200 protein-coding genes, 2 tRNA genes, 1 other RNA gene and 1 riboswitch (2 of these 204 only partly in view) are annotated in these 230,686 nt (G+C 49.9%); of the genes, 126 read left to right on the plus strand and 77 right to left on the minus strand.

Going from position 1 to position 230,686, the window contains the following annotated elements:
• From QWY82_RS07500 to QWY82_RS07530, 7 genes are all read right to left on the minus strand, one after another.
• Window positions 1-1,222: the start of an EAL domain-containing protein gene (locus tag QWY82_RS07500; protein WP_290261006.1), read on the minus strand. 2,702 nt of this gene lie to the left of the window's left edge; the window shows 1,222 of its 3,924 coding nt (coding positions 1-1,222); its start codon is at window positions 1,220-1,222; the stop codon falls past the left edge of the window.
• Between the two features lie 372 nt (window positions 1,223-1,594).
• Window positions 1,595-7,189, minus strand: a complete 5,595-nt coding sequence (locus QWY82_RS07505; protein WP_290261008.1) for an alpha/beta fold hydrolase — start codon at window positions 7,187-7,189, stop codon at window positions 1,595-1,597.
• A gap of 27 nt (window positions 7,190-7,216) precedes the next feature.
• Window positions 7,217-8,965, minus strand: a complete 1,749-nt coding sequence (locus QWY82_RS07510; protein WP_290261009.1) for a hybrid sensor histidine kinase/response regulator — start codon at window positions 8,963-8,965, stop codon at window positions 7,217-7,219.
• A gap of 313 nt (window positions 8,966-9,278) precedes the next feature.
• Window positions 9,279-9,626 carry a DUF2956 domain-containing protein gene (locus QWY82_RS07515; RefSeq protein ID WP_290261011.1) on the minus strand — a complete coding sequence of 116 codons (348 nt, stop codon included), beginning with the start codon at window positions 9,624-9,626 and terminating at the stop codon, window positions 9,279-9,281.
• A 140-nt stretch (window positions 9,627-9,766) separates the two neighbouring features.
• A complete protein-coding gene (locus QWY82_RS07520) occupies window positions 9,767-10,528 on the minus strand; it encodes an ABC transporter permease (protein ID WP_290261013.1) in 762 nt (253 codons plus the stop codon).
• A complete protein-coding gene (locus tag QWY82_RS07525) occupies window positions 10,525-11,451 on the minus strand; it encodes an ABC transporter ATP-binding protein (protein WP_290261014.1) in 927 nt (308 codons plus the stop codon). Before QWY82_RS07525 ends, QWY82_RS07520 begins: the two co-directional genes overlap by 4 nt.
• A gap of 72 nt (window positions 11,452-11,523) precedes the next feature.
• Entirely contained in the window at window positions 11,524-13,347 is a 1,824-nt protein-coding gene (locus QWY82_RS07530; protein ID WP_290261015.1) for a serine/threonine protein kinase, read from the minus strand.
• Between the two features lie 215 nt (window positions 13,348-13,562).
• On the opposite strand from QWY82_RS07530, the gene QWY82_RS07535 reads away from it, so the two are divergent.
• The 9 genes from QWY82_RS07535 to QWY82_RS07575 all read left to right on the plus strand — a co-directional run bounded on the left by QWY82_RS07535 (window position 13,563) and on the right by QWY82_RS07575 (window position 19,742).
• The gene (locus tag QWY82_RS07535) at window positions 13,563-14,213 is read left to right on the plus strand and encodes a DUF6962 family protein (RefSeq protein WP_290261016.1); all 651 of its coding nucleotides are present in this window, start codon (window positions 13,563-13,565) and stop codon (window positions 14,211-14,213) included.
• Between the two features lie 478 nt (window positions 14,214-14,691).
• Window positions 14,692-15,627 carry a pyridoxal-phosphate dependent enzyme gene (locus QWY82_RS07540; protein WP_290261017.1) on the plus strand — a complete coding sequence of 312 codons (936 nt, stop codon included), beginning with the start codon at window positions 14,692-14,694 and terminating at the stop codon, window positions 15,625-15,627.
• Window positions 15,628-15,700: 73 nt separating this feature from the next.
• Complete coding sequence (locus QWY82_RS07545; RefSeq protein WP_290261018.1) at window positions 15,701-16,528, plus strand: SDR family oxidoreductase; 828 nt, start codon at window positions 15,701-15,703, stop codon at window positions 16,526-16,528.
• Between the two features lie 21 nt (window positions 16,529-16,549).
• Complete coding sequence (locus QWY82_RS07550) at window positions 16,550-16,933, plus strand: hypothetical protein (RefSeq protein WP_290261019.1); 384 nt, start codon at window positions 16,550-16,552, stop codon at window positions 16,931-16,933.
• Between the two features lie 12 nt (window positions 16,934-16,945).
• Window positions 16,946-17,398 carry a YaiI/YqxD family protein gene (locus QWY82_RS07555; protein WP_290261020.1) on the plus strand — a complete coding sequence of 151 codons (453 nt, stop codon included), beginning with the start codon at window positions 16,946-16,948 and terminating at the stop codon, window positions 17,396-17,398.
• A gap of 61 nt (window positions 17,399-17,459) precedes the next feature.
• Window positions 17,460-17,663, plus strand: coding sequence for a hypothetical protein (locus QWY82_RS07560; RefSeq protein WP_290261021.1), 204 nt, complete (start codon window positions 17,460-17,462; stop codon window positions 17,661-17,663).
• A gap of 71 nt (window positions 17,664-17,734) precedes the next feature.
• A complete protein-coding gene (locus tag QWY82_RS07565; protein WP_290261022.1) occupies window positions 17,735-18,613 on the plus strand; it encodes a sensor domain-containing diguanylate cyclase in 879 nt (292 codons plus the stop codon).
• Between the two features lie 308 nt (window positions 18,614-18,921).
• Complete coding sequence (locus tag QWY82_RS07570; RefSeq protein ID WP_290261023.1) at window positions 18,922-19,221, plus strand: DUF6172 family protein; 300 nt, start codon at window positions 18,922-18,924, stop codon at window positions 19,219-19,221.
• Window positions 19,222-19,541: 320 nt separating this feature from the next.
• Complete coding sequence (locus QWY82_RS07575) at window positions 19,542-19,742, plus strand: hypothetical protein (RefSeq protein WP_290261024.1); 201 nt, start codon at window positions 19,542-19,544, stop codon at window positions 19,740-19,742.
• A 39-nt stretch (window positions 19,743-19,781) separates the two neighbouring features.
• Here the strand turns inward: QWY82_RS07575 and QWY82_RS07580 are convergent, their stop codons facing one another.
• The 7 genes from QWY82_RS07580 to QWY82_RS07610 form a co-directional block, all read right to left on the minus strand.
• Window positions 19,782-20,678, minus strand: a complete 897-nt coding sequence (locus QWY82_RS07580) for a phosphotransferase (protein WP_290261025.1) — start codon at window positions 20,676-20,678, stop codon at window positions 19,782-19,784.
• A complete protein-coding gene (pnuC, locus tag QWY82_RS07585; RefSeq protein ID WP_290261026.1) occupies window positions 20,679-21,302 on the minus strand; it encodes a nicotinamide riboside transporter PnuC in 624 nt (207 codons plus the stop codon).
• Between the two features lie 9 nt (window positions 21,303-21,311).
• Window positions 21,312-21,572, minus strand: a complete 261-nt coding sequence (locus tag QWY82_RS07590) for a YkoF family thiamine/hydroxymethylpyrimidine-binding protein (RefSeq protein WP_290261027.1) — start codon at window positions 21,570-21,572, stop codon at window positions 21,312-21,314.
• 59 nt (window positions 21,573-21,631) lie between these two features.
• Window positions 21,632-23,812, minus strand: coding sequence for a TonB-dependent receptor (locus tag QWY82_RS07595; RefSeq protein WP_290261029.1), 2,181 nt, complete (start codon window positions 23,810-23,812; stop codon window positions 21,632-21,634).
• 108 nt (window positions 23,813-23,920) lie between these two features.
• A riboswitch (TPP riboswitch) is annotated at window positions 23,921-24,024 on the minus strand.
• Between the two features lie 226 nt (window positions 24,025-24,250).
• Window positions 24,251-25,537 carry a 2-oxo acid dehydrogenase subunit E2 gene (locus QWY82_RS07600; RefSeq protein ID WP_290261031.1) on the minus strand — a complete coding sequence of 429 codons (1,287 nt, stop codon included), beginning with the start codon at window positions 25,535-25,537 and terminating at the stop codon, window positions 24,251-24,253.
• A 9-nt stretch (window positions 25,538-25,546) separates the two neighbouring features.
• Window positions 25,547-26,524 carry an alpha-ketoacid dehydrogenase subunit beta gene (locus QWY82_RS07605; protein ID WP_290261032.1) on the minus strand — a complete coding sequence of 326 codons (978 nt, stop codon included), beginning with the start codon at window positions 26,522-26,524 and terminating at the stop codon, window positions 25,547-25,549.
• 2 nt (window positions 26,525-26,526) lie between these two features.
• Window positions 26,527-27,708, minus strand: coding sequence for a thiamine pyrophosphate-dependent dehydrogenase E1 component subunit alpha (locus tag QWY82_RS07610; protein WP_290261033.1), 1,182 nt, complete (start codon window positions 27,706-27,708; stop codon window positions 26,527-26,529).
• 385 nt (window positions 27,709-28,093) lie between these two features.
• Between QWY82_RS07610 and gnd the strand changes: the two genes are divergently transcribed.
• Window positions 28,094-29,623 carry an NADP-dependent phosphogluconate dehydrogenase gene (gene gnd, locus QWY82_RS07615; RefSeq protein ID WP_290261034.1) on the plus strand — a complete coding sequence of 510 codons (1,530 nt, stop codon included), beginning with the start codon at window positions 28,094-28,096 and terminating at the stop codon, window positions 29,621-29,623.
• 566 nt (window positions 29,624-30,189) lie between these two features.
• The gene (locus tag QWY82_RS07620; RefSeq protein ID WP_290261036.1) at window positions 30,190-30,942 is read left to right on the plus strand and encodes a hypothetical protein; all 753 of its coding nucleotides are present in this window, start codon (window positions 30,190-30,192) and stop codon (window positions 30,940-30,942) included.
• 77 nt (window positions 30,943-31,019) lie between these two features.
• Here QWY82_RS07620 and QWY82_RS07625 read toward each other — a convergent pair whose 3' ends face one another.
• From QWY82_RS07625 to QWY82_RS07635, 3 genes are all read right to left on the minus strand, one after another.
• Window positions 31,020-32,708 (minus strand): dipeptidyl-peptidase 3 family protein, encoded by a 1,689-nt coding sequence (locus QWY82_RS07625; RefSeq protein ID WP_290261037.1) that lies wholly within the window; start codon window positions 32,706-32,708, stop codon window positions 31,020-31,022.
• A 243-nt stretch (window positions 32,709-32,951) separates the two neighbouring features.
• The gene (locus QWY82_RS07630; RefSeq protein WP_290261038.1) at window positions 32,952-33,845 is read right to left on the minus strand and encodes an SPFH domain-containing protein; all 894 of its coding nucleotides are present in this window, start codon (window positions 33,843-33,845) and stop codon (window positions 32,952-32,954) included.
• A gap of 147 nt (window positions 33,846-33,992) precedes the next feature.
• On the minus strand, window positions 33,993-34,313 hold the full coding sequence (locus QWY82_RS07635) for a MazG-like family protein (RefSeq protein WP_290261039.1): 321 nt from the start codon (window positions 34,311-34,313) through the stop codon (window positions 33,993-33,995).
• A 345-nt stretch (window positions 34,314-34,658) separates the two neighbouring features.
• Here QWY82_RS07635 and QWY82_RS07640 point away from each other — a divergent pair, with 345 nt between their 5' ends.
• A complete protein-coding gene (locus QWY82_RS07640) occupies window positions 34,659-37,778 on the plus strand; it encodes a hybrid sensor histidine kinase/response regulator (RefSeq protein WP_290261041.1) in 3,120 nt (1,039 codons plus the stop codon).
• 88 nt (window positions 37,779-37,866) lie between these two features.
• Here the strand turns inward: QWY82_RS07640 and QWY82_RS07645 are convergent, their stop codons facing one another.
• Complete coding sequence (locus tag QWY82_RS07645) at window positions 37,867-38,160, minus strand: hypothetical protein (protein ID WP_290261042.1); 294 nt, start codon at window positions 38,158-38,160, stop codon at window positions 37,867-37,869.
• A gap of 241 nt (window positions 38,161-38,401) precedes the next feature.
• On the opposite strand from QWY82_RS07645, the gene QWY82_RS07650 reads away from it, so the two are divergent.
• The 8 genes from QWY82_RS07650 to QWY82_RS07685 all read left to right on the plus strand — a co-directional run bounded on the left by QWY82_RS07650 (window position 38,402) and on the right by QWY82_RS07685 (window position 47,844).
• On the plus strand, window positions 38,402-38,896 hold the full coding sequence (locus tag QWY82_RS07650; RefSeq protein ID WP_290261043.1) for a hypothetical protein: 495 nt from the start codon (window positions 38,402-38,404) through the stop codon (window positions 38,894-38,896).
• Window positions 38,897-38,992: 96 nt separating this feature from the next.
• Entirely contained in the window at window positions 38,993-40,096 is a 1,104-nt protein-coding gene (locus tag QWY82_RS07655) for a phosphoribosylaminoimidazolesuccinocarboxamide synthase (RefSeq protein ID WP_290261044.1), read from the plus strand.
• Between the two features lie 90 nt (window positions 40,097-40,186).
• Complete coding sequence (locus QWY82_RS07660; protein WP_290261045.1) at window positions 40,187-41,005, plus strand: prolyl hydroxylase family protein; 819 nt, start codon at window positions 40,187-40,189, stop codon at window positions 41,003-41,005.
• 109 nt (window positions 41,006-41,114) lie between these two features.
• Window positions 41,115-41,543 carry a hypothetical protein gene (locus QWY82_RS07665; protein WP_290261046.1) on the plus strand — a complete coding sequence of 143 codons (429 nt, stop codon included), beginning with the start codon at window positions 41,115-41,117 and terminating at the stop codon, window positions 41,541-41,543.
• Between the two features lie 84 nt (window positions 41,544-41,627).
• Window positions 41,628-43,352 carry an efflux RND transporter periplasmic adaptor subunit gene (locus QWY82_RS07670; protein WP_290261047.1) on the plus strand — a complete coding sequence of 575 codons (1,725 nt, stop codon included), beginning with the start codon at window positions 41,628-41,630 and terminating at the stop codon, window positions 43,350-43,352.
• Window positions 43,349-46,462: an efflux RND transporter permease subunit gene (locus QWY82_RS07675; RefSeq protein WP_290261049.1), complete on the plus strand. Its 3,114-nt coding sequence runs from the start codon at window positions 43,349-43,351 to the stop codon at window positions 46,460-46,462. The genes QWY82_RS07670 and QWY82_RS07675 overlap by 4 nt, the downstream gene beginning before the upstream one ends.
• 123 nt (window positions 46,463-46,585) lie before the next feature.
• The gene (locus QWY82_RS07680; protein ID WP_290261051.1) at window positions 46,586-47,281 is read left to right on the plus strand and encodes a heparan-alpha-glucosaminide N-acetyltransferase; all 696 of its coding nucleotides are present in this window, start codon (window positions 46,586-46,588) and stop codon (window positions 47,279-47,281) included.
• Between the two features lie 92 nt (window positions 47,282-47,373).
• Complete coding sequence (locus QWY82_RS07685) at window positions 47,374-47,844, plus strand: alpha/beta hydrolase fold domain-containing protein (protein ID WP_290261052.1); 471 nt, start codon at window positions 47,374-47,376, stop codon at window positions 47,842-47,844.
• 167 nt (window positions 47,845-48,011) lie between these two features.
• Here the strand turns inward: QWY82_RS07685 and QWY82_RS07690 are convergent, their stop codons facing one another.
• Window positions 48,012-50,252, minus strand: a complete 2,241-nt coding sequence (locus QWY82_RS07690) for a TonB-dependent receptor (RefSeq protein ID WP_290261053.1) — start codon at window positions 50,250-50,252, stop codon at window positions 48,012-48,014.
• Window positions 50,253-50,507: 255 nt separating this feature from the next.
• Here QWY82_RS07690 and QWY82_RS07695 point away from each other — a divergent pair, with 255 nt between their 5' ends.
• From QWY82_RS07695 to QWY82_RS07710, 4 genes are all read left to right on the plus strand, one after another.
• Window positions 50,508-51,530 (plus strand): AraC family transcriptional regulator, encoded by a 1,023-nt coding sequence (locus QWY82_RS07695; protein WP_290261054.1) that lies wholly within the window; start codon window positions 50,508-50,510, stop codon window positions 51,528-51,530.
• A gap of 106 nt (window positions 51,531-51,636) precedes the next feature.
• Window positions 51,637-52,812 (plus strand): hydroxymethylglutaryl-CoA reductase, encoded by a 1,176-nt coding sequence (locus tag QWY82_RS07700; protein WP_290261055.1) that lies wholly within the window; start codon window positions 51,637-51,639, stop codon window positions 52,810-52,812.
• A 45-nt stretch (window positions 52,813-52,857) separates the two neighbouring features.
• On the plus strand, window positions 52,858-54,204 hold the full coding sequence (locus tag QWY82_RS07705) for a spinster family MFS transporter (RefSeq protein ID WP_290261058.1): 1,347 nt from the start codon (window positions 52,858-52,860) through the stop codon (window positions 54,202-54,204).
• A 1-nt stretch (window position 54,205) separates the two neighbouring features.
• Complete coding sequence (locus tag QWY82_RS07710; protein ID WP_290261059.1) at window positions 54,206-55,843, plus strand: AMP-binding protein; 1,638 nt, start codon at window positions 54,206-54,208, stop codon at window positions 55,841-55,843.
• 58 nt (window positions 55,844-55,901) lie between these two features.
• On the opposite strand, the gene QWY82_RS07715 is transcribed toward QWY82_RS07710, so the two are convergent.
• The 3 genes from QWY82_RS07715 to QWY82_RS07725 are packed head-to-tail and all read right to left on the minus strand — an operon-like array spanning window position 55,902 to window position 59,306.
• Window positions 55,902-56,357, minus strand: coding sequence for an acyl-CoA thioesterase (locus tag QWY82_RS07715; protein ID WP_290261060.1), 456 nt, complete (start codon window positions 56,355-56,357; stop codon window positions 55,902-55,904).
• Between the two features lie 8 nt (window positions 56,358-56,365).
• Window positions 56,366-57,523, minus strand: coding sequence for an iron-containing alcohol dehydrogenase (locus tag QWY82_RS07720; RefSeq protein WP_290261061.1), 1,158 nt, complete (start codon window positions 57,521-57,523; stop codon window positions 56,366-56,368).
• A gap of 7 nt (window positions 57,524-57,530) precedes the next feature.
• Entirely contained in the window at window positions 57,531-59,306 is a 1,776-nt protein-coding gene (locus tag QWY82_RS07725) for an acyl-CoA dehydrogenase C-terminal domain-containing protein (RefSeq protein ID WP_290261062.1), read from the minus strand.
• A gap of 95 nt (window positions 59,307-59,401) precedes the next feature.
• On the opposite strand from QWY82_RS07725, the gene QWY82_RS07730 reads away from it, so the two are divergent.
• Entirely contained in the window at window positions 59,402-60,301 is a 900-nt protein-coding gene (locus QWY82_RS07730) for a LysR family transcriptional regulator (protein WP_290261064.1), read from the plus strand.
• 49 nt (window positions 60,302-60,350) lie between these two features.
• On the opposite strand, the gene mgtE is transcribed toward QWY82_RS07730, so the two are convergent.
• Entirely contained in the window at window positions 60,351-61,691 is a 1,341-nt protein-coding gene (mgtE, locus tag QWY82_RS07735; protein ID WP_290261065.1) for a magnesium transporter, read from the minus strand.
• Between the two features lie 117 nt (window positions 61,692-61,808).
• Between mgtE and QWY82_RS07740 the strand changes: the two genes are divergently transcribed.
• Window positions 61,809-66,113, plus strand: a complete 4,305-nt coding sequence (locus QWY82_RS07740; protein WP_290261066.1) for a PAS domain S-box protein — start codon at window positions 61,809-61,811, stop codon at window positions 66,111-66,113.
• A 139-nt stretch (window positions 66,114-66,252) separates the two neighbouring features.
• Here QWY82_RS07740 and QWY82_RS07745 read toward each other — a convergent pair whose 3' ends face one another.
• The 4 genes from QWY82_RS07745 to QWY82_RS07760 all read right to left on the minus strand — a co-directional run bounded on the left by QWY82_RS07745 (window position 66,253) and on the right by QWY82_RS07760 (window position 72,686).
• Window positions 66,253-67,863 (minus strand): Na/Pi cotransporter family protein, encoded by a 1,611-nt coding sequence (locus QWY82_RS07745; RefSeq protein ID WP_290261067.1) that lies wholly within the window; start codon window positions 67,861-67,863, stop codon window positions 66,253-66,255.
• Window positions 67,864-67,875: 12 nt separating this feature from the next.
• Window positions 67,876-69,279: an MBL fold metallo-hydrolase RNA specificity domain-containing protein gene (locus QWY82_RS07750; protein ID WP_290261069.1), complete on the minus strand. Its 1,404-nt coding sequence runs from the start codon at window positions 69,277-69,279 to the stop codon at window positions 67,876-67,878.
• A 120-nt stretch (window positions 69,280-69,399) separates the two neighbouring features.
• Entirely contained in the window at window positions 69,400-71,373 is a 1,974-nt protein-coding gene (locus QWY82_RS07755) for an alpha/beta hydrolase family protein (protein ID WP_290261071.1), read from the minus strand.
• A gap of 362 nt (window positions 71,374-71,735) precedes the next feature.
• Window positions 71,736-72,686: a LysR family transcriptional regulator gene (locus tag QWY82_RS07760; RefSeq protein WP_290261073.1), complete on the minus strand. Its 951-nt coding sequence runs from the start codon at window positions 72,684-72,686 to the stop codon at window positions 71,736-71,738.
• 122 nt (window positions 72,687-72,808) lie between these two features.
• Between QWY82_RS07760 and QWY82_RS07765 the strand changes: the two genes are divergently transcribed.
• Window positions 72,809-73,195: a DoxX family protein gene (locus QWY82_RS07765; protein WP_290261074.1), complete on the plus strand. Its 387-nt coding sequence runs from the start codon at window positions 72,809-72,811 to the stop codon at window positions 73,193-73,195.
• Between the two features lie 68 nt (window positions 73,196-73,263).
• Window positions 73,264-74,250 (plus strand): DODA-type extradiol aromatic ring-opening family dioxygenase, encoded by a 987-nt coding sequence (locus tag QWY82_RS07770; RefSeq protein ID WP_290261077.1) that lies wholly within the window; start codon window positions 73,264-73,266, stop codon window positions 74,248-74,250.
• A gap of 407 nt (window positions 74,251-74,657) precedes the next feature.
• Here the strand turns inward: QWY82_RS07770 and QWY82_RS19905 are convergent, their stop codons facing one another.
• Window positions 74,658-74,975, minus strand: a complete 318-nt coding sequence (locus tag QWY82_RS19905; RefSeq protein WP_353958700.1) for a PEP-CTERM sorting domain-containing protein — start codon at window positions 74,973-74,975, stop codon at window positions 74,658-74,660.
• A gap of 31 nt (window positions 74,976-75,006) precedes the next feature.
• A complete protein-coding gene (locus QWY82_RS07775; protein WP_290261079.1) occupies window positions 75,007-75,558 on the minus strand; it encodes a TMEM165/GDT1 family protein in 552 nt (183 codons plus the stop codon).
• 359 nt (window positions 75,559-75,917) lie between these two features.
• Here QWY82_RS07775 and QWY82_RS07780 point away from each other — a divergent pair, with 359 nt between their 5' ends.
• On the plus strand, window positions 75,918-76,754 hold the full coding sequence (locus QWY82_RS07780) for a sterol desaturase family protein (protein WP_290261080.1): 837 nt from the start codon (window positions 75,918-75,920) through the stop codon (window positions 76,752-76,754).
• A 189-nt stretch (window positions 76,755-76,943) separates the two neighbouring features.
• Here QWY82_RS07780 and QWY82_RS07785 read toward each other — a convergent pair whose 3' ends face one another.
• The 9 genes from QWY82_RS07785 to pepN form a co-directional block, all read right to left on the minus strand.
• Window positions 76,944-78,407 (minus strand): amidohydrolase family protein, encoded by a 1,464-nt coding sequence (locus QWY82_RS07785; protein ID WP_290261081.1) that lies wholly within the window; start codon window positions 78,405-78,407, stop codon window positions 76,944-76,946.
• Window positions 78,408-78,496: 89 nt separating this feature from the next.
• Window positions 78,497-79,561, minus strand: a complete 1,065-nt coding sequence (locus QWY82_RS07790; protein ID WP_290261082.1) for an AraC family transcriptional regulator — start codon at window positions 79,559-79,561, stop codon at window positions 78,497-78,499.
• Window positions 79,562-79,627: 66 nt separating this feature from the next.
• Window positions 79,628-80,287 (minus strand): acyloxyacyl hydrolase, encoded by a 660-nt coding sequence (locus tag QWY82_RS07795; RefSeq protein WP_290261083.1) that lies wholly within the window; start codon window positions 80,285-80,287, stop codon window positions 79,628-79,630.
• A 50-nt stretch (window positions 80,288-80,337) separates the two neighbouring features.
• A complete protein-coding gene (locus QWY82_RS07800; protein WP_290261084.1) occupies window positions 80,338-80,730 on the minus strand; it encodes a DUF5056 domain-containing protein in 393 nt (130 codons plus the stop codon).
• Entirely contained in the window at window positions 80,723-81,274 is a 552-nt protein-coding gene (locus QWY82_RS07805; protein ID WP_290261085.1) for an RNA polymerase sigma factor, read from the minus strand. The genes QWY82_RS07800 and QWY82_RS07805 overlap by 8 nt, the downstream gene beginning before the upstream one ends.
• Window positions 81,271-81,645 (minus strand): DUF6249 domain-containing protein, encoded by a 375-nt coding sequence (locus QWY82_RS07810; protein ID WP_290261086.1) that lies wholly within the window; start codon window positions 81,643-81,645, stop codon window positions 81,271-81,273. The genes QWY82_RS07805 and QWY82_RS07810 overlap by 4 nt, the downstream gene beginning before the upstream one ends.
• Window positions 81,646-81,723: 78 nt before the next feature.
• Window positions 81,724-82,350 carry a Rossmann-fold NAD(P)-binding domain-containing protein gene (locus QWY82_RS07815; RefSeq protein WP_290261088.1) on the minus strand — a complete coding sequence of 209 codons (627 nt, stop codon included), beginning with the start codon at window positions 82,348-82,350 and terminating at the stop codon, window positions 81,724-81,726.
• Window positions 82,347-82,913, minus strand: a complete 567-nt coding sequence (locus QWY82_RS07820) for a cob(I)yrinic acid a,c-diamide adenosyltransferase (RefSeq protein ID WP_290261089.1) — start codon at window positions 82,911-82,913, stop codon at window positions 82,347-82,349. The genes QWY82_RS07815 and QWY82_RS07820 overlap by 4 nt, the downstream gene beginning before the upstream one ends.
• A gap of 328 nt (window positions 82,914-83,241) precedes the next feature.
• Window positions 83,242-85,866: an aminopeptidase N gene (gene pepN / locus QWY82_RS07825; RefSeq protein ID WP_290261090.1), complete on the minus strand. Its 2,625-nt coding sequence runs from the start codon at window positions 85,864-85,866 to the stop codon at window positions 83,242-83,244.
• Between the two features lie 209 nt (window positions 85,867-86,075).
• Between pepN and QWY82_RS07830 the strand changes: the two genes are divergently transcribed.
• From QWY82_RS07830 to QWY82_RS07895, 14 genes are all read left to right on the plus strand, one after another.
• Entirely contained in the window at window positions 86,076-87,116 is a 1,041-nt protein-coding gene (locus tag QWY82_RS07830) for an AraC family transcriptional regulator (RefSeq protein ID WP_290261091.1), read from the plus strand.
• Window positions 87,117-87,631: 515 nt separating this feature from the next.
• A complete protein-coding gene (locus QWY82_RS07835) occupies window positions 87,632-89,311 on the plus strand; it encodes an acyl-CoA carboxylase subunit beta (protein ID WP_290263496.1) in 1,680 nt (559 codons plus the stop codon).
• A gap of 56 nt (window positions 89,312-89,367) precedes the next feature.
• Window positions 89,368-92,229 carry an ATP-binding protein gene (locus tag QWY82_RS07840; protein WP_290261092.1) on the plus strand — a complete coding sequence of 954 codons (2,862 nt, stop codon included), beginning with the start codon at window positions 89,368-89,370 and terminating at the stop codon, window positions 92,227-92,229.
• Window positions 92,229-92,639: a methylmalonyl-CoA epimerase gene (mce, locus tag QWY82_RS07845; RefSeq protein WP_290261093.1), complete on the plus strand. Its 411-nt coding sequence runs from the start codon at window positions 92,229-92,231 to the stop codon at window positions 92,637-92,639. The genes QWY82_RS07840 and mce overlap by 1 nt, the downstream gene beginning before the upstream one ends.
• Window positions 92,640-92,774: 135 nt before the next feature.
• A complete protein-coding gene (gene scpA, locus QWY82_RS07850) occupies window positions 92,775-94,916 on the plus strand; it encodes a methylmalonyl-CoA mutase (protein WP_290261094.1) in 2,142 nt (713 codons plus the stop codon).
• Window positions 94,917-95,255: 339 nt separating this feature from the next.
• A complete protein-coding gene (locus QWY82_RS07855) occupies window positions 95,256-96,065 on the plus strand; it encodes a transglutaminase-like domain-containing protein (RefSeq protein ID WP_290261096.1) in 810 nt (269 codons plus the stop codon).
• A 231-nt stretch (window positions 96,066-96,296) separates the two neighbouring features.
• A complete protein-coding gene (locus QWY82_RS07860) occupies window positions 96,297-97,739 on the plus strand; it encodes a circularly permuted type 2 ATP-grasp protein (protein ID WP_290261098.1) in 1,443 nt (480 codons plus the stop codon).
• A gap of 9 nt (window positions 97,740-97,748) precedes the next feature.
• Entirely contained in the window at window positions 97,749-98,681 is a 933-nt protein-coding gene (locus QWY82_RS07865; RefSeq protein WP_290261100.1) for an alpha-E domain-containing protein, read from the plus strand.
• Between the two features lie 12 nt (window positions 98,682-98,693).
• A complete protein-coding gene (locus QWY82_RS07870) occupies window positions 98,694-102,098 on the plus strand; it encodes a transglutaminase family protein (protein ID WP_290261102.1) in 3,405 nt (1,134 codons plus the stop codon).
• Window positions 102,099-102,274: 176 nt separating this feature from the next.
• Window positions 102,275-102,670 (plus strand): hypothetical protein, encoded by a 396-nt coding sequence (locus tag QWY82_RS07875; RefSeq protein WP_290261104.1) that lies wholly within the window; start codon window positions 102,275-102,277, stop codon window positions 102,668-102,670.
• The gene (locus tag QWY82_RS07880) at window positions 102,667-104,880 is read left to right on the plus strand and encodes a circularly permuted type 2 ATP-grasp protein (protein WP_290261106.1); all 2,214 of its coding nucleotides are present in this window, start codon (window positions 102,667-102,669) and stop codon (window positions 104,878-104,880) included. Before QWY82_RS07875 ends, QWY82_RS07880 begins: the two co-directional genes overlap by 4 nt.
• Before the next feature lie 100 nt (window positions 104,881-104,980).
• Complete coding sequence (locus QWY82_RS07885) at window positions 104,981-105,862, plus strand: transglutaminase family protein (protein WP_290261108.1); 882 nt, start codon at window positions 104,981-104,983, stop codon at window positions 105,860-105,862.
• A gap of 103 nt (window positions 105,863-105,965) precedes the next feature.
• Window positions 105,966-106,919 (plus strand): methylmalonyl Co-A mutase-associated GTPase MeaB, encoded by a 954-nt coding sequence (meaB, locus tag QWY82_RS07890; protein ID WP_290261110.1) that lies wholly within the window; start codon window positions 105,966-105,968, stop codon window positions 106,917-106,919.
• A gap of 90 nt (window positions 106,920-107,009) precedes the next feature.
• Window positions 107,010-108,032 (plus strand): LacI family DNA-binding transcriptional regulator, encoded by a 1,023-nt coding sequence (locus QWY82_RS07895; protein ID WP_290261112.1) that lies wholly within the window; start codon window positions 107,010-107,012, stop codon window positions 108,030-108,032.
• Here the strand turns inward: QWY82_RS07895 and QWY82_RS07900 are convergent.
• From QWY82_RS07900 to QWY82_RS07910, 3 genes are read right to left on the minus strand one after another with little or no spacing between them, the layout of a single operon-like run.
• Window positions 108,029-109,117, minus strand: a complete 1,089-nt coding sequence (locus QWY82_RS07900) for a glycoside hydrolase family protein (RefSeq protein WP_290261113.1) — start codon at window positions 109,115-109,117, stop codon at window positions 108,029-108,031. The genes QWY82_RS07895 and QWY82_RS07900 overlap by 4 nt on opposite strands.
• Window positions 109,114-110,010 (minus strand): ROK family protein, encoded by an 897-nt coding sequence (locus QWY82_RS07905; protein ID WP_290261115.1) that lies wholly within the window; start codon window positions 110,008-110,010, stop codon window positions 109,114-109,116. The genes QWY82_RS07900 and QWY82_RS07905 overlap by 4 nt, the downstream gene beginning before the upstream one ends.
• A 56-nt stretch (window positions 110,011-110,066) precedes the next feature.
• Window positions 110,067-112,502 (minus strand): TonB-dependent receptor domain-containing protein, encoded by a 2,436-nt coding sequence (locus QWY82_RS07910; protein WP_290261117.1) that lies wholly within the window; start codon window positions 112,500-112,502, stop codon window positions 110,067-110,069.
• A gap of 172 nt (window positions 112,503-112,674) precedes the next feature.
• Between QWY82_RS07910 and QWY82_RS07915 the strand changes: the two genes are divergently transcribed.
• From QWY82_RS07915 to QWY82_RS07930, 4 genes are all read left to right on the plus strand, one after another.
• Window positions 112,675-113,883, plus strand: a complete 1,209-nt coding sequence (locus QWY82_RS07915) for an MFS transporter (protein ID WP_290261119.1) — start codon at window positions 112,675-112,677, stop codon at window positions 113,881-113,883.
• 60 nt (window positions 113,884-113,943) lie between these two features.
• Window positions 113,944-114,402: a thioesterase domain-containing protein gene (locus QWY82_RS07920; protein WP_290261120.1), complete on the plus strand. Its 459-nt coding sequence runs from the start codon at window positions 113,944-113,946 to the stop codon at window positions 114,400-114,402.
• A 187-nt stretch (window positions 114,403-114,589) separates the two neighbouring features.
• Window positions 114,590-115,813 (plus strand): hypothetical protein, encoded by a 1,224-nt coding sequence (locus QWY82_RS07925; protein WP_290261122.1) that lies wholly within the window; start codon window positions 114,590-114,592, stop codon window positions 115,811-115,813.
• 92 nt (window positions 115,814-115,905) lie between these two features.
• Window positions 115,906-116,652: a hypothetical protein gene (locus QWY82_RS07930; RefSeq protein WP_290261123.1), complete on the plus strand. Its 747-nt coding sequence runs from the start codon at window positions 115,906-115,908 to the stop codon at window positions 116,650-116,652.
• Here the strand turns inward: QWY82_RS07930 and QWY82_RS07935 are convergent.
• The gene (locus QWY82_RS07935) at window positions 116,649-117,794 is read right to left on the minus strand and encodes a mechanosensitive ion channel family protein (RefSeq protein ID WP_290261125.1); all 1,146 of its coding nucleotides are present in this window, start codon (window positions 117,792-117,794) and stop codon (window positions 116,649-116,651) included. The two genes, QWY82_RS07930 and QWY82_RS07935, sit on opposite strands and share 4 nt — an antisense overlap.
• 105 nt (window positions 117,795-117,899) lie before the next feature.
• Window positions 117,900-118,658: a tRNA (adenine(22)-N(1))-methyltransferase TrmK gene (locus QWY82_RS07940; RefSeq protein WP_290261127.1), complete on the minus strand. Its 759-nt coding sequence runs from the start codon at window positions 118,656-118,658 to the stop codon at window positions 117,900-117,902.
• A gap of 72 nt (window positions 118,659-118,730) precedes the next feature.
• On the opposite strand from QWY82_RS07940, the gene QWY82_RS07945 reads away from it, so the two are divergent.
• The 6 genes from QWY82_RS07945 to QWY82_RS07970 all read left to right on the plus strand — a co-directional run bounded on the left by QWY82_RS07945 (window position 118,731) and on the right by QWY82_RS07970 (window position 124,821).
• On the plus strand, window positions 118,731-119,933 hold the full coding sequence (locus tag QWY82_RS07945; protein ID WP_290261129.1) for a PilT/PilU family type 4a pilus ATPase: 1,203 nt from the start codon (window positions 118,731-118,733) through the stop codon (window positions 119,931-119,933).
• A gap of 131 nt (window positions 119,934-120,064) precedes the next feature.
• On the plus strand, window positions 120,065-120,847 hold the full coding sequence (locus QWY82_RS07950) for a substrate-binding periplasmic protein (RefSeq protein WP_290261131.1): 783 nt from the start codon (window positions 120,065-120,067) through the stop codon (window positions 120,845-120,847).
• 77 nt (window positions 120,848-120,924) lie between these two features.
• Window positions 120,925-121,374, plus strand: coding sequence for a nuclear transport factor 2 family protein (locus QWY82_RS07955; RefSeq protein WP_290261133.1), 450 nt, complete (start codon window positions 120,925-120,927; stop codon window positions 121,372-121,374).
• A gap of 310 nt (window positions 121,375-121,684) precedes the next feature.
• Window positions 121,685-123,964, plus strand: a complete 2,280-nt coding sequence (locus QWY82_RS07960) for an NADP-dependent malic enzyme (RefSeq protein WP_290261135.1) — start codon at window positions 121,685-121,687, stop codon at window positions 123,962-123,964.
• Between the two features lie 19 nt (window positions 123,965-123,983).
• Window positions 123,984-124,154, plus strand: coding sequence for a hypothetical protein (locus tag QWY82_RS07965; protein ID WP_290261137.1), 171 nt, complete (start codon window positions 123,984-123,986; stop codon window positions 124,152-124,154).
• A gap of 4 nt (window positions 124,155-124,158) precedes the next feature.
• Window positions 124,159-124,821, plus strand: a complete 663-nt coding sequence (locus QWY82_RS07970) for a glutathione S-transferase (protein ID WP_290261140.1) — start codon at window positions 124,159-124,161, stop codon at window positions 124,819-124,821.
• A gap of 325 nt (window positions 124,822-125,146) precedes the next feature.
• On the opposite strand, the gene QWY82_RS07975 is transcribed toward QWY82_RS07970, so the two are convergent.
• Window positions 125,147-127,870: a CHASE domain-containing protein gene (locus QWY82_RS07975; protein ID WP_290261142.1), complete on the minus strand. Its 2,724-nt coding sequence runs from the start codon at window positions 127,868-127,870 to the stop codon at window positions 125,147-125,149.
• Between the two features lie 627 nt (window positions 127,871-128,497).
• Here QWY82_RS07975 and ssrA point away from each other — a divergent pair.
• The 7 genes from ssrA to QWY82_RS08010 all read left to right on the plus strand — a co-directional run bounded on the left by ssrA (window position 128,498) and on the right by QWY82_RS08010 (window position 133,242).
• Window positions 128,498-128,884, plus strand: a transfer-messenger RNA (tmRNA) gene (ssrA, locus tag QWY82_RS07980).
• A gap of 177 nt (window positions 128,885-129,061) precedes the next feature.
• Window positions 129,062-130,255 carry a tyrosine-type recombinase/integrase gene (locus QWY82_RS07985; RefSeq protein WP_290261144.1) on the plus strand — a complete coding sequence of 398 codons (1,194 nt, stop codon included), beginning with the start codon at window positions 129,062-129,064 and terminating at the stop codon, window positions 130,253-130,255.
• The gene (locus tag QWY82_RS07990) at window positions 130,256-131,149 is read left to right on the plus strand and encodes a sulfurtransferase TusA family protein (protein ID WP_290261146.1); all 894 of its coding nucleotides are present in this window, start codon (window positions 130,256-130,258) and stop codon (window positions 131,147-131,149) included.
• 75 nt (window positions 131,150-131,224) lie between these two features.
• Complete coding sequence (locus tag QWY82_RS07995) at window positions 131,225-131,434, plus strand: helix-turn-helix transcriptional regulator (protein WP_290261148.1); 210 nt, start codon at window positions 131,225-131,227, stop codon at window positions 131,432-131,434.
• 2 nt (window positions 131,435-131,436) lie between these two features.
• Window positions 131,437-131,742 (plus strand): helix-turn-helix domain-containing protein, encoded by a 306-nt coding sequence (locus QWY82_RS08000; RefSeq protein WP_290261150.1) that lies wholly within the window; start codon window positions 131,437-131,439, stop codon window positions 131,740-131,742.
• A gap of 369 nt (window positions 131,743-132,111) precedes the next feature.
• Window positions 132,112-132,693, plus strand: a complete 582-nt coding sequence (locus tag QWY82_RS08005; RefSeq protein ID WP_290261152.1) for a YagK/YfjJ domain-containing protein — start codon at window positions 132,112-132,114, stop codon at window positions 132,691-132,693.
• A 9-nt stretch (window positions 132,694-132,702) separates the two neighbouring features.
• On the plus strand, window positions 132,703-133,242 hold the full coding sequence (locus QWY82_RS08010; protein ID WP_290261154.1) for a hypothetical protein: 540 nt from the start codon (window positions 132,703-132,705) through the stop codon (window positions 133,240-133,242).
• Window positions 133,243-133,343: 101 nt separating this feature from the next.
• Here QWY82_RS08010 and QWY82_RS19910 read toward each other — a convergent pair whose 3' ends face one another.
• On the minus strand, window positions 133,344-133,937 hold the full coding sequence (locus tag QWY82_RS19910; protein ID WP_353958701.1) for a PEP-CTERM sorting domain-containing protein: 594 nt from the start codon (window positions 133,935-133,937) through the stop codon (window positions 133,344-133,346).
• A gap of 1,293 nt (window positions 133,938-135,230) precedes the next feature.
• Between QWY82_RS19910 and QWY82_RS08015 the strand changes: the two genes are divergently transcribed.
• From QWY82_RS08015 to QWY82_RS08035, 5 genes are all read left to right on the plus strand, one after another.
• Window positions 135,231-135,353: a hypothetical protein gene (locus tag QWY82_RS08015; RefSeq protein WP_290261157.1), complete on the plus strand. Its 123-nt coding sequence runs from the start codon at window positions 135,231-135,233 to the stop codon at window positions 135,351-135,353.
• 296 nt (window positions 135,354-135,649) lie between these two features.
• Entirely contained in the window at window positions 135,650-136,261 is a 612-nt protein-coding gene (locus QWY82_RS08020) for a type IV toxin-antitoxin system AbiEi family antitoxin domain-containing protein (protein ID WP_290261160.1), read from the plus strand.
• 70 nt (window positions 136,262-136,331) lie between these two features.
• A complete protein-coding gene (locus QWY82_RS08025) occupies window positions 136,332-137,249 on the plus strand; it encodes a nucleotidyl transferase AbiEii/AbiGii toxin family protein (protein ID WP_290261162.1) in 918 nt (305 codons plus the stop codon).
• Between the two features lie 97 nt (window positions 137,250-137,346).
• The gene (locus tag QWY82_RS08030; RefSeq protein ID WP_353958702.1) at window positions 137,347-138,180 is read left to right on the plus strand and encodes a TOTE conflict system archaeo-eukaryotic primase domain-containing protein; all 834 of its coding nucleotides are present in this window, start codon (window positions 137,347-137,349) and stop codon (window positions 138,178-138,180) included.
• A gap of 123 nt (window positions 138,181-138,303) precedes the next feature.
• Window positions 138,304-139,656, plus strand: a complete 1,353-nt coding sequence (locus QWY82_RS08035) for a DEAD/DEAH box helicase (RefSeq protein WP_290261167.1) — start codon at window positions 138,304-138,306, stop codon at window positions 139,654-139,656.
• 43 nt (window positions 139,657-139,699) lie between these two features.
• On the opposite strand, the gene QWY82_RS08040 is transcribed toward QWY82_RS08035, so the two are convergent.
• Window positions 139,700-139,852 carry a hypothetical protein gene (locus QWY82_RS08040; RefSeq protein ID WP_290261169.1) on the minus strand — a complete coding sequence of 51 codons (153 nt, stop codon included), beginning with the start codon at window positions 139,850-139,852 and terminating at the stop codon, window positions 139,700-139,702.
• A gap of 405 nt (window positions 139,853-140,257) precedes the next feature.
• Here QWY82_RS08040 and QWY82_RS08045 point away from each other — a divergent pair, with 405 nt between their 5' ends.
• The 9 genes from QWY82_RS08045 to QWY82_RS08085 all read left to right on the plus strand — a co-directional run bounded on the left by QWY82_RS08045 (window position 140,258) and on the right by QWY82_RS08085 (window position 148,853).
• Window positions 140,258-140,608: a DUF3592 domain-containing protein gene (locus tag QWY82_RS08045; protein ID WP_290261171.1), complete on the plus strand. Its 351-nt coding sequence runs from the start codon at window positions 140,258-140,260 to the stop codon at window positions 140,606-140,608.
• A 25-nt stretch (window positions 140,609-140,633) separates the two neighbouring features.
• Window positions 140,634-141,605, plus strand: coding sequence for an ankyrin repeat domain-containing protein (locus QWY82_RS08050; protein WP_290261172.1), 972 nt, complete (start codon window positions 140,634-140,636; stop codon window positions 141,603-141,605).
• 27 nt (window positions 141,606-141,632) lie between these two features.
• The gene (locus QWY82_RS08055; protein ID WP_290261174.1) at window positions 141,633-142,778 is read left to right on the plus strand and encodes a hypothetical protein; all 1,146 of its coding nucleotides are present in this window, start codon (window positions 141,633-141,635) and stop codon (window positions 142,776-142,778) included.
• 616 nt (window positions 142,779-143,394) lie between these two features.
• Window positions 143,395-144,612: an RNA ligase RtcB family protein gene (locus QWY82_RS08060; protein WP_290261176.1), complete on the plus strand. Its 1,218-nt coding sequence runs from the start codon at window positions 143,395-143,397 to the stop codon at window positions 144,610-144,612.
• Window positions 144,609-145,322: a peptide chain release factor H gene (gene prfH / locus QWY82_RS08065; protein WP_290261178.1), complete on the plus strand. Its 714-nt coding sequence runs from the start codon at window positions 144,609-144,611 to the stop codon at window positions 145,320-145,322. Before QWY82_RS08060 ends, prfH begins: the two co-directional genes overlap by 4 nt.
• A 151-nt stretch (window positions 145,323-145,473) precedes the next feature.
• Complete coding sequence (locus QWY82_RS08070) at window positions 145,474-146,430, plus strand: hypothetical protein (protein WP_290261180.1); 957 nt, start codon at window positions 145,474-145,476, stop codon at window positions 146,428-146,430.
• A gap of 310 nt (window positions 146,431-146,740) precedes the next feature.
• The gene (locus QWY82_RS08075; protein WP_290261182.1) at window positions 146,741-146,989 is read left to right on the plus strand and encodes a type II toxin-antitoxin system ParD family antitoxin; all 249 of its coding nucleotides are present in this window, start codon (window positions 146,741-146,743) and stop codon (window positions 146,987-146,989) included.
• Window positions 146,989-147,297, plus strand: coding sequence for a type II toxin-antitoxin system RelE/ParE family toxin (locus tag QWY82_RS08080; RefSeq protein ID WP_290261184.1), 309 nt, complete (start codon window positions 146,989-146,991; stop codon window positions 147,295-147,297). Before QWY82_RS08075 ends, QWY82_RS08080 begins: the two co-directional genes overlap by 1 nt.
• Window positions 147,298-147,668: 371 nt before the next feature.
• On the plus strand, window positions 147,669-148,853 hold the full coding sequence (locus tag QWY82_RS08085; protein WP_290261186.1) for a Fic family protein: 1,185 nt from the start codon (window positions 147,669-147,671) through the stop codon (window positions 148,851-148,853).
• 303 nt (window positions 148,854-149,156) lie between these two features.
• Here the strand turns inward: QWY82_RS08085 and QWY82_RS08090 are convergent, their stop codons facing one another.
• A complete protein-coding gene (locus QWY82_RS08090) occupies window positions 149,157-149,732 on the minus strand; it encodes a hypothetical protein (RefSeq protein WP_290261188.1) in 576 nt (191 codons plus the stop codon).
• 29 nt (window positions 149,733-149,761) lie between these two features.
• On the minus strand, window positions 149,762-150,154 hold the full coding sequence (locus tag QWY82_RS08095) for a winged helix-turn-helix domain-containing protein (protein WP_290261190.1): 393 nt from the start codon (window positions 150,152-150,154) through the stop codon (window positions 149,762-149,764).
• Window positions 150,155-150,619: 465 nt separating this feature from the next.
• On the opposite strand from QWY82_RS08095, the gene QWY82_RS08100 reads away from it, so the two are divergent.
• Window positions 150,620-150,877: a type II toxin-antitoxin system ParD family antitoxin gene (locus tag QWY82_RS08100; protein ID WP_290261192.1), complete on the plus strand. Its 258-nt coding sequence runs from the start codon at window positions 150,620-150,622 to the stop codon at window positions 150,875-150,877.
• A 6-nt stretch (window positions 150,878-150,883) separates the two neighbouring features.
• Window positions 150,884-151,174: a type II toxin-antitoxin system RelE/ParE family toxin gene (locus QWY82_RS19915; RefSeq protein ID WP_353958681.1), complete on the plus strand. Its 291-nt coding sequence runs from the start codon at window positions 150,884-150,886 to the stop codon at window positions 151,172-151,174.
• Between the two features lie 225 nt (window positions 151,175-151,399).
• Here QWY82_RS19915 and QWY82_RS08105 read toward each other — a convergent pair whose 3' ends face one another.
• The 3 genes from QWY82_RS08105 to QWY82_RS08115 all read right to left on the minus strand — a co-directional run bounded on the left by QWY82_RS08105 (window position 151,400) and on the right by QWY82_RS08115 (window position 152,640).
• Window positions 151,400-151,759 carry a type II toxin-antitoxin system RelE/ParE family toxin gene (locus tag QWY82_RS08105; protein WP_290261193.1) on the minus strand — a complete coding sequence of 120 codons (360 nt, stop codon included), beginning with the start codon at window positions 151,757-151,759 and terminating at the stop codon, window positions 151,400-151,402.
• Window positions 151,725-152,000, minus strand: coding sequence for a type II toxin-antitoxin system Phd/YefM family antitoxin (locus tag QWY82_RS08110; RefSeq protein WP_290261194.1), 276 nt, complete (start codon window positions 151,998-152,000; stop codon window positions 151,725-151,727). The genes QWY82_RS08105 and QWY82_RS08110 overlap by 35 nt, the downstream gene beginning before the upstream one ends.
• Window positions 152,001-152,325: 325 nt before the next feature.
• Window positions 152,326-152,640 (minus strand): hypothetical protein, encoded by a 315-nt coding sequence (locus QWY82_RS08115; protein WP_290261196.1) that lies wholly within the window; start codon window positions 152,638-152,640, stop codon window positions 152,326-152,328.
• A gap of 324 nt (window positions 152,641-152,964) precedes the next feature.
• On the opposite strand from QWY82_RS08115, the gene QWY82_RS08120 reads away from it, so the two are divergent.
• The 3 genes from QWY82_RS08120 to QWY82_RS08130 all read left to right on the plus strand — a co-directional run bounded on the left by QWY82_RS08120 (window position 152,965) and on the right by QWY82_RS08130 (window position 156,722).
• A complete protein-coding gene (locus QWY82_RS08120; protein WP_290261198.1) occupies window positions 152,965-153,570 on the plus strand; it encodes an AHH domain-containing protein in 606 nt (201 codons plus the stop codon).
• On the plus strand, window positions 153,567-154,118 hold the full coding sequence (locus tag QWY82_RS08125) for a hypothetical protein (RefSeq protein WP_290261200.1): 552 nt from the start codon (window positions 153,567-153,569) through the stop codon (window positions 154,116-154,118). Before QWY82_RS08120 ends, QWY82_RS08125 begins: the two co-directional genes overlap by 4 nt.
• 1,155 nt (window positions 154,119-155,273) lie before the next feature.
• Complete coding sequence (locus QWY82_RS08130; RefSeq protein WP_290261202.1) at window positions 155,274-156,722, plus strand: MvaI/BcnI family restriction endonuclease; 1,449 nt, start codon at window positions 155,274-155,276, stop codon at window positions 156,720-156,722.
• A 1-nt stretch (window position 156,723) separates the two neighbouring features.
• Here the strand turns inward: QWY82_RS08130 and dcm are convergent, their stop codons facing one another.
• The gene (gene dcm, locus QWY82_RS08135; RefSeq protein ID WP_290261204.1) at window positions 156,724-158,175 is read right to left on the minus strand and encodes a DNA (cytosine-5-)-methyltransferase; all 1,452 of its coding nucleotides are present in this window, start codon (window positions 158,173-158,175) and stop codon (window positions 156,724-156,726) included.
• Window positions 158,176-158,995: 820 nt separating this feature from the next.
• On the opposite strand from dcm, the gene QWY82_RS08140 reads away from it, so the two are divergent.
• From QWY82_RS08140 to QWY82_RS08155, 4 genes are all read left to right on the plus strand, one after another.
• Window positions 158,996-159,529 (plus strand): hypothetical protein, encoded by a 534-nt coding sequence (locus QWY82_RS08140; protein ID WP_290261206.1) that lies wholly within the window; start codon window positions 158,996-158,998, stop codon window positions 159,527-159,529.
• A gap of 14 nt (window positions 159,530-159,543) precedes the next feature.
• The gene (locus QWY82_RS08145) at window positions 159,544-160,647 is read left to right on the plus strand and encodes a cellulose-binding protein (RefSeq protein WP_290261207.1); all 1,104 of its coding nucleotides are present in this window, start codon (window positions 159,544-159,546) and stop codon (window positions 160,645-160,647) included.
• 297 nt (window positions 160,648-160,944) lie between these two features.
• A complete protein-coding gene (locus QWY82_RS08150) occupies window positions 160,945-161,541 on the plus strand; it encodes a DUF1240 domain-containing protein (protein WP_290261209.1) in 597 nt (198 codons plus the stop codon).
• A 110-nt stretch (window positions 161,542-161,651) separates the two neighbouring features.
• Window positions 161,652-162,224: an imm11 family protein gene (locus QWY82_RS08155; RefSeq protein ID WP_290261211.1), complete on the plus strand. Its 573-nt coding sequence runs from the start codon at window positions 161,652-161,654 to the stop codon at window positions 162,222-162,224.
• A gap of 215 nt (window positions 162,225-162,439) precedes the next feature.
• Here QWY82_RS08155 and QWY82_RS08160 read toward each other — a convergent pair whose 3' ends face one another.
• Window positions 162,440-163,474, minus strand: a complete 1,035-nt coding sequence (locus QWY82_RS08160) for a hypothetical protein (RefSeq protein WP_290261212.1) — start codon at window positions 163,472-163,474, stop codon at window positions 162,440-162,442.
• A 461-nt stretch (window positions 163,475-163,935) separates the two neighbouring features.
• Between QWY82_RS08160 and QWY82_RS08165 the strand changes: the two genes are divergently transcribed.
• Window positions 163,936-164,670 carry a Bax inhibitor-1 family protein gene (locus tag QWY82_RS08165; protein ID WP_290261214.1) on the plus strand — a complete coding sequence of 245 codons (735 nt, stop codon included), beginning with the start codon at window positions 163,936-163,938 and terminating at the stop codon, window positions 164,668-164,670.
• A 45-nt stretch (window positions 164,671-164,715) separates the two neighbouring features.
• Window positions 164,716-165,426 (plus strand): SIR2 family NAD-dependent protein deacylase, encoded by a 711-nt coding sequence (locus tag QWY82_RS08170; protein ID WP_290261216.1) that lies wholly within the window; start codon window positions 164,716-164,718, stop codon window positions 165,424-165,426.
• A 177-nt stretch (window positions 165,427-165,603) separates the two neighbouring features.
• Here QWY82_RS08170 and QWY82_RS08175 read toward each other — a convergent pair whose 3' ends face one another.
• Window positions 165,604-167,778 carry a hypothetical protein gene (locus QWY82_RS08175; protein WP_290261217.1) on the minus strand — a complete coding sequence of 725 codons (2,175 nt, stop codon included), beginning with the start codon at window positions 167,776-167,778 and terminating at the stop codon, window positions 165,604-165,606.
• A 210-nt stretch (window positions 167,779-167,988) separates the two neighbouring features.
• On the minus strand, window positions 167,989-168,510 hold the full coding sequence (locus QWY82_RS08180) for a hypothetical protein (RefSeq protein ID WP_290261220.1): 522 nt from the start codon (window positions 168,508-168,510) through the stop codon (window positions 167,989-167,991).
• Between the two features lie 291 nt (window positions 168,511-168,801).
• Here QWY82_RS08180 and QWY82_RS08185 point away from each other — a divergent pair, with 291 nt between their 5' ends.
• Window positions 168,802-169,356, plus strand: a complete 555-nt coding sequence (locus tag QWY82_RS08185) for an imm11 family protein (RefSeq protein ID WP_290261222.1) — start codon at window positions 168,802-168,804, stop codon at window positions 169,354-169,356.
• 290 nt (window positions 169,357-169,646) lie between these two features.
• On the opposite strand, the gene QWY82_RS08190 is transcribed toward QWY82_RS08185, so the two are convergent.
• Window positions 169,647-171,530 carry a vWA domain-containing protein gene (locus QWY82_RS08190; RefSeq protein ID WP_290261225.1) on the minus strand — a complete coding sequence of 628 codons (1,884 nt, stop codon included), beginning with the start codon at window positions 171,528-171,530 and terminating at the stop codon, window positions 169,647-169,649.
• Between the two features lie 436 nt (window positions 171,531-171,966).
• Here QWY82_RS08190 and QWY82_RS08195 point away from each other — a divergent pair, with 436 nt between their 5' ends.
• The 5 genes from QWY82_RS08195 (at window position 171,967) to QWY82_RS08215 (ending at window position 175,368) form a co-directional block, all read left to right on the plus strand.
• Window positions 171,967-172,425, plus strand: coding sequence for a class I SAM-dependent methyltransferase (locus QWY82_RS08195; protein ID WP_290261227.1), 459 nt, complete (start codon window positions 171,967-171,969; stop codon window positions 172,423-172,425).
• A gap of 189 nt (window positions 172,426-172,614) precedes the next feature.
• Complete coding sequence (locus QWY82_RS08200) at window positions 172,615-173,187, plus strand: nucleotidyltransferase domain-containing protein (RefSeq protein WP_290261229.1); 573 nt, start codon at window positions 172,615-172,617, stop codon at window positions 173,185-173,187.
• 38 nt (window positions 173,188-173,225) lie between these two features.
• The gene (locus QWY82_RS08205) at window positions 173,226-173,645 is read left to right on the plus strand and encodes a hypothetical protein (protein WP_290261232.1); all 420 of its coding nucleotides are present in this window, start codon (window positions 173,226-173,228) and stop codon (window positions 173,643-173,645) included.
• 101 nt (window positions 173,646-173,746) lie between these two features.
• Window positions 173,747-174,091: a hypothetical protein gene (locus QWY82_RS08210; RefSeq protein WP_290261235.1), complete on the plus strand. Its 345-nt coding sequence runs from the start codon at window positions 173,747-173,749 to the stop codon at window positions 174,089-174,091.
• Between the two features lie 47 nt (window positions 174,092-174,138).
• A complete protein-coding gene (locus tag QWY82_RS08215) occupies window positions 174,139-175,368 on the plus strand; it encodes a serine hydrolase domain-containing protein (protein ID WP_290261237.1) in 1,230 nt (409 codons plus the stop codon).
• Between the two features lie 106 nt (window positions 175,369-175,474).
• Here QWY82_RS08215 and QWY82_RS08220 read toward each other — a convergent pair whose 3' ends face one another.
• A complete protein-coding gene (locus QWY82_RS08220; protein ID WP_290261239.1) occupies window positions 175,475-175,987 on the minus strand; it encodes a DUF1993 domain-containing protein in 513 nt (170 codons plus the stop codon).
• A gap of 268 nt (window positions 175,988-176,255) precedes the next feature.
• Window positions 176,256-176,936, minus strand: a complete 681-nt coding sequence (locus QWY82_RS08225; protein WP_290261240.1) for a winged helix-turn-helix transcriptional regulator — start codon at window positions 176,934-176,936, stop codon at window positions 176,256-176,258.
• Window positions 176,937-177,114: 178 nt separating this feature from the next.
• Between QWY82_RS08225 and QWY82_RS08230 the strand changes: the two genes are divergently transcribed.
• The 6 genes from QWY82_RS08230 to QWY82_RS08255 all read left to right on the plus strand — a co-directional run bounded on the left by QWY82_RS08230 (window position 177,115) and on the right by QWY82_RS08255 (window position 182,362).
• Window positions 177,115-177,330, plus strand: coding sequence for a tautomerase family protein (locus QWY82_RS08230; RefSeq protein ID WP_290261242.1), 216 nt, complete (start codon window positions 177,115-177,117; stop codon window positions 177,328-177,330).
• A 554-nt stretch (window positions 177,331-177,884) separates the two neighbouring features.
• The gene (locus QWY82_RS08235) at window positions 177,885-179,063 is read left to right on the plus strand and encodes a WD40/YVTN/BNR-like repeat-containing protein (protein WP_290261244.1); all 1,179 of its coding nucleotides are present in this window, start codon (window positions 177,885-177,887) and stop codon (window positions 179,061-179,063) included.
• A 4-nt stretch (window positions 179,064-179,067) separates the two neighbouring features.
• Complete coding sequence (locus tag QWY82_RS08240; protein ID WP_290261246.1) at window positions 179,068-179,346, plus strand: MoaD/ThiS family protein; 279 nt, start codon at window positions 179,068-179,070, stop codon at window positions 179,344-179,346.
• A gap of 530 nt (window positions 179,347-179,876) precedes the next feature.
• Complete coding sequence (locus QWY82_RS08245; RefSeq protein WP_290261250.1) at window positions 179,877-180,359, plus strand: DUF6795 domain-containing protein; 483 nt, start codon at window positions 179,877-179,879, stop codon at window positions 180,357-180,359.
• A gap of 3 nt (window positions 180,360-180,362) precedes the next feature.
• Window positions 180,363-181,523, plus strand: coding sequence for a lipase family protein (locus tag QWY82_RS08250; RefSeq protein ID WP_290261252.1), 1,161 nt, complete (start codon window positions 180,363-180,365; stop codon window positions 181,521-181,523).
• Window positions 181,523-182,362, plus strand: a complete 840-nt coding sequence (locus QWY82_RS08255) for a hypothetical protein (protein ID WP_290261254.1) — start codon at window positions 181,523-181,525, stop codon at window positions 182,360-182,362. The genes QWY82_RS08250 and QWY82_RS08255 overlap by 1 nt, the downstream gene beginning before the upstream one ends.
• Before the next feature lie 157 nt (window positions 182,363-182,519).
• Here QWY82_RS08255 and QWY82_RS08260 read toward each other — a convergent pair whose 3' ends face one another.
• Both QWY82_RS08260 and QWY82_RS08265 read right to left on the minus strand, forming a co-directional pair.
• A complete protein-coding gene (locus QWY82_RS08260) occupies window positions 182,520-183,335 on the minus strand; it encodes an SDR family NAD(P)-dependent oxidoreductase (protein ID WP_290261256.1) in 816 nt (271 codons plus the stop codon).
• Window positions 183,336-183,544: 209 nt separating this feature from the next.
• Window positions 183,545-184,531 (minus strand): zinc-dependent alcohol dehydrogenase family protein, encoded by a 987-nt coding sequence (locus QWY82_RS08265; RefSeq protein WP_290261259.1) that lies wholly within the window; start codon window positions 184,529-184,531, stop codon window positions 183,545-183,547.
• A gap of 130 nt (window positions 184,532-184,661) precedes the next feature.
• On the opposite strand from QWY82_RS08265, the gene QWY82_RS08270 reads away from it, so the two are divergent.
• Window positions 184,662-185,558 (plus strand): LysR family transcriptional regulator, encoded by an 897-nt coding sequence (locus QWY82_RS08270; protein WP_290261261.1) that lies wholly within the window; start codon window positions 184,662-184,664, stop codon window positions 185,556-185,558.
• Between the two features lie 136 nt (window positions 185,559-185,694).
• Here the strand turns inward: QWY82_RS08270 and QWY82_RS08275 are convergent, their stop codons facing one another.
• Window positions 185,695-186,861 carry a hypothetical protein gene (locus QWY82_RS08275; RefSeq protein WP_290261264.1) on the minus strand — a complete coding sequence of 389 codons (1,167 nt, stop codon included), beginning with the start codon at window positions 186,859-186,861 and terminating at the stop codon, window positions 185,695-185,697.
• A gap of 1,194 nt (window positions 186,862-188,055) precedes the next feature.
• Between QWY82_RS08275 and QWY82_RS08280 the strand changes: the two genes are divergently transcribed.
• The 13 genes from QWY82_RS08280 (at window position 188,056) to QWY82_RS08340 (ending at window position 198,518) form a co-directional block, all read left to right on the plus strand.
• Window positions 188,056-188,214 (plus strand): hypothetical protein, encoded by a 159-nt coding sequence (locus tag QWY82_RS08280; RefSeq protein ID WP_290261265.1) that lies wholly within the window; start codon window positions 188,056-188,058, stop codon window positions 188,212-188,214.
• Window positions 188,215-188,299: 85 nt separating this feature from the next.
• Window positions 188,300-188,376, plus strand: a tRNA-Leu gene (locus tag QWY82_RS08285).
• Window positions 188,377-188,384: 8 nt separating this feature from the next.
• Window positions 188,385-188,458, plus strand: a tRNA-Gln gene (locus QWY82_RS08290).
• A gap of 124 nt (window positions 188,459-188,582) precedes the next feature.
• Window positions 188,583-189,779 carry an RtcB family protein gene (locus tag QWY82_RS08295; protein ID WP_290261267.1) on the plus strand — a complete coding sequence of 399 codons (1,197 nt, stop codon included), beginning with the start codon at window positions 188,583-188,585 and terminating at the stop codon, window positions 189,777-189,779.
• A gap of 216 nt (window positions 189,780-189,995) precedes the next feature.
• On the plus strand, window positions 189,996-190,313 hold the full coding sequence (locus tag QWY82_RS08300; RefSeq protein WP_290261269.1) for a hypothetical protein: 318 nt from the start codon (window positions 189,996-189,998) through the stop codon (window positions 190,311-190,313).
• Between the two features lie 71 nt (window positions 190,314-190,384).
• A complete protein-coding gene (locus tag QWY82_RS08305) occupies window positions 190,385-190,927 on the plus strand; it encodes an HNH endonuclease (protein ID WP_290261271.1) in 543 nt (180 codons plus the stop codon).
• A gap of 314 nt (window positions 190,928-191,241) precedes the next feature.
• The gene (locus QWY82_RS08310) at window positions 191,242-192,069 is read left to right on the plus strand and encodes a hypothetical protein (protein ID WP_290261273.1); all 828 of its coding nucleotides are present in this window, start codon (window positions 191,242-191,244) and stop codon (window positions 192,067-192,069) included.
• Window positions 192,066-192,578, plus strand: coding sequence for a hypothetical protein (locus QWY82_RS08315; protein WP_290261275.1), 513 nt, complete (start codon window positions 192,066-192,068; stop codon window positions 192,576-192,578). Before QWY82_RS08310 ends, QWY82_RS08315 begins: the two co-directional genes overlap by 4 nt.
• Window positions 192,579-192,582: 4 nt before the next feature.
• On the plus strand, window positions 192,583-193,233 hold the full coding sequence (locus tag QWY82_RS08320) for a hypothetical protein (protein WP_290261276.1): 651 nt from the start codon (window positions 192,583-192,585) through the stop codon (window positions 193,231-193,233).
• A 103-nt stretch (window positions 193,234-193,336) separates the two neighbouring features.
• Window positions 193,337-194,023 carry a hypothetical protein gene (locus tag QWY82_RS08325; protein WP_290261278.1) on the plus strand — a complete coding sequence of 229 codons (687 nt, stop codon included), beginning with the start codon at window positions 193,337-193,339 and terminating at the stop codon, window positions 194,021-194,023.
• Window positions 194,024-194,037: 14 nt separating this feature from the next.
• Entirely contained in the window at window positions 194,038-196,350 is a 2,313-nt protein-coding gene (locus tag QWY82_RS08330; protein ID WP_290261280.1) for a S8 family peptidase, read from the plus strand.
• A gap of 40 nt (window positions 196,351-196,390) precedes the next feature.
• Window positions 196,391-197,590: a lipase family alpha/beta hydrolase gene (locus QWY82_RS08335; protein WP_290261282.1), complete on the plus strand. Its 1,200-nt coding sequence runs from the start codon at window positions 196,391-196,393 to the stop codon at window positions 197,588-197,590.
• A gap of 28 nt (window positions 197,591-197,618) precedes the next feature.
• Entirely contained in the window at window positions 197,619-198,518 is a 900-nt protein-coding gene (locus tag QWY82_RS08340; protein ID WP_290261284.1) for a hypothetical protein, read from the plus strand.
• A gap of 69 nt (window positions 198,519-198,587) precedes the next feature.
• Here QWY82_RS08340 and QWY82_RS08345 read toward each other — a convergent pair whose 3' ends face one another.
• Window positions 198,588-199,418, minus strand: coding sequence for an AfsR/SARP family transcriptional regulator (locus tag QWY82_RS08345; RefSeq protein ID WP_290261286.1), 831 nt, complete (start codon window positions 199,416-199,418; stop codon window positions 198,588-198,590).
• 693 nt (window positions 199,419-200,111) lie between these two features.
• Here QWY82_RS08345 and QWY82_RS08350 point away from each other — a divergent pair.
• Window positions 200,112-200,951 (plus strand): formate/nitrite transporter family protein, encoded by an 840-nt coding sequence (locus QWY82_RS08350; RefSeq protein ID WP_290261288.1) that lies wholly within the window; start codon window positions 200,112-200,114, stop codon window positions 200,949-200,951.
• A gap of 51 nt (window positions 200,952-201,002) precedes the next feature.
• A complete protein-coding gene (locus QWY82_RS08355; RefSeq protein ID WP_290261290.1) occupies window positions 201,003-202,736 on the plus strand; it encodes a bifunctional protein-serine/threonine kinase/phosphatase in 1,734 nt (577 codons plus the stop codon).
• 51 nt (window positions 202,737-202,787) lie between these two features.
• On the opposite strand, the gene cynS is transcribed toward QWY82_RS08355, so the two are convergent.
• The 8 genes from cynS to QWY82_RS08390 form a co-directional block, all read right to left on the minus strand.
• Window positions 202,788-203,228 (minus strand): cyanase, encoded by a 441-nt coding sequence (gene cynS, locus QWY82_RS08360; protein ID WP_290261292.1) that lies wholly within the window; start codon window positions 203,226-203,228, stop codon window positions 202,788-202,790.
• Between the two features lie 295 nt (window positions 203,229-203,523).
• Window positions 203,524-205,032 (minus strand): malonate--CoA ligase, encoded by a 1,509-nt coding sequence (locus QWY82_RS08365; RefSeq protein WP_290261294.1) that lies wholly within the window; start codon window positions 205,030-205,032, stop codon window positions 203,524-203,526.
• A 646-nt stretch (window positions 205,033-205,678) separates the two neighbouring features.
• Entirely contained in the window at window positions 205,679-206,461 is a 783-nt protein-coding gene (locus tag QWY82_RS08370) for an enoyl-CoA hydratase/isomerase family protein (protein WP_290261296.1), read from the minus strand.
• Between the two features lie 59 nt (window positions 206,462-206,520).
• On the minus strand, window positions 206,521-207,657 hold the full coding sequence (locus tag QWY82_RS08375) for a CaiB/BaiF CoA transferase family protein (protein WP_290261297.1): 1,137 nt from the start codon (window positions 207,655-207,657) through the stop codon (window positions 206,521-206,523).
• Between the two features lie 95 nt (window positions 207,658-207,752).
• On the minus strand, window positions 207,753-208,913 hold the full coding sequence (locus QWY82_RS08380) for an acyl-CoA dehydrogenase family protein (protein WP_290261299.1): 1,161 nt from the start codon (window positions 208,911-208,913) through the stop codon (window positions 207,753-207,755).
• 62 nt (window positions 208,914-208,975) lie between these two features.
• Window positions 208,976-210,250 (minus strand): 3-hydroxyacyl-CoA dehydrogenase family protein, encoded by a 1,275-nt coding sequence (locus QWY82_RS19920; RefSeq protein WP_353958682.1) that lies wholly within the window; start codon window positions 210,248-210,250, stop codon window positions 208,976-208,978.
• A 46-nt stretch (window positions 210,251-210,296) separates the two neighbouring features.
• Complete coding sequence (locus QWY82_RS19925; RefSeq protein ID WP_353958683.1) at window positions 210,297-211,121, minus strand: enoyl-CoA hydratase/isomerase family protein; 825 nt, start codon at window positions 211,119-211,121, stop codon at window positions 210,297-210,299.
• A 64-nt stretch (window positions 211,122-211,185) separates the two neighbouring features.
• Complete coding sequence (locus QWY82_RS08390; RefSeq protein WP_290261301.1) at window positions 211,186-212,394, minus strand: acetyl-CoA C-acetyltransferase; 1,209 nt, start codon at window positions 212,392-212,394, stop codon at window positions 211,186-211,188.
• Window positions 212,395-212,578: 184 nt separating this feature from the next.
• Between QWY82_RS08390 and QWY82_RS08395 the strand changes: the two genes are divergently transcribed.
• A complete protein-coding gene (locus QWY82_RS08395; protein ID WP_290261303.1) occupies window positions 212,579-213,589 on the plus strand; it encodes an AraC family transcriptional regulator in 1,011 nt (336 codons plus the stop codon).
• A gap of 57 nt (window positions 213,590-213,646) precedes the next feature.
• On the opposite strand, the gene QWY82_RS08400 is transcribed toward QWY82_RS08395, so the two are convergent.
• Both QWY82_RS08400 and QWY82_RS08405 read right to left on the minus strand, forming a co-directional pair.
• Complete coding sequence (locus QWY82_RS08400) at window positions 213,647-214,168, minus strand: DUF3833 domain-containing protein (protein WP_290261305.1); 522 nt, start codon at window positions 214,166-214,168, stop codon at window positions 213,647-213,649.
• Window positions 214,165-214,683, minus strand: coding sequence for a chalcone isomerase family protein (locus QWY82_RS08405; RefSeq protein ID WP_290261307.1), 519 nt, complete (start codon window positions 214,681-214,683; stop codon window positions 214,165-214,167). Before QWY82_RS08405 ends, QWY82_RS08400 begins: the two co-directional genes overlap by 4 nt.
• A gap of 162 nt (window positions 214,684-214,845) precedes the next feature.
• Between QWY82_RS08405 and QWY82_RS08410 the strand changes: the two genes are divergently transcribed.
• The 9 genes from QWY82_RS08410 (at window position 214,846) to QWY82_RS08450 (ending at window position 221,760) form a co-directional block, all read left to right on the plus strand.
• Window positions 214,846-216,231 (plus strand): MATE family efflux transporter, encoded by a 1,386-nt coding sequence (locus tag QWY82_RS08410; protein ID WP_290261309.1) that lies wholly within the window; start codon window positions 214,846-214,848, stop codon window positions 216,229-216,231.
• 199 nt (window positions 216,232-216,430) lie between these two features.
• Window positions 216,431-217,681, plus strand: a complete 1,251-nt coding sequence (locus QWY82_RS08415; protein WP_290261311.1) for an RNA polymerase sigma factor — start codon at window positions 216,431-216,433, stop codon at window positions 217,679-217,681.
• Window positions 217,682-217,796: 115 nt separating this feature from the next.
• Window positions 217,797-218,186 carry a YciI family protein gene (locus QWY82_RS08420; RefSeq protein WP_290261312.1) on the plus strand — a complete coding sequence of 130 codons (390 nt, stop codon included), beginning with the start codon at window positions 217,797-217,799 and terminating at the stop codon, window positions 218,184-218,186.
• Between the two features lie 31 nt (window positions 218,187-218,217).
• Window positions 218,218-219,066, plus strand: a complete 849-nt coding sequence (locus QWY82_RS08425) for a YciI family protein (RefSeq protein ID WP_290261314.1) — start codon at window positions 218,218-218,220, stop codon at window positions 219,064-219,066.
• Window positions 219,067-219,076: 10 nt separating this feature from the next.
• Window positions 219,077-219,424 (plus strand): YciI family protein, encoded by a 348-nt coding sequence (locus QWY82_RS08430; protein ID WP_290261316.1) that lies wholly within the window; start codon window positions 219,077-219,079, stop codon window positions 219,422-219,424.
• 78 nt (window positions 219,425-219,502) lie between these two features.
• Window positions 219,503-219,946, plus strand: coding sequence for an SRPBCC family protein (locus QWY82_RS08435; RefSeq protein WP_290261318.1), 444 nt, complete (start codon window positions 219,503-219,505; stop codon window positions 219,944-219,946).
• A 109-nt stretch (window positions 219,947-220,055) separates the two neighbouring features.
• Window positions 220,056-220,538, plus strand: coding sequence for a VOC family protein (locus QWY82_RS08440; protein ID WP_290261322.1), 483 nt, complete (start codon window positions 220,056-220,058; stop codon window positions 220,536-220,538).
• A 154-nt stretch (window positions 220,539-220,692) separates the two neighbouring features.
• Complete coding sequence (locus tag QWY82_RS08445) at window positions 220,693-221,193, plus strand: GFA family protein (protein WP_290261324.1); 501 nt, start codon at window positions 220,693-220,695, stop codon at window positions 221,191-221,193.
• A 153-nt stretch (window positions 221,194-221,346) separates the two neighbouring features.
• The gene (locus QWY82_RS08450) at window positions 221,347-221,760 is read left to right on the plus strand and encodes a cupin domain-containing protein (protein ID WP_290261326.1); all 414 of its coding nucleotides are present in this window, start codon (window positions 221,347-221,349) and stop codon (window positions 221,758-221,760) included.
• Between the two features lie 83 nt (window positions 221,761-221,843).
• Here the strand turns inward: QWY82_RS08450 and QWY82_RS08455 are convergent, their stop codons facing one another.
• From QWY82_RS08455 to QWY82_RS08470, 4 genes are all read right to left on the minus strand, one after another.
• Window positions 221,844-222,503 carry a lysoplasmalogenase gene (locus tag QWY82_RS08455; protein ID WP_290261328.1) on the minus strand — a complete coding sequence of 220 codons (660 nt, stop codon included), beginning with the start codon at window positions 222,501-222,503 and terminating at the stop codon, window positions 221,844-221,846.
• 1,166 nt (window positions 222,504-223,669) lie between these two features.
• The gene (locus QWY82_RS08460) at window positions 223,670-224,575 is read right to left on the minus strand and encodes a GGDEF domain-containing response regulator (RefSeq protein ID WP_290261330.1); all 906 of its coding nucleotides are present in this window, start codon (window positions 224,573-224,575) and stop codon (window positions 223,670-223,672) included.
• A gap of 78 nt (window positions 224,576-224,653) precedes the next feature.
• Window positions 224,654-224,854 (minus strand): hypothetical protein, encoded by a 201-nt coding sequence (locus QWY82_RS08465; protein ID WP_290261332.1) that lies wholly within the window; start codon window positions 224,852-224,854, stop codon window positions 224,654-224,656.
• 105 nt (window positions 224,855-224,959) lie between these two features.
• A complete protein-coding gene (locus QWY82_RS08470) occupies window positions 224,960-226,219 on the minus strand; it encodes a ribonucleotide-diphosphate reductase subunit beta (protein WP_290261334.1) in 1,260 nt (419 codons plus the stop codon).
• A 767-nt stretch (window positions 226,220-226,986) separates the two neighbouring features.
• On the opposite strand from QWY82_RS08470, the gene QWY82_RS08475 reads away from it, so the two are divergent.
• The 3 genes from QWY82_RS08475 (at window position 226,987) to QWY82_RS08485 (ending at window position 230,316) form a co-directional block, all read left to right on the plus strand.
• Window positions 226,987-228,840 carry a DUF885 domain-containing protein gene (locus QWY82_RS08475; protein WP_290261337.1) on the plus strand — a complete coding sequence of 618 codons (1,854 nt, stop codon included), beginning with the start codon at window positions 226,987-226,989 and terminating at the stop codon, window positions 228,838-228,840.
• Window positions 228,841-229,397: 557 nt separating this feature from the next.
• Window positions 229,398-229,757 carry a L,D-transpeptidase family protein gene (locus QWY82_RS08480; RefSeq protein WP_290261338.1) on the plus strand — a complete coding sequence of 120 codons (360 nt, stop codon included), beginning with the start codon at window positions 229,398-229,400 and terminating at the stop codon, window positions 229,755-229,757.
• A gap of 4 nt (window positions 229,758-229,761) precedes the next feature.
• Entirely contained in the window at window positions 229,762-230,316 is a 555-nt protein-coding gene (locus tag QWY82_RS08485) for a hypothetical protein (RefSeq protein WP_290261340.1), read from the plus strand.
• A 64-nt stretch (window positions 230,317-230,380) separates the two neighbouring features.
• Here the strand turns inward: QWY82_RS08485 and maiA are convergent, their stop codons facing one another.
• Window positions 230,381-230,686 carry the 3' end of a maleylacetoacetate isomerase gene (maiA, locus tag QWY82_RS08490; RefSeq protein ID WP_290261342.1) on the minus strand. 333 nt of this gene lie beyond the right edge of the window, so 306 of the gene's 639 nt are visible here — the last part of the coding sequence; its start codon lies beyond the right edge, outside the window; its stop codon occupies window positions 230,381-230,383.

The raw sequence follows: 230,686 nt of genomic DNA on the forward strand, positions 1-230,686 counted from the left end.
TCGCGCTGCTAACTTTGAGGTTGCTTTGTGTGGTGCTGCACATCAGCAAGTTATTGCCATCATCAGTTTCACCCATGATGAGTTGGAATGACGATTCGAGCAGTTGCTTGCGGGTGTACCCGGTTAGATGGCAAAGTTGCTTGTTTACGGCGATGAATTGGTAATCTGAATTGATGAACATCATTCCGCAAGGCGCCGCGTCGATTAATGCACCAAGTTGTTCACGTTGGCTTTTTTCTAAAAATTCCTGTTCTTCTTTTCGTCTATGTTGAAGCAAAATTAATATGCTAAGCAAAGCACCGATGAGAGCGATGGCTATGGATACTGTCCAAGCAGGGGTAAGGCCTAGGGTTGCATAAAAATGCTGGGTGGGTAACGCCTTTAGTTGCCACTGGCGGCCAGCCAGAGCTACGTCGCTGATATGGCTGATCACTTGTCCGCGCTTAGAACCAAAAATCCAGGTTTGAGTTGGGTTAGCCGCTTTATTATTTTTACTGTTAAAGTTAAGTCCTAACTCTGTGACCTCGACGGCGATGTGACTGCCGACATTGTCGATCCCGTTAAATAGATCTTCGATAAATAGTGGTGCAACTACCCAACCCTGATTCTCGCTTTTTGGCTCGAGTTGATAAGCAAGTACGGCAATGTAGTCTGGTGAATTGTGCAGAGTTGCGTAGGTCGATTTTAGCGGGGGCGATATTTGCAGCGTTTGTTTAGCACTTGCATCGTCGAATGTCATGCGACGTTTTTCTTCGGAGCCGAGATCTAAACCAAATACATCATTGAAAATTCCCACAGGCGCCAAATATTGGAGGACATATCTGTCGCCCGGGTGGGGATTGAACTGCCGAAAAGAAAAATCTGAATTCTCAATTATGGCTTGTTCAATAAAGGCTGCTTGATCGGCTTCACTGACACGCTTGACGACGCCGAAGGCCCGAGAGCTGGGGAATTCTTTTGGCAGTTCTCTTGACGCGATATATTGGTTAAATTTTTCTTGATCGAAGCTCTCGGCCCCCGCGACTACGGCGCCCCTCAGTCCGCGTAAACCATGTTCAAGTGCAAGAAATTGAGCTCGCCATTGCCCGGCCAGTAACTCCCCCATATGGTTCAGTTTTTGATTGATTAAGCTTTCGTTTAAATAGGCCGTGTAGATACCCCCAGCGAGACTCAGGGTAAGCGTAATTGTGCAGCATAAGGCGATGTGCTTTGTGGTAGACATGGCTTCCCAAGGTGCAGGCGTTAATAGAATCGGCGACCCTGTTAAAGGTTAGTTCAAAAATGCTGGCTGGGTGGCACCTCGATCATTCAGCTGTTTAGCGCCGCTCAGTGGAATCCAGCTTAGGGTAAGGTTGTGTATGAGCTGCTAGCCTGGTCCGCCCCCTCTTTTTTACAATAAAAACAAAGGCTTATTGGCTAAGTGCTGAAAGGTCTCAGCGCTTCGAGGCAGTCTGCTGTGCCTTTTGAGCCCTAATCGTGCGAGGGATGACACATTTGTGTTTACCTTAAAGTAGCTCGCTGCCCGGGCGGTGGGCGGGCGCCGGCGCCGAGAACTGAAAAAACGGCCATCGGTGCCCGCAGCTCGCCTCAAGGTTTAGTTGGGCGCCGGCTCAGGTCTTTTCCTTGTAGGTACCGGGCTGGTGAAGCTGAGTGCCAGCGGTATCTTGCCTTGGCTGCGGTTGAAATCGCAGTGTAGTTGCCATTGATTGTCTACTTGCTCAAAGCGCAATTCGGCAAAACCATCACCCGGGAAAAAGGATGCGTTAATGCGAACTGACATTTGGGTATGCCCTGCCGTCAGCGTTAACTGATCGTCTTCCGCAAACTCCTCCGGCTTGGTATTGACGAAGGGAATCGGTGCATAAAGACCTGAGCTGTGGATCGAGTGAATTAGTTGCGTGCCTTCAGCGTGTTGAATTTCTATCTGTGCGTGACAGGAAATATGTTCGTCGCCGGAGACAAAAAGTAAATTAGAAATTTTTTGCTCGGCAATAAAGGAGAGCAGGGCCCGTTGCTGCAGCGAATAGCCGTCCCAGGCATCGGATAGCGCCGAGGCTCCTAAGCCGGTGGTAGATCTAAGCCGTCTCGGTAGAAATATTGAGCTGGTGGATATCACTTTAGCCGCCGCTTTTGGTGTCGACTTAAGCCAATCGGTGAGCGCGCTATATTGTTCGGCACTCATAATTTCTGCGCCGGCGTTAAGCGCCGACCGGCCAGAGCGCTCGGTGCGCGCATCGACGCAAAAGAAATGAATGCCGCCGTGCTCGGCGGTTTGCCAAAGTGGCAGCGCGGTCAGTTGCTGCGACTTCTGAAAGTGCCAGCGCTGGGGTTGAAATAGCTCGTGCCGTTGGAAGCGTAAATAGTTTTCGCGCCCGGGCTTTGCGTGCACGAAATTTCGCTGGCGGCCAACGCTGAGATCCCAATCGTTCGCAATTTCGTGGTCGTCGGGCATCATGTAGCTGGGCAGTTGACGCAATACTTGAATAACCTCTGGCTGCGCTAACCAGGTTTGATAAGGCTCTATATACCGGTGGTGATAGGATTGCGCGTCGAGTACACCGGCCGTTGGGTCGACGTAAACTTGATCGCCCAGCAAAAGCATGAGTTGGGGTGGATGAGCTTGGGTTAGGCGTTGGGCTAAGCGCTGGTAGCTGGCAAATGCTGGCTGTTGGTCGGTGAGTGTCGCTGGAAATTGACAGGCGGCGACAATAAAGGAAAAGTTTTCGTCGCGGCTTGGTCGCCAGTGGATCTGGCCGCATTGTCTGTCTGTGTTGGCTTGGGCTAGGGCACTATGGTAAGCCGCTTGAAACCCGTCATCGGTAAAAATGTTGTTGAGGTGTTGGGCGGTTAGCGCTTGATAGGGGCTGTGTTGTTCTGTGAGTAAATCCATTAGGTTGTTAGGGTGTGGCGCTGATAGTGGCAACGCTTGCGTTGTAGATTGATGGTCGTGAATAAAATAACTTTGCCAAATGCCTTCGCGCTGCCCACTCGCGCGCCCTTCTAAGGTTAATTTTAGCCACTGATAGCGCATAGCCCGTGTAGCCATTAGGTGAAAGTGTTGGCTCAAGGTTTTGTCGTTTAGGGCCTGTTTAAAATCCGCGAGCGGTTTACCTGCGGCATCAACTTCAATAAAAAGCACCCAGTCTGGCCGCGACGCCGATAGATGTGTGCCTAGCATGACGGGCAGGTGGTCGTTAAGCGCTGGGCCTAAAACCGGCCCCAAACTGGGTAGCGAAAAGGGATAGCTATTTTGTGCCTTGGGTAGGTCATCTAGCTTTGCTGGTGCAACGGTCGTTGCTGTATTTTCCTCGAAGAACTGCTGAATTTTTTCGAACACGTCTTTGCAGCCATTACCAATGAGCAGATCTTGGTGGCCGTAGTTTGGGAATATATGGTTTTGGTACTTGCCCTTAGCCTGTGTCATGGCCTGTTCGAGCAGGGTTGCCGTACCCACATCGGCTAGCCCACTCTTGGCGCCGTGCAGGCTCAGTGTATTGCAGTGCCAGCGGCTACGAAAATTTTCTGGTACAGCGTAGACATTCTCACCGTCAAAATTGGTAATTTGCTCTTGCAGTGCGAAGTGAATGGTTTGGCTTAAGGTTCCCATTGAGAGGGGGCCAAAAATATCGTCGATATGTTCGAGAAGTCGGTCTGAAACATTGTCTAAGGCAAAAGCTTGGCCGTAGAGCGCGTCTATGCGCCGGCGCGTTGCCGACCAACGTATTTGTTTCCAAGAGAAGGTGGGGTTTTCTCTGCTGAACTCCTGCTCGGGATAAGGCAGCACTTGAAGGGCGCGATCAAAAAGTGATTCCACTGTTGAGGGTACGTCATTGGGCTTGAAAGTAAATGGCAAGTTGCCCATGAGATGGCGTAGATTTTTTAACAGGTAGCCCCGGGTCATATTCATCGGGCTAAAGGAAACCTTTGGCCCCACTTGCGTGAGCACTAAATTCCGAATGGCGCTGGGTAGCTGTTTGCGCTCTTTAAAGTAAGCTGCACCGGCCTGAGGTGACGTCAATATTGCCATGCTCAGCATGGCTGAACCCATGCAGTGGGCAATGATATCGCACTGCGATTGCCCCGTGGTCTGGAGTACGTGGCTTATGGCTAGCGGTATGTCTTGAAAGGCGACATCTTCAAAATGCCAGGGCAACATGGCAGATAAAAAGCCACAGGAGGTGCGCAAGTCCACTAGCCAAATATCTCGGTTGCGCTTGTGGAAATAACTGGCCGCACAATTTGGAATGGCAGGGTGGGCCCAGGTAGTGCTGGAGGCGCTGTAACCGTGCAGCATGATTAAGGGTGGTTGGTTGCTGGTTGTATTTTTATAGCGCGTTAGTCGGATGTAAATAGGCAAGCCGTTTTCTAAAGTGGCAACCTGCAACTCGGTCATTTCGGGTGCGGGTAGGCCCTTTATTTTTCCAGCAAAGCGCTGGGGTTGTTTGGTGCTCGGCGTATCGGGCAATCTAAATGTGAGTAGGTGTGTGGTCATCATTAGGCGCGCAAAATAGGCGTAAAACGAGCACAGGTCAGCGAACGCTTGTACCAAATTTTGGTGCTGAGTGATGCTGATAAGCGGTTGGTTATTGCGCGCGATATTTCGGTTATCAAAGGATAGAACAGCGGGCTTTTTTCGCGTTATTAAACCCGGAAATTGTGTAAGGGTTATGTCGGATAGCTGCCTAATGGGGTTGGCGCGACGATTGTAAGTGATGGTTTTTTTACCAGCTATGGCATAGTCATCGCGATTATCGTCAAACGCTAGAAACTCCGTCGGCCAGCCTGTAGCAGGCTTATGTACAGCGAGTTCATATAGGAATAGTCGTGCTTCGCCGGCGTAACCTGTTAGCTTTAATAAATTTTTGGCTTTTTCCGGCAGGCTCAGGGTCGAAGTGGTGGCACTCGAGTGGCGCAAGCTCTGCAGTATATCGCGTATGCCCCTATTCAAAGCCCATGCAACAGTGCCGCGCCAGTAGCGCCGTTTGGCGCTGAGTGGCTGGCGCTGCATCACCTCCAATTGACCGCTGATAGGGGCTATTAATAGCGCCGCCTGTTCAAAGGCGGACTCATTGGCGCGGCTGTTGGTGAGCTGATGCCAAGTTGTTGGCTGATATAGGCGCAGATAGCTGCAGGGTTTATCACCGTCGCTCTCGCCATTGACTTCCGACACCCTATCTTGTCTGCTGCCGTTGCCTGCGCAGGTGTAAAAATCGGTCAATGCCTTGGCTTTAAACTTGAGCGTTAACTCCGCAATGAAGGTTGCTTGGCCAGTGCTGGTGGCGAGGCTTATTTCGCCGCTCAAGCGTTCATTGACTTCAATTTTTGTAGGTGTCTGTTTTGCTTCGACGTTGGTGTCGCGCCAACGGGGTCGGACTGTTGCGATTGGGTCGAGATTTAAGCAGGCTATTTGATCGACCACATAACCCCATTGCGCGCATAAATGTTCGCTGGCGCGCAAGGCTAGTGCGCTGATGGTTAACGCCGGGTTTATGCCGAGCGCGCTTGGCATAATAGAGCCGTCTAGCACCACCAAACCTGAGTGTGTGCCGCCCACGGCATCGCCATTAAAAACTTCGCCTAGGTGATTAACCACGCCTCGATCGATAGTGTCGGCCATGGCGCAACCGCCGAGAGGGTGCACGGTGAGTAGCGGGCCTTTTGGTGCGCCGTAGAGTTCGCTTAGCGCTGCAGGCAGTGGCGACCAAGCCGGGTTGCTAAGAACGCTGCCTTTAATAGACTTTTCCGCGAGGCTTTTTAGGCGGTTTATTTGCTCGCTGAATAGCGGTTTATCTTTAACGCTCGGCCAGTGAACCTGCAGTTCGCCCTCGGCGAATACCCTGTCCTTCGGCGATTTCAGTTCGAGTTGGCCGTCGGCGCTGTCATCGCCCATGATGGCGTACAGGGAGGTGTGATTGAGGTCGTGGCGATTGAGCGATAGCGGGTCGTCGACCACAGGGCCGCTGGTGTGGTCTTGATTATTCCAATGGGTCAGGGCGTTGAGCCCATTGCTGCTGGTATAAAGTTCGGAAAATAATTGCGCGAGTGCATTGGGTACGGCCATCTCCTCAATTAGCACGCCCGCGGATTCGCGTAAATCTAAAATGCCCGTGATGGTTGGGCCAACTTGGCGGTCGCTGGGTTTTGACTCTGGCCAAGCAATGGCTTGAGCCAACATATTTTGTTTGAAACCCACGGCGATGGCGTCGCCATTGCCGGAAAATCCTTGACCTAAATGCTCGGAAAATTTTAATCGCTCGGTGGCTGAGCGCATGAGTATTTCCGTCGAGCCAAGACTGCCCGCTGCGAGAATCACTTGCTTTGCCCGCAGGTAGATAACCCCTGATTGACCTTGGCGCAATTTATCGTGGGTTAAATGACAGTGTAGGAGCCAGCCATCTTCGGACTGTGTGTCTTGTTCTAATTTACCGACGCTCACGCCGGCATAGATTTCGACGCCTTTGTGTTTGGCTTGTGCCAATAAATTGAGATCCAGAGAATTTTTTGCACCTTGATTGCAGCCGGTGACACAATCGCCACAATGGTTGCAGGCAGACATTTCAATGCCGGCTTGATTTGGTCCGTCGCGCATGGCGGTAGTAACAGGTGCCTCGGTACAATTTTCTGGTGATAGTGCCTCAAGGCTTCTGTATTTATTTGGAACTTTCCCGCTTGCACCGATGCTATTGGCGATGCTGCTATCGTCGTTGCTGGCGGCGCCCACAAGCGCTCTCGCTCGAATAAAATCCAGCCCCGCGCCATCGCGCAAGGCCATCGGCCAGCGCTGATCAAATACCGCTGGCAGGGGTGCCGCCATGATGCCGGCATTAATGAGCGAGCCGCCGCCGATGCCATTGCCGGTGAGCACATTCATGTCGCCGTTGACGCGCAGGTCGAATAAACCGTGACTTTGGCCGAAGCGACTAGCGCCGGCGAGGCCGCGCACATGGCCGGGTAATTCGGCAAAATCTTTTGGAAACATGCCAGTGAGGTATTCATCACCGCGTTCGAGTAGGCCAATGCGCAGCGGCCTGCCTTCGTGCTGGCGGCCAGCAAAGGTGTGTGCGGCTATGGCGCCGCCGTAGCCGCTACCGACAATGAGTAGGTCGAAATTAAGCGCTTGTTCCCGTCCTTGCGCCTGTTCTATGAAATTTTCAAATCGCTCAGAAATCCACTGACTAACGCGGGGCATGGGTTCTTCCTTGACCTATCGATGGTTTTATTCCGTTACCGCGAGGTTGCAGGCAACCGCGATAGCGTCTTCAAGCACGGGTGCGGCAACAGGCTTGTGCAGTAATTTTATGCCGGCTTCATTGGCCTCGCGCAAACGATCTGGCGCTGTGTCGCCGCTGATTAAAATGGCCGGTAATTTGGGGTAGATGGCGCGCAGATTTCGAATCGTCTCGATGCCATTATCTTCGCCACGCAAGCGAAAATCCGCCAATAATATGTCAGGTTTTTCGGTCAGTGCGGCTTTTAGCGCCGAGGCTGTGCTATCGGCAATGTCCACCGTAGCGCCAAAGGTTTCTAGTAGCGCCTGCATGCCCAAGCCAACTTCCATTTCGTCGTCTACCACCAGTATGCGGAGGTTATTCCAAGAGCTAATGACTTTGGGTTTTAACTGTGGCGCTTGTGGTGCTGCGGCACTTATCGGCAGAGTAAGGGATACCCTTGTGCCATCGTTTGGTACCGAGTACAGGGAAAATTGTATATTGAGCAGTTTGACCAAGCGCTTGACGATAGCTAGCCCAAGGCCCAACCCTTTGCGTCTATCGCGCTCCGGGTTTTCCAGTTGATAAAATTCTTCAAAAACCCGTTGTTGTTCTGCTTTTGGAATACCGCGCCCTGAATCCACCACGGATACGGTGACGACTTCATCTTCGGCGTTGATAGAGAGCATGATTTTGCCCGCTTTGGTGTACTTTATGGCGTTAGATAATAGGTTGCGTAGAATTCTTTCGAACAGTATTTCATCGGTATCGACAAACACATCAACATAACAATCTAGCCAAATACTCAAGCCTTTTTCTTCGGCGGCGGGGCCAAATTCTATTTGTAATCGCTCGGCCATATCGAGCAAATTGAAGGTTTGCCGATTAATGGTAACCACGCCGGCATCCAATTTGGAAATGTCGAGCAGTGAATCGAGCTGTGATGCCAAGGCGCCGAGCGCGGTTTCCATGTGACCAACGATATCGCGCGCTTCATCGTCAAGCGGTCGCTTACTAAGCGCGGTACCGAACAGCGACAGCGCGTGAATGGGTTGTCGCAAGTCGTGCGAGGCTGAGGCTAGAAATCGCGTCTTAGCCGACGACGCCGACTCCGCCTGCTCTAAAACACTTTGTAGCTGCAAGTTGACAGCTGACTGGGCGAGACGTTCGCGATAAGAGCGCTCAAAAATAGAAAAGCCATTGCCGGCAAGCTTTATCAGCAGAGGCAAGTAGCAAATGATGAGCAGGGCCCCAGCAACCGATGGCCAGTCGAAAACGGGCTGCCAGCCATGTAGCCCCCAAACCACGGAAGCTAGCCCGAGTGTTGGCAGGGTGTAGGCAAGAATAATGGGTTTATAACCAGCGGTTGTGGCCACGGTTATGGAGCTAGTACCCATTAAAATCATGGTTACCACGGCGCGTTCTAATTCGGAAAAATAGTTAAAGGCGAGTAGCGGCATACCGTGCACGACGCCGTTGCAAACGGATACCCAGCTAGCGAGTTGAAGTTTCTTGTGATCGGTGAGCGCTGGATAATAGGGCAGGCGCATAAATATTTGGGTGCGAAAAACTAATAGCAGCATCGCGAGCGCCAGCCAGCCGCCCCAAATCCACTGAGGTAGGCTATCCGCTGCAAAGGTGGCAACCATGCACAGCGCAACTGCCAGTGGGATAAGGGTTAGCCGGCCCTGTTGGGCTAACATCCGAATCAGTTCGGCCTCTATATTTTGCGCTTCCGGGGAGCCAGATCTTTCCATGTATCGCTACTTGCAGGTGAAATCAAAGGTTGCGCCTGTCATAGCGCTTAAGAAGTTGAGCTTAACCTAATAAAGGTGTGGGTAAAAGTCGATTAGATGGGGGGGAGGGCGTGGTACATAGCGCTCAATATAGCAGCGCTCTAAGGTATCGACGCTGCCGTCTGGTTCCATGTCGCAATTGTTTGGGCCCAGTGCTCGATTAAGGCAGTTGGGTAGCTGCTGACTTTTAGACAGAATGAATACACGGAGGCTGGTCGACAACCAGTATTAACGGAGAGGGCATTCTACGCTCATAGTTTCGAATGCATCGAAATTAATTTGCTATCTTGATTAAATAAACCCCGGCAACCAAGAAAAAAAGTAGCCACGAGATTGCCAGCAACGACCAGGGGAGTTGCGCCGCCCTAGGTTGAGTGGGGTGGGCGTTTTTCGCTTCCGGCGTCACGGTTTCGGGACGCTGTTTGGCCTTCTTCAGAGCCTTATCTAATTCCCTGGCCTTTGCCTTTTGTTGTTTTTTATAGAGATCAATGCCTTTTTCGATGCCTTGAGCAATTAGCTTGCTCTGTTCTTTGGTTTGCCCTGGGCGTTGAATCTTCTTGGTAATGGCCTGGGCTTCAGCGTTGGTTTTTTCGGAAATGTCGGCGTGTTTCTGCTTTGCCACTGAGGTACCTGCTGGGGTCGGTGTAGTTAGATGTTTTGTGAGTTTGTTCAATTGTGCAATCGCTTATTGCGGTTGTACAGAGGCCGCCATAAAAAGACCAGGGCATCAAGGCAGAGCGATTCTCTGCCTTGATGCTCGGGTTATTCTCGCAGCCGATAGCCGGTTTTAAATATCCAGGCAATGTAGGTGAGGCATGCGAGCATGAACAAGGACGTCATACCGACGCTTACCGCCACGTGCACGTCGGCGACGCCGTAGAAGCTCCAGCGAAATCCGCTGATTAAATAGACGATTGGGTTAAAGAGTGTCACCGTTTGCCAAAAGGGCGGCAGCATGTTGATGGAGTAAAAGGCACCGCCCAAAAATGTGAGCGGCGTAATGACCAGTAGTGGCACCACTTGGAGTTGCTGAAAATTCTTTGCCCATATGCCAAGAATAAAACCAAACAGGCTAAAAGTTACCGCCGTCAATATTAAGAAGCAGAGCATCCAGATGGGGTGCTCAATCTCGTAGGCAACAAAAAAACGTGCGGTTACCATGATGAGCAAACCGAGGACGATGGATTTTGTCGCCGCGGCACCCACATAGCCTGCAACAATTTCCACGTAGGAGACCGGTGCCGACAGCACTTCGTAAATGGTGCCCGAAAATTTCGGGAAGAAGATACCGAAAGCCGCGTTAGAAATGCTTTCGCCCAGCAGAGCGAGCATCAACAGCCCGGGTATGATAAAGGCGCCGTAGCTGATGCCATCGATCTCGCCCATGCGGGAACCAATGGCCGCGCCAAAGACGATGAAGTACAAGGATGTGGATATAACTGGCGACGCGATACTTTGCATTAAGGTGCGCAGGGTGCGTGCTATCTCAAAGGTGTAAATGGCTTTTACCGCGTAAAAATTCATGCTTTCGCCCTCAATAGGTCAACGAAAATATCCTCTAAAGAACTTTGGCTGGAGCTCAAATCTTTAAAATCTATGTTGTAGGACGCCAGTTGTTTTAACAGCTCTGCGATGCCCGTGTGTTCGGTTTGCGAATCGAACCGATAGATTAACTCGTTGCCATCACTACACAGCTCTAAGGGTAGCGATTGCAATGCCTGTGGAATTTCGGGCAGTGGGGTTTGCAAGTGCAAGCGAAGTTCTCGCTTGCCCAGCTTTTGCATCAGCGCGCGCTTCTCTTCAACCAATAGAATCTCGCCCTTGCGGATGATGCCAATACGGTCGGCCATTTCTTCCGCTTCTTCGATATAGTGAGTGGTGAGAATAATTGTGGCACCGCGCTCGCGCAAACCTCTGACCATTGTCCACATGTCTTGCCTGAGCTCGACGTCGACACCGGCCGTGGGCTCATCTAAAAATAGGATATCGGGTTCGTGGGATAACGCCTTGGCAATCATCACGCGCCGCTTCATGCCGCCAGAGAGCGTCATGATTTTCGCGTCGCGTTTATCCCACAGGGAAAGTTGGCGCAAAATAGTCTCTAAATAGGCGGGGTTGGCTGGCTTACCAAACAAGCCGCGGCTAAAACTGACGGTTGCATAAACACTTTCGAAGGCATCGGTACTTATTTCTTGCGGTACTAGGCCAATGCAACTCCTGGCGGCGCGAAAATTCGTCACCACGTTGTGGCCATTAGCGGTAACCTCACCGTCGGTTGGGTTGACGATGCCACAAATGGTGCTAATTAAGGTGGTCTTGCCGGCCCCATTGGGGCCAAGTAAAGCAAATATTTCGCCTTTTTTGATGTCGAGGTTGATGTTATTGAGGGCTTTTAGGCCCGACGTATAGGTCTTGTTGAGCTGTCGAATCGAGATTGCATTGGTCACATCATCTCCTTGCTATAGATGCTAACTGTGTCGGGTATTTGGGGCTGAATATAATGGCTTGCATTCAGTTTGTCACAGGCCATAGTCGCAAAAGCGGTCTGGTTGAGTGCTCAGGTGCGGGAAAACTTTAGTGTCGCGATAGGGCAGCTTCATGAACCCCGAAACGCCCAAGCCTTTAATATGGTGTACATTGTCTAATATCGTGCCGAGGCAGCGCTTTAAATCCTCCTCTTGGCTGGGGTCGCGCAGGCGCAGGTAGTTATGTATTTTTAAGTGCTTTTCTAAACTTTCGAAAATAATACAGCCGGAGTGGTGGATCTGGTTCATCTCGGTAATGGGTACCATGATTTCAGGCGGTAGCTCGAGCATTTCATCGGGATCGTCACCATCTTCAAAATAGGAGTGGGAGCGGGACGACTGGTCTTGGTTTTGCGTCGCCGGCAATATATCGAAGGTTATTGTTTGCCCTGGCTTAACAACGAAAGCTTCGTTTTCAGATTTTCGCTCGATGTGTAATGTTTTCCTGGCATCGAAGATGCAACTTTTAAATACGCCTTGTTTGTTAATCGCACGCCCTAGGTGGACCATATTGTTCACCGCCGAAGTAAACGCGGGAAGCAGGTGTTCATCGTACAAATTCAAGCTTGAATCTATGTGAATGCCGAGTTCATCCCAGTGAATCGCCAGCCCGCCCACCAGCGGGTAGCGGCCGAGGTGACTCACGGCGGTGACAAAGCCCTTCTCCGTATCGCCCATGCCGCTGAGAAAATTTTTGTAGTACTTATCGAGTTCTGTCGGATCTATAGAGGAGAAACGCTCGTCGTCCATTTCGCGCCGTAGAAAAGATTTCCGCGAACTGTATACCACCGTGTCTACTTCGTGCTGCTTGGGGTAACTTGTGATGGGCAGGAGTGCAACGTCGTCGTTGTTTGATACATCGAGGTTGCGGCTGGTCACAATATTTTTCATGTGGCGCATGTTTTTGAGAAAATAATCGCCAGCTTTATCGCGTAACACTTTGTCGCTGCTAAGTAGGTGCGTAAGGGTTCGCGCAAATTCGCGGGGCAGCCCTAGGGATGTTGGGGTAATGACCTGCTGACCAAAGCGGCTGGATTGGCCCGACGCCAGTGCGTACAAACTGCCCGCGGCACCTTGCTCGTCGAACCTCGGTGAAGACAAGCCGCCATTGAGTTGCTCTTCGCCAATAAAATAGATGTCGCCAAGCTTGGCGTTGGTTTGTTGTAAGTCGCTCGAGAGCGCGCTCAGGCCACCTTGGCTGGCGTGTTGACCTAAGGCATCAAGTTGTGCGTAGACAGCCGCGCCCCAATCGATCAGGCGCAGTTGTTCGGTGCTCTCATCCCACATCAGGTTAGACGGTTTTATATCACCGTGTACGATGGGTGCTTGATGGTGTTCTTCTGCATAGCTGCGCAATTGTTGCAAGATGTCGGCGAGTTGTGCGGCAATTTTTAAGATGAGCCGGGGTGCTAAGCGGCCGGTGCGGCGAGCGTAGTCATCTAGGTTGACGCCAGGGGCTCGCTCCATCATGAGAATGGATTGGCCATGGACCTTTTGGAACTCAACGAAGGCGGGTACGCCCGGAATGTTGACCTGAGACAACATATAACCTTCGTCTTCTAGCCGATCTTGGACGTGTTGGGGCAAGGTAATACGGGAAAATTTGAACACAAAATCGCGATTGCTACTGTCTCGGCCGGCGAACACGAAGCCGTAGGCGCCCTTGCCAATCATGGTAACGCCTGTGTAGCCCAGTCGACGCAATTGAGCCTCGCACAGGCTTAGCCAAGACTTGAGCTTTTTCGCATCCCGTTGGCTGAGCAAATAGATGGACTGCTCTTCGTTAATATAAAAGTGCTGAAGGTGTTCGTGTTCCATGTGCGACCCTAGGTTAACAGCCTCAATCTTAGCTTAAGCGATCGCCAATATCCCAGCAAAGTGGTGATCTAGTGTTGATACTTGACACTGGGTTTGAGGCTTGCGTAGGTTTGGGCTAATTTAGTGGCTGAATTGTTGAACCCGGACCCGTCTAATGGCTTAAGATAAGCTATTTAATCCTCATCATATCTGTAACCCATAACGCTGGATGCACTATGAATTTTGTTGCGAGTATCACTGAGTTAACCACTGCAGGAACGGATTTGCTGTTGGCGCTTGCGGCGTTAATGGCTATTGGAATTTTACGCGCCAAGTCGCCACTGACGACTCGATCCTGCTATTGGCTCGGTATTTTTTCTTGTTTGGTTGTGGCGGCATTCCTAGGCGCCGTGGCACATGGTGTGGCGCTGCCTAATTCTGTGAAGGAATACTTATGGCTGGCTATCTATCTCGCCTTGGCATTGCTGGTTGCCCTATTTGTTGTGGCGGTGGTTTACGATGTGTTCGGCGCGCTGACTGCTCGGCGGGTCTTGCTGCCGATGATGATTATGGCGCTTGGCTTTGTGCTTTATGTGGCAAAATTTTCGACCAGTTTTCTGCCGTTCATTATGTATGAAGTGGCCGCCATGCTGTTTGCGCTGTCGGGTTATATCTATTTGGGTGTGCGTGGTTTTGCCGGTGCAAACTGGTTTTCGCTCGGCATATTGTTGACGATTGTTGCAGCCGGTATCCAGGCCACTAAGGCCTTATCCTTCACCTTGGTTTGGCCCTTTGACCACAACAGTGTTTACCATCTATTGCAGATAGTGGCGTTGTTGCTATTGCTGAAAGCGGTCTTGCTTAGCCGCGAAGCAGAATTAGATTAAGCTTGCCTTGAATGGTTTAGCGCTGTGACTTGGTGGTCGACGAGGATGCACCTATACTGATTTCTTTTTTTAGAAGGCGTGGTATTAGAGCACTGCTGTTCCACAAAAGCGACGCGATCATCGTTAGGCTTTAAGCCCCACAGCAGATTCGACATCTCGGCGTATATTTGGACATGAGTTTGGTGCCCGCACTAGCAACACGACGTGAATACATCCATGCAGTCTCAACACCCGCCCTTTGGGACCGGCCCACAATGGCACATTGTGGGCGCTGCTATCGCTGCAAAGCATGCTTTGCCTATTAGCGATATCAACCTATGCGGGTGACGGTCGCTAGTGCGGGCACCAAACTCCCCCGCGACATAACTGTGGGACAGCAGTGGGTATTAGACCTGTTTCTTGTGCGCCACGGAGCCTGAGTCGGCCTAGTTAAATGGCCAATAGAATACAGATAAAATTTTTGGAGTTAATGATCTAGATGGACTTGAACGACATCAGGGTGGCAGCACAGCGTATTGCCGGCCAAGTACATGTAACGCCGATAATGACCAGCCATTTGATTGATCAATTGCTGGGCTGCAAGTGCTTCTTCAAATGTGAGAATTTACAAAAGGTTGGTGCCTTTAAGGCGCGTGGAGCTTGTAACGCCGTTGCGCAATTGAGCGACGCTGAGGCCAGCTGTGGTGTTGCTACGCATTCCTCGGGCAATCATGGTGCCGCGCTGGCTTTTGCGGCGAAAATACGTGAAATACCGGCTTATGTCGTTATGCCGAGTAATGCGCCGCAGGTGAAGAAGGATGCCGTTGCTGCCTACGGTGCGACGATTATCGAATGCGAACCAAACTTGCCGGCGCGCGAACAGGGTTTGCGTCATATTGTCGCGACTACCGGTGCGCATTTTGTGCCACCTTATGATGATGAGAGAATCATTGCAGGCCAAGGTACCGCGGCATTGGAATTACTTGAGCAAGCGCCCGAGCTCGATATGATCATGGCTCCGGTGGGCGGGGGAGGCCTATTGGCTGGCACCGCGTTGGCAGCCAAGGGCCTGAAGCCAGACATAATCGTATTTGGTGCAGAGCCTGAAGGTGCCGATGATGCGGCTAGAAGTTTTCACTCCGGGGTGCGAGTGACAGAGGTTGATGCGCAGACCATTGCAGACGGGTTGAGAACCACGTTAGGCGCGACTAATTTCGCTATTATTCACGAATCCGTTGACGACATATTGACTGTGTCTGAGGCGAATATTTTACTGGCCATGAAACTCATGTGGACGCGTTTAAAGTTGGTGGTTGAGCCTTCATCAGCGGTACCCATAGCCGCCATTTTGCAGCATAAGGCGCGGTTTAAAGATAAAAAAGTGGGTGTTGTGATCAGCGGTGGAAATGTCGAGCTTTCCCAACTGCCTTTTTAAAGCGATCAATGGCGATCGAACTCGCGGCAACCACATAGTTTAATAAATTCAAAGACGGTTTTGGTGTAACGCTATGAGTTTGAAAGGAAAAACATTATTTATTACCGGTGCTAGCCGAGGTATAGGTCAAGCTATTGCCGAGAAAGCCGCGGTTGATGGTGCGAATATTATCATTGCTGCAAAAACCGCAGAGCCCCATCCAAAGTTGGCGGGCACTATCTATACCGCAGCAAAAGCGGTTGAAGCGGCCGGTGGTCAAGCCTTGCCTCTGGTTGTAGACGTGAGGGATGAGATGCAAGTTGCCGCAGCCGTGGCTGAAGCTGCTAAGGCTTTCGGGGGCATTGATATCCTAGTCAATAACGCTAGCGCCATTAGCTTGACCAATACCGAAGCGACGAGCATGAAGCGATTTGATTTGATGAATCAAATTAACTATCGCGGTACATTTTTGGTGACACAGCAGTGTTTATCCCATTTAAAAAATGCCGAGAACCCCCATGTATTAACCTTGTCGCCACCGCTTAATATGGACCCAAACTGGTTCAAGGGCCATGTGGCTTACACGATTTCTAAGTACAACATGAGTTTGGCAATGATGGGGATGGCGGCAGAGTTTAGCGATGCAGGTATTGCCTTTAACTGTTTATGGCCTAAAACCACCATTGCGACTGCCGCAATTGCCGGGCAGGTGGGTGGCGATGAACTCGCCAAGGTGTCTCGGTTACCGGCAATTATGGCTGACGCTGCCTACCAAATTTTTGCCCAACCGGCTAAAAGCTTTAGCGGTCATTTTCTCATTGATGAGGACGTGCTTCGCGGTGCCGGCGTCAATGATTTCACTGCTTATCAAGTCGATCCATCACTCGAGGTTGAGCAGTTGTTTCCAGATTTATTTTTGTAATTTTTATCACGGATGGTCACCATGGATTGGAAGTCGCGAATAAAGGATCAAGCGGTTTGGAAAAAGGTATTACTGTGGCTGCTATTGCTTTCAATCGCTCCCTTTGCGATTGAAATTTTGATTTTGGCTGACATAGTCGGTATTGAGCTTGCGATGGCGTTTTTTGCCTATTACCTAAAGGACATGGGGTTAATTTGGCAGGCGCGCATACAGACTTTTCGCGCCGGTATTAGTTCGGGGTTTAGGTGTATGGCTTCACACGCTATCGGTCAGCCTCGGTTTTTGTTGCAACATTGCGCTATGAGCCTCACGTATTTTGTGCTGAGTGGCTCACTGATCTGGGCGTTGTTGGTTTGGTACCCGATTGTCATGATGGGTGGGTCGCTTCCGGTAACTGGCTATTGAATGGGGTGACGCATGAAAATCTGGGTTGATGCCGATGCCTGCCCTGTGGTGATCAAAGACATCATTATTCGCGCTGCGGAGCGAAAAAAAATAACCACAACCTTTGTCGCCAACCAACCGATAAAATTACCGCCCTCGCAGGTGTTAAGTGCCATTCAAGTAGCGCCAGGTTTTGATGTGGCCGATAATGAAATTGTTAAGCGGCTCGCGCCTGGCGACCTCGTCATCACCCAGGACATTCCTCTAGCTGACGAAGTGTTGAGTGCTGGTGGTTTGGCCATGAACCCTAGGGGTGAGGCCTATACCAAGGCCAATATTAAGGCGCGCTTAAATATGCGCGATTTTATGGAGACGCTGCGCGCCAGTGGCGTACATACCGGAGGACCTGCGCCGTTAAACCAAGGCGATCGGAAGAATTTTGCCGACCAGTTGGATAGGTTATTGACCAAGCTATGTAAACCTTAGCTGAACTAGATGTTGGCCATGCCTAGGCGTTTTGCGCTTCTCTGACTGCATTTATATTGGCATGAAGACCTATGGCCGGTTGACGACCCGCGCCGATCACGAACAAAAGCGGCTGCAGCTCATGGCGGAGCTGTACGGTGTTGCCAAGCACTCGGTGGATCTACTGCTGGATGTGACCGAGTTCGAGGCTTGGGAATTGCGCGCGGCTTGGTTTATCTCCGGGGCGACGCGCTACGTTGAAGAACGCGATGCGACCTTAGCCTGATTACAAGCGTTGTAGGTATTTCTGTGTCGTGAGTTTAGCCTATTTGCAAGAGCCTACTATACTCAGCCTCTATGGATGCAGAAACCGTAAAACAGCGTGCTAAGGCCTTCGATTATCTCTTCGATGCCGTCGTTGTCACCGATACAAACGGTGTGATTGTCGATTGGAACGCCGGCTCAGAAGCCTTATACGGATACACCAAGGCGGAAGCGCTTGGCCAGGCCGTTTCCATCTTGCACGTGCCCGAGGATAGCGCCCAATTGACGGCGCGAGTGATCGACGCTGTGGCGCGCGAGGGCAAGTGGACTGGTGAGATTCGTATGTTGCGCAAAGATGGTTACATAGGTTGGGTTGAATCCATGTGTGTGCCGATCTTTGACGACGATGGCACAATGATCGGGGCGCTGGGAATAAACCGCGATATCAGCGATAGAAAAGCTGAACAAGCGCGGCTGAGCCACTTGGCACACTATGATCAATTAACCAGTATTCCCAACCGATACCTTTTGCTTGATCGCGTATCGCATTTGATTGAACAATCTAAACGCAGCGAAAAATCTTTTACCCTGTTGTTTATCGATCTCGATAAGTTCAAATCTATTAATGATACCCATGGCCATGGTTTTGGCGATCTGGTGTTGCGTGAGTTTGCGGCGCGCATTAAATCCTGTATTCGCGCCTCGGACACGGTTGCGCGCATAGGCGGCGATGAATTTGTTATTTTGCTGGAAGATGCATCTGGTAAAGCGAATGTGGGCAAAATTGCTCAAGCACTGATTGATGCAGTGGATAAACCGTTTCACATCGCCGGTCAACAGTTGCAGATGAGCTGCAGTATTGGCGTGGCTAACTACCCAGATGATGGTTGCTCCACCGATGAGTTGCTGGCCGTGGCCGATAAGGCAATGTACCGGGCTAAAGGAAAGAGTTGCTCAAGTTACGAGTTCTAACCTAATTAATCGGTGCTCTCGATCTGGATTGTGTATAACGGAGCGACGGGTGCGTTCTATCGGGGTTGGGCAGTTATCCTATTCCGGTTGGTGACAGGCGCCCTTATCTGACGCTCGATGCGTTTTACTTAGTCATGGCAGGTGACAGTTCGCGCTTAGGGAGCAGCGCTGTTTGGACCGCGACACTCATGGCAGGCTGGATCAGGTATTTAACCCTGCATGGGTCGCGACTTGGCTCAATTTCCCGTAAAATGGCTCGTCTCTATGCTTTTAGGCTCGCGCTGTTGCTGGCCTCTCACAGGTAAATCATGAAAAAGACGTTTGTAATCGAGCACGCCAAAATTCAACCGCCACGGCTTTTTGAGGCGGTGAAGCACGAGCTTAAGAAATATGTTCGCCGCGAGCGCAATAAGAAGTTACCAGAAGGCGCGGATTTTTGGGACTTTGATTGCAAGTATGGTGCGACGGCTGAGGCCGCGACGGTGGTGCACTTGTCTGAATTGAATAAATGCGTCGATAGCGCTGAACAACAAGGCTTAACCTCGTTTTATATCGAAATCTTGGCGAAGGTGGGCAAGCGTACGCCGCGCCCTGAGCAAGACAGCTAGCCAGCTTCCCCTGCCCGAATTAGCCCGCCCAAGAGGGCTGTGATCTGCTCGCTATTGCTGAAAGGTATGGTTGTTCTAGTCTATCCTTGTCAGCGCCGGTCCGTGTTTCGGCGCTAAGCGGTCCGGCCCTAAATGAATAGGTCTAACCTGTATACCGCTGTTAAATCCCGCTAGCTTCAGGTGCTTGCCTAGGCTGAGTAAGCTACAGGGGTAATAATTGACCAGCCCCCGTTATACCCGCTCAACCTACTCGGCCGGAAGCGGGAACTTTTCTTCGGATAATTGTCCAATGGCAATACTGCTTGATATCGAGGTTAAAAATGAAATGGTTTGCGCTAGCTATGACGGTGCTATTGGTAGCTTGCTCCAATAAAAGTATCTACAAGGGTATGCAAGAGAGCAATCGGCAGGAATGTAATAAATTGCCCGACTCTCAATGGGAGCAATGTTTGAAGGACAATAGTCAGAGCTACGAAGACTATAAGCGCGAAAGGGATGCGTTAAAATCCTCCGCCGAATAATCAACGTTTAGACCTGATAGAGTAGGAAATTGTGCTAACTTAGCGCTGCATTGATGAATCATGGCGCCGTATTTTGGTCATGGCGTTTTCGTACCAAGACTTGGCGCCTTTTCCGTCGTCGCACATTATTAATGCCCAGCAAGCGGTAAATAGCCAGTACAAAAAGTTCGCATCTTTCAGTGCTCGATCTTTTTCCTGAGCTGAACCCGGCAGTTGATTTTGTATTAATCCGTCTTTTTGGCTTTCGGTCAGGTCGTGGTGTGCGAGCATGGCGGCTAATTCTAGTCGCGGGTCACTGGTGCAGGCGTATTCAAAGTCGATACACAGTAATCGATTTTTATCGAGTAGTAGATTGTGCGGGTTTAAATCTCGATGGCAAAAGCGAAGCTGTTGTGTTCGTTCGAGCCTGTCAATAATAGGTTCCACACAACTGTTAAGCGCGAGTATTTCGCTTGCGACTGCTTGTAACAGTGGCCCTAATTTTTTCTGGCGGTTAACAATTTCCTGTTGGTAAAAGTACCATTGATTGCGTGGCGTAACCCGATGTTTTGGCAATGTAAGCTTAGATATTTTATCCAGTAACTGGCCTAAGAGGTGCGTTGCTCGTGGATGTTTTTGGTGCTGCTTTTGCCATGCGCCATCAGTGTTGATGTAACGGCTTAAATAGTAACGATAATCCGGCGATACAAATTTCAATTCAGGTGCCAGCCCGGCTGCTTCGGCGATGCGCCAGCAGGCGACTTCGTTATCGCGGGGGCAGAGTTTGTGCGTTAATGGATTGTTAACTCTCAATACCCAAGACTCGCCGTTACTGGTGGCGAGAAAATTCTGGTTACTTGTGCCCATACATAATGGCGCAACCAACTTTAGCGGGGCGATGCCGGCCGCTTCCAGCTGTTGGGCGAGTTGCGAATCTTTAAAGTTGGGCAAACTCATTTAGCGGGCACGCAGGTCGTGTTGGTAAGTTCGCGTCCAGCTAAAATAGCCGGCAACGGCAATGCCGATGTATACCATAAAGAGTACTGAGGTCAGCATAAAGCCCTTGTTTAAATAGAGATAGATTGATGCCGCATCTATGACTATCCAGTAAAGCCAATTTTCCAATATCTTTTGCGCAACGAGCCAGGTCGTAACAATAGCGAAACAGGTTGTGGCCGCGTCTAACCAGGGGAAGTCCGCTTGGGTAAAGTTAGCCATGCAGTAGCCCGCCAGTAAAGATAATCCGGTGGTCGCAGTAATTAAAAAAATATGTCTTTTTATCGGCCAGCTTTCAATTGACTTTTCTGAGCTTGCGCTTGCATTACGCCAGGCCCAATAGCCGTAACCGGCCATAAACATATAATAAACGTTGAGCACTGATTCCATTAACAGTGCCACTTCCCAAAAGAGCCAAGTATAGATAGCGGTGCTCAGAAAGGCCGCCGGCCAGCACCATAGGCTCTCGCGTAGAACCAAGAAAATATAGGCTAAGGCGAGTAGTACCGCGACCAGCTCGAACGCGCTGAGCGCATGGGCTTCGGCGATGGCCGACTGAATAACAATACTGAGTTCTGACAGCATAAATAGGCGTTATTGTTTGTGCGATAAATCGAGGGCGCCGCCAATAAATTTGCACACGAAAACCGCTTTACCCCATTTTTCATAGGCAGCTTTCATTTCGCGCGCCAGCAGTGCCATAACTTCGTTATAGTCGCCGCTAATCTGTGTGGCCATGGCGTTGGTTACCCGCTCGATATTTGGGTACTGATCGAGTCGCTCGATAAACCATTGGATGGGGTCTAGGTAGCCATCCCGAAACGGGTACATGGAAATTTCGACGGTGAGTTTCATACTTAGCTCCAGGTTTGAGTGCCGCTCAGGTGAGCGACACGCATCATTGTTAGGTTGCGCTAGTTAAAGCTCAGGTTAAAGGTTACGCCAATTTGGCGCGGATCACCAAAGCGGATGTACTGCTTGTCAGCCCAATCGATATCTGGCTCGTTACCGAAGTAAAAGCCGCGCACGCCGTATTGTTTGTCGGTTAAGTTGCGCCCCCATAAATACGCAGACCAATCCTGTGCTTCGTAACCGAACTTCGCGTTGAGTAAGGTGAAAGGGTTGGATTTGGAATCGTTGCTATCTGAGTAGTAAAACTCGCTCTTGCCATTGGTATTTATATTGACGAAGAAGCCATTGCCGGGGCGCAGTGTTAGGCCCGCACTGTAGGTAAGGCGTGGTGCGTGAGCGAGGTCGCGGCCGGATAAATCCACTGTGCTGCCGTATTTGTCTTGGTATTGGTAGTCGCCATACTGCGCCTGCAGATAACCGAGGCTGCCGTAAACTTCCAGCATTTCATTGATCGACCATTGGCCTTCAAATTCTGCGCCGTAATTATTCGAGCTGCCGGCATTCTCGGTAAATAAAATAAACCGTTGCGGGTTGGCGGGATCTTGTAGCGAGGCGTCAACCTGTTGATTCAGCCGCTCCATGTAGAACAGCGTTATATTGGTGCTGGCGCTACCTTCGAGCCAAAAGGACTTCAAGCCGAGTTCGTAGTTGAGCAGGGTTTCGGACTCAAATTCCTTTTTGTCAGCCAATTCGCTCGGTAGTGTCATGTTAAAACCGCCGGCTTTATAACCGCGCGCAATTCGCGCGTAAATATTTTGCGTATCCGAGAGGGATTTGGTTAGGGCTAAGTGGCCGCCCCACATAGATTCGTCTGGGGCAAACGCATCGCCATTGGAATCGGTATAATCGCTGCTTCTGGTTTCCGTGCGCAGGCCGATGGACAGCGCGTATTCATTGCCTAAGTCTGAATCAGTTTGGCCGAAGATAGCCGTGTTAGTGGCGGCGTAGTCGGAGGTTAACACTTCATCGGGGTAGGTGTTGTATTCAGAGTAGAGGTCGTTATCCTCATCCAACTTGTGCAGGTAGATGCCCGCAAGCCAAGCGGTGGAGTCGTTAAATAAACGACTGTTGTCGGTGGAGACCACCCTGAATTCTTGTGACACCGTTTTGCGCTCGGCGCTTTTATCCCACAGGTAATCGTAAACGCAGGCAATCGAATCGGTATCGTCGCCGTTGTTATTTTCATCGTAGTAATCGGTGCAGGATTTTGCCGCCCAGTAACCGGGGTTAGCCCAGTCGCCGTCGTAAGCGTGGTTGTGATCGGTATTGGTGGCGGAGGTTAAAGATGTTAACTCAACAGTGTCGCCCAACCATTTAACCTTCAGGCTGCCGGCTTGGGTTTTTTGATTGTCGACACCGGGTTTGTCCGTCAGGGTATTGAAGCCGTTGTTGTCTAAGGTCCAGGCGTCGTAGCCGTTATCGTTGTCGGCATAGAGTAGGTTTGCATCAATCTGCCATTGTTGGTTCGGCTGCCAGCGCAGTTTCACCCGGCCGGTGCGTTCATCGCGCTGGTTGCTGTCGTTTTGGTTTAGAAAATCGTTTTGGCGAAAGCCATCTTGCTGTTGGCTTTCCAGTGCCACGCGGTAGCCAAAGGTTTCAGACAGGGGGCCAGATACAACAATGCCTAAGCCTCGCTGGTTGTCATCGCCCACTGTCGCTTGGCCGCCAAATTCGAAGGTGTCGCTTGGGTCGTTGCTTTTAAGATGGATTAAGCCGGCCAGCGCATTGGCGCCAAAGCGCGTGCCTTGCGGCCCGCGCAACACTTCTACCTGCTGCAGGTCGAAGGTGCTGGCGGCCATGCCGAGGCCAGACATATCGATGTCGTCGACAATAAAGCCCACGGAGCTGTTAGGTGCGCCTTGGTAGTCTTCCTGCTCGCCCACGCCGCGTATTTGAAAGTAACGTGGTCTGCTGGTGGCACCAGACCAGTTTAGGTTGGCAATGCTATTGAGAATGTCTTCGAAGTGGCGCGCGCTTTCATCTTGCAGGGTTTGTTGGTCGATCACCGTAATGCTGGCTGGAATATCGGTGACGGCGATCGCGCGAAAGTCCGCGCTAACTAAAATTTCTTCAAGTGCCGGTGCTTGTGCGGCGGCGTGAGATGGCTGTACCAATAGCGCTACGCTGGCTGCCAGGCAGGATGTCGCAAACAATGCGCGGGTGTTAATCGAATAGTTTTTCATAGGACCCCAATTTACCAACTTAAAATTGAGATCCGGCAACAAGACGTGATGTACGGGTGATTACTGCGGTGATTCGGCATTCATTGCCTGAAGAGGCGCCAGCCTGGCGGTTACCGTTTTGCCCATTCCTACGCCGGTACTAGCCGGATCAGGTTCCAGGGTTTGTCGACGACATCTCAGTTCGGTTAACCCGAACACCCCTTGGCGGCGGCCAGTGTAACATGAGCTATTTGTTTAGTACGACGGTTTTAGCAGAAACTAAAATGGCTAGGAGCCGCAAGCTGCAAGCCGCAAGCCTCAAGCCTCAAGCAAAAACGGTTCTTGCGCGTATAAAATCTCACGCAATCATAATTGCTTGCAGCTTGTAGGGGCAGGCCATCCTGCTTGCAGCTTGCAGCTTGCAGCTTGCGGCTTGTAGCGCCCCCCGCCTTGCAGCTCTTACCGCATCGCCATCAACATACTCGCCGGGTCTTCCAAAAACTCCTTCCAGCGATTACAGAAGCGCGCGATGGTGCCGCCGTCGATGACGCGGTGATCGCCAGACCAGCTGACGGTCATAATCTTGCGGGCTTCCACCTCGCCTTTGGCATTAAAGCGCGGCAGCTCTTGCATTTTGCCGAGCGCCACAATCGCCACTTCCGGTTTGTTAATAATCGGTGTAGCTGCGGTACCGCCAATGGCGCCGACGTTTGAAATGGTGATGCTGCCGCCTTTCAATGTCTCTGGGCTAACGCGGCCTGAGCGGGCGCTGTCGGTGAGTGCCGAAATTTCCTGTGCCAATTCCAAGATGCTGAGGTTTTGCACATTTTTAACATTGGGCACCAGCAGGCCGACTTTAGAATCCACCGCCATGCCGATGTTGTGAGCGCTCAAATAGGTTAGCTCGGTGCAGTCGCTGTTGAGCCGGCTATTGAGTACCGGAAATTCTGTAATCGCCAGTGATAGCGCCTTCATAAACAGCGGCATCATGGTGATTTTCACATCTGGGTATTTGGCTTTTAACTGTAAGCGCAAGTTCACCAAGTCGGTGATATCAATTTCATCCATGTAGGTGAAGTGGGGAATAGTGCTGACCGATTCTTGCATGGCGCGCGCCATCACCGCTTTCACGCCTTTGATGGGCTCAACCCGATCGGCGGCGACTGGCCTGCCCGCGGTTGCACTCGCGCTCGATGTTGATGCACTGCTGGCACCGGCGAGGAAGTTGAGCATATCTTCTTTCAAGACGCGGCCATTTTTTCCCGTGGCGGGCACGTTGGCGAGGTCGACGCTGTTTTCTCGCGCGAGCCTGCGCACAGCTGGCGTGGTGAGCGCGCGCGAGGTGTTGCGCACAAATTCGCGGTCGGCGCTGTCGTCCACGGCGGCGATGCTGGCCGAGGTTGGATTGTTTTGTGCCGGCGCAATGGCGGCAGCTTTCGCGGGCGCTGTGCTAGTGCTATCAGAGCTAGTTGTGTTTGGGCTAGCGCCACTTTCAGCGGCGCCAGCTTCAATCAGTTCGATGGCAAACAAAGGCGCGTGCACTTTGGCGATGTCGCCTTCCTTGTAATACAGCTTGGTAACTTTGCCGTCGTACATGGAGGGAATTTGCACCAAGGCTTTATCGGTAGACACATCAGCTACGGCTTGGTCTTCGGTGATAATGTCACCTTCTTTCACCAGCCATTCAACCAGTTCACACTCAACAATTCCTTCGCCAATATCCGGCAGAATAAAATCTTTAATCACGGTAGGCTCCTAGTAATTGATGCTGCGCTTAATGGCTTCGAATATTTTGTACTGGTCGGGCATGTATTCTTTTTCATGCACCAGGGGGAAGGGTGTATCTAAACCGGTCACGCGGCTGATCGGTGCCTCCAAATAGAGGAAGCAGTGATCTTGAATCGTCGCGGCAATTTCGCCGGCGTAGCCACCGGTTAATGGTGCTTCGTGAGTCACCAATAAACGGCCGGTTTTTTTCACCGAGCGCGCGACTGTGTCGACATCCCAAGGCAGCAATGTGCGCAAGTCGATAACTTCACAGGAGATGCCATCGGCCTCGGCCATGGCCGCAGCGGCTTGCAAGTATTCCATCTGCGCACCCCAAGACAGGAGGGTGATGTCCGAACCTTCTTTGACCACTTCGGCCACGCCCAAGGGAATTTCGAATTCCTCGTCCGGCACCTCACCCACGGCGGCGCGGTATAAACGCTTGGGTTCGAAAAAGATCACCGGATTTGGATCGCGAATGGCGGCGAGCAACAAGCCTTTGGCTTGGTAGGGCGTCGATGGCATCACCACTTTTAAGCCCGGGGTCTGGGTAAAGTAGGCTTCCGGTGATTGCGAGTGGTACAGGCCACCGGCGATACCGCCGCCGTAAGGTGTGCGAATGGTGAGGCCGCCGACGTTGAATTGGTTGCCCGAGCGATAGCGAAACTTCGCCGCTTCGTTAACGATCTGGTCGAAGGCGGGAAAAATGTAATCGGCAAATTGGATTTCGGCGACCGGAATGTGACCTTGCGCCGCCATACCAATGGCAAAGCCGGCGATGCCTTGTTCGGTCAGTGGCGTATTAAAGCAGCGCGCTTTGCCAAATTTTTCTTGCAGGTTGCTGGTGGCGCGAAACACGCCGCCAAATTTGCCGATGTCTTCACCGAAACACACCACGCGCTTATCGTTAGTCATAGCTGTGGTCAGGGCGCTGTTAACGGCTTGTAATAAATTCATCTTGGCCATGATCAGTGCTCCGTTCCTTCGATAACCTGTGCGGCGGTTTTCGGGTATTTTTCTGGGTACTTAGCGATGTGTTCGCGTAGTGCTGCTAACTGGCCTTTAAGATTGGCGTCGGGTGTGTCGTACACATCGGTGATCAGATCATCGAGCCCGGGCGGGGCAACTTTTTCCGTCGCCTTTAAGCAGTCGAGCACTTCTTTGCGGTAATTTTCTAAGCCGGCTTTTTCCTGCGCTTCGGTCCACCACTTTTTCGCGATCAGCCAGTTTTTCATGCGCAGCACTGGGTCTACCGCACGCCATTTGTCTTCTTCGTCGCGCGAGCGGTAGCCGGCCGGATCGTCGGAGGTGGAGTGCGCTCCTAGGCGATAGCTCATGGCTTCTACTAATACCGGCTCGTTATTGTCCACGGCAATCTTGCGCGCTTCTACGCATCCGGCGTACACCGCCAGTATGTCGTTGCCGTCTACGCGAATGGTTTTCATGCCGTAGCCCACACCGCGCGCGGCGATGCCGTCGCCGGCGTATTGTTCGTCCGCGGGGGTGGAAATGGCGTAGCCATTGTTGCGGCAGAAGAAGACGGTAGGGCATTTCAGCACCGCCGCCATATTCATGCCGGCGTGGAAGTCGCCCTCGCTGGCGGCGCCTTCGCCGAAATAGACCAAGGTGCAGGCCTTTTCGCCCTCGAGCTTTTGCGCGTAGGCGTAGCCGGCGGCTTGCGGAATTTGCGTCGCCAGTGGCGAGGAAATGGTCATGTAGTTGAGGTCGTTGCAGCCGTAGTGAATCGGCATTTGGCGACCCTTGCCCAAATCCTTGCTGTTGGATAGCATTTGATGCATGAATTGCTCGGTGCTGAAGCCGCGGTAGCGCAAGGCGCCATGCTCGCGGTACTGGCCCATAATCATATCTTTGGCTTCAAAGGCGGCCGCCGAACCAATGACGGCGGCTTCTTCGCCGGTGCAGGTCATGTAGAAGCTCAGCCGGCCTTGGCGCTGGGCTGCGACCATGCGCTCGTCCAGTACCCGAATAAACTGCATGGTGTCATAGATGCGCAGCGCGGTTGTTTTATCTAGCTTGGGTGCTTTGGCGCCCTCGTACAATGATCCGTCAGCTTTTAACAGGCTGAGCGTGGGTATGGCCATTTCAAAGCCCGACAGTAGTCGTAGCTTGTGGGTAATCTTATCGCTCATCGAAGACCTCTTGCCCCTTGGGGTGCGGTTTGAGACTTATTCTGGAGTGCCTGTTGTCTAATTGTTGGCGCTCCATTCCTAGACTATAAGTCGCCCTTAAGTGGGTTCTACAGTGTAGTTAGATCACGCAATTTCACAGGTACAAAAAATTAGCACGGGCGGGACTGGTGAGTCCTACTTATCTAAGGGCTAAACCGCCCATGCTTGTGATATAAGAACCAATAAATTGCTGATAATTGAGTAGTTATACCAATAATTAGCTAAATGGTAGTCGATATACCCCTCTGGCGCCGTTTTTGCTGAGTGCTTTTGGTGTGCGAAAACTAACCGAAAGAGGCCTTTTTGCAGTACTATGCGCGCTTTTCAATGCCTAGGAACGAAACCCATGCCTGTAGCTGCCCAGCCCTGTGATATTGGATTTGTCGGAGCCGGTGTGATGGGGAAAAACCTCATCATGAACCTCGTGGATAACGGCTTTCGCGTTATTGCCTTCGACTTAGACCAGAGCAAACTAGAAGCGCTGCAGGCGCAAGATGACGCCGAGCGCGGCGATAGCCCGCCGCGGGTTCTGACCTGTAACTCCTACACAGACCTGTTGGCCAGCTTAAGTGCGCCGCATTTAATCGTGGTGTCGGTGCCGGCCGGTAGCCCGGTGGACGATGTGTGCCATAAGTTGGTTGATGCCGGCTTACAGGCGGACGATATTGTGGTCGACACAGGCAATAGTCTATGGACCGACACCCAGCGTCGAGAAACTGAGTACGAGGGGCAATTCATCTTGTTCTCGACCGCGGTTTCAGGCGGCGAAGTGGGGGCGAGGTTTGGCCCGTCGCTGATGCCCAGCGGCGATCCTTACGCCTGGACCCGCATCAAGCCCATGTGGGAGGCGATAGCCGCTAAGGTCGACCCAGACACCGGCAAGCCCATCGAGCGCAAAGCGCCTGGCGAAGTGGTGGCAAAGGGCGAGCCCTGCGCCGCCTACATAGGCCCAAGCGGCTCCGGCCACTATGTAAAAATGGTGCACAACGGCATCGAATACGCCGATATGCAGCTGATTTGCGAGGCTTATCAGGTGATGCGCGACGCGTTGGCGATGTCTGCCAGCGAAATCGCCGCGGTCTTTCGACGCTGGAACGAGGGCTTACTGAATAGCTACTTGATCGAAATTAGCGCCGAGGTGCTCGATACTGTCGATGCCGAAACCGGTGCACCCCTCGTTGAAATGATTTTAGATAAAGCCGGCCAGAAGGGCACTGGCTTATGGACGGCGGTGAGCAGCTTAGAACTGGGTTGCCCGGCGCCGACTATCGCCGAAGCAGTGTACGCGCGCTCTATATCCACGCTCAAAGATCAGCGCGTTAAAGCCGCCTCTCTGTTGGCCGGGCCAGACTTTGACAAGCCCTCTGCCGAGCAGCGCGATAGTCTAATCGACCAGCTGCACGACGCGCTCTATTGCGCCAAAATTTGCGCCTATGCACAAGGTTTTGACCTGATGCGAACCGCCGCTAAAGAGCAGGGTTGGACGCTCAACTACGGCGAAATTGCAAAAATTTGGCGCGCCGGCTGCATTATTCGCGCGGTGTTTTTACAATCCATTGCCGATGCCTACGAGCGCAACGAGGAGCTGGAGAATCTCTTACTGGATCAGTACTTCGCCGAGCAAATTTCGAGTAACCAGCGCAATTGGCGCAAAGCGGTGGCGAACGCCAGCTTATGGGGCGTGCCCGTCGCGGCGCTGAGCTCGGCGCTGAGTTATTACGACGCCTATCGCACAGCAGTCTTACCCGCCAACTTGTTGCAGGGGCAGCGCGATTATTTTGGTGCCCATGCCTTTGAGCGCGTGGATAAACCGCGCGGCAAGAAGTATCACGTGGAGTGGAGTGATCCAGCGCGCCCTATGACTCGACTGAAATAACCGCTAGCAGCTAGATTGAAAAAGGCTGCTGCTGCCACTGTTGTTCCACAGTTATGTCGCGGGAGAGTTTGGTGCCCGTGCTAGTGACCGTCACCCGCATGGGTTGATATCGCTAATAGGCAAAGCATGCTTTGCTGCGATAGCAACGCCCACAATGTGTCATTGTGGGCCGGTCCCAAAGGTCGGGTGTTAAGACTAGATGGATGTATTCACGTCGTGTCGCTAGTGCGGGCACCAAACTCATGTCCAAGTATGCGCCGAGATGTCGCATCTATTGTGAGGCTTAAAGCCTAACGATGATCGCCTCGTTTTTGTCGAACAGCAGTGCCGCTGCTGCGGCCTTTTCTGTTTCAGGAGATCTTTTTGTTATCACCCTTGGGGGAATGTGCGCCTAGCAGCGAGAAAAAGTCTAGACTCAATGTCCATCGAAGCGGAATCGGGTGTGTCCGCGTGCTGTCGAGGTCCCTATGGTTATCACCGGCCGGGTGCGGTCAATTTTCAACCGGCGATATTGTCACCGAGCACTGGTCAAGCGCCGGTGTGGCACAGCTAATGGCACCTAGTTTATGAGGAGCCAGTTAGCGCTTATTGCCATCGTTGCTCGGACTATTGTTTTATCCGGCATGTTTGCCGCGTCTCCTGTTTCTGGTGCAGAGCTTTTGCCAGTGTCAATCATTGCCTACCACGACAAACCGCCCTATATGACGGATATTAAGGCGGAACAGGGTTTGTATTTCGATTTTGTTCGATTACTTAATGAAAAGAGCGATACCTATCAATTTTCATTAGTATTTAGTCCGCGCAATCGTGTTCGAAAAATGGTTGCCAACGAAAATTTTGGCGGCATCGTATTAGGTGTTAGCCCTTTGTGGTTCGACGACGTGGCACAGACAAAATACTTGTGGACTAAGGCGGTGTATCAAGATGAAGATATCTTTGTCTCCCTGCGGCAGAATCCCTTCGAGTTTTCGGGTGCGTCATCTTTGGCTGGCAAGCATATCTGTTTAGCATTAGGAAATTACTACGCGGGTATTTCCGATCGGGAGGCGTCGCTCGCGCTTACATTGCTGCACACCAGTCGAGAAGTTGCTATTTTCGATCTGCTTGATAAAAAGCGCTGTGAGCTAGGTGTTGTCAGTCGTTCAAGTTACCGCTATTTGCTCGAGCACAACAGTATTCTAAACCAGTACCATGTTTCCAAAGCATTGCATGATAAGTTTGAACGACGGCTATTGCTGGCAAAAGTGCAGCGGCCCGTGTTTGTATTTATCGAGCAGGTTTTGGCCGACTGGCCGGCAAATGACAATCGCGAAGACTGATAAAAAATGGAACAGGGCAATGTAATTGCCCTGTTCGAGGCAGTGAACTGGCTGCCTACATCAGCGGCCAGTCTAGCTTAGAGCCCCAGCACTGATTTTCCTTGAATAAAGGTAATATCCACAGGAATATTTGCTGCCGTTAGCTTGTCTAGCTCGGCCTGAAGGTCGGCGCCCATCATGCCTTTCTCATCCATTAATTTAACCACGCCCTGGTAATCGCCGTTGCCTTGTAGAGTCAGCAGCAGATTGGACAGATCGTTAATGGCAACTGTCATCTTGTCGAAGTCAACGCGATAGCGGCCGTCTGCATCGGTGCTAAAGGCGCCTGCGTCCTTAAAGTAATTGAAGCGCACCATGTTCGCTTTGCCGTGGGCTGATGAAGCGCCAAAGCGCACCGAGCGGAAAATGCCGGCCAGGAAAGTTACGTAGTTATCCATAAGCTCCCCCTCTTCAATTTGATTTCTTTTAAAGAGCTCGGAGATCATGTAGAGGCCGAGCACATCGGCTTTGCCTTCTTCCATGGATGATGCCATCTCTTTCAGTGCCGTGCGCACCAAGCCTTTATCGTTGACGGTGTTTTTGATGCCTAAGCCGTGCGCAACTTCGTGAAACATGGTGTTGCCGAAAAAGGCGTCAAAGGTAATGTGCGACTGTTGATCTTGAGCGATGAGCTGCTGGGCAATGGGCACTAAAATTTTATCGAACTTGGCCTGCATGGCATTTTTCAGTTGTAGGCGACGGGTACCCTTTTCGAGTTGAACTTGTTCGTCATTGGGCAGGTTAATGGCAATGGTTTTCGAGCCTGCATTCGAATGCCCTGCGTAGTAAATCACATCGTAGGCATTGAGGTCCGCGTCTGTGCCTGGGGTTTCCTGTTTGTAGGCATCTGCTACCGGCAAGCCTTGTTGCAATTCGGGTAAAAAAGCGGCGTAGCGCGATAGCTTATCGCTCCAACTTTGATCTTTAATCAAGACATAGGCCTCGTAGGCCGCGCGATAGCCAAACAGCAGGTCTTCGTAGGTTTCTATGGCGCCGATGACCAATTCAATGGGGTTGGATTTCATATCCATCCAGGCCATGTCGGACGGTTGATAGTCGTCTGTTTCTAGTGCGGTCGCGCGTATTTCTAAATAGTTTTTGAACTCGGCATTGTCTGCCAGCGCCGCCGCTTCGCGCAAAAGTGTCGCCGCCTGTTTCAATTGCGGCGCAAATTTTTTGCTGTAGGGCGTGATCAGTAACTGACCCTGGGCGTCTCGCTCCATAACCGAATAGAGTTCCATGTCGCGCGTGGTTTCGAGCATGATTTTATTGCTTGTGCGCCAGCTTTCGTACTCCGCTTTAGTCATGTCTGCGGGGTAGAATTGTGCGCCCAAGGGCTTTTCGCCTATGCCTTTTATGAACGACGCATCGCCAGCAAGCCTGTCCCATGGGCCATAGTTGATGTCGGCAAAACGCCGAGTTTTGGCATCGGGAATTTGGCTTAATAGGGTCGATTTATCACCGTAGGCCTGCAGCCAATAGAGCTCGTCCATGATGGTTGCTGCATCGATCAGCAGGGCGAGCATCTTATGTTGATTTGCCGATAAATGGCTTAAATCGCTAGTCAGGGTGAAGTCCGCATAAATATCAAAGCGCTCGGTGCTGGAGGCGACAAGTGCGGCATTGGGTTTGCTGGTTTGTGTTTCAGATTGATCCGGTGACGTGGTGTCACAGGCTGTGAGTGCCAAGGTTGTGGCAACGGCCGCCGCGAGCAGGGATAGGCGCATGGTGATCCTCATTTTTTGATGGTGTGATGAGCACAGCTAGTACCCTATTGGCACTAGGCTTGTGAAATAGTCGCATTTATTAGGGTGTATTGCGTCGATAGATCTGTATAGACGAATCTAAGCGGTGTTTCCTGAAGGTTTAGTGCAGCATGGCGCCCTAGGCAGGGTCTTGCTGGATCGATCACCGCGCCTAGCGCAGTGATCGAGAGGGTTTGTTTTCCTATTGAAAAGGGGCTGGTTACTTTAAGGCTTGCTGTTCATATTCATCAGCAGGCTTTGCCCCTCCCCCAGCACTGTTTGCGGTAATCTACCATCCCAGTTCTGTGCTTTGGTGAGTTCGACAATGAGCGGATTATTTTTCAGCGCTTCGGCTTTGGCGCGAATGGCATCGGCTTCGGCCAAACCTTTCATGCGGATGGATTCGGCTTGCGCCTCGGCTTCGGCTTTGATTTTGTAGGCTTCACCGTCAGCTATGGCCTTGGCCGAGTCGCGCGATGCCTCCGCTGTGTTCACATCCCGCTGCGCTTCCAATTTTTGCCTCGCCAATTTGTGCTGCTCGGCATCGGCTAAGTTCTTCTCCGTTTGCTTGGTTTGTATGGAGATCAAATATTGCGCTGGCAATATAATGTTTTCGATTTGCACTGAGTCAATTTTCACCGGAAAACCATCGAGATCTTTGGTGAGTGCCGCTTCTATTTCGGTGACCGCGCGGCTGCGATCTTGAATGAGTTGCTCAGCGGTATAGTGGGGTAGCACATCTTTTGTAGCCGCTCTGAAACGCGGATCTAGGATGCGCGATTCGAACTGATCTAGCCCGCCATACCTTTTATAAAGATCCAAGGCGCTATCGCGGTGCACAGTCCAGTTGAGCGACACCTCGGCGGTCAAGGGCATTTGTTCTTTCGAGGAGCTGGGCATCTGCTCGACATTCTTGCGGGTGCGAATCTCGATCTCTTGCACAGTGTCGACAAAGGGCACCTTGGCGTGTAAGCCGGGGCTGGTTTGCTCTTTTGCCTCTGAGAAGCGCTTCACGATGCCGACGTGTCCCTCTTCTACGGTATAGCAACTGGACATGCCAAATATGCACAGTAGGAGAACTGAAGCGAGTGCGATAACCTGAGTTTTACTGATAGACATTACCTAACTTCCTGGTGGTGTTAATTCCTTAGGGACAATCAAGCTTAGTGCCTGACTGTCAGATATGCGGGTGCGGGCGAGATAATATCACAGCGCCACGAATGGGCGCTTGCATAGGTGTTGCAAAGATTGTTGCGGAGAGCCTTGCTAATCCGGTGCGCCTTGGTGGTCGCGCGCGTCGCGTTCGGCTTTGTTTACAATGGCCTGTTCCAAATCGATACCGGTGCGGTTGGCGAGTGCCATCAGATAGAAAAAGGTTTCGGCGATTTCATTTTCGATGGTTTCCCGACTTTTTGGGATGCGCCCCAAGGAAATGGATTCCTCTTCCGTGATCCATTGGTAGTGTTGTAGTACCTTGGCGGCGCTAACGGTGAGCGCCGAGGCGAGATTTTTTGGCGTGTGAAAAACCTGCCAGTCATTGTCTTCACAGAGATCGTTGTACTGCTGAAGTATCTGTTTTAAATCCATGCTAAGCCTCGGTTATTTTAATGCCATATTCAATGCGTCAAAGTGGCCAGTTACTATGACTTGTACAGTAGCTTGTGGTCAATTTCTCTGCAAGCCCGATGTTTTGTCTTGCGGACAGGTCGGTAGCCGTTGTTTTTACTCAGGTTTAACCGCTTTATCCCATAATCTATCGGCGGGCAGCTTAAATCTTTGCTTAAATTAAAGATTATCAACATTTCAGTGGATGGATGTACAAATTTGAACTTGTGGCGAAAACGCACAATAAGTTTTAGCGGTTTATACCCGTGGCTCTTGTGTTTGTGTTGTCTTGCGGTCCTATGGGTTCTACGCTACCTGCAATTGCCGTTGGCTATCTGGTTGCCGCTGGTGGGTGGGTTGTTGATAGTGTGTGCCTATGTTTGGCAGCGTGGCATCCTGCAGGCGCAAGCAGAGTGCGCTTATCTAAAAGCCAGCTGCAGTGCCCCGAATACCGATGACAGGGCTCAGGCGCAGCGCAATGCCATTGCCAGCCTCGCCGCCGATGCCGATTATGCGTCGAGCGACATTCAGTGCGTGAGCCGGCGGTTAACAAAAATTTTGTCCGATGTTATTCAGGTTGAGCGCGCCAGTATTTGGCTGTTTTCGCCGTCGGGCGACTACTTTGATTGTGTTGCGCTGTTCGATGCCGGTGTGGCACAGGATACAACGGGTGTGCAGTTGGAGGTGAAATCCTTTCCGCGTTATTTTGACGCGCTCAGAAAAGATAGCCGTATCTATGCTAACGACGCCGTGAGCGACTCTCGCACCAACGAATTTACCGATATTTATTTAAAGCCATTGAGCATTTCCGCTATGTTGGATGCCGGCGTGGTGGTTGACGGTCAACTCGTGGGCGCCATTTGCCTAGAACATCGTCATGGTATAAGGCAGTGGCAGCCAGATGAGGAGGCCTTTGCGAGTTTAGTGGCTACTTTAGTAGCACAAAAGCTCGTCGCGGTAGAAAAGTTTCAGGCGCTCAATGATTTAGCGTTAACAAATCAACGTTTACAACATGTTTTAGATGCGGCCTCAGAAATTTCAGTTATTGCAACTGATGCCCAAGGTATTATTACGCTGTTCAATAAAGGCGCTGAAAATCTACTGGGTTACACTGCCGATGAAATGCTATTTAAACAAACCCCAGCCATCATTCATCTGGAGTCTGAAGTCATTGAGCACGGGAAGGAATTATCGGCCGAATTAGGTGAGACGATTGAAGGTTTTGAAGTCTTCGTTGCGAAAGCCCGTCGCGGCAGTTATGAGGAGCGCGAGTGGACCTATGTGCGCAAGGATGGCAGCCATGTTCCAGTACTCTTAACGGTTACCGCTATTCGCGATGAGGCTGGCGAAATGGTTGGGCTGTTGGGTGTAGCATCCGATATGACAGAAAGGCGTCGGCACCAATTGGCCTTGGAGCAGCACAATCGTGATCTCGCAATTGCCAATGAACAGGCCAAGCAACTGATACGGGACGCGGATCGAGCCAACGAGGCAAAGAGTGAGTTTCTGGCCAGTATGAGTCATGAAATCAGAACGCCGATGAATGGTGTTCTGGGAATGTTGCACCTGATTGGTCGCGAGTCATTGAAGCCGTCTCAGCAGCATTATTTAGATTTGGCCAGCTCCAGTGCACGTGCGCTTTTGAGTGTCATCAATGACATTTTAGACTTTTCCAAAATAGATGCCAAAAAACTAACGCTCGAAGTGCTTGAGTTTGATTTGATTGCATTGCTCAGCGATATCGGTAAGTCAATGGCGATACGGGCCCAAGAAAATGGCGTTTCATTGGTGTTAGATTTGTCTGACATTCAGCTCGAACAAGTCAAAGGCGACCCTCATCGGTTGCGCCAAGTCATTACTAATTTATTAGGCAACGCCGTTAAATTTACTGAGCAGGGCGACATATTATTGCGTGCTACCTTGAGTCAGAAAGACGGCAGGCACTGGCTATCGGTGTCTGTGATCGATTCGGGTGTAGGCGTGCCTGAGGATAAATTATCGGCATTGTTTGCGCCTTTTTTTCAGGCTGACTCATCGAATACTCGGCGTTTTGGTGGCACCGGCCTAGGTTTGGTTATCAGCAAACAGCTAGTGGAGTTAATGGGCGGTAGTATCGGTGCGGAAAGTAAAGTGGGCGAGGGTAGTCATTTCTTTTTTACCTTGCCTCTTGAGCCTATGTCAGCCCAGTCAGGCGTTGCAGAGGATGAAACTTCCAGCCAGGTTTTGCTGGTCGATCAGAGTCCGCCAAGTCGCGCTGTGGTATTAGCCGAGCTTATGTTGTTGGGCTGCCGAGTCAGTATTGCAGATTCGATTGCCGATGCGATGAGTAAATATCAATGCGAAAAATTCTCTCTCTTATTGGTTGATGAGTCTCTTTGTATGGATATTGATAAGTTGCTTACACAAAAGAATTTACTTATCTATATCCTCACTAACATGGGGCATCAGGGCGATATTCCCGCGTATAGCGCAGGCTACATTCACCGGCCGGTATCGCGCAATGATTTGCGCCAAGCCTTAGGTATTGATGTGGCCAAAAAGCGGATACTTATCGCGGCGGGGGCCGAGCCAACAGGTGAGCGCAAGCTAGGGCGAAGTGCACGCATTCTTTTAGTGGAAGATAATATTATCAACCAACAGGTGGCGTTAGGTTTGCTTGCCGATTTGGGATTAACGGTTACCTTTGCGAAGGATGGCATTGAGGCTCTGGCCTTAGTTGAAAATTCTACACTGCCTTTTGATTTGATTCTTATGGATTGCCAGATGCCGCGTATGGATGGCTTTCAGGCCACGCGCAAGATTCGTGACCTAGCGCCGCCTATAGGCCAAGTGCCTATTATCGCAATGACCGCTAATGCCATGTCTGGTGACCGCGAATATTGTATCGCCGCGGGTATGAACGATTACATTGCCAAGCCCATTGAGCCTGATTTCTTAGCAGATCGCATATCTTATTGGCTTGCTCAGGTCGTTAATAAGGATGAAATCCAGTCTTCGTCAGCAGCTTTAGGGGCTCAGGTGAATGGCCAGAAAGCGCAGTTTAATCATGTCAGCGTGCCAGAGGCTAAGGTGTCAATGGAGGTTTTAAAGGTTTGGAACTTCGATGCGGCCTTGGGTCGGGTACGGGGTAAACCCGAGCGGCTTGTCATGTTGATTTCGCTTTTTCAGCAAGATATGCCAGCGCGTATGACAGCTATCCAATCGGCGTTACATCTGTGTCAATTTGATGAGATGGCTAAGTTGGCGCATCAAGTCAAAGGGGTGGCTGGAAATCTTAGTGCTGAACTACTTGCGCAAACAGCCGCGGCGTTAGAAGTTAACTGTAACATGGAGGCAATATCGGAAACCGCAATCGCGGCGATGGTGAGTGAGTTAGATCGCCGCTATGAAAGAGTCATCGCGGAATTCGAACGCTATGTGCTGTCCTATGAAGGCGAAGCGGAATAATAAAAGAGCAATAAAGGGGCAATAAAAACGCAATAAAAAAGGCTCCTAAAAAGGAGCCTTTCATTTATAAGGAGTAATGGGCAGCGCGTTATGCGTTGGCCATGCGCTCTTTATAGGCGCGTACTGCACTGTTAAACGTGTCTGCAATTTTTTCCATTTCTTCTACCATGGCGTTGTGGCGCGAGGCGTTGCCTTTTACGCAATCGATGTAACCATTGGCTGCATCTAGGTAGGCTTTAACATCGTTCTTCGCCTTGATCATCTGCGCCGTTACCGCGCTGGCAGGATCGGGCAGCTCAGGTGCCGTTGGCTTATCGCAGGCAGCAAATGCGCTGGTAGATAGTGCAAAGAAAGTTACAAACGCAGCAAGAAATTTAGTCACAGAACATCTCCAATTAAAATCAATGACCGGTAGGTCTCGAACACGCGGGCACTATAGCCATAGGAAACTTTTGCTGCCAATACCGTTTTTGAATGGTTTTTGCATTATCTATGCTTGCATCTAAACCGTTATGCAATTTTGGTTGGTAAACCTTGCTATTTATAGATGAGTGGCTGGCTTAGCCGGTACGCAGGCGATACTATCCCTGTTTGTTACTGATTAGTGGGATTGAGGATTCGTTATGCGTTTAATTGTCGGTTTGGTGTCTGTGTTGAGTATGACAGGTGTTTATGCGGATTGTGCATCAGAACTGGACGATGCTGAGCGCTTGTCGTGTTTTGATCGGCTGGCCCAATGTCAGCGCTTAGGTCAGGCAGATCAGCGCTTGGCTTGTTATAAACAGGGTGGCCCAACGCAGGCGGCTACAAGCGACACGCCTGCTCCAGCCTCAGATATAGCCTCAGCCGTCGAAGCGGCTTTCCCTGCGCCAAGGGCTCGAGATACCGTGGAAGAAGAGACACCAGAAATTCATTCATCAATTGTGGCATTGCAGAAAGACGCGCGAGGCTACTTTTATTTGACCCTTGCCAATGGTCATGTGTGGCGGGAAAAAGAAAATGTGCGCAACCGCTATAAAGAAGGGGATTTGATTGTAATCAGCAAGGGCGCACTTAATTCCAACCAATTGCGCATAGTCGACAAGGGCAGAATGGTTAGAGTTGAGCGGTATAAATAGACCCGTGCAGTCAGTCCCCGCAATCTGCTAAAATCTCGCTTTTTCACGGCCCGAAAGCTCACTTTGGGCCGGCTCCTTTTGCCTTAGGAATTCCCCATGAGTCTTGCCCACCAAGTATTGGCCGTAAACGATGACTTGCCGATCCGCACCGATAAGCCGGTACACAGCGGCAAGGTGCGCTCTGTCTATTGGCTGAGTGCCGAAGACAGCAAGCGTTTGATTGCCCAGAAGGGCTACGATGTGGCACCCGATGCACCCCTGGCGATTATGGTTATCAGCGATCGCATTTCGGCTTTTGACTGCATTTGGACGGGTGAGGGTGGCGTGCGCGGCGTGCCGGGCAAGGGGGCTGCGCTCAATGCCATCTCTAATCATTGGTTTCGCCTGTTTAAGTCGCAGGGCCTGGCTGACAGCCATATCCTGGATATTCCGCACCCCTTTGTGTGGGTGGTGCAAAAGGCTAGGCCGGTGATGGTTGAAGCGATTTGTCGCCAATACATCACGGGCTCCATGTGGCGTGCCTATAGCAAGGGCGAGCGGGATTTTTGTGGCATTTTGTTGCCCGACGGCTTGGTGCGAGATCAGAAATTGCCCGAGTTACTGATGACGCCGTCTACCAAAGGTATTTTGCGCGGCATCCCAGGCGTGCCCGAGGCGGACGATGTCAACATCACCCGCAAAAATTTGGAAGATAACACGGCCGCTTTTGGCTTTAAAAATAGCGCCGATATCGGCGTGTATGAAACCTTATTGAGGCAGGGTTTTGGCGTAATTAGTGATGCATTAAAGCGTATCGATCAGATTTTCGTGGATACCAAGTTTGAGTTTGGCTACGTCAAAGACAGCAAGGGTAACGAGAAACTTATCTATATGGACGAAGTGGGTACACCGGATTCCTCCCGTATTTGGGATGCAAAAGAGTACGCTAAAGGTAAGATTTTGGAAAATTCGAAAGAAGGCTTCCGGCAATTTTTGCTCAACCACTTCCCCGACCCCGATATCATGCTCAATAAAGACCGCATGAAAGAGCGCGAAGCCCTAGCCCGCGATAACGAATTACCGATGCAGGCGCTGATGGATGTTTCCACTACTTATACCGATATTGCCGAGAAGGTCACCGGTCAGCCGATTGTGTTATCGGATAACCCTAAGGCTGAGATAGTTCAAGTACTGAATGATAAGTTTGGTTTGATTGTGTAGTGTCGACTGGCTGAAAGGCGTTTGCATAATAAGGCTGCCGGTGGCAGCCTTTATTTTTTTGCTGCCTCTTGAGAGAAATGAACGATGGCGATGAATCAAGATTGGCTGGATTGGACCGCGACCAATTTAGCCCGCGGCTGTAGCCCGGCTGAACTGTGTGATATTTTGCGCAGTCACGGTTTTGTCGAGGCCGAAATTCGCCAGGCCATGGCCGGCCAATATCCCCTTGAGCCGAAGGACCACGGCATAGACTATGCAGCCTTGGCGCAACCTCAATTATTGCAGCGCCTAGCGGCATTGGGCGGCCACCTATACCCAGACGAACGCTTACAACTGGTGGTGTTACCCAAGTTTTTGTCCGTTGACGAGTGCGAGCGGATCATGGCCTTGATGGATTCGAAGCTAAGACCCTCAACGGTCACCACGGGCAATCTTCACTACGGCTATCGCACCAGTAGCACCTGTGATCTGGGGCAGATGGGTGAGCCGTTTATCGCGGCCATCGACCAGAAGATTGCCGATACTTTGGGCATAAACGAGGCCTGGGCTGAAACCACCCAAGGTCAGAAGTATTTAGTCGGCCAAGAGTTTAAGGCCCATACGGACTATTTTCAGCCCAGCACACCGGAATACGCCAAGTTTGCCGGCGAGCGCGGGCAGCGTAGCTGGACCTTTATGATTTACCTCAATGACACGAAACAGGGTGGCGCCACGCGGTTTACCAAATTGCAAAAAGAGTTTCTGCCGGAACAGGGCAGCGCCTTAATCTGGAATAACTTGTTATCCTCAGGCGCGCCCAATCCGATGACCGAGCACCACGGCATGCCGGTGGTCGAAGGTTATAAATCGATCATTACCAAGTGGTTTCGCGACCGCGGCCCGGGCGGCATGTGCGCCCGCGAACCCTAGATCGGCTGGAGCTATTCAGTGAGATCCATCGGTTCGGGCATGGCGCCAGTGCTTTCCATTCTAGGGTGATGAGGCTATCATTCCAACATTTCCTGCACGGATAAACCCAATGACATTGCGCGCGCGGCAACTTGCAGTATTGACCCTGTTGCTCACCTTCTCGGTGCAGCTACTGGCGTCTGCCGTGCCGCCTTGCGCCATGTTGAGCAGCGGTGCAGACGCGCTAGTGACCCCGCCAGATGATGCCAGGCCGATGCAGCAGGTCGCCGGCCACGAGGGTATGAATCATGCTGATATGGGGCATGGCGAGGCGACGCGAAACGACCGCGCCGGCTCGGCCGCTATGGCCTGCTGTGAATCCGAGCAGGGTTGTGCGACGGATAGTTGCGATATGGATAGTTGCATCATGGCGCCCGCGGTGCCCAGTTTGATGTACACCCCGGTCGATGTTGCGTTAAATACCAAGCCTGCCACGGCGGTTCAATTTGCCTTTGCGCATTTTCTCGAGCCGCGCTTTCATCCCCCTCGATCCGCCTAACCTAGGACAAGTCCGTCCAAAATATGCCTGTGACTGCAAGCGCGCTTGCAGTGTTTATCTATAGCTTTAGGTTAGGTGCAACACATGAAATTTCTTCTTGGACTCGCGATGGGTGTCGGGTCGGCAGCATTGGTAATAATGCTATGGCTCAACACACCACACATCGAGCAAAGCCACGATAAAAAGCCGCTTTATTGGGTGGCGCCCATGGATGATAACTACCGGCGCGACGGCCCGGGTAAGTCGCCCATGGGCATGGATCTTATTCCCGTGTACGAAACGGCGAATAGCAACCCCGGCAGCGTAGAAATTTCACCCGCGGTGGAAAATAATTTGGGCGTGCGCACGGCGACAGTGCAAAAGCGAAAGCTCGATTCGAGCATCTCGACCGTGGGTTACGTGGGCTACGATCAGGATACCTTGGTGCATCTGCACCCTCGAGTTGAGGGCTGGGTCGAGAGGCTTTATGTCAAGGCTGAGGGTGATCCGGTTCGCCAAGGCCAAGCGCTGTATGACTTATATTCCCCCGAGTTGGTTAGCGCCCAGGAAGATCTTATGTTGGCACTGAGTCGCGGTGAGTTGCGCCTCATCGAGGGTGCGAAGAGTCGATTGCGGGCGCTAAAACTGGCGGAAAAAACCATCGACGCCTTAGTGCAGAGCCGAAAAGTGATGCAGACGGTGACCTACTACGCACCGCAAGCGGGTGTGGTGGAATCCCTGTCTATACGGGAAGGCTTTTATGTACAGCCCGGCAGTACGCTAATGAGTATTGGCGGCTTAGATACGGTGTGGATAGAAGCCGACGTCTTCGCCCAACAAACCCATTTAATGCGCGCCGGATTAGCGGTTGATATTCAAGTGCCACACTTGCCGGGGCGGCATTTTACGGGTGAATTAGCCTATGTATATCCCTCGCTTAATGCCGACACACGCACCCTGCGCGTGCGCATTCGGTTTAATAATCGCGACCGGTTACTGCTGCCGAATATGTTCGCCCAGCTGCGCATCAGCGGTGATATTGGCCCCGAGGTGCTAACGCTGCCGCGAGCAGCGGTGATTCGCACCGGGATTCAAAACCGCGTGGTGCTGGCGCTTGGCAAGGGCCGGTTTAAGTCCGTGGCTGTGCAGCTCGGCAAAATGGATCAAGACTATATTGAAATCACCGACGGCTTGGCGGTTGGCGATTTAGTGGTCGTTTCTGGCCAGTTTTTATTGGACTCTGAATCGAGCAAGCACTCAGATTTTCTGCGCATGGGTAGTGTTGATGCGGAGCCAAAGGCTGTCTGGGTGCAAGGTCAAGTACACGCCGTTGATCTCGTTGAACGCAAGGCCAGGGTTGATCATCAGGCCGTGACGGCTTGGGGCTGGCCGACCATGGTGATGGATTTCACCGTCGCCGATGGGGTTGAACTCGAGGCCTTGCCAGTGCACGTCAATCTAGAATTTGAACTGACTAAGCAAGCGGGAAATGTTGTTATTACCGCAACCCGTGCCGCCAGTGAAACCTCCGACCAACTCATGAGTGCCAACCTTGCCGAAGTGGACGGCACCGTGAATCATCTCAATAGCAAAACACGCATTGCCAATATCAGCCGCGCTGCCATAAAAAAATGGAACCGACCGGCGGCGACCGTCAATTTCCGTGTCGCGGATGACATTGATATTACTGCGCTTAAAGCGGGACAAAAAATCCGCTTTCAATTTTTAGTCAACGAAGGTGAGTTTATTCTACAAAAAATTGTGTCGAGCCAGCGCGAAATACCGACGCCGATGGATCACAGCGCGCACCAGCACGGGGGCCAGCTATGATCGCTGCAACTATTCGTTGGTCGGTCGCTAACCGGTTTTTGGTGTTGTTGGCTACCTTTGTCATTGTTGGCGCCGGCTTTTATGCGGTGCGCCATACGCCCGTTGATGCGATTCCGGATTTATCCGATATTCAAGTCATCGTTAAAACCAGCTATCCGGGGCAAGCACCACAGGTGGTGCAAGATCAGGTGACCTATCCACTCACCACCGCGTTATTGTCGGTACCAGGCGCGGAAACCGTGCGCGGTTTTTCTTTTTTTGGCGACTCCTATGTATATGTCATCTTCAAAGAAAACACCGATCTGTATTGGGCGAGGTCCCGCGTTCTGGAATATTTAAGCCAAGTGGCGCCGCGCTTGCCGGCTGGAGCCACACCACAGCTCGGGCCCGACGCCACCGGCGTGGGTTGGGTATTTATCTATGCCTTGGTCGACCCAACTGGCCAGCACGATTTGAGCCAATTGCGCAGTTTACAAGACTGGTTTTTAAAATTTGAATTGCAATCGCTACCCGGTGTTGCTGAGGTCGCCACCGTGGGCGGTATGGTGCGGCAATATCAGGTGCAGGTCGATCCGCAAAAGCTACGCGCCTTTGGTATACCGCTGGCTATGGTGCAGGCGGCCATAGAGCGCGGCAATCAAGAGGTAGGTGCGTCGGTTATTGAAATGGCCGAAGCGGAATATATGTTGCGCGCCACCGGTTATATTTCCAACTTGCAAGACTTGGAAACCATACCGCTCACCGTCAATAGCAAGGGCGTACCGGTATTATTGCGCGACGTTGCCGACATTCAGCTGGGCCCTGATATGCGTCGCGGTGTGGCGGAGCTTAATGGCGAGGGTGAAACCGTAGGCGGTATCGTTGCCATGCGCTTCGGTGAAAATGCGCTGACCACTATCGATCAGGTCAAGGCGCGTTTAGCCGCATTATCATCGAGTTTGCCCGAGGGCGTAGAAGTGGTCACCGTTTACGACCGATCCGCACTGATTCACCGCGCGGTGAATAATCTTTGGCATAAACTCGCCGAAGAGCTCGCCATGGTGGCCTTGGTGTGTATGATCTTTTTGTTGCATGTGCGTTCCTCCATCGTGGCCATGGTGAGCTTACCGGTTGGCATACTGGTGGCATTTATCATCATGCACCTGCAAGGTTTGAACGCCAATATCATGTCCTTAGGCGGCATCGCCATTGCCATTGGCGCGATGATCGATGGCGCTATTGTGCTAATCGAAAACATGCACAAGCACATGGAGAAAACCCCCTTAACCGATAAAAACCGTTGGCAGGTGGTTATCGATAGCGCGGTGGAAGTTGGGCCGGCGCTATTTTTTAGCTTGCTGATTATTACCGTGAGTTTTATTCCCGTGTTTACCTTAGAGGCGCAAGAGGGGCGACTTTTTGCACCGCTGGCGTTTACCAAAACCTATGCCATGGCGGCCAGTGCTGCACTCGCCATTACCTTGGTGCCGGTACTGATGGGCTATTTTGTTCGCGGCAAGGTTAAATCAGAGTCGCAAAACCCGGTGAACCGTTTTTTCCTCGCTGGCTATTTGCCGCTGTTAACCTTCGTGCTGCGCTTTCCTAAGGCCACCTTGCTGTGCGCGGGCATTTTGGTTCTCACCAGTATTTGGCCACTGCAAAAATTGGGCAGTGAATTTATGCCGGCCTTGGATGAGGGCGACTTGATGTATATGCCCACCACTTACGAAAGTATTTCTATCGGTAAGGCGCGCGAGCTGTTGCAGCAAACCGATAAACTCATTAAAACCTTACCAGAGGTTGAAACTGTATTTGGTAAAGTGGGGCGCGCCGATACTGCCACTGATCCGGCCCCGCTGACGATGATTGAAACCTTCATTCAGCTAAAGCCGAAGGCACAATGGCGCCCGGGCGTGACACTGGAATCGCTGAAGCAAGAACTCAATGCGCTAGTGTCGTTCCCCGGCGTGACCAATGCCTGGGTCATGCCGATAAAGACCCGCATCGATATGCTCGCCACCGGCATAAAAACCCCGGTTGGTATTAAAGTGGCAGGGCCGGATTTAGCGGTGATACAGGGTATTGGCGCGCAGCTAGAAACCCTGCTTGAAAAACTGCCCGGTACCCTGTCGGTTTATTCAGAACGAGCCGCCAACGGGCGCTATATATCGCTACAAATACAGCGCGAAAAAGCGGCGCGGTTTGGCTTGAATATAGGCGACGTGCAGCAAGTTATTGGCACGGCCGTGGGTGGTCGCAACGTTAGCGAAACAGTGGAAGGCCAAGAGCGTTACCCGATTAATCTGCGCTATCCGCAACAGTATCGGGATTCACCCGAGCAGCTTGCCTTGCTGCCTATTGTCACCCCAGGTGGTCAGCACATCACCCTTGGCGATATTGCCGATATCGTGATTGAAGAGGGCGCGGCCGGTATTAAAAGTGAGAATGCGCGCCTGAATGGATGGACTTTTATCGACATAGACGACGTGGACGTAGGCAGTTATGTGCAAGCCGGTCAAACATTATTGGACGATAATTTAATCTTGCCGCCAGGCTATTCCCTCACCTGGGCGGGTCAATACCAATATCTAGAGCGGGCCAAAGATAAACTGAAATATCTGATACCCTTAACGCTGGTTATCATCGTCATTTTGCTCTACCTCTGTTTTCGCAATCTCACCCAAGTGGCTATGCTGATGGGCACACTGCCCTTGGCGCTGGTGGGTAGTTTATGGTTTATCTACGGCTTAGGTTTCGATCTGTCGGTGGCGGTGGGGGTGGGTATGATTGCGCTCGCGGGTGTTGCTGTTGAAACCGGCGTCATTATGTTGGTGTATCTGGATCAAGCTTGGGCGCAATTGCGTCAACAGACAGAGCGGCCCAGTTTGCAAAAGCTCACCGAGGCTGTAATTGAAGGGGCTGCGCTGCGTTTGCGGCCAAAACTGATGACAGCGGCGGCTACCATTATTGGTTTAGTGCCCATCCTCTACGGAAGCGGCACAGGCTCAGAGATCATGAGCCGACTTGCAGCGCCCATGGTGGGTGGTATGGTGAGCTCTGTGTTATTAACTTTGTTTGTCTTGCCTGTTGTCTATCTAATGTGGCGCAAGCGCGAATTAGAATATGATTAGCGGCAAGCGGCAAGCGGCAAGCGGCAAGCGGCAAGCGGCAAGCGGCAAGCGGCAAGCGGCAAGCGGCAAGCAGCAAGCAGCAAGCAAAAAGCAAAAAGCAAAAAGTGAATAGAGCGGTTCATAATGAAAAATCGAAATGTCACTGTTGATTTAATAAGAACCTTGGCCATCGTGTTAATGGTGGTCTTTCATTTTATTTACGATCTGCGCAGCTTCGGTTATGTGGCCTGGGATATTCCCGACGGCGCCGGTTGGAAGCAGTTTCGCTATGTCATCTTAACTTTGTTTTTTATCTGCGTTGGTATTGGCTTGGCCTATGTGCATGGGAAGCAAACCCAGTGGCGAGGCTTCTTGCGCAGATTCATGCAAGTGTCAGTTGGCGCGGCGCTGGTGACGGCTATGTCTTTGGTGATGTTTCCGAAAAACTGGATCTACTTTGGCGTGCTGCATTTTATTGCCTTGGCAAGCCTTCTCGCCCTACCTTTAGCGCGCCGCCCGCAAGTGGCCCTGTGGTTTGGCCTGCTGTTTATCGCGGCCTTTAATATGGGGTGGATTAGCAGTCGTTGGCCATTTATCTATATTGGCCAATGGTTGCCAAGCTATGCCAACGATTTTGTCCCGATTATTCCCTGGTTCGGTGTTGTGTGCTTGGGAATATTTTTAGGCCATAGCAGGTGGTTGGCGCGCGACCCGCTAGGCATGATCAAACTTAAACGCTGGCAGGCGTGGCCGGGCAAGCACAGTTTATTGGTGTATTTGATTCATCAACCGATATTAATTGGCTTGTTGACGGTTTTTAATTATCTAATGGTCAAGTGAGCGCTGTCAGTTACTGCCTTTTCGCTGGCAAGTTAAGCATAACGCCTTAAATCCGAAAAAAAATTTATAGCAGGCTCGAGCTCTGGGGAAATTTGGCGCCTGCCATCGCGTTGAAAGTCCGAGATGAACATGGTCTCGCCCTGGCAGGTCAACTTCTTTTTTATCCTGTACTGGATTATCGCTGTGTAACACCTTCGATGTATAAGAATGCTGACGCACCTGTATGGACAGGGAAAAATTGTCGGGATATGTGGCGGCAGTATCTCAACCTTACCCCAGCAGAAATGTCGGCTACCCAGGTGAGCTATTACGCTTCGCCGGCAATGGCGAGTGACTTAACGGGGCTACCGGCGACTTATATTTCGCGCTGTGAATTTGATCCGCTGTGTGATGAGGCAGAGGTATTTGCTAAGCGCTTAAGCGATGCTGGTATTCAAGTCGAAAGTGTTTTCCATGCGTCTACTGTGCACGGTTTCGATCTCCTGCTTCCCATCGCCTTAAGCCGTCAGGCAATTGCAATGGGTGTTGCCGCTGCTCGATCTTTTATTGACATAGATACTTGAGTGAGGGCTATTAGTTATCTGCGTTTTCTGCGCATATAAAAAAGCCGCCATAGGAATGGCGGCAACTGCATAGTGACTTAACTATGCATGGCAGGAATCAAACCGTGCTCCTGCCGAGAGAGCCGATCGCCGGAGAGCGACCGGTAAAACACCAAGCGAGTATTGACTTAAAAGTTATAGGTCAAGTCTACTCCGTAGGTTCGCCCCTTGTTGAGTGGCGCGAAACTGCCGCCTAGTGGAACAGGGCCTAAGACGGCTGGTAGCTGGGTGTCACCGCCGTGGTTGACGCTATTGAGTAAGTTGTTAGCGTATAGACCTAACACCCAGTGTTCATCGTTACTGTGGAAGTCGATGCCCGCATTGAGAATTTCCTGTTCATTGATGGTGCCGAGATTATTGTCGGTATAGGCCGATGCATCGCGGAAGCCAAAGCTAAGTCTCGATGACATATAACCCCAATTGCCTAAACCTAAATCGTGGTTGATTCCGATGCTATAGGTAAGTTTTGCGGCTCGTGGTAAATCCAATGATTTATCAGCGTCATCGATAATTCCGTCGCCATTTAAGTCATAGAAAAGCTTATCGTAGCCGGCGTCAGTTAAGCCAACGGAGGCATTTAAAACCAGATTTTGTGTCAATGCATAGGTGCCATCGAGCTCCAAGCCCATGATTGTTGCATCAGCTGTGTTGCGAATAACTTGAACAACGCCGGCAAAGGGATCTGACAAATTGATTTCTCTTTGCATATCGGAGATTCGATTATAGAAGACAGCACCGTTAATACGCAGCTTGTTGTCTAGGTCGGATTTAAAGCCAATTTCAAAGCTATCGACAGTTTCTTCATCGAAGGGACCAGGAGCCTCTGTAATAGAGGCGTTTCGCAAGTTATAGCCGCCCGACCGCTGGCCGCGAGTTAGGCTTGTGTAAACCATGGTATCGGCTGAAATAAAATAAGTTAGGCCTATTTTTGGTGAAAAACTTGACCATGTTTTATCGTCGATAAAATCTAAGGTGCAGGTATTTTCCAAGACGTTACAGGGGCTATTGCTGTTTAGGATAAGTGTTGCAATTTCGGCTTCTTTCTTTTCTTCTGTATAGCGGCCGCCTAAGGTTAATAGTAGACTTTCAGTGAGGGAGTAATCTGCGGCTAAGAAGAGCGCGGCGGTTTCCACTGTGTAGTTACCGCCACCGTCGAGTGTGCTGGCGCCATTCAGATAGCTGCGGCTCTCGTGGTAGTTAAGTTCGTTGGTGAAGTAATAGATACCCGTAGTTACCTCCAAGTTCTCGTTAACCTGTGCGTTGTAGCGTAGCTCGTTACTAAACTGCTCTGCATCCAGCGCTGCATCCGAGTGAAACAATGAGAGTGGCGATGCATCAATATCGCCTCGCGAGGGCGCAGATGATTGACGCCAGCCGGCAATGTTTGTCAGAGTGCCTATGCCTACTTCCCAGTTGACTTCCAAACTTGCTAGATCAGAATCGACTAAATAGAAACCCTCTTCGTTCACGGAGAAGTCGTGTTCATCGCGGTCGAAGTTACCCCAGCTCCCATCAACGCCGCTGCCGTTGGTATGACTTTGAGCAGCGGGACCGCTAGCATCCAATTCATAGTGTTCATAGCGAAGTGTTGCGTCCAGGTTTTCGTTGGGTTCCCATGCCAGTACTACGCGAGCCATTTTGGTTTCAGAACCACCGAAAGCTTCGTCGTTGTAGCTATTTTTAAACCAGCCTTGATCGTCGTTATAGTAGGCAACCAGTTTGCCGGCAAGGGTATCCGTTAAGCCACCGCTCACGCTTGCCATGAGATAGGCGTTGGGTTTTTCGCCGCCGCCTTCAACCGCCGTCCGAACGGTTGCTTCTGTTTCCTGGGTTGGCTTTTTGGTGTTAATCAATACAGCGCCGCCCGTGACATTACGGCCGAATAAAATACCTTGCGGCCCGCGCAATATTTCGATGCTGGCTAAATCGAAGGTATCGAAAATAATGCCGTTGTTTACGCCCATATAAACACCGTCAACAAAGATGCCAACGGTTGGGTCAATAGAAGGAATTGAACTATTAATACCTAAGCCGCGAATAGAGAAGTTTGCGGTGCCCTTGGTTGTGCCTGCGTCGTCCATTGCAACATTGGGTAGCCCCACGGACAGGCTAGTTAGATTTCGCACTTTTAACGCCTGCAACTGTTGCTCGCCAATGGCCGCCACAGAGAGCGGCGCGTCTTGTGCGCTTTCCGCTTTTTTGCGCGCGGTTACGACTATCTCTTCGAGTAATGTTGAGCTAACTGATCGCTTTGTTTCTTGCGCGACAGTCAGGGTGGAATGGCTTGCAGCAAGACAGACTCCCAACGCAATGCTGGTTAAGGGTAGACGTCTGGATGAACCTGGGTGATGCTCTTTCATTGATCTCATTATTGTGCTCTCCAATGGGGTGCAATTTTTAGTGTTTTAAAGCCCCGTCTGATTGAGTCAGACAAATAGATGCTATGCATTATGGTCAACGGAGCGTTATTCCTAGGGCGCCAATTACGTTAGCTTTTTTTGCCAGCGATGCATTGCGAGTAGCCGTTATGTGTGTGTTAGACTCAGGCTGAAGAGCGGGAATAAAAACATTATAAAGTCTGCGAATAAGCCTTATCACAGACACTGATAAATACCGGGATTCTCATGGCTAATGGTCCAGATGTTATTGGTTGCTGGTTGACGTTATTTGCCAGTGCGTTATCTAGCTATAATATAGATGCGCCGGCGTTTTTAACGGAGCAAGGCGTTGATTATGCAAAGGCTTCCGATCCCAATTATCGGTTGCCGGTTGTTATTATGGCGCAACTTTGGCATGCGGCAGTGGCGCAAACTGGCGATAAAACCTTTGGCTTAAAAGCGGGCACATTCGTAACCCCCATGACCTTCAGCGCTCTAGGTGTCGCACTCTGGAGTTGTTGCACCATTCGCGATCATTTCAACTGCTTGGTGCGTTACATGCACGTATTCACCAACGCGGTCGATATTTCAGTGGAAGAGACCCATGAATATCTCATTACCACCAGTCGTTTAAGGCATGAAGGTGGTCGAAGCGCAGCATCGGATTATGCACAAGATGCGGTGTATGCCGCCATGATCACCCTCAGCCGGTCCCATTACAAATCAGATTTTTCCATGGTAAAGCTCGAGCTTACTCGAGCCCAACCTGACGATGAGGCGCCATACCTGGCGCTGTTTCGCTGTCCGGTAACCTTTGGCCACCCGTTGAGTCGGGCTTGGTATAAGCGCTCCGATGTCGATGTTGCTATTCCTGGCTGCAATAGAGAAATGGCAAACGCGACGGAGAAGTTAGCCCAAGATTATTTGGCCAAGCTCGAGTTAAAAAATGCAGATCTACAGCATCGTGTGCAAGATATGATTGTCAATTTGATGCCGCAAGGTGAGGCCACCTTAGAGCGAGTGGCCGATCTTCTTCATATGAGCTCGCGCACATTGCACAGGAAGCTGGAGGCTGAAAATTCCAGCTTTCGCCTGGAAGTTGAGGCTGTCAGGCAGCGCTTGGCGCGCGAGTATATGTTGGATAATAGCCTTTCCTTGGGCGATATAAGCTTCCTATTAGGCTTCTCAAGTTCGAGTAACTTTACCCGAGCATTTCGCCGTTGGACGGGAAAAACACCGCAGGATTTTCGTCAGATACAGTTTTACTGATTGGCAAAATAAGTAAAATCAGTTGTCCATTTTGGAATAACCAAAAAATATTACGCGACTTAACCTAACACACTTGAATTCTGTCATTCGAGTTGAAGGTTTTTGTATGTCTCGTGCCCCAAGTATTCCTCGCTCCAGTATAAACGACTATAGCCTTGATCAAGCCACTGAACGGCGGGAGTTTTTACGCGCTAAAACCGGTGTGCCGTTGTCGGCAGTTGGAAATTACAGTCTCGATCCTAATTTGGTTAACGGTAACATCGAAAATTTCATCGGCACTTTACAAATGCCTTTGGGTGTTGCTGGACCGTTAAAAATCCAGGGTGAAGCCGCTCAGGGTGATTTCTATATCCCACTAGCGACCACCGAGGGAACACTGGTCGCAAGCTACAGCCGCGGCATGCGGGTTATCTCAGAATGTGGTGGTTGTAAAACGGCGGTGACCCGTCACGCCATGCAAAGAGCGCCCGTATTTCTGCTTGGGGATGTACATGTCGCTAAGCGGTTTAGCGCTTGGTTGGCGGAAAATTTTCAGCGAATAAAGTCTGTGGCTGAATCCACCACCCGAAGCGGCAAGTTATTTGAGGTAGAGCAATACGCTGTCGGTAATATGATTTATACCCGATTCAATTACACCACCGGTGATGCCGCCGGGCAAAACATGACCGGTAAGGCTACGTTCGCCGCCTGTGAGTGGATTGTTGAAAATTGTCCATTGTCATTGAAATACTTGCTCTCCGGTTCAGTTGATACCGATAAAAAGCATTCCGCGATGAATTTAATTCGCACCCGTGGGAAACGTGTTATTGCTGAAGTTGTTATAAAAAATGATGTGGCAAAGCGCCTGCTTGGTGTGGATACCGCGACACTTTTTCGGGCTCGACAAATTTCCAACACCGGCAGTTTTCAGGCCGGATCTATTTATAATGGCCCGCACTCGGCGAACGGTATTGCTGCGTTATTTATTGCAACCGGCCAAGACGAAGCGAATGTTGCCGAGTCTCATGCCGGCATTACCCATAGTCAGCTATTGGACAATGGCGATTACTATTGGTCGGTTACGCTACCAGCGGTTATTTGTGGCACCTATGGTGGCGGCACTGCGTTGCCTGGGCAGCGCGAATGTTTGGAAATAATGGATTGTTACGGCGCCGGCAAAGCTGACAAGTTTGCAGAAATAATAGCGGCGGTGGTGCTTGCTGGCGATATCTCTCTTGGCAGCGCGGTGTTGGCGGGAGACTGGGTCTCCAGCCATGAGCAGTACGGTCGAAATCGCAAGTAATACAGGCTGTTTTGTTCTAAGAATTTGAATAATAAAGAGGTGAGTATGAACATCCCGCTATCAGGCGAGAATCCGTCATTAAGTGTAATTAACCCCTATGACACCCCTCGTTATCGCAGTTATGTGTTGGCGATGTTGACCTTGACCTATGTATTTAACTTTGTCGACCGGCAAATTATCGCCATATTGCAAGACCCAATTAAACTGGAATTTGGTTTATCGGATACTCAGTTAGGTCTCTTGAATGGACTTGCTTTTGCCGCTTTTTATGTCGGCTTTGGCTTGCCCATTGCGCGTTGGGCCGACGCGGGTGTACGCCGTAACATCGTGGCTTTAGCGCTCGCCGTATGGAGCCTCATGACTGTATTTTGTGGCATGGCTCAAAATTATACGCAGTTGTTGCTCGCTCGCATTGGCGTGGGTGTTGGCGAGGCTGGTTGTAGCCCTCCAGCCCACTCCATGATCTCGGATATTTTTCCGCCTGCGCAACGAGCCACTGCCATGGGAACTTATTCACTGGGTGTGAATTTTGGCATTTTAATTGGATTTATAGCGGGCGGCTGGCTTAACGAAGTCTATGGCTGGCGCGTTGCGCTGATGGCGGTTGGTGCTCCGGGGATAATTTTAGCTGTCTGGCTTCGTCTAACTGTGCGTGAGCCCCTGCGTGGATTTTCAGATACAGGAAGCCAGAAAGCGATAATTGCATCGGGTGAAAAATTAGTTCCTCTGGCTCAGGTGTTTGAGTATCTGTGGTCTTTCAAAAGTGCGCGTTGGTTGGTTTTTGCCTGCGCTTTAACCAGTGTGGGTGGCTATGGTTTGGCGAACTGGATGCCATCTTTTTTAATTCGAAGTCACGGCATGGGCACGGCAGAACTGGGCGTTTGGCTGGCGCTTATAGCCGGTGTTGGCGGTGGGTTAGGCACGTTCTTTGGCGGCTACTTAGCGGATGTATTAAGTAAGCGCGATGGGCGTTGGGTGCTTTGGTTGCCAGCTTTATCCCTAGCCTTAGCGCTGCCATTTTTATTTTTAACATTCGTACTGTCGGAAAAGCTATCCACGCTGCTGATTTACATATTTCCCGCCAGTGTTATTTCCATATATTTAGGGCCGTCCTTGGCAACGATTCATCGGCTGGCACCGAATCGAATGCGGGCTATGGCATCGGCTCTGCTATTTCTGGTTATTAATATCATTGGCTTAGGTGTCGGCCCTGTTGCTATCGGCATCTTGAGCGATATTTTGCAGCCCACATTACAAGAGCAAGCGTTGCGAACCGCACTGTTAGTGATGGTGTGTGGCGGTGTATTAGCGGGTGCTTTGTGTTTCTTCTTTGGCGCTAAACATCTTATCAGCGATCAAATTCGTGCAAGTCAGTACAACCTAGGTGAATAATATGGCGTTGGCAATTGAGTTGGCACCCACACCCTTAGAGAAATTCTATCACTGGGAAAAAGTCGCCAGTGATGCTGTGTTTCTAAGGCAATCGCGCAATGGCCAATGGTTGGATTACACCTGGTCTGAAGTTTCCGAAATGGTGCGGAGAGTGGCAGGCTTCATCGCGTCGCGCGAGCTAGAGCCTGGCGCGCGCATCGGGCTTGTGGCGTCTAATTGTGCCGAGTGGATGGTGATCGATTTAGCGATTATGTTGGCCGGGCATGTTAGCGTACCGCTCTACGCGGCGCAGGATCTTAACTCCGGGCGTTACATTTTAGATCATGCCGAAGTCAGTCTTGTGTTTATTGGCCGCTTTGCCCATGAGACGCAGGCCGACGAACTTTTTGGCTCAGACCTCTATCGAATAGGGTTAACAGATTGCCGAACGCCGTGTGATATTTCCCTTGTCGATATTTTGTTGGAGGCGCCCAGGTTTAATGAGTCGCCTGTCTATCCGCGCGCCCAGTTGTTTACCCTAATTTACACCTCGGGTACGACGGGAAACCCAAAAGGAGTGATGCATAATATTGGCGCCATTGCCGACGTGGTGCAAAGGCGTACCTTGTATTTGCCGTCAGCCGAACCCGGTGAACGTGAGCGCTTTATCTCTTATTTACCCCTGGCACATGTTGCTGAGCGCGCGGGTATCGCGTTGCGAGCGCTGTACGGCAATGCCGAGTTGGCTTTTTCTGCTGGGCAAGCAACCTTTGCTATGGAAATGCGTCAAATAAAACCCACCGGCTTCTTCGCCGTTCCTAGGCTATGGGAAAAGTTCCGTGAAAACTTACTTAACGCACAGCCAGATTTAATGGTTGATACATTGTCTGAAACTGAAAAGCTTCGCTTACAAAGCTTGTTGGGCTTAGACAAGGCACGCTATATCACGACCGGTGCAGCGGCAACACCACCAGAATTGTACCGTTGGTATAAAGCCATTGGGATTCGGTTAATAAATGCCTATGGTATGACGGAAAATTTAATTGATGGCTGTTTAAATATCAGTGATGCGGCATGCGACCCTGGCTGTGTTGGTAAACCTTTACCCGGGGTAAAATTGCGTTTCACTGAAGATGGAGAGGTGTGCTTTAAAAGTGCAGGCGTAATGGCCGGCTATTACAAAGATGAAGAAAAGTCTTCTCTTGTTTTGCACGACGGTTGGTATCACACAGGTGATAGAGGCTTTTTAGATGAGGAAGGGCGCTTAGTTTTAACCGGCCGGGTAGGAGATATCTTTAAAACCGGCAAGGGAAAATTCGTTAATCCACTCGATATTGAGCACAAGCTTTATGCTTGGCAATTGTTTGAACAGGTATGTGTGGTGGGCCAAGGTTTAGCGCAGCCAGTGGCAATTTTAGTGCCTAATCTTAGTGCCAGAAAGCTACCGAAAGCGCAGCTGGAACAAACGTTGAGACAGGGCTTGGTTAATATGAATAGCCAATTGGCGCCACATGAGCGAGTGTCGAATATCTGTATCGCATCAGAGGAATGGAGCGCCGATAGCGGGCTGCTGACGCCCACGCTGAAGATAAAGCGTCAGGCTGTGGCCGATCGCTACCTCGGTACGATCAACTTGAATTGCTTAGTGACTTGGCTCTAGTTCGTGACCTTACAGCTCTCTACCTGTTTGTTGCCTCGATAGCGATTACTTTGATTTTTTATCTTTCCAGCAGTGGCGTAACCGCGCGCCTAATACTGTCAGGTATGGGGCAGGGGCGCTGATTATCCCGGGCGACGAATACATGAACAAAATGACCGTAAGCGCATAAAGTATCTTTTCCCTCTTTAAAAATGCCCAGCTGATAGGTGATGGAGCTAGTCCCCAATTTTGCTACGGCTAGCCCAACCTCGATTTTCTCGGGGAAGCTTAGCGGCTGTAGGTAACTGCATTGTGAGTCGACCACGAAAGCAATGCATTCGCCTTGGTGAATATCTAATCCGCCATCGCTGATTAAAAATTGGTTTACTGCTGTGTCGAAGTAGGCGTAGTAGGTCACGTTATTCACATGGCCATAAATATCGTTATCGGCCCAGCGCGTATCGATAGGTTGAAAGCGTTGAAAGCTCGCGCGGCTAGGCTTGGCGTCGGGCTTGTGGTTGTTTGGCTTACTCATAGTTGGGCTCAATAAATCGATTGGTAAATTTTTAGCGCGTCGGCTTCGCTCATGGGCTTAGGGTTGTTGACCAATAACCGCTGTTGCAACATCGCATCGGCTGCCAATAGGGGTAAGCTGTCTAGGCTAATGTGAAGATCGCGCAGGCGGGTGGCTAATTGGGTGTTTTGAATAAGGTCATCTAGCGCGTTGATAAATTGCTCACACGCCTGCTCAGTATCTGGCGCAGGGTTAGCGACAAAAATATCGGCCAGCTGGGCGTAGAGTAAGTGCGCGTGGCTGGCGTTGAAACGCAATACGGCTGTCAACACTAGCGCATTGCTGAGGCCGTGCGGAATATGATAATGCCCACCCAATGGATAGGCGAGTGCATGTACAGCGGCGACCGGTGCATTGGCGAAGGCTTGGCCGGCAAGACAGGCGCCAAGCAGCATAGCGGCGCGCGCCTCCAAATTGGTTCCGTTGTTTACCGCGGTTAACAAATGGGTTGATAACAATGCGAGTGCCTGGCGTGCAAGAATGTCGGATAGAGGATTTTTCCTATGCGCGCTGGTGAAGGCTTCAATTGCATGCACCATAGCGTCAATACCTGTGGCCGCGGTAATGGCAGGTGGCAGGCCTAAGGTCAATTCTGGATCGAGCAAGGCTATATCAGGCAGTAATTTTTTCGAAACTATACCAGCCTTGGTGGTGCTGCCGGTGGTAATAATGGCAATGGGCGTAACTTCCGAGCCAGTGCCCGCGGTGGTGGGAATTTGAATGAGTGGCAAACGCAGGCCCGTCACTTTGTCCACGCCATAAATGTCGGCGAGTGTTTGCTGGCATTGTGGGTGGGCGAGCAGGGCCACAATTTTTGCTACATCCATTGAGCTGCCACCGCCTAGCCCGATAATGACATCCGCGTTTAGGGCTTTCGCCTTGGCTACCGCTGCGAGTACTGTTGCTTCCGCTGGATCTGCTTGCACATCGCTAAAGCATGCGTAGCTAGTTCCTGTTTTCTGTAAGGCCGCCTCCGCTTTATTAACCAAGCCTAATTTGACCAGACTTGCATCGCTGATAATTAGCACGGATTGGGCGTTCAGCCGTTGCGTGAATTGACCTAAATCGGCAATTAAACCTGGCTTCATCTCTATGCCTGGGCTGGTGTAAAAGCTAATGGATTGCATAGTGAACCTAAAAATGGCTGGTTTGAAATGTCAATGTTGTGCGCGTGTTGCTCAATAAAATTTGCATTAAACTGATGCAGCGAGGCAGTATGCGTTCAAAATAGAAATGCGCACATTGAATTTTTCCTTGTAGAAAATCTTGGTCGACATCTGAGCTGGCCAAATCTTCGTGCGCCGTTTGCGCTTGTTGCAGCCAGCACCACGCCAATAGAATATAGCTTGAAAAGTGTAGGAAGTCACAAGCGTTAAGGCTGAGTGAATCTGGATTTTCGAGACTGTTGGTGTGCATTAAACTTGCCATTTTCTGCCAGTGGTCGAGCCAGTGGTGCAGAGATTTCGCTAGTGGTGCGAGTTCGATGTTAGCTTGATATTGAACGCAATCTCGGCTTATTTCTTGTATTAACTCGCTGAGTGCTGCGCCCTCATCCGCTAAGATTTTTCGTTTGACGAGGTCCTGTGCCTGAATGCCGTTGGTGCCTTCATAGAGCTGGGTGATACGGCCATCGCGCACTAGTTGCTCCATGCCCCACTCTCGAATATAGCCATGCCCACCATAGATTTGCACGCCTAGATTGCTTACCTCCATGCTCATATCGGTAAAAAAGGCCTTCACTATGGGAATCAGCAGTGCAACGCGCGCGCCCGCTTGTTGGCGTATCGCTTGGCTGGCACCTCTGTGTTCAAGATCGAGCGCCATGGCGGTTTTCAACCCTAAAAGTCTGCTACCTTCTACTAAGGCTTTTTGCGTGAGTAGCATGCGCCGCACATCGCCGTGCATAATAATGGGGTCGGCAGCAAGCTCAGGATGTTTGGTTCCAGACAGGGCTCGGCATTGCAATCTATCGCGGGCGTAACGCAGCGCACCCTGGTAGGACTGAGCGGCTATGCCCAAACCTTGCAGGCCAACTTGAAAGCGGGCGTCGTTCATCATGGTAAACATGCAGGCTAAGCCCTGATTTTCTTGTCCAACTAAATAGCCCTCTGCGGCGTCGAAATTCATCACGCAAGTTGCGGCGCCTTTGATGCCCATTTTGTGCTCTATCGCGCCACAGCTGACGGTGTTTTCCTCATTGCGCGTAGGTAATATTTTGGGCACTAAAAATAGGCTGATTCCTTTCACACCGGCCGGTGCATCCGTCAGGCGGGCGAGCACCAAGTGAATAATATTTTCACTTAAATCTTGTTCGCCGCCGCTAATAAAAATTTTTGTGCCGCTGATGCTATAGCTGCCATCTTCGCCTCGCTTAGCGCTGGTGCGCAGCAGCGCGAGATCGGTGCCGGCGTGCGGTTCGGTCAGGCACATAGTGCCGGCCCATTGGCCACTCACGAGTTTGGCTAAGTAGGTTTGTTTGAGCGACTCGCTGCCATGGGCATTGAGTGCCAACACCACGCCCTCGGTTAAGCCCGAATAAATACGGAAGGCAAGGTTGGCACTCATAAGCATTTCGTGAAAGGGCGTAGCTAGCAGCGCGGGCAAGCCTTGGCCATCAAAGGCCTCGGGCCCCGTCATGGCCGCCCAGCCAGCATCGCAATAGGCTTTATAGGCTGCCGCAAAGCCCCTGGGTGTACTGACTTTACCGCCACTGAACGTCGCCTCTTCTTCATCGCCTACACTGTTAAGTGGTGCTACAACATTGCTGGCGTAGCGGGCTCCTTCCTCTAGAATCGCGTCGGCTAATGCTCGATTGATCTCCGTTAGTCCGAGTGACGCGCAATGTTGTTCGAAATTGAGTAGGCTGTGGAGCAGGAACTGAAAATCTTTTAACGGTGCTTGGTATTCCATGGGGTGCCCATAACGGTGTATAAGTGACAGGCACCACTCTAGGCAATCTTTGCTCAGATGAGGAATCAAACTTGGTGATACGTTAAATTGCGATTATGAATATAAGAAATTTTGACTTAAATCTATTGGTGGTGCTCGATGCCTTGTTGCGCGAGCGCAACGTATCCAAAGCGGCAGACAAACTTTCGCTCACCCAGCCGGCGATCAGTAACGCGTTAAATCGGTTGCGCGCGCAGCTTGATGATGAGGTGATGATTCGCACTGCGGGGGGCATGAAGCCCACGGCGTTGGCGTTGAGTTTAGAAGAACCGGTACGCAGAGCTTTACGCCAAATCGAATCGAGCTTGAATAGCAATCTCGCTTTCGAACCAAGCCAAAGTAGCGACATTTTTACCTTGGCCCTGACCGATTTTGTAGAGCATATGTTGATGCCGTCCTTATCGGCGCTGTTAGCGCAGGTGGCGCCAGGGCTTAAGTTGCGGGTGGTGGACTTAGGTAGAGACTTTCCGTTGCAAGCCTTGGAATCTGGGCAAGTGGATTTGGCTATTGGCCGTTTTTTGAATCTTCCCGCCAGAGCTAGCCATCGCCGTTGGTTAGAGGAAGATCTGGTGCTGGTGTCTGCACTTACTAATCGCTTGCCAGAGCCCTTAGATGTGCCCGGCTTTTGTGCCTTGCGCCATTTGTGGGTCAGCGGCGCACAAACCAAAGGCATGGTGGATACCTGGTTGGAAGAGCATGGCTATAGCCGCGAGTTAAGTTACATTACGCCTAATTATATGATGGCATCTCATCTCGTAGCAGCGACGGACATGGTGGTGGTATTACCACGCCGCTTTGCGCAGAAATATCAGCGCTTGTTACCGCTGTCTCTGTATGAAATGCCAATGGCCTTGGATAGGTTTTCAATCGATATGGCCTGGGCCAGCCTGCGCGATAAAGATAAAGGTTTGCAGTGGTTGGTGGAGCAAATGTTAACGATTGATGTGAGTGCTTAACCGCGCGCTGAAAAGTCTTTGCTGGTGAAGCCGAAAAGCCAGCGGGCATTTAACTCAAAAGATAGCTGGCAAAGCCAAGGTAAATAATTACCCCCGTGGCATCGACAATAGTGGTAACCAAAGGCCCGGAGGCGGTGGCTGGGTCCATGTTAATTTTCGACAGAATGAAGGGTAGGCAGAGGCCAATCAGCGAGCCGGACATGACCACGCAGACCATGGCAGCAGCAACAACTATTGCTACCTCTACGCCGCCGCGCAACCAACCCAAACCGGCAACGGCAATGGCTAGGGTGAAGCCGAGAGCGCCGGCGACTAGTATTTCGCGACCGAATAAGTGTAGCCAATCCTTCATTTGAACCTCGCCGGTGGCCAGTGCGCGCACCATCAAGGCCGCTGCCTGTGAGCCGGCATTACCGCCGCTGCCAACCAATAAGGGCAGAAAGAAAACCAGAGCCACATGTTGCGCAATCAGGGCTTCAAAGAAGGCGATACCAGCGCCCGAGAACAGTGAGCCGAACACCAGCAGTAACAGCCAGCCAATGCGCTTGGTAAAAAGTCGCGCTAATGAAATGTCTTTGAAAGACGAGCCGAGTGTGGCTACCGAGGCGCTTTTTTGTGCATCTTCAGTGGCCTCTTCGACGAAGGCATCCATGGCGTCATCGTAGGTGATGATGCCCACCAGCTGTCGCTCTTCATCCAGTACCGGCACCGCGAGTAGATCGTAGTGGCGCACTATCTCAGCGACCTTCTCCTGATCTTCGTCTACCGCCACGCTCACCACATCGGTGTGCATAAGCTCCGAAATAATGGCGTCTGGCTTGGCTAATATCAGCTGTTTGAGCGACAGGGTGCCCTGCAAGATGCGGTTCTTATCCACCACATAGACTTGGTAAATGGTTTCTTTATCCGGCGCTTCGAGGCGAATGCGCAGTAATGCCTTATGCACCGTCCAATGGCCGCGCAAGGTGGCGTAGTCCGAGGTCATCAAGGCGCCGGCGGTCTTCTCTGGGTAGCTTGCCAGCCGACGTACATCTTCGCGTTCAGCCTGGGCTAACCCGGGCAATACGGCGTGGCGCTGCTCTTCACTCAAACGGTTGTATAAATCCGCTCGCTCGTCCGACTCCATCTCCGAAAACAGCGCGGCGAGATCGTTGCGTGCCATTACCGCGGCAATAGCCGCCTGGCGCTCCTCTGGCATGAAGGAGAAGGCTTCGGCGTGATGGTGCAGGCTGAGCAGGGCTAACAAATTTGCCGCTTGTGCAGGACTGAATGGCTCCAAGGCATCGGCTAAATCGGCGATATGACAATGATCTAACAGGCCTCGAAGTTGTTGTTTGTCGGGCTGCTGGATGAGGGCTGTGAGTTGTGCGCGAATGTCTGCCTGATCCATAACCTGTTCTACTCATTGGCTGGTGCAAGGATTGTAGGGAGAGAAGATCAAGGTTACAACGCCAATGCCTGTCTATACTGGTACGGTTGCTCACCTCACGTGGAGTTTAGATTGTTGGTGAATTCCTTTAAAAAGGACCCCGCGCCGCTACTTTGGGCGCTGCTCGTCATCTTGTCAGTGGTTTTGATCCTTGGTGCGCTTGTAATCGATCGCCTCAGTATCGAGCGCGAACAAGACAATGAGCGGGCGTTGGTTCTACAGCAAGCGAGCTTAGTTCGCGCCCGTCTCGAAGGTAATATCAACGCCAATATTCAAACTGTGCTCGGGCTAGTGTCGGTCATCGCCGCGGAGCCCGACATTACCCAGGTAAAATTTTCCCGCTATGCGCAGCAAATCTTTCAGGGGCGACACCAGCTGCGCAACTTGGGCGGCGCGCCCGATATGGTTATTCGGTTCATGCACCCAATGGCGGGTAACGAAGCCGCCATTGGATTAAATTTAGCGGCCAACCCAGCTCAGCAAGCCGCGGCACAACGCGCAAAGAACACCGGCTTGATTACTGTGGCTGGGCCAGTAAATTTGGCCCAGGGTGGTCAAGGGTTTATCGGCCGTATACCTGTATTTACCTATGGCGTAGAAGGTGAGAGCCAATTTTGGGGCTTGGTGTCTGCGGTGATTGATTTAGAAAAGTTTTATGCTGAAAGCCAGTTATTTCAAGCGCCCCTAGCGCTGGCGTTAAAAGGCCAAGATGGTACGGGAGCCGATGGCGAGGTGTTCTTTGGCAGAGCAGATCTTTTCAACCAAAACCCTATCCTATTAAAGGTCACACTGCCATCTGGCTCCTGGCAGCTGGCCGCGACACCTACACTAGGCTGGTCGCAAACATTTTCTAACACAGTGATGCTGCGCTGGCTGATGGCTTGCGTTATTTTGGCGTTGTTGGCGCCGTTAGTGGGCTTGATCTACACCCAGCGATCGCGCCAGCAAGAGCAGGCGCGGTTGAGGGGCTTGTTTTTGCGTTCCACCTTGGGTATTGCTCTGTGTGACAACAACAGTGGTTATATCTTGCAATTAAACCCAAAATTTGCCGATATGTTGGGCTTGGCTCCAGATAAAATACCCCCACAAAAACTTGTTGATCTGATCGAAGCACCTGTCGATGCGCCAATGCATTGGCAGCAAAGTCTTCTCGGAATGGGCAGCGGTACAAAGATTGAAGGGCGAATACGCAGCGCAGACAAGGGGCCCTTGATCGTCCAGATTAACAGCGTTGCCATAGATCAGCCCGGCATGAAAAACCTCTTCTGGGTGATGCTTGATGATGTGACGAAGCGAACCGAAACAGCCGAAGAGCTTGCAGAAAAGACGCGACAATTGCAATTAGTGGTCGATAGCACTGGCGTTGGTTTTTGGGATTGGAATATTCCATTCGATAAATTACAAGTCAATGAAAGTTGGGCGCAACTTATCGGATTTTCCCTGTCGGAGCTCGAGCAAAAATTTGAAGGTAAATGGTTTGAACGTATGCATCCTGAGGATATTCAGAAAGTGCAAGACTACCTTGCGATGGCTGCCCCAGACCTGCCTATTGCTAGCCCTATAGAAGTGCGAGTTCAGCATAAAAACGGTGCTTGGATTTGGTTGTTGGTTAGTGGTCGCGTAGTTGCCTGGCATGACAATATGCCGGTGCGGGCTGTTGGTGTTAGCCTAGATATTACCAGTAATAAAATTATCGATAATCGACTAAAAGAGTCTCAGGAGCTGCTTGAAAAATACTTCACTATGTCGCCAGCATTTATGTCAATTTCTAACGAGCAGGGGTATTTTGAAAAGATAAATTCTACCTATATGAGAAAGTTAGGTTATACGGAAGCGGAAATGTTAAGCCGGCCTGTGCTTAGCTTTATACACCCAGATGATGCGGAGCTAACCCTCAATTCCGCCCTTGCATTACGTACCGGTGGTGGATCGATCGAGGTAAATAATCGATTTTGTTGTGCGGATGGTAGTTACCGTCATCTCAGTTGGGAGACAAGCTTCGACCTCCTTACTAGAAGGTTCTATGCTGTCGGTCTGGATATTAGCGAAAATATAGAAAATGAGAGGAAGTTGAAGCATCGCGAGCAAATGCTGGCTGCGATGAGTAAACAGGGGCGCATTGGCGCTTGGGAATATGATCTAGAAAATCAAACGCTTTTCTGGTCAGAGATGACCAAGGAAATTCATCAAGTTGATCAGAGCTTTGTTCCTGGCGTTGATTCTGCAATAACGTTTTATAAACCGGGTGTGGATCGAGAAAAAATTACTGCGTGTTTTGAGTCAGCTATAGCTACAGGACAGAAATTCCGCGAAGAGTTGCGAGTTATTACTGCCAAGGGTCTGGAATTGTGGGTGGTGGCGACAGGTCAGGTTGATTTCGTCGGTGGTAGGTGTGTGCGTATTTTTGGCTCGTTTCAAGATATTAATGATAGAAAGCTAGCCGAACAAGAATTGATTTTGGCTAAAAATTTAGCTGAGCAAGCGGTTAAGGTTAAAAGCGAATTTTTGGCAATGATGAGCCATGAAATAAGAACGCCCATTAACGGTGTTATGGGCATGTTGCACCTGCTTAAGCGCACGCACTTAGATCAGGGCCAGAAGCACTATTTAGATATCTCTTTAAAAAGTGCTCACGCCTTGCTGAGTACCATAAATGATGTATTGGATTTTTCCAAGGTTGACGCCGGTAAGCTGGAGCTTTCCAATGAAACCTTTGATCTAACTGAAACCTTGGATGGTGTTATTCAGATGTCGGCATTGTCTGCCGAAGAAAAAGGTCTTTCGCTGGTTCTAGATTGCCGAGAGCTCGATCCGGTTCTAGTATCGGGCGACCAAGATAGATTGCGCCAAATACTTTTAAATTTAATTAGCAATGCCGTTAAGTTTACCGAGCGGGGTAGTGTTGTTGTTAAAGCGATCATGAGAATGGGTGATAATACTTTAACAGTATCAGTGTCTGACACTGGAATCGGTATGGATGAATCCGCGATGCAGGCTTTGTTTCAGCCCTTCTCTCAAGTGGATAGCTCAAGCACGCGCCGATTCGAAGGTACAGGCTTGGGTTTGGTTATAGCTCAGAAATTATGTGAGTTAATGGGTGGACATATATCGGTTGAAAGTAAACTTAATGAGGGTTCAATCTTCACTTTTCATGTTAAGTTTCCTAGCGCTGAAAGAAACGAATTGGCCTATTGCCTTGAGTTGTCAGGAAAGCGTGCGTTAGTTATTTCAGGTGATAATGCGTTAGATATTAATCTATGTGATTACCTAGACAAGTGTGGCGCTCACGCTACCCAGATTAAGTCTCTGGCCGATGTTTCCAAGGAGGTGTTATCGTCAATGGACTTAGTATTGATAGATCATGCCTTGATGCTTGAAAAGAACAGCGTTCAATCCATTCGCTCGGTAAGTGAAAATGAATTGGGGCAGCGCTGGGTGTTAATGTGTTCGCAGCATGGAGTGCCTGATTACATTGAGCTATGTGAGCAAGGGTTTGATCATTTTATTTCTAAGCCGGTGACCGCTTCTTCCCTGAGAAAATTGTTTTGCAAAGATGATGTTGTAATTGATGACTCGGATAAAGGCTTAAAAAAACATGTTGCTGGAAGTGCTAAAGTGCTGTTGGTTGAAGATAATGCCATTAATCAAGAAGTGGCTACACTCATGCTCGAAAATTATGGGCTAAGTGTGGATGTGGCGGCTAGTGGTCTGGAGGCTTTAGACGCGTTGGAGAAAACGTCGGGAGTTCCGCTTTACGATGTGGTGTTGATGGACTGTTTAATGCCGGGAATGGACGGTTATGAGACGACGCGACATATTCGTCTCGGTGATGCGGGCGAAAATTACAAAAACGTGGTTATTATTGCCCTTACCGCTAACGCGATGGCTGGCGATAGGCAGCGGTGTCTCGATGCTGGCATGAACGACTTTGTCAGCAAACCCATTGATGAGGCAACGTTAACCACGGTTTTGCGCCGCTGGCTCAAGGTTGCGATAGCAGAGAAGGTTCCTGAACACCCAGCTGTAGGACGCGAAGATGTAGCGGAGTATGCCATTTGGGATAAGGCTTTTGCTCTGCGCTCAGTGCGCGGTAGGCCTGACCGCTTGGTTTGGTTGGTAAATCAATTTGTAAACTCGAGTGAAAAGCAACTTGCAGCGCTAGAGCAGGCAGTGACTGAAAATAATTTCGAGGCCATTGTGTTTCATGCTCATACTCTCAAAGGTTCGTCGGGCCAGCTAGGTTGTAGGCAAATGCAGCAGCTATGTAGCGCTATTGAAGTGGCGGCTAAGTCTAAGCGTGGTGATAGTGTGCGCGCTGATATTCTACGGCTTCGGCAGGCAAGATTAGATGTGTTGGATTGCATAAAGGTTATTTACGATTAATTAATCGGTGTTTCCTTTGGTGTTTTCTTTGGTTCAATATTTTTGGTTTCTTGATATTTTATAACCTTAAAATAGTCGTTGTGTAAAATTTCCGCGAATAGATTTAACGCGAAAGCAACGCTAAGGTGGGGTTTATGAGTTATAGGCTTATCGTGCTGTCGAACTCTGGCTTATTATCTTGGTGGCTCTTGTTGTGTGCTTGCAGTTTTTCCAGTGCCGCACTAACTTGAATAAGTTGCTCTGCGAACCGTCTAATGTAGCTTGTTTCGGTAAGTGCCGCATCGACTAGTTCGATTGGTCTATGGCTTTTTGCTGCGGATAAAATCAGTTCTTGCTTTAATTCTTTATAATCGGATTTTATTTTAGAAAATTCTATCGAACTTGCGTGATCACTAAGTGCTGTTGTTGATGCTAGCCAGTGTTGTATTTGTGTTTGCCAGCGATCAAGGCTTTCCATCTCTTGGACACCCATATTTTTAATGGCGAGCTTCTGTTCAATAATGTCGAGCATAGCTCGGCAACCATAGTTTAAGTGGTGACCTGCGCTTAAGCCTGCAGCCAGTAATTCCCCTTGAGACTGGGCTAGTTCAGATTTTAGTGCGGTGCTGATAAAAACATTCATTTGTCGAACGCGACTTTCTACATGCTTTATGTCTTGCACTGTTTTAGCCGTTTCTGTTGCTGCTAAAAAACGTTTGGAGATCGTAAGCAACTCGACAATTTCAAGAGCAACGGCGCGCACAGCTAAGTCTGGAATGGCAGCGACATTGGTGTCTAAATGCGGGCTTTTGGTGAAGTCGTTTGGTTCCCGAAAGTGATTGAGTAGCCAGTTCGACAAGTTATTTTCTATGGGCCATATCAATAATAAGCCGAGTAAGTTAAAGGCTGTGTGAAATATCGCTAACAACAGGATAGGCGTCTGGGTCAAACCTGTAGCGTTTGATGCTTGCGTCACAAGCCACCAAAAAATCGGTAAAAATACCAATGCAACGGCAGCGGTTAATAGATTGAAGGCTACGTGCGCAGCGGCTAGTCTTTTGGCATTCGGTGTTGCGCCTAAGGTTGCTAAGATAGCTGTTGATGTTGTACCAACATTGGCACCAATAACGGTTGCTGCAGCGACTTCAAGGCTCAAGATTCCGCTGGCTACCGCTGTTAGAATAATAGCAATAGCGGCGCTGGAGGATTGAGTAACAATGGTAAGCACAATGCCCAGGATTAACGCTATGAGTGCAGGGCTGTTAGCATGGCTGAATATCTCTTGGATATTAAGTGTTTGCGCTAAAGATGAAAAATTTACTTGCAGAAAATCAATGCCGAGAAAAAGAAGCCCAAAGCCGGCTATTGCCATGCCAAACGCTCTGCCTCTTTCGTGAGGTGCAAAGAGTCGTAACAGCGCACCAATACCGATTAGCGGGAAGGCAAAGGCATCAATTTTAAAGCTAAAGCCAAATAGCGTGACTATCCAAGCGGTAAAGGTTGTGCCTACATTACTTCCGAATACAACCCACATGGCTTGATGGAAACTCATGAGGCCGGCATTAACAAAGCCGATAACCGCGACGGTAACGGCGCTTGAAGACTGCACCAGAGCTGTTATGCCGATACCACTTAATAATCCGCGAATTTTACTCGAAGTCCAACGACCGAGAAGGTGTTCTAATGCCCTCCCGCCGGCGAGTTTCAAACCCTCAGTCATTAACCACATGCCTAGCAAAAAAAAGCCGAGCGAGCCGAACAAATTTAGCATGGCGCTAGGTCCTCAAAATGCAAAACTTTGACGAAGCGCAGGAATCGTGACACTGATGCCCTTCTCGGAATATAGCTTTTCTGCTAGTGCATCTTGGGCTTCAGGCTCGCCGTGCACTAAGAATATTTTCGGTTGATTTGAGAAGTTAGCCGACCAATTTACTAAGGCAGCCTGGCCCGCGTGGGCTGAAAATCCGCCGATAGTTTCAATGCGTGCCCGTACCAGAAATTCATCGCCAAAAAGTTTTATTTTTTTCATGCCGTCCACCAGCATACGCCCTAATGTCCCCCTCGCCTGGAAACCGGCAAAGATGATGGTGGTGCGTTTATCCCAAATACGGTGTTTGAAATGATGACGAATGCGTCCGCCCGTACACATGCCGCTGCCAGCGATAATAAGTGCACCACTTTTAATACGGTTAATGGCCATGGATTCTTCCGATGACACCGAAGCTATCAAGCGAGGTAAAAAGTCTTTCAAAAACGATCGATCCCTTTCACACAAGGCTTTTACATCTTCACAATCCATCGTATGTAGCCAGCGGTCGTATACCTTTGTGACTTTTATCGCCATGGGACTGTCTAGAAAAATTTGCCATCCATCCAATTTTCCTTCTTGATGCATTCTTCCTAAATAGAATAGAAACTCTTGTGTTCGACCAACGGCAAAGGCTGGAATAAGGACATTGCCACCGGCTTCCCAGGTTTCGTGCAAGACCTGTTCAAGCTGTAGGATAGAATCATCCATGGTGCGGTGATCGCGGTTGCCATAGGTGCTTTCCATGAGCACAACATCCGCCTCAGTGAGCAGTGTGGGGTCTTTCATCAGGGGCGAATCTTTTTTACCTAAATCACCAGAAAAGACTACACGTTTTTGCTGGCCGCGCTCATTGATATCTAGTTGTACAATAGCCGAACCGAGGATGTGACCGGCGTCATGAAGTGTTACGGATATGTGGGGCTTTATTTCTGTTGCTTGGTTATAGGCAATGCCTCGGCATAGGCCGAGAACCTTTTTCACATCGTCTAGGTTGTAGAGTGCTTCTACCGCTGGTTGGCCACGGCGCTCACGTTTGATGTTTTCTCTTTCTAGGTCGCGCATGTACAAGCCAGCTGCATCGTCCAACATGATTTCTAGCAGTTCAGCCGTTGCTTTGGTGCAGTAAATAGGGCTGTTAAAGCCCGCGTGAACAAGCATGGGCAGCAGGCCTGAGTGATCTAAGTGGGCGTGGGACAGTACCAAAGCGTCTATTTCTGCGGGTTCAAACAGAAACTGTTCAGTTGGCAGCCTCTCAATAGCGTCACCGCCTTGATGCATACCGCAGTCTAGCAATATGTTACCGGCGCCAGGAGCGGACACTAAGTGGCATGAGCCAGTGACTTCCTGTGCTGCGCCTAAGAATTTGATGGTCGCCATGGTGTCTCCGCGGTTTACCTATATTGGGGTAAATAGTAGAGCGCGATAGGGCTGAGGCTGTTGTGATCTCGGTCAATTAAAGCGCCTTTTACGGCGCTTTTACCTGTGTTGGAAAGTGGTTTAGTGGGCCTGTACCAGTGGCGTAGCACCGATATGCTGATCAATGAATTCAACCATTTTCTCTAAGCTGTTAAGTCGATGCTCACTGCTCATTAGATGGTGGTTTTCATCCTTTAATTCTATGAGTTGCACCGCCTTCTTTGCTGATCTTAGGTTGTCGTACATATCGTCCGATTGCTCGAACGGAACCGTTTCATCATTTTGCCCGTGAATTAAAAGAACCGGTGCCGTGAAGTTCTTAGCAAAGTTAACGGGCGATAGGGCAGCGAGTTTCTTGTCGGTGGCTTCGCCTTTGACCATAAAGAGTTCGAAATAAGACACGATCCAATGGTTTTTCCCGTGCTTCTTGCGCTCGAAATCTAACATGCCAGGAAGGTCGCTAACACCATTTAATGACACGATACAGCGGTAGAGATCTGGGGTGAAAGCCCCCGCGACCAGTGCGGCATAGCCGCCGTAACTAGCGCCTACCGTGCACACGCGAGTTTTATCCACAATGCCTTTGCGGATTAGAAATTCTAGGCTATCGGTTAGGTCGTCCTGCATTTTTTGACCCCACTCGCCATAACCGGCGCTTAAATGCTTGGCGCCAAAACCATCTGAGCCTCTAAACTGTGGCTGTATTACCAAGTAGCCACGGCTTGCGAAGGCTTGTGCTAGCCAGTCAAATTCAATGCGATCGTAAGCTTGTGGGCCGCCATGGGGTAGCATGATGGCCGGCAAATTTTTCAGATCACCTGCTTTGTTGCGAGGGATGGTGAGTAGCATCGGTATGATTAAACCGTCGCGCGCTTTAAACGCCACGCGACCTATAGGGTTGACTTGCTCTGCTGCAATGTTAGGTCTCGCCGAGGCTAAAAAGCGTGGTGCTTCGCCGTCGCTGAACAGATAAAAATTACCCGATGAAGACGGGCCTTCTACGTAGATAACAAGATGCTTCCAATCATCGCTCCAGTCTTTTAGCCAAACCGACTGATCTGGAAATTTTTCGATAATGCTCTGCATTCTTTTATCGACTTTTGGGTCAAAGAATTTATAGCTAGGATTAAAACCGGAGTAGATGACGCCATGTGCAATACGGTTGATGTCGGTTAATACAGACTCTACGTCGGCGTCATCTCTTCCGAACAAATTGCGGGTGATAGCGCCATCTTGAAGTGATAGTGAGGAATAGATGGTGCGGCCAGTGTTTGGGTTTTCTTCTAACATTACCAAGGCTTTTTGATCTGGTGTCACACCGGTAAAGCTAACCCGCATAATTTCTGATTCATCTTTGAATACGGTTACCCATTTGCCGTTTTGGTTGGCAATAATTTCGTGTTTATTGCTGGAATTGGAATAGACTTCTTGAGCGATGAGTTCACCGTTTGGGCTTACAAAATAATCGACGCTGTTGTTTCTTCCTTTCTTCATAATGCCGGGCCCCCTTGGTGAGGAAACCTTTACTTTCATCAAATGCAGGTTAGGTGACTGATCTGACTCTGTTTTACCGACAAAGGCGGGCATATAGAGGTACTTTTTATCGGGTGAAATTCCGACAATATTACCGAGACCTGATTGACCCAAATAGATGCGATCACCCGGGGTGAGGAGTTGGCGAATATCACCCGACTTTACGTTCATCACAAAGGCTGTGCTCATGGCGAACTCATCCCGGTAACCCCAGAGACGTTTCAGCTGTGATGCCACTAATATCAATTCATTATCACTGATAAAATACATCCGTCTAGGCTGTGTGGATGACACATCGGCACCGCGGAGCATTTTGTTTTGGGTTAGAGAATAAACAATAACTTGGTCGCTGGTATTGTTCGTTTTTCGAAAAGCGATGATGTTACCGCTGGGAGAAATTGCTAACATTTGTATGGCAGGCAGTGTGCCGTAGTCAGCTAGTGCAGGTTCTTGAGCAATGGCCTTCGCGGCGAGAACGCCAAGTACAATTGAAAATATAATACGCGTTAAAGTCTGTGGCATAAGTTACGTCCCTGTCGATGATGTCGCTCTGCTGAAATTTATTATGTTGGCGGTTACTTAACGAAGCTGATGACGAGCCAAATAGCGGGCTAGTTATTGGTCGTTTATCTTCCCGGTTGGCATTAGCCTAGGCCTTAACCCAGCATAAGCCTCTCTATTATCACTGGGCTAAATGTGGTTTAGTTCCATCTGAAAAAAATCGGCGCTATTGGTGCTAATAAGCCGAGTTGGATGATAGCGTTGCTTGAAATCAGTACGCAAGTAGCATTTTGTTCTTTAGCGCTTTTTATAGGCTGAAAGAGTAGCTGTCAGATAGCTTGGCGATGTTAGCAAAAGCTGCAGTGTTGGTGATGGATATGCGCTCAGCGATTCCCACCTGGGCGGCTTTGATTTTGTTGCGGGCTAGGCGTTTCGTTTTCCCACTCTGAGTGTTTACTAAAATAGGCCACAAGAAAATCGATAAAAGTTCTAACTCTGTGTGCGACAAATCGGCTCGACGGGTAAACAGCGTAGAGCGCGCGCTCGGGCAAGGTGTACTCAGGTAATAAAACTGTCAACTTGCCTTGTTTTATATCTTGCCAGCAGATGAAGCGTGGTGAGCAGACGATGCCGTAACCTTGAACGGCCATGGCATTGAGGAAATCACCGTTGTTGGCCTTGAGTTTAGCCACCGAATCTATTTGGTGCAGGGTTTGATTTGGCCCTGTTAGCCACAGGGAGTTGAGGCTGGTGCCGGCATATTGCAGAAGCCGGTGTTGTTTTAATTGGTCTGGGTTGGTCGGTGTGCCCGCGTGTGCGAGATAACTCGGCGACGCGACTAAACATAAACTGATGGGCGCCAATTTGCGCGCTCTTAGGCTTGAGTCCGCGAGTTCGCCAATGCGCAGTGCTAGGTCCACCCCTGTCTCGATTAAATTCACGAAGCGATCGGAGAGATCCAGCTCAATGGCAAGCTCTGGGTGTAGCTTAGTGAACTGTTCGATAACCGGCGCCAAATGCCCAACGCCAAAGGACAGGGGCGCCGCAATGCGCAAGGTGCCCCGCAATTGCTGGTCTTGTTGATTCACCGTTGCCTGTAACTCAGCGCTGGCATCGAGTAGCCGTAAGGCCTGCTCATAACAGCGTTGGCCAGCTTCGGTGAGGTGCCATTTACGGGTGGTGCGGGCGATTAGGCGGCTACCTAGACGGGATTCAAGATCCGTTAGGCGCCGGCTCACCACCGATTTTGCTAACCCCAGTTGATCTGCGGCACGGCCAATGCCTCCGGCTTCGGCAATGCGGACAAAGTTTTCAAGCTCCTCAAGCTGCCCCATGATTGTTCCATATTTGGCAATTATTAATTGTAATTAGGCCTGTTTATTTGCCTTTTAGCAATAACTACACTGCAGGGCATGGCATTGCCATTTAGCAAACCTTTAAATTTTGGAGCAAGATCATGGATCAATTCACGCGTTATTTTTCACCTTTAGGCCGCGCGCTGTTGGCGCTTATTTTTGTAATGTCAGGCGTTGGCAAGATTAGCGCCTATGCCGGTACTCAGGGGTATATGGAAGCCTTTGGCGTGCCGGGGATGCTGTTGCCGCTCGTTATTCTGGTGGAGGTTGGCGCCGGTTTGGCTTTGATCTTGGGTTGGCAGACGCGTTTAATGGCGTTTGCACTGGCAGGCTTTTCGGTGGTTTCTGGCTTGCTGTTTCACGCTAATTTCGCCGATCAAATGCAGATGATTATGTTCATGAAAAATCTCTCTATCGCCGGTGGTTTAATGTTTATTGTCGCTCATGGCGCCGGCCACTTCGCGCTTGATAATCGCCAGCGCAACTGAGATCACGCGGGGTTTTGCCCCGCCACAACTTTGCCCTAAACCCGCCGCCCTAATTTCAGGTAAGTGGTATGACTAAGCTAGCGTTTCCTGTTGCGTTTGTATCCCACGGTGGTGGGCCTCTGCCCTTGATGGGCGATGCCGATCACCGAGAACTAGTGGCCGCTTGTGCGCAATTGCGGCAGCAGCTACCGGACAACCCCAGCGCTATTATTGTGATCAGTGCGCATTGGGAGAGCCGTGGCTTTGCCGTGACTTCGCAGCCAGAGCCACCGTTGTTGTTTGATTATTCGGGCTTTCCGGAGCAGACCTATCGCTACCAGTATGGCGCCAAGGGCGAGCCTGAGTTGGCGGTTAAATTGCAGTCTGCCTTGGCGACAAAAAATATAGCGTTGAGGCTGGATGCAAACCGTGGTTTCGATCACGGTGTGTTTGTGCCCTTAATGTTGATGTACCCGGAGGCCGACATTCCAGTGCTCGAGTTATCCATTGATTGCGGCTTGTCGGCGCGCGAGCATTTGATGTTTGGCCAGAAATTAGCGGAGGTTTTACCGCCGGATGTATTGGTGTTGGGCTCAGGCTTCAGCTTTCACAATTTACCGGCTTTTTTTGCCCAAAAAACCACCCAGTCTATTGCCGCATGCGCCGAATTTAACACTTGGTTAAACCACACCTTGGTTGACTCATCTATATCTGCTGAGGCGAGGCTAAACCGACTCGATCACTGGAGCGATGCACCCCAGGCACGCTTTTGTCATCCGCGCGAGGAGCATCTAATGCCATTACTGGTGTGCGCAGCCATGACAAAGGCACCGGCCCAAGCCTTGCCCTTTTCGGTTATGGGTTATGGCGCTCAGCATTACCTTTGGCTTAGGGAACCTCTGGATAACTCTGGTGCCGCTCTGGCTTCCAGCAAATTTCGTGGGCTAGGCGCGGCTTCGAAGGCATACCGGGGTCTGTCGAGAAGTCGCAACAACGCACACGGAATTTGCTGGAAGCCCCGTAGGGCGAGGCCTTTAGCGGCCATCCGCTGCGTTGAGCTTCTTGCTAAGGGCTAGGGCCATTAGCTGCGAAACTCGCCTTGCGGCTGACCGCTACAGGTCACGCAGAGCGGTACCAGAGTTATCCAGAGGTTCCCTAGCTCTTGCGTTAGCTCGGTGATTTGATCGAGCAGATCTAAAGCGAGTGCAGCGCCTATCCTCGGCGTTTGCATCCGCTGTTACACTGAGTGCTTGATAGTATTTTGAATTCCACGTCTTAGCTCCAAAATCTACGGTCTAGCGAAAAGTGTGGGCTTAAACCAAGGTATTGCTAATGATATAGCGCATGCAATGTGTAAAGACTGTTTGATCCAGTAGAAGTGTAAGGCAAAAAAAAGCCCAATTACGGCGACCTAGTTGGGCTTTTTTGAGTTACTGAATGTGTGTAATAGTCGACGTTATACCAGCATGGCTAGTGCTAATTTCTAGCGTTGAATGTTGCGTCTAGCCGCACCGAGGAATAGTAAGCCTAAACACAATAGTGCCAGTGGCGCTGGCTCCGGTACATCGGCAATGGTGATACTGGTTCTGATCCACGCACTTTGGTCGGCATCGACAAAATTGTTGTCGGTGTAAATCCAGCTGGCGCTGGTGCTAATACCTGCAATGGGGCCGCCCCAGATATTCGTGCCGTTGGTACCGTACTCGGTGGCGTTGCTGATAAAGGCGCCGGTAGAAAAATCGTAAATCTCCCACGCGGAAGACGAGGAGTGAACTTGATCTCCCCAAATAATTTCCGCCAGAAGGGCAGCTGGGTTGCCAACGAACGCGTGCCTAGATCACGATCCAAATGCCCACTAACGCAAATACAATGGCCGCCACTATGCGCGCGGTTGCAAGGGGAATAATTTTCATGATGCGCTCGCCGGCGAGTACCACGGGCACATTGGCCAGCAGCATACCCAAGGTAGTGCCGAGGGTAACCCAAAGAAGGTGTTGAAATTCTGCGGCTAGCGCAATAGTGGCTATTTGGGTTTTATCGCCAATCTCGGCGAGAAAAAATAACACGGTCGACACCATAAAGGCGCCATAGCGATCGAAGCGGTGGTCGGCTTCATCGGCCTTATCTGGCACCAACAACCACAGCCCCAGTGCAATAAAGCTAGCGCCCACGAGCCAATTACCCCAATCGCTTTGCAGGTATTGGCCTAGCCAAGTGCCAAACCAGGCCGAGGCCGCATGATTCAGCAGTGTGGCGACCAAAATACCGAAAATGATGGCCGGCTTATTGTGAAAGCGCACCGCCAGCAAGAGCGATAGCAGTTGGGTTTTATCGCCAATTTCAGCCAAGGCAACTGTCAGGGTTGAGGTTAGTAGGGCTTCCATAAAATGGTCTTGCCTCGGCTAGCGGGTGGGCCGGCAGTTTATAGGGAGATTTGTGTCACCACAAACCCAATTGAGTCGCGCTGGCCCTTTGCCGAGATCCGGGTTGGAAGGATTCACTGCTGGCTCGCAAGCATGGTGTGAACATCTTATTAGGTTTAAATCTTACGGATAAGTAGGGTATATCTGTTGATGTTCAGACCTGAGTTTTGGGCGATCGCATCGAGTCGCCTAGAATGCTGTCGGGACATGGCTAGGGGCAGCAGTAGGGATGTGTTATCCCTTAACAGTAGACGTGGGCAGTTGGCGCTTGCGCGCCCAAGCAAACCTCAGTAAGTTGACCGTTCAAAGGCGAAGGTTGAATGATGGACAAGATTCTTAATGTGCTGCAAGGTGAAGCTGATCTTTGGCTGACAATCTTCGTTATCGATACCCTGCGCTACCTATTGGGCGTGGGCGCCGTGTTGATTGTGTTGTTTATTTTCTTTCGAAAGTATTCATTGCAGCGGCGCATCCAAAAGCGCCGCGCAAGCGCTGCCGACATTCGCCGCGAGATTCTCTACTCTGTGCTTACCACCGCCGTTTATGCCTTGGTGGGTTTGTTTACGGTGCGTGTCGAGCAAAGTGGTCACTCGCTTATCTATATGGACGTAGCGGCTTACGGTTGGCTCTATACACTGCTTAGCCTGCCACTCGTGTTAATTGCGCACGATGCTTATTTTTATTGGGTGCATCGCGCCATGCACCACAAAAGCTTGTTTAAAGCCTTGCACCGTTTACACCATCTATCGCGCACGCCAACCTCTTGGGCTGCCTACAGTTTCGCGCCGGGTGAGGCCGTATTGATGGCGCTGTTTATGCCCCTTATCGTTGTTTTGTTACCGCTGCATGTGTCGGTTATTTTCGCGTTTCTCGCGGTGATGATCCTGCGCAATGCCATGGGCCATTCGGGTGTGGAGTTCCACCCCGTGTGGTGGGTCGATACGCCGCTCAATACCTTAACCACGCCAACCCATCATGATTTGCACCATCAAAAATTTAACGGCAATTACGGCTTGTACTTCACTTGGTGGGATCGCTGGATGGGCACTGAGTTCCCGGATTATAAACAGGCATTTAAGTTAGCCGCCGCCGGCACGGATGACTCGGCGACTACAGGTCAATATGAACCTGGTATGGGCGAAGACGTTCGTTCCTAAGCGCCACTTATCCGGCGCCGCGGGTGGCGCCGGCATCAGTGCTTTTGTATCTCTACCTAATCATCAGTTTGTGGCTTTACGCTCGTGTTGCTTTTTCTTCGCCCATAGCGCCTTGCCGCGTCGCTCAAGTTGAATTTAGCTCGGCGAAGTGTCTATTCGCACCCGATTATATCGCTCTGCGCGGGTTTATTAGTGCAACAGCCGGCTCAAAATATCCTCGAGCAGGCGGCCCAGACTCGGGTACCAGTGGGATGGGTTTTCGCCGCTCTTTTTTAGCCGTTCAAGATCGGCCTCCGCCAACCAATGGCCTTGTTTTATGACTGCCGAGGGCGTTTGCAAACCTGTCACATCTTCTAACGGGCTGTGGCTGCTGAGTACTAAGTCGGCGATTTTACCGACGGCAATACTACCGTTGTTGGCGTCTATACCCATGGCCCGAGCGGCGTTGATGGTGGCGGCCTGAATCACGCGGGCGGGGCTTAGCCCGGCCTGTTGCAGCAGTTGCATTTCTTCATGGGTGGCGAGCCCTGCCGTGAGATAGAGCGTGCCGGCGTCTGAGCCCACCAGGAGGCGAATACCGGCGCTGTCTAATTCGCGCACGATGGTGAATAAGAAATCTCGCTCTTTGATATTCCAATCCGCCTGCTCGCGCTTAGCATCTAGCCAGCGATTGATGACGTAAAGTTCATTGAGTTCACGGAAGAAGCGATTAAAGCGCGCAAGGGGTAGGGTTTCCACGTAGGCTAATTTTTTATCGCTGATCTCGGTGAGCTGATTAAATGTGGCCAGTGTCGGGGTAATCACTGGATCTATTTGCCGCAACTGCTCGATCGCTGTGCGCAGTAGCGCTTGATCAAACTGGTAATTCAGTGGCCCTTGAAAAATGTCTTCCACATGCTCTAGCGATTGCAGCCCCGCCAACGCTTGCACCGGCAAATCGGAAAATTGAAACGGGCCGTGTTTGGCCACTGGGATGTTGGACGCCTTCGCCTCGGCCAGCACAGCTTGCAGAATGTCATCGGGCAAATAACCGTAGGCCTTAATCAGGTCGTAACCCATGGCTTTGTAGCGTTTTACCAGTGCGCGGCCGTGATCAGGGCTGCGTACAACTTGCTGCAGGGCGTGGGCATAGCGCGGGCCGTCTAGTACTGGTGAGGCAGTATAAAGATTGGCACCTAGCCATTGCTGCTGGCGTAACTCCTGGCGCCAGCGCAAGTGCATGGGCAGGCCGCGTAAGTTGCGCACGGAGGTTACGCCGTAGGCCAAGTTCAGCAGTAGGTCTTTGCGATCGTAGAGGTGCACATGCATATCGGTAAGGCCGGGTGTGACATAGCGTCCGGCGCCGTCAATCACCGTGAGTGCTGGGTCTGCTGCCGCACCCGCTGGCTGAATGGCGGTAATGCGGCCTGCTCGGATGGTCAGTTGTTGATGTCTGTTTAGCTTGCCATGCTCAACATCGAGCGTGTGAACGTTATCCAACACATAGCTTTTTGCGACCGGTACCGGCGGTAAATCTTGTGGCCTATCGAGCCAGGCGGCCGGTATTGAACCGAGGATCAATAGCGCGACGAGCCCTAGCAGGCTGGCGCCGGTAATAAAGCCGCGTTTTAACAGCAGGCTTGTGGGGGATGACAAATTGCGTGTGGCTAACATGGTGGCAGGCCCTCTGTGGATTGATAAGAGTGGCCAGCCTAGGGTTTTCGGCCGTTCGGAGCGTTCGCAAGCGTGATTGTGAACGCGATTTATGCCGGTGGTTTCGACAGCCTTTGTAGATATTGGCTGGGTGTTAGGCCGCTATGTTGCTTGAAGGCATTGTTGAACGCCGTTTTCGAGTTAAAACCCGAGGCCAATGCCAGAGTGAGTAAATTACCTCGTCGATCGGGTGTTTGGTTAAGTGTTGTTTTCACGTAATCGACGCGAAGACCGTTGATATAGTCACTAAAGCTATGGCCACTGCCTTTATTAATGGCACTGGAGACGTCGCGCACCAGCAGCCCGGTGCTGTCGGATACATTTTGCAGCGACAGGCGCGGTGTTTTAAACAATGCCTGTTGTTTGACGACCTGATCAATTTGTTCAAACAATTGCTTTTCAAGCGCGCAGTCGTTTTCATCTAGCGTTGGGCTTTGCACACAGGCTTCGAAATAACCAAGTTGGTCGAATAGCGCGGGTTGCCGCAGCGCTAGAAAAATTGCTGCCACAAAGGTGGCGAAAACACCGGTAAGGTGCAGTAAATACCACATATTGCGCGCGGCGTAGTCGACAAAGGGTTGGCTGTTTAGCCGCACAATATCGTTTATGCCAAGCAGAGCGAAGGCCAGCATAATCTTTATTAGCCAACTTAATTGCACGGCTCCGGTATCGGATTCCATGCCTTGCACGCCTCGGTGATAGCGCACTAACAATAAGTAGGCGGCAATGCCGTAGGCCAGCAAACTGATCGAGCCGAGCGCCAGCACACTTTGGGTGTAGGCGGTAAAGGGCAAAGCTAAAAAAGCCGGCGCGAAATGCCAAAGTGCGCGCACCTGCCAAGGCTGATTGAAGACTAAATGTTGGATGAACAGATAAAACGCCGGCCCGGTACACAAACTGAATACCGGTGTGATGAGATAGTGCTGACGCCACATGCCGGTCTCTTCTGAAAAATTAAATAGCATGAGTATCGCTTCTAACACCAATAACAGACTAAAACCTCGAAAGCGGGGCTTGTGCCACAACAGCGCGGTGGCAAATAGCAGGGTAAATGCAGCGATTAGTTGCAGCATATTCACGGGGGCGAGGCTGTAATGGCTAATGAAAGCGGTCATGAGCTTGCTATTAATGTCTTGCACGGGTTGGGTTGTTTGATGATAACTTCAATGGATACTGCAGAATTAGTAGCGCCCACCTAAGGTCAATAATACTAGCGCATCAATGCCGTCATTGGGGGCGCTGAGTCTGGCGTTTGAATAGTGCCGGTAGGCGATGTTAGCGAGCCAGGTGTTATTGTCACCAAAATAAAGGCCTAATCCTAATTGCGATTGAAACACAAAATGATTGCCTTGCACGCGCTCACCTAATTGGGTTTCGCTTAAGTAAGTGGGCCCGAGAGTGCGCACATAAAAATACGGCTGACTGCTGCCGATTTTGGGCAGCGTCAAATTCAGTTGTGGGTAGATCGAATAGGCCATGAGTCGGTTGTTGGCATCGGTGTTGCTGGTGAGTTGGGCGACACCTGTGCCGATAAAAAGCGTTTGCTTATCGGTAAATACATGGCGATAAAAATTCAGGTCTACACCCACGGCAGTATTTTTCTGCGTATCGGAGCGTGGTTGTTTTCCTCCGCCGGCGTAGAGCATCAATTCAAGCTTGGCGTTAGCCGGTTCGGATACTTGATCAGCCTCGGCCGTTAAAGCCACACCCAGGGTGCTTATCATAAGTGCATTGGCTAATACAGCCCTGCCCAATACAGCCCTGCCCAATAATGTACTGCTTGAACCCGTGACGGTTAATATTGCGCTAAGGCGCGGCCATAAATGCTGCAGTGATGCCATAGGTGAAACGCTTCCGAAAGGTGCATGGGTAAACCGACGATGAATTTGCCTTAGCGTAATTGCATTAAGCTCCAACCGCAACTCGCGGCTGTCAGCAGCCAACCGGCGATTATGAGAAGACCAATAGTGGAAGCGAAACCATGTGCTAACGGAATAATTCCTTGCCCCGGCACTTGCGCGAATATCTGTGCCGTCTCAGTGTTAATTGCGGTCAACCAGGTATCTAGGCCTGCGAGCGGTAAATTAAACAGCGCGATAGTCAAGCCAGCTACTACTGCCAAGGCTAGGACCAATAGTTCAACGCTACGCTGGGACTTTTTCTCACGCACCGTTTCAACCCTGACCTGTTGAATCTTCGTCATCACTCGGTCACTAAAGCCGTCATCAGCAATAGGGCGCTCACTATTTTTTAGCTGTTGCTGTAACCAATCTTGATTATCCATGGGCTAGCTCCGAAGCATTGATGTCATAGTCGGCTAACAGAATTTGCAGTTGTTGGCGGCCGCGCTTCACGTGGGTTTTCACTGTGCCTACCGGAAGCGCGAGTATTTCCGCCGCCTCGCTATGACTGAATTCGCGCTGTAAGCAAAGGTGCAGGCAGAGCTGCTGTGGTTCCGTCAGTTGGGCAAAAGCGCGCTCTATATCGTGACTGGTTTTGACCCGCTGCATGTCGTCGCCGAGCCGGTTATCGCCAACATCCTCTAGGCTGGTCATGGGCTGCGGATGTTTGGCTTTATGGTTTAGGTAAATCGTAAAAGCGATGCGATACAGCCAAGTACTAAAGCGTGCTGCACCGTTAAATTGATGTAATTTTTGATAGGCGCGCAGAAAGGTTTCTTGCGCTAAATCGTCGGCCAAGCTGTGGTCGAAGCCAGTCCAGCGCCTCAGTGTATTGCGCAGCGCAGACTGGTGCTCCCGCACCAGCTCGCTGTAGTGATTTAAACAGTGACTTAAACAGGGATTAGAATTTTGCGCAGGTGTTTTCACGCCGGGTTAGCAGCCTCGCTCGGATCAGCCGAGCCTAACCGGGATAAAATCAAGAATCCGATACCTAGGCATAAGGGAATAGCCGCCACGCTGGCAATTTTTAAATTGGTTAGCACCCAGAGAAAAATGCCCAAGCCAATGCCGGTAGATAAAAGAATAACGCTTACTTGCACATGGTTCATCGGCTTTTTAGCCTCGAAGGCTTTAATCATATCGGCCGGCACTGGCTGACCCTTTTCGATCAGTTTGTTGATGGTATCGTGCATGAGTGCGCGCTTTTGACTATAGGCCTTAAGTGCGAGCCAAACGATGATTATGGGTGCGCCGAACACGGCAAATATGCCTAAGATGGGTATCCAGAGCTCGTTCATGGTGTTTCCTCTTATTGTCTGATGGATATTAGGTTAGACAAGGCAACAACGGCATTTGGATTCAAACGAAAAAAATAATTACCGCAACTGCTCAGACTCAATGATAGTGAAGCCGGGTTTGGCAGTGATAACGCCTTGTAGCAAACTCTTTGCGATGGCCGTGGGGGTGACGGGGCGGTAGCGTTTGGGAATCAGGGGCTGAAAGATGATTGCGAGGCAAAGCCCGATTTGTTCGCCGAGCCGAGGTGGTGTTCGCTTGGCGTTAATGAGTGAGGGGCGAACAATTGTGAGACTGTTGAAATTCAATTCGGCGATTCCTTCCTCCACTTCGGCTTTGGTATTGAGGTAGAAATTTTTACCGCGTTTGGCGCCAAGAGAGGAGTTGAGTGCGAAACTGCTGGCGCCGAGCGACTTAGTTAGTTTAGCAATGGCCAAAGGTAGGTCGCGATCCACCAGAGCGAAGGCCTGCTTTGAGCCGGCCTGTTTAATCGTGGTGCCGAGTGCGCAAATGACTGCATCAACCCGCCAATAGTCAGCGCCTTGATCGAGGGGTGTAAATGGCGTAATCGGATTGATTAACTTGCTATGGCTAGGTAAAGATCTTCGGGTTGGCGCCACCACCTGATGGATCTCGTGATGATCTAGCGCTAGGCGCAAAACTTCCGTGCCCACCGCACCGGTTGCTCCCAATATGAGCAGTTTCATAAGCCATGCTGCCAGAGCACTTCGCTACCGCCGTTGCGTCTTGCGATAACGCGCGCGGCAACAAAAAGAAAGTCTGACAAGCGATTGATGTAGCTTTTTAGTGCTGGGCGCACGTTGGGAATTTGGCTGCCGCTATCTGGCGCCGATAACTGCGCAATGACTCTTTCGGCTCGGCGGCTAATCACCCTAGCCTGATGACAAACAGCCGCGGCGCGCGAACCGCCCGGTAAAATAAAATCTTTTAGCATCGGCAAGTCTTCGTTTAGCTGGTCCAGCCACTGTTCGAGTTCGGTGACATGTTCCATTTTAATTAATTCATAGTCGGGCAGACAAAGTTCACCGCCTAGGTCAAATAACCGATGTTGAATGCGCGCCAGCCAAGGTTGTAAGTCGTCGTCGGCCGGTAGCTCGGTTACCAGCAAGCCGATAGCACAATTGGTTTCATCTACATCGCCAATGGCATGCATGCGCAAATCGTATTTGGGGATGCGCACACCATCGCCTAAGCCAGTGCTGCCGTCGTCGCCGGTGCGGGTGTAAATTTTCGAAAGACGGTTGCCCATACTAACCTCTGTTGTTAAGTCGACCTTTGGCGAAAATGGCTATTGATCGCCTATTTACAGGAAAGGCACCTTTATTGGTGCCCGATGAATGACAAATCCCTTAGCATAATTTGGAGGGCGAGGGTAATAGGATAGATATTGCGGGGCGTTGGCGGCATGGATGCCGCCGTCGAGCTACAAGGATGTATTTATGCGTCCCCGAAATATTTTTCCTGTTGCCCACATGCTGACTGAAAACAGCATCAAATTTTCAGTAGCCAGGCACATATATACGTGCCCACTTATATACGTGCCTGCCCTATTATTTAAAAATAGATTGTCTGCAAGACTAATCTAATTTGCGTTGCACGGCTACACAGCGCTGCTCGGCCTGTGAATTCTTCAGAACAACTTTTTGAACTGACTTGGCAAGCCCCTCAGTATCGGCAATGTGTAAGTATTGCGCTTGTCCTTCGGTTGAACACTGGCGTGGCAGGATAGCTGATGCCAATACCGATTGTAGCGCCGGTTCTTGTTTGCCAGTCATCGCTAACAAGGTTGCGATAATGTCGTCCTGTAAGGCGAGGTTGAGGTCGTGTTGTTCAAGCGGAAATAGGTTGAACAGAATGCCGCGCAAATCGGTGAAAGCATAAGTGGTGTTGGGATTGACCACTTCCTCTAACCATTGTTGTTTTAGGGCGATATCCGGCGCTTGTACTTCGGCTTCGAGGCGGCGTATTTTTCCCGCAGGGTCTTGCTTGCTTAGGCTAGCCAACCATGTGGATGCCGTTGGTGCCTGCTCGCGCACAAGACTGCCCACCAGCGTCCAAGCATCGTCGTTGCTGAGTGCGTTTTGCGCTAATAAGGTTTGCGCGTTGGCTAGCTGAGATTTGCTGTGCAAATAGTTAACCCACTGCCTAAACCAAGTGCGTTTTAAGGCCGGGTTATCGGTTTGGTAGCCTTGCCAAGCCATTGCCTCTAACTTATTGCGGTATTGCTTTCTTTGCTGATCGGTGACATCGCGCACAAAGGTGCGCAGTACAAGATAGCTATAAGCCGTGTCGACATTGGCATTAATGGTGCCTATTAACGAGGTGTTGGTTTGGGTAGGCAAAAAGCTTAGTGCTAAATCTAAAAACTCAGTGGCGGCGAGTTCGCCATCGGTAACCGACTCCCACAGCGCGCGCCAAATCAAGCCCTGCTGTATGGGATCGGTAAACTCCAGAATATGTTTTTTAAGATAATCGACCGAAGTTTGATCAAATAAGATACGGGCGAAGGTGAAATCTGAGGCGTTCAGTAAGACGAAGGCCGGGCAAGCCAAACCGAGCGCTGCAGGTTGGTTGGAGGTGGGGCCGTCCACGTTTATATCGATCAATTGTTTTTGTCCACTGGCTGAAATAAGCAACGCATCGAGCTTGTGTTGACGCAGCGCACCGCTGACATTCGCCGGTGTTTGGATAACGGAAAAGTGCGAAATTTTGTTGTTGCTACAACTGAACTCTGCCTTCAACGCATTCACGCCGCTCTGTTCTAGCCAAGCTTGGCTCCAGCCGGATAGATCCTGTTCAGAGACCTCGCTTAATGTGGCGAGCAAGTCAGACAGCTGGGCGTTTTTCCAAGCGAAGCGCTGAAAGTGTTCGGCGATGGCGCGCTGAAAGGTGGCTTCGCCAATGCGGTGCTTGAGTTGAATTAATGTGGCTGCGCCCTTGGCATAGGTGATGCCGTCGATGCTGGCCATTACCATTTCAGTATTGGCAATGTCTTGAACTATGGGGTGGGTTGTGATCCATTGATCTTCGCTATAGCCCCAGCTTTTGCGGCTGGTGGAAAAGCTTTGCATGGCCTCTTTGTATTCCGTTGCTTCAGCCGTGGCAAAGTTGCCCATTAAATCGGCAAAGCTTTCGTTTAACCAAATGTCATCCCACCAGGTCATGGTGACTAGGTCGCCAAACCATTGATGGGCTAACTCGTGCATCACAACCACGGCCATGCGCTGGCGGTCGGCACGGGTTTTTTCGCGGCGTGGTTGTAAATTTTCGGTGAAGGTTACGGCGCCGACATTCTCCATGGCGCCAAACACAAAATCTGGCACTAGCAGCTGGTCAAATTTTTCGAAGGGGTAAGGGTAGCCAAAGTAGTTATCGAAAAAATCCAGGCCTTGGCGGGTGACCTTAAACCACTCTTCCACGTCGACGTATTCCTGGTAGCTCTGGCGAGAAAATAATCGCAAGGGAATGCGAAAATCATTATCTTGCCAAACTTTATAAGGGCCGGCGTGGAGTGAGAAAACGTAAGTCGAGAATAGTGCTGTTTCGGGGAAAATCCAGCGCTTGCGTGTTTCAGAAATATTTTCGACGCTGGTTTCGCGCGTGGCGCTGATCACTTGCCAGTGCGCTGGGGCCGTTGCGCTTAGGGTGTAGGTGGCTTTCAAATCCGGTTGATCGAAGCCGGGGAACACCTTGTTGAAATGGTAGTCTTCAAATTGGGTGAATAAATACACTTCCCCGTCTTCTGCATCTTGCGACCAGTGTAGGCCCGAGCCATCGCGTCGATATGGGTGAGAGTAATTGATTTTTACCGTTTGTAGGCCCGTGCTAAGCGCGCTGGCCGGCAGGGTGATGTAAAAACCGTTGTGCTGCACAGCAACAGCTTTACCGTTAACCTGCACACTCTCTACGCTACCATCGACAAAATCCAAGGTCAGGGCTTTGCTCGCATCGCTCAGGTTGAACTGTATCTCCGCTTGGCCGGTGAATGGCGTGTTTTGTTCGGGCAGATCCAAGTGCAGGCGGTAGTGCACATCGCTTACCCGCGCCGAGCGCTCTAAGGCATCAATTTTGGTGAGGTAGCTAGCGGCTGGGCGGGCCGTCTCGACCTCTTCGGCTTGGTGCGCGCAGCCGCTTAGCAGCAGAGCGCCGAGGCTAAGCCCAAGACCGAGACAGGCAGTGCGAAAGAGCGTATGTAGTTTCATGTTGGCAATCTTCATCGTTGGAGTTTTGGGGCGGCTTGCAAACACCTTGCCTCGCGTCAGCTTTAGGTGACACCGCCGGCGGATAGATTGGATTTCACACACATGACGAATAGCCTACAGCTTTAAACAATGATTCTGGCGCGTCTGATAAACTCTTCGTCGCACAAACGGTATGATTCAGCTCAAGGCTAATCCATGGTGGAGTTTTCGTGGCAACAATTGGCACCCATTACATAAAAAGCGCCTTAGGTGGTGCTAAAGCTCGGGGTTTAGATCCGCGCGCGCTGTTGCGGATGGCGCGTATTCCCGAGCGCCCGCTAAAAGACCCGAAAGCGCGTATTCACGTGGATCACGTCGCTAAGCTGTATTTTGGTATTGCCAAGGCACTCAATGATGAGTTTATGGGCTTTACCGAGCGCCCGATTAAACTGGGTACCTTTGCCATGATGGCCGAGTGGGCATCCACGGCGGAAACGCTTGAAGACCTCTTGCGCCGCGGCATTCGCTTCTACAATCAAATCACCGATGAATTGCAGATGTCGCTGGAATACGAGGGCGAGCACGTCTACCTCACCACCGTATTCAAACGCCCTGAATTGGATTTTGAACACTTCTATATCGAATACTGGCATGTGATTTGGCACCGATTTGCCAGCTGGTATATCGGCAAACCGATTAAATTGGTGGGCGCCTATATCAATTACACGCCGATTGATGCACAAGAATTTCAGCTCCTATTTCGCTGCCCCACGCACCTTAGAAGTAAGGTCAATCGCTTGGTGTTTCACCGCAGTTATTTGTCCCAGCCGTTGGTGAAAAGCTGGCGCGAGCTGCGTATTTTTTTGCGGCGCGCGCCTATTGATATGTTAACCATCCCCGGCGAAGACACGAGTTTAACCGGGCGAATCAATCAAATGCTGCAAGGCAAACCCGGTCAAGTTCTGTCCTTGCCCACGGCGGGTGAAGTGGCGGCATCTTTGAATATTAGCGAGCAGACCTTGCGTAGGCGGCTCACGGAGGAGGGCATCAGCTACCAACAAATCAAGGATAATCTACGCAGCGATTTAGCCACGGAATTGTTGCGCAATCGCAAATTATCCATTGGCGATGTGGCGGGCTTGTTAGATTTTTCCGAACCCCGTGCATTTACTCGCGCCTTTAAAGAGTGGCAGGGCAAAACGCCTAGGGAGTATCGCAACGATCACGCCGCCCGCGGTGCGATGATTGAACCCGAGCACTTACAGCGCTAGCTGCGCGGCACTCAGGGTGGCCAATTGCCTACCCAGGTGCTAACAGCTGGTTCCGTCCTATTTTTCAGTTTCTCTCGCCAGTCCTCAAACATCATTTCGACCCCTTCCCACAGCACCTGGTTTGAGTGGCGCGGTGCAGTTTCCCCGACTCGCTCTAGGCGTCTAGGCTTGTAGTGCCTCAAGACGCTAGATCGGGCGCCGCTTGATTGGCATTTGCGATATTTTGCGCAGCGCCATGAGTAGACATTATCGAGCATATTAAGTGACAAAATAGTACAAGTCGTGGATGTTTATGTCTATTTTGTGTATTGATTAATGTGCTGAAAAAATTATGTTTTTTATATGTAAAGTTTTATATATCAATAGTTTAACGATTTTCACCTTCTGATGAATGGCGCTATTAATCTTATTTTCGTTAGACGTTATTGTATATCATTGCGCCGTAATCATTTGACTGCTCAATTTTGATGCATTCATCCGACATTTACCCCGTAAAGAACAAAACCGGTATGGCTATGGACTTGTTTAAGAAAAACTCTGCCTCCTTGGATAATCCCTTTGATGAGGCGCGCGAAGTGGAATTCAGTGTGCCTGGTCAGGCGTCTTATGAGCCGGGCTTGTATGAGGCCAGTTTGAAGCAAGGGCTGGCGCTGATGCAGCGCCCCCGTGAGGCTGCAGGCGAGCGCAACATTCAGCGTCAGCACGCGAAAAAGCGCATGACCATTTGGGAGCGCCTGTCGGTGCTGACCGATGAAGAACCCACGGTGTTATTTCAAAACTGGGGTAAAAACCTAGACGGCGCCTCGCTGGTTACCGCCATCGTAAAAATCAGCGGGCGCGATGTGGCGGTTTACGGTCATGATTTCACCGTGCGCGCCGGCTCCATGGATGCCACTAACGGCAAAAAGTTAGCCCGTCTGTTTGAATTGGCCGGCAAGCGCCGGATTCCTTTAGTGGGTTTAAATGACTCGGCCGGGGCTTACGTGCCCGCCGGTGTTGGTGGCTTAGATGGCTACGCAGAGGCCTTTACCGCGCTGCGAAAAATCAGCGGTGTAGTGCCTTCCATCATGTGTATGTTTGGCTTTAATGCCGGCGGCGGATCTTACTTGCCGCGCCAGGGCAGCTTTTTAATTCAACCGAACGACACATTTTTTGGCTTAACCGGGCCCGGTGTTGTCAAATCGGTATTAGGCGAAGACGTTACCCCCGATGAATTGGGTGGCCCAGGGGTGCACAGCCAAAGTGGCGTGACGGATTTTGTCGTGCCCGATGAAGTGGCGGCGCTGCGCAAAGTAAAAGCATTGCTTAATTACCTGCCTAGCAACAACGGCGAGTTGGCGCCCTTTCAGGCCACGTCTGATCCGGTCGACAGAAAAACCTGGGATATCGATATTCTGTTGAAAAAAGCCTTTAACTCGCCTAGCGGTTTTAATACACCGCTGGATGTCACCATCATTATTCAGCAGCTGTGCGACCACGGCGACTTTATGGAAATACAAGCCGATCGCGCGCGCAATACCATTACCGCGCTCGGCCGCATGGGCGGCAATGTGATTGGTTTTGTCGCTAACAACTCGGCTGTGTCGTCCGGTCAAATTGATATTGCCGCCGCCTACAAGAACGCGCGCTTCATTCGCTTTTGCAACCTCTACAATATTCCCGTGATTTTCATGGAAGACACCACCGGCTTTTTACCGGGCAAAGAGCAAGAGCAAAACGGCATAGTGCAAGCCGGGCGCGCCATGTTAGATGCCATTATCGACCTGCGCACGCCGCGCTTCTTGCTGATTATTCGCAACGCTTTCGGCGGTGCCTACGCGTCTTACAATAACTACCCAACCGGTGCCGATTTAGTGGTGGCCCTGCCGTCTACGCGCGCGGCGGTGATGGGCCCGGCTGGGGTCGAGTTTGTCTACAAAGATGAGTTGCAAAAAATTCGCGGTGCAGTGGCGCAGCGCTTGGGCGACGGAGAAGATGCACAACTAGTGAATGCCTGGCAGGTGCAGCAGGAGGCGGCGCTGAAAGCGCGTTATGAGGCTGAATTGATGAACCCGAACGAGGCTTTATCGCTCGGTTCCATTTCACAAATTGTTATGCCTTCAGAGTTGCGGACGTTGCTGTGTAAAAACATGGCGTTCCATTTGCGGCATTACGTTGCAGAGCCATTTAACGGCGTACAGCGCGAATTTCATTGAGGCCTGAACAAACCATGAACAATATGACGAACGAAAATAGACATGGATCTGCAGCAATGAAAAAAGATGCTGATAATTATTTGGCGAATCCACAAGTACATAAAGATCGACGCCTAGGCTTAGGTACGAGTGCGTGGGTGCAAAGCTTCGAATGTTCACATTTGCGGCCGCTGATTATTTGCCGTGGGCCCATTCGCAAAGAGGCGATGGATGTGTTCGATGAAATGGGCATTCATCACTACGGCATTTTGTTGTCAGAAAAAGATTCTATCGTCTATCAGAATGCACTGGCGCCGGAGTTGCGTAAGCTAACCGACCCGCACCGGGTACATCGGGTGCCGGATTATTCGGGTGCCGATAAGGCCGAGCGCGAGGTGCGTATTCGTCAAATCATTAATATCGCCCGCGCCAATAATTACAACGCCATATTTACCGGCTATGGCTTTATGGCCGAAGACGAAAATATGGTTAAGGCCATGGAAGACGCTGGCTTAAATTTCATCGGCCCTTGCTCGCGCACCGTGCATCAGGCCGGTTTAAAGGATGAAGCCAAGCGCACCGCATTGCGAGTGGGTGTATCGGTTACCCCGGGCGTCGACAACGCCAGTGCCTTAACCCTCATCAAAAAATACCCAAGCCTAAGTGCGCTGAAAAACTTGGCCGCAGAGGAAAAACTGCCCGTTGATGTTGAACAGCTGGCCGCAGACGGTCTTGCCTTGGTAGATATTGCCGACGCTGTATTAGCGGCGAGTTATGCCAAGGGCATAGATCTTTATTCCATTGCCGAGCTGGGTGAAACCATTCGCGAGCAAGTGATGGCGATGAGCCGCGAGTACCCGAGTAATCGTATTCGCTTAAAGGCTATTGGCGGCGGCGGCGGTAAGGGCCAGCGTATTTTGGCCTCGCCCGATGCTTACCAAGGTGATCTACCCAGCCGTATTGAACAGGCTGCAGCCAAGGCGCCTAGCCTTGTGCTGGAAATTCTTAACGAAGTCAAAACCACCGGCAAGGGCGATAACAAAAACGTGCTGGTTGAGCTGAACATTGAAACCACGCGACACCAAGAGATACAAGTGATCGGCAATGGCGATTGGGCGCTGGCCATGGGTGGCCGAGATTGTTCATTGCAAATGCACGAACAGAAATTGCTCGAAGTGTCGGTCATTACCGAAGATCTCGAAGCCGCGCTTGCGGCAGCGCAAGCCGCTGGTAATGAACATGAAGCGAAAGTGCTGGCGCAAGATATCGTTACGCTGCAAAAAATGGAGGAGGAATCCGAGCGTTTCGGTCAAGCCGTGGGTTTAGATTCTGTTTCCACCTTCGAGTGTATTGTCGATCGCGATAAGCATTTTTTCATGGAGATGAATACCCGCATTCAAGTGGAGCACCGAGTAACGGAGTTGTGCTACGGCTTGCGCTTTTCCAACCCGGACAACGCCAAGGACTTTTTCCAAGTGGATTCCTTAGTGGAAGCCATGGTATTGCTCGCCGCCCATGGCCCGCGCTTGCCTAAGCCGACGCGCCAATTGCGCAGCCAAGCGGCCGTGGAGGCGCGACTTAACGCGACCAATCAGGCGCTACAGCCGCACGCCGGTGGCATTATTGAGAAATGGTCCGATCCCGTTGCGGGCGAAATTCGGGATGACCAGGGTATTAGCATGCACAACCCGGATACGGATGTGTTTATCAAATACCATTTAGCCGGCGCCTACGACTCCAATATTGCGTTGTTGCTAACAACCGGTGCGGGCCGAGCCGATAGCTATCAGCGCCTCGCCGAAATATTGCGCGTGACCGAGTTACGGGGCAAGGATCTTGCCACTAACTTGGAGTTTCACTACGGCCTGGTGAATTGGTTTATTGGCAATAACATTAACGCGCGACCAACCACGCGATTTATTGTGCCCTACCTAACCGCAGTTGGTTTGTTGAAGCAGGCAGCCAATAACGTGGATTTACATTACGCCTACCAAAGTATTTGTCGCCAGCGCATTAAGCAAGTTGCTAGTGATGATGCAAGCTGGGCCCAAGTATTGGAGCGCAAGCACCTATTGTTGGCGCGTCCGGTTGAGAAATTACTCGCTGAGCCGCATCTGCTGGCGGGATGGTTATCATTGAACCAGAAGAATTTTGATTTGACCAATGACAGGGTGATTTGGCGAGTGAATCCCATCAAGGTCTTGGCAGAAACCTATCACTATCTCAATATGGATTATTGCGCCCAGAAACCTGCGGCAAATATGATTTGGGCGTCGGATGATAAAATATTGCAACAGGCCCTGAACTTCTACCAGAGTTTAGAAAATAAACTGGGTGCCATGGCCTATTCTGAATTGAATGCGCTATTGGAAAGTTCTGCGCCGGTACAGTTTGAGCCTAGCCAGTGGCAGGCCATTCAGGCGGCGCATCGCGGTTATCAGGCTGGCGCGGAGTTGTTAAACTTGCCCGCTTTCCTAGGTCAGTCGACGGGCTATTTCAACTTGGCAGTCAATGCTGATTTGAGTATTCATATCCCTGAGTCGCTGACCGAGCCGAAATTGCAGCAGGCAATGGCGAAAATCTTGGTGCCGCCACCGGCTGCGAAATCTGACGAAATACTGGCGCCAACGGGTGGCATGTTCTATGCCCGCGAAGCGCCGGGCATGGAGCCATTCGTGATGAAGGGTACACACTTTAGTGCCGGCCAACCATTGTATATCGTGGAGGTGATGAAAATGTTCAATAAGGTAAATGCGCCTTTTGCTGGGACCATTGACGAAGTGTTGGTGACTGATGACGGTGCCATTATTAAAAAGGGCCAACCCTTGTTTAAAATTACACCGGATGAAATTCGTGTGGAAGAATCCAGTGCCGATGCGCGCGCACGCTTGAAGCAAGGTACAGACGCCTTCCTCGCAACCTTAGGGGGAGCTCACTGATGATTACCGCACTGGATCATATCGCAATTGCCGTGCCCGATTTAGATAATGCCATCAAGCGTTTTATGGAAGATTTTGGTTTGCCCTACAATGGCCGCGAAGATGTGGCGAGCGCGAAAACCAGTACGGCTTTTTTTCCGTTACCGGCTACGCAAATAGAACTGGTGCATCCGCTCAATGGTGAGGGGCCGATAGCAGGATACTTGGAAAAGCGCGGCGGCGGCTTACATCACCTTTGTTTTCGCTCGGATGATATTGACGCGGACGTCGCTCACCTCAAGGCTAAGGGCTATCAGTTTCTATCTGAGGCGCCCAGTGTGGGCGCACACAATTGTAGAGTGATATTTATTCACCCGAAAAGTTGTGATGGTGTGTTGATTGAACTGAGTCAACCTATGGATGAGCATTGAGAAGCTAGAAGCTAGAAGCTAGAAGCTAGAAGCTAGAAGCTAGAAGCTAGAAGCCGGATGGCCGGCCCCCGGATGGCCGGACCCTAGAAAACAGAATTTGAATGACTTGCCACAGGGCAGGCGTGAGGTGCAAAAATGACAGAGAAAAAATACACATTAAAAGAATGGGAAGCGCTAGCCACCAAACAATCAAAAGGGTTAACGCCCGATGAGTTGACGTGGCACACCCCTGAAGGCATTCATATAAAGCCGCTGTATACCAAGGCCGATGTAGAAAAGTTGGCCTACGCCGATACACTGCCAGGTTTGGCGCCCTATGTGCGCGGCCCGCAAGCCACTATGTACGCTGGCCGGCCTTGGACAATTCGCCAGTATGCTGGGTTTTCGACGGCGGAAGAATCCAATGCGTTTTATCGAAAAAATTTAAAGTCTGGCGCCCAGGGGGTGTCGGTGGCCTTCGATTTAGCCACTCACCGCGGTTACGATTCCGATCACCCTCGGGTATCGGGCGACGTGGGCAAAGCGGGTGTGGCCATTGATTCGGTCGAAGATATGAAAATACTTTTCGATCAAATTCCGTTGGATAAAGTGTCTGTCTCTATGACCATGAACGGTGCCGTATTACCGATCCTCGCCAACTATATTGTCGCGGCAGAGGAGCAGGGCGTGAGCCAAGATCTATTGGCTGGCACCATTCAGAACGATATTCTCAAAGAATTTATGGTGCGCAATACCTACATATACCCGCCTGCGCCCTCGATGAAAATTATTGGCGATATCATCGGTTATACCTCCGAACACATGCCAAAATTTAATTCCATATCCATTTCGGGTTATCACATTCAAGAAGCCGGTGCCGATGCGGCTTTAGAGTTGGCCTATACGCTGTCTGATGGCCGCGAATACGTACGCACGGCGTTGGCGGCTGGTCTGGATGTTGACGCCTTTGCGCCACGCCTGTCATTTTTCTGGGGCATCTCCATGAATTTTTACATGGAAATTGCCAAGCTGCGCGCCGGGCGTTTGTTGTGGACTAAGATCATGAGCGAGTTTTCGCCCAAGAATCCAAAGTCGTCGATGTTGCGCACCCACAGCCAAACCTCAGGCTGGTCGCTCACCGAGCAAGATCCCTACAATAACGTGGTGCGCACTACCATTGAAGCGATGGCTGCCGTGTTTGGTGGCACCCAGTCTTTACATACCAATGCGCTGGATGAAGCGGTGGCTTTACCGACCGAGTTTTCCGCGCGCATTGCGCGCAACACCCAGATTATTATTCAAGAGGAAACCGGTATTACCCAAGTGGTTGATCCATGGGGCGGTTCCTACATGATGGAAACGCTAACGCAAAATCTCGCCGATCGCGCTTGGGAGTTGATCGAGGAAATTGAAGAGAGTGGCGGTATGGCTAAGGCTATCGAAGCGGGCTTACCTAAGTTGCGCATTGAAGAGTCGGCGGCGAAAAAGCAGGCCCGTATCGATCGCGGTGAAGATGTCATTGTAGGGGTAAATAAATACATCCTGGATAAAGAGGATGATTTAGATATTCTAGAGGTAGATAATGTTGCGGTTAGAGAGTCGCAAATCAAACGCATTCAACAGATTCGCGCCAGCCGCAACAATGAAAAGGTAAAGCAGGCATTAGCCGATATTACCGCGGCTGCGAAAACCGGTCAGGGTAATCTACTGGATCTTTCTGTTAAGGCTGCCCGTTTACGCGCCACGGTGGGAGAAATTTCAGACGCTATGGAAGAAATTTTTGGTCGCTACAATGCCCAGGCGCGCACCATTTCAGGTGTCTACGGTGCTTCCTACGAGAATGACCCGGATTGGCAGGCTATTAAGTCAGACATAGAGGCTTTTGAAGAGAAAGAAGGCCGTAGACCGCGCATGTTAGTGTGCAAAATGGGGCAGGATGGTCACGATCGCGGCGCTAAAGTTATTGCTACCGCCTTTGCCGATGTGGGTTTTGATATCGACTTGTCGCCCATGTTTTCTACCCCGGAAGAAGTGGCGCGCCAAGCCGTAGAAAATGATGTGCATGTTGTCGGTGTGTCATCGCAAGCAGCTGGTCACAAAACCTTAGTGCCGGAATTGATAGCGGCGTTAACGGCGCAAGGTGCAGACGATATTATTGTGGTGGTTGGCGGTGTGATACCTAAGCAGGATTATGATTTTTTGAATCGGGCTGGGGTAAAAGGTATCTTCGGCCCCGGCACCAAAATTCCCGTATCGGCTCGGCAAGTGTTGGAGGCGATTAAAATTTCGAACGCTTAAGCTAGGAGTTTCACGGCTTCCGCGCGCTGTGTCGGCATAGGCGATTATCTTTGCCGGCGCAGCCTCGCGTCTTATCAGTTTCCTTTTTTGTAGGTTGTTTTGTTTTTGATTATTTCGTTGCGTTTTTTACGCCGATAAATCGCCCACCATTTTCCGTTACTTCCTGATCGCAAAAATCATTTAACCAGCCCAAATTTCATCCAAGGTACTTATTGTGTTAGGCTGGTGTTGTTTTCGAGTAGCAGTTCGAAACCCTATCGCTAATATTACAGTGCCATTCTCCCGGCACTGCATTATGTTGCAGTGCGACATTTCCCCTCCCTGCCATTGGATTTTGCTATGTTGCTGCGCACACGATGTGAACTGGCTTTTGATATCTCTGTCGCAACACCGTTTATTTTTATGTTGCGGCCGCGTAGCGGCGCTCAGCAATGGGTGGTAAGTGAAGCCTTCCGGCACGCACCGAGTGTGCCCGTGCTGGAGTTTACCGATAATTATGGCAATCTGTGCCAGCGACTCGTGGCGCCCCCCGGCGCGTTCAACATAACAACACTCTCCGATGTCATAACGGCCGATAGGGCAGACAGCGCCCCAGGCGCCGAATTTATTGAAATTCAATTATTGCCCGATGCGGTGCTAAGCTATCTGTTACCCAGCCGCTATTGTGAATCCGATCTATTTTGCGCCTTGGCGACTCAAGTTACCGCTGGCTGTAGGCCTGGCTATGATCAAGTATCAGCTATTACCCAGTGGGTGCGCGACAATACCCGGTACGATTCTGATGCCTCGGGGTTATTAATATCCGCGGTGGAAGTGAATGCAAGGCAATCGGGCGTGTGTCGGGATTTCGCCCATATCGGCATCGCGCTTTGCCGAAGTATCAACATTCCAGCGCGCTTGGTGGTTGGCTATTTGTACCAGCTGCACCCCATGGATTTCCACGCTTGGTTTGAAGCTTTTGTGGGCGGCCGTTGGTACACCTTTGATGCCTCGCAGCCAAAACTTTCCGGTGGCTATATTGCCGTTGGTTACGGCCGCGACGCTGCTGACGTTGCGGTGTTTAATCAGTTCGGGCCCTGTTCCTACCCAAGGTTTCAAAGTGTCGATGTGCAACTGATTATGGAGGCGGACGCGACCGCCACCGTTTGATCAAAATGCGTGACGCGCGATTGTTTGCATTCGTCCGAGCACTTATGGAAGCGCCGCTATAGCGCTTTAAGATGTAGGTCAGTTTTTGAACAGGGATCTTGCGTATTGTTGGATGGCACAGATTGTGCTCTGTAAACGATTGGGTAGGTTTTATTACCCGGTGACAAAGGTTGCCAACACTTAGTGTTGGGCGTGCGTCGAGTTTAACGCCTCATAAGGAATTCGCTGACTATGACAGACATTTGGAATACCTATAACTGCCAAGACTTCTTTGACGAAGTGATGAGTAGCCCAGGCAAAGCGCGTCAGCCTGCCAGAAAGTTAGTTTCCTACTTTAAATCTCTATCTGAGGATGCAGTTGAATCCCGCCGTCTGGCCGCTGAAGCCACAATCAAAGAGATGGGAATTAGTTTTACTGTGTATACCGAGGGCGAAAATATCGATCGCGCTTGGCCCTTCGATATTGTACCGCGCACTATTAGCCGAAAACAGTGGGATAAAACGTCGCTCGGATTAAAGCAGCGCCTAAAAGCACTGAATATGTTTATCGATGATCTTTATCATGACCAAAAGATCATTAAAGACGGCGTTGTACCTGCTTATGTGTTGGAGCAATCAGAGAATTTTCGCAAGGAGTGCATCGGTATATCGCCGCCGCTGGGCGTGTGGGCGCATATTTGTGGAACCGATCTCGTGCGCGATCACGACGGCGAATTCTACGTCCTAGAGGATAACCTTCGAGTGCCCTCGGGCGTGTCTTACATGCTCGAAAACCGGTCTGTTTCCAAGCGGGTTCTGCCCGAGCTGTTCGAGGAAACTAACATTGCCGCGGTCGATAACTACTGCGCCAATCTTATCGATACCCTGCGGGCCCTGTCACCCCGAAATATCGCCAAGCCTGTGGTGGTGGTGTTAACCCCAGGTATCTACAACTCTGCCTATTTCGAACACGCCTTCTTAGCCCAGCAAATGGGCTGCGAGTTGGTGGAGGGTTCTGACCTGATCGTTCAGGATGACGATTGCGTCTACATGAAAACCATTTCGGGTCTTAAGCGTGTAGATGTTATTTACCGCCGAATCGATGATTTATTTATCGACCCAGAGGTGTTTAATAAAAAGTCGACCCTAGGTGTAGCGGGATTAATGCGCTCTTGGACAGGCGGCAAGGTGGCTATTGCCAATGCGCCCGGTGCCGGTGTTGCGGATGACAAGGTGATCTATGCCTTTGTGCCCGATATTATTCGTTACTATCTAAAAGAAGAACCGCTTATCAAGAATGTGAAAACTTACCTGTGCTATGACGATGAGCAGCGCGAGTACGTTATTAACAACATTGAAAAGTTGGTGGTGAAGCCAGCCAATGAATCGGGCGGCTATGGCATGCTAGTGGGGCCGCATTCCACTAAAAAAGAACGCGATAAATTTGTTCAGTTAATTAAAGATAATCCCCGCAACTACATCGCTCAGCCTACGTTGGCGCTGTCGACATCGCCAACGTTCGTTGGTAAAAACAAATTAGAACCTCGGCACTTGGATTTACGCCCGTTTATTCTTCAAGGTAAAGATAGTTTTGTCACCATGGGCGGCTTAACGCGGGTGGCAATGAAGAAAGGCTCTCTGGTGGTGAACTCATCGCAGGGTGGTGGCAGTAAAGATACTTGGATTGTGGATTAGGAGTCGAGCATGCTATCACGAGTTGCAGAGCGAGTTTATTGGGCAGCGCGTTACTTAGAGCGGATTGAGAACACCGTGCGCTTGGTAAGTGTTTACGATCAGTTGATGTTTGATCTTCCGCGCAGCGTAGGCATCGGTTGGTACAACTTGGTGACTATCAATAGCGCCGAAGAGGCCTTTGGCAAATTGTACGATGTCCAGAGTGAGCGGAATGTGGTTAAGTTTTTATTGGGTGATGAGGCCAATCAATCCTCTGTGTGCTCCAGCCTTAGGTATGCACGGGAAAATTTGCGCACAACGCGAGACGTTATTCCCGCTGAAAGCTGGGAGTTGATCAATGAGCTGCACATGTTTGTGGTCGATAATCTTCAGCGCGGCATCGCCCGCAGTGAGCGCTTTAATTTTCTCGACGGTGTGGTTAAACACTGCCAGCAGATTCGCGGCCTCATCGTCGGCTGTATGCCGCGCGATCACGTTTGGTGCTTTTTAGAATTGGGTCGCAACATCGAGCGCGCCGATATGACAACCCGCATATTAGATGCCGGTGTTAGGGCGCAGATACAAGTATCTGAAGATGTCAGTGCGATTAATAGCCAACAGATTATTTGGGGCCATGTATTGCGCTCGCTCGATGCAACCCAGAGTTATCGTCGCACCGTGCGCGCCTCTATTAGTAGCACGGAAGTAGCGCGTTACATACTGGAAGACAAGGCATTTCCGCGCACCATTAGCCATTGTTTGATTCGATTGGAGGACAGTCTAACTAAACTGCCTAAACACGAGGCGGTGTTGAGTTTGGTGGAAAAAATGCAAGATAAAATCCTTAATAGCCTAGATTATAGCGATTTGGGCGAGCCCATGAAGGATTTCCTTAATGATATGCAGTTGGATTTAGCGTCGGTGCATACGAGTGTTTCATCCAGCTGGTTTACTTATGAATAAGGGCTCTAGGTTATGACAATTCGTGTTGCTATTAATCACCGCACAACCTACAAGTTTGATCGCTTGGTAAGCTTGTCACCGCATACGGTGCGTTTGCGCCCTGCGCCCCATAGCCGTACACCAATCCACAGCTACAGTTTAAACATCAAACCGGCCGAACATTTTATCAATTGGCAGCAAGATGCGTTTGGCAATTATCTGGCTCGGTTGGTTTTTCCAGAGAAGTGCAAAGAATTCGAGGTGGATGTCGAAGTCATCGCCGATATGACGGTTATTAACCCGTTTGACTTTTTCGTGGAGGAGTATGCCGAGTATTTTCCGTTTAAATACCCAGATCAGCTTAAAAAGGAATTGCTACCCTATTTAGAGGCCGATCCACTGGCTGGTGATAGCTGCGGTGCTTTATTCGAGCGGCGACTAAAAGCGGTAGATATCAAGAAACAGCGTATTAACGATTTCTTGGTGGCCATCAACCAAAAGCTGCAACAGGATATTGAATACCTGGTGCGGCTTGAACCCGGCGTGCAAAGCCCGGAAGAAACATTGGCAAGTGCTAAGGGGTCTTGTCGGGACTCGGCGTGGTTGTTGGTTCAACTTTTGCGACATTTAGGTTTGGCGGCGCGATTTGCCTCGGGCTATTTAGTGCAGTTAAAGGCCGACGAAAAATCCTTAGACGGCCCCTCGGGAACGGAGCAAGACTTTACCGATTTACACGCTTGGTGCGAGGTGTTTTTGCCCGGTGCAGGTTGGGTTGGTTTAGATCCTACCTCGGGCCTATTTGCCAGCGAAGGGCATATTCCCTTGGCCTGCACACCGCACCCGGTTTCAGCCGCACCCATTGCCGGCTTTACCGATAAGTGTGAAGTGGAGTTTGATTTTAGTAATACTGTCGAACGTATTTTAGAAGATCCTCGGGTCACTAAACCCTACAGTGAAGAGCAGTGGCAACAGGTGTTGGCGCTGGGTAACGCTGTTGATAAAGAGTTCGATGCTAACGATGTACGGCTCACCATGGGCGGAGAACCCACGTTTGTGTCCATCGACGATATGGAATCCGACCAGTGGAATACCGACGCGCTGGGTGAGCATAAATTAACCCTGGCGAAAACCTTACTGTTGCGTATTCGCGATGCCTTTGCGCCGCAGGGATTGTTGCACTACGGCCAAGGGAAATGGTACCCAGGCGAAGAAGTGCCGCGTTGGGCGCTGGGCGTTTTTTGGCGTAAAGATGGTGAGCCCTTGTGGCAAAACCCGGCGAGCTTAGCGCGAATCGATCAAAACTATAGCCACGATTTAAAATCTGTTTGTCGCTTCGGCCGCTATTTGACACAGTTGTTAGGCATTTCAAAAGAGCACTGCCAGCCTGCCTATGAAGATGGCCTGCACTATTTATTAAAACAACAATCCCTGCCTAAAAATTTAGACTTGCTCGCCCAGGGTGTTAAAAATGATCAGGACCGCAGACGCTTGGCAAGATTGATCGAGCGCGGCTTGGACACGCCCACAGGCTTAGTCATACCCATTGCAAAAGGTTATGGTGCTAAGGCTTGGAACAGTAGTGTGTGGCCGATGAAACGGGAAAAGATCGTGCTTATCCCCGGCGACTCGCCCATGGGCTTGCGCCTGCCGTTAAATGATTTGCCCTGGTTAGCCGAAGACGAAGCTGAGCAACCGATTCAGCGAGACCCGTTCGCAGCGCGCGAACCTCTAGTGAGTTATACCGATATTCGCTTTGCCGCCGCGCCGCCGACGAACGAGGAGTTGAATGCTGCAGAGCAATTACTGGCGTCGGATCAGCGCGTTAATCGGGCCGGCAGCAAAGACCCGAACTGGGTAGATGTGGTTCGCACCGCCATGTGCATTGAAGAGCGCGGTGGCCGACTGCATATATTCATGCCGCCGTTACAGTATTTAGAAGATTATGTGGTGCTGGTTGCCGCGATTGAAAAAACCGCCACGGATCTAAACTTGCCGGTTATCTTAGAAGGCTATGAACCACCGCGTGACCCGCGGCTGCAAAAATTGTTGGTGACGCCCGACCCGGGTGTGATCGAAGTGAATGTGCATCCTTCCAATAATTGGCAGCAGTTGGTTGATACCACCACCAAACTTTACGAGGAGGCGCGTCAGGCGCGCTTGTCGACGGAGAAGTTTATGCTCGATGGTCGCCACACCGGCACCGGTGGCGGCAATCATATTACCCTCGGCGGCGCCTCGCCCGAAGATAGCCCGCTGCTGCGGCGACCAGATCTGTTGCGCAGCCTAATTACCTATTGGCAACATCATCCGAGTTTGTCGTATTTGTTTTCCGGCATGTTTCTCGGTCCTACGAGCCAAGCGCCGCGGGTGGATGAAGGGCGCGATGAAATGCTCTACGAGTTAGAGATCGCCTTCTCGCAAATGACCGATGGCGAAGTGCCCCAGCCCTGGTTGGTGGACCGGCTGTTTAGAAATTTGTTAATTGATATCACCGGCAATACCCATCGGTCTGAGTTTTGTATCGATAAACTTTATGCGCCGGGCAGTGCCAGTGGTCGCTTGGGGATTTTGGAGTTCCGCGGCTTTGAAATGCCACCCCACAGCCGCATGGCGCTGGTGCAAGCGCTGCTAATAAGGGCGCTGGTGGCTCGGTTCTGGAAAAGCCCCTATAAAAAGCCCTTGGTGCGCTGGGGCACCGCCTTACACGATAGATTCATGATGCCGCACCATATTTGGGCGGACATGAAAGATGTGGTGCAGGATTTGCAGGCCCATGGCTACCCCTTCGAGCTAGATTGGCTGGCGCCCTTCGAAGAATTTCGCTTTCCCCATTACGGCCGAGTAAAGCTCGATGACATTGAGCTGGAGTTGCGCTGGGCCATCGAGCCTTGGCACGTACTCGGCGAGGAGAGTAGTAGCTTCGGCACGGCCCGCTATGTGGATTCCTCCGTCGAGCGCTTACAACTGAAGGCCACCGGCTTAACCGATGGGCGCTACGTCTTGGCTTGTAATGGCCGTCGGGTTCCGCTGCGCAACACTGGCCGGCAGGGCGAATATGTGGGTGCGGTTCGCTATCGCGCTTGGCAGCCCCCCTCGGCCTTGCACCCTTTGATTGGGCTGCATGTGCCGCTGGTATTCGACCTGATCGATACTTGGAATGGCCGCTCTGTGGGCGGCTGTACCTACCACGTATCGCACCCGGGCGGGCGAAGCTATGAAACCTTGCCGGTCAATGCATTCGAGGCGGAGTCGCGGCGCAATAACCGCTTTGACAACCTCAGTCACACACAGGGCCCGTTTATGCCTCGGCCTGAGGTGAACGCGCTGCGGGAGTTTTTCCCGAACGCGCACCCGCCTCGCCCAATGGACCCTCCACCGGAAGAGCCCACCCATGAATACCCCTATACCTTGGACTTGCGCCGGCCTAGGGGCTGTTAGGGCTGAGGTCTGCTAAGGGCTGGGCACTGTGATTGAGGCTTTGGGCGGTGCTTGTGAGCAAGAATAGTTTTAGGGTTGGGGCTGGCTAAGGGGCTATAATTACGGCCTTTACCCGACGGGCGCGCTAGGCGCCCATTCTATCCTTGGTCGAGTTTACGAGTAGTACAGGTAACAGCGTGTCAGAATCGATTTATCCTCAGAATCAACCTTTGCCGCAGCCCCAGCTGCAAATGCAAGCACAGCTACAAGTGCCGCCTCAGGGTAATAAGACCATGAATTATGGACCGGTATCCGGTGTTGCCGATCAAGTATTCAGCGCCGATGGCAAGTTCAAACCTGAATGGGATTACCTGCTCACCAGCTTGAGCGACTTGGGCCCGGCGGCACTCGCAGCGCGTCAGGAAAAGGCGCAGCGGATTCTGCGCGACGACGGCGCCACTTATAATATTTATGGCGACGCCGCCGGCTCCAGTTCACACTGGGAGCTCGATATTATTCCCTCTGTTATTGGCAGTGCAGACTGGGCTCAAATTGAATCGGTTTACTCGAGCGCGCAGAATTATTTAATTTGATACTTAAGGATTTTTACGGCCCGCGCAATTTAATCAAGCAATGTGTACTACCGCCAGAGGCGCTGTTTGGCCACGGTGGTTTTCTGCGCGCCTGTCAGGGCATTCAGTTGCCCGGTGAACAAGAGTTGATTCTGCATTCGGTGGATATGATCCGTCAGAAAGATGGCTCCATGTGTATCTTGTCCGATCGCACCCAAGCGCCCAGTGGCTCAGGTTATGCGTTGGAAAACCGCACGGTGATGTCACGTGTATTTCCAAGTTTATTTCGCGATAGCCACGTGCATCGTTTAGCGGGTTTCTTTCAGCGTTTGCGCCAAAAGCTCGTATCGCTTTCGCCCTCCGATGGTTTGGCCCGCGTTGTTGTTCTGACACCCGGAGCAAAAAGCGAAACCTATTTTGAAGACAGCTATATCGCCAATTACCTCGGCTTTCCGCTGGTGCAAAATGGCGATCTAGTGGTAAGAAATGGTTTCGTGTGGATGAAGTCCTTAGAAGGGCTCGGTCGCGTCGATGTGATATTTCGGCGTATCGATGATGTGTATTGTGACCCGGTAGAATTGCGCAGCGATTCCTACGGGGGTATTCCCGGTTTGTTAGATGTTGTGCGTGCCGGTAGAGTGGCAATCGCTAATCCGCTCGGTTCTGGCGTGCTGGAAAACCCCGTTCTGTTAAAATACCTACCCGCGATTAGCAAGGCATTATTGGGGCGAGAGCCAAGATTAGCCTCAGTAAAAACCTACTGGTGTGGCGATGAAGCCGATTTGCGTTTTGTGTGTGCCAATATCAAAAATCTAATCGTTAAACCCATCTACCGCGCCTCTGGCCAGCAGAGTGTTTGGGGCGGCGATCTGTCCGCTACAGATTTAACGGCGCTGTTAGCGCGCATACAAAAAAGACCGCAGCAATTTGTCGCCCAGCTGCGGCTGGATAAATCCCATATTCCAACCCTTTCCAATGGCGCGATTGCTCCGCGACCGGCCATTCTGCGCACTTTCTCTGTCGCGGCAGACAGTTCCTATATGGTAATGCCCGGCGGCTTGACCCGGGTCGGCTTGGGGGTAGGTGAGCAAATTATTAGCATGCAGGCGGGCTGCCCGAGTAAAGATACCTGGGTTACCGCGACGGAGCCCGAGCGCGTCGGTAATGAACATATGACAGACCCGCATCAAGCCGAGGCTGATGCGTTGTTGGTAAGTTTACCGAGCCGGGTGGTAGAAAATTTATTCTGGATGGGGCGTTATGCCGAGCGGGCAGAGGCATCGCTACGCATACTGCGCACAGCCTTTATGCTGATCAACGGCGAGCAACCTATCAGCAAGGAATCGAAGCAAGTTTTGCTGCACACGGTGACCGAAGTCACCGGTACGCACCCTGGCTTTATTCGCGCGACGGAAGAGCTGCTGGACAACCCAGAAGTTGAGTTGCTACGCATTATTAAAGATGGCAACAGAGCCGGAAGTATCAAGGCAACACTGAATTCCATGTTGTATTGCGCCGACGAATCTAAGGAGTTGTTGTCCTCCGATACCATTCGCGTGATTAACGATGTACGCGACGAGCTCGATAATTTGGAGTCGTCGCTGGCGAGTGGTTTATCCTCCGCACCGGAAGAGGCTTTAGACCCGTTGGTTATACGCTTGATTGCATTATCTGGTTTGATGCAAGAGAGCATGGTGCGCGGCGTCGGCTGGCATTTCATGGATATGGGGCGGCGCGTTGAAAGAGCGATGCTTATCATGAAAACGGTGAGCACCCTAATCACACCGGTGGTTGAAAAGCCAGACGACGAAACTCTGCTGCACGCGATGTTGCGCTCTATGGAAGTATTGATTACCTACCGACGCCGACATAGATCGCTCGCCGGCGTGGAGCTAGGCTTAGAGTTGGTTATGTTGGATGTCACGAATCCGCGTTCACTTATTTTTCAGTTTGAGCAATTGCAAAGTCATTTCCAGGCGTTGCGTCGCGGCGACTCCAATTTGCGAGAATTGGAAGAGCAAGACCGTGTTTTGTTAGAGGCAATAACCAGCCTTAAATTATCTAGGATTGCAAAGTTAGCGGACGTGGAGGAGGGCAGACGAGCTCATTTGGCCTTGCTATTGACGCAGCTCAATAAATTACTGAGTGAATTTAGTAACATCGTGAGCGATAAATACTTCGAGCATCGCATCGATCCTCAGCAGCTAGTGACCACCTTTTGGGGCGAGTAATTTCAATGTGCGATAGACCGTTGGTTTTAGGACTGAAACCTTTGACTCGAAAAGTCAGCGGCGTTTTATGGCTCAAGGCAAGATCTGGAGGAGCGCGCTAGTGCGTTATCGAATTCGCCACATCACCACCTATAAGTATGCGGCCCGCGTGACTCATTGTTACAATTTGGCCAACCTAGTGCCGCGCGATACCGAGCGTCAAAAGTCGGTAAAAAGTAAAGTTACGGTTACGCCACAACCTATCATCGCTAATCGCAGAACCGACTACTTCGGCAACAAAAGTTATCACTTTGAAATTCAGTCGGCCCATAAAGAGTTATCCATCATTGCTGAGAGCGAAGTGGAAACTAAAGATGCCCGCCTGGATCTCAATTTGGATTTGGGTATGAGCTATGGCGATGCCCTGCAGTTTTTTAAAACTGAAAAGTCGATGGATGTATTAAGCGCTCGTGAGTTTTCCATGGACTCGCCGATGATTCGTGCTAGCGAAGCGCTTGCTAATTATGCTCGGCCTTCTTTCTCCTTGAATCGCTCACTCTATTCTTGTGTTGCCGATTTAACGAGTCGGATTTACAAAGAATTTAAGTACACACCCGGCTTTACCACCATAGCAACACCCTTGTCTGAGGTGTTACAACATAAGCGCGGCGTCTGCCAAGACTTTGCCCATCTGCAAGTAGGCTGTTTAAGGGCTATGGGTATTCCCGCGCGATATGTTTCGGGCTACATGGAAACGCTGCCGCCCCCGGGGCAAGAAAAATTAGTCGGTGCCGACGCAACTCACGCTTGGGTCTCCTATCTTTCGCCCGGTGAGGGTTGGATTGAGTTTGACCCAACCAATAATGTGCGCCCAGGTAATCAGCATATCGTGGCGGCCTATGGTCGCGACTATTATGATGTTACGCCGCTGAAAGGGGTGATTATTGGCGGCGGTAAAAATCCTATTTTGGAAGTGTCGGTAGACGTACATCGATTGCCCTGACGGTGTCTAGGTAACATTTTTTTGCGGCTGCAGAACCGGCTTAGGACTGGCCTGAATTGCTCTGGCTTAGGTTTTTTTTATTCTAATTACTCAATGAAATTCTATGATTGACATAGCGCAGTTGAAACAAGGTAACCGTCGTGCTTTAGCCAAAGCGATCACCTTGGTTGAAAGTAAGCTCGACAGTCATCGCTTGGAAGCACAGGCATTACTTGAAGCGGTATTGCCCGACACCGGAAACAGCATTCGCATTGGAATCAGTGGTATTCCTGGTGTGGGAAAATCGACGTTTATCGAAGCCTTTGGCAAACATCTCATTAGCTTGGGCAAAAAAGTGGCCGTGTTAGCGGTAGATCCTAGCTCTCCGGTACGTGGCGGCAGTATTCTCGGCGATAAAACCCGAATGGAAGAGCTATCGCGTGAAGCTAATGCCTTTATTCGTCCATCGCCCTCCGAGGGTGCGCTGGGTGGTGTCGCGCAAAAAACGCGTGAAACCATGTTGCTGTGTGAGGCAGCTGGCTACGATGTGATTTTGGTGGAAACCGTGGGCGTGGGCCAGTCAGAATATGAAGTGGCTGCCATGGTAGATTTCTTTTTGGTGTTGATGATACCTAATGCGGGTGATGAGCTGCAGGGTATCAAACGCGGCATTATGGAATTGGCCGATGCCTTGGTAATTAACAAAGCCGATGGTGAAAGTATTAATCTCGCCACGCGCACGCAACAGCATTATCAAAATGCCTTCCACCTTATTCGCCACGGCACCTTTTGGACGCCAAGGGTGGAAACCTGTTCAGCATTGAATAAACAGGGTATTGAAAGTGTTTGGCAAATGATTGTGGAGTTCCAAGATTTAGCGATTGAGCACCAAGCCTTCGCTGCCAAGCGCGCTAAGCAAAATGCCGACTGGATGAAAAAGCTCATTCATCAGATGCTGGAGCAGCGACTGGTGGATAACCCAGCCATTAAGCAAATGATGACTGAATTACGAGCCGACGTGATCGATAATCGCGTAACGCCTTATAGTGCTGCAAAGACCATTCTAGACCTGCTCTAGCGCCATAGATTCGTCATCCTGCCTGTGTCACACTTGCCAATATTCGCCGGTTGAATGATTGGCGGTTTCAATGGCGGGCAGGAGATAGGTGTGGCCGATAAACCTAATCAGCAATACCCTCAGATGTCGGATATCGCGCGACTGGCTGGGGTTTCTAAATCCACTGTGTCTCGTGCTTTATCAGGGTCGAACTTGGTGAACCAGCAGACTCGCGATTTGGTGATGAAAATTGCCAAGGAACAAAATTATCGGCTTAACACCGCAGCGCGTAATTTCCGCTTAAAAGAATCGCTTACTATCGCGGTGTTGCTACCCAGCGCTATCGATGTCGACTTTAAATTATCCGACCCTTTTTTCTTAGAGCTGCTAGCCGCCATTGCAGAGGCAGTGGACGAGCATGGTCATCAATTATTGTTGTCTCGCATCGCACCGCAAGAGGGCGAGTGGATTGAGGCGTTCGTCGACAAGCGCGCGGCCGACGGTGTGATTCTCATTGGTCAGGGCTCGCATCACGACACTATTAATCGTATTGCCAGTAGGTTTAAGGCTATTTCTGTTTGGGGAGCAAAGATCAGTGATGATCAGAGCTACCCAGTAGTGGGCAGTGATAATATTTTAGGCGGCCGACGAGCGGCAGAGCATTTGTTATCGCGCGCGCGTAAGCGCATCGTTTTTCTAGGTTATAAATCCTTGCCTGAAGTATTGCAGCGCTACCAAGGTTATTGCGCCGCATTAGAGGCAGCGGGTTTATCGGTACTGCCCGAGCTAGTGGTGGAAGGCTGTTATGGCGAGGCCGATGGTTACAGCGCGATGTCGCAGCTTATTGATTCGGGATTGGTCTTTGATGGGGTTTTTGCCGTTAGCGATGTGTTGGCTATGTCTGCTATTCGTGCACTACAAGAAAATGGTAGAGCAGTGCCAGCTCAGGTATCTGTGGTTGGCTACGACGATATTAGTTTAGCGGCCTACTACAATCCACCGCTCACCACCGTGCACCAAAACCTCACCATGGGCGGTAAGGTGTTGGTGGACAATTTACTCGAAGCTCTAGAGGGGCGCGCGCCAGAGTTTATTAGCCTGAACCCCAACGTAGTGGTGCGCGGCTCAAGCTAATTGCGTTGCGCGATTAGCTGCTCAGCACGGCTGAGATCTTTAAGATCTATTGTAAAAGGCGCGGCAAATGTTAGCGGTTTATTTGCCACTTCTGTGGTTGGTGATATGCACGATAACTGCTCGGCTTTGAAATTTGTTTGCAACACTGTCATTGCAAAATAATTGGGTGTATTGCCAATTACGCTGGTGCTGGTGCCGCCTGGTTGCCAAGGACCGGTGAGCGAGTAACTACTGTATAGGCGCATAGTTTTTTCAATTTCGTGATCGGGCTGCTGTTCCGACGTTCGTGTGGAAGCGGCGATAATCAGTAAGTAGCGCGACTTGATTGGGTCCACATAAATTTTTGGAATTTCGAGTTGGCTGAAAGTTTGCGCGTCGGGCAGGGTAATAGGCGCCATGAGTTCGTTAATTTTGATCTGGCCGCCCTCTAAACTCAAGCGTGCTAAGCCCATCGCGTTTTCCGTGGCCGACTTCTTTGCCGCCCACGCCATCATTAATTGCCCTGCCAAATCATAAAACATAAACGGGTCGCGCCAAGCCAATATAGGGCCGCCTGCTTCACCTTGATGACTACCTAGGTTTTCACGGTTATCAAGATAGTAGCCTTTGGATCTAATAAGCTCATAGTCACGTTCTGGGCATAATAGTAACTGTTGGCTACCTAGTGTTAGCACCATGCCATCATCAGAAAGCCCTGCAGCCAAGCTTTGAACGAAGCTGTGTTGGGCTCCCCGCTCGCGCAACCCTGTGTAACCGAAGAGCCATTGGCCGCTGTTTAAACGCATCACCGAGCCGCTCCAAATACTTCGGCTATCGTGGCCGTCCTCGGCTTGTTGGTGTTGTTGAAACACACCTAAATCTTGCCAGCTGAGTCCCGCATCATCGGAGCGGAAATGGCGAATGTGGAAGGGGTGGTTATTGCGAGTTTCGGCCTTAAGGGGTGTGCCGTCCGCTAAGCGGCGACTAACCGCAAGGCAATACAAATGCAGGGCATCGCCGTCGGTGCAAGACCAAGCGTCCCAAAGGTGTAAGTCTGGGTGATCAATGCCTTGTACAAAGACACCCTCAGCGGGTTTAGGAATCATAACGGCTGTCCTGTTAAATAAGTGTTTGCCAAATAAAACGCACCCACTAAACCGGCGTCGACGTGGCGCGGTGGCTCGATAAATTGTTCTATGCCCGTGCGGAAACTGTGTCGGCCGAGGTAGGTGCCAACGTGACGTTGAAAAGCTTTTTGTAATCGTTCGTACATACCTGCCCGCTGCATAACACCACCACCCACCACCAGCGTGTGAGGTGAATAAGCGAGGGTAATGATGTGACATAAGGTGGCGAGGTGGTGCGCAACGTTGTCCCACAATGGGTGATCTGTCGGTGCGTTTTTTGGCTCGATCTGCCAGCGTTTAGCCAGAGCTGGGCCGCAAATGAGCCCTTCGATGCAGCCCGCATGGAATGGGCAAGTGCAGTTTGGTTCGCCCTTGATAGGGATGCTATGTAAGTGGCCAAGCTCAGGGTGTAGCTGGGTACTAAGGCTTTCGCCTTTGTTGCATAAACCCACACCCAACCCGGTACCTAGTGTTACATAGGCGAGACTGAGATCCTTAAAGCCACGGGCATGGTACTCGGCTAATGCGGCGGCATTGACGTCGGTGTCTACACGGATAGGGCAATTAAATTCCAATAGCGCAGCGCGTAAATCCGCTCCACTCCAGCCTGGCTTGGGGGTGTCTAATAGCTGCCCATAGTGTGGACTGTTTGGATCTATACACACGGGCCCAAAGCTAGCAATGCCAATCCCGGCCAAAGGGCCATAGGTATTAACGGCGTCGCGCAGGAATAGTTGGCAGGCGCGTAGAGTTTCACTCGGCGTTGTCGTGTCAACTCGCGTTTGCCTCAAGGGCTGGTCGACACGGTAACCCACGGTGAGATTGAATTTTGTACCGCCCGCTTCGATGGCGGCAATAAGTGGTGTTTGCATCTGGGGCTCCAAAAAAGCCGGACCTTGTACAGGCCCGGCAACCACGAGAGGTCCGATCAGAATTGATATTTCAGAGCGAGGTTAGTGGAGCGACCTGCAATTGAGCGCCCGCGCACATAGTCAACGCCAGCGATTGTCGTCGGCGTGTTTTCTTCAGCTTCGGTAACGCCGATGGCGTTGGTCAGGTTGTTGATGGATAGCGTTGCCGTGAAACCTTCTGCCAGTTGGTAGCGCATAAAAGCATTCAAGTATGCATAGCCTTCAAGTTTGTAGTCATTTGCATCTTGCGCATAGGAGTCACTAGTACCAATCAAATTTAATCCAACGGCGTGCTCCTGCCAGTTATAGGTAGCATTAGCGGAGTAGACAAAATCGGCTTGGCGACGAGGTTTATTGCCGATCAAGCTGGTATCGTTCGAGGCACTAATTTCGGCGTTGGTCCAGGTTACGGTACCGAACAGAGATAGATTGTCGAAGTTAGCAATGGCCTCCAGTTCTAGTCCGGTCGATTCGTATTCGCGCAAGCGTGCCGTATTGGTACTGCCATTGGTGCCTTCTGAATTGACATCCTCGGTTTCCACATAAAAGGCGGTGGCAAAAATGCCGAAGCCATCGTCCTCGTGTTTAATACCCATTTCGTATTGGCGCACTTTATTTTCTACCGCACCATCGATAACGCCACCATTTTGAATAAAGCCACCGTCTCCTAGGCGATCGGCGTTAGCCCGCCCACCCTCACTGACGTTGGCAAAGAGTGCTGTGGCTTCGGTGAGCAAATAGTTCAAGCCTAATGCGTAGGAGTTGTAGGCCCAATCGTAGCGATATTGAGAGCCGGCGATGGCCGCTTGCGAGATAACTTGAGCCTGACTTTCTGCCAGTGAAATAATGCCGTCGCCGTCAAAATCGATGGCGGCGTTGCTGCCAAAGGCGTAGTGACCAATTCCTTCACCGTCGTCGTGACGCACACTGGCACTCAATATAAGGTTGTCTTTAATGTCAAAGCTACCGGCTAGGTAAACGGCATCCACTTGAGTCGACAACTCTGTGTCTCGATAGCAGCAGAAGCCCCAATCCGGCGCGCCGTACGCCACTAGTCCGCCCGAAGTGAGTGCGGTATTACCTTCATAGGCATCTAGCAGTCGAACATCGTCCGATACGTCCGCTAAATAGGTTTGCCAGTACCAATTGACATCCACGTCTTGGCTCGCGGTGTAGTAGCCACCGGTAATTTCAAAATTTTCGAACCGTTTAGTCAGGCTGATGTCGTTGGTGAAGTTGTCTAAACTTTTGATGTCGTTATCGAAGCTGCGAATATTTTGAATCAAACCGTTACCGTTGAGGTTGCTCAATTCACTGGCACTCAATAACTGGCCGGCGTTTGCCCCAGAGGCATAGGCCAAGCCATCGGCATTCACCAGTGGACTAGAGATAGCTGCTGGGTTGTCGGCACTGCCAAGCGCTGCGGTGAAGGCGCCAAAAAAGCTGCCACTGTTTTGTGCCAGACGAATCTTTTCTCTTAGGGTTAAAGTTTCGGTTATATCTATCTCAAACTCACCACCGATGACTGAAGATTTGACTCGGCTGCCGTCACCAATACTAGAGTTTCGAATGCTTGTACCGCCGTCGCCGGTGCGTGCCCGCAATAATTCGGTGGGTATATTGGAGCCGGTGAGTGCATCGAAGCCGTTGATGCTGTCGCCGCTGGCCAAGATCGGCATGGGCAAGTAAGTACTGGTTTGGTCATCCAGCATTTTTACGTAGACCCGCGCGTGGCCATTGTTGAAACCACGGCGCACGCTTAATTTAATTTGGCCACCTTCATTGCCGTTGAAGCCGGTTTCGCGAACGCCTTCGCCCTGGCGATAGTAACCACCTACATGAAAGGCCCAGTCGCCTACGGGCGCGCCATACTCAAAATCTAAGCGAGTGCTGTCGTAATCAAGCCCTGTACTAACGCCCACTGAGCCGCCTTCCTCTTCTCCTGTTTTACTCACGAAGTTGATCACGCCTGCGGGTGAATTACTGGCCATGGTTGCAGCGGTAGAGCCTTTAAGTGCTTCAATACGGTCTATGCTCCAGTCATAGCTAAGAAAGTTATCGGCATTGCCGACAATAACATCGCCAAACTGAAGAACCGGAAGACCATCTTCGTGCAACTGTAAAAACTTGCCGCCGCCAGAGGCCACAGGGATACCGCGCACCGAGATGTTGGTGTTACTTTCGCCGGCCGATGATTCAGAGCGGATGCCGGGAATAGAGCGGAAAATTTCGGTGGTAGAGCGCGGCACGGCTGTGTCTATTCGGTCGCTACTCACGGTGGTGATAGATGCAGAACTGTCCATTTTGGACTTGGCGCCTGGTACGGCAGTAACCACCACTTCTTCTAGCGCCAGAGTTTCAGCTTGAGCGAGTGACGTTGTTGCTAGGGCCAATCCTGCAATTAGCCAGCATAAAGGATGGCGTTGAAAACCTTGGATATTAGTTGTGTGCATTGCGTTGCTCTCCGGTTATTTTTTGATTATCAGCAGCCTTTAGGAGTGAGGCTTATCTTATTACAACCGATTGCAATACCTATTGCAACCGGTTGCATTGATTATTTTTTGAGCTTACACTCCTTCTCGATAAGTATAAATAGTAGCCAAAAGGCACACATGAGGGCTTTCCATGTCACATTACACACCAGATGCCGCCAATAACCGGGCCATCAAACTACTCACCTTTTTTATGTTCCTCATTTTTGCGATGACTACAGATGCTGTTGGGGTCATTATTCCAGAGGTCATCAAGCGCTACGATCTAACCCTTACCCAAGCCGCCACCTTTCATTACGGCACCATGATTGCGATTGCCGTGAGCGGGATTTGCCTCGGCTTTCTTGCTGACCGGTTGGGTCGAAAGCCTTCTATTTTGATAGGTTTAGCCTTGTTTGCGCTGGCCTGTTTTCTATTCATGGTCGGCAACAGCTTTGCCTATTTTCTGAGCCTCTTATTGGTCACCGGTGTTGCCATTGGTATTTTTAAGACTGCGGCGCTTGCCCTAGTGGGTGATATCTCCAGCAGTAACCGCGAGCACACCTCGACCATGAACTTGGTAGAGGGCTTTTTTGGTGTTGGTGCGATCATTGGTCCTACGCTTGTGACCTATTTACTGAGCCGTGGCGTGGACTGGACTTATGTTTATCTGGTGGCGGGTATTTGTGCGGTACTGTTGATTGTATTGGCTTCGCGAACCCGTTATCCCGAGCATATAAAACCGCAGGAGCCCGTGCGTTGGACTGCTGCCTTTGGCATGATGCGCGACCCATTTGCTCTATTTTTCTCGGGCGGTATTGCGCTCTATGTGGTGGTTGAGGCGGCAATCTATGTATGGATGCCGACGCTACTGCTCGACTACGACGGCCACTGGACTAGCGTGGCCACCTATGCTTTGTCGATCTTTTTCATCTTCCGCGCCGCCGGCCGGTTCTTGGGTGCCTGGATTTTGTTGCACCTAGATTGGAAGTTGGCCATGGTGCTGTTCACGGGCGGTATTTTTGTCTGTTACCTGTTAAGTGTGTGGCTTGGTGTGGACGTAGCACTTTGGCTTTTACCTTTGTCGGGTTTATTTATGTCCATTGTCTACCCCACCTTAAATTCCAAAGGTATAAGTTGTTTCCCTGTATCCGAACACGGAGCCGTTGCCGGTTTAATCTTATTTTTCACGGCAGTCGCTGCAGCTTTGGGGCCACTCCTTATGGGGCTGTTAGGAGATGCCTTTGGTCACGTGCGTTTTGGCTTTCTGTTTTGTTTATTATGTGCGGCCCTGCTGTGGTTCGGCGCTGTTTATAATTGGCTGAAAGACCCAGCGCGCCAGCGCTTAAATGCAGATTACTAATTGGGCTGTCTGTTGAGTGAAAACCTTTTACAATAGCGGTTTTTCTGAGCAGACACCGTCATGGATCTTGTGCAAGACAGCCAATTACTGACAGATTTTTTTGATCATCAACTCCCCATTACAGAGTTTATGGGCCTAGGCGTCGAGCGCTACGATGGCAGCCAACTTATTTTGCACGCGCCACTCGGCCCGAACATCAACGATAAATCCACAGCCTTTGGTGGCAGCCTTTACAATGCAGCGGTTATGGCTTGTTGGGGCATGATCTATTTAAAAACCCAAGAGGCGGGCTTGGTGTGTAATCAAGTGGTGGCCGAAGGTCATATTAAATACCTCGCCCCTGTAAAAGGCGATATTTATGCCAGCTGCAATGCCCCCAGCGAAGTCGACTTAGCGAAGTTTTTCGAGCGCTTTAACTCGAAGGGCAGAGCCAGCATAACCCTAAGTGCGGTGATTGAGTGCGGTGGCAGGAGGGCTGTGGAGTTTGAAGGGCGTTATGCGATTTTAACGGTGGAATAGCACCTAACTTGGTACGTGTGTTTCTATTGTTCTCAAGAAATTGCATGGCATTAGGTGTACACACCAGATGGTTCACCATGAAATACCCAAAATCCGGAAAATCGACTAGAGCCTAGGATTTTCTCGGCTTATAATTTCGGCTGGGTGCCCCTTAGGGCAAGGAGATTTACCAAAAGGACTTAATCCTATGCTTCTCGATGACAAGCCGCTTCAACCTTCCCATCTAATCGCTGGTTCTACTTCGGGTAAACCTGTTTATATTACGCCTCAAGCTAAGCCAATTTATGATGAGCTTTACCGTTTGGCAAAACGCAATAATTATTGGGCGCAAGTCACGATTAAAGGAATCCAAGACCTAGCTGCTGGTCGCTTACACAAAAATAACATCTTCGTTCATCCAGGTAGTCGTCGTCGAGATGGCCGCGAAGAGTTTGTCGTAGTTTTGCCTGGCTGTAAGGTTACGGCTGAAAAATTGGACACAGATGGATACAAGCTTCTATTTTTTGAAGCTGACTCGAATTATTTCGATGTGACTAAGGTTGAGCAGCGACCCTCAATGTATTCAGTAAGTAAAGTTCGAGATAATTGGGCCGCTAATCTTTCTAAGTCCGGAAAAATCAGGGATGGCGAGGATCGTGTTGTAGCAATTGGTGACTCAAATAACTCTCAAGTGTCAGACGCTATTGAAGTTGCTGCAATTGCTGCAGGTAGTACTCCTTCTTACGGTGGAGATGTAATTAATAGAAAGGGATTCGATTATCACTTCACTCCTGGAGTTCGTTCGTTAGGTGGCTTGAAAAATCTCAGGAATGCACTTAGGCCGACTGATAACATGGCAATAAATGATTCTGCCTTGATGTTGGCCAAATCTATGTACGACGCTAGAAATCAGGAGGGCGTGTTATGGGTATCTGAAAGGGGTGGATCAGCAGTATTGACACAGGCATTGCGTGTACTCGCTGATCAAGGGCTAAAATTAAATAAGCACAGTATTTTTATGGTTGAGCCTAATACATCGTCAGATGATGCCCTGAAGCAAGCGCACCGGTTACAAATGAAGTTGGGTCGAGAAGTAAGTAAAGTTGGATTTTTAAACGTTGTGGGTAATCAAGGTCAGCCTCGTGCGATAATGGCTAGGTTAAGAAGTGAGCAGTCTTATAACTTAACGAAAGCTAGTGTGGATCTTGTAAAACAGGGTGTATCTATACAGGGTGGTATTGGTGCTATTACAACTCTGTCGGGCTATATGCTTTTGGCTGGAGGCATTAGTATGACCGGTCCAGCGCTACCTGCGGCATTGGCGTTTATGGGAGCAGTGGCGTCCGGAGTTTTAGGTGGAATATCAGCTGCAAGCTCTGTAGTCGAGCAAGTTGCCCCTCGGCTTCACAACCAAATTAAAGGGAAATTGTAATGCTTGGTCTGTTCATTCATCCTCGAGCTAGGTTGAGGCGAGTGCATAATCCTTCACGTCTTATTTGCCCGGTTGCAAAGACTATGCGGCCTGTGAATGTAAAATTGGACGGTGCATTACTAAGTTTTAAAGCGCCAATTCATTACCCGGCAAATTCATCGATTACCTCTGAGCGGTCGCCCAAAGGTGATTCCTTGGTGGATTTTGGTTCTGAGGCTATTTCCAAAGAAAATAATTTTTTAATTAATGAGTGGTCGCCTTGTTTTCGAGCTTGGTCCTTTAATGCCCCTTGGTTCGCAGGTTATGCTGCGTCACTTTCCATGAGATTGTCGGTGTTAGAGTTTCCAGAACTTCCAGAGCATGCAACTTATTTTAACGCTCAGGCATTCAAATATGGTATTGGTAGCTTTCTAGAAAGTATATTTGGTCAAACCATAGTTGAAGGAGAGGTTCCTTATCCTGTAAAAGGCCCCCTTAACTGGAAAGTCAGAGGCCATACGCGCCTTCCCTCAGCCTCTTTGGAGATGATGCATGAAAATGGAACTGATAAAGAGCTTTTTTTCTTTACTCCTTTAGAGCGCAATAGAATAGTTTGTTTTAATTTCTTCATGCGTCGTTACTGTAAAGTAAACTCCGATCAAGATGCTGATGCTATATTTTTAGAGATGAGCTCATTGGCAGAGCGAATTATTACCTCTGTGCATGTCGAGTTTAATTCGAAATCTGAAATGCAGATTAAAAGCGTGGAGGCGGCTGGCCAAGCACAGGAGTTAGACTCGAATTTTCCGCCTATTCAGTGGGGTGCGGAGTCTAAAACACCGCTTACCTTACCAATCTAACCCTCCGATCTAACCTGCGCCTCCAGTAGCGCAGGTGTCGCCAGCGAAATATCTGCTATTACCGATGCGGTGTACACCGCTTCGTTAACCCTGTAGGCAGTGCCCATTAGGTGCTTTCTTAACGTCGACGTGTGTTTGGTATTGGGAATGCGTTCTAAATAAAACCACAGGGTGTACTCCAACGCGTAATCCCCGGCGCTTGTCAGCGCCCATTCAAACATTTTGTTGTTGTTAATCTTTACGTCTTTGTTGCTGGCGCAGGCTTCAAAGGCCTGCCGGAACAGTTGGTCAATTTTGTTTTTGAAAATATTGAGGTGTTCGGTTTTTTCTTTGGCTGAGGTTCCGGTAATACCTGGGTAGCCAATTTTATAGGTGAGGGGTTGGCGAATGCCGTCCGTACTCGCGATTCGGCTTAAATTATCGATTTTACTTTGGGTGAATTGGCTATTGCGAATAAGTGTTCGGTGGTTATTGCGAATATCGTACAGAATGACGTAGATCAGCGTCACTTTGCTGATCACGTATTCGTCTGGGTGGCGGTCGATAACCACGACGTCGCCGTCCTCTAAGATTTCGGTATTTAAAATGATTAGGCCGCTAATAATATCGGGCGCCCAAATGGAGCTAGTGAAAGCCAGGAAGGCGATTAGGATACCGAAGATGCCGGTCGTTTCTAATAGGCTATCGGCGCCCCAGATTTTAATAATGACGTAGAGCGTCGTTAAGGTTATTACCATCAGTAGCAGTAGGTCGACCAATCGGCTGCTATAGGTGTCTAAGAAAATCTTTTTCCCGTCCAATACTTTTTGATGGCCAAAGCGCTTGCGAGAAAAATAGCTGGCGAGGCTGTTGACGAATAGACCACCGTAAATGGCCATTAGCGACAGGCCAACATTGATGAAATAATTTTCGTAGCCGACGTTGGTTCTTATGAGAGCTAGGTCTAGCACATGCAATACGAGAACAAGAATATTTAACGCGCGAAAAACTTTTATTCTGGTATCGCTATCTATGCCGGCCTGTACCATTTGCAGTAGGGGCCGAGCGAATATTAACAGCGCGACATTTGTTAAAAATATCAGCGAGTGCACCAGCCACTGGGTATGACTTAATTCGGGTAGTATCCATTGGATGGCATCCATGCGTAGCCTCAAATTGATTGCTGAACGGGAGCGACTCAAGAGTGGCTATCATTCATTAGTTAAGCGGTTTATGTCAAATAGATAGGTTTTTTTGTTGGCCGGTGATTATTCCAGCTGCTCAGCTTGGGCGCGGTAAAGCGCGGCGACTTTTTGCGCTTTACCGCTGCTACAGTTCTTGGCTTGATCACTGTAGTGCTTTGCCATTTTTGCTAAATAGGCGTGGTGATCTTGATTTTTCGCCTGCCAGTGTTGGCCAATAGCTGAGATGGCCGTTTGTGCTGCCGGATTTTGGTAACTGACGTGTAATATTTCGTAATTCCAGCGTTTTTCCTTAATAAAACTCTCTTCTAGCAGCTTGAAATTATTGGCGATGAGAAATTCGCGCAATTGATACTGGGCGGTGTTCGGGCAGAGCAGAAAGTCTATCCGTTGTGCCTGATAACGGCCAATGATGTTGCCGATGATAGACGCGGCTAGTTCTCCACCTATGCCGGCCAGTACGACCAGATGCCTGTGGCTAGAGTCTAATGCAATGGAACCGGCATCAGCGCAAGTCACGCCGTAGTGTTGTGTATTAAATTCGCCTAAGCGTGAGCGCAGATCCGTCATCAAGTGCGCCACACAATCGACAAATTCAACCCGGGGCACCACTTGCTTGCGGAGTAATTTCACGCCCAAGTAGCCGTGATCACAACAGCAATCCCATACTGTGTCGTAGAGTTCAGCGTGCGTTTGAATCAGGTCGAAAAGCCGCTTGAGTCTGGGTTTCAATCTAACTCTGGGCTGTGGCGTTACAAGGGTTTTTTCCATAGTGTCGATAAGACTAATACATTTGGTGGGTTTCGCGCCATTATAGCAATTCACAGGCCATTCCTGAGCAGGTAAATGGTTAAAACCTACCTATACTTGTGCCTATGTCGATAATGGAAGCCTGTGATGAGCACGCCAATAGATAATCTACTCAGTATTCTCGCGAAGAAAGATGGCTCAGATTTATATTTAAGCACCGGTGCTCCGCCCTGCGCCAAGTTTCAGGGTCAGTTAAAGCCACTTAGCCAAACCCCCTATACCGCCGGTGAGATAGAGGCAATTGCCGAAGCCATCATGGATGATGAGCAGCGCAAGACCTTTGCTTCGGAGTTGGAAATGAATTTAGCCATTTCCATTGCGGGTGTTGGCCGGTTTCGCATCAATATCTTTAAACAGCGCAATGAAGTCTCCATTGTGGCGCGTAATATCAAAGCTGAAATCCCCAAATTTGAAGACCTTCGTTTACCCGAAGTGCTAAAAGAAATTATCCTCACTAAGCGGGGCTTAGTTCTGTTTGTAGGCGCTACGGGTTCGGGTAAGTCCACTTCGTTGGCGGCGCTTATTGATCATCGCAACAGCACGAAAGCCGGGCACATTATTACCATCGAAGACCCGGTGGAGTATGTGCACCGGCATAAAAAGTCGATTATCAATCAGCGCGAAGTGGGTGTTGATACCCGAAGCTTTCGCAATGCGTTGAAAAATACCCTGCGCCAGGCGCCGGATGTGATTCTTATCGGTGAAATTCGCGACCGCGAGACCATGGAGCATGCACTCGAATTTGCCGAAACTGGGCATTTGGCGATTTCCACTCTGCATGCCAATAACGCCAATCAGGCCCTAGAGCGAATCATTAACTTTTTTCCCGAAGAGCGGCGGCCACAACTGCTGCTATCGCTATCGCAAAATTTGCGCGCTTTCGTATCCCAGCGTCTCATTCCCACCATTGACGGCAAACGCTGCGCCGCCGTGGAAATTCTCATCGGTACCAAAACCATACAGGAGATGGTTTACACCAGTCGCTTCCACGAAATAAAAGAAATTATGGAGAAGTCGGAAAATTTGGGTATGCAAACCTTCGATGGCGCCTTATTCCACCTGTTTAAGGAGGGGCGTATTAGCCAAGATGAGGCCATCGCCAACGCCGACTCCGCCAACAACTTGCGCCTTCGCATCAAACTCGATAGTCGCAAGGTGGGTGCCGAATCGCCAAACCCAGTAAATTCAACGCCGGCAGAGGCGGACAAGGCTCCCGGTCTGTCCTTTGGCAGCCTCGCTTTGGAGGAGATGGATAGTGATGAGGATGAGGAAAACGGCATCTACAAATGAGGTTAAGTTCTCAATACTGTACTAATATTGTTGAATTGGGCGCCAAGTTTATTGCGCAGTGATAGGATAGCCGACCATAAAATTGCTAGCGAGTGGTTGTTAAATACAACATCGAGGGGTTTAGGTAAAACATGTGTAGGCCCGTCGTTTGGCTCTTCAGCTTAGCCTTGTTACTTGCGGCCGGTGGTGGTTGGGCGGAGGGTGCGGACAAGAAAAGTATCGTTATCGGCATGGGTAATTTCGAGCCTTACTTTATTGCTGAAAGCGAGACCGGGATATTTACGGATTTAATTAACGCCGTGTTCGTACATATGCCTGATTACAGGCCCGTGTATAAATTTGGCTTTGGCAACACCGCCCTGTGGGCGAGTTATGAAGCCGGGCGAATTGATGCCGTTACCAATCTATTTGATTTAATACAGCTCGAAGGGTGCCGTACAGATCCGGTATTTCTGTACCGCGATGTGGCCATTACCACAGCCATTAATGCCCCGTCGATTGAGTCTGTTGCAGATCTGGCCGGGCTCAGCATCGTGACTTTTCAGGGCGCAAGTAAATTCCTGGGGCCTGAATTTACCAGCGTTATTAGCGCCGATAGGTACAGCGAAACAGAGAAGCCGGAATTGCAGGCGCGCATGTTAATGGGCGGTCGCTACGATGTGAGCGTTGGTGATCTTTTGATTTTTCTAGATGCGCGAAAAAAGTTACGGGCTAGGTCGGCAGCCAATGATGCGGATTTTCCGATAGTCGTTCACGACATTTTTCCTCAGATATTGGCTCGCATGGGGTTTAGAAATCAAGCCTTATGCGACGCGTTTAATAGCGGTCTGGAAAAGATTAAAGCTTCGGGCGAGTACTCGGAAATCTACCGTCGTTACTATCAGGAATATAACTTCACGCCCATTGAACATTAAATGCCGCTTGCGGCGCGTGTTTGCCAGTCCTCTTGTAACCTTTTCTGTTTCTATATCCACCGAGTAAGAGCGTGATTATGAATACCAGACCTTACCTATTCATGGCCTTTATCTTGTTGTTTTCACAACCTGTCTTTGCTGACGATAAAGAACAGTTAACGCAGTTATTGCACCATTTTTTACAGGGTGTCGATAGCGCTGCGCAGCACGATCGCTTTTGGGCAGAGGATTTAATCTACACGAGCTCTTCGGGTAGTCGCTTTGGCAAAGCCGAGATTATGGCAGGTTTCGCACCGGCGGATGCTACCGAACAGGACAGCACCGCCGCGCAGACTTACGCGGCTGAAGATATTGATGTAAGGCTCTTCGACACAACAGCGGTTGTTGCCTTCAAATTGGTCGGGAGCAGTGCAGGCCAAGATGGCGCCGAGCTAACCTATTATTTGAATACCGGTACTTTTGTCAAGCGCGCAGGGCAATGGCGAGCAGTAGCATGGCAGGCGACAAAAATCCCTGAACCTAAGTGAATCACACGCGAAAATAGCCGGCACTATCAAGAGTCAAGAAGGTGCAAAAAACTAGCACCAAATGGACTTTTATTTTTGGTCCACTTTTTTATAGGTAATGTCCACCCATGCTGGGCATTTGCGCCATTTCAATCTGTAAATATAGCGCCACCCTACCTGCCTGGGCTGACTACATGGCGCGCAGGCTTAGCCTAATGTTATGATTGCTGCCCTTGAGATTGCAATCGCCCCCTTTTATTAAGCACGTTGCACCCACGGCTGCACCATGCAATCGAAACTTTCATTCGCGTTAGGTTACCCAGAGGTAAGCATGTCAGACGATCGTCAAATACCCAGCCGCCATCCCGCTCTTGATTATCATGAATTTCCTAAGCCTGGGAAATTGGAAATCAGGGCCACTAAACCCTTGGCAAATGGTCGGGATTTGGCGCGTGCTTATTCGCCCGGGGTGGCTGAGGCTTGCTTGGAAATTGTTAAAGATCCTTCGGCGGCAACGCGCTACACCGCACGAGGAAATTTGGTGGCGGTGGTGAGTAATGGCTCTGCCGCGCTAGGCTTGGGTAATATCGGCCCGCTAGCGTCTAAACCTATTATGGAAGGCAAAGCTGTCTTATTTAAAAAGTTCGCCAATATTGATTGCTTCGACATTGAGGTAAACGAAAGCGACCCAGAAAAGCTGGCCGATATTGTTACCGCCCTCGAGCCAACCTTTGGTGCGATAAACCTCGAAGATATTAAAGCGCCGGATTGCTTTATTGTTGAAAAGCTATGCCGCGAGCGAATGAATATACCGGTGTTTCACGACGACCAGCACGGCACGGCAATTGTGGTGGGCGCGGCAGTAACCAACGCCTTATTAGTGGCCAATAAGGCCTTCGCAGATATCAAAGTAGTGTCTACCGGTGGTGGCGCCGCAGGCATTGCCTGTTTAAATATGTTGGTGAAGTTGGGCGTGCAGCGGAAAAATATTTGGCTGTGTGATATCGATGGCTTGGTCTATCAGGGCCGTACCAGCCAAATGACCGAGCAGAAAGCGGCCTTTGCTCAGGCCAGTGATTTACGCAGTCTTACTGACGTCATAGGCGGCGCAGATTTATTTCTAGGTTTGTCCGGCCCGGGTGTGTTGAGTCAAGATATGGTGAAAAAAATGGCGCCAAAGCCCATTATTTTTGCGCTCGCAAATCCCACCCCAGAAATTATGCCCGATCTTATTCGCGAAGTTTCGCCAGACGCCATCATAGCGACCGGTCGCTCAGATTTCCCAAACCAAGTAAATAACGTTTTATGTTTCCCGTTTATTTTTCGTGGCGCCTTAGATGTTGGTGCTACAGAAATTAACGATGCCATGGAGTTGGGTTGCGTTGAAGGTATCGCGGCGTTGGCGCGCGCCTCGTCCAGTGCCGAAGCGGCGGCAGCTTACAAGGATGAAAGCTTAAAGTTCGGTGCCGATTACCTTATTCCCAAACCCTTCGATCCGCGCCTGTTAGCCACGGTTGCTTGCGCGGTGGCCAAGGCGGCAATGGAAACCGGCGTTGCCACGCGACCGGTAGATGATCTAAGCGCCTATAAAGAAACATTAAATCGCTCTGTGTTTAAATCGGCGCTTATTATGCGGCCCGTGTTCGAAGCTGCTCGACAAGCACAGCGCCGCATTATTTTTGCCGAAGGTGAAGATGAGCGGGTATTGCGCGCTACACAGGCGGTTGTTGAAGAGCTCAATTACAAGCCTATTCTCATTGGCCGGCCAGAGGTGGTTGAGTCGCGCTGTGAACGCTTCGGCTTATCGATTCGTCCGGGGGTGGAATTTGAACTCATCAACCCCGAGCACGATGATCGTTTTCGCGATTACTGGTCTAGCTACCATCAATTAATGCAGCGCAAAGGCGTGACGCCAGATCTTGCCAAAGCCATCATGCGCACAAACGCTACGGCTATTGCAGCTGTGGCGGTTCAGCGCGGCGATGCTGACTCAATGATTTGCGGCACCTTCGGTCAGTACCTTTGGCATTTGAATTATGTGGAGCAAATAATTGGCTCCAGTTCACTGCGCTCAGTGGGTGCTTTATCGTTAATGCTAATTGAGAGCGGGCCACTATTTATTGCTGATACCCATGTTTTCCCGGAGCCAACACCGGCGCAAATTGCCGATATCGTAACAGCCGCAGCCAGGCATGTGCGCAGGTTTGGCTTGAAGCCGCGTATTGCACTGTGTTCGCAATCGCAATTTGGCAATATGCAGTCTAACTCGGGTCGCACTATGCGTTCTGCCATTGAATTGCTGGATGAGAAAACGGTCGATTTTTCTTATGAAGGTGAAATGACCTTAGATGTGGCCTTAGATCCTGAGTTGCGCCAGCGCATTTTCCCCAATGCCCGTTTTTCTGAGCCAGCTAATGTTTTGGTGTTTGCCAACGCCGACGCTGCAAGTACCGCGAGGAATATCCTGAAAATGTGCGCGAGCGGTTTAGAGGTTGGGCCTATATTGATGGGCATGGGCAATAAGGCGCATATCGTTACGCCTGCTATTACAGCTCGTGGTTTACTGAATATTGCCGCGCTTGCGGGAACGCCGGTGCAGCACTACGGCTAAATCATTGCGTGAGGGCTTTATGAGTAAAACGATTGTTAAATTTGAAATAGAAAAAGAAACCAAAAATAGCGTGCGCTATAAAGAAGTGCCCGCTGAAGGTACGGCTCCCATTATTGGTAGCCTGTATGTGCAGAAGTGGTTTGCCGGCGATGCCAAAGTGATAGAAATCAGTATCGATAAAAAGGCTTAGTGCTTTGGCTGAACAGCAAAGATCGCTACCTATTCTGTATTCGTTCCGCCGCTGCCCTTACGCCATGAGGGCGCGGTTGGCGCTGAAAGTGGTAGGGCTTGATGTGTACATCAGGGAAATATTACTCAAAGACAAACCAGAGCCAATGCTCGCCATTTCCCCGAAGGGTACTGTGCCGGTAATGCTGTTGCCCTCGGGGCGGGTTTTGGATGAAAGTCGAGACATCATGGCTTGGGCAGCATCGCAATCTGGTAGCCAGAAATTGGCAGCGGCGGAACAGGACGCGCTTCAGTGGTTAGACCTAAATGACGTAGAGTTCAAACAACACTTAGATCGCTATAAATACGCAGATCGATACCCAGAGCACCCAGCAGAGTTTTATCGCGCAGAGGCCGAGGTCTTTTTGTTGCAGCTAGAGCAGCAACTGCAGTTGCAACAAAAGCAAGGCGTATCCCAATTTTTATTGGGTTCTACGTTAACGCAAGCTGACATTGGCATTTTTCCATTCGTTCGGCAATTTGTAATGGTCGACCAGCCTTGGTTTGAGAGCGCGGACTATGTGTGCGTTAAACGCTGGTTGAATTTTTGGTTGGGGTCTAATGTTTTTGCTCGGGTAATGCAGCGTTACTCTCCATGGAAAAGTACGGATGTCGCTACGATTTTTTAGCTGTTTTTAGGCGAATTGTTCATCGTTTTTTTCTTTGACCTCAAACAGTTGGGTAAAGCTAGGGCACCTCTGAATAACTCCAGTACCTCTCTGGCTTACAGCAATTTTTGTGAGCGCGGCGCAGCTTCGAAGGCAGACCGGGGTCTGTCGAGAAGTTGCAACAAAGCGCACGGAAATTGCTGCAAGCCTCGAAGAGCGTGGCCTGGAGCCGTCATCCGCGGCGTTGGTATTCTTGCTAAGGACTAGGGCCATTAACTGCGAATCCCGCCTTGCGGCTAACAGCTCTAGGCCGCGCAGAGTGGTGCCGGAGTTATTTAGAGGTGCCCTAGGCTTGTTTGCCGTCTAATTTACAATGCTTCATGACCTTTTTAGCTAGGTCTGCCTCATCGATTGGCTTAGCGATATGATCGAGCATACCCGCCTCTAAACAGGCGTCAACGTCGGTGCTAATGGCGTTGGCCGTCATGGCGATAATGGGGATGTGGTTGGTATTTGGATCTGCAATAATTCTTTTCGTTGCTTCAATGCCGTCCATTACCGGCATTTGCAGATCCATTAAGATCAGGTCTATCTCATTATTTTCTTTGAGAAACTCTATAGCAGCTAGGCCATTTTCGGCAACAAAAACCTTAGCGCCGAAGTCTTCAAGTATATAAGTTGCTAGCTCTTGGTTAGTGGGTATATCTTCCACCAACAAAATACGTATGCCAGCCATTAAGGTGTTATTTGGCGGATCGTCCGATGTAATTTTCTGTGCTTCGTTGTGGTCTGTATCGCCGATCTTAAAGCAAAGTTGCACGGCTATTTGCGTGCCTACATTGACTTGGCTTTTAAGGCTGATAGTTCCGTCCATCGTTTCAACTAATTTTTTGCAAATAGCTAGCCCAAGGCCGGTTCCACCATAAAGCCTTTCTATCCCCGTTTCTGCTTGTGAAAAAGCGCTGAATATCTTTTCTTGTTGATCCGCTTCAATGCCAATGCCAGAATCTATCACCTTAAACTCTAAGGCTAAGTGTTGGTCATCCACCTCTTCATTGGTAACCTTCAGTGTGACACCACCGCTACTGGTAAATTTGATGGCGTTGTTGCATAAATTGATGAGTATTTGCTCTAGTCTTAAGGGGTCGCCGATGAGTTTGCTAGGTATTCTTTTATCTAAAGAAAGTTGGAAGAAAATACCTTTTTCCTCCGCTTGGTGAGAAAATATTGCCGCTAGCTTGTCGATAATATGGGTTAGGCTAAAGCTAATGTTTTCTAGCTCTATTCGTCCGGATTCTATTTTTGAATAGTCCAATGTGTGGTTAATTAATGACATTAATGTGCTAGAGGCTAGCTGAGCCTTGTTCAAATGGCTGCGTTGTATTTCTGACGTTGGTGTTTTTAATGTTAAGGCGATAAATCCCATAACAGCATTCAATGGCGTTCTTAGTTCGTGGCTCATGTTATTGAGAAAATTTGTTTTCGCGCGGTTTGCTTTTTCGGCCGATATTTTTGCTTTATTCAGCTCGAGTGTTTGTCGGTCCACCTCTGATTTAATATTCTCTGTGGTTCCGGTAATGAGTAGAATAAATGCTTGAAATAGAGCCGCCAACAAGAAGCCAAACGTGAGAATGCTCCAGCTTGTCCAATCTTTCGATCCGAGCTTATACTCCACATCCGCGTATACAGTAACCTCCAATTTTCGTCCGCCAAATGCCAGAGGTATAGTGTTCGGTTCAAGGCCAAACAGTTGCGGGCGAGGTGTTTGATACAGGGTGATGCTCGAGTCTGAATTGGTGATGTCTACAATGCTTGCGCCATATTTCTTCTCGGTAAGTTGCTCCACTAAGGTGTCGAGTAAGCCGTTCATTTGAAATACGCCACTAATAAAGCCTACTGCCGCGATGCTTGGGTTTGTGGCAGATAATGGAGTTGCCGAGAAAATGGGTAGGTAGAGGATAATCGCTTTTTGTTCGCGGCTACCTTGTACCAAGGTGATGGGCGCCGTCGCCAGCGGCTCGCCCGTGGCGTTGGCTCGCAGTAATAGAGGGAGTCGCTGGGGTAGGGAGCTCAGATTTAAGCCAAGCGCTCTTTTATTTGACGCCAGCGGGTAGATAAAAAATACGGGATAGTAAGTAGATTGCTCGGGTGATTTTACTAACGCCCCTTCACTATTGAGATCTCTAAAAACAAAATCAGGCGAGATGTCTTCCTGTGCGAGCTTTTCGAATAAGTGGCGCTTATCTGCGCTGACAATAGGCGTCCAACCAATGCCTTGGAAAACGTCGTCATCTTCTAGAATGTAGGTTGAAAAACTTTCGAAGTCTGCGGCAGTGATAACCTGCGAACTGTTGAAGAAAGCATTGTAAGCTAACAGCTTGTTTTTCGAGATACTAAGGCGCTCGTTCAAACTTTGGCCGAAAGTGCGCGCCGCATCGGCGATATTACGTTGCGCGATTTCTGTTTGATTGACGGTGGAAAGATAAAATAGCAGGGTTATGCCTAAAAAGATCGCGGCCGTTGGCACCGCAATTTGCCATTTTCTGATGCGGGTAAAGCGCTTTTGGCGCGAACAGAGGACGATTAACATGGGCGCAAACAGCAGTGTTCCTATGGTATCTCCCGCCCACCAAGTTAGCCAAGTAAAGGTAATATTTGTCGCGTCTATTACGCCTAAGCTGGATAAACTGCCGGTCCCAACGCTGGCTGCAACCAAACAGCTGATAGGGCAAACCACGAGAGTGAAGCGGATGATACTGACGGGGCTATCAAATAAGGTATTGGTTAGCAGGCGAGTGAATAACCAATAGCCAACATAGGCCTGCAAGCTCGCGCCCAAGGCAATGCTGGCGGGCAGAGTAAGCATGTCAACCGTAATACCCTGGTAGCCCCCCGCAACCACACCCAAATTCAACGCGAAAGAGCCCAGCCCAATGCCAATGCTTGTAAAGACTCTCGGATAGAGCAGCATGGCAGCCAGCGCGACCCCAGACGCCGGCCAAACGGCGGAGGCAAAGCCGGGGGGAATAGCCAACACGAGACCATACTTACCGGCAATAAAATAGGCCATACCCGACACGAGAGTTGCGGTTAGAGGCATAAGTAGAGGAGTTGTAATACGCATCGCATAAGGTTAGTAGAATACCTCCCCAGTCGCCTGATTAAGTAGGTAAACCAGCCTGCTCGTCGGCCTTTCACGCCTTTAGTGGCTATAGCCTTGCAATTAGCCGCCGCTGCCCATAGATATAGATACGTGGAGCACCTATAATCCACGCCCGGCCGCCAAATGGCGCCGACCAATAGCCCAGCGCTCTTGGTGTTCTCACCGACACAACTTAGTCGCTTCTGACCGCTCGCAAGAGCAGCAGACAAATTCTTCCTTCAGCCACGTGGTGGCGAAAGGAAAGATCTTTCAACGTAGCGTTGTTCTAGGCTCGGCAGGCAAAGTGAAATGTGTGAATGCACCCAGTGCACAAACCATTGAACTGACACCTCAACTCTGTGTCTAAAGCAGGTACGTAGAAAGAAACTTTTCAAGTGCAGTGGTGATAGGCAAGGCGCCCAAGGCACTAAAAGCGGATCGCTACAGGACGTAGCAGATTAGAGCAATGCAGGAGCAATTGCCGCGCGTACATTAGTACGTGAGCAGTTTAGTGACCGCCGGGCAACGCAGCTTAGCGCCATTACACGCAGAAAAGGGGCCGATTAGGATTCGACGCCGGTAACAAAACCCGATGTGCATGTCGTGAGGGTAGCCAATCACGTAAATCCAAAGCTGCAAACTATTAGTTGCCAACGATGACAACTACGGTGCTCAACTAGCCGCGTAAGCGGTCTGTGAAGCACTTCTAGTGGGTTCGCCCCTAGCGGTCTCTAACAAGGTGCCAGTACCGCGTTAAAGACTGTCATATAGAACTGGATCGTCGTGAAGCCTGCCTGGGGTGGATCTACTAAAACTTATCAGGATCGCGTTTGACGTCTCGCCCGCTGGGCTGTCATTCGCTAAATCAATAAGCGGTTCTAAACATGTAGAGCTGACGGCGGAGTACTGGCGGACGGGGGTTCAAATCCCCCGGCTCCACCAATTAAGGATCTAAAACGATCCGAGAAAGACCCAAGAGCCCCGCTAAATGCGGGGTTTTTGCTTTATACTAACTCCATTGTAGTCCAATGCAATACCGTCTAATCTTACCTCGTAGGACGGTATTAGTTACGGTATCTGGAGGAGTCGCCAAGCCAATACCGTCAAAAGGAGTCGGTATTGTTAAGTGATGCTAAGGCCCGAGCGGCCAAACCCAAGCAAGTGGATAGCAAATCCAAGCCCAATAAAATCACTGATTCTCAGGGGTTATACCTCTATGTTGCCGCGAGTGGCACCAAGTCTTGGCGCTATGACTATCGCTTTCAGGGAAGGCGTCAAACCTATACCTACGGAACTTACCCAGAATATTCAATCCTAGAAGCGCGAACCGCTCACCTAGAGGTGCGCAAACAAATTGCCCACGGCATAGACCCAATGGCCGCAAAGAAAGCGGAAAAGGGTAGCCAAGCAGATGCAGCGGAAAACAGTTTTGCCCGTGTTGCGCGCGAGTGGTTTGAGGTGCGAATGGTTACGCGCTCAAAGAGTCACCAAGATCGAACCACTAGAGCAATTGAAAAAGACTTAGCGCCATATCTTGGTAAAAGACCTATCGCTGAAATTACCGCGTCCGAGTTATTGGGGGTGCTGAAAAAAATTGAGGCCAGAGGCGCAATAGAAACAGCGCACCGCGCCAAGCAAACCCTTGGTCAAATCTTTCGTTATGCCATCGCTACTTCGCGCGCCGACCGTGACCCGAGCGCCGACCTTAAAGGCGCGTTAAAGACCCCGCAAGAAACACACTTTTCCGCCATTACCACGCCTGCTGAAGTTGGCGACCTCATGCGCGCAATTGCCGATTACCGAGGTACGCCGGTCGTTAAGGCAGCGCTTCAATTATCGCCCCTATTGTTTTGTCGCCCGGGTGAGTTAAGGCAGTTGGAATGGGCAGATATTAATTGGCCGGAAGCGCGCATTGAAATACCTGCCGAAAGGATGAAGTTGCGAGAGCCGCACATTATTCCGCTAAGTAATCAAGCGCTGGCTATCCTAGAGGAGCTAGAGCCGCTTACGGGTCAATTTAGATATGTGTTCCCTAGTGCTAGGGGTGCAAGTCGCCCCTTGTCAGAAAACGGCGTTAGAACCGCGCTCAGGACGATGGGTTACGACAACAGCACGATGACACCACACGGCTTTCGGGCGATGGCCAGAACGCTTTTAGATGAGGTGTTGGGGTATCGCATTGAATGGGTTGAGGCGCAGTTGGCGCACGCGGTGAAGGACGCTAATGGGCGAGCATACAACCGAACCAAATATCTAGCGCAGCGTGCTGAAATGATGCAGGCGTGGGCTGATTATTTAGAAGGGTTATGCTAAATGGCAAAGGATGACGGTATCGATAAAAAGGGGCGATTTGGCCAAGTTGGTGAGTACCTCGATAAAGACTTGGATGAAGACGAAGATGAAGAATTAGGCGATGTGGAAGAGGCAGAAGAAGACGAAGATGAAGATTTACGCGATGTGGAAGAGGCAGATGAGGATGACGAAGAATGGTTAAATGAATCTAATTCTGAAGAGGCGCATTCGCTACTTTCGTTAATTGAGGCGGGCTTCCCGTCTGACTGGTTCAATACCTTTGATTGGGTGAAAGATATGATGTACAGGCTGTATAGCGATGATCGTACATCTGTTACGGATGGTCTATTAAGGCAGCTTGGTGTTGATTTTAAATATTACGATGTTGGACATAGTTATTACGATAGCTGTTCACCATTTGATCTAGAAAGCTTGGATAATATCGTAAAGGAGTGGGTTAGGCTTCGTGGAAATTTCAAGCCTGATTTGGAAGCGCAAGCTATGTATCATCAGGCTATAGACACTGCTTTAACTCCAGTTGAGAGCTTCCTGAACTCCGCTAAGGAAGGCAGTTTTCCTGAACCTGAAATTTTGCTATCTGTGGCTAAATGTTTCCAGCTTTATTTTTTAGCCGGAGGGAGGCTTACGCTTGAAGATGTATTTTTCGGAGCTGTAAAACAGAAGGGGGGAAATTACGCAGCCAGAAGGAAGAAGGCCTCTATATTCGTTTACTTTCACGAGGACAGGCTTCGAGAAATTCAAGTCGCAAATCCTATGCCGCTTGTTGAGCATGTGCGTTTGTTCCTTAGAAATATGATCGATAACGAAGAGATTAGATTTATCGATGATGACTCGTTTGTTAGGAGTTACCGAAGGTGGTTAAAACGAGGGGGGTATAGAGACGGCGGACAATAAACTGTTTTATTTGTCCTTTGGGTAGAGTGAGCTCTCAATCTAAGATCGTATCGGTCAAACCAATGGAGTTCCGATATGATTAGCAAAATCCAAAAAGATCTACCTAGTACCGGTTTCGTTCGACTAAGCACAGTACTGCAATTTATTCCGGTAGCAAAATCCACATGGTGGCTTTGGTGTGCCCAAGGAAAAGCGCCAAAAGGTATTAAACTTTCTAAAACAGTCACCGCTTGGAAGGTCGAAGAAATAAAAGCCTTCATTGCAGGGAAAGGCGGGGAGGTGTAGTCATGAAAGAATATGCACCCACCAATGTTAATAACCTCTTGATTCAAAACCTAAATGATACGAGCAGCAACGCCCAAAGGCGGAGGTTGTTGCGCGCGCTAGAGTTGGCTGGAGATGATGGAATTTCCACCCTTGAGGCGAGAACTGAGCTTAATATTCTTGCGCCCGCCGCTCGTGCTTTTGAGCTTCGATGGCAGGAAGGGAGGAACATTCAAAGTCATCGCGTTAGTCAGCAGGATGATCAAGGGCGCAGCCACCATGTTGCTCGATATATCCTTAGGGCTGGAAAGTGGGAGGGCGCAATATGAGTGTATTTCAAGTAGAGGTTACTTCAGTTCAGTCGCACATCTTTACGGTAATGGCGGCGTCAAAAGAAGAGGCCGAACGTTTGGCTTTGGGTGGCAGGGCGGAGGATTGTGAGTCGCTCCCGCCGGAGGTTAAACGGGTTACAACAACTGAAAAATGAATTGGGGCCTAGTGCCCCTTTTTTGTAAGCCATTGCCGACAATCGAAACCCCAGTAAACCGTCTTGGATTGATACGGATTTGATTATCGGGTTTTCGGAGCCCCTAAAGTGTTTCGCGACAACTACGCGCGTACTGGTGCGGAAACTCTCGGGGTTAGTGGGCGCTTACAGGGTGCTAGGTTTTTCTTAATATCTAATCTAATCGAAGTTTATGAAATACATTAGCTATGCGGATTACATCGCAGTGGGCGAGCGGATATGGCAAGTAAACAGCAAGCCTAGTGGAATCTATACGGCGATACTCAAACGCTTTGTAGGGCAGCTGGAAGCGATGTTGAGCCACCATAGTCGCGTGCTAGTTGTGCGGGTTGATTTAAGGGAATATTCAAAGTACCCAGACAACAACAGGGTAAGTACTTTTCTTGCCCGGCTAATAGCTCATCTCAAAAGACATTACGATACCAAGCGCATTGCCTACGGCTGGGTGCGAGAGTTGGAAAAGGCAAAGCAGCAGCACTACCACGCCTTCTTAGTGCTGGACGGCCACAAGGTAAACCGAGCCCATTACATAAACCAAAAATGTCGAGAAATATGGAGTTTTATGGATGGCTCCCAGTACACGCCGGCCAACTGCTACTATCACTTTCACCGCGATGACCAGCTAAAGCAGCAGGCCGCTATCTACCGAATTTCTTATTTGGCGAAAGGCCGGGGGAAAGGGTATCGGCCTGAGCAGACCAAGGACTATGCTGCTAGCAGAATAAGCATGAAATCTATTGGCGACCAAAAATGAGGGATTATTGTGTTTCGGAAGATTATTAACTTATTTCGCAGGAGGCCGAATCAGCAATCGACGGCAACTATTGTTCACGATTCGCCTGCACAAGATCTTAGCTATGACGATCACCAATGGGCAGCTGTTGAGGCTAGGAAGACTGGTGAGCGCCATATGAAGGAGGGCGACTATAACGCGGCGTGGAAGCACCTGTGCATTGCGAAAGATGAGTTTATCAAGCATGCCAGCGACTGTGGCTTTACCTTCGATCAATCCATCGCCCTTGATGCCACCATTTCAGAAATTATGGCTGACGTATTAAGGCGAGAGGGGCGGCATATTCCAGCATTAGTACACATTATTTACTGGATCATTGCAGGATCTAGAGTTAATAAAAAGATTAAGCGGCACGGCGATAAATTTAAGGCTTATTTTGATAGGTGTAAGTTTACGAGCATTTCACGTGCGGAGGCGTGGCTAGAGGTGCAATTTGTTGGAGATGCCCATGCTTATTTTATTGCTGAAAGTTTGGTTAAGCGTTGGTCGGGCTTTGGGGAAGAAAACTAGTGCATCTTAAGAGCAAAAAACTCTCGAAAGAGCTCTAATGTTCAGGGTTTTTCTTCCCCATTTGCTATCGAATTAAATACAGTTCCAATTGGGCAAGTGAGTTAGGGCTTCCTTTGCTTTCTTCTTGACGCGAAAAGCCCAGCTAAGCCTAACAGTAATAATATGGCTGAGGTTGGCTCAGGAACGTTAACTGAACTTTTGGACCACATCGCAAATACTGCGTAGTACCCGTCTGATAGGGAGGCAGAATTAGTGCTGTCATCGTAGATGATTCCCCTAACAAAGCCATCAGGCCCATAAGTGGACGATCTATTTTGAAATGCTGAGCTATAAAGACTATAACCCGACTCAGAATTACCATAGGGAGTCATGATGAAGCAACCTACGTCATAATCATACCCCTGATCACTAGCATCACAGCCGTTAGTTAGGGTGTGCTCGTCGTCGAAGATCCCTTGAAATACTTGATCGGCGAGCGCATGTGAGGCTGCGACCGCTGAGTCCGAGGTATTAAATTGAAAGTCACTGGGCTCGTCACATCCATTGAATAACCCTGTGCACCATCCATCGACGAAATCTACGTCATAGTACCCACCTAATACCACAACTCCGGTAGCTCCAAGTAGCTGACCATTACTGTCAATTTTCAAGATAGGGGAGGCGAGTGCGGTGGTCACACACAGTGGAGCGATCATAGCTCCAATTAGTTTTATTATTTTCAAGTTTATAATCCCTTAGTTTATGACGCCTATAAGTAGCTCATCATTTAAAATTTCCCATGAACCGGTTTGGCTCTATATTCGAAAACGGAATGTAGGGCACAAAAAAACATTAGGCAAAATTTATACCTATAATGAGAACTCGATTAAAAACAATTAGTTATGAAGAAAGTATGTGCTGTAAAAACTCTTTGGTGTAAATTCTAGCGACAGTAGAGCTGACCTTTGTGGTTCTAATTTGAGGTGTTTGAAGGTGATTTAACGGGAGTTGTTTTGGTGATGAGTTTGGCGAACTGAAACAATAGAGGAACTGAACCGGCGTCTGAAATAGACAAATAACGACCAATAGACGGTAATAATGACGGTATATCCTGATTTATCCTGACATAAATCTATTTAAACCAATAGGTTATGATTAGTATTTAATTGACCCCGGCCACCAATACCCACAAAACCTCACCTGAAAAGGTGGGGTTTTTTTATATGTGGGTATTGGTGGAGCCGGGGGGATTTCGACTTGCAAAGTCGGGTTCACAAAAATGGAGGAAAGCACTTTTGCACAGCGACTTTAGGAGCTGCCTCGAAGGGGGAAGGCCAGGGATGGCCTGAATGAAATCCCGAAACATAGGACCTTTCACGCTCTACTAATACTAAATCGAATGTCGCATCACCTATTCCTGAAAAGGGCTCGACGGTTCGATGCATCGACGGTTCGACGGTTTTAATTTTATTGGGGAAAAAGGAGTATGCAGAGCCCCTTGGGTTCACTAAATTGTCGGGAACAATTTAGGTCGACCTTCAGGTCGCCGCGAAGCGGGCTCGCGCAGGAAGCGCGAGAACAAATCCCCGAAGCATCGGACCGCCCCGGCTCCATCAAATTAAAAAGGTGAACTGATCTCAGTTCACCTTTTTTTATGCCTGCACCCCGCGCCACAGGCCTGCTCTTCACAAGATCAGGGCAAGGGTCTACGGACTTCGCCACCCTTGTAATCGCGGACTTCTGCCGGCAATTGTTACTCGGGCTATCCATGCCCTCGCCCCATCGGGGCCAGCTGAAGCTGTTCAAATTCATTCCCGATGAATATGTCTCTGAATGGCCGTCAAAATGTTTGGAACATTTTGTACCGCTTTCGCTCGAAGGGGCTAAGCCTAGGACGGCTTAGCGTACATACGCTCAGAGCTTCCCGATCACGCTAAGTCAATTTCCTTGACCTGAGAACAAAGAACTCTTTAGATTCAATGGCTTATTTTCTGACTTAACGAAGAAGTTTGATTGGTAAATTGGGCAACCTGACCACCTTGTCGCCGGATATCGTCGAGGCCATTCTGGATGATTGCTTACCACCCAATATCACCCTGTTTGATTTGGTGGTGGAGCCGCCAAGGCTGTAGTCCCAGCAGCGGGAAAAGCATAAGGATTGAAGTCGACGATTGTTAAGCACTGGGTTTCAGTATCGTGACAATTTTAAATCCATCACCTGTAACTAAACGTCGGCAAATGCTGATAATTGCCGACATTTTGCAACATTACGAGTAATCTTGCGGGTCGGGGAGCAAGTTACGTGGCAGATTGTTAGCCCTGTTGCGGGGCAATACCCATGATAATTCACTACTTGCCGATTTCTGATAAGCTGGATAGTATTACCTATACATATTTTTATCTATAGGTTTTGTTATCCGTGACGAGAATGCCCGCAACAAGCAAAGCCTGCCATAAGGCCCTTGATGCCATCCGAGAGATGGGGGGCACTATTCGAACAGTGGATGCAATCCAAGCAGGGATCCATCCTCGAACGCTGTATCAGCTTAGGGATGCTGGTGAGCTAGAGGTTCTATCGCGCGGTCTTTATCGCCTTACGGATCTGGAGCAAATATCTGATCCAGATCTTGTGATAGTTGCGAAGCGAGTTCCCCAAGCCGTCATTTGCCTCGTGTCGGCACTGGCTTATCACGATATCACCACCCAAATTCCACATGCGGTTTCTATTGCCATACCAAAAGGCGCGGAAACTCCTCGTATTGATTATCCACCAATAACAGTGCACAGATTTTCTGAACCAGCACTGAAAGCCGGGGTTGAAACGCATCAGATTGATGGTGTTTCAATCAGCGTGTACTGCCCAGAAAAGACTTTAGCTGACTGTTTTAAATTCAGAAACAAGGTCGGAATGGACATAGTGCTGGAAGCACTGAAATTCTATAAAGCGCGCAAAACATTCAATCTTGAAAAACTAATAATGTATGCAAGAGTCTGCCGCGTAGAAAAAATCATGCGCCCCTACTTAGAGGCCACCCTTTGACAAAATTTCAGAATAGAAATTTTGCACAGCCGCAGGCTGCCCCTGAGGGTGGTACACAAGGATGTGTGCCATGAACACAACTAAAAATATCGCAGCCTCGGTACGCCAAAAGTTACTGAACCGTGCAAGAACTGATAAGCGGCCATTTGCCGAATTGCTCCAATACTATGCCATGGAAAGATTCTTATATCGCTTGTCCCAATCAGCCCACTCAAAGCACTACATCCTTAAAGGTGCTCTGATGCTGCGTGTTTGGGAATCGCCTCTGTCTTCAAAAATCGAGGGCCGGCCAACGATGGACATCGATATGCTGGGGAAAACCAGCAATGATGAAGCCAATATCGTGTCGCAGATAACTGAAGTTCTTAACTTGGCGGTTGAGCCTGACGGTTTGAGATTCGACGTTGACTCAATTCAATCTGAACGCATCAAAGAGGATGCAGACTATCAGGGCCTTCGAATAAGGTTTCGCGGCACTATTGATTCAGCCAGAATTAATATGCAGTGTGATATTGGGTTCGGTGATATTGTGCACCCAAGCCCGGAAGAATGTGATTTGCCGACAATGCTCGACTTCACTGCTCCGAGATTACTCTGCTACAGCCGTGAGAGCGCCATTGCGGAGAAGTTCGAAGCGATGGTCAAGCTCGGAATTCTGAACAGCCGGATGAAGGACTTCTATGATATCTGGCTGCTCTCCCGGCAATTTAACTTCAATGGCAGTCAATTGGCGAAAGCAATTCAGCTTACATTTAAACAGCGCGGCACAGTCCCGTCAGACAATATCGTCGCTTTCCAAGCACAATTCATCGAAGAAAAACAGGTTCAGTGGACAGCTTTTTGCCGTCGCATTAATCAAGAGTATTTGCCAAACGATTTTTCCGATATCGTCGTTCAATTAACAAGTTTTCTTGGGCCTATCATAGACGCCACGTGCGCCGGCCAACCATTTGATAAAAACTGGATGGCAGCCAATGAATGGCGCTGAAAGTAAAACGAGCTCAGAGCTTCAATCAATAATCCAGAGAATTACCCAACTGGAGGAATAGCTCAAAAATTTAAAAGCAAAGCGTGATTCTTTGGTAGTGCTATGCGAAGAGGAAAAGACAAGTCCGGTAATCGAAACACAAACATTTGAGTCACTTACCGTCAAACAAAAAGTCGCTCTATTCAAGCAGCTTTTTAAAGGCCGAGCAGATGTATTTGCGACTCGATGGCAAAACTCGAAAGGTCGCAGTGGTTATTCTGTTGCTTGCCACAACGAGTGGGTGCCTGGCATCTGCAAAAAGCCAGACATTAAATGTAGCGAGTGCCCGAATCGACAGCACAAAGCACTAGACGACCAAGCGATTTACGACCATTTGGCTGGCAAACATATCGTCGGGCTCTATCCGCTTTTGCCAGATAATACCTGCCATTTGTTAGCGGCAGATTTCGACAAAGATGGTTGGCAAGACGCGGTAAAAGCCATGTCTGAAGCTTGCAGGCGATACAACATTCCTCACTTGGTAGAGATTTCAAGATCGGGTAATGGCGCTCACCTTTGGGTTTTCTTTTCTGAGGCGGTATCTGCCCGCGATGCCAGGTTGTTGGGATTTGGGCTGCTCGACAAGGCGATGGAGATTCATCCAAATTTATCGTTCGAATCCTATGACCGATTGTTTCCCAATCAGGACATAATGCCGGAAGGTGGTTTTGGCAACCTCATCGCGCTGCCGCTGCAGAAGCAGGTGAGGCAGAGCGGAAACAGTCAATTTGTCGATCAAGCATTGGAACCCTTCGTCGACCAGTGGCAACAATTGAAGCAAATAGCAACGGTTTCGCTAGCACGATTGACCGAATTGATCGCAATTCTGGCGCCTGATGCATTGAAGCAGATCGAGCAAGAAATTATCGATTCGCGGCCACCCTGGGAATAGGGTGCCAAAATCAAGCCTGAGAAGATCAATAACTGTCCCGAGCAGGTTATCATCACGCTGGCAAATCATATTTACTTCAAGCTCAATGAGTTGCCTGCACCGCTAGCAGCTAGGCTCAAGCGATTGGCCAGCTTTTCCAATCCTGTATTCTTTAAAACTCAGGCAATGCGGTTTTCAACCCATAGGATCCCCAGATATATTACTTGCGCCCGCATTGACCAGGGTTATCTATCCATACCGCGTGGATGCCTTGAAGAGGCATTGAAGCTACTGGATGAACACAAAATTACGGCAATAATTGACGACAAGCGCGATGCTGGAGAGCGACTGAAAAAGCTCAAATTTCTCGGCACACTCAGAAAAAACCAATCCGCCGCAGTGACCGCCATAACCAAACACGACACTGGAGTTCTACATGCACCTACGGCTTTCGGAAAAACAGTAACCGCTATTGGAGTCATCGCCAAACGCAAGACCAATACCTTGATCCTTACACATAGTCGCCAGTTGCTTGATCAATGGAAAGAGCGCCTGGATGCGTTCTTGGCAGAAACAGAAATTGGCACGATAGGAGGAGGCAAGAAAAAACCGACTGGACAGATAGACATCGCCACCTATCAGAGCCTTATCAACAAAAATGACAACACTGTGGATCCGCTGATACAGGACTATGGCCATATCATTGTGGATGAGTGTCACCATATTTCAGCGCCGCGATTTGAAATTGTGCTGAATGAAGTGCGCGCGAAATATGTTCTTGGATTAACAGCAACACCAGACCGGCAGGATGGTCATCAAAAAATCATTTTCATGACGGCGGGTCCGATACGTCACAAGGTTAAGCCTGACCATTCAGAGCGCTTCGAACAACGAGTAGTTGTTACCCAAATCTACAGCCAACCGCCAATTGAATTGGCACATTCAGAGCAGCGGCCGCGCATTTCTGATATTTACCGATGGTTGGCGGAAGATGAAAAACGTAACCGAAAAATCGTCGACGATGTTATCGCTAAAATAGTAGACGATAGACATCCTCTAGTGCTCACAGAACGACGCGAGCATGCAGAGCTCATCAACCAATTACTGACTGATCAAGGTTTTGACTCGGTTATCCTGAAAGGGGCAATGCGAGCCAATGAACGTAAATCCGCTACCGAACGACTGTCTGACGCCCAAGCTGTCGTTGCCACTGGAAAGTACGTTGGTGAGGGGTTCGACCTGCCACGGCTCGACACACTATTTCTGGCAATGCCCATAGCTTGGAAAGGTTCACTAGCCCAATACGCAGGAAGGATCCATCGCGAGGTAGAAGGCAAAGATCTGGTTACGATATTTGATTACGTTGATGTATCCCTACCAATGCTGCATCGTATGTTTAATAAACGCGAGAAAGGATACAAAGCGATGGGCTATCAAATACAACATTCCGATTGGAAAACTGATTATGACGCTGGCGAAAATGGCGTGGCCGAATAATGCGCGCCATTGCTGACAATGCGTTGTATCGACCGCAGGATCTTTACGCCGACGGTGCAAAGCGGATCTGCTGCACTCGACCGCGCAGCTTCAGGAGTTGCGGGCCAATGCCTTCAGAGTGCCAACGCTCAAGGCAGGCTTCACTGACTCCCCATCGGTTGGCCAGCTGCCGCTGGTTCATATGCAACACTTCCATTTCGCTCACCTCGTTGTTGTTTGCGGGAGGCCATGAACGCTCGAAGCAATAGAGTTTGCAAGCTATTGAGGACATTTGCAGGCAAGGGTTTGGCTCAGGTGAAAGCACTGGTTTGGTAAACCAATTCAGCTCCCGTTCTGGGAGTTGAACCCGCCTCCTACAGCACCACCATTACCCCATCGAATGTCGCGTCACCCACTCCTGAATAGGGCTGGATGCATCGACGGTTCGATTTTTACTGGCCGCCAGGTCATACAATTTTCTCAGTCAAGCGTTGCCTTTCTCAGTCTTTTGGCTGTAAAGCATTCGTTGGCGTTGTGGTGTATGTTTGGCGAATTAGCCGTTGCAGTTGATAAGAAACGGCAGCTGGCCGGCACCAATTTTTCTCCATAGTGGGGAGCTCTAATGACATCGATATTGCTAGGTATGGGCCTAATACTTATTGCCATGGTGGTGCTCGTTATCCGCAGGGGTTTGCAGATGCGCCGGTTGGTTGACCATGGTGTGCCCGCCACCGCAATCGCCAACAAGGTGATTGGGCATACGGGTGCCACGGGTATGCGTAGGTCTTTTTTACGCTACAGCTTTGAAGACAGCGCGGGTAAGCCTTACCAAAATAAAGTGATGATATCCCCAGCCGAGCGCGATGCGATTTACGAGGGGGCCAGCGTGGCTATTATTTATTTGCCCGATAATCCAAAAATCAGCGCTTTGGCGCAGTCCGTTGAAAGTGCGCGCAACGCGTTGGAAAAATAACGTCTACTTAGTAATGGAGTGGGCCATGAAATGCCGTGTTTATTTTTCCGCAGTAGTGTTGCTGGGTGTGGCGATGCAAAGCCTGTCTAACCCACCGGCGGTGCCAAATGCCGACCGAATGAATCAACTCATCAATGAAATGATGCAAGCCCAAGCGCAGGGTGATATGGCGCGCGTAGAAGCTATTGGCCGCGAGATGGAGGCGCTTTCCTCTGGCGTGCAGTCGGAAATGTCAACGCTATCGAGGCCAAGCGATCGAGAATCGACGGCGATGCAGGAGCGGATGCAGGGGCAACTAAACGCGATGCAGGCCGCTGCAAACAGCCCAGAAAGTAGAATTGGATTGGCCGCGCGCAAAGGCGATTTAACGGAAGTGAAACGCCTAGCCGAAGCCGGCGCCAATCTCAATGTGTATGGCATTAACCCTGGCCCGCCTTTGATGGAAGCCGCCAGCGAAGGTCATGTTGACGTTGCAAAATATTTGTTGTCCAAAGGTGCCAAGCTGCGTGTTGAAACGTCCTTGGCCAGCCTAGATGCACTTCATTTGGCGGCGCAAGCGTTGGAAGATAACTCGGCGATGATAAAACTATTGGTAGCGGCGGGTGCGCTAGAGCAAGCACCTGGTGAAAACCTCGGCGCTAAAATGCTGAAGGAGAGCGAGCGTCAATCGCCACAAGCCAACACTGTTTCAGCCGAACAGCTAGGATCTGATTCGGCATTGATGGCGGCCATAGAAAAAAATCGAACTAAGCATGTAGAAACACTTTTAGCACTCGGCGCGAACCCGAACGTATGGGCGCACGGCAAAACGGCCTTGATGTTGGCCGCAAGAAAACTGCAGCCAAGTACGGTGCGCCTGTTGCTTAGCAAGGGTGCAAATGCTGCTGAAACCAGCCCGGAACATAAAACCGCGTTGCAATATGCCGAGGAAACTAAAGAAACGCCGCAAAATAGCGATAGGCGTCGCGCGGTCTTAACTGCTCTGCAATCTATTTAACGACTCAAAATTTTGGGAAGCCCTACCATGTCGCGTCCAATAATTTACTTGCTTTGCTTAGTTGGGGTGTTTTCTACCTTTAGCCTACTTGCTCAAGAGACAGTGCCGGTATCGAGGTACGGCATTAGTGAAACCAGTGGCCTCACCGTAACGGTTACGCTCGGTGGCGATGGTGCGCGCGGCGGTAGTCAGTTGCTATTGGTGTTCGAAATGAATAACGGTAGCACACGCAAGTTTGATTTAAATCGCTCCAGAGCGGAATGGCCCGGCAACAGTGAACGCACAATAGAAGTGTCGGTAATTCCGTCAGTTCGGTATGCCGATGTTACCCGCATGGGCGTTGAATGGCATGGCAGCCATGGCGATATAATGCAAGAACAGGACGACGTCGATATTAGTAGCCTAGTGGTTAAATCTAAATCGGGCGAGTCATTGCCCGCGTTCATTCGCAATCGTGTGGTAAGTGTAGGGTTTGCGAACAATTTTCGTCTTGAGAATGATCAAGTCTATTGGTTTGGTGCTATCCGGCCAGAGGTTCGGCAGTCGGGTGTTTGCACCTCAGACGCTAGTTGTGATGACGGACGGTTCTGCAATGGCCCTGAACTGTGTTCGCCGGGTGATCCCGCCGCAGACCCGCGCGGTTGTGTGCTGGCTGCAGCCCCATGCGGCAGCGGAACTGCCTGTAACGAAGAAACTGATCGCTGCGCCGTGAGTTGTCCAGATAATGATGGCGATGGGCACTTAGCGGCTAGTTGCGGCGGCGATGACTGTGATGATAACGATGCCAATCGCTATCCGGGTAACGTTGAAATTGCAGACAGCAATGATCACGATGAAGACTGTAATCTAAATACTCACGGAATTTTTCGTGGCGCGGCAAGCACGCAAATTTGCGATGGCCGAAATCAAGTGGTGTTAGTGGACGCACAAGAACAATTTACCCGTGCCCGCTGTGTAACCGGTACGGTTTGCGTTCAGCAGCCCAACGGCACCGGCGTTTGCATGCCTGAGCCCGCAGGTTACCAAGCACCCACGGCAGCTATCTTGCCCAGCGGGCCACAGCGAGCGCCTACTAATGAGGCCACTAAAAAAACCGACAAACCCTCAACGGATAAAATTCTAAAACCTAGTAAATCAACGTCGATCAAAGATCTTTTGAAAGACGGCAATTAAACTTAAACGCATAGTCAGGAAATATTGTTTTCGCAAACCTATTGAAAATACCTATCAGGCCTTTGGTCTGGTAGGGCATGTTGGCCTCGAAAATCTTACCTGTGAGCCGGTTTAATTTTCGTGCCGAGTCTTTCAGTTAATTACATTTCATAAACTGTATCTTAAGCGTTTTGCAGAAGTTACAAATTTGTTCGAAAAATAGGCTTGCCAAAAGTCACATTACGAATTAAAGTGCGCGCTCTGTTGATATTCGATCAACCTTCTATTTCTACTCATTCAGCCAAAGGAGGCTCAATATGTTTTATGCAATCGAAACTACCAAGATGTTGGGCTTCGCGATTAAGGCTTACGCTAAGTAAGTTTTTCCTTGCCCGTTTCTGGGCATACAGATCTCAGCCTAAACTAATGTGTTTGCGAGCGTTTTCCGTTAACGCTGGCGGCTGATGTTTTATTCCAACATCTTTATCGCTTTGTACTGCGCATCGTCGTAGGGCATCGCTTTATCAAAAATTTATGGCCAGCCCAAAAATGGGCCGGTTAGGGGCGGCTCTGTCTTACAAACCATGACTCAAAAGGCATGATGTAAAAGATAGAGATCACCCAAAAGGAAAAAGAAATGGGTAATACAAAAATCTGTGAAATGGTTGAGCTGCCGGCATCCAATGGAAATGTGCCAGTGCGGTTAATTATTTCAAAAAATAATTGGTTGGAAACCGATGCGCTGGATCAACTGCAGCGCGTTGCGCAGTTTCCGGGTATGTGTGCAGCCTTTGGTTTGCCGGATTTACACCCTGGCAAAGGCCATCCTATTGGCGCGGCGTTTGTCTCGCGTGCTGTGGTGTATCCACACTTAGTGGGCAGCGATATTGGGTGCGGTATGGGGCTTTGGCAAGTCGATGTGCGCGCGCACAAAATCAATAGCGCGCAATGGGAGCGCAAACTTAAAGGTCTGGATGATACCTGGAGCGGCGATGCAAACGCCTGGCTGGAAACATTCGGGCTGGATGCAACAAAGGCAACGCCGCAGCAAAACAGCAAGTTGGGCACCATTGGTGGCGGCAATCACTTTGCCGAAGTGCAAGCGGTGCAGCAAGTGTTTGATGCCGCCGCGCTAGCCACCTGCGGGTTAGATAAAAACAGTGTGGTGTTGCTTGCGCACAGTGGCTCGCGCGGTTTGGGGCAGGATATTTTAACCCAATATATCGAAGCCTTTGGTAGCGCGGGTTTATTAACTGAGCAAGCGCAGCCTTATATGCAGCAGCATAACTTTGCCGATGCCTGGGCCGCCGCAAACCGCGCCTTGATCGCGCATCGCTTCGCTAGTGCTTTGCGTTTATGCATTCGGCCTTTACTCGATGTGTCTCACAATCATGTGCGGCCCTTGCGTCCTGCGGAGGCGGCATGTCTGCAGCTAGATGCGCAGGCCGGCGAGCACTATTGGCTACACCGCAAAGGTGCCAGCCCATCCACGGAAGGTTTGGTGATGATTCCGGGCTCCCGTGGCAGCTTGAGTTATCTGGTGCAGCCACGTTCGCAAGATTTACCGGCGCTAGCACAGGCGGGTTTTTCTGTTGCACACGGCGCTGGCCGTAAATGGAAGCGCAGTGATTGCAAGGCGCGGTTACTTAAACACCTGCAGGTGAAAGATTTGGAAAGCACGGCCTTTGGTAGCCGGATTATTTGCAAACATAGAGACCTGCTGTTCGAAGAGGCGCCGCAGGCGTACAAAAATATTGATCGGGTAGTGGCAGATTTGGTGGCCGCAGGTTTGATAGACCTGGTGGCCAGCTTTAAGCCTGTGCTGACCTACAAAACCATGAGGAAGGCATCGTGAACAGTTTTGCAACACAAACAATAGCGCAAGCAGCTGCGCAAACAATTTATCTACAAATCAGTGCCGGGCAAGGGCCCAGAGAGTGTGGCTGGGTGGTGGCGAAAGTGACCGAGAAAATATTGGCGGCGGCCAGTCAAATAAAACTGTGTGCAACTTTGTTAGAAGCGCGGGCTTTTGACAAGGCATCGATGAAACGAAATGTGTTGGAACCCGAAACTGCTAGCTATAAGTCGGCGCTCATTAGCCTTGCAGGTGATGGTGCGCAGGCCTTATTTGAGCAGTGGCAGGGCTCGGTGCAATGGCAGGGCGAAAGCCCCTATAGGCCAGGCCATAAACGCACTAATTGGTTTGTGAGTGTGCAGTGTGTTGACTACAGCTGCCTTTCGCCCGCGTCTATCTCGGCGTTGGAAAAAGACGTGCGCTTTGAGGCTACGCGCTCGAGTGGGCCGGGTGGCCAGCATGTGAATAAAACCAGCAGCGCCGTGTGGGCGACGCATCTACCCACCGGTATAAAGCTGAGGGTGGAATCTGATCGGTCACAACACCGCAATCGCCGTATTGCGTTGGAGCGCTTGCAGTTGCAATTAAATGCGACTGAGCAAGCCGCCGTGCAACAGCAGGTGGCGGCGAACCGGCTGGCGCATTATCAACTGCAACGGGGTAATGCCGTAAAAGTTTTTTGCGGCGCTGATTTCGTAGAAAAACATTAACGAATTTTTATTTCACCTTCAAAAAGGTATCGGGAGAAAGCGATGACAAATAGTTACCCGCTAAATAAACAAAGAAATTGCACAAGCCACAGCCAGCTAGGCGTGTTCGCGCGCTGGCGATGGCGAATAAATTGCTTACGGAAAACAGACCATGAAATCACAAGACGTAGAAGACGTTATCGCCTGCTTGGGTGATGAGCGCAGAATATTTCGCTATTTTAAAGATCGCTATTGTTTCGATCTGTTGGCCTTAGATTTACAGCGTCAGCAATTGGCACAAGTAAAAGTAGCGCAATTAAAAGCCGGGCCACTGGCGCGCTACCTGCAAAAACCATTACTGGCCAGCGCCTTAAAACAGTGTGGTGGCGGTGTGGTAGATGTTAAGAGTTTCGGCCCGGTCGACGCCGTGCAAGCGCTGCCTTTCTCCATCACCTTGGGGCGTTGGGGTGACGGCGATAGAGGCTGGGACCAAACCTCGCGCAACCAATGCAACCTGGTGTTGCAGCTGAATTTCGATAGCGGCCACAACGCCCGCTACAACCGTTTGGTTAAACCCGCCAATGCCTACGGCCCGTTCGAGTCCTACGGCCACCCGGTGCATCAGCAGGGTTATAAAACCCTAGCGTGGGTGCGGCTGGATATCGATTTTGGCACTGGTGAAGTGCTTATTGAGGAAATCCAAAACGACTGGCTGCGCAAAGCCGAGCGCGTGCTCGACCGAATAAACCGGCGCCGCTCCCGCAGCCCGCAGGTAAAACCGCAAGACGTGATTCGCGCCATCAACGGCAGCTACAACGATCTTGTCACCTATGTAGAAAAAGAGCTGCAACCCTACCGCAACCTTTGGGCCGAGGCCGCCATGCTGGCCGCGATTCGCTTTATTAAAGATGACTTGGGTATCAGCACCGTCTATTACCACAGTTTCGACACCGGCATAAAGCTCAAGCGCGTCGGCGGCGCACCACCGCGCTCTATGTACACCACATTGCCCAAGCAATTTGGCTTCGAACTCACTACCGAAGTGCCGGAGATGTTGGCTACACACAAGCATTCTCGGCGCTATATTAAGGCGATAAAGGCGCCGAGTTGGTTTAGGCGGGAGGTATAGAGGGGGGGCATACTAAGCTGCAAGGCGGATGGCCGCCCCCTGCAAGCTGCATGCTGCATGCTGCAAGCCGGATGGCCGGACCCCGCAAGCCGGATGGCCGGACCCCGCAAGCCGGATGGCCGGACCCCGCAAGCCGGATGGCCGGACCCCACAAGCCGGATGGCCGGACCCAAAAGCCGGATGGCCACCCCACGGATGGCCGCCCCACCCCATTAACCCCAAAATGAGAAGCTTTGAAGGAGCGCTATTGCCATCATCGCCAGCCTGCAATATATTCATATTTGTTAAATATGAATATACGAGGTGAGTTATGGCCACAACCAGCCTGAGCTTGGGGGAGCACTGGGAGGTGTTCATTAAGAATGAGATTTCAAGCGGCCGTTACGGCTCCGCCAGTGAAGTGGTACGCGATGCCTTGCGCGCCATGGAGGAGCGCAAAAGCAAGTTGGAAGCGCTGCGCGCCCATCTGGCCGAAGGCGCTACACAGGCTAAAAATGGCGAGTTTGTTGATGACTTTTCTATGGACTCGCTCATCAATGACCTGGATGCAGAGTCCTGATGCCACCCACTAGAAAAGTCAGGATTACCCCGCGCGCCTGGGAAGACCTTAAAAATATTGGTCGTTACACAGAGCGCACTTGGGGCAAAGCCCAGCGAAACCTCTACTTGAAGAGTATCGAAGCCCGCTTTAAATGGCTGGCGGAAAATCCACAACTGGGGAAGCACCGGACAGATATCTGTGAGGGATACCATGGTTTCCCTGAAGGTCAGCACGTGGTGTTCTATCTGTTTAGTAGCAGCACCATTGATATCATCGGCATTCCTCACAAGGAAATGGACACCCTCAGCTACTTCCTCGGCGGCTGACAGCCTGATTTCAACGCCAGCCATGCTCCGTTATTTTCCGCACCAGCCAGCACGCGCAGGCTGTAATTGAGATATTTCCGAATGACTTTCCATATAGATAATTGCCACCAGTACAAAATCGAGTGTCGCACTACCCATCGAATGGTCGAACCCCTTCTAAAGAGGCTGGCCCGCCAGCTTGGTTGTTGTGGCTGTCCCGTTAGATAGTCCCGTTAGATACTCGTTGTGGCTGTCCCGTTAGATACTCTTTATTTCAATAAGCTGCCAGCAATTGGCGTTTGAGCCGAATAACCTCTATTATTCGGCTCATTATGTGAGCCAAATAAGCGCTTTATTCGGCTCAACAGCAAGCCATAACGGTGGAAGCAACTATGCGATATATCTGGCAACTAACTGCCTGGCAGCAGGGCGTAGCACCCACGTTTCACTGGCAGGAAGAAACCTTGCGCCCGCAGCTACAGCGAGTACGCTTGCAGCAGGGGCGGCTACTGGGCCAGTCAGAATCTCTAACCAATGAAAACCAAGCAGCACACTTGGATGCGCTGGTGCAAACCGCCCTGCGCACCAGTGAAATAGAAGGCGAAAAACTTGATGCGGCCTCCGTACGTTCCTCTGTGGTTCGGCATCTGGGCTTAGACCAAGCAGGATTTGTAGGTAAAGCGAATAACTTTACCGGCACCCCACAAACCGAAGCACTGGTACAGCTGCTAATTGACGCCACCAGCAACATTACGCAGCCTCTTAGCCAGAACACCCTTTGTGATTGGCAGGCTGCCTTATTCCCCAGTACACCTAAGTTTCAAACCCTGCACGCGCCCGTTTTAATAGGCCAATTGCGTGGCGATGCCCCCATGCAAGTGATCTCCGGCCGAATGGATAAACCCATCGTGCATTTTGAAGCGCCGCCTAGGCAAGGGTTGGAAGGTGAGCTACAACGCTTCACCCAGTGGTTTAATAATCCACCTGTTGAGGTCGACACGTTATTGCGCGCAGCCATCGCTCATCTTTGGCTCATCACCTTGCACCCCTTTGATGATGGTAATGGCCGCGTTACCCGTGCAGTAACAGATCGAGCCTTGGCCCAAGCGGAAGTCAACAGTATTCGCTTTTACTCTTTAAGCGCCGCCATCATGGCGCGTCGCAGGGAATACTATGAGCAGCTCGAACAGGCACAAAAAGGGAGCCTAGATATTACCTCTTGGTTGCAGTGGTTTTTATCCGTACTGGAAGACGCCATCGTCAGCGGCCTGCAACGCTTTGAGCGTGTGCTTAATAAAACCCGCTTTTGGCAACAGCACGCTCAAACTGTATTAAGCGAGCGCCAGATTAAAGTACTTAACCGGTTGTTAGATAATCTGGGTGAAGAATTTATCCAAGGTATTAACGCCAGCAAATACCAAGCATTGGCCAAAGTCAGTAAATCCAGCGCCACCCGCGAGCTAGCAGACCTTGTGCAAAAAAAATGTATTAATAAATTACCCGGTGGTGGTCGCAGTACCCGTTATGAATTGGCCATTGCGCTTAGGTCAAAAGCGTCAGAGGCACCCAAGGTCTAGGTGTCAATATTTGGGTGTATTCCTATGGGTATAAAAGGGCTAGCGGTCAAGGTTGCGCGCGCTCAGCTCAAGTCACTAAATCCCTTTTAATTTGATAGAGCCTTTTGTGAATTGTGGTCCGCGCAAGAATCCATTGTGAATGACGTAAAAGTATTTCTTGTCACTTTTGTGAGAACAAAAGTAACCCAGTCGGAGCGTAATGGTTTTCAATTGCTAGGGGGTTGGCTACAGAAAGTTGGCCGCAGGCAACGAGCAAGGGTACTGCAAGCCACTTAACGCTTGGTGCCGCGCCTGGCGTGTAGGTCACGTTTTTAAGTTCGTAATTACAAAACGTTCGATGTCTACCATCTCTAATACACCATCATTTTTAAGTCTGTCATGGTAACTGGCTACTTTTAGAAAGGCCTCCTTTGAGCTTTCTTTTATGCAGAAAACCCTTATTTCATTCGGATTAATGCTGTGGCATAGCATGATGCATAGCGCCTGTACCAGTGACTGTTTGTCTTGCCAGTGGAAATAGGCTGCAAGACGGTCTTTAACCACATCGTGCGCCAGTAATATTGGAACTGCACCTTGCTCTGTTTTAAATTCGGTATGTTTTGTAATGAACTCATCGCCAACTGACAGTGGCGCTGAAGGAAATTCGACAACAATGTCGGTCTTGTCACTTGTGTAAACTCTACCTTTTTTCTGAAACCCCAATGCTTTCATGGCGCTTTGTAGAGCGCTTGGTGTTTGGTAAGAAATATCTACCATGTCGATATCTTTGGTAAGGTAACGGTTATCTGTATAACAAGCCACAGCTAACCCGCCCACTAAAACAACGTCGATATTTCTGGCCTTTAAGTGCTGCGCAATATGGCCAGCGAGTTGAACCATTGAAAATTTTGAGATATCTGTCTTAGCGTTTACTTAGTTTGTTTAACAGTGGTTCTGAAGGGGGCTTTAACGGTTTCATTGGCATAAACCACAGGCTTCTCTGCTTTCCTAGGTCTGTTTCGAGTCATCGTGAGTTTTGTGGTTAAGTCTTGAGGGTAGGCCTCTATCGCTTTTTTAATGAGCGCCGTTAGGTGCACTAAAAATGGGTAGCGGGGGTTTAACTCGTACTCTTGTAATTTCCCAATAGCACGGCTCACTACCACGCCATCTTCCTCCATGCGGATAAGTTGTTTTTGAATCGCGTTTTGGGAGGAACCATAGAATTCAGCAATCGCCTTGCCGTAGCCCTTTTCGCGCAACAGTAAGTAGATCAAGATCTTCTCTTGGCTCTCTGCCCGCAATATACCTTTGAGTACAAACATCGCCTGATACCGTATATACCAACTATTGGTATATATTAACCATAATATGGTTTTTGTAAATCAATAGTTGGTATTACGTAAATAGTGGCGCTATGCAGGTTGATTTAAAGGGTTCCTAGTTGCGGTTCGCCATTTGCTGGCGCTGGGCTTGCGGCATTTTCAATTAAGCTAGCTAACCGATTGGTGTTTGAGCCGAATAGTCACTTTTTTCGGCTCATTCCGTGAGCCAAATAGCGTCATATCGCACTGGATATGACGATTTTTTAAGAAAATGTAAACATATCGTTTTGACATGTCGATGCCATCGACATGTAGGAAATGCGAGTCACTAAGGGAGCAGTAATAATCGCCTCAGGGCCCGTTTTGTCATAGCGCTGCCTTTAATGGCAAGGATAATACAAAGATTGACAATCTTTGTATTTCTACCTAGCCTCTCTTGAAGCAATATCGACCCTTGGAGGCATCATGCATATCTCACTTACAGCCGAGCTAGAGTCTCGTGTTAAAGCCAAAGTTGAAACGGGCTTGTACAACAATGCCAGTGAGGTCATTCGCGAGGCCCTGCGCTTTATGGAGACCCATGAAGATTGGATTCGCGAAGTGAAATTGGCGCGTTTGCGGGAGCAACTACAGGTTGGTGCAGATCAGCTAAACCGTGGTGAAGGGATAAACATCGCGTCAAAAGCCGCGTTGGATACACTGTTCGACGACATTCAGCGCTAGCAAGCGGTGCACGTTTATGCGTTGTTAATAGCACCCGCCGTAAAAGAAGACTTAAAACGTATCTATGATTTTGGGCTTCACCAATGGGGCAAAGCGCAATCCGATAGCTATCTGAACGTGCTAAAAGATCAACTTTGGATGCTTACAGAGCAGCCGCTCATGGGAGTGGAACGCCCCGAACTCCTGCCACACACCCGAAGCCTTCCTGTTCAAAGTCATACCCTGTTTTACCGCATCACCGCTACGCACATTGAAATTATACGGGTGCTCCACGGTCGCCAAGATCCGCATCGGTAGCTCAAGTAGCGAAATAGTATTACTTGTCACTTTTGTGCGAACAAAAGTAACCCAGTCGGAGAGGAGACCACGCATGAATATGCGAGTGACCAAAGGGAGCGGTAATAATCGCCCCAACTCCGCGCTGATCCTGTCAAAGCACGCCATTAAAGCAGTGTTAGCTGGCGTAGCGTCTGATGAGTGTTACACAGGGATCGTTGACGCGAAACACAGCCATAAAAACACTTAGGCCTGAAGTAAACGACGCTGAAGTAGTGACTGCATATCGCGGCGACCATCTGCAATCACCATGACATACACCTGTTCGTCAATAACGCGATAAATAATGCGGTAAGGCTTGAAATAGATTTCGCGGTATTCGCGCATCCCCAGAGCCAGCAACTCGTTGGCATAAGCACCGCGTTCCGGATTGTCAGCTAGGCTTGCAAAGGCTTCTTCTATTTTGGTGAGAACGTAATCGGCCTTTTCTGATGTATCGTGAAACTCGATATAGTCATACAAATCTTCAAGATCAGACGCGTATTGTTCATCACAGCTACCGAGTAGCTCATCAGCTGCTTTTGCCCCGGTTTCGAAGTCTAGCAATCACATCACTCGCAGGTTGCACCTTGCCTTCTTCAATCTGGCGCTGCCCCAGAGCAAGCATCTTCAGTAGTGCAATCGTTTCCTGGGTTTGTTCATAGCTCTTTATGCCTTGTATGACTGCCTTGGCTTCGCCGTTTTGGGTGATAACCAGAGGTTCAGCCTGCGCAGACAGGTTGCGCACAATTTCGGCAGCATGCGCCTTTAGGTAGCTGATGGGCTTAATTTGACCAGATAGTTTCATAGTCACCTCGCGTAGGGCCAAATTTAGTTCTTAAACAGCTCTTTGGTCAATGCAAAATCCACCTGCGGCCACTCAGATGGCCGCCCCACGGATGGCCGCCTCACCCCATTAACCCCAAAATGTGAAACTTTGAAAGGGCGCTACGAAACGGGGAGGGGGGTGAAGCGGAGGGCGGAGAAACAACAAAAGCTTGTGGCCGACCTGCGGATGGCCGCCCCGACCTATTAACCCCAGAATGGAAAGCTTTGAGTGGGCGCCACGAAACGGGGCGGGGAACCAAGAGCAAAGCCTTGGGTTAAATCGATGCTCGCTACCTGAGCGTAAATTACATGCGGTCGCATACAGCTTCCCACTGTTGTGCGTATCCTGCATTTTCTAAATAGCCGCCAAATATATTCAGCAACCGCTGCATCCAGCGTTCAATGTGCAGCTCGCCTGCTATCGCTATGCCGTTTTTTTCATCGAGTGCAGATTGATCTAGCATGCACCAATAAAATTCGGCGATGGCGGTGGCTTCCATAGCGCTCGTTACTGGCTGTTGGCCGGCAATAATGGGTTTTAGGTGTTCGTCGGCAAGGCTATTGCTGTAGTGAATGGCAATTTCCTGCGCTTTTTTATCATATCCGCTGTAATCGAGCATTTACCTTTATACGCCTTTGATTGGGAACGCCATTTAATTTTCTATGTGCCAGCTATTGGTATATGTTAACCACGATATGGTTTTTATAAACCCCGCTGTGGTTTTAGCTAAGTAGTGGGCTGTGTGCAGTTGTTTAACCGTGGGAGTGCGTCCTCATTCGGTCAGCACTGAACTGGCGGTAATCCCGCCTGTTGGTATGCAGTGCTTAAGTTATTTTTAGGTTGTGGTGGTTCGCTGGTACCGCTTTATGCTGTTAATGTTGCTGTAGCTTCCCGCGAAGCGATATAGTTGTCCCAATTTTGCCAGCCGTCAGGGAAGGACCCCATGCCAAAGCCGATTAGCTCCCAGAAATACGTTTTTAAAGACCCTGTTAGCAGGAAAATCGATTGGTTTGCATCACTCGATAAACCTACCCTGTCAGACTTACGCGCGGTAGAAACCATTGCACAGATAGAATGTGGGTTGGATACCTACCGCTGCAGTGTCGAAAAAATGTCCCAAATCGAACTGGAAGCCGAGGCCCATCAATCAAAGCGTTTAGCTGAGTTCATGGAGATCACCAGTGATCCTCGGCCACACCCTAAGTGCCATGCGCATGCCATTGTATCTGGGCATCATAAATTAGCTGTTACTCAGCGTGCGGTATTAGCCTGGCTCAAAGTTCGTATTGATGATCCGGTCAATGGTTGCTGGTTGCCTAGAAATACGGCTGCTAAGTCTGAGATGCCTAGTAGCCTAAAAAATGCGGTGCCCCATAGTCGAATTCACCGGTACAATTACTATTTTTGGTTGGATAGAGTGATCAGCTTTGAGTTGACTACTACGCCAGATTCGCTAATGAAGGCGCTCAAAATGATTGAACTTCGCTTGCAGGCGGGTAAACCACCAAGTTATGTGATGAACAAAAAAGGCGTTGGGCTACCCTTATGATTTACTCTGTGCACCCAGACTATCAAAACTATTGCTTGTTCAACATGGAAGCAAAATCGACACGTGCTGTACTGGGTGAAGACAGCCTTTTCCACGTAAATCATGCGCCGGTATCTGTTTTGGCTCGATGGGCACCGGTAGCGCTGGATTTTTTCAGTGCTGGCGCCAAATCGGTTACTGCCATTGCCGACGTCACTGCCTATCAAGGTCGCCTTTATCTCAATGAAAAAGCGCGAGAGGCATTATTGCCGATTATTGCAGCCAATGGCGAATTATTGCCCGTGTACTATGAGGCTGGTGAAGGCTTTGTTTTCAATTTGCTGGCGGTAGAAGATCAAGCGTTAGATACAAAGCTGTGCACTAAAAATGAGTGGGGCGATATTACTTGGATTGCGTTCCATGAACAGCAAGTTCGCGCCGATGTGTTTCGCATTAAATACGATGGCTACAGCAGCGTATTTTGCCGAGAATCTTTTAAAAACGCCTATGAAGCAGCTGATCTTAAGGGGCTTTTGTTCACCGAAAACCTCGCTCCAGAACCCGCTTAGTTACAAATTCATTCCTCTCTTTTTTAGCCGATTAGCCACTTTCAATAGGATCATGTTGTGAGCCAAAAAAGACTTTATTCGGCTCAGTACCATAACAACGGCGGTACTTAACGGCACTGGCTATAAACGATCATTTTATAAATCTGATTCCCTTTGTCACTTTTCGTGCGAACAAAAGTAACCAGCCGAAGCGTAGCGGAGACCACGCATGGAAATGCGAGTGACCAAAGGGAGCGGTAATAGTCGCCCCAAACTCCGCGCTTATCCATTCAAAGCATCCCATTTAGGGGCCGCGAAACAACCGCACCCGAAGCGTCGGAACCGGTCGAGCGGCATCGAGATCCAGCGGATGGTAGTCCCATGGAGGGAGGCAATTATTTTTGAGTTCTCTTTGTCACTTTTGTGCGAACAAAAGTAACCCAAAGTCGCCCCAACTCCGCGCTTATCCAGTCAAAGCCTCCCATTTAGGGGCCGCGAAAACAGGTGTCCTACCTGATCGTCGCTTAATGGGCCGTCCTGACCCATTAACCCCAAAATGGGACGCCTTGAATGGGCGCTACGAAACGGGGTGAGTTAGAGCAAAAGCAAAAGGCGCTCAGAAAGCCCTACGGCAAAAATGGAATTTATGGTGATGCGCGTTCTGGAGCTTAGGAGTAGAGGTAGTGGCAGGAGCCAAAGAACTGCTAATTGGCCGCGCCTCCCATTAACCCCAAAATGTGAAACTTTGAATGGGGGGCGAAACCATTGGCCGCAAGCCGGATGGCCGGACCCCGCAAGTAAAAAGCTACTGATCTCATCCCATCAACCATCTGCAAAGCATTTCTCAAAACTTATCTCGAAGGTTCAAGACAACAGCCTGTCCGGGACGACAGTTCAGCGGGTGCGGCGCTGGCTTCAAAGGAGTGGCGGTTTAGTTGCCAATGGCTTTTCAAAAGAAGCTTTAGGCGCCACTAAAACCGAATAATTGTCTTAAAATTCTGGCACTTAAGTTTAGTTTTGGGTAGTGTCGACGGACCACGGAAGTTGGTCAGCTCAAAGGGTTGCACGTAAAGAATGGTAGTTAACTCGAGGGTAAGTTGGGTGTCGTTGAACCTAATTAACTTAGCCATATTCAATTTTGTAATTCGAAGCTTTGAAGTTTAAGCGGGATGTAAATTGTCAAATAAACCAAAAATATACGACAGCGCTAACAGTTTAGATTTGTCACTCGAAAATTTGGTTGATATCTATCGAAGGCTGGGCGTTGATCGTATTATATATAAAATATTGGCCCCGAATGACAACAGTAAAAACCAACCCTATCTTGCGGGCCACTTCACTGACATTGGCTTCATTCCAACGGGGGAATTGCAGGCGAGCGCTTCTACATCAACAAAGACGAATGATCCTAAGCGCCAGATTAAATTTACAGCAGGACTTAATTTTCACTGGTTATCACCAGAAGGTCAGGTTTATCCGGCGCCAACCGCGAAACTAATCTATTATCCCCAGTTCCCAGAAGTTCGACTTTCAGGTTTTTTACAAGGCTCGCCTATAGATATGGGTGGCTGGATGGACCCGTCCAAATTAGGCCGCTCGGAAGGGCGTGTTTTATTATTTGGTGTTAGAAGTGATGGCGCAATTTTTGCGTTTCTAGCTACCCCTAATTCTCGGGTTTCTCGGGAGATCCATGGGGAAAAATATTATGTCCTGAGTAGTGTGCTTCGGGAACTACCTTACGCTAAGCATAAGCCTATTACGGAACAAACTGAATTCGCAATCCGAGAAAATCTGGCTCCATATCACGTAGAAAGTGATGCCCGTCGGAAATTAATATCTGAGTTAAGGCGTATTTATCTTGCGGGGCAAATTACTAGTAAGAAGCTGAATCGAGATGGAGTCGCTAACGCCTATACTGCAAGAAACGGAGGTGGTTATACCCTCGAGGCTGAGTTGGGAATTATGCCCAACGGCATAGCTGAGCCGGACTATCATGGCTGGGAAATTAAGCAGTTCGGTGTAAAGAAGTTTGAATTGGTTGGTAGTAAGGCGCTAACTTTAATGACCCCAGAGCCAGATGGTGGGCTTTATAAAAATGAAGGTGTTAAATCCTTTATCCGTTCTTACGGTTATCGTAGTGCCAATATAGCTGACCGGTATGACTTTACTGGACGGCATTTTGCAAGCAGAATCTGCGAGAAATCTGGACTTACATTGGTGACAACTGGTTTTGATTGTGGCAGTAAGTCAATGGTCGATGCTACGGGATTTATTGGCTTGCTGGATAAAAATGATAATATTGCCGCAAGCTGGAGCTATACAAAACTACTTACACATTGGAAACAGAAGCATGCGCGCGCGGCTTATATACCATCCATCGCGATTGATTTACCAGATGGCCATCGCGCATATTGTTATGGGGGAAATGTACGTCTCTATGAAGGAACGGATATTAATAAATTGCTTGGTGCCATAGTGGATCAACATGTTTATTATGATCCCGGCATTAAAATGGAGCAGGCCTCCACCAAGGAAGTAGTTAAGAAACGTAGTCAGTTTAGAATAAAGTCCAATGCGCTCGATTGCCTCTACAATAAATTAGACGAGGTTGATGTAACATTATAAATTATTCATTACTTTTAATAATTGTGGTCAAATACGGACTAATTAGATCAGCTACAGCTTGAAATACAGGAACAACTACTGAATTCCCAAACTGTTTGTAAGCGCGAGTATCTGATACTGGTATTTTGAATTCTTCATCCTTTGAAACGAAGCCCATCAAACGAGAGCATTCCTGTGGTGTCATACGTCGCGGTCGACCACATTTTAGCTTGTCAGTTTTCATGTCATCTTGGTTTATCAATATCTCGGACCCATCTTTGTAATAACGCGCTGAAAGTGTACGAGTTACATCCGTTGTATTGCGTGTGACCATCCCATAGCCAAATCCATTGCCTTTGGCTTTGTGCTTGGCGGCATAGTTGTAAAGGTATTGCCACAGCTTTGGAGTTAGTGTGTATTTATCGTCAACTTTGGTATTTGGTTCTAGAATGTCCTTTAGGGTAGGTCGTGACTGTGGTTTTGGAATATCCCTGAGATCTATTTTTTTATCCAGATCAAGTTTTTTAACGATATCAGCACGGATACACAATAATACGATTCGCTCGCGGTGTTGTGGTACATAGTGTATGCCATCAATGATTTTTGGATCAGGTTTGTCGTCGTTAAGGTTGGCAATCCAGTAAGCTTGCTTATCCTTAAATATCTTCTTACTGAACAGGGTTTCCTGGTGATCAGGCAGGTTACTGATGACTTCTTTGATTACTTGAAAGGTAGTGCCGTTATTATGACTCTTTAGATTTTTAACGTTCTCTAAAACTGCTACCGGTGGCTGCTTCACCATCAATATTCGGCAGATATCAAAAAATAGCTGCCCTTGATCTGGACAATCAAAACCATGTACACGGTTGAGTGCGTTTTTTTTGGATACGCCAGCTATAGAAAATGGCTGGCAAGGGAACCCTGCTAGCAATACATCATGGTCTGGCATGGCTTTCGCAATATAATTTGCCTGCTTCTTACCGGTAAGAGGAGTGTCGTCTTGATCTTTGGGTTGAGTGATCGTCTTTATATCGGAAACAAACTGGTGTTCTTCGCAGCTTTGCCAATTTGCTTTGTAGGTTTTTTGCGCATATTCATCCCATTCACAGGTTAAGACGCACTTCCCGCCAACTTTACTAAAAGGTTTTCTTATTCCGCCAATACCGGCAAATAGATCAACAAACAAAAATTTATTACCGTCCACTGAAGTAGGTAGTAATTCTTGTAGCTTTTTATACTCGTGGAAACTTAGACCTTGTGAGAAGTTTTCAAGGATATAAGTCTGCTCTATTGTTAATTTCGATTGATTTTCTTTGGCAGCCGTCTTGAATTCTTTACGCAGCTTAATTAGATACTTTACCCGATCAGCTTTTAAGCCTGTTTCCTCTACCAGCTTTTGCGGGTACCACCAGTCAAACAATTCAAATAGGTGTAAGGCCTCATTAAGATGAAGATTTTTCGCTTGTTGATTCATGGGAGACATCTTCTAGAAACTGGGTCAAATAGGGGGCTAAATTACCCGAATTGACCCAGCGATTCAAGTTTTATATGTATGAATATACAGTTTGTTCTGGGGCGCAGTAAAAGGAGGGGGTAATCAAGCTGAGCCAGTTCAAGGTATGGGGGTGTGGTAAGGTAATAATTAACGCACTGACATTCTCTAATTGCAATTGCCCGTTTTTACTCAGCTAACGGTATTAATAGCGAGGATTGTTTGAGCCACTTTTGATTAAGTATCAAAGGTGGCGAGTTGCGCTGCGGCCGCTAGGTGAGTGAAAAACCAGGTTCCCGCAGGGCGACGCAGTCGGGTGGGCTTTCTTTGGGTCATATTTCTTTGCCCACCAAATAAAGGTGGCTCGCCCCGGTCGATACCGGCGTTTTATCTAGGCTTTGCCATTCTTGCCAACCCTGTTCAAGCAATTGCCTTCTCTCTGCAAGGGCGTCTGCCTTTACCTGCTCGTAAAGGACTGATAGCCTCGCGAGCCGCTGTACTATCAGTCCAATGATTGCTTACCGTGCTGCCTCGTACATTTCTGCGATCCTTGAATGATCTATCAGTTGAGTACTGGCTTCGAACGCGGGTGTGTACAGTGATTGAGTGCGTTGTTGAAGGGGTTGTGCTTGGCTCAACAGCTTCCAAGGCAAGTCACTTCACCGTTGCGGTTTACATAACATGTACAGGCCAATGATGCTGGTTCGACAGTCCCAGTTAGAACTATGGAGGTAGGCTAGTATTTGCCATTAGCTTACAATGCGGCGAATATGACTCATCGTATATGGAGCAACTGCTAAGAATGGATTCTTTATCTATCGTGATGCACCGATTCACACTCATCTTTCTGCTATTAACTGCGATGTTCGCACTAGGCTGTGCTGAGCGAGGCAGTTTTGATGTGTACTCTCATAAGGGTTTTTCAGTTGAGTTTCCAAAGTCCTGGAAATTTGATCGCGATCAAGATTTTTCCTTCAACGGTGATCGTGAAATTACATTCAAACTTGGGGAAGCTTCCTTCGTAGCCTTTTACTTTAATGATCGGCATGATCTGAAAGGTTTCACAGATAAGTACCTCGAAGCAGCCTTCCTTAAAGATGAAGTATCCTCTACCAAACTAAAGAGTCAAAAAGACGTCAATATTGCTGGCCGCCAAGGCATTGATTCGCAGGTGACTGCAAATTTCCTTGGCCCTATGAACACTCGTGTTATAACCGTCGATGTGTCTTCTAAAACCGAGGCGGTGATATTGGCGGCCATTATTTCGGAAGATGATCGCATCGATATACTGGAGTCGTTAGAGCGTGTAGTTAGCTCTATACGTTTAGCTAATTAGATCAAGGAGGATTTATGAGTGAATATAGCGGTGAGCTAATCAGTGAGTTAGGTGTAGTTAGGTACCTCAATGGACGCAGCGCCATGAGTACATCAAATATCAGCTTTTTTGATCGAAGTGACACGCTTGCAAAAAAATGGCAGGAATGCAATTTTGGCTGCCACACACCTGCTTACCGCATGCTAAAAAAGCCCGCATCCTGGGGTGATGTATTGCTGGAGTTGGATAAAATAAGCCCTGTAGTTTCAGGTATCGCGGACGGTATTAAATATGAAACAGTTGATCAGCCTGCACGATTAGCAGCTGGTATCGAACGTACAGCCGAGGGATTACATCTCAAAGGGGCCGAGAAATTTTCGTTGGTAGGCGAGGAAAACTGGGCCACCTATGGATTGCTAAAATCTACATTCGTAGCAATGGTTGAATTCGATTTAAGCGTACTTGAAAATCCAATAATGAGATCGGTGCTGGTTATAGTAAATGACTATATTTCGGTACTGCCGGAGTGGGTGTTATTCGAGGTTCAGGAAGCAGGCATGTTAAGTGATTCTGGCAATGTCGATGGGGTCACATTACTTAAAGTGGCTCGTTTACTTCTGGAAGACGGTGTTTCGGAAGAGCACCTTAAGCAGGCTAACGATTTTGTCTCAGGTAAAGCGCAACGTTTCATTGGGAAGCAAGCAGGTAAAAAGATAGCCCGCAAGCTAGTGGCAGCGATAGCGTTGGCATTGGCGACAAAAATAACCAAGCAAATGCTAATCAATGCGGATAAGGATTATCAATTAAGACGTCAGCTGACTAAAATTCGAGCAATGGGAAGACAAGCCGGCGGTAGCTTGGGTGGCGCTTTGGTCACTCTGCTTAAATCACAAGGCTTTCTGGGGACCGCAGCTAAACACAGTAGAGAGTTGAAGCAGAAATGCCCTACGACATGGCACACGCTACGTTACAAACTACAGGGCTGCGATATGGTGTACTTCTTAGTTCAGCCATTACTAGGCGAATACGTTGACCGTCTTAGCTTATTAGAGCGGCAGCCCGTGGAGTTTTTAAAAGTAATGCGAGCATTAATTGAGTCGCGTAACACCCGCGAAATATTTTATCCTGGCTCCGTTTAGATTGCATTTAATAACGTTGGCATAGAGTGTGAAAGTAAGCGCGCGGGAGCGTAATTTTGTTGTTTATTAACACAATAGTGACGTCGGATTCTGTTGAGTCTCGCTTAGTCTTTATTAGACAAAAAGTCAGGATATCCATTCGTATTCCCCGCCCCTAATTCCACAAAAACCTTCCCGAAAGGTTGCGTTGCTGCCCTGAAGGTACTTGTGAAATAAAGCGTGGGCTCAATCATGCGAATAAAGATCTAATTGGTTTCATGCATAGATTATTCGGCGTGCCCTACATAGGAAAGACCCATGGCTACTGATATGGCTATTGCTTTGGAAGAAAAAACACCTTTCTATCGAATTAAGTGTGTTTTTTTCATATTAGTCAGCATAGGTATTGTCTATGTGATTTTGTTTATGACCTTGCCTCAATTTATCCAGAATTGGAAATTGCTGCAAGAGGCCTCACTGGTAGTTGCATTGTCTCCTTGGGCAATTCCAGCTGCAATGGCTACAACTGTATTTCTTATTCTTGCGTGGGCATTGGTTCTAAGGTTGATTGATAAAGACACAGGTAAGCATTATGAGCGAACGGTGCATGTCGCAATTATCCTGAGTATTGTAACAATTGTTGTGCGTTTGCCAATGGGATTTATCCTTGACGGTTACCTGACTTCAAAGAACTACTCCTATTGCTATTGGTACACCCCTCCAGCGAATTTTAGCTCACCTGTTTGGGTGAGCAAACCGCAGTTTTGTATTGAACAAACCGGCCATATTCGCAAAATGTTAGTTGAGTGGTTGCAGGCGCAGCCCAACGGTGGGCGTGACCTGTCTTTATTGGATGTGCAGCAGAAAGTGGCGGAGTTGAACGCGGCTCATAAGGCGGGGGAGTTTGTGTACTAGTCAGTAATTGGCTGGGTGCACAGTTACAGCACTCCGTCACTTTTTTCGCTCCAACTCCTTCCTTTTCCCTATCTAGTTTGTTTAGCGTTGCCGTTGGTTATGAAATCCCTATGACAACATTTAGACTCATCAATAACGTTCACGGCTACCATGAGGCTTTCGTCGATTTTCGTGCTATGCGGAAGCAGTTCGACGGCGTAAAGGTTTGGTTCCCGCAAAAAAATGAGACATTGCTGGATAAGCTAAAAGCGGACTGGCGCCCAGTTTCTGTGACCTTCGAATCTGACTCGAAGACCAATGCAGTGCCGGATATCTCTGTGTGGAACTCCTCCTGTCTGGTGCTAAGTACGAAGGCAAAATCAGTACTAGAACCTATGTTGGCTAACATAGGGGAATTTCTACTGCTCGAAGACGAATTTTTTGTATTTAATTGCTTGGAGTCCATTGCTGGAGATGCAGTAGACGGTAGTAAATCTACCTTTGAAATTGACGCTGAAGACTCAATGCATATTCCTAAGGCGCTTACGTTACTCGCCGATAAAGTCGCAGGGAAGGTGTTGTTCAAGCCAGGCTTTGCCCACAACAGTTTTTTGCTCTGCGATAGTGCTTTTAAAGATGTTGTTGAAAAACATGAGCTGGGTGGTGTGGTATTTGAGGGAAACCTCGCTAAGATTTCTTTATGATGTTCTGATACCGTCACTTGTTGTATCAGCTTCCATCGTTGCACTGGATCTTGGCTCTCGATATTGCTCTTAGCTTTTGATCCAACCCTATTACCCAATCGCCTGATTGTTTGTCTCGGCCACATCTCTGTGCCTGCCAACGCTTACGCAGGCTAGGATCAAAATTGTTCCGAACTGATCAGTATTTGCCAATGATACACATGTCATATCGTGGGCTATGAATCTTGTACTAAGTCCCAGCGAGTGAATCGCCAAATATTGTTAGTAATCTGCAGCCATTCACGGTCTGCTATATGGTAGTGCTGAAGCTCACCCTGAAATTGACCTAGTTGCGTACCTGTGTTGCAGCACCATAATCCGATCATGTCTTTCTGTTTGGCAATCAGCACCTCGTCCTGGATGTAGAAGTTGTTTTCGGGGCCCTCTATGATTAGGTATTGTGTTTCGTCTTCAACGTTGACAATGCTGACGTGTGGCTCTGTGATTTCTTGCGCCATTTCATGTCCACACCAAATGGCCAATCGAGAATTGTCGACCCAAGTAATTTCGCTGTCCCAGAAGTAATCCCATGCTGCGTGAGACTTCTTTTCTTCGCTTACATCTATTTCATGCGGATTACCGTTCAGCCAGTTGTCTAAGCGCCAGCTGTAGACCATGCCGATGGGATGCCACACCCAGCCTAGGCATGCGGCGCGCCGTTGATCCGGTGATACAGCCAAATGTCCGTTCCACTCACTGAAACAGTTCCATTCATCTGGTTCTTCGGGAGCCTCACTCAAATTTCGCTCAGTCAGCAATTGCCCCGTCAATAAATTGGTAGCATCGATTCGATTCCAATCGGTTCCATGAATCACAATGGGCTGATTGTCGTGAGTAAAAAAGGCTAGGGGAAACCGTGTATGTCCGGTTCGATAGTCCCCAATATCCACATGCATCACCGTTTCACCGCTGTTTAGGTCAAGGATAAGCCCTCGGTTTAAATCGTGGTTATTCTGTTCCTGGTAGGTCATTGCAAGGTACCGATCATCATGTCCGACCGTTAATTCAATGCGGTACGTTGGTTTCATAACGTCTTCGGCAAGGGTTAATAGTTTGGTAGCACTGCCTGTGTCGGTATGAACGCAATAGAGGTAACCTTGCTTAGTTAAAGCAAAAGCTGTGAATGGTTGGCTGCCACTCACATAAGCAACTAAATCACCTTCCAAAGGCGATTTAATAATGCGATGCGAAGTATTAACCTTTCGGTACATTACGTGCTTCCTTATTTTGAGCCGTACATGTTCTGTCATCCATAGACATTATGCCTTTCAACTTGGCTTTTCTGCTATATTACGCGAATAAGGCTGGGTAGTCTTTTCGGAATTATTGAGTAAATACAGATTATTCAATAGAGCCTCTGCCTTTTCAATTATTGATTAGCCAGCCAAGAAATTAGCTGGTTAGTTGGCCCTCACCATAGATAGGGACGTTTATGTTCATTTGTTATCGACTTACTAATCCTAAATATTCAATCGCTACCCTTCGTCCGAACCTAGTTCGTAGAGAAACAATAGATATTGGTATCCTAAAGCGGATCATTCTCTTCAATAGAATCGAACGATCATGATTCCATTCAGTATTCAAATATTACGACGAGAGAATTTATGATTATCCGCAATAGCCTAACCAACGCTAACACGCTGCCATATGATTTTTATTAACGAATTTAGTCATGGCGAAAGTGGACCTGCCAATGTTTGATACCTTAGTTCAAAAAACGATTATTCTATTGTCTGTTCAGTTGTTAATAACCTGGGCAGGTGCTCAGGCAGTTATTACCTACTTTCGGGTATGTCATTGGTCTGGCGTTGGAAATGTGGACGCTAATAGGTGTGAGGATGGAGCTCTTGATTTATTCCCTACTGGCTCGTTGGTTCCTATGTTTTATATGGGAAACTTTATTGCCAACGTAGTTGTTGGTCTGGTATTGATCGCTTTTTTTCAGCGATCAGCCGACACGGGTATAGGCTTGTTTTGCGTATGGTCTTTAACGTTCGGCTTCACTTTTGGCTTTATATTTATTTACATCAATGAAAACGTGGCTGAAAAGGCTTTGGCGTTAACGGCGAGCATAACTCTTCTATGTGCCCTTGTCGGTCTATCAGTTCATGTGGATCTCTTCTTTATGGCGCCTTGGTTGTTCAGCTGTTTAGTATTACTTCTCCTTATTGGTATTGGCAGAGGCGTGATCTATTTACCCAATGCCGCTTTACGCCTAAAGGCTGTTGCAGGGAGCCTACTTTTTGGTCTCTATTTAATTGGTGATTTCAACGCCCTTGCGCAGGCGTCATCGCCGGAACAGAATAATTGGGACAATGCGCTAAGTCACTCAATCCATCTATATCTAGATGTTATCAATCTATTGCTGGAGATACTTGAAGCGCTTGATAGTGATACTAGTCAATAACGTTATTAGCTCAGCCTTTATAAACTGGAAGGAATAGTCGCTTTTATGGCTAAAGAAATTGACCGAAATAAAGTAGTAGTTTTCACAGGTGCTGGTATTAGTGCCGAGAGTGGATTGAATACCTTTAGAGGCACTGACGGCTTATGGAACAATCACTTGGTCGATGATGTGGCGACTCTTGCCGGTTGGGCTAGAGATCCAGAGCTCGTCTTGGATTTTTACAATCAGCTGAGAGAGGAAATTACTGCCGCAGAGCCGAATATTGCCCATCGCGCGATTGCGTCACTTGAAGAGCGGTATGAAGTGGTGGTTGTCACACAGAATATCGATAACTTACACGAAAGAGCCGGTTCTACCAACGTGATTCACCTCCATGGCGAAATTACCAAAATGCGAAGTTCAGTTGACTCGAGTTTGGTCTACGAGCAGGGTAGTGAAGGCATTCGTTACGGTCAAAAATGTGAGCTCCAAAGCCAGCTTAGGCCACACGTGGTTTGGTTTGGTGAGAAAATCAATAACTACGATAGCGCACGCAGTCACATTGCCGTCGCGTCGCGGGTATTGGTTGTCGGATCATCGCTGAGTGTTTTTCCTGCGTCTGGACTGATTAAAAAGGCTAGGTATCACGCGGAAAAAATTATTATCGGGTTGGAGATTGAGAAGCCTGTATATGGTTATCAATTCCTCAAGGCCAAAGCGGGTAGTATGGTGCCTTATGTCGTTAAATGTTGGATGGAAGGCAGACGGGTATCGTAGAAACATCGGTAGCACCTTGCAGGAAAGTAACGTGAATACAATATTCGGTTTACGTTGTGTACCGAATCACTATTGTTCAGCGGCGTAGGTACTACTAAGTTGATAGTAATGAATGAAGTACTGGATGCCCCATTCATTGCTAGAGAATTCGCGTGAATAACGCTGTAAGCACCGTGTTCAATGCACCGAAGGCAGCGGCTTGCGAGATTCTGCGCAAGAGCTGAAACGAATTTTTACCCGCTGTCCTATCGACATAGAAATACTGAAAGTCAATCGCTCGGAAAGCCATTCATATAAGCCTTCTATATGGCTTTGTTCCTTTATATCCTGATACTTGCTGCGTTCAATAATTCTTACATTTAATCGATTGATTTTTTCGCCCATTTTCAGCTCGCGTTCGCCGGCTAACGCTCTGTAATCACTTCCTTCTATGTACACGTTGAAAGGAAAGCGATATTGGGCAGCAGGCGAAAATATTAGCAAAATATTATCCTCCAGTTCAGACAGAGCCACCAGTTTCACGGACGCTTCTGTATATAGACTAAGTAATTCATCCAGCAGAGGAGCTAACTCTCGATATTCTGCCGTATACTTTGGCGAGCCATCCAGTTTATCCTGAATGCTGCTGGCTTCCAGTAGTGCGCCAGCGTCATTATAGGTTAGTAGGTAGTCCAGCTGACTTGGGTCGGTCGGAAACTCGATGTAGTCCTGCAGCATGGTTATTCTCGAAATGGTATCGCCTTCGTATTCATAGGTTTCAGAATTAAAAATAACTTCATCCACAGCAACATATTTGATGGCTTTTCCGTTGCGCATTTCCAGAAATTTGTAGCGAACAACCTCACCAGTGTTTAAGTTAACCTCAATCTGTTCAATGCCTTCTTCCGATTGGCCAAAGTACGTACGCTGGTGTGCCTCAGATCCGCTCATATAGGTGATCGCCTGCAATTGGCCATCGTTCAAGTGGTAAATTCGGTAGTCATTATATAGAGAGGCTGGAGAGATGGTCGCCGTATCCTTATTTATCTCAAATGACCCTTGCTCTAAACTGATTGGCCGGATAGATAGTTGCCCATATACCCCATACCTAAGTTCATATTTTCCGCAATTGAATGCATTAACTAATGCCGGCAATTTTACCGACCCAATCTCTAACAAACGGTATGCTTCAGCTCTATTGGGGTTGCTGGCAACAGCCTTTGCGTCGGCGTCTTCGGAGCGTTTAATTTCCATCGCACATGCGTTAAGTAGCTCTTTGCTTACATACTTTTCTAAGATGTCGAGATCTGTACCATACCGGTAGTCATGAGCAGTGCAGAAAAAATCCGCTCGAGTATCAAGTATTTTCCTTATATCCTTCGATGTCGTTATTGATTTTGATAATCGAATATAAAATCTTTCGGCAATCGTTTGTACTTCCTCGTATTCAAGTTCGCGAAGTCTTGCATTAATCGTCTCGCAATCTCGGTTGCTGCTAAAGAATTCGCATTCGTAAAAGTTATGTAGTTCCGCTGCATTTAACCAGCCTAGCGCATAGTCTTCGTATTGCTTACCTTCTCTCTCGCCATAGGTTGGAAGGCCGATACTAGGCGGGAAGGGGCTTTCTGTCATATATTCAAGAACGACACCACAGACATCCTTAAATTCTGGTGGGCTGTCCGATAATCCACTGATTATTAGGTCAAGTGCAGTGTTGTGGTATTTGTCAATTAAGGAGTCTAGATCGGAATCTTGATCGTTAAGGCTGTAGAGGTGGGCGCCGCTTTTTTCGTCGACAATGTACAGGATTTTTTCATCCAAATAAGATACTGTGAGATTTTGGTGCTTTTTCCACGCTCCTTCAAAAGGATAGCACGAAGCTACATACATTTTTTCCTCGGAAACTCTATAGGTGGTTATGAGTGGACTACCCTGATTGATTTCTAGCATAACCGTTGGTTTGCCAGTGTCATCAAGGATCAATCTTTGAATGCTGATTGATTTTGAGGTTCCATCTTTATGATAGATTTCGCATCTCGAAATGGTATTTTTCGTGTAAAAGTAGAGATTGTCATAATATACATGTTGGTCTAAGTATTCCCTCACCATTTCAGGCCCGTGCTCACCGAGAAATACAAGCAGACCAAGCTCCCCATTTAACTTTTCCCATGAGTCAACAGTTTCCAGTGTGGCGGGTTTTTTGTGCTCTAATTCGCTCCCGATAGGATTGATTGATGCGTAAAATTTTAATGCATAGTGGGGGCTTTCTGGGTGACTTACTGCGCTATGCGCCAAATGTGAATGATTTTCTGCAAGGCTATTGAATTCTTTGGTAAGTTTACTCAATAGTTCTAAGTGCGCTTTGTCAGTCATTTGATATTCCCTTATCGAGTATTCAGGTTACAGTTCTCTTTAGGGGACGGTAGTCAGTGGCATTTCAGCCTGAATAGCGGCCCTAATATCGTATATGCTGGATTGTGATATCATAAAATGGAATTTTTTGAGGACAAAGTTAGATGCTTTCCAACCCTTAGCTCACCAATTAAACGTCCATTGTAGTGTTCCATTTACCCTCCTTGGTTTTTAACGAGTTACCTCTATTGATTCAATAGCTGTGCTTAGTTCATCTCTGAAGTCATACTGATCGCTGTCTGCCAAAAAAAGTACACCAAAGACTTGTTGCTTGCCTTTGGGGACATCCACGAAAATGGCTTCTGTTTGGTAGGAATCTATAAGGTGAGAGCTGATAATTAGTTCGCGAGAGGCAAAACCGGAAATTTTCGAGTTTATGTCTTTAGTGATGTCACTCGGGTTACTTTTATCGGCGAGTAAGGTCTTTTCGAGCATGTGAGCAGAAAACTCAGGCAGTGATAATGACTTATCGCGAATATAAAAACTTATTGAGGAAAACTCGCCTATTTTAAACGCGACTTCTCGGCCGCCCAGTAATGAGGGGTTATCATCCCGTGAGAATACCCAGTCAGGCGCCGGTGAAATAGAAAAGCCTTGGTTGCTATAGACGTTTTCGTTTTGCTCGTTAGTACAAGCGCCTAATGCAAGGAATGTAGCTAGTGAAAGAAGTAAAAGAAACTTACGAAACGCCATCGATCTTGACTCCCTTCGAGACCTTAAATTGGCCGTGGATTGTATAACATGGCTGCTGCGGCGGATAGCCGATCACTTGAATATTGAGGGAATGATCAAGATTTGGCAGATAAGTAAACGTGCCTTCCGTTCCAATCTGGTACTTTGGTCGCAATTATGGTTTCCGAAAAATTCAGCCGTCAAAATCTTTGAGATATTGGCCCTGTCATAGTTAAAATTACACGAAGGTCATCACCCTGAGTACGTTATGATGCGTAAAGGCCAAGGACTACCCTTTGAGGATGATCTGTAATGTCAGTTTATAAATTAACCTACAGGCTGAAATCATACCTGTCTTTAATCGTGTCTGCCGATGCACTAGAAGAAAAGCTAGGTGCTGTCACTTACCCAAAAGGAGAGCCGCTAAAAGATATTTGGCACCCATTAGAGGCGAGTTTTTACAATCGATATAACGACAATAGCGAAGGTAAGTTACCAGAAATTTCTGACTGGGTTGGCAATATGGTTTTGAGTGCTGCCGCATTCCAGTCACTAGAGCCATTACTTGCACCCTTCGGTGAGTTTTTACCGATTCATGTTAATGGCGTGGATTGGTATATATACAACGCAACCACCATTTATAACTGCATTGATGAGTCTTTAAGTTCGCGTAATGTTATGGATGGCGTTGTGATGGATATTGCCGCATTAAAATTTAATGAGGCTAAGCTGGGCACAGCACCTGTATTTCGCACAGACTATGATCGCCGTATGGGCGTTTATTGCAGCCAAGCATTCAAAGATGCCGTGCAGGCGCAAGGATTTGAAGCTGTGTTATTCCGAGAAGACTTAACCTCACCAATGTAAAAGTAGCACACGAAAATTCTCTTCAAGTTAAAGGTAAGGCCTTTGACTCGTAGCAATGGCTTCTGCTCTTGATCTTGGCTATAGATTGTAGCTGTTGATTTTATCCCCTTTACGCAGTCGCCTGATTACCCCAGTCACCTCCATGTGCCTGTCATTTCGTGCGCAAACGCGGATCAAATCGCTCCCGACGATTTGTTTTTAAACTAACGGTAATGATGGCGAGTTGCGCAGCGGCCGTTAGGTGTATGTAGCAACCTGCTAAAAACTGGGTGACCATATCGCCCCAGTTTTTAGAATTCTATTTTTGTTGTTTCGTCCGCTTCGATAACAACGGTTTTTTCTGTTTCCGGTAGGCCTTTTAGTCGCACCTTGTACTCGCCAGGTAGTAAGCTGAATGTTTTGTTGTCTAATGGCGCTTCGCCAATGAGCTCGTCTTTTACGCCTCTTATTTCGTAAACGTATTGCAATGCGTCGTTTAGAGCCTTGCCTAATTCAGATGAATTTTTAGCCGAGAGATAAACACCATTTCCCGCCTTGGACCAATGTGCAAATCGCGCAGCTAATTGTGTGTCGTCGATCGCAAAGCCGATAATGTTTAGCCTGATATGAATGCCTTTACTACTCAGTTTTTCTATCTCAGCAGCTGGGTCGCCTTCGCAGGTTTCTTCACCATCGGTGATGAGTATGACAAGTTTTTCCTTGCCGGCATTAGCCAAATCTTCTCTTATCGCTTTTATCGATGCGGCTATCGGTGTTTTGGCATTGTTCTGGGCATTAATGGCTTTAATTTTGCTCGCTACGTTTACGCGGTTAAGGGGTTGAAGGGGTATTTCTAAATCACTTTGGCAAGAGCCTACTTCTTTTCCAAAAATTCGCAGTGCAAAGGGTGTTTGCTCGGGAATGTGATTTTGGGTTAAATTTAATAAGGTGTCTTTGGCAATATCGATTCGCCTTTGCCCGTCCATTTTCTGCAGCATGCTGCCGGATGCATCTAATATGATGGCAATGGAGGTCTTTTCCATTGCCGTCTGTTTTACGCTTGCTAGTAACTTGCCTGGTTTTTCTTTTGACGGCTCGATGCGAATATTTTTACGGGCTAATGTTGCGTAGCTTGCGCCGGTGGAATAACGCAATTCATAGTTACCCGGTGTTTGCGGCGCCTTTAATGTAAGCGGTTGCCCGGTTCGGGTATAGGTGTAGTTGAGCCAAGCGCCTTCCTCGCTATTGGCGGGCACGATAGTAATGTAATCCCCGTTATTATCTGGCCCGCTCCAGTTAACGGAAATGTCTGTGCCTGCTTGTGCATGGTCAGGAGCATTGATGGTGGCCGAAGCTGCTGTTACCACGAGAGCTTGAGTGCCGAGTGTTGCGTATGCTTGACCGCTCATATAGCGAATTTCATACTCACCAGGAAAGTCTGACGCATTTAACGTTAAGGGGTTACCTTTTTGGGTGTAAGCGTAGCTGTTATAGGTCCCTTCAGGCGCGCCTTTTTGCACGATTGAAATAAAATCGCCCTTATTGTTCGGTCCTTGCCAGGTAATGGCGATGGCCTTGCCCGCCTCTATAGTTTGGGGAGCATTAATAGTTGCCGTTACCGGAGTGACATCGATTGGCTTGCGTGCGATAACGGTATCGCCACTGGCCAAAAAATAACGTAATTCGTATTGGCCTGGTTTATCCGGTGCAATAAATGACAGTGGTGAGCCTTTATTCGTATATTGATAGGTGATGTAATCCTGCTCGGTATTTCCTATGGCGAGATAATCTCTTGTGTTGTTTGGCCCGCTCCAGCGCAGCTCAAAGTTAGCACCAGCGGCTACTGAGCTAGGTGCTTCAATGCTGGCCTTTGCCTGTACTAATACAAGCGCCGTTTTGGCCAAGGTTGCATAAGGCGAACTTGGCGCTAATAACCTAATTTCGTAATTACCTTCTACCGAAGGCGCCAATAGTGTGAGCTGTGTTTTTCCTTGCACATAAACATAGTTGTTGTAGCTGCCTTGTTCTGCGCCTGATTTCACAATGGTGATAAAGCTTTTATCAGCGATAGCCCCGGACAAGGTTACAATCAGTTCAGCCCCAATCTCCGCCTTATTTACCGCCTTTATTTCGACTTGGGCATAGGCTGAAAGCGTCAGCAAGCTCACGAACAGTAAAATGCATATCCTTAACATGTTATCTCCTTTTGGCTGTTAAAAGCTCTTTAACCTTGGTTAGTATCTATCGGTTCGCGTCAAAAAAATAGCGGTTGTCGATTGTTTTTTGCTATCTTTTTTGCGGCTTTTAGGCAAGCTAATCAATTCTGGATCAGACAAGAAGTAAACATTAGGTTCCCGCAGGGCGATGTAGTTGGACAAGCGTTGGGTGGGCTTTCGTTGGGGCGTATTTCTATGTCCATCATGAAAAATGGCTTGCCCAATCGAACCCTTATTTGTCCTGGCTACTCTCTGTACATCTTTTGTCACCATAGCCAATTACTGGTCTAATGAGCACTGACCTCTCACCACCAAGAGCCAAACATTGTCAGCCTTCGAACTCAGCCTAATCACACTGCTTTTACTCATTGGGATTTCAATTCTGTGGAGCACATTGGTGGTTGGTATATCGCCCATGCCGAGTTCTAAAAAGGCGCGGCGAGCGATGCTGCAGTTGGTGGAGAGTGCCGGTGACGGGCCGATTGTGGATTTGGGCAGTGGTTGGGGTAGTTTGGTTGTTCGCTTGGCGCTGCAATACCCAAACCGGCAAGTGGTGGGTTATGAGTTGTCACTGTTGCCCTGGTTGGTGACGGTGTTGATAAGTAAATGCATGCGGCTAAAAAATGTAACCGTGTATCGAGAAGATTTTTTAAAGGCAGATTTATCCTCCGCCTCGGTGATTGTTTGCTATTTGTTTCCCGCCGGTATGGCGGCGCTCGCGACCAAGTTGGCTGAACAGAAAATCGCGCCTCGCTACCTCATCAGCAATACCTTTGCCTTGCCGTCTTATCAGCCCGAAACCACCCTTCGCTTGGATGATCTTTATCGATCACCCATCTATTGCTATCGGATAAGCCCGGCCGATGGGCAATAGGGGCTGGCGTGTGGTTCTAGGTGGTGAGCTGAAGCCAAGCCTGTTCTGTGCCAGCTGCAAACTTTCGCCTAAAAGACTCAATTTGGGTCCTTTTACTGGTGCTTAATGTAAAAAAGGTACCCAATTTGGGGTTTACAGTTCCCAAATTGGGGTTTAAAGTTCCCAAATTGGGTCTTTTTGGTGGATGGCATGAGTAGGGGTATTGGAAGCGCACTTTTTACCAAGGCACAGCAAAAGGTATTGGCGTTGCTTTTTGGTCAACCGGAGAAAAGCTTTTATTTAAATGAGGTGATCCGCCTAGCCGATATGGGCAAGGGGGTTATTAATCGTGAGCTTACTAAGTTGGTGGCGGCGGGTTTGTTGGTGGTGACGAAACAGGGCAACCAAAACCACTACCAAGCCAATAAAGCCGCGCCCATTTTTAATGAGCTGGTGGCCATAGTACAAAAGACCTTGGGCGCGCGCAGTGTGCTGCAACAAGCTTTGTCCCCTATTTTACCTAGGCTAGAGCAGGCGTTTATTTACGGCTCAGTGGCAAAGGGGGAAGATCATGCCGGCAGTGATATTGATGTCATGCTGGTGGGTGAGGATTTAAGTTACAGTGACATCATGGCGTTGCTAGACCCGGCTGAGTCTCAATTGCAGCGGACGGTGAACCCGACAATTTACTCGCCCCAGGAATTTGAGCAGCGTTTGCAGGAGGGGCAGAATTTTTTAACCAAAGTGACGGCGCAAACCACAATAAATTTATTGGATGAATAAGCGCTAGGGTGGTAATTCATCATCGGCTAGGAAGCCACATGAAAGAACTCGATAACCTCGTCAAAATACAGAAGTTAAAAGTAGAGCCGGCCGACGCTAGAGAATTTTCTGGTATGTTGCGCGCAGCCGAAACGAAATTGGCCGATGCTTTAATTAAAGGGCTTAGTGAAGACAGCCAATTTTCTCTCGCCTATGGTGCTGCCCATGCGTTGGCTCTAGCGGCATTGCGTTGGCATGGCTATCGCTCGGATAACCGCTATTTAGTGTTTCAATGTTTAGAACACACCTTGGCATTGGATCGAGCTAAGTGGCGCGTGTTAGATAAATGCCATCATGCGCGGAATTTGGCCGAGTATGAGGGGCACTTGGAAATAAACCCGCAGTTGCTCAAAGAGCTGATTAGCATCAGCCACGAGATTTTGCTATTGGTGAAGGCGCTCGCACCTATCAAAGCGTAAAATTAGAAAGCCTGACTAAATAGAATAACTAAGCCCTATAACCAACAGCATGGCTAAGCCCTATGACTCAACAATACGACTACCCAATATGACGAAACGACATGACTAAGCAACAGTTTCCCCTCACCCCGCAGTTAAGCGCACTATCGGATGCGCTAACTGAAGCGCATGCACGCATTCAAAAAGACTTTGCCAGCATTAATCCAGTGGTGGGCATTAATCGGCAGATGCGCGCCAGTGGTATTGGTGCGGATGTGATTACCATTGAATGTTTGGTTGCCAACAAGCGAATTTTTATCATCCTGCAAGACGCTGTACCGGATATGGCGACTTATCAGTTTGGCATGCGCGATACAGACCCGGAACCAGGGTATGAAAAAATTGCAATCGGTGAGCTTACGTCTGAACAGCTTTATCAGTGGATTCGCGATTACTTTCAGGCTTAAACTTGATAAAAAATTCAAATTAAAATAAAAGCAGTGGATATCTTGGTATGAATGGTTTTGGCCCAGTAAAAAAAGTTGGCGTGGTTGTTGTGTTGTTGGTGGCACTCTTAGCAGGCCTATTTTCAACTGAAATTCGCCAGCTTTACCACACAGTACATCTATTTGATGCCGATGTGATTGTGCATAATTTCTCCCATATGCGCGATATCGCGCCTAGCAAGGTGATACCTCGCAAAGGGCCAGTGAATCGCTTCGCTGTGGATGAAAAGCCTTTGCCGGATCTATTCCAATATCAAGGCGAGGCGCGAAACTTAAGCGAGTTTCTAGCCGACTCCAGCACCACTGCTTTAGTGGTGATTCAGGGCAATACACTTACGCATGAGAGTTATTATCAGGGCACGCAAGCCACGGACTATCGAATTTCTTGGTCTATGGCGAAAAGCTTTCTCAGTGCCATCTTCGGCGTGGCGGTAGAAGCGGGTGCGATCAAAGATTTAAATGCGCCGGTAACCGACTATGTGCCCAGCCTTAAGGGTAGCGGTTATGACGGCGTAACGATTAAGAATGTTTTACAGATGTCTAGCGGCGTGTACTTCAATGAAGATTATGGCGATTTTAACAGCGACATAAATCGCTTTGGTCGCGTGATGGCGTTGGGTGGCAGCTTTGATGAGTTTGCGGCATCGCTAACCTCTGGGCGCGAACAGGGTACCTTTATGCACTATGTGAGCATTGATACTCACGTGATTGGCATGGTGCTGCGGGCGGCGACTGGAAAATCGATTGTTGATTATTTCCACGAAAATCTTTGGTCAAAAATCGGTTCCGAACAGGATGCTATTTACATCACAGATAGCACCGGTGAGCCCATGGTGTTGGGCGGTTTAAACCTCATAAGCCGCGACTACGCCCGCTTGGGCATGCTGTATCGCGACAAGGGTGTTGTTAATGGCCAGCAGGTTATACCTGCAGATTGGATCGAGAAGAGTATTACCCCAGATGCGCCGCATCTGATGCCCGGCAAGCGCGATAGCGCCAATACCAAACTTGGTTACGGCTATCAATGGTGGCTGCCAGAGAACCCCGATCAAGAATTTTTAGCCATCGGAATTTACGGCCAGTATATCTATGTGGATCGCAAGCATGATGTGGTGATTGTAAAAAACAGTGCCGATCGAAATTTTATGGCCAATAATTACGAAAACACAGATATTGCCATTGCTGCCTTCCGGGCAATTGCGCAATCACTGAACGCAAAGAACACCAATGCGAATTAACGTTTCACGATTTTAGTGCTGGCTAATTGATAGCTCCGAAAGAAAGCGGATAAATAATGTAACAATAAAGGCCGCACATAAGCGGCCGCTAGCCTTTTCGTGAGTATTAAGATTTGTAGGGCATGGCGCCCAGATAATCCTTCTTGCCTACATCAACACCGTTGTGACGTAAAATGGCGTAAGCCGTGCTGATGTGAAAATAGATATTGGGTGTGGCGTGTTGAATGGCAAATTCGACGCCGCTCAAGGTTTTTCCTTCCCAGCGCGGTTGCGATACCGTTTGGCTGGCGGCATTGGTGAAGTCAGCCGGCGTGAAGGTGGCTAGATAAGCGATCACGTCTTGAATACGCGTTTGCAATTGGGCCAAGGTCGTTTCTGTGTCTTCATGCTTGGGTGCTGAATCGGCCTTGCCCGCCACGCGCGCTGCACCTAGTTTGGCGGTATCACAAGCAATTTGTACTTGCCGTGTTAGGTTGAATTGGTCTGGCGCTAGGCGTGAGTTTAACAATACCTCAGGGGCGATTTTTTTTGTTTCGGCAAATGCCGCGGCCTTGTCCAAAATGGCGCTTAAATTGGTGAGCATTTTACTGAACTGTACAACGGTCAAGTCGTATATCATGGGGTTATCCTCTGAGGTGTTGCAGGTGCCGCAACCGGCTGGCTGCTGGGCGTCTTGCCTAGATGGGGGCGCCAATGTGGAAAACAACGGCTGGGCAAGAGTTATTTTTGCAAGGGGTTATTGTTACGACTGTGGTTAATTGGAGAGCCGCAATTAACAGCCTGCATTTTCTAGGTAACGAAGAGCGGAAAAGGTGTCGCGCGCTATTGCCTTAATCAACTTAGGTGGCCTTCAATTTAGGAAATCCTCAGCTCAATAAATCTTCAACTCAGGCGATCTTCAACTTAGGTGCAAAGTCACTTCTCACCATCCATTGGTCTATGGTTGCGGCCAGGTGTTTGTCGCCGAGTAGTACAATTTTTTTATGTCGTAATTCATCGGCTAATTCAGAGAGGCCAATCCATACGGAGGTTAGTGCTTTTAGTTCTGCCATTACGCACAGGTCAACTTCAAAGCCTGGGTCTTTGGTGCATAAATCTACGCTGCAGCCAGGTTTGTATATTAGCCAAAAATTACGTTTGTCCTTTCCAAGCTCTGTAAATACAAATTGAATCACTTTTTTTGTGGTGGTGAATGGCGAGATATCAACCTTGCGACGCACGTTCCACATCAGTAATTTGGCGTCTAGCTTCTCTAGCGTGACTTCTGCATCGATATTGCGATGCGCCCACTTGCCCAGAGCAAACACGATGGGCCCTAACTCGTGACCTATTTCAGTGATTTTGTAGTCTATATTGCCGTCCAGCTCTTCGCGCGTTATTAATCCTAGATCTTCCATGCCTTTGAGTCGCTTTGATAGTAGCGACGGCGACATGCTGGGCACGCCGCGTTTAATTTCGTTAAAGCGACTAGAGCCAGACCACATTTCGCAAAGAATGAGCAGGGTCCAGCGCGGTTCAAGTACTTCACAGGCTTTGGCAATTGGGCAGAATTGATTATAACTTTGCATTGACATTCCCTTTTCGTATAAGTGGCGTCAAGTGTTGATCCAGTATAGGGCCGAGGTTGAGTTGCGGCTAGTACAAAAAAAGTACCGCATGTGGTTCAGTTTCTACACTGGCCAGTTAGTTTTTCAGCGGTCACTATTGAGATTCGATAAATCACTAGGTAATAGCAAGGAGAAAATGATGCCACTGGTAAATATTGATGTCATCGAAGGCGTTTTTACCGCTCAGCAAAAGCAGGATATGATTCGCAATGTCACCGATACTATGGTTGCCATAGAAGGTGAGAATTTACGCGGTGTAACTTGGGTAAAAATTAATGAAGTTAAAACTGGCGATTGGGGCATAGGCGGGAAGATGCTGTCCTCTGGGGATGTGAAGGCCATGGCTGGCAGATAAAAATTGCCATACTTAGGCCTCATGTTTGTATAGGTTTGGGTCCGTGTTACCCCACATCAATGAAAAGTTTTTGTTCACTTGAATTTGATTTTCGCTTAATTGATGTGGGGGAAATGCGACATTTTTTGAAAAACTAGCCAAGCTTCAAGCTTCAAGCTCCAAGCTTCAAGCGCCAAAATTCAAAGTGGCCCCCTGTGGCGCATAAGCTGTTTAAACTCGTACATAGCTAAACCAAACCAAACCAAACCAAACCAAACCAAACGCTAACGCGCTCCGCGTTAACCACATATTTGCTGGGCCAGAATCACTCCCGCTACGACGCGTACTTTTTCAAGCTTGATGCATTGGGATAACGTGCGCTCAGTCGCTTTTGATTTTATTCAGGCGTAGGTCTGACTTTGTGGCTTACCTACTAGCCAGCCATTAGCCGCTAGACTAGATTAATGATCTTGTGCGCTGTGCGTTTAGCGGCGTAATGTTGTGGCTGGTTTAAATAGAGGTTGGTTAAGTAGCGGTTGGTTAAATAGAGATAGGTTAAATAAGAGGGAAGCGCTATGGCAAACAAACTATTGCTTGGCACCCGCAAGGGTTGCGTCATTATTGATAAAACCGAGGCGGGTTGGCGGGCTCGGCCGATTGAGCATGCCGGTATACCCGTTTGCTTTGCCACCCAAGACCCGCGCGACGGTACCCTGTGGGCATCGCTGGATCACGGCCATTGGGGGCCGAAGCTGTCGCGTTCGAAAGACGATGGCGCCAGCTGGGAGGATATTTCCAGCCTCAAGTACCCAAAAGATGCGCGCTACATCACCAAGGTTTTACCCACCCCAGATGCCGAAGAACCCTCGGGCGCGCCCGAGTATTCGCCCGCAGCGGTCTATAAAATTTGGCACCTGGCCTTCGGCCATAGCAGTCAGCCCGGCCGACTTTACGCGGGCACCATTCCCGGCGGCCTGTTTGTCTCCGACGATGGCGGCACTAGCTGGGCGCTGAATCGCCCCTTGTGGGATCACCCTAGCCGTGGCGGCGATTTATTTGCTGGTGAGGCAAGCAGCGAAAACACCTGGGGCGGCACGCCAGCGAGTATTGATTACGGCGTATTTGAGCCGGGAATTCACTCCATTATCGTCAACCCGCAGAATGCCAATCACCTGTATGTGGCTGTGTCTTCGGCCGGCGTGCTTGAGTCTTTAGATGGCGGCCAGAGTTGGGCGCCGCGCAACCGCGGCATGTTGATGGATTATTTGCCCGACCCAGAGGCGGAATGGGGCCACGACCCGCACTATGTAAGCGCCTGTGCCGGCGCGCCTAATCACCTTTGGCAGCAAAATCACTGCGGCGTGTTTTACAGCGATAACGGTGGTCAGCAATGGCGCAAGGTGAGCAAGCCAGAACAGGGCGTGCATTTTGGTTTCCCCGTTGCGGTAGATGCGAAAGATGGTAAAAGCGCTTGGGTGGTGCCGGCACGCGCAGATTCAGAACGCATGGCCCTTGATGGCGGTTTGTGCGTGGCAAGAACCAGCGATGGCGGCGAGCACTGGACGGTGCTAAGAGCTGGCCTGCCGCAACAAGATGCTTACGATATTGTGTTGCGTCACGCCTTGGATGTCTCCGGCGATACCCTGTGTTTCGGCAGCAGCACCGGCAATGTGTATTTATCGGAAGATAGAGGGGACAGCTGGCAGTGTTTAGGCAATAACTTTCCGCCGGTTTACTCCGTGCGTTTTGGGTAGAGGCATGGCCAGCTTAGAAGTGACTCGCCATCTGTACCGCTTTTTTCCACAACTGGAAAATGCCCAACTTTCCTTGCCGGCTGGTTCAGTGGCCGAGGTGCTTGCGGCGGTGGAGCGCCAGGTGCCGGGCTTTTGCGATTACGTGTTAGATGAACAAGGGCGCCTGCGTCGGCACGTGAACCTGTGCGTCAATAATAATCTTTTGATAGACCGCAATGGTCTTTCTGATCGTGTCGGGGAAAAGGATACGCTGTTTGTGTTTCAAGCGTTAAGTGGCGGCTAGTGTTGTCCATCGGCTGTGTGGTCACGGGTTCTTGCTTGACGGCAGAAAAACCACCACCGATTACAGTTTGAAAATGTTATCGACGCGCCTTGAGGTTGAAAGCTTGGCCTTGGCTGGCCGTAAACCTGTGATAAGGGTCACATTAATCGTCATGCGCTCGTTTGCCTGATCGAAGATGCGCGTTTGCGGGTGACAAATTGATCGCTAAACCCTTGATTTTAGGCGCTGTAGCTTAGGTGTTAATTGCTTGGTACTTACGTGCCTCATAATATGCTTTTTAATGATTTTTCATCGACAAATGGACTAAGCCCTATAGAATCGTCTGATTCAACGTAGACGCGTTTCTCAGCCGTCTTATTGCGCACTAGACTAAGGAGCGGTCTTGCCAAATTCATCTCATCGCACTGCTTGCAGTCAGCTCTTTCTCTGGGCCGTGAACTGCTACAATCCTGCTCGTTACATAAATTACCTTACGCTCAGTATGCCTATGGCGCTGCCGCCTGAACTAACAAAAACAGCAAGGTAGCCCCGTGAAATCCATTCGAAATATCTATCTCATTACGCTAATTGCATTTTCCTCATTAGCTTGTTCTCAAAGTGGAGCCCCTATGTCTATATTGGATGCCGGTAAGGCTTATTTTTTTTCTCCTGTCTCTATGCAAATTTATCGAGATGGGCAGCCAGTAGTTGGCGCTAACGTTGTAAGACGCTGGGAGCATTCAACCATTGAGCAGGATGAGTCAACGACTGATGCTGAGGGGAAAGTCAACTTTCCAGAGGTTCGTCGACGCACAATAGTTCAAGTTATACCGGCGGAGTTTGTTGTGGCGCAACAAATTATCGTTGTTGTAGAGGGTGAAGAAATAGAGGTGTGGTCAAATTCAAAGCGAGACTCTGCGATAAACTCGGAGTTGGGCGGTAAGCCGCTGAACTTTCGCTGCGAGCTTAATGATGAAGAACAGTTGCACAGAGATTTTGGTTCGGCTTTTTTTACAAAATGCACTTGGGAATAGAAAATGGAAAATCTTGCTCCCGCTTACGCGGCTAATTTAGCATCGGATGTTTACGATGTAAAAACCACATTGTTACGTGAAAATTTTAAGAAAATCTATAAAAAAGATTTTCTCATGTCTGAAAGTGAAACTTTGAGTGGCAAAACCGGTGCCTTTCTTTTTTTAAAAAGTGAGCACACCATGGGGGTGGCGGCCTGCGGCATTAATGAGTACGAAGGCCATGCTATTATCGCCCTTAAAGGTACTGCGAGTGGATTTGATGCGTTAACTGATCTTAATGCAGGAATAAAGCGTTTTGTTACGGGCGGCGAAGTCCATCAAGGCTTCTATTATACGTTTAAATCTTTTCTCCCAGATTTAGATCAATTTATTAAGTCATTGCCGCCGTCGGTTCACACGCTCCATTGTGTTGGCCATAGCTTAGGGGGTGCATTGGCGACGCTGGTTGCAGATTATCTGCGGAAAATTTCCAGTCGCCGGACCAAGTTATATACCTTTGGTAGCCCGCGGGTTGGCCTGCAGTTCTTTGCTGAGGGTTCGGCGCGTCGTATTGGCCGCGACAATGTCTTTCGGGTATACCACAAAACTGACCCGGTACCGATGGTTCCTACCTGGCCCTTTATGCATGTGCCCGACGGTGGCCCAGGCGATATTTTATTGAACTCTGGTTTAGCGCTTAATCCAGCCGCCTATCACAAGATGGGCAATTATATAAAATCTATTTCCGCAGGTGAAACTAAAGGCGACTGGGATGCACTTCGTAGATTGCGCCCACGGCCTAACCTTACGCGTAGCGTAGAGCAGTGGTTGGAAAGCGACAGTGTTGTCAGCCTCACCCTGAGTACAGCGCAGCTCGCGGGCGATGCGGTGATGTGGGTGGTTAAAAAGGTTGCGCAACTCGCCGGTATTTCGCTGGTGATGACAGGTAGTACGGCCTTTACCATTCTCGATAGGTTGGCGATTTTAATGCAGCGCGCCTATGAATTTGGTAAAGCGGTTTCCCATTGGGTGGTGCGTTTGATGAAGCGCTTGGCGCAATTAATTGGTATTGTTATTACCGAAACAACGAACATCACCCTCAATTTAATTCGCACCGTTTTTATTCGTATGCACAAGGCGGTATCTGAACTGGTGTTGCGTGCTGGGCGTTCCAACGAGCAATAATGTCGATATTTTATACCTACCTATGTGTCGCCGCCGCCTTGGTGGCGGCACTTATCGCCGACTCTCAAGCCTATCGACGTAAATTAGCAGTTGATGAAACTGTTGATGTGGATGGCGCTGGAAGCCGTGGTGAAAACGATGTGAATCGCGATCTTAGCCTGGACGGCAACGGTGTCGAGCGCCTTGAAACTTTTAACGGGTTGGAGTGTGCCGAGCAAAAAGAGCCAGTAACCGATGCCGTGCTGATGTTGTCGCCGTTTTTGGTGTTCTTTTATCCGCAAGATTTTTGGCTGAACTTTGCCGGTTTTATGGCGTTGTGGGCGCTTGGTTGTTGCGCGGTGTATGGCCTTAATAGACTGAATTTGCTTAATCACAGTCTGGAACTACAAAGGCTGATGGGCCCTGGTATTACCTTGCTGGTGGGTATCGGGTATTTGATTTTTCTGCACGAGGGGCCTTTGGCCAGCGCTGTTGATGATTCTGTCAGCGAATTATCCACAGCTAATGCCCCGTTGGTTGAACGTGTGCTGAATAGTTTCCCAGCTTGGTTGTGGTGGGCTTATGGCTTGCTTATACCGGTAAGCTTATTAATGGCCCGGCGCAAAGACGGTACCATGCTTGCTGCCGTCCTATTGCTGTTAGGTTTGGCCATATTGCCATTTTATTCGACCCACTATTGGTGGAGTTTAGCGGCCGGCGTTATCGTATTTTTACTCGCCCTTAAACCGCTGCTGTATGCCATGGATGAAACCAGTAAAGGTGGCATTGGTTTTGTCTTAGTTTTTCTGGCACAGATGATATTCGTTGGTAGTATTGTGGTTTACGCTATCTTTTTCTAACACCTTTGCCACTGAAATAGTGGTTAAGGGCTATTCAATATCATAGAAAAATTCCTGCTTATCTAGGTGTTTGCTGCTCAGCCTCAGCAGGCTGATTGTCTGCGCGAGCAAATAAAGGTGTTCGATAGTTATTGGCGCGAATAGTCGTGTTGCAGTATTAGACGCTTGTTAGAAGCGCTTCCATGGCCTGAATCAGCTCCGCTATCTTATCCGGTTTGTCACTGTCGTATTGTGGTGCTGCGAAACGCTGGGCATCGTTGTCGTAGTATTTACCAGAGGCTGTTGCGAAAGATGTATCGAACGCCGCTTTAATTAAAATGTTGGCGCCGATATTTATCTCGTTACCGGTAATGCCAAAACCTTCCTTTACCATTTTACTGGCCAGTAGTGAGCCGGGGTTTACCGCAATAATGATTGGGCCCGTGGTTTTTAGCTTGGCAGCCATGTGTTGCGACCAAAGTGTCAACGCGAGTTTGCTTTGCGCATAGGCTTCCATGTCTGCAAGAGCTTGATCACCGTTTAGTGCATTAAGGTTGACTTTAGCTTGGGCCGCAGAAGATAGGTTGATAACCCGCGCTTGCTTATCCATTAAGGGCAATAGCCGCTGTGTGAACAGATAGGGCGCTAGGGTATTGACCACGAAGCGTACATCGAGGCCGTTGCTTGTGCGTGTAATGGGTGTTTTTAGTACGCCGGCATTGTTGATTAGCACGTCCAGTTTTTTGTGTTGCGCGGTTACCGCATTGGCTAGCGCTACAACGTCACCCAGCTCTGAAAAGTCTGCTGTAAATTTTTTAATAACGGCGTTGCGATGTAACTGCGTGAGCGATTGCACCACGGCATTTAGTTTTTCTTGATTGCGCCCGTGCAGTAATACCTCGTGCCCCATCGCTACCAGCTTGTTGGCTGTGGCTAAGCCTATGCCGTCGGTAGCGCCGGTAATTAAAATGGTTTTCTTATTATCCGTTTTCATGGTATGAGCTCCGTGGTAAGGACATAAATTAGGCGAGTTAAAAAATCCTAGTCGCTAAAGGGTCGTGCGTTAACAATCAATGATAGGTTGACTAAGGCTGGCGCGCTCGGATCAAGATCACGCTATGGTTGTTTAGCCTTAAACACAAACACAAACACAAACACAAACACCAAAACCCCGCTGTGCGGGGTTTTGGTGCGAATTAGCGGTTAAACATCAATGACAACTTTGCCCATGCCCGCACCGCTGCTCAGGCGTGTGTGTGCGGCGCCCACTTGCTCTAGAGTGAAACGGTTTTCATCTAGAATGGGGCGCAATTTTCCGGCTTCAACAATCTTCGCGAGCTCGCGTAAAATATGGCTGTGTTGTTCGCGCTTATGGTTGTGCAACATGGGAATAAGCATGAATACCACGTGCAGCGACAAGCCCTTAAAATGTGCCGTGGAAAGATCCAATTCCACCATAGAAACGGTTGATGCCACTTGCCCATTTAGCGCTGCGGCCTCAAAGGAATTAGCCATATTGGCGCCGCCGACTGAGTCAAACACTAGATCAAAACCGGAACCGTTGGTGTGCTTGGCTACGTAATCGGCCACGGCTTCGGATTTGTAATTGATGCTCTTGGCGCCTAGTTCTTCGATCAGTGCCAGTTGTTTTTCGCCGCCACCGGTGGCAAAAACCTCGGCGCCAAAAAAGCTCGCCAACTGCAGCGCTACATGACCCACGCCGCCAGAGCCACCGTGAACTAAAACTTTTTGGCCTTTATTGATACCCGCCCGCTGCAGGCCTTCATAAGCGGTAATACCCACTAACGGCAAAGCCGCGGCCTCGCGCATGGACAGGTTCTTTGGTTTAGGTGCAATTAATTGCGCGTCAGCCAATATGTACTCGGCCAGTGCGCCGGGTAGGTCGGCTAGGCCACCGGCACAACCGTAAACCTCGTCGCCAATGGCGTAATCACGCACCCCTTCACCAACGGCTTCAACGGTGCCGGCAAAGTCCATACCTAATAGTGCGGGCAGCGCAGGTGATAAGGGTAGGTCATTGCCCATTTGTCGAATCATGGTGTCGACGGTATTAACGCTGGTGGCCTTTACCCGCACTAACACGTGGCCGGCTTTCAGGCTGGGCTTGGCAATATCGGCGGCTTCAAAAGCATCTGGGCCGCCATAGCTACGAACGATCATGGCTTTCATCTACTAGCTCCTCGATAACAGGCATTGGATAAACAGAAAACGAATTCAATGAAACCAGTGTATTTATTTATATATGTGTTGATAATAGGGTCTCAAAGCTAATCACTTTATAGGTTTTGTTGATAAAAGAATGAATATCGACCATTTAAAGCTGTTTGTACGCTTGGCTTACACCCAGAACATCAGTGCTGCAGGGCAGGCCTTAGGGCTTTCACCGGCGGTAGCCAGTAGCTATGTGAGCAAGTTAGAGCAGAGCATCGGGGTGAGGCTGCTGCACCGAACCACCCGCAAGGTATCGCTCACCGAGGAGGGGTTGGCTTTCTTGCCGCACGCGGAGGATGTATTGGCGAGTGTTGAGGCGGCGCGGGCGGCGGTGGGGGCGGGTCAGTTGTCGCCGCAGGGAAGGCTGCGGGTGGCGGCTCCGGTGTCTTTTGGTCGTATGCATTTGGTGCCGGCGCTGCCCGGGTTTCTAACCCGTTACCCAGAGTTGCAGGTGGATTTTAAGTTATCGGATAGTATCGTCGATTTGGTGGAAGGCGGTTTTGACATCGCTATTCGCAATGCTGCGCTGAAAGACTCAACCCTTATCGCCCGAAAAATGGCGCCGGATAAACGCATCTTGTGCGCGGCGCCTGGGTATCTCGAGCAGTATGGTCGGCCGGCCACTCCGGAGGACTTATTGCAGCATCAATGCATTAATTTATTGGGGCTGGAGAGTTGGCAGCTATTTACCCCTTCGGGCCCCGTTGTGATCAAAACCCAAGGTGCATTTCGCACCGATAACGGCGAAGCCATGCGCGATGCCTGTGTTAACGGTTTAGGCATTTCTATCAATGCGACTTGGAGTGTTTATCAGCATTTGGCTCGAGGCGAGCTAGTGCCGGTGTTGGAAGAATTTCCCTTGGTAGCGGATACAGCGATATGGGCGGTGTACCCCAGTTCGCGTTTACTCGCACCAAAAGTGCGGGCCTTTATTGATTATTTTGCCGATTACTTTGGCGAAACGCCCTATTGGGATTTGGCGTAAACGTTGTTTTCGTGACAGCGATATGAGCTAACTACCCCCGTGTTATTGCACGGGCGGTAAAGTGCAATTGGCGCTGTGGATTTGCGACTATCAAATTTTCCATTTTACGAAGGCGGTATTTTTAGCGGCGCGCAGCCTAATTGTTATTACTATTAGTCTCTCGCCACTCTTTGCGTAACTGAGCCATGAATAGGGATTCAGCCGGTACCTGTATTGTGCTGGCTAACTGTTGGGTGGCGGCCTCGAAGGCTTGAACCGGTGCATTGTCACCGCTTAGCGTGCTACTGGTAGCCACAACTTTGTCTTCCTGAATAAATAGATATATTCGTGTTTCTAATGCCTCGCCGGTGTCTGCTTGGTGGGCTGCAGACATTTGATAGACGTCGAGTGTTTGACCTTTTATTGACCAAGAGAGGCGTTGTAAATCGTTGAACCGAAGTTCGTGCTTTTGTTGGCGCGCGTCGAGCAGCATATCCTTTTGTAACGCCATGGCCTCTTTTTCGAGTGTCGCTTTTATATCCTGCCAATCTGTTGCTTTGATGGGATAGACAGCTAGCGAGAATTGGTCAAACTGAAAATTTTTATCGATATAGGATACCCATGCACCCTGTAGTGGGTGGCGTCGCCATTCTCGTTGGTCAAGCTGATAGTTTCCGACTTGATTTGGCACGATGAGCGCCAGGTCGTAATCAGATGTTCCCAATTTCTGCGCAAGAAACTGCACGCTGAAGGCATCCCTCGCCTCGAGTTGTTCTAACAGAGCAGCGCTGATCGCCTCGGCCATCTGGCTATGCGGGTCTATTGTGGTATTAGCTAGCGTTAGGCTTTGGGTGAAGGGCGTTTCAATCGTGATCAACTCTAGCGGTATGCCACGCCAGCGCAGTGTGGCTTCGGCTTTGAGGACAAAAGCTTGGTGCATGGGTATCAGCATAAGAGATAGGCCCGAGACAACGGCGTTGCCTAGACCCTCCATGCTTTCTTCTAGGTACTGCGCGGTGGCTACGTGCAGTGTGTAATCGGGCGAGTAGCGGCTGTCTTGATGGTGTTCAAAGCGTTGGCTTTTCTGCAAAGCCAGTTGCATATCTGTCGCGCCAATGCGGTTCGACCGGCAGTGCTGCATCACTGACTCTGTGTCGAATGCCAAACACGCTTGATACATGGCCATGCTGGGGTGTTCGTTAACCACTTGCAGCGCAGGAAGTTTTGGTTGGCCGAGTTCAGTTTGCGGTGTTACGGGTGTGTATTGGTTTTGTGTGGCACAACCAGCAAGTATCAACAGGAGGGTGAATGAAAAACGTCGCATCGGATCTACTCTCTGTTGCGCACCTTTCTTAGCTATGGCGCAGGTGTTGGGTTCGGGGCTGGTGCCGCAGGCAGCAAGGCGGGCATTATAACCTGCGATGCGCAAGCTGTGTTGGGTATGGTGCTTGTAGTGTGTTGGCCTCTATAAATGGCGGATCTTTTTACGCCGGTGTTTACTATCCGCCGGAGCTTACTAACCGCTGTCGTTAACGATGGATCGGCCGAAAATCTAATCAAGACTTCACTAATAGATAGTGCTAAACTCCGCGCCACTTAAAAGAGGACTAACCGTGAATTACAGTTTACCCAAAATGCTCAGCCAGCCCGCCCGCCAGGGATGGACCTGCTTTGCCTATGGCAAAAAGGCTGTAAATCTGTAGCGCGTTTCTCATTATCGGAGAGCGCGAGCGCTCCGAATCGAATTCTTTGAATGAACCCGGAGCAAACCTCCGGGTTTTTTTATGGGAAAAATATGTGTTTTTGTTAAAGAATCAATGTAGAGGCTGATTTTATGAAGATGAATTTGGAATAAGTAATTTGAAATTCTATAACCGGACTTAGTAGTGAGGGGTGCTCCTTGCTGCTTAATAGCCTCCCTTTGTGTGCATTTTGCAGGTTAATGGCAAAAGGTATTTTGTCGCCTGTTGAATTGATTAGGGTGAAAAGATCCGGCATTTAGCAGCTAAAAAATAGTGTTGACATGTTTTTTTTAATTTGGCTATTCTATAAAACGTTCACGCAGTACAGGCCTTTACCTGCTGCATAAATATCACGAAATACCAAACGAAAATATTAAGGTTTACTGCCATGAGTTTGAATTTTACCGCGCAAGGGCAAGCGAGTAACGAGCAGAAAAGCGCATATGATTCGCTGCTGCCGTTGTTTCAGCTAGGGCTCTGCCTGATGGCATGTCAGCTGTGTGGTAATAATTATGCTTTGAGTAAGCGTTTGGTTTTGATGTTTTAGCCACCCCTCACCGGTTGGCTAATTGCCAACTGGATTTAGGTTTTCCTGAAAGCCCCAGTTGGTTCGCCAGCTGGGGCTTTTTATTTGCCGGCGATTTTTCAGGTGCCATGGTGAGGTGCCCACCTAAACGGTACCCGCTCTTTATTTTTAAACTAAATCACGGCTTATTTTCACAGCAAGTGATGGTTTATAGATTTTTTAACCAAGACATGGATAGAGGAATGTGTCGATGAAACAAAAACGCCATCGGTATCGCAACCGGATGTTAGCGATAAAAGGCCGCCCGCAATTTCGCTTGCAGGAGCATAGGCTGGAAAAGGGCAAGGGTAGCTATGTGCGATCCGACGCCACGCAGTTTTTGCGTGATGTCGAGTCAAGTGCGCTTTAGGGCTGCGACATTACGAGCTCGCTTGAAATTGTAAAACTTTTACCACCATTCGACCTGCTAAACAGCAAGGTTGGACAATAAGTTTACCTCGCTAGCCCAATTGGCAGAGGCGCTGGCTTTAGATGCCAGAGGTTCCCGGTTCGACGCCGGGGCGAGGTACCAAAAATGAATGCTCCTTGGTGTAGCGGTAACACACCTGACTTTGACTCAGGCATGGTTGGTTCGAATCCAGCAGGAGCAGCCAATTAGGCGCGGTTTGGCCGAGAAACTCGACGCGTTAACTTGGGGTGTTGAGCCCCCGCTTTAATGGTTTTGGATAATCGTGAGCGTTATCGCGTAGTTATTAAAAACAAGAAGGAGTAGCGGATATGCCTATTAAACATGTGTTGGCACCGCACAAAGATCAACGGTTACCGGTAAAAATCTGGACCGATGACGTCGATTATAAGGCTCAGGCGCAATTGAGCCGCGTGGCAAATTTGCCTTTTATTCACTCGCATGTGGCAGCAATGCCAGACGTGCATTTAGGTAAAGGCGCTACGGTAGGCTCTGTGATTGCCACGGAAAAAGCCATTATTCCCGCCGCGGTGGGCGTGGATATTGGTTGCGGTATGAACGCCTTGCGCTTGTCGCTGCGCGCGTCGGATTTGCCGGATAACTTGAAGGCAATTCGAAGCGGTATCGAGCGATCTGTGCCTTTGGGCGCGGGCGGAAAGCACAAGACGGCGCAAATTCGCGGTGGTGATGCCATTGCTATGGGTTTAAGTGCGATTTTCGAAAAGCATAAAACGCTGGCGAAAATGATTAGGCCCGATACTTACGCGCGTCAAATTGGCACGCTGGGTTCGGGCAACCATTTTATCGAATTGTGTTTGGATGAAGAGGACGCGGTTTGGGTGATGTTACATTCCGGGAGCCGTGGTATTGGCAATAAAATCGGCATGTACTTCATTCAGCTAGCGAAGCGGGAAATGGAGCGCTGGATGATTCACTTGCCCGATAAAGACCTGGCGTATCTGGCCGAGGGTTCGGATCACTACCAAGATTACATCGAGGCGGTGACGTGGGGCCAAGAGTATGCGCGGTTAAATCGTGCGGCGATGATGGATGCGGTATTGGCGGTATTACGCCAACAGTTACCGCCGTTTTTGATCACCCAGGAGGCGATCAACTGCCACCACAATTATGTGGAAATGGAGCACCATTTTGGCAAGAACGTTTGGGTGACTCGAAAGGGTGCTATTCGAGCGCGGGAAACTGACTTGGGAATTATTCCGGGCTCTATGGGTGATAAAAGCTACATAGTACGCGGCAAGGGTAACCCCGATAGCTTCTGCTCATGCTCCCATGGTGCAGGGCGGCGCTTGAGCCGAACCGCGGCGGCGAAGCAATTTACTGTTGATGATTTGGCACTTGCGACTCAAGGTATTGAGTGTCGAAAGGATAAGGCGGTGATTGATGAAATACCTATGGCCTATAAGCCGATCGACGAGGTGATGGCAAACCAGACGGATTTGGTAGAGGTAGTTCATACGCTGAGGCAAGTGGTTAACGTCAAGGGTTGATGTTAATCCTGTCCCTTGCGGGATAAACAACTGCTGCACGATGCGCGCTCTGGTGTGGGAGTGATCTGCTAGCTATTTTTGATCTTAAATTGGTTGTGTGCCGAACCGGCAGCGGACAAATATCATCCCTTGAGATTTTAAATATTTCAGTCATATTTTTGGCTGTGCTTAAGTGCGCGTGAATTTCACTGCGCGATTACTAAAGAAGAAAGAATTATGGACATAATTATTAATAAACAGGCGATCCGAATCAACGACCAAGTTTGTAGTTCATTGCGCGATGTAAAGCGGGTGTTACAGGAGAGACCAGTAGCGCGATTATTGATTGCCTATGAAATTCCGGGCCGAGAGACCGGCTTGCAATTGTTGCACTGGGCGGCCGAACGCAATCGAATACCGGCGCAGGTGAATATATTGGAACCCAATTTACGTGCGTCGAAAGTGTTGAGTGATTTTTTGATTAGCCAAGGGTACAAGTCTTTTAGTGCGCGGCAGTATGTACGGGTAAAGGCATTCGGGCATAAAGCCATTTAAGGGTGTGAGCCCATTGGTTTTTATTGAGGCTAGTTTAGGTTGTCGTAATAATAAATTAAGGAAGCAGGGCAATGGCTATATTACAGCTTGGCCAGCTAGGGCTACCGTCAGCATGGTTATCGGTGGAGTCGGCAGCGACATTGATTACCAAAGGGCGAGTGCAGTGGGCGGCAGGACCGGTGACGACCTTGCGCGGCGGGTTAAGCCAATCTGGGATTCAGTCTGTATTGGATGTGCCCGCCATTATTGCCACCAATGAACGCTTGCGCGACGCGCAGTTTATACCGGCCTTAAGTAATCGTTTACTGTTTAAGCGCGATAACAATCAATGTCAGTACTGCAGTGGTTTTTTCCAGCGTGCATCGCTTACCCGCGACCACATCATTCCGCGCGGGCAAGGTGGGCGCGATCGCTGGAGCAATGTGGTGGCCGCCTGTAGGCGCTGTAACGCGGTTAAGGGTTGTCGCACACCGGAGCAGGCGAAAATGCCATTGTTGGCGGTGCCTTTTACCCCGAACCGGTATGAATTTATGTATTTAGCTGCACACGAATTGCAGGGTGAGCAACTCGATTACTTGAGTGCCAATTGGCGTAGCTTGCGAGTTTGGTGTTGAGTTAATCCTACCAGCCGACCAGTTTTTGGTTCGGCTTTTTCTATTTTTGTCCCTCTGCTTTTCCGCTGCTTCACTTGCGAGGCGAGTGTCTCATTTTCCCTCAGGCCATCTTCAGCTATTCAGTCTCGTCTTTTTTACTGCTGGCATTCGCTTGGGCTTTTAACCGGCGAATAATAGGGGTTTATACGCACTTGTGACGCAAATCATACGTTTCAGTGTCGGCCTTAATATTACCTAGACACGGTTTGGCAACGGGCGAGAGATTGAGCTGGCGTAGTGTGACTACATCGATAGGACATTGATGGGTGAGCAAGATGCAAACGAATCATGGCAGATACACCAATACCCGTTTCCCAGCGGTGCGCCGCGCCATGGGGCGCGAGCGGGCAGCCTTAGATGACGGACAACTGCGCGAGGTGTTAACAGAGCGTTTTCCCGGCGCAGATCCATTAGAGGTTGAAGATTTTATGCGCGGCTTACAGCGCTTTGCGCGCCAGGCCGCACCCGTGGCGCAGCGCGCTTTGGTTGGCGCGGCGTCTGGTGCTGCGACCGGCATGGCGGCGGGGCCCTACGGCGCCTTGGCGGGTGCATTAATAGGCGGAACCGCCGGTGCTTTGACCACGCCTTCACCCGCACCCACGGCCGCACCGGCGCGTCGCCCAGCACCGGCGCCAAGGCGAGCTGCACGGCCGCAACCGCAAACATCACCGCAAACACCACCGCCTCAGCCGTCCCGCTTGCAACCGCCACAACCGGCGGCGCCGACACCACACATCGCTTTAGCACCCAGCGCCGGTGGTGCGAGTTCACCGGCTGCGGCGCAATTGTTAATGCTGTTGTCGCGGCCCGAAACCATGCAGGCCCTGCTGGGGCTCCTATTGCATCGCGGCCAGGTACCGGTGGGTGCAACACCGGTACCCAGCGCCGCCTTTGCCAACGCCTTGGCCGAATTTGCAACCCGCGCGGCACAAGAGGCAAGGCCGCTTCGCGCTGCCCGCCAAGGATATTACTTTGATCAGCAGGGCGAAGCCCGTTGCGATTTAGCGGATGACGGCGCCCGCGCGCAATTGCTGTTTGAGGATCTATTCCCACACACAGGTTGCGCTTGTAGCAGCCATCAACGGCCGAGGACAAGCGCATGAATCGCTATAGGCAAACGCAAACGGGTTTCGATCCAGCCACATTATTCTCGCTGATCAACCCAACCACTCAACGCGCACTGATGGATTTGGCGCGCACGCCGGCGGGTTCACAGCTGGTTCACGGTTTAGGCGCTCAACTCAATTTACCGCCGGCGTTACTGGCGGTGTTTGATCACTGGCTGGCTGGTACTGGCGATGTGAGTGAGGCTGAGTTTACCGAGAGCGAAACCGACGATGAGCCCGCAGAAATTGCGGCGCTTGAGCAGGAGCTTTCTGAGTTGCGCAATCTTAATGAAAACTTAGCGGCGGCCTTGGGCGCCTGTGCTGAGTGTTGGGGCGCCGACGACGCCTGTCCGGAATGTGAAGGTCAGGGGGGCGCCGGCAGTGTTCGGCCAGATCCTGAGCTTTATAACGCATTGGTTGCGCCCGCCGTTGTGCGGGTTAACGCCAATAGGGTAAGGCGCCTACGCCTGATACCTGATTCATTCACCGCTGATTCACGAGGATAACACTATGGAACGCGACAATTATGATGATCTTCTCGCCGTTGAAGGACTTGACGAGTACGAAGATTTTTACGACGACTACGACGATTATGAAGACGATAACGAAGATGCCTTGGATGAACTGTACGAGGCCATCATGGATGCCGACGACGGCGAAGACTTGGACGAAGACGCCGAGGATTACGATGAGCGCCTGTTCGGTAAACGTAAGCGCAAGCGTAGCCGCCGGCCCACACGACCAATGGTTAATCTCATTCCGCGCTTAAAGCCAAAGAAAAAGGCGGGTTGCTGCATTAACCCTAAGGTCAGCCAGGCGCTGGTGGCGCTGAAGCGCAAAGACATTGTGCACGACCGAAAAATTCGCGATGTCGATGCGCGCTCGCGCAAAAACCTGCGCGTTAATCACCTGCAAACCAAAGGCATTGGCAAACTCAATAAACAAATGAGTTTGGATGGCGCTTTAGAATTCGCCGACAGCATTACCATGACCGATACCGGTATGGAAATTAACTTGGCGTCTATTCTCAAGGGCCTCATAAAAACCGGCATGCTAGGTGAGACAAAAGGTGCGTTGGGTAACCCTGCGGTGATTGGTGGCATTGGCTTGCTTCTCAATAACCCTGGGATTTTAGGCGGTATATTGGCGCCAAAGACTTAACACACTGTTGTGCACTAAGGTTCTGATTGGAAGCCGCTACCGGTATTCCAATCAGTGCTCCGCTCTTTAACCGTGCGCTGTAGAGCAGCGCGAGGAGTTTAAAATGCCATTTACTATACCAATTAATTTTCGCAATGCGCCGGTCAGCCGCACCGCTACTGCAAAAGATATTAAACAACCGGTTAGTTTCAAAGTGCCCTTCGGTATTGCCGGCACCAATTTTTCATCGAGCCGAAGCACAACGCCATTGCGCTCTAAAACCCTGCGTGCAATCGCTGCCGCGCTATCGGTGGTCGATGCTGGTAAAGCCTTAGAAATTGTTAAAGAGGCGAAGGAAAACCCAGAAAATGTTATTGGCGCAACACTCGATGAAAAGGCCTTGGATCAACTTAAAATATTGGCCGCAGCTATCTCCAATGCCGAGCGCAATCGAGAAACTAACGATGAAGAAATTAGCAGCACCATTCGCACCGCGGCGGCCGCTGTACGCGCCGATGCAACTTTAACGGCGGTTGCTGTGCGCACTCTGGTGGGCGACAAAACCGATGGCTACGAAAGTGCGATGTTTGCCGCGGCGTTGAATTGGGTGGCAGCTATCGATGTGCGTTTATTGGAAACGGCACCGCGCGAAGGTGTGAAGGAGCGCATGCTCAATTACGTACCGGCATCGGTGGAATCTACCGCTGCGCTCGAGGATCGGATAGAGCAGTTGGAAGAGGCGGTAAAACAATTGCAGGCCAAACACAGTAAGACGGGTTCGACATCGTCTTCTGGGTCTGGTGCTAAGTAACCGAGGCGCAGGCGATGAACCGCAACGAGCTGTTGGATTATGGCCCTGCGCTGATGGAAGCTGCCCTGGAAGGGGCAGCCGATGATGAGCTGGCGCTGATTGCTCGGCTCGATACTCGCTTGGCAATACCGGCCTCGCTCGGCGACGAGGTGCGGCTGGTCACTCGCTTTGGCGATATTGCGACGCTGCGCGTGCGGCGCGGTGCACTCGAAACCTTCGCCGCTTTGCCGGAAGTGTTGGAACTGGAAATTGCGCGTCAAATGTTTGATCCCAATCGCGATGTTAGCGCGGAGCTGGCGGCAGAACCTGAGCAGGATGAAACGCTTACTGACGATCCCATCGACTATAGCCGGCGCCCAGACGGTGTTGTTGAAACCGGTGCGAAGGTGGTGGTGGGCGTGCTCGATTGGGGCGTCGACGTGGCCTATCCTGGCTTTCGGCACGAAGATGGCAGCACGCGCCTGCTGGGCTTTTGGGACCAACGCGGCGGCCGACCCGGGCCAAAAAACCGCTGGGGTTACGGGCGTATTTTTAACACCGAAATGATTGATCGCGCGCTGGCGTCTGGGCAACCTTACGCGGCGCTGAACTATCACCCGGGCGATGCAGATACCGCCAGTTCAGGTCATCGTTGGCAGGGCACCCATGGAACCCATGTATTGGATATTGCCGCAGGTAACGGCTTAGGTGGCAGCATGAGTGGTGTGGCACCGGAAGCCGATTTGGTATTTGTGCATCTCGCTCATACGGCAAATATTTTAGGGCGGGAAAATTTAGGCGACTCGGCGTCTGTGTTAGAAGCTTTGGATTATGTTTTTTCTCTCGCTGGCGATCGGCCCTGCGTTATTAATATGAGCGTTGGTGCACACGGCGGCCCGCACGACGGCAGCACCTGTGTTGAAGCAGGCATTGATCGCGCCGTGTGGCTGCGCGATAACCGCGCCGTGGTTAACAGCGCCGGCAATTATTTTACCGCGCGCGCGCACACTGCTGGGCGCGTAGCGCAAGGCCAGCGCCATAGCATTGACTTGAGGGTGCCCGATGGCGATCCCACCAGCAGCGAACTGGAAATTTATTACGAAAGTAGCGATCGCTTTATGGTGGAGGTTATCGACCCGCAGGGCCAAACGATCGCCCGCTCTTCTGTGGGCGAACAACATGAGCTCATCATCAACGGTCGACGGGTAGGGCGCATTTATCACATTGCGCGCAGCCAGGGTAATCATGATCGTTTAGTGGATATATTTTTTTACCCGAATGCCCCCGGTGGCAATTGGCAAATTCGCCTTACTGGCGAGCGCGTAGACGATGGCCGTTTTCACGCGTGGATTGAACGCGATCGCGGCCCACGGCCTCGCTTTGCTGACAATCAAAGTAGGGGCTCTCATACCACGGGCACGCTGTGTAATGGTCTCTACAGCATTACCGTCGGCGCCTATGATCCGCATCGGGCAGCGCTGCCTATTGGCGCTTATTCCAGCGCTGGGCCAACCCGCGATGGCCGTGTTAAGCCAGAATTAAGTGCGCCCGGGTCGCGCATTGTCGCCGCGCGCTCGGCGCCCCCGAATGACAGCGCCGGCGGTGTTGCAAGGCTAACCCGTAAAAGCGGCACCAGCATGGCCGCACCGCATGTAGCGGGCACCATTGCGTTGATGTTTGAAGCTGCGCAGGCCGCGCAAACGCCGTTGCCCATTACCGAGCTGCGCGCGCTGTTATTTTCCAGCCTGAGGGCACCGCGGCGGTTATTGGCCGAGGCCGAAACCATTCACCGACACGGCTTTGGCATGTTGGATATCGCCGAGGCTGTACGCGTGGTGCAGCGCTGGCGGCAACAGCGGACGACGCGCGACGGGCGCGAGAATCTGTTGGCCAAAGCCGTTGGCGATCAAAGTAATTATGCATCGGCACCATCCTTATCGAATCAAATTCCATTCGCGGGTGGGTATCACACACCGACGCTTACACAGCAAACATCGGCGCTGCCGAAGTCTTGCAATCAAGGTGAGAGGGATCAAGCGACGGAGCATCAGGAATCGCTCCTGATGGATCTTGCCAGTGTGGTTTTTCGTCACGCCATCAGTGCATCCCTGCTTGAACAGCAAGGTTGGAGCGAGGTTGATCCGGTGAGTGCTGGCGCCCAGGTGGGCGATATTTGGTTGCGCCGGCGGCCGAGTGAAGGCCTCAGTAGCGTGGCGTTAATAACGACCATTGCAAATAGCAACGAAAGTGAATTGTTAGAGTTAGCGCACCCAGCGGCTGCGCCGCAGCGGGTGAATAGGAAGCTGCCAACCCGGTGGCGAGACACCTTGTTGCGCCAGCGAATGTAATTAAGCGTTGGTGCAATAAATTTTCAAGGAGGGATAGGTCATGGTGATGCCAATCATTATTGTGCCAGGCATTATGGGCACGCGTTTAGTTAATAGCTCGGGCCGTTCAATCTGGGACCCAGACGAAGGCGTGAGTTGGGGTAATGCGCGCGGCCTGCGCGAACTGATTGATTTATCCAACAGTGCAGAGCCCAACCCGCGCGCGGCGCCGGCAGTGGAACCGCTGTTGCGTGCTCGAGGGGTGGTTAACGGTGGCAACCTTGTTTGGGGGATGGGTTACAGTAATTTAGTCACCCGCTTGGCCGGCAGCGCGCTGGCGGAAGATTGCGGCGAGCCGATAAAAATTTATTGCGCTGGTTATGACTGGCGCCAATCCAACGTGATTTCTGCGCGTCGTGTGGTGCGCGTGATTGAGCGAGCGCTGCAGGAAACTCGGGCGCAGCAAGTTATTTTGGTAGCGCACAGCATGGGTGGCATGGTGTCGCGCATTGCCTGTCGCTTCGCCAGTTTGGCTGGTGCGCCGGTCATTAACCGCGTCAAAAAATTAATTTTGTTAGGTAGCCCCATTCACGGTGCGTCGAAAGCCTACCGCGCGTTGCGCCAATCCTTTGATAGCGCCGATGACATCGATGAATTTACCAATGCCGAGTCGATATTTAGCGATATCGATCTACCCCAAGTTGATGAATCGGGGCACGCCGAATTTTTTAGCGGCATTGCCGGTAGAGCGCTCGCGAGTTTAGTGCGTCGTTTACCTTCCATGTACGAAATGTTACCTACTCAGGCTTTCTGCAGTGCTAATCCGGCGTGGGTTAGTTTTGATACTGCGCGCGCGGGTATTCCCGATGCCTCGAATGCGAACCGGCTTTATACCAACCGCTTCACCGGGATTAACGGCAATGCCAGTTTTTTACGCGCTAGGGATACGTTGGATACGCGTTTAAGTACCTACTTACCACGCCAATCTGTGTTGCTGTATTCAAGCCATGTGGATACCGAAGTGAATTTTCGCATTAATCGTCGCGGTGTGCTCGAGCGCGCCGGTAGCGCAGCGGCTAACCGAGGCGATGGCACTGTGCCTACCTTTTCGGGCAGTGGTGCGGCTAATCGCACGGGCGGTGTTTTACGGGAAGACCTTCGCACCATAAGCCATGGCGGGCTAGCCAATGATCCGGTCGCTATCCGTCATATCGCGCGCCATATTACCGCCGAATGCCAAAGCGGCCGTCGACTAGCTTAAGTTTGTAAACATTAACGGGAGAACAATCATGCACACACAAAATGTTGAAAAGCTATCTGATGCGCAACCATTTGAGGCTTATAGTACAGCTGATTTAATGGCGTCTGAAGATATGAATGATGATCAAGCCACGGCTGTTGATGGCGCTGATGAGTACGGCGAAATATTGTTTCCGCGCGCTGGTTTTGGCCGCTGTCGTTTCAATAAACTGACGCCGGTCAGCGATGGCGTGGGGCCCTACCATGTGAATAACCATATTGGCTTTTTTAATGCGCCAGCCAGTTTTAATCTCGCTACGGCTGTTGATAGCTTTTACCGAAATTTTCCGCGTATTTTTTCACCGGGCAATATTGCCACGGCAACGGCGCCGTCTTGCCGCGTGGCTGGCGATATCACCATACAGTTTGTACTGAATGAGTTGGCGGGTTTGGTGCACGATGAATGGGTGAGCGTCGATAAGAAAACTAACAATTTCGTCGCCACCACCCTCGAGCGACAGTTTTGGACGCGCGGCGACCAAATGATCGATATGGGCTTAGGTGCTATTCCTTCGGTCGGATCACTATTTGCCAATATATCGGCCGATATAAATCGTCGACACTTCCTGGCAGGCTATCGCTCCTGGACAGTAGGGCGCTTGCCCAATGGTTTACATTTTGTTGAAACTGCAGCCTTTGAACGCTACTCGCACCCGGCCTATCAAGCCCTTGAAGGTCCTATCGGCATGCGCGCCAAAATCCTAGAAACCTGGACAAAATTAGTGGAAAACTATGTGGCGAGCATTGGCGCCACCTTGGTTCGCCATGTGCCCACGGGCTACAGCGTTAACCGCGGCGTGGCGCACCGCGCGCAACAGCATGCGAGTGCCGCCACACTCAGAGCTAACCCTTGGTTTACCTCTGTGCTAAGCCGTCACCCTGGGATATAACGAACTGCCCATTAAGTAAACGTAAGCACTTAATGGGCAGTTTTTCCTGTTGTTATTGTTTTACCGTATTTAAGCGGAAAGCGTTGGTTTACTGAAGCCGGCGGTACTTTGGCTGGCTATAAAGCCGGGTAAATGTTTATGGCTTAAGAGCGACCGATACAGGCGTTCAATAGATGTGGAGGGTGTAATACCGAGCTCTTCGCGCAAGACCTTTTGGCACTCGGAGTATTGGCGCACCGCCAGGCCTCTGCACTCTAACGCGATATAGCAGCGCATCAGCTCGGCGTGCAAATATTCATCGAGGGGCTCTTTTTCAATCAGCGCCTGGCCGTGAATAATGGCTTCGCGCCATTCCCCTTTTTGACACAATTGATGAAATAGAAATTCACGGCACTGCCTCAGTGAATTTTGCACATGAAATTTTTCCGTCTCCGCCCACTCATTAAAGTAACTGGATAACACCCCGTGTTCAAAGCGGTCTAGCAACCTGTAAATGTCTTGTCGGATATCCTTTAGGTTGACCTCAAGGGCATTGCGATAAAGCGTGTCGGCAATATGATGCAGCGCTTCGGTGTCGGATTGGACTGGAAAATTAGCTGCCACAATTAAATGTTTTCGATCGCAGGCTAAAAAAGGCGATAGGTTAAAACAATGCAAATCGAACCACTGCTTTAACCGCCAAAGTTCTGAGCGAAGCCGTGTTCTTGCGGTATCAATTTTAACGTCTGGCCAGAGTGCTTCGGCCGCAACGTCTCGACCCAGGGCTTGACCCTTGTGCTGGGTGAAGTACAGCAGCAGTAAAAAGCTTCGAGCCGTAGGCAGATTGGGTAAGGCCGATGCGCCAATACAGAGTTGGTGTGTACTGGAGGCCGCTAAGTTAAGCGTGACGATATTTTCCATTTCACTGTCCATCCATTGACCAGTGGAGTGCGTGGAGCCAATAGACTTGCGCTCCGTGCAGCGTTATTGAGGAAGTTTCGCCCTGGCTGGGCTGGCATTCCCCGACTCATTGTATGGCTGTCCTAGCCAAACCCTTCAATTGCGGTGAGATAATACAATTGTCCGAACATTTTTTAGTTGAAACACTTATTCAACTGAACAAGGCGTTTGTTTAGAAAAATCAGAGGACAATATACTAGACCTATTGGTTAAAAAACGCACTAATACTTAATATGTATTTTTTCTGAGAAGCCGGTCTGATTTAAATTAATAAATGCACTAAAAGAGATGGCTGGATATGTATTTTAGTTGTAATGCGCCGTATTTTTTGGTGCCGCCAAGTCCTATGCGCTGAATTAGGGACCGTTTCGCCTTGGTGGCGCTATGAATATGCTGGGTTTTGTTTGCGTTAGTTTGCGCTGGGGCGATTAAGGTTTTTAGCTGAGCCTATATTTCTGCAAGATAGCCAAGTCTTCGCGCATAAATGGTGCGCGCCGGCCTAGAAAGGAGGCAAGCAGGGCGCAATGTGTACTTTTTTGAAGCCTTATTAGGGTCTGAAAAAGCCAAAGGCCCGGTTTTCGCTAGGCTTCTTGGTTTAGGCACGAAACCTGCAATCACTTCTGTGACTTTCATAATCCTGGGGTGGAGAAACATATGGCTTATATAGAACCTAGCGAGTTTGCAACCAAGATGGTTGATTCTGGCGAACAAAAAATATTTATGTCGACCAAAGATACGCTCGTGCGTGCATTTATGGCCGGCGCGATTCTTGGCCTAGCGGCATTTTTTGCGATAACGGTTATCGTTAAAACCGGTTCGCCATTGGTGGGGGCGATGTTATTCCCGGTAGGTTTTATCATGTTGTATTTGATGAAATTCGACTTATTGACCGGCGTGTTTACCTTAGTGCCATTGGCCTTACTCGATAAAAGACCAGGCTGTAACATGAGCCAAATGCTTCGCAATTGGGGTTTGGTTTTTGTCGGAAATTTTGCCGGTGCTCTCACCGTTGCCTTTTTTGCGTCCTTCATTTTAACCTATGGCTACAATACCGATGGCGGTGAGTTGGCGGCAAAGGTGAGTAGTATTGGCGAGTCGCGTACCTTGGGTTATCAAGCCCACGGTATTGATGGTTGGTTCACCATCTTTATTCGCGGTATGTTGTGTAACTGGATGGTTTCCATGGGAGTTGTGGGTGCTATGATTTCAACCTCTGCAACGAGCAAGATCATTGCAATGTGGATGCCGGTTATGCTGTTCTTCTTTATGGGTTTTGAACACTCCATCGTCAATATGTTCCTATTTCCATTCTCTATGATTATGGGCGGCGAATTTACCGTTATGGACTATTTGGTTTGGAACGAAATTCCCACAGCGCTTGGCAATCTCGTGGGCGGGTTTTTATTGGTGGGCTTACCGCTTTACTGGACCCATGTAAAAACCAACCCAGAGCGCAAATTGGCAAAATCGCCAACCGATATTGGTTTAGCGTAATCGATTTCCTATTCAGACAATGGAGCCCCATCTAAGTCGATGGGGTTTTTTATGAAAAATCAATTGCGGGTAACTATTGGCCAGTACTCCTGTGCGGGTAAAAAGTCCGTTAATCAAGATTTTTATGGTGCATTGACGCCTAATCAACCCCAACTCACCGCTAAAGGTATTGCCGTCGCCCTTGCCGATGGCATTAGTAGCAGTAACGTTAGCCAAATCGCCAGTGAGACGGCGGTGAAAATGTTTTTGCAAGATTATTACAGTACGCCTGACGCTTGGTCTGTGAGAAAATCGGGTCAACGTGTGTTAGAGGCGGTTAACTCTTGGCTTTATGCCCAAACGCAGCAGTGCGAATTTCGATTCAATAGAGATAAGGGCTATATTTGCACGTTTAGTGGCATGGTGTTCAAGTCGCATCAGGTGCATATTTTCCATGCCGGTGATTCGCGTATCTACCGCCTAGCGGGTAAGCAGCTAGAGCAATTAAGCACGGATCATCGCCGCATAGTGTCGTCCGAGGTAAGTTACTTGACCCATGGTTTGGGGATCGATAAGCGCCTAGATTTTAGCTACCAATGCCAGCCGCTCAATCAGGGCGATATGTTTCTCCTCGCCACCGACGGCGTTTACGAGTGGCTAACAAATGATGCCATTGCAAGAGGTATATCCGAAGCGTTAACGGCGCAGCAGGATGATCTCGATAGCGTGGCAAAGGCGTTAGTTGAACAAGCCCTGCGAGCTGGTAGCCTGGATAACCTGACACTACAAATTATCCTTGTTAAACAATTGCCTGACCCCAGTTTGCAAGAGCTGCATGCACACGCCAATCACCTAGCGCCGGCACCGAGTTTACAGCCGAGAATGCAATTTGACGGCTATAAAATACTGCGTGAAATCTATATCAGTAGCCGCAGTCATGTTTATCTCGCCGAAGACCTAGACACTAAAGAAAAGGTTGCGCTCAAAATCCCGTCGGCCGAAATGCGCAATAATGAGGCCTATTTGGAAGCCTTCTTCATGGAAGAGTGGATTGCCAATCGGCTCAATAATGCCCACGTTTTAAAGGCGGTTAAACCGACGCGACAGCGACATTACCGCTATACCGTGACTGAGTACCTAGAAGGTAAAACCTTGGCGCAGTGGATAATTGATAATCCTAAACCAAGTATCGGTAGCGTAAGGGCTATAGTGCGGCAAATTGCTAAGGGCTTGCAGGCGTTTCATCGCCAGGAAATGGTGCATCAGGATTTAAGGCCTTATAACGTGATGATCGATGAAGTCGGGGTTGTAAAAATTATTGATTTTGGTGCAACCAAAGTTGCAGGTATTACCGAAATTACCGGTGTAGACGACGGTATAGTGGGTACTGCGCAATATACTGCGCCCGAGTATTTTTTAGGTTTGCCCGGTACCAGTCGGTCGGATATTTTCTCGCTCGGTGTCATTACCTACCAAATGTTGTGTGGCGAATTGCCCTATGGCATCGGTGTGTCTAAGGCGCGCAGTTTGCGCGAGCAGCGCCGACTTAGCTATAGGCCTATGCATCGACAGGATGCGAGCCTACCGGAATGGCTCGACTATGCCATCAGCAAAGCGGTTCACGTTAATCCGCAAAAGCGCTATCAAGACGTTGCGGAGTTTGTCTACGAACTGGAGCACCCGAATGCCAACTTTATGCGTCGAGCAAAGCCGCCCTTGTTAGAGCGAGATCCGGTGCTGTTTTGGCAGGGGCTGAGTTTGTTATTGTTGTGTTTATTGTTATGGCAGGTGAGCCATGCGTTGTGATGCTTGAGCGGCAAGGTGCGAAGCGCCACCGCTCAAAGACTTGAATGTGTATTACCAGGCCTTGTAGGGTAGAAATTTTCCGTTCATGGTAACCACCACCCGATCACCTTTCGGGTTCTCCTCTTTGTCTACCTCTAGGCTGAAGTCGATGGCGCTCATAATGCCGTCGCCGAACTTTTCTTGAATAACTTCTTTGAGTGTTTCGCCATAAACACCCACCACTTCATATAAACGATAAATAAGCGGATCTTGCGGAATGGATTGATCCCACGTTTTGGTTGGGTATTCCATCAAGCTAGCCATGGCTGCATCGGGTAGATTCAATAGCGCGCATAATTTTTGCGCTGGCTCTTTGCTCATGCTATTCATGCCCAAACAGGCGGATGTGACCCAAACGGTAGACGCGCCAAGCTCTGCGGCAATGGACTCCCAAGATAAGCCCTTTGATTTTTTCGCCAATATAATGGCTTCAACTAGGTCAATTTTTTTCATCGAGTTAGCTCCAAGTGATAGCTATGCTTAAAATAGAAAATTTTCAATCGCCCTTGGCTAAGAGCAATTACTATGCCATGGAAAATTTCGGGTAGATTGAATGCGCTGACCGTAATGGCGAGAGCTTGGCTAACTAGTCAGCACTAAGCCTGCGCTAAGGAGCAGCATGCACTTACAGTTGAGGGATTATTTGCACTAGATTTGTGCTACTGCTCGAAAGACGGTGCCGGTGTGGAGCCTGCTAGTAACCGGATGGCTGCGTAACTTAGCAGGCACACCTGACGAAGGATGCTACCTAGGTTGCGAATTGCTCGCGTAGTATGTTTTTCTGAACCTTGCCCATGGCGTTGCGCGGCAGAGTAGCAACGAACTCGACCCGCTTGGGAACTTTGAAATTGGCCAGCTGGGTTTTGCAATGCTGGATAATATGTTCGGCACTTGGCGCTTGGCCATCGGCTACAATCACGGCCAAAACGGCTTCGCCAAAGTCGGCATGGGGCACCCCAATCACTGCCGATTCCAGAACACCTGGCATGTCGTCTATCACCAGTTCGATTTCTTTCGGGTAAACATTCAAGCCGCCACAAATAATTAAATCTTTCGCCCGCCCGACAATGGATAGATAACCGTCTGTGTCTATAACGCCTTTATCGCCGGTATTAAAAAATCCGTCGGCGGTGAAATCTTCGGCGGTCTTTTCTGGCATACGCCAATAGCCAGAAAAAACGTTTGCACCTTGCACCTGTATATTGCCTATGTCGCCGTTTGATAGTGTTTGTCCAGTGTCATCGACTATGCGTACCGTCACGCCGGGCAGGGCTGGCCCTACCGTGCCGGCGCGGCGTTCGCCGTTTAATGGGTTGGATGTGTTCATGCCGGTTTCTGTCATGCCGTAGCGTTCAAGAATGGCGTGACCGGTGCGGGATTGAAATTCGACAAAGGTTTCAGCCAATAGCGGTGCCGAGCCAGAGGTGAAAAGGCGTATGCTTTTACAGCTTTGCGATCCAAAAGCGGGATTGTTAAGCAGACGCGTGTAGTAGGTTGGAACACCCATCATTACAGTGCAATCGGGTAGCGCCGTCACCGCCGCTTGATCGCGAAAGCCGCTATGCCAGGCCATGCTGGCACCGCTCATTAACACACAGCTGAGTGCAACGAATAAACCGTGCACGTGATAAATAGGTAGCATGTGTAACAGATGATCTGCCGCGCTAAAGCCCCAAGCCTGTACCAGTGTCTGCGCGTTTTTACGCAAGTTATCGTGGCTTAGCATGATGCCTTTGGGTTTACCGGTGGTGCCCGATGAATAGAGCAGTGCGGCCATGTCAGTACCGATGCGCTGGGCAATATCGGCGCTGCTGCTTTCGTTGGCTGCGCCTTCCATAAGGCTGCCGGAGCCATCGGCGTCGAGTGTGAGCAGCGCTTTAACGCACTCGGTCGGCATAACGGCACTTAGCAAGTCTGTGGCTTGGCTATCGCACACAATCAGTGTTGGCTCGGCATTGGTTAGAAAGTAGCTAAGCTCAGCGGTTGTGTAGGCGGTGTTGAGCGGGTGATACACCAAGCCTGCGCGCAAGCAGGCCAAGTAAAGAAATAAGTTTTCCACTGATTTCGTCACTTGCACGGTGACTCTGTCGCCCGCCTTGGCGCCGAGTTTTAACAAACTATTAGCAATGCGCGCTGATGCTTGTTCGGCCTCGCCGTAGCTGACGGTTCGGCCCTCGGGTGTACACAACAGCCGGGTGCTTTTGTCGGTGGGAAAGTGCTGTTGAAAATGTGCGTAGAGGTTGGCGTTGTCAGTCATAGGTGATCGCTGTGGCGGCAGATTAAAAATTAACGTTCTAAGGGCGCTATATTAACATCTCACAGGAGGATGGCACTTACTTAAGAACAGGAACCCAGTATCTATGTGGGGTTCACACTGCATCACTCATCTACTGCCTGAATCGTCGATACTTTGGTAAATCTATATCACTGCGTTGGTGGTTTGTGCATTTTCTTTTTACGCGAGCCGTAGTGTAACGGAGACCACGCGTATTTTGCGTCATAGTAAACGAACCAAAAGAAACGCTCCCCGGCTACACGCCCTGCGGGTTGTGGTCTCAGTCACATCCATGTGACTGCCCCTTCGGGCGCTGACGCGGACCAAATCGCTCCAGACGATTAGTCACTCCGGGCGAATTTTTGTTGTCGCCGGCGACCCGCCTTACCCTCAAGGGGCACCGAGGTCCATGCGGAACACCGCTCACCGCTGCGCAAGGGGCCCCAAGATCGCGGCTTCGTAGCTATTTTTAGGGTATTATAATTCCCAAAAATTTTTCTATTAATGTCAAATATAATACCCATTGTTCATTGGCTTTATCGCTTGAGTAAGTCGTATTCACCTCACAGGCGCTATTGCCGACCACCAGACCTTTGAATGATTGCGGCCCACGCAGGCGGTGTGTGATCTATCGTCCGATAAACTCGGCTTCCTTTTTGTCAAAAAATGCCATGATGGCGTTCTGACTGTCTTGGCTGGTGGAGCAGGTTGTTTGTAACTTGGATTCCAAATCCAGTGTTTGTTCAAACGATGACGTATGCACATTGCGCAGAATGTGTTTACCAAATTGTTGTGACAAGGGCGCACCTTTGGCTAAGGCTTGTGCCCATATTTGGGTCTGGCTTTCTAGCGCATCGCTAGCCACACGTTTATTGATGAGTCCGTATTTTTCGCACTCTGCTGCTGATAACTTTGCTGCTTCGGCAAATAATTGCAGGGCTTTTTTGTAGCCTAATGCATTGACTAAGTGATGGCTCATGCCGCCATCGGGCACTAACCCTAAACTCGCGAAGGCGAGATATAAATAGGCGTCGTCGGCCATCACCGCTAGATCACAGCTCATTGCAAGGGCTGCGCCAATACCCACGCAGGCGCCCTGAATGGCGGCGATATACAGTTTTGATGACTGCGCAATAGCCATCAGTATCGGTTTGTACTCTTGCTGAATTTGTTCGTCGATGGTGCTGTAGCCCGCTAGGCCTTCAGATAAATCTGTGCCGGCGCTAAAGCCGCGCCCGGCGGCGCGAATCACCACAATACGAATTGCTTGATCTTGCTCAATGGCTGCAATTAACTGGTTTAATTCGCGGCGCATGGTTTGGTTTATGGCGTTTAATGTTTTTGGGCGATTTAGCGCAATGGTTGCAACGCGGTTTTCAACGCCGTAGGTGAGGGTTTCAAAATTGTCCATGGCTGTTATTTTCTCCATCGGATAAATGCTCGTCACGTTGGTGCTTGTAGCAAATCGACTTAACTAAGAGCGCCAGCTTCTTCTAACGCCGAAATTGCTACGCTATCGAAACCCCAAGCCGCGAGTAGGGCTTTGGTGTCTGCGCCTTCAGCTGAGGGCGCCGCTGGGATAGCGCATTCGCTGCGGCTAAATTTCGGCGCAGGGGCAGGTTGCTGTACGCCATTAATCTCAATATAGGTGCCGCGTGCTTTATTGTGTGGGTGCTCTATGGCTTCTTGATAATCCAAGATGCCGGTTACACAGGCGTCGCTGCCCTCAAAAATATCGACCCATTGGGCGCGGGTTTTTGATTTAAAGGTGTGGCTAAGTGCGGCTTTTATTTCATCCCACTTTTCTGGATTGTTTTGGTGTTGAATAAACTCTTCCGGTAAATCGGCCCTGCGAATCATCTCGGCAAAGAATTTCGGTTCTATGGGCCCTACGGAAAGGTGTTTACCGTCGGCGGTTTCATAGGCGCCATAGTAAGGCACGCCACCGTCGAGTAAATTACTTTGCCGCGATGGGTTCCAGAAGCCGAGTTTATTGAGGGTGTAGAACATGCTCATTAAATGCGCCGAACCATCGGTGATGGCGCTATCAATCACTTGACCTTTACCTGATTTTTGAACCTCTAATAGCGCCGAGAGAATACCAATTACCAAAAATAAACTGCCGCCGGCGTAATCGCCAATGACATTCAGCGGTACGGTGGGTTGCGCTTGGCTGCCGATGGCGGCGGCTACGCCGGTGAGTGAAATATAGTTGTAATCGTGGCCGGCCGATTGTGCTAAGGGGCCAGTTTGGCCCCATCCGGTCATGCGACCATAGATAATTTTTGGATTGCGGGCCAAACATTCATCTGGCCCAAAACCTAAGCGCTCTGCGACGCCGGGTCGATTGCCTTCGAAAATAACATCGGCTTTCTCCACCAAGGTCAACAGGGTATTCAAGCCCTCGGTGGTTCTTAGGTTTAAGGCGATACTTTTTTTGCCTCGTGAATTGACGTCCTGCGCCGAAGGCGGCGCGATGGAGTTGGGTTTCGATACCCGTTCCACCACAACCACTTCCGCGCCTAGGTCGGCCAACACTTGGCCAGCGTAGGGGCCTGGGCCAATACCTTTCATCTCAATAATTTTTATACCGGTAAGCGGGCCCATGGGTTGTCTCTTTTTTAGGTTTTCTTAGTTTTAGGTGTTCTTAGTTTTTAGGTCGTTAAATTTATTAGGTGGTTAAATGTCATTCGATGGTTATATTAATTTAAATTGCTGCGGTATTGATCGGAAAAAATATCCCGGCCGATGATTAGTTTCATAATCTCTGAGCTACCGGCAAAAATGCGGTTTGCGCGGGCATCGGTGAACATATTGCAAATGGGGTAGTCTTGCATATAGCCAGCGCCACCGTGTAGCTGCACGCCTAAATCCAACATCCGCCATTCAACCTCAGTGCTCTGCAATTTCGCTTTTGCTGCCAAGTTAATAGACAGGTCACCGGCATTGTGCCGCAGTACCAATTGATCGACAAACATCTCCAAGATACTGATCTCGGTATCCATTTCGGCGAGTTTAAACCGGGTGTTTTGTTTTTCGGCGAGGGGTTTACCAAATACCTTGCGCGTCATAGCGAAGTCGCGGGTGAGGTCGAAGGCGCGGCGGGCGTTGGCTATTGAGCCAACCGCTGCAAGTAAGCGCTCTTCTGCCAAACCGTGCATAAGATAGAAAAAACCTTGGCCGGGTTCGCCGAGAATATTTTGTTTTGGAATTTTTACCTGCGAGAAGAATAACTCGGCTGTATCCTGGGCCTTTAAACCCATTTTGTTGAGCTTGCGCCCGCGCTCGAAGCCTTCCATGCCGCGCTCGACAATACATAGGGTCATGGCGTGCGGGTTGTTGGCGGCATCTGATTTCCCCGCCACAACGATATAGTCGGCGTTAATACCGTTGGATATATAGGTTTTCGAGCCATTTAGAACAAAATGGTCGCCCTGTTCGATTAGTGTTGTGCGCATGCCGGCGAGGTCGCTGCCAGCATCCGGTTCGGTCATGGCAATGGCGAGAATCTTTTCCCCGCTAACGCAGCTCGGCAGAAAGCGCTGCTTCTGTGCATCGGTGCCGAAGTTATTGATGTAGGGCCCGACTAAGCGGCTGTGTAGGCTGTTAAACCACTCGCCACAACCTTGCCGCACGGTTTCTTCGATAATAATTTGTTCGAAGCGAAAGTCATTGTCGCCCGTGCCGCCGTACTGCTCGTCTGGCCAAATCATTAAGAAGCCTTGGTCGCCGGCTTTTTTGAAGGCTTCGCGGTCGACAATGTTTTGCTCGCGCCATTTTTCGATGTTCGGTGCAATTTCAGCTTCCAGAAACTTGCGATAGGCGCTGCGGAACATCTGCTGTTCTTCGGTAAAGTGTCGCATGTTTTCTCCACTGCCATAATAGGTTATACACTCGGGTGCACAACCTAATCGATGGCTTAAAGTTAGATAAAAGTTTCACCGGCTTTGAGCTTGGTCTCAACAATTGCTGGGCAGCTAAATCGCTCGCCAAAGTGTTGTGCCAGCTCAGCGCAGCGAGCCTGAAATTTTTCCAGCCCGTAGCTGTTGATAAACTGCAGGAAACCACCGGTCCAAACCGGTGCGCCAATCCCCATAATAGAACCAATGTTGCCGTCCGCGACGCTGCGCAGTACGCCGGTCTCTAGACATTTAAGGGTTTCGATCACCTGCCGGAAGAGCAATCGGTCTTTGATATCTTGATCGGATATCGCCACATCGCTGTTGTAGTATTTTTCTAGCAGACCGGGCCAAATCGTTTTACCGCTATCGCTATAGTCGAAGTAGCCGCCCTTGTGGTGGCGGCCACCGCGGCCATTTTGTACCGTGAGGAAGTCGATTATTTCCCGCAGTGCGTTTTGTTCGCCCCATGTATCGGCCACGCCCATATCGCGCCAGGTTTCCATGGCTTTGCGACTGAGTTCTTGGCTGACCTCATCGTGCACCGTGAGTGGGCCTACCGGCATGCCGATGGCTTTACCTAAGTTGTCTATCTTTATTGGGTGCGCACCCTCTACGACGAGGCGCGCGCCTTCATCGAAATAAGTACCGAAGGTGCGCGAGGTGAAGAAGCCGAGGGAGTCGTTTACTACGATCGGTGTTTTCTTGATTTGGCGGGCATAATCAAAGGCCTTGGCTAGCGCGAGGTCACTGGTTTTCTCTCCGCAAATAATTTCCACTAGCGGCATTTTGTCCACCGGCGAAAAGAAGTGTACGCCGATAAAATTTTCCGGATTGCGAGAGGCCTGCGCCAGTTGGGTAATAGGCAGGGTGGAGGTATTGGAGCCCCAGATACCGCCATCGCATAGGTAGCTTTCGGTGGCGCTGGTGATTTTATTTTTTAATGCCATGTTTTCAAATACGGCTTCGATGATCAGGTCGCAACCTTGAAGGTCTTGATCATCGGCAGTAGGTTTTATTAAAGCGAGAACCTGTGCTTTCTTCTCTTCGGTGACGCGCCCACGGGCTATGCCTTTGTCGAGCAAGGCACTGGAGTAGGCTTTACCTTTCTCTGCCGCTTCGAGGCTCGTGTCTTTTAATATCACCTCGATACCGGCCAGTGCGGACACATAGGCAATGCCTTGGCCCATCATACCAGCACCCAATACACCGAGTTTTTTCGTGATTTGTGGCTCGATATGACTGGGGCGGGAGGCGCCGCTGTTGATTTTATTAAGTTGAAAGAAGAAGCTGGTAATCATGTTTTTGGCTTCGGGAGTGCCAACCAAAAACGCAAAGGCCCGGCTTTCAATTTTTAGCGCGGTATCGAAATCGAGCCTTGCCGCCTCTACCGCGCAATCTAGGATTTGTTCCGGCGCGGGCAGCAGGCCGCGAGTTTTTTTGCGCCAGCATGGCGGGTGCAATCGTTAGGAGCTGCGCCATTTTTGGCGAGCCGGCAGCGCCACCTGGAATACGAAAATCGGCTTTATCCCAGGCTTGTTGAGCGGCCTCGGCGTTGCCTTTGTTGGCGAGGATATAGGCTTTAGCGCGGACCAATAAATCGTCGAGAGATTCCACCGTTTCGTGAATCATGCCGGCTGCTAAGGCATCTTGCGGTGTGACTTTTTTGCCTTCCAGCAGGTAGGGCAGTGCCGCTTGTAGGCCTAATAAATTAACCATGCGCACTATGCCCCCGCCGCCAGGTAGCAGGCCTAAGCTCACTTCGGGCAGGCCAAGTTGCACTGATTGATGGTTGTAGGCGATGCGATAATTACAGGCTAAACAGATTTCAAAGCCGCCCCCTAAGGCGGCGCCATTAATAGCGGCTACCACCGGCACGGGAAGCTTTTCCAGTTTGCGTAAATCCGATTTGATCGCGTCTAGCATGGCCATAAAGGCGGGCTCTTGGCCTTTTTCGAAGGCTAATAATTCGTGTAGATCACCTCCGGCAAAAAACACTTTTTTAGCCGAGGCGAAAATCACCCCAGTCAAATCCTTTTCTGTTTCCAGTTTGGCTACGGCGTCGGCCATGGCATCTCGATATTCTTGGTTCATGGCATTGACGGGGCCGGTCATGTCCATGGTGATGGTGACTATGCCATCGGCGTCTTTTTGGTAGTTAAATACACTCATGATGTTTTCCTAATTCTGGCTCAGCCTGCTGGGGTTTATCAGGCGTAATAAATGACGATGGCGCTTAAACCCGTTCGATAATGGTGGATATACCCATGCCGCCACCGACACAGAGCGACAACATGCCGCGCTTTAACTGGCGCCGTTCTAATTCGTCGAGCATGATGCTCACTAACATGGCACCGGTGGCACCGAGTGGGTGCCCCATGGCAATGGAACCGCCGTTGACGTTGGTGATATCGTGACTGATGCCAAGCTCTTTCATGTAGCGCATGGCGACTGAGGCGAAGGCTTCGTTAATTTCCCAGAGATCGATATCGGACACAGTTAAGCCGGCTTTTTGCAAAGCTTTTTTCGCTGCGGGCGCAGGCCCGGTGAGCATGATGATAGGGCAGGTGGATAAAACCGCCGTCGACACAATGCGACCGCGCGGCGTTAGCCCCAAATCTTTGCCAGCTTTCTCGCTGCCGATAAGAACGGCGGAGGCGCCGTCGACAATGCCAGAAGAGTTTCCGGGCGTGTGCACGTGGGTCACTTTTTCTAGCGAATTATATTTTTTCAAGATGATATCGTCGAAGCCGAGGCCGCCCATGGCTTCAAAAGAGGCTTTGAGTTTGGCCAAACCTTCGAGGCTGGTGTTGGGTTTGATAAAGTCGTCTTGGGCCAGAATAATGAGGCCGTTTTTATCCAGTACTGGCAATACGGATTTATCGAAGTAGCCATTGTCGCGGGCGAAGGCGGCGCGTTTTTGCGATTCGAGCGCGAAGGCGTCTACGTCTTCACGGCTATAGCCTTCGAGGTTGGCGATCACATCGGCGCCTATCCCCTGAGGTACAAAACCGCTTTTTAGTTGAAAGGCGATATCGCCGGCCATGGCGCCACCGTTGGAGCCCATGGGTACGCGCGACATACTTTCCACGCCGCCGGCAACCACCAAATCTTCCCAGCCCGAGGCAATTTTTTGCGCGGCGATATTCACGGCCTCTAAGCCCGAGGCGCAAAACCTGTCTAATTGCACGCCCGCTACGGATTCGTCCCAACCGGCATTTTGCACCATCATCTTGGCCACGTCGGAACCCTGTTCACCCACCGGGCTGACGCACCCCATGACCACGTCATCCACATAAGCGGTATCAAAATCGTGCCGCGCTTGCAGGCCTTTTAGTAGCCCAGCACCTAAATCGATGGGCTTGACCTCGTACAAGCGGCCGTCTTTTTTGCCTTTGCTGCGCGGGGTGCGCACGGCGTCGTAGATATAAGCGTGATGGGTCATCGCGAGCCTCTTTGGGTTTGTGTTGCCGGCGCCAGTGCTTGGGCACCATAGGAATCTAATGTTAGTCCTTAGTCTGGGCCATGACCGGGTGGCTTGCCCATGGCATAGACAATCATGAAAATAGGCATTAAGTTACAGTTAGGTGCACTAAAGTACGAAATTTGGCAATACAGCGAGCTCCATTATGCAAATAGTTACAGTGGCACCTGTTTTTGTGCGGAACTTACTGGCCGGCGCTAGTCTGAGAGGTTATAGCCCGGAGCAGATACTTCGGGCACAAGGTTTGTCTGCGCAAATTCTCACTAACCCGAAATTGCGTATTTCAACGCTAGCGTTTGCCGACTTGTGTCACGCGGTGACCCAGCTGTTGCGCGATGAGGCTTTTGGCTTATTGGCGAAGCCGCAACCTTTTGGTTCTTTCAAACTGCTGGCGCAAGCTTGCCTAAGTACTGAAACCATCAAGGAATCTCTGGTGGCTTGGCGTAACGGCAGTAATTTACTCGACAGTAGTGTCAGCGCCACAACCAGCTTTCACGAAGATGGCGGTTACTTAGGCTTTAGCTGTGAGATGCGCGCTGGGGTAGATAGCCATTACATCCTTGAGACGCTGCTCACCACGGCGCACCGCTTACATTGCTGGTTGGCGAATGAATTTTTGCCCATTGAAGGCGTTGAATTGGCCTACCCAGAACCAGAATTTAGCGAAGAATATCGCCTAGTGTTCTACGGTGCGCCGGTGCGATTTAATCAGCCGCGCAACGCCATTCACTTTAGTCGGTCGACCTTGGAGCTTGCCTGTGTGCGCGATAAGTCGGCATTAAAAGCGTTACTTGCCAAGCCCCACATCTATCTTTTGACGCAACCTAAGCAGAGTAAATCTGTGCATATGCGGGTTAGGTTGTGGATGGAGAATTTATTTCGCGAGGGACATAGTAATCCGCAGTTACAGCAGGTATCTGAATTCCTCGGTTTAACCCCGCAAACCTTGCGCCGTCAGTTGCAGAAAGATGGCTACTCCTTTCAGCAGTTGAAAGATGATATTCGGCGCGATATGGCAATTTTTCTGATCAATAGTAAGGACCAGAGTGTCGAAACTATCGCGTTTCGGTTAGGCTTTTCCGAGGCAAGTACGTTTATTCGCGCGTTTCGGAAATGGACTGGCTTGACGCCGTTGGCTTATCGGAGGCTGTCTTAGCCGCAGGCGTTGGTGGATTTGCAGGGTTGTTTGATGTTTGTGTATCGAGTCTCTGCACTAAGGGGTTTTTTCGAAAAACAGGGTAACTTCAGCAACGGTAATACCCCACTTTTTAATTTTCGCTTTATTGAATGCCCGGTTTTGATCTAACCGATACATCCAGTCGTCAAAGGCGACGCGATAGACGTCGCCGTCTACGGCTAAGTCCATCTCATATTGCCACTGCACGGCGAAGCCTCGCTCTTCGCCCTTTGCTATGCCAACGATATCTGAAGCCCTGCCAAGATATCCCTGCTCACTCCGTTTGATAATCCACTGGCGAAATTGCTTTTGTCCGTCGTCGTAGAGGAAATGTTCATCTAACACCAGCGCGCCGTCGGCATTGAGTTCACCGGTCATTGTGACGGTAAAGCGACGAGTAACTTCACCTGAATAGTCCTGTACTATGCCAAAGGCTCTGGTTTTGCCTTGAAAAAATTGAATGAGCGAAAAGGTTGGTTCTGTGTTTTCGTAGCTGTGTAAATTGATGCTGCCGCAACCGTATAGAAACAGCGTGAATGTGAGTAATACTATTTTCATTGGATATCTCCCAGTAATTTTTGTCGCGCTTTTTGGTAGCTGGCGTTTTGGTCCAGCCAGATCGCGAGAAAATGAGTGCCGAAAATTGGCTCCGTTACTTCGCCAATTTTGTTGTCGGCAAAATAGAACTCGCTGGCGCCCTTTGGTGTTAGGTATAGGGTCAAGCGATCGCCCTTGGTTACTGATGGCCACATCGCACTTAATTGCTCGAGCCAAACTTCTGAGTCACTACGATATAGCCCTAGGCGCTGCCATTGCTCTCGTGTGTTGTCGAGTAGGTCTTGTCGGCTTATGTCTCGGGCGTAGGTGAGCTCCAGCGCAAATGGCCTCGGTAGCGCGGCAGCATCTGAAATTTTTTCGCCGCTACAGCTCAGCGTGCGGGCCGAATAGACCGAGAAGCCCCAAACCGTGAGATCTGCTTGGCCCACGGTTTTTAGCTCTTGTATGCTGCTACAAGCCAGTGCCGACAGCACGGGTAGGGACGACAAAAGGCCGGCTAAAATAAAAAATTTCACGGTTCACCTAGCGATTAGTGACAAGTTAGCGACAAGGTAGTTGCAACCTAGTGACACGATAATTACCTATTATTACGCGCCGGCGCGAGTTTCGGATGACTCTTGCCAATCGAGCGATTTACGGTAGAGTGTCCTTTTATTGTCAGGTTGACTAAAAACTAGATGTCAGAGCCAGAAAATACCCGCCAGCAGAGTAAAGTGCTTGAAAAAGGGCTCTGGGGCATGACCCGCCCCATGATGCTCGAGCAGGCATTGGTGTTGAGTATTCCGATGACGGACCTGTTTTTTCTGAGTCGCGTTTCGGATGACTCGGCTGCGGCCGTCGGCGCTATTACCCCTATTTTATATTTTGCCTTTACCTGCCTTTGGGTGGTGGCCTTTGCTGGCTCGAGCCTCACGTCACAGCGCATGGGTAATAATGATTACGCGCAAGCGGAAACCACCATTGGGGTGTATGGGTTTTGGTTGATGTTATTGAGTGTGTTGGCCACGGCCTTGGTTTATTTCGGTGGCCCTTTTGTGGCCACAGCCATGGGTTTGCCCGGTGCCATTTTATTCGATGCCATTACCTATTTACAGATCACCGCGTGGATGGTTGGCGTGTGGGGTTTTCATTCGCTCACCCACAGCATTCTCACTGTTTACGGACAGCCGCACTGGAACTTAGTTGCCAATGGCGCTTACTTTATTAGCAATGTGGTGGGTAATAGCTGCGTGGTGTTCGGTTTATTCGGTGTACCTATGTATGGGCTGGTGGGTGTTGCTTGGGTGAGTGTGGGGTCATCCTTGCTCGGTGTGATTGTGGCGTACTTAGCTATTTTCTATAAACTTAAGTTTCGCATTGTTTGGCAAAGTGTGCGTCGAGATTTTCGGCGCCATTCAGTTCAGCTCCGGCGCATTGCGCTGCCGAGTATTGTCGAGCCACTGAGTTTCGACGGCCAAATGATTATGCTGAGTGCGATAGTGGCCGTGGGCGGCGCCACTGACTTGGCGGCGCGGGCTTATACATTTAATACTTTCATGGCCTTGCTAATAGTCACCGTTGCGATCAGCACCGCGACGGAAGTGATGGTGGCGCAACATGTGGGCGCGAAACGGTTCGAGGCGGCGAATGCCCAGTTACACCAAAGCCTGCGCGCGGCATTTTTTGGCACTGGTGTGATCGGTGTTATCTTTACCCTGTTGGCGCCGCAGATTATGGCACTCTACACCACAGAGGCCAGTATCTTGGCGATGGCCTGGTGGTACTTCGGTTTATCTTTTCTGGCCGAGCCCGGGCGCACGGTCAATATCATTGTTGGCAATTCGCTCAGAGGCACTGGCGACGGTTGGTTTATTTCCGTTGTGGGCATGTTGTTCAGCTGGGGCATAGCGGTGCCGCTGGCGTGGTTTTTAGCCATTCATCTCGACATGGGTTTAATCGGCGTACTGATTTCTGCGGCACTCGATGAAGGCTGTCGCTCACTGTTTTATTACGGTCGCTGGCGCAAAGGCCACTGGAAACATAAAAACGCCATTGTCCGAGAAGAGGCCAGTGCTATCGCTTGAGTAGCTTGAGCGGCTCCTTAATCGCGACGGTTTACATTTAAGTTTGCAGCTTACATGATAGCGAGGCTGTTAATTTGCCTAGCCTTGGTTTGCATTGGGTTTGTTTTAGCCTGGTGTGAGCTGTGACTTATCACCCTCTTCAAAGCTAACCCATCTTCGTTTAGGCCTATAACCTTAGATGCCGCGGTGCTTTCAAACTATGACCTATTCCAACATCGTAGATAACACGGTATCCAATCTTTATAAACAACACTCGCGCAAAGTGCTCGCGACGCTGGTGCGTTTATTGGGCGATTTTGATTTGGCCGAAGAGGCAGCGCACGAAGCCTTTGCCTTGGCGATTGAAACTTGGCGCAGCGACGGTATCCCCGACAATCCCACGGCCTGGTTAATTTCAACCGGTCGCTTTAAGGCGATAGATATTATTCGCCGCAACCAGCGCTTCGGAGCGCTCCAGCCCGATCTGCAACAGCTCGTTAGCGACATTGAAGCACACAATTTATCTCTATCGCAGCGGGACATCGAAGACGATCAGCTGCGTTTAATTTTCACCTGCTGTCACCCGGCTATTGACGCCAAAGTGCAAATTCCCCTTACCCTGCGCGAAGTGTGTGGCCTAACCACAGAGGAAATTGCCAGCGCGTTTTTGGTGCCGGCATCCACCATGGCACAGCGCATTGTGCGCGGCAAAAATAAGATACGGGAGGCGAAGATTCCCTTCGTGATTCCCGAGGCGACGGAATTACCGGAGCGCCTAGATGCGGTTTTGTCGGTTATTTATTTGGTGTTTAACGAGGGTTATTCGGCGTCCAGTGGCGACGCCCTAACCCGAGCCGATTTGTCAAACGAGGCACTACGACTGTGCCGGCTACTCCTGAATCTACTGCCCGACGCCGAGGTAATGGGGCTGTTGGCGCTCATGCTATTGCACGAATCGCGCCGCTCAGCGCGCACCGATGACCTAGGCGACATAGTGCTGCTGGAAGATCAGGATCGCAGCCTTTGGGATAAAGGCAGTATTTCCGAGGGCGTCGCTCTGGTTCGTCAGGCGCTGTTATCGCGGCGCTTTGGCTTCTATAGCTTACAGGCGGCAATAGCAGCCGTGCACGCGGAGTCAGCTAGCGCGTCGGATACTGACTGGCACCAAATCGTCTCGCTCTACGATGTGTTGTTGCGGGTGGAGCCCTCGCCCATTATCGAGCTTAACCGTGCGGTTGCCGTGGCCATGCGCGATGGGCCAGAGGCCGGCGTGCAGCTCATCGACGGGATTCTAAAGCGTGGCGAACTTGCGGATTATCACTTGCTGCACTCGTCTCGAGGCGAGCTGCTACGTCGTTGTGGCCAACATACATTGGCGCTGGCAGCCTTTGAGCTGGCACTTGCATTGGCTAAACAAGCGCCAGAGAAGCGCTTGATTCAAGCTAAGATTACCCAGCTCCAGTCTGATTAAGCTAAAGCGCCTGATTCAGCCTCAATATTTTTTTCATCGATTGTCGATTTGTCCACTTCCTATTCGACTAGGTAGTAGAAATAGAGAAATCACCCCTATTGAGGTTAGGAAAATTATGAAATTTATATGTCTTGGCTATATGGATGAGTCTACATGGGATGCGCTGACAGAGCCTGAGCGCGCGGAGCTGATGGAAAATTGTTTCGCCTACGACGATGAGTTGCGTCGGGGCAAACATTTTATTGGTGGCGAGGCGCTATCCTCGGCTGCACAGGCGGTGACGCTGCGGATAAAAAATGGCGCGGTGGATGTCGTCGACGGGCCCTTCGCCGAAACCAAAGAGGTGTTGGGGGGCATCTTGTTGCTCGAAGCGAATGACCTCAATCACGCTATTTCACTCATGGCCAAACATCCAGGCGTGCGCATGGGGCCGTTTGAAATTCGCGCCGCCGATGAAACGGTTAATGAATTAATCGCACACCGTAGTGCCAAATTTGACGTCTAATTTACAGAAATAGTGACAAGGAGAAAACCCAATGAAAGTGATGGTTATTGTGAAAGCGACGGCCTCGTCAGAGGCGGGGGAGTTACCCAGCCGAGAATTGCTGGAGGCCATGGGCAGTTTTAATGAGGCGCTGGTTAAGGCCGGCATTATGACATCAGGCGACGGGCTTAAGCCCAGCAGCGAGGGTTTTCGCGTGCGTTTTAATGGCGCCGATCGCAGCGTTACCAAAGGCCCTTTCGTTGAAACCAATGAGCTTATTGCCGGTTATTGGATCTGGCAGGTTGAGTCCATGGAGGAAGCCCTCGAGTGGGTAAAAAAATGCCCTAACCCGATGCTGGAAGTTTCAGATATTGAAGTTCGCCCCTTCTATGACATGGACGATTTTGCCGAGGTCGATACCAGCGGCGAGGTTGGCGAGCCCGAGACGGTGCTGCGCAATACCATCGCCATGCAGCAATCGACTATCCAGAGTTACTTGTTCTTTTCTGGCCGCTGTGAGGAGGCGCTGAATTTTTACCAGCAACATCTCAACGCTAAGGTAGAGATGCTGATGCGCTTCAGCGAAAGCCCGGAACCTGTGCCGGAGGGCATGCTAGCCGAAGGTTTTGATAATAAAATTATGCATGCCGAGTTTAGCGTGGGGCCCAATCGAATTCTGGCCTCCGATGGCTGCGGCGACAGCTCCCCGATGGCCGGTTTTTCTTTAGCCTTAACGGTGCAAGAAAAGGCCGATGCGAGTAGAATTTTTGAGGCTTTAGCGCAGGGTGGCAAGGTGGATATGCCGTTGGCTGAAACTTTTTGGTCGCCACTATTTGGTTCGCTCACCGATCAGTTTGGTGTGGGTTGGATGATTATGCTGCCGGGCGAACCAGCTCAATAGGAATAATTCAATGCACTATATGTTACTGATTTACAGCGACGAAAATGACTGGACTGAAACAGAGCGCGAAGCCTGCATGTTGGCGTCTATGGCCATTTGCGATGAGCTGACCGAGCAGGGCAAGTTAATCGCCGCGTCGCCCTTGCACTCGGTCTCTACTGCCACCAGTTTGCGTATCCGCGCGGGTAAGCGGCTCATTACCGATGGCCCTTTTGCGGAAACCAGCGAGCAGTTGGGTGGCTATTATATTGTTGACGTTGATAATTTGGATCAGGCCGTGGCGATTGCCAGCCGTTTGCCGCCCGCAAAAAAAGGCACGGTGGAAATTCGGCCGCTGTTTCCATTGCCTGAGAGATAAATGGCCGAAAAGCTGACACCGCACCGCATATAAGCCGTTTAAAAAAATAACTGAAGGTCAATATTTGAGGAGAGTGCTATGCCAAATACTCTACAACTGCATCGCGTTATGGCGACTAACCCTGAAAAAGTATATCGCGCATTTATCGAGCCCGATGCGCTGGCGAGTTGGCTTCCGCCCTTTGGCTTTACCTGCACCGTACACGCGCTGGAAGCGAAGGTTGGCGGCAAACACCAGTTGTCGTTCCGAAACTTTACCACCGGCGAGAGTCATTCTTTTGGGGGTGAATATTTGGAGCTTGTTGCCGGTGAGCGGCTTGTTTATACGGATAAGTTTGACGATCCCAATCTGCCTGGTGAAATGACCGTCACCGTAACGTTGAAGGCGGTGTCCTGTGGCACGGAGCTGACCGTCGAGCAGCGGGGTGTCCCTGATCTAATCCCGCCCGAGGCCTGCTACCTTGGCTGGCAGGAGTCTTTGCGCAAACTTGCGCAACTGGTGGAGCCCGACATTAACCACTAGTTGAAACGCGAGCAGTGTTGATGCAGGCAATCGCCTTTGATACACAATGTCATAAGATGGCCGGCGAGCCATCTAAAAATTGGATGTAACAGAACAGTGGAGAATAACCATGACAGAGCTGGTGACGTGTATTTGGTTTGATCACGGCGAAGCGGCCAAGGCCGCTGAATTTTACGCGGCCACTTTTCCAAATAGCCATATCCATCGGATCAATCGGGCGCCCAGTGATTTTCCGGGCGGCACGGAAGGTAGTGAGCTCACCGTGGAATTCACCTTACTCGGGCGCAAGTATGTCGGCTTGAACGGCGGGCCTAACTTTACACCCAATGAAGCGGTGAGCTTTATGGTTGTTACCGAAACCCAGCAGGAAACCGACCGCTACTGGGACGCCATTGTCGGCAATGGTGGTGCCGAGAGCGCCTGCGGTTGGTGCAAAGATCGCTGGGGCTTTTCCTGGCAAATCACCCCGAAGTTGCTACTCGATCTAACGACAAGCACAGATTCAGATGAAGCAAAGCGCGCGTTCGAGGCGATGATGACCATGACCAAAATTAATATAGCCGCGCTCGAAGCCGTTATTAAGCGAAAATAGAAACTGTGAAGGCACCGCGTTGCTAAATTCACAGTCGTTTCTGTTCAAGCTGCAGCAATCGTGTCGAGGCTAGGCCGCGGCTAGAGGCGTTAATACAATCGCCGATGGCATTGACTTGGCTGCAGAGATTTTTTGACGTATATGGAAACTCAACATGCACAAGCACAAAGTATCGGTGAGCGGCGGTTGCCAATGTGGCGCTGTTCGTTATCACGCCGACGCAATGCTCGACAATGCCCATATCTGCCACTGCCGCATGTGCCAGAAAGCGGTGGGTAATGTATTTGCTGCCCTTGTGGCGGCGCCTATTGAGGCATTCGCGTGGACACGGGGTGAACCGTCGGTGTTCAAAAGTTCGGAGTTGGTCGAACGCGGCTTCTGCCATCAGTGCGGTACGCCTTTGTTCTACCGAGGCCTCAATAGTAAACGCATTAATTTGACCATCGGTTCCCTCGATCAGCCGGAAAACTTTGCACCGAAATCGCAAATGGGCAGCGAAGCGCGGCTGGTTTGGTTCGAACATTTAACGGCGCTTGCCGATGACGGCGTTACCGGCGCCGGTGGCAATGAGCAATGGGCGACATCAATTGCCGCGAGCAACCGGCAACACCCCGATCACGATACTGATTTGTGGCCTGTGGTTGGCAAGAATTGATGGGCAAGGTCTGAGTTGAAACTGTGCTTAGATATCAATAACGGTGATTTTATAGGGTAAATTGCTGGTCTAGGATAAGTGGGCGCCACTTGTTTTAGCGCCGCGATCCGATAGTCAGGCCAGTGAAAATTTAATGATAAATGGGAGCGGCCAATGAGTGGCATGAAGTTATCGGCGCAGACGCTACTCGATGTTGCGGCTGTCATTAAACCTAATCTCGGCGTGGACTTAGTGCCCACAGGGCCGGGAATGTACGAAGCGCTCGATCGAAATTTCGATCAGTTTAAAGACCACCTGTTAGTGTCTGCCTATGACTTTTCTGAACCCTGGGGTAGTTGGGAACGCCACCCGGCCGGTGATGAAATCGTTATTTTGTTGTCGGGTAGGGTTGAGTTTGTTTTGCGCCGAGACGAGGGCGACGATAGCGTCAGCCTCGATCAGAATGGCGACTACCTTGTGATACCACAAGGCATTTGGCACACCGCGAAAACCGCTGAACCCAGCCGTTTGTTATTTATTACGCCTGGCGAGGGTACCGAGCACGGGCAAGATCCACGGCTCTTGTAATAAAAACTAGCCCTAATTTTAAGATAGGGCTTTGATTGGCTAGCTCAAGTAGCAAGTTTTTGCGATTGTACGGCTGATGTTTTTTAGGTTTGCGCCTGTGCTGTGTTTTTCCGCGCATTCATCAATACGGCGGTAACAATTAACGCTTGCGCAGCATAGTAGGTCAGCATAATGGCGACACCACTGCCGGTAAACGGCAGTACGAATTTGTTAATGGCAATGAGGCTGTCTGAAAGCACAAATAATAATACGCCGGTAAATAAGGTTGCTTGCTGAGTCTGATGCAGGCTCGCGCAACAGGCCATGGCGACAATGGCCGTTAGGTATACGGCCACGGGCAGGAGCAGCTCGCCCGTTTTTGGCAAAATAATGGCTGCCAGCCCCAGACTTATGATCAGTACAAAGCCTAAGCGCGATTTAGCTTTTCGCGTCAGGCCTTGGTTGCGCTCGCGATAAAAGCCTATGGCGTAACTTAATTGCGCGAGTAAAAAAGCGCTAAGCCCAAAAATAAAACTATGGTTGATGGGCAGCGCCAGCAACACATCGCCGCAGGCGGAAAATATCAACGCCGGCCACAGATACATAGGTTTTACGTTTGCCCTAAATACCAAGGCGATCAATAAAAATATTGGCATAACTTTTAGGGCTGCCGAGATGGCGCTAGGCAAGTCAAAGGCCATGGAGATCAGGTAGATCAAGCTGAATAATAGAAAGGGGGGCCAAAAGGAAAATTTCGAGTTCATAACGCTACGCCATTATTGTTTTTGGCAGTATAAGGCATTGCGGGTGACTGAGAAGTCGATATATCCGCTTGAGTCATCAGTGGCTATCAATGCAGTAGCCGAAATAGAAAAGGGCCAGCAAGGCTGGCCCTTTAAAGCTTTTTCCCTAAGTATGGTCTTCTTCCATGCTCCGTGACCTATATGCATGACCCCTAATCCTAAGGGGTACTTCCTTTGACCTTCACTGGTCTGCGTTACGTCCTGTCTACTTCCTTGTTGATAAGTATTTTGCTAAAAACCGCCATCGGTAACTAGTGGGCGTAATCAGCAGATGTTGTCAGTTGCTGGCGTCTTTCTTGTGCGATATTTCTTACAAGGATTCAGCTTTTGGCTTGGCTGTGTGGACCGCACTTGCTCAGGTTCTAGCGCTTGGTTAGAACGTCAGCCTTACAGTGCGTGGCATTATGAGTATCAAGTAGTCCTTAGGCCGCAAGCCCCATTTGAAAGCTATGGTTGGTTATCGCGCCTGGGTGTAACCTAGATTTATAGGGGCCGGCATGCGGCTTGTAGCTTTTTTCCCGCTTAATATCGGTTGCTGCTTTTTCCAGTTCTGGATTGAATAGTCCGCAACGCCGTGCCTCGCGCTAAAAGCGCCGGGCAATGTTTAGCCTGTAAAGCCAAATTGCGACGCGAGAAGGGTATAGCCTTTCGCCCTTAGGATTTTCATCCTAGCTTGTAGGGGGCGGCCATCCGCATTGTAGGGGGCGGCCATCCGCCTTGTTGGGGCCGGCCTTCCGCTTTTTCTCGAACCAATGAAAAGGCCAGCTCGAGGCTGGCCTTTTAATTTCTTTCCCTAAATGTCGGTCTATGCTCTTCCCTGAATCCTAATCCCTGTGTCTTGCTCTAAGAGCGCCGCGCAATCCTTACGCATCCCTGATTCCGTTTCCCTGACCGTTATGTTTGGCCCTAATTTCCTAAGGGCGCTTCCGTTGGCCTTCTTTGGCCTTTAAACATCCGTGTGTACTTCCTTGTTGACGCTTATTCTCTGTCAGGAGCCGATGTATAGAAAGTGGCTAATGGCTGAACCTTTTGTAAGCGATATCGCACAAGCTTGGGGTTCTGAGCCGCGGAGGCAGAAAAAACGTGAGGAGCGTCACGAAAATCCCGGTAATGTGCGAGCGATGACGTTAAATTCCCGAGATCACGCAATTTCTACCCTGCTCTTTCGCCTGGTATAAAAGCCTATCCGCACGGTTTACCAGTTGGTCAAATTGGGTTTCAGCACCGGTAAATTCAGTCACGCCGAGGCTCAAGGTGAACTGGGTCGATTTACCATTGAGGCTAATCGTGCGTTTCTCAACGGCTAGGCGAATTCTCTCCGCGATGCGCGTGGCGCCGTCGCAGGTCGATTCCGGGCAGCAAATGGCAAATTCTTCTCCGCCCAGCCGTGCCAGTATGTCGGACTCACGGATACAGGCCTTGCACACCTCGGCAATGACCTTAAGCGCTTCATCGCCCATGGCGTGGCCGTAATTGTCGTTGATGGCTTTAAACTTGTCGGCATCTAGCATGATCACCGACAGTGGCCGCAGGTGGCGCTTAGCCTTGGAGAATTCAACGTTGCAAAGCTCGAAGAAGTGGCGCCTGTTGAAGCACTCGGTGAGTGAGTCGGTAGAGGCAATAGTGGCCAAGGTTTGATTCGCCGCGGCGAGCTCATCCTGGCTTTGCTTAAGGCGCACGGCCGAGCGAACCCGAGCTTCGAGCACAGGGTAAATGAAGGGTTTGGAGATGAAATCGTGGGCGCCGAGGTCGAGGGTTTCGATCACGCTGTCGTCGCCGTCATTGGCAGACACCATGATGACCGGCGTGTTTTCGATAGTTTCGATTTTTTTTAGTTGGGCTAGGGTTTCCGACCCACTCATGCCGGGCATCATCATGTCCAGCAATATAACGTCCGGATTAAATGCTAAGACTTTATCTAAACATTCTTGCCCACTGGAGGCAGACATGACTTCGTGGCCATCGTCTTCTAAGTTGTACCAAAGAAGCTTGATATTGTCCTCTACGTCATCAACGATAAATATTTTGGCCATATACTGCTAGTCCGTCACTTTACAGACCAGTATAGACATAATCGTTTGGACGACATGGATAATATTAGTGACGTACTTTTAGTGACGTACTTGGCTGAGGTCTTTGACGTCGGTGCTACGCCGGTCGTGGCTGCTGGGCTGGCTGGGCTCTGGTGCGGCGAGCTGGGTTTTAAGGCGGGTGATGACTTGGGCCATGACTTCGAGGGTTTGGCTGAGCTGGTCGAGGCTTATCAATACGGCTTCATTTAGATCTGGCTTTTGGCGTCGTTCGTGGTCCATTGTCCTAATCCCCCTAGAGACTAAGTAAGTATTCACTAGCGCGTTAGCGCTACCCCGTAAAGGGGTAGCAGCCGATACAGATGGGAAGTCAGCAACTGGGAGGGGTTATTCCCAGCTTAAGGCTCCGCCTGTTTGGTATTCGATAACGCGGGTTTCAAAGAAGTTTTTCTCTTTGCGCAAATCCATGATTTCGCTCATCCACGGGAATGGATTGGCAGCACCGGGGAATTGCTCGCCAAGGCCGAGTTGGGCGAGGCGACGGTTGGCAATAAAGTGCAGGTATTCTTCCATGGTGGCGGCGTTCATGCCGAGTACACCGCGCGGCATGGAGTCGCGTGCGTAAGCGATTTCTAACTCGGTACCCTCCAAAATCATTTGAATGACTTCGGCTTTAAACTCGGTAGTCCACAGGTGTGGGTTTTCCAGTTTGATCTGGTTGATAACGTCGATACCGAAATTCAGATGCATCGACTCGTCGCGCAGAATGTATTGAAACTGCTCGGCGACACCGGTCATTTTGTTGCGACGGCCCATGGAGAGAATCTGGGTGAAGCCACAGTAGAAGAAGATGCCTTCGGTCACCACGTAGAAAGCAATTAAGTTGCGCAGCAATTCTTGGTCGGTTTCTGGCGTGCCGGTATTGAAGGTGGGATCAGACAGCGACTGGGTGTGGTTTAGGCTCCACACGGCCTTGTTGGCCACGGCCGGCAGTTCGCGGTACATGTTAAATACTTCGCCTTCATCCATGCCCAGGGATTCGATGCAGTACTGGTAGGCGTGGGTGTGAATAGCCTCTTCGAACGATTGGCGCAGGATGTACTGGCGGCACTCTGGGTTGGTGATCAAGCGGTAAATGGCTAGCACCAAGTTGTTTGCCACGAGGGAATCGGCGGTGGAAAAATAGCCTAGCGAGCGCATCACGATGCGGCGCTCGTCTTCGGTTAGGCCATCTTTCGATTTCCACAGGGCCACGTCGGCGGTCATGTTAATTTCTTGTGGCATCCAGTGGTTAGCACAGCCATCGAGGTACTTCTGCCAGGCCCACTCGTATTTGAACGGCACCAACTGATTTAAGTCGGCGCGGCAGTTGATCATGCGCTTGTCGTCTACTTGAATACGCTTGGCGCCCAGTTCTAAGTCGGCAGCGCCGGCAGCCGTATCGAGCTCGGCGATAGCCGCGCGCGCGCGCTCGATGGCTTCGGCATCGGCAACTTCGGCGGCTGGGGTTTTAGCGGCCGCTTGGGCCGCTACCGGCTCTGCACTCGCAGTGCGCAGCTCGGGAGCTGGCGCTGCGGCAGGGGCCGGTTGCGGTTCGGATTTTGTCTTTATAGGGGCTTCGGTTTCGTAGTCGTCCCAACTCAACATGGTCAATGGTCCTTAAACTGCTTTTAAATAGTGTTATTTGTCGCTGCAAGGGCAGCGAATGTACTTTCAGGGTGACATCAAGGCGATAGGCCGTGGCGACATCCTGTTACCCAGCGGTGATTTCAGATTCAGCGTTCGCCATTGCTGGATTACCAGCGATGCAAACTAACGTGTTACGCGAAACAGACAGTGCCTTTGGCTTAAGTAAGTGGCCGCGTTGGGCGCGCTTCACTATGGCTGTTTTATACGCTTGCCAAGCTTTAGCAAGGATCTTCTTCAGCACTATTGATTGGGGTTTATTCTAACCTCTACCACAAGATATGCAAATTCTAATTTGCAATAACACAATATGTAGGTCTGCCTGTGGATAAGGTGTGTATCAAGTGTGTATGGATTGTGGGCTCTAGCCGCAAACCTAGCTGCCAGCGGCTCGGTGTACATAGGGCTGAAAGCCAGCGCTTCCCTAACGCTAAATTCGGGTTAGTAATTATTTACACGGCAGCGGCCATCTTGTGGCTATGGCTTGGTCAATCGTCCTAACAGACTCAGCCGGGTGTGGCTGATTTTGGTTTGACGAGGGAAGGTTTATCGGTCAGTTTGTGACCTACTTGGCACTTGGGAGCCAGCCTGAATACCTCGGTGAAGTAAGCTTCCTATCATGCGCGATAACAAGGCATAGCCATTCATTGCACCGCCAAGGCTCAATAAAACCAACGGCAAAAACAACACGCGAATATACGACCACATAATAAAGGGGCAACATCATCATGGGTAAACTTACCTGTTCAGCGCTAGCCATAGGGCTGGCACTTTCTGCGCTGGGGTGCTCGGAGTCGAGCGAGCCAACGGCCAATCAACCTCAAACCGCAGCGCCGGTAGAGGCAAGTGCGGATATCTACGAAGCGGCGAGCCAGCGACTCTTTCGCTCGCGCCCGGTATCGGCCACGCTCTACGGCTTATCCGACGCGGCCGCTGGCGGTGCCTATGCGCACAAAGTAGACCTGTTTGACCCAGCATCGGAGGCCGAAATGCGCAGAGATTTGCGCGTGCTGCAAGCGGCCATCGAAGCCATGCCGACGCCGAGCTCGGTGGCCGAGCGGGAAAACCAGGAAGTGATGGCCAGCGTCGTGCGTTACTTCGCCGGCAACGCCGATTTTCCCATCGGTTATATCGATACCTGGATGGGGTTGTCGCCTTTCATCATCAACCAAATTAACGGCCCGCTGATTGATATTCCCGGCTATATGAAGGCCGACCAGCCCATTCGCACCGAAAAAGATGCGCAGGATTATTTGGCCCGCTTGGCCAGTTTCGATCGGATGACACAATCGGTGATCGACAAGTTTCAGGCCGATGCCAAGACCGGTTGGCTGCCGCCCAAAGTGACGTTAAATGGTGCGCTGCGTTATCTGGCCAACTTCCTCGCGGCCGAACCGGCGCAACATTCGCTGGTGACCAGTTTTGTCGACAAGCTAAATAAAGTCGATGGCTTTAGCGCCGAACAAAAGGCCGCGCTGACCGCCGAAGCGGTTGAGCAAGTAACCAAGGTGGTTTACCCAGCCTATAAAAATGTAGTGGTACAGGTGGAGGCGGCCTTGCCCAAGGCAACCGACGCTTCCGGTATTTGGGCGCAGCCGAAGGGCGCCGAATACTACCAAGACGCGATTCATATGTTAGGTGACAGCGATCTCTCCGCCGAACAGATTCACAACCTAGGCTTGAGCGAAGTAACCCGAATATCGAAAGAAATGGACACCATTCTTGTCGCTCAAGGTTACCAAGATGGTAGTGTTGGCGCGCGCATGGCGGCCATTAACGAAGAACCAAAGTTTTTGTATGAAGATTCAGACGCCGGCCGTGCAGTTTTGTTGGCCGACATCAACGGTTATATTACCGAGATGACCGAGGCCATGGCGCCGCTGTTTAAAACCGCACCGCCCTACGCGGTAGAAGTGCGCGCGTTTTCGAAAGAAACTCAAGACGGCGCACCGGGTGGCCAATACACCTCGCCCTCCGTGGACGGCTCTAAGCCAGGTATCTATTGGATCAATCTGCGCGACATGAAAGCTAACCCCACCTTTGGCTTAAAGACCCTTACCTATCACGAGGCCAACCCCGGCCATCACTGGCAAGTGGCGTTGAACCTCGCGCAAGAGGATTTACCTTTCTTGCGGCGCATCGCGCCTTATAACGCCTACGCCGAAGGTTGGGCTCTGTACTCCGAGCGCTTAGCTGCCGAAATGGGCATGTATAAAGACGATCCTTTTAGCGACCTCGGTCGTCTGCAGGCCGAATTGTTTCGCGCCGTGCGCTTAGTAGTTGATACCGGCATGCACCACAAGCAGTGGACCCGCGAACAGGCCATCGACTATATGGCGAGCACCACCGGTACGGCGCAATCCGATGTGGTTTCAGAAATTGAGCGCTACATGGCGTGGCCGGGTCAGGCCTTGGGTTACAAGTTGGGCCAGTTGAAAATCTTATCCATCCGCGAAGCCGCCAAAGCCAAGTTGGGTGATAAGTTTGATTTGGCTGAATTTCACGATGTGGTTTTATTAGGCGGCGCCGTTCCCATGCACGTGCTGGAGGAAAAGGTGAACGCTTGGCTCACAACGAAATAATCTAATGACGAAGCCGAGCTTAGCCTCGGCTTTTTTATTTTTTCCCAGAGTCACATGTTGAGTTGTTCGCGTAATTAAGTGCGGCGCTTCAGCAAGGAGCCTGGTCTGAGCGAGGGCAATTTTGCTAACTGTGTCGGGCAAACAACAGTTGCAAGAGGATTGGACGCAGTAAATGAGTTTTACCTACACAAAGGAATCTGCGCTGGTTCAACGCCATCTTGGCATGGTTTTTTTTAACGAGGCAGAACAGATTGGCTCGCGGAAAATTATTTGAGCTGCCATCTTAATGTTAAAGATGGAAACCCTTCTATTTCATATACAAGTCTTTGCATGGCAGCAGGCTGGGGCTGTTAACTACGGATGCGAGTTATCATTTCGGCACTTCTTTGGCGCGTAATTCAACGCCAACACCAAGCTATGATTGTAAGTGCATTTCTATTGTGGTTCGATGTTGCGGTTGCTAGGCCTGCAACGGAGTAGCGCAGTTAATTGTGACCGATATGTCTTAAAAGTGGTTGTATCGGCACATATTAAAAACTAATACAGGATGTATTGAGATGTATAAGATTACGGTAACGCGAGGCGATGAAGACGGGACCTTGACCTTTAACGGTGGCGGAAAAATGATCTCCACTAAATGTTATTGGAACGCAGATAAGAAAATTCCCGCCGGCACCTATGCCAACTGTTCTGCCACAACCATGTCTAGAAAGAAAAATTCTAAGGGTAATCCAAGAGAAGCGGTTTTTCTGCCTAATGTTGTGGGGTTTTCTGGCATATTTATTCACATGGGCAAGCCCCCCTATGCACAGTGGTCCGATGGTTGCATCGTTATCGAGGAGAGTAAGATTATCGATATTTACAAGGCTATCACACCAAAAAATGGCCATAACGTGACAGTTGTTATCAGTGGGTAAAACGATGAAAATTTTAATCGCTTGTTGTTTGGCAGTGTTGATGGCCTGCTCCAGTATTGATGCGGCTGAACAGCCCGCTGGAGACAGGCAGGACTTCTATTTGTTATTGTCTGGTTTGCTAAATGTAAATCAAGATGAATACGTTTATACCGATAACACTGGAAAGGTTAACGTTGATGAATTAATGATGTTTAAGGCGCTTGAAAAAATATATGTCGCCAATATAGAACCTGACCTGGATAATAATCGTTTCAGTGTTGAACGGCTCAAAGTGGTGATGTTTTTTGCCTTCTATGCCGAGCAGCGTAACGCTTCCGCTTTTCAGGAATACCTAGCGGCGGACTTGATGCCTATCTACCTAGCTAACAAAAAAACCTTTGTAAGTATTCTGCAAGAGTTACCTTTTCTTGCGGCGGCCAACTGCGCTCGCTTGAGCGCTTATTTCGGTCATGAAGGTTTACATCTCGATCAAAAACCTAGCTTTGTAAAAGATAACCAAGCCTTTCTGCAGCAACAATTAGGCGGTTCTCAATACGATCAATGCATGCGTTTTTTTTAACGGTCTAAAACCTGTCAACTAAACGTAGAGGGTAATTGTTTGGCGCTTAGTCTGCGCTAAATAGCTACCCTTGCGCATCGGGCTGATGTTCCGGTTTGGCATCGGCGAATGCAGGCAAGCTATTGCAGTGTTGATAAACGGCCATCAGGGTTGGGTAGGCCGACAGATCTACATTGAAGCGCTCGGCGTTGTAAATTTGCGGAATCAGACACACATCGGCGAGGGTGGGGTTGTTGCCGAAGCAAAATTTACCACCGTGTCTCTTGACCGATAACTCCAGCGCTGCAAAGCCGGTTTGAATCCAGTGCGCATACCAGGCATTTTTTTGTGCTTCGCTCGCGCCCAGCTCGCCGGTGATGTATTTCAACAC

Origin of the sequence: Simiduia curdlanivorans (assembly GCF_030409605.1) — a bacterium.
GTDB classification, from domain to species: Bacteria; Pseudomonadota; Gammaproteobacteria; order Pseudomonadales; family Cellvibrionaceae; genus Simiduia; species Simiduia curdlanivorans.

Bases quoted from the DNA above. Each gene is read 5' to 3' on its own strand.
- QWY82_RS07505 (WP_290261008.1), bottom strand. From the start codon at position 7,189: ATGCCCCGCGTTAGTCAGTGGATTTCTGAGCGATTTGAAAATTTCATA.
- QWY82_RS07510 (WP_290261009.1), bottom strand. From the start codon at position 8,965: ATGGAAAGATCTGGCTCCCCGGAAGCGCAAAATATAGAGGCCGAACTG.
- QWY82_RS07520 (WP_290261013.1), bottom strand. From the start codon at position 10,528: ATGAATTTTTACGCGGTAAAAGCCATTTACACCTTTGAGATAGCACGC.
- QWY82_RS07530 (WP_290261015.1), bottom strand. From the start codon at position 13,347: ATGGAACACGAACACCTTCAGCACTTTTATATTAACGAAGAGCAGTCC.
- QWY82_RS07535 (WP_290261016.1), top strand. From the start codon at position 13,563: ATGAATTTTGTTGCGAGTATCACTGAGTTAACCACTGCAGGAACGGAT.
- QWY82_RS07540 (WP_290261017.1), top strand. From the start codon at position 14,692: ATGGACTTGAACGACATCAGGGTGGCAGCACAGCGTATTGCCGGCCAA.
- QWY82_RS07545 (WP_290261018.1), top strand. From the start codon at position 15,701: ATGAGTTTGAAAGGAAAAACATTATTTATTACCGGTGCTAGCCGAGGT.
- QWY82_RS07550 (WP_290261019.1), top strand. From the start codon at position 16,550: ATGGATTGGAAGTCGCGAATAAAGGATCAAGCGGTTTGGAAAAAGGTA.
- QWY82_RS07555 (WP_290261020.1), top strand. From the start codon at position 16,946: ATGAAAATCTGGGTTGATGCCGATGCCTGCCCTGTGGTGATCAAAGAC.
- QWY82_RS07560 (WP_290261021.1), top strand. From the start codon at position 17,460: ATGAAGACCTATGGCCGGTTGACGACCCGCGCCGATCACGAACAAAAG.
- QWY82_RS07565 (WP_290261022.1), top strand. From the start codon at position 17,735: ATGGATGCAGAAACCGTAAAACAGCGTGCTAAGGCCTTCGATTATCTC.
- QWY82_RS07570 (WP_290261023.1), top strand. From the start codon at position 18,922: ATGAAAAAGACGTTTGTAATCGAGCACGCCAAAATTCAACCGCCACGG.
- QWY82_RS07575 (WP_290261024.1), top strand. From the start codon at position 19,542: ATGAAATGGTTTGCGCTAGCTATGACGGTGCTATTGGTAGCTTGCTCC.
- QWY82_RS07580 (WP_290261025.1), bottom strand. From the start codon at position 20,678: ATGAGTTTGCCCAACTTTAAAGATTCGCAACTCGCCCAACAGCTGGAA.
- pnuC (WP_290261026.1), bottom strand. From the start codon at position 21,302: ATGCTGTCAGAACTCAGTATTGTTATTCAGTCGGCCATCGCCGAAGCC.
- QWY82_RS07590 (WP_290261027.1), bottom strand. From the start codon at position 21,572: ATGAAACTCACCGTCGAAATTTCCATGTACCCGTTTCGGGATGGCTAC.
- QWY82_RS07595 (WP_290261029.1), bottom strand. From the start codon at position 23,812: ATGAAAAACTATTCGATTAACACCCGCGCATTGTTTGCGACATCCTGC.
- QWY82_RS07605 (WP_290261032.1), bottom strand. From the start codon at position 26,524: ATGGCCAAGATGAATTTATTACAAGCCGTTAACAGCGCCCTGACCACA.
- QWY82_RS07610 (WP_290261033.1), bottom strand. From the start codon at position 27,708: ATGAGCGATAAGATTACCCACAAGCTACGACTACTGTCGGGCTTTGAA.
- gnd (WP_290261034.1), top strand. From the start codon at position 28,094: ATGCCTGTAGCTGCCCAGCCCTGTGATATTGGATTTGTCGGAGCCGGT.
- QWY82_RS07620 (WP_290261036.1), top strand. From the start codon at position 30,190: ATGAGGAGCCAGTTAGCGCTTATTGCCATCGTTGCTCGGACTATTGTT.
- QWY82_RS07625 (WP_290261037.1), bottom strand. From the start codon at position 32,708: ATGCGCCTATCCCTGCTCGCGGCGGCCGTTGCCACAACCTTGGCACTC.
- QWY82_RS07630 (WP_290261038.1), bottom strand. From the start codon at position 33,845: ATGTCTATCAGTAAAACTCAGGTTATCGCACTCGCTTCAGTTCTCCTA.
- QWY82_RS07635 (WP_290261039.1), bottom strand. From the start codon at position 34,313: ATGGATTTAAAACAGATACTTCAGCAGTACAACGATCTCTGTGAAGAC.
- QWY82_RS07650 (WP_290261043.1), top strand. From the start codon at position 38,402: ATGCGTTTAATTGTCGGTTTGGTGTCTGTGTTGAGTATGACAGGTGTT.
- QWY82_RS07655 (WP_290261044.1), top strand. From the start codon at position 38,993: ATGAGTCTTGCCCACCAAGTATTGGCCGTAAACGATGACTTGCCGATC.
- QWY82_RS07660 (WP_290261045.1), top strand. From the start codon at position 40,187: ATGAATCAAGATTGGCTGGATTGGACCGCGACCAATTTAGCCCGCGGC.
- QWY82_RS07665 (WP_290261046.1), top strand. From the start codon at position 41,115: ATGACATTGCGCGCGCGGCAACTTGCAGTATTGACCCTGTTGCTCACC.
- QWY82_RS07670 (WP_290261047.1), top strand. From the start codon at position 41,628: ATGAAATTTCTTCTTGGACTCGCGATGGGTGTCGGGTCGGCAGCATTG.
- QWY82_RS07675 (WP_290261049.1), top strand. From the start codon at position 43,349: ATGATCGCTGCAACTATTCGTTGGTCGGTCGCTAACCGGTTTTTGGTG.
- QWY82_RS07680 (WP_290261051.1), top strand. From the start codon at position 46,586: ATGAAAAATCGAAATGTCACTGTTGATTTAATAAGAACCTTGGCCATC.
- QWY82_RS07690 (WP_290261053.1), bottom strand. From the start codon at position 50,252: ATGAGATCAATGAAAGAGCATCACCCAGGTTCATCCAGACGTCTACCC.
- QWY82_RS07695 (WP_290261054.1), top strand. From the start codon at position 50,508: ATGGCTAATGGTCCAGATGTTATTGGTTGCTGGTTGACGTTATTTGCC.
- QWY82_RS07700 (WP_290261055.1), top strand. From the start codon at position 51,637: ATGTCTCGTGCCCCAAGTATTCCTCGCTCCAGTATAAACGACTATAGC.
- QWY82_RS07705 (WP_290261058.1), top strand. From the start codon at position 52,858: ATGAACATCCCGCTATCAGGCGAGAATCCGTCATTAAGTGTAATTAAC.
- QWY82_RS07710 (WP_290261059.1), top strand. From the start codon at position 54,206: ATGGCGTTGGCAATTGAGTTGGCACCCACACCCTTAGAGAAATTCTAT.
- QWY82_RS07715 (WP_290261060.1), bottom strand. From the start codon at position 56,357: ATGAGTAAGCCAAACAACCACAAGCCCGACGCCAAGCCTAGCCGCGCG.
- QWY82_RS07720 (WP_290261061.1), bottom strand. From the start codon at position 57,523: ATGCAATCCATTAGCTTTTACACCAGCCCAGGCATAGAGATGAAGCCA.
- QWY82_RS07725 (WP_290261062.1), bottom strand. From the start codon at position 59,306: ATGGAATACCAAGCACCGTTAAAAGATTTTCAGTTCCTGCTCCACAGC.
- QWY82_RS07730 (WP_290261064.1), top strand. From the start codon at position 59,402: ATGAATATAAGAAATTTTGACTTAAATCTATTGGTGGTGCTCGATGCC.
- mgtE (WP_290261065.1), bottom strand. From the start codon at position 61,691: ATGGATCAGGCAGACATTCGCGCACAACTCACAGCCCTCATCCAGCAG.
- QWY82_RS07745 (WP_290261067.1), bottom strand. From the start codon at position 67,863: ATGCTAAATTTGTTCGGCTCGCTCGGCTTTTTTTTGCTAGGCATGTGG.
- QWY82_RS07750 (WP_290261069.1), bottom strand. From the start codon at position 69,279: ATGGCGACCATCAAATTCTTAGGCGCAGCACAGGAAGTCACTGGCTCA.
- QWY82_RS07755 (WP_290261071.1), bottom strand. From the start codon at position 71,373: ATGCCACAGACTTTAACGCGTATTATATTTTCAATTGTACTTGGCGTT.
- QWY82_RS07760 (WP_290261073.1), bottom strand. From the start codon at position 72,686: ATGGGGCAGCTTGAGGAGCTTGAAAACTTTGTCCGCATTGCCGAAGCC.
- QWY82_RS07765 (WP_290261074.1), top strand. From the start codon at position 72,809: ATGGATCAATTCACGCGTTATTTTTCACCTTTAGGCCGCGCGCTGTTG.
- QWY82_RS07770 (WP_290261077.1), top strand. From the start codon at position 73,264: ATGACTAAGCTAGCGTTTCCTGTTGCGTTTGTATCCCACGGTGGTGGG.
- QWY82_RS07775 (WP_290261079.1), bottom strand. From the start codon at position 75,558: ATGGAAGCCCTACTAACCTCAACCCTGACAGTTGCCTTGGCTGAAATT.
- QWY82_RS07780 (WP_290261080.1), top strand. From the start codon at position 75,918: ATGATGGACAAGATTCTTAATGTGCTGCAAGGTGAAGCTGATCTTTGG.
- QWY82_RS07785 (WP_290261081.1), bottom strand. From the start codon at position 78,407: ATGTTAGCCACACGCAATTTGTCATCCCCCACAAGCCTGCTGTTAAAA.
- QWY82_RS07790 (WP_290261082.1), bottom strand. From the start codon at position 79,561: ATGACCGCTTTCATTAGCCATTACAGCCTCGCCCCCGTGAATATGCTG.
- QWY82_RS07795 (WP_290261083.1), bottom strand. From the start codon at position 80,287: ATGGCATCACTGCAGCATTTATGGCCGCGCCTTAGCGCAATATTAACC.
- QWY82_RS07800 (WP_290261084.1), bottom strand. From the start codon at position 80,730: ATGGATAATCAAGATTGGTTACAGCAACAGCTAAAAAATAGTGAGCGC.
- QWY82_RS07810 (WP_290261086.1), bottom strand. From the start codon at position 81,645: ATGAACGAGCTCTGGATACCCATCTTAGGCATATTTGCCGTGTTCGGC.
- QWY82_RS07815 (WP_290261088.1), bottom strand. From the start codon at position 82,350: ATGAAACTGCTCATATTGGGAGCAACCGGTGCGGTGGGCACGGAAGTT.
- QWY82_RS07820 (WP_290261089.1), bottom strand. From the start codon at position 82,913: ATGGGCAACCGTCTTTCGAAAATTTACACCCGCACCGGCGACGACGGC.
- pepN (WP_290261090.1), bottom strand. From the start codon at position 85,866: ATGAAACTACATACGCTCTTTCGCACTGCCTGTCTCGGTCTTGGGCTT.
- QWY82_RS07835 (WP_290263496.1), top strand. From the start codon at position 87,632: ATGGACTTGTTTAAGAAAAACTCTGCCTCCTTGGATAATCCCTTTGAT.
- QWY82_RS07840 (WP_290261092.1), top strand. From the start codon at position 89,368: ATGAAAAAAGATGCTGATAATTATTTGGCGAATCCACAAGTACATAAA.
- mce (WP_290261093.1), top strand. From the start codon at position 92,229: ATGATTACCGCACTGGATCATATCGCAATTGCCGTGCCCGATTTAGAT.
- scpA (WP_290261094.1), top strand. From the start codon at position 92,775: ATGACAGAGAAAAAATACACATTAAAAGAATGGGAAGCGCTAGCCACC.
- QWY82_RS07855 (WP_290261096.1), top strand. From the start codon at position 95,256: ATGTTGCTGCGCACACGATGTGAACTGGCTTTTGATATCTCTGTCGCA.
- QWY82_RS07860 (WP_290261098.1), top strand. From the start codon at position 96,297: ATGACAGACATTTGGAATACCTATAACTGCCAAGACTTCTTTGACGAA.
- QWY82_RS07865 (WP_290261100.1), top strand. From the start codon at position 97,749: ATGCTATCACGAGTTGCAGAGCGAGTTTATTGGGCAGCGCGTTACTTA.
- QWY82_RS07870 (WP_290261102.1), top strand. From the start codon at position 98,694: ATGACAATTCGTGTTGCTATTAATCACCGCACAACCTACAAGTTTGAT.
- meaB (WP_290261110.1), top strand. From the start codon at position 105,966: ATGATTGACATAGCGCAGTTGAAACAAGGTAACCGTCGTGCTTTAGCC.
- QWY82_RS07900 (WP_290261113.1), bottom strand. From the start codon at position 109,117: ATGATTCCTAAACCCGCTGAGGGTGTCTTTGTACAAGGCATTGATCAC.
- QWY82_RS07905 (WP_290261115.1), bottom strand. From the start codon at position 110,010: ATGCAAACACCACTTATTGCCGCCATCGAAGCGGGCGGTACAAAATTC.
- QWY82_RS07910 (WP_290261117.1), bottom strand. From the start codon at position 112,502: ATGCACACAACTAATATCCAAGGTTTTCAACGCCATCCTTTATGCTGG.
- QWY82_RS07915 (WP_290261119.1), top strand. From the start codon at position 112,675: ATGTCACATTACACACCAGATGCCGCCAATAACCGGGCCATCAAACTA.
- QWY82_RS07920 (WP_290261120.1), top strand. From the start codon at position 113,944: ATGGATCTTGTGCAAGACAGCCAATTACTGACAGATTTTTTTGATCAT.
- QWY82_RS07925 (WP_290261122.1), top strand. From the start codon at position 114,590: ATGCTTCTCGATGACAAGCCGCTTCAACCTTCCCATCTAATCGCTGGT.
- QWY82_RS07935 (WP_290261125.1), bottom strand. From the start codon at position 117,794: ATGGATGCCATCCAATGGATACTACCCGAATTAAGTCATACCCAGTGG.
- QWY82_RS07945 (WP_290261129.1), top strand. From the start codon at position 118,731: ATGAGCACGCCAATAGATAATCTACTCAGTATTCTCGCGAAGAAAGAT.
- QWY82_RS07950 (WP_290261131.1), top strand. From the start codon at position 120,065: ATGTGTAGGCCCGTCGTTTGGCTCTTCAGCTTAGCCTTGTTACTTGCG.
- QWY82_RS07955 (WP_290261133.1), top strand. From the start codon at position 120,925: ATGAATACCAGACCTTACCTATTCATGGCCTTTATCTTGTTGTTTTCA.
- QWY82_RS07960 (WP_290261135.1), top strand. From the start codon at position 121,685: ATGTCAGACGATCGTCAAATACCCAGCCGCCATCCCGCTCTTGATTAT.
- QWY82_RS07965 (WP_290261137.1), top strand. From the start codon at position 123,984: ATGAGTAAAACGATTGTTAAATTTGAAATAGAAAAAGAAACCAAAAAT.
- QWY82_RS07975 (WP_290261142.1), bottom strand. From the start codon at position 127,870: ATGGCCTATTTTATTGCCGGTAAGTATGGTCTCGTGTTGGCTATTCCC.
- QWY82_RS07990 (WP_290261146.1), top strand. From the start codon at position 130,256: ATGGCAAAGGATGACGGTATCGATAAAAAGGGGCGATTTGGCCAAGTT.
- QWY82_RS07995 (WP_290261148.1), top strand. From the start codon at position 131,225: ATGATTAGCAAAATCCAAAAAGATCTACCTAGTACCGGTTTCGTTCGA.
- QWY82_RS08000 (WP_290261150.1), top strand. From the start codon at position 131,437: ATGAAAGAATATGCACCCACCAATGTTAATAACCTCTTGATTCAAAAC.
- QWY82_RS08005 (WP_290261152.1), top strand. From the start codon at position 132,112: ATGAAATACATTAGCTATGCGGATTACATCGCAGTGGGCGAGCGGATA.
- QWY82_RS19910 (WP_353958701.1), bottom strand. From the start codon at position 133,937: ATGATCGCTCCACTGTGTGTGACCACCGCACTCGCCTCCCCTATCTTG.
- QWY82_RS08020 (WP_290261160.1), top strand. From the start codon at position 135,650: ATGCCCGCAACAAGCAAAGCCTGCCATAAGGCCCTTGATGCCATCCGA.
- QWY82_RS08025 (WP_290261162.1), top strand. From the start codon at position 136,332: ATGAACACAACTAAAAATATCGCAGCCTCGGTACGCCAAAAGTTACTG.
- QWY82_RS08040 (WP_290261169.1), bottom strand. From the start codon at position 139,852: ATGGAAGTGTTGCATATGAACCAGCGGCAGCTGGCCAACCGATGGGGA.
- QWY82_RS08045 (WP_290261171.1), top strand. From the start codon at position 140,258: ATGACATCGATATTGCTAGGTATGGGCCTAATACTTATTGCCATGGTG.
- QWY82_RS08050 (WP_290261172.1), top strand. From the start codon at position 140,634: ATGAAATGCCGTGTTTATTTTTCCGCAGTAGTGTTGCTGGGTGTGGCG.
- QWY82_RS08055 (WP_290261174.1), top strand. From the start codon at position 141,633: ATGTCGCGTCCAATAATTTACTTGCTTTGCTTAGTTGGGGTGTTTTCT.
- QWY82_RS08060 (WP_290261176.1), top strand. From the start codon at position 143,395: ATGGGTAATACAAAAATCTGTGAAATGGTTGAGCTGCCGGCATCCAAT.
- QWY82_RS08070 (WP_290261180.1), top strand. From the start codon at position 145,474: ATGAAATCACAAGACGTAGAAGACGTTATCGCCTGCTTGGGTGATGAG.
- QWY82_RS08075 (WP_290261182.1), top strand. From the start codon at position 146,741: ATGGCCACAACCAGCCTGAGCTTGGGGGAGCACTGGGAGGTGTTCATT.
- QWY82_RS08080 (WP_290261184.1), top strand. From the start codon at position 146,989: ATGCCACCCACTAGAAAAGTCAGGATTACCCCGCGCGCCTGGGAAGAC.
- QWY82_RS08085 (WP_290261186.1), top strand. From the start codon at position 147,669: ATGCGATATATCTGGCAACTAACTGCCTGGCAGCAGGGCGTAGCACCC.
- QWY82_RS08090 (WP_290261188.1), bottom strand. From the start codon at position 149,732: ATGGTTCAACTCGCTGGCCATATTGCGCAGCACTTAAAGGCCAGAAAT.
- QWY82_RS08095 (WP_290261190.1), bottom strand. From the start codon at position 150,154: ATGTTTGTACTCAAAGGTATATTGCGGGCAGAGAGCCAAGAGAAGATC.
- QWY82_RS08100 (WP_290261192.1), top strand. From the start codon at position 150,620: ATGCATATCTCACTTACAGCCGAGCTAGAGTCTCGTGTTAAAGCCAAA.
- QWY82_RS08110 (WP_290261194.1), bottom strand. From the start codon at position 152,000: ATGAAACTATCTGGTCAAATTAAGCCCATCAGCTACCTAAAGGCGCAT.
- QWY82_RS08115 (WP_290261196.1), bottom strand. From the start codon at position 152,640: ATGCTCGATTACAGCGGATATGATAAAAAAGCGCAGGAAATTGCCATT.
- QWY82_RS08120 (WP_290261198.1), top strand. From the start codon at position 152,965: ATGCCAAAGCCGATTAGCTCCCAGAAATACGTTTTTAAAGACCCTGTT.
- QWY82_RS08125 (WP_290261200.1), top strand. From the start codon at position 153,567: ATGATTTACTCTGTGCACCCAGACTATCAAAACTATTGCTTGTTCAAC.
- dcm (WP_290261204.1), bottom strand. From the start codon at position 158,175: ATGAATCAACAAGCGAAAAATCTTCATCTTAATGAGGCCTTACACCTA.
- QWY82_RS08140 (WP_290261206.1), top strand. From the start codon at position 158,996: ATGGATTCTTTATCTATCGTGATGCACCGATTCACACTCATCTTTCTG.
- QWY82_RS08145 (WP_290261207.1), top strand. From the start codon at position 159,544: ATGAGTGAATATAGCGGTGAGCTAATCAGTGAGTTAGGTGTAGTTAGG.
- QWY82_RS08150 (WP_290261209.1), top strand. From the start codon at position 160,945: ATGGCTACTGATATGGCTATTGCTTTGGAAGAAAAAACACCTTTCTAT.
- QWY82_RS08155 (WP_290261211.1), top strand. From the start codon at position 161,652: ATGACAACATTTAGACTCATCAATAACGTTCACGGCTACCATGAGGCT.
- QWY82_RS08160 (WP_290261212.1), bottom strand. From the start codon at position 163,474: ATGTACCGAAAGGTTAATACTTCGCATCGCATTATTAAATCGCCTTTG.
- QWY82_RS08165 (WP_290261214.1), top strand. From the start codon at position 163,936: ATGGCGAAAGTGGACCTGCCAATGTTTGATACCTTAGTTCAAAAAACG.
- QWY82_RS08170 (WP_290261216.1), top strand. From the start codon at position 164,716: ATGGCTAAAGAAATTGACCGAAATAAAGTAGTAGTTTTCACAGGTGCT.
- QWY82_RS08175 (WP_290261217.1), bottom strand. From the start codon at position 167,778: ATGACTGACAAAGCGCACTTAGAACTATTGAGTAAACTTACCAAAGAA.
- QWY82_RS08180 (WP_290261220.1), bottom strand. From the start codon at position 168,510: ATGGCGTTTCGTAAGTTTCTTTTACTTCTTTCACTAGCTACATTCCTT.
- QWY82_RS08185 (WP_290261222.1), top strand. From the start codon at position 168,802: ATGTCAGTTTATAAATTAACCTACAGGCTGAAATCATACCTGTCTTTA.
- QWY82_RS08190 (WP_290261225.1), bottom strand. From the start codon at position 171,530: ATGTTAAGGATATGCATTTTACTGTTCGTGAGCTTGCTGACGCTTTCA.
- QWY82_RS08195 (WP_290261227.1), top strand. From the start codon at position 171,967: ATGCCGAGTTCTAAAAAGGCGCGGCGAGCGATGCTGCAGTTGGTGGAG.
- QWY82_RS08200 (WP_290261229.1), top strand. From the start codon at position 172,615: ATGAGTAGGGGTATTGGAAGCGCACTTTTTACCAAGGCACAGCAAAAG.
- QWY82_RS08205 (WP_290261232.1), top strand. From the start codon at position 173,226: ATGAAAGAACTCGATAACCTCGTCAAAATACAGAAGTTAAAAGTAGAG.
- QWY82_RS08210 (WP_290261235.1), top strand. From the start codon at position 173,747: ATGACTAAGCAACAGTTTCCCCTCACCCCGCAGTTAAGCGCACTATCG.
- QWY82_RS08215 (WP_290261237.1), top strand. From the start codon at position 174,139: ATGAATGGTTTTGGCCCAGTAAAAAAAGTTGGCGTGGTTGTTGTGTTG.
- QWY82_RS08220 (WP_290261239.1), bottom strand. From the start codon at position 175,987: ATGATATACGACTTGACCGTTGTACAGTTCAGTAAAATGCTCACCAAT.
- QWY82_RS08225 (WP_290261240.1), bottom strand. From the start codon at position 176,936: ATGCAAAGTTATAATCAATTCTGCCCAATTGCCAAAGCCTGTGAAGTA.
- QWY82_RS08230 (WP_290261242.1), top strand. From the start codon at position 177,115: ATGCCACTGGTAAATATTGATGTCATCGAAGGCGTTTTTACCGCTCAG.
- QWY82_RS08235 (WP_290261244.1), top strand. From the start codon at position 177,885: ATGGCAAACAAACTATTGCTTGGCACCCGCAAGGGTTGCGTCATTATT.
- QWY82_RS08240 (WP_290261246.1), top strand. From the start codon at position 179,068: ATGGCCAGCTTAGAAGTGACTCGCCATCTGTACCGCTTTTTTCCACAA.
- QWY82_RS08250 (WP_290261252.1), top strand. From the start codon at position 180,363: ATGGAAAATCTTGCTCCCGCTTACGCGGCTAATTTAGCATCGGATGTT.
- QWY82_RS08255 (WP_290261254.1), top strand. From the start codon at position 181,523: ATGTCGATATTTTATACCTACCTATGTGTCGCCGCCGCCTTGGTGGCG.
- QWY82_RS08260 (WP_290261256.1), bottom strand. From the start codon at position 183,335: ATGAAAACGGATAATAAGAAAACCATTTTAATTACCGGCGCTACCGAC.
- QWY82_RS08265 (WP_290261259.1), bottom strand. From the start codon at position 184,531: ATGAAAGCCATGATCGTTCGTAGCTATGGCGGCCCAGATGCTTTTGAA.
- QWY82_RS08270 (WP_290261261.1), top strand. From the start codon at position 184,662: ATGAATATCGACCATTTAAAGCTGTTTGTACGCTTGGCTTACACCCAG.
- QWY82_RS08275 (WP_290261264.1), bottom strand. From the start codon at position 186,861: ATGCGACGTTTTTCATTCACCCTCCTGTTGATACTTGCTGGTTGTGCC.
- QWY82_RS08280 (WP_290261265.1), top strand. From the start codon at position 188,056: ATGAAACAAAAACGCCATCGGTATCGCAACCGGATGTTAGCGATAAAA.
- QWY82_RS08295 (WP_290261267.1), top strand. From the start codon at position 188,583: ATGCCTATTAAACATGTGTTGGCACCGCACAAAGATCAACGGTTACCG.
- QWY82_RS08300 (WP_290261269.1), top strand. From the start codon at position 189,996: ATGGACATAATTATTAATAAACAGGCGATCCGAATCAACGACCAAGTT.
- QWY82_RS08305 (WP_290261271.1), top strand. From the start codon at position 190,385: ATGGCTATATTACAGCTTGGCCAGCTAGGGCTACCGTCAGCATGGTTA.
- QWY82_RS08310 (WP_290261273.1), top strand. From the start codon at position 191,242: ATGCAAACGAATCATGGCAGATACACCAATACCCGTTTCCCAGCGGTG.
- QWY82_RS08315 (WP_290261275.1), top strand. From the start codon at position 192,066: ATGAATCGCTATAGGCAAACGCAAACGGGTTTCGATCCAGCCACATTA.
- QWY82_RS08320 (WP_290261276.1), top strand. From the start codon at position 192,583: ATGGAACGCGACAATTATGATGATCTTCTCGCCGTTGAAGGACTTGAC.
- QWY82_RS08325 (WP_290261278.1), top strand. From the start codon at position 193,337: ATGCCATTTACTATACCAATTAATTTTCGCAATGCGCCGGTCAGCCGC.
- QWY82_RS08330 (WP_290261280.1), top strand. From the start codon at position 194,038: ATGAACCGCAACGAGCTGTTGGATTATGGCCCTGCGCTGATGGAAGCT.
- QWY82_RS08335 (WP_290261282.1), top strand. From the start codon at position 196,391: ATGGTGATGCCAATCATTATTGTGCCAGGCATTATGGGCACGCGTTTA.
- QWY82_RS08340 (WP_290261284.1), top strand. From the start codon at position 197,619: ATGCACACACAAAATGTTGAAAAGCTATCTGATGCGCAACCATTTGAG.
- QWY82_RS08345 (WP_290261286.1), bottom strand. From the start codon at position 199,418: ATGGAAAATATCGTCACGCTTAACTTAGCGGCCTCCAGTACACACCAA.
- QWY82_RS08350 (WP_290261288.1), top strand. From the start codon at position 200,112: ATGGCTTATATAGAACCTAGCGAGTTTGCAACCAAGATGGTTGATTCT.
- QWY82_RS08355 (WP_290261290.1), top strand. From the start codon at position 201,003: ATGAAAAATCAATTGCGGGTAACTATTGGCCAGTACTCCTGTGCGGGT.
- cynS (WP_290261292.1), bottom strand. From the start codon at position 203,228: ATGAAAAAAATTGACCTAGTTGAAGCCATTATATTGGCGAAAAAATCA.
- QWY82_RS08365 (WP_290261294.1), bottom strand. From the start codon at position 205,032: ATGACTGACAACGCCAACCTCTACGCACATTTTCAACAGCACTTTCCC.
- QWY82_RS08370 (WP_290261296.1), bottom strand. From the start codon at position 206,461: ATGGACAATTTTGAAACCCTCACCTACGGCGTTGAAAACCGCGTTGCA.
- QWY82_RS08375 (WP_290261297.1), bottom strand. From the start codon at position 207,657: ATGGGCCCGCTTACCGGTATAAAAATTATTGAGATGAAAGGTATTGGC.
- QWY82_RS08380 (WP_290261299.1), bottom strand. From the start codon at position 208,913: ATGCGACACTTTACCGAAGAACAGCAGATGTTCCGCAGCGCCTATCGC.
- QWY82_RS19920 (WP_353958682.1), bottom strand. From the start codon at position 210,250: ATGATTACCAGCTTCTTCTTTCAACTTAATAAAATCAACAGCGGCGCC.
- QWY82_RS19925 (WP_353958683.1), bottom strand. From the start codon at position 211,121: ATGAGTGTATTTAACTACCAAAAAGACGCCGATGGCATAGTCACCATC.
- QWY82_RS08390 (WP_290261301.1), bottom strand. From the start codon at position 212,394: ATGACCCATCACGCTTATATCTACGACGCCGTGCGCACCCCGCGCAGC.
- QWY82_RS08395 (WP_290261303.1), top strand. From the start codon at position 212,579: ATGCAAATAGTTACAGTGGCACCTGTTTTTGTGCGGAACTTACTGGCC.
- QWY82_RS08400 (WP_290261305.1), bottom strand. From the start codon at position 214,168: ATGAAAATAGTATTACTCACATTCACGCTGTTTCTATACGGTTGCGGC.
- QWY82_RS08410 (WP_290261309.1), top strand. From the start codon at position 214,846: ATGTCAGAGCCAGAAAATACCCGCCAGCAGAGTAAAGTGCTTGAAAAA.
- QWY82_RS08415 (WP_290261311.1), top strand. From the start codon at position 216,431: ATGACCTATTCCAACATCGTAGATAACACGGTATCCAATCTTTATAAA.
- QWY82_RS08420 (WP_290261312.1), top strand. From the start codon at position 217,797: ATGAAATTTATATGTCTTGGCTATATGGATGAGTCTACATGGGATGCG.
- QWY82_RS08425 (WP_290261314.1), top strand. From the start codon at position 218,218: ATGAAAGTGATGGTTATTGTGAAAGCGACGGCCTCGTCAGAGGCGGGG.
- QWY82_RS08430 (WP_290261316.1), top strand. From the start codon at position 219,077: ATGCACTATATGTTACTGATTTACAGCGACGAAAATGACTGGACTGAA.
- QWY82_RS08435 (WP_290261318.1), top strand. From the start codon at position 219,503: ATGCCAAATACTCTACAACTGCATCGCGTTATGGCGACTAACCCTGAA.
- QWY82_RS08440 (WP_290261322.1), top strand. From the start codon at position 220,056: ATGACAGAGCTGGTGACGTGTATTTGGTTTGATCACGGCGAAGCGGCC.
- QWY82_RS08445 (WP_290261324.1), top strand. From the start codon at position 220,693: ATGCACAAGCACAAAGTATCGGTGAGCGGCGGTTGCCAATGTGGCGCT.
- QWY82_RS08450 (WP_290261326.1), top strand. From the start codon at position 221,347: ATGAGTGGCATGAAGTTATCGGCGCAGACGCTACTCGATGTTGCGGCT.
- QWY82_RS08455 (WP_290261328.1), bottom strand. From the start codon at position 222,503: ATGAACTCGAAATTTTCCTTTTGGCCCCCCTTTCTATTATTCAGCTTG.
- QWY82_RS08460 (WP_290261330.1), bottom strand. From the start codon at position 224,575: ATGGCCAAAATATTTATCGTTGATGACGTAGAGGACAATATCAAGCTT.
- QWY82_RS08465 (WP_290261332.1), bottom strand. From the start codon at position 224,854: ATGGACCACGAACGACGCCAAAAGCCAGATCTAAATGAAGCCGTATTG.
- QWY82_RS08470 (WP_290261334.1), bottom strand. From the start codon at position 226,219: ATGTTGAGTTGGGACGACTACGAAACCGAAGCCCCTATAAAGACAAAA.
- QWY82_RS08475 (WP_290261337.1), top strand. From the start codon at position 226,987: ATGGGTAAACTTACCTGTTCAGCGCTAGCCATAGGGCTGGCACTTTCT.
- QWY82_RS08480 (WP_290261338.1), top strand. From the start codon at position 229,398: ATGTATAAGATTACGGTAACGCGAGGCGATGAAGACGGGACCTTGACC.
- QWY82_RS08485 (WP_290261340.1), top strand. From the start codon at position 229,762: ATGAAAATTTTAATCGCTTGTTGTTTGGCAGTGTTGATGGCCTGCTCC.